At 66.4% G+C, this 230,686-nt stretch carries 194 protein-coding genes and 2 pseudogenes (2 of these 196 running past the window's edge); 76 read left to right on the top strand and 120 right to left on the bottom strand.

Annotated features, from left to right (window positions below; all coding sequences use genetic code 11):
* From OHZ10_RS33970 to OHZ10_RS34010, 9 genes are all read right to left on the bottom strand, one after another.
* A protein-coding gene (locus OHZ10_RS33970) for a class I adenylate-forming enzyme family protein (protein WP_342706374.1) crosses the window boundary here: on the bottom strand, positions 1 to 888 show its 5' portion. Its footprint begins 609 nt before the window's first position; the window shows 888 of its 1,497 coding nt (coding positions 1–888); it begins with the start codon at positions 886 to 888; its stop codon lies off the left edge, out of view.
* Between the two features lie 51 nt (positions 889 to 939).
* Positions 940 to 1,626: a nitroreductase family protein gene (locus OHZ10_RS33975; protein WP_342706375.1), complete on the bottom strand. Its 687-nt coding sequence runs from the start codon at positions 1,624 to 1,626 to the stop codon at positions 940 to 942.
* Between the two features lie 151 nt (positions 1,627 to 1,777).
* The gene (locus OHZ10_RS33980) at positions 1,778 to 2,944 is read right to left on the bottom strand and encodes a CaiB/BaiF CoA-transferase family protein (protein ID WP_342706376.1); all 1,167 of its coding nucleotides are present in this window, start codon (positions 2,942 to 2,944) and stop codon (positions 1,778 to 1,780) included.
* A gap of 2 nt (positions 2,945 to 2,946) precedes the next feature.
* Positions 2,947 to 4,185, bottom strand: a complete 1,239-nt coding sequence (locus tag OHZ10_RS33985) for a CaiB/BaiF CoA transferase family protein (protein WP_059241698.1) — start codon at positions 4,183 to 4,185, stop codon at positions 2,947 to 2,949.
* A 133-nt stretch (positions 4,186 to 4,318) separates the two neighbouring features.
* Positions 4,319 to 5,485, bottom strand: a complete 1,167-nt coding sequence (locus tag OHZ10_RS33990) for an acyl-CoA dehydrogenase family protein (RefSeq protein WP_342706377.1) — start codon at positions 5,483 to 5,485, stop codon at positions 4,319 to 4,321.
* A 25-nt stretch (positions 5,486 to 5,510) separates the two neighbouring features.
* Positions 5,511 to 5,972 carry a MaoC family dehydratase gene (locus OHZ10_RS33995; RefSeq protein WP_256087389.1) on the bottom strand — a complete coding sequence of 154 codons (462 nt, stop codon included), beginning with the start codon at positions 5,970 to 5,972 and terminating at the stop codon, positions 5,511 to 5,513.
* A 31-nt stretch (positions 5,973 to 6,003) separates the two neighbouring features.
* A complete protein-coding gene (locus tag OHZ10_RS34000) occupies positions 6,004 to 6,891 on the bottom strand; it encodes an HpcH/HpaI aldolase/citrate lyase family protein (RefSeq protein ID WP_256087390.1) in 888 nt (295 codons plus the stop codon).
* Positions 6,892 to 7,096: 205 nt separating this feature from the next.
* Complete coding sequence (locus OHZ10_RS34005) at positions 7,097 to 7,714, bottom strand: TetR/AcrR family transcriptional regulator (RefSeq protein WP_342706378.1); 618 nt, start codon at positions 7,712 to 7,714, stop codon at positions 7,097 to 7,099.
* Between the two features lie 183 nt (positions 7,715 to 7,897).
* Entirely contained in the window at positions 7,898 to 8,812 is a 915-nt protein-coding gene (locus OHZ10_RS34010) for an alpha/beta hydrolase (RefSeq protein ID WP_256087392.1), read from the bottom strand.
* Between the two features lie 371 nt (positions 8,813 to 9,183).
* On the opposite strand from OHZ10_RS34010, the gene OHZ10_RS34015 reads away from it, so the two are divergent.
* The gene (locus tag OHZ10_RS34015; RefSeq protein ID WP_256087393.1) at positions 9,184 to 10,338 is read left to right on the top strand and encodes an NADH-dependent flavin oxidoreductase; all 1,155 of its coding nucleotides are present in this window, start codon (positions 9,184 to 9,186) and stop codon (positions 10,336 to 10,338) included.
* 51 nt (positions 10,339 to 10,389) lie between these two features.
* Here OHZ10_RS34015 and OHZ10_RS34020 read toward each other — a convergent pair whose 3' ends face one another.
* The 4 genes from OHZ10_RS34020 to OHZ10_RS34035 form a co-directional block, all read right to left on the bottom strand.
* Positions 10,390 to 11,124, bottom strand: coding sequence for an SDR family oxidoreductase (locus tag OHZ10_RS34020; RefSeq protein WP_059241706.1), 735 nt, complete (start codon positions 11,122 to 11,124; stop codon positions 10,390 to 10,392).
* Between the two features lie 12 nt (positions 11,125 to 11,136).
* Positions 11,137 to 11,772, bottom strand: a complete 636-nt coding sequence (locus OHZ10_RS34025) for an SDR family oxidoreductase (protein WP_256087394.1) — start codon at positions 11,770 to 11,772, stop codon at positions 11,137 to 11,139.
* A 97-nt stretch (positions 11,773 to 11,869) separates the two neighbouring features.
* A complete protein-coding gene (locus OHZ10_RS34030) occupies positions 11,870 to 12,643 on the bottom strand; it encodes an SDR family NAD(P)-dependent oxidoreductase (protein WP_059241710.1) in 774 nt (257 codons plus the stop codon).
* Positions 12,644 to 12,725: 82 nt separating this feature from the next.
* The gene (locus OHZ10_RS34035; protein WP_256087395.1) at positions 12,726 to 13,661 is read right to left on the bottom strand and encodes an alpha/beta hydrolase; all 936 of its coding nucleotides are present in this window, start codon (positions 13,659 to 13,661) and stop codon (positions 12,726 to 12,728) included.
* Between the two features lie 493 nt (positions 13,662 to 14,154).
* Here OHZ10_RS34035 and OHZ10_RS34040 point away from each other — a divergent pair, with 493 nt between their 5' ends.
* From OHZ10_RS34040 to OHZ10_RS34055, 4 genes are all read left to right on the top strand, one after another.
* Positions 14,155 to 14,376, top strand: a complete 222-nt coding sequence (locus tag OHZ10_RS34040; RefSeq protein ID WP_048027079.1) for a hypothetical protein — start codon at positions 14,155 to 14,157, stop codon at positions 14,374 to 14,376.
* 12 nt (positions 14,377 to 14,388) lie between these two features.
* Positions 14,389 to 16,434 (top strand): hydantoinase/oxoprolinase family protein, encoded by a 2,046-nt coding sequence (locus tag OHZ10_RS34045; RefSeq protein WP_342706379.1) that lies wholly within the window; start codon positions 14,389 to 14,391, stop codon positions 16,432 to 16,434.
* Between the two features lie 7 nt (positions 16,435 to 16,441).
* A complete protein-coding gene (locus OHZ10_RS34050) occupies positions 16,442 to 18,412 on the top strand; it encodes a hydantoinase B/oxoprolinase family protein (protein ID WP_256087397.1) in 1,971 nt (656 codons plus the stop codon).
* 217 nt (positions 18,413 to 18,629) lie between these two features.
* Complete coding sequence (locus OHZ10_RS34055; protein WP_342706380.1) at positions 18,630 to 19,421, top strand: helix-turn-helix transcriptional regulator; 792 nt, start codon at positions 18,630 to 18,632, stop codon at positions 19,419 to 19,421.
* 468 nt (positions 19,422 to 19,889) lie between these two features.
* Here the strand turns inward: OHZ10_RS34055 and OHZ10_RS34060 are convergent, their stop codons facing one another.
* The 5 genes from OHZ10_RS34060 to OHZ10_RS34080 all read right to left on the bottom strand — a co-directional run bounded on the left by OHZ10_RS34060 (position 19,890) and on the right by OHZ10_RS34080 (position 25,704).
* The gene (locus tag OHZ10_RS34060; RefSeq protein WP_342706381.1) at positions 19,890 to 21,440 is read right to left on the bottom strand and encodes an MFS transporter; all 1,551 of its coding nucleotides are present in this window, start codon (positions 21,438 to 21,440) and stop codon (positions 19,890 to 19,892) included.
* 2 nt (positions 21,441 to 21,442) lie between these two features.
* Positions 21,443 to 21,952: a MerR family transcriptional regulator gene (locus tag OHZ10_RS34065; RefSeq protein WP_342706382.1), complete on the bottom strand. Its 510-nt coding sequence runs from the start codon at positions 21,950 to 21,952 to the stop codon at positions 21,443 to 21,445.
* A 255-nt stretch (positions 21,953 to 22,207) separates the two neighbouring features.
* A complete protein-coding gene (locus OHZ10_RS34070) occupies positions 22,208 to 23,668 on the bottom strand; it encodes an aldehyde dehydrogenase (protein WP_342706383.1) in 1,461 nt (486 codons plus the stop codon).
* 67 nt (positions 23,669 to 23,735) lie between these two features.
* A complete protein-coding gene (locus OHZ10_RS34075) occupies positions 23,736 to 24,791 on the bottom strand; it encodes a zinc-binding dehydrogenase (protein ID WP_342706384.1) in 1,056 nt (351 codons plus the stop codon).
* Positions 24,792 to 24,903: 112 nt separating this feature from the next.
* Complete coding sequence (locus OHZ10_RS34080; RefSeq protein WP_342706385.1) at positions 24,904 to 25,704, bottom strand: SDR family NAD(P)-dependent oxidoreductase; 801 nt, start codon at positions 25,702 to 25,704, stop codon at positions 24,904 to 24,906.
* A gap of 589 nt (positions 25,705 to 26,293) precedes the next feature.
* On the opposite strand from OHZ10_RS34080, the gene OHZ10_RS34085 reads away from it, so the two are divergent.
* The 3 genes from OHZ10_RS34085 to OHZ10_RS34095 all read left to right on the top strand — a co-directional run bounded on the left by OHZ10_RS34085 (position 26,294) and on the right by OHZ10_RS34095 (position 30,293).
* Positions 26,294 to 27,547 carry a CaiB/BaiF CoA transferase family protein gene (locus OHZ10_RS34085; RefSeq protein WP_256087403.1) on the top strand — a complete coding sequence of 418 codons (1,254 nt, stop codon included), beginning with the start codon at positions 26,294 to 26,296 and terminating at the stop codon, positions 27,545 to 27,547.
* Positions 27,548 to 27,775: 228 nt separating this feature from the next.
* Positions 27,776 to 28,693, top strand: a complete 918-nt coding sequence (locus tag OHZ10_RS34090) for a LysR family transcriptional regulator (protein WP_342706386.1) — start codon at positions 27,776 to 27,778, stop codon at positions 28,691 to 28,693.
* Between the two features lie 286 nt (positions 28,694 to 28,979).
* Positions 28,980 to 30,293, top strand: a complete 1,314-nt coding sequence (locus OHZ10_RS34095) for an MFS transporter (protein WP_059242460.1) — start codon at positions 28,980 to 28,982, stop codon at positions 30,291 to 30,293.
* A 72-nt stretch (positions 30,294 to 30,365) separates the two neighbouring features.
* On the opposite strand, the gene OHZ10_RS34100 is transcribed toward OHZ10_RS34095, so the two are convergent.
* Positions 30,366 to 31,001 (bottom strand): SDR family oxidoreductase, encoded by a 636-nt coding sequence (locus OHZ10_RS34100; protein ID WP_342706387.1) that lies wholly within the window; start codon positions 30,999 to 31,001, stop codon positions 30,366 to 30,368.
* Between the two features lie 188 nt (positions 31,002 to 31,189).
* On the bottom strand, positions 31,190 to 32,110 hold the full coding sequence (locus OHZ10_RS34105) for an alpha/beta hydrolase (RefSeq protein ID WP_342706388.1): 921 nt from the start codon (positions 32,108 to 32,110) through the stop codon (positions 31,190 to 31,192).
* Positions 32,111 to 32,260: 150 nt separating this feature from the next.
* Between OHZ10_RS34105 and OHZ10_RS34110 the strand changes: the two genes are divergently transcribed.
* Positions 32,261 to 33,184, top strand: a complete 924-nt coding sequence (locus OHZ10_RS34110; protein WP_256087406.1) for a LysR family transcriptional regulator — start codon at positions 32,261 to 32,263, stop codon at positions 33,182 to 33,184.
* A gap of 369 nt (positions 33,185 to 33,553) precedes the next feature.
* The gene (locus OHZ10_RS34115) at positions 33,554 to 34,516 is read left to right on the top strand and encodes a PDR/VanB family oxidoreductase (RefSeq protein WP_342706389.1); all 963 of its coding nucleotides are present in this window, start codon (positions 33,554 to 33,556) and stop codon (positions 34,514 to 34,516) included.
* Positions 34,517 to 34,654: 138 nt separating this feature from the next.
* Here the strand turns inward: OHZ10_RS34115 and OHZ10_RS34120 are convergent, their stop codons facing one another.
* Both OHZ10_RS34120 and OHZ10_RS34125 read right to left on the bottom strand, forming a co-directional pair.
* Positions 34,655 to 35,836 carry a porin gene (locus OHZ10_RS34120; protein ID WP_342706390.1) on the bottom strand — a complete coding sequence of 394 codons (1,182 nt, stop codon included), beginning with the start codon at positions 35,834 to 35,836 and terminating at the stop codon, positions 34,655 to 34,657.
* A gap of 437 nt (positions 35,837 to 36,273) precedes the next feature.
* Positions 36,274 to 36,588 (bottom strand): hypothetical protein, encoded by a 315-nt coding sequence (locus OHZ10_RS34125; RefSeq protein WP_063805295.1) that lies wholly within the window; start codon positions 36,586 to 36,588, stop codon positions 36,274 to 36,276.
* A gap of 494 nt (positions 36,589 to 37,082) precedes the next feature.
* Between OHZ10_RS34125 and OHZ10_RS34130 the strand changes: the two genes are divergently transcribed.
* Positions 37,083 to 38,375 (top strand): acetyl-CoA hydrolase/transferase family protein, encoded by a 1,293-nt coding sequence (locus tag OHZ10_RS34130; RefSeq protein ID WP_342706391.1) that lies wholly within the window; start codon positions 37,083 to 37,085, stop codon positions 38,373 to 38,375.
* 137 nt (positions 38,376 to 38,512) lie between these two features.
* The gene (locus OHZ10_RS34135; protein WP_059241741.1) at positions 38,513 to 39,667 is read left to right on the top strand and encodes a CaiB/BaiF CoA transferase family protein; all 1,155 of its coding nucleotides are present in this window, start codon (positions 38,513 to 38,515) and stop codon (positions 39,665 to 39,667) included.
* 154 nt (positions 39,668 to 39,821) lie between these two features.
* Here the strand turns inward: OHZ10_RS34135 and OHZ10_RS34140 are convergent, their stop codons facing one another.
* Positions 39,822 to 40,010 (bottom strand): hypothetical protein, encoded by a 189-nt coding sequence (locus OHZ10_RS34140; RefSeq protein ID WP_059241743.1) that lies wholly within the window; start codon positions 40,008 to 40,010, stop codon positions 39,822 to 39,824.
* Between OHZ10_RS34140 and OHZ10_RS34145 the strand changes: the two genes are divergently transcribed.
* From OHZ10_RS34145 to OHZ10_RS34175, 7 genes are all read left to right on the top strand, one after another.
* Positions 40,011 to 41,153, top strand: a complete 1,143-nt coding sequence (locus OHZ10_RS34145) for an acyl-CoA dehydrogenase family protein (RefSeq protein ID WP_059241745.1) — start codon at positions 40,011 to 40,013, stop codon at positions 41,151 to 41,153.
* 81 nt (positions 41,154 to 41,234) lie between these two features.
* Entirely contained in the window at positions 41,235 to 41,732 is a 498-nt protein-coding gene (locus OHZ10_RS34150; RefSeq protein WP_059241747.1) for a MaoC/PaaZ C-terminal domain-containing protein, read from the top strand.
* 11 nt (positions 41,733 to 41,743) lie between these two features.
* Positions 41,744 to 42,955 carry a thiolase family protein gene (locus OHZ10_RS34155; protein ID WP_342706392.1) on the top strand — a complete coding sequence of 404 codons (1,212 nt, stop codon included), beginning with the start codon at positions 41,744 to 41,746 and terminating at the stop codon, positions 42,953 to 42,955.
* Between the two features lie 19 nt (positions 42,956 to 42,974).
* On the top strand, positions 42,975 to 43,394 hold the full coding sequence (locus tag OHZ10_RS34160; protein ID WP_059241751.1) for a Zn-ribbon domain-containing OB-fold protein: 420 nt from the start codon (positions 42,975 to 42,977) through the stop codon (positions 43,392 to 43,394).
* A 104-nt stretch (positions 43,395 to 43,498) separates the two neighbouring features.
* Complete coding sequence (locus OHZ10_RS34165) at positions 43,499 to 44,719, top strand: CoA transferase (RefSeq protein ID WP_342706393.1); 1,221 nt, start codon at positions 43,499 to 43,501, stop codon at positions 44,717 to 44,719.
* A gap of 22 nt (positions 44,720 to 44,741) precedes the next feature.
* Positions 44,742 to 45,890, top strand: a complete 1,149-nt coding sequence (locus OHZ10_RS34170; protein ID WP_342706394.1) for a CoA transferase — start codon at positions 44,742 to 44,744, stop codon at positions 45,888 to 45,890.
* Positions 45,891 to 46,206: 316 nt separating this feature from the next.
* On the top strand, positions 46,207 to 47,139 hold the full coding sequence (locus OHZ10_RS34175) for a LysR family transcriptional regulator (protein WP_256087412.1): 933 nt from the start codon (positions 46,207 to 46,209) through the stop codon (positions 47,137 to 47,139).
* Positions 47,140 to 47,152: 13 nt separating this feature from the next.
* On the opposite strand, the gene OHZ10_RS38660 is transcribed toward OHZ10_RS34175, so the two are convergent.
* Positions 47,153 to 47,380, bottom strand: a complete 228-nt coding sequence (locus OHZ10_RS38660) for a LysR substrate-binding domain-containing protein (protein ID WP_059241758.1) — start codon at positions 47,378 to 47,380, stop codon at positions 47,153 to 47,155.
* 536 nt (positions 47,381 to 47,916) lie between these two features.
* Between OHZ10_RS38660 and OHZ10_RS34185 the strand changes: the two genes are divergently transcribed.
* Together OHZ10_RS34185 and OHZ10_RS38665 are read left to right on the top strand one after the other, a co-directional pair.
* The gene (locus tag OHZ10_RS34185; protein WP_342706395.1) at positions 47,917 to 48,213 is read left to right on the top strand and encodes an H-NS histone family protein; all 297 of its coding nucleotides are present in this window, start codon (positions 47,917 to 47,919) and stop codon (positions 48,211 to 48,213) included.
* A 531-nt stretch (positions 48,214 to 48,744) separates the two neighbouring features.
* Positions 48,745 to 49,113, top strand: a complete 369-nt coding sequence (locus OHZ10_RS38665; protein ID WP_420874416.1) for a DUF6953 family protein — start codon at positions 48,745 to 48,747, stop codon at positions 49,111 to 49,113.
* Between the two features lie 238 nt (positions 49,114 to 49,351).
* Here the strand turns inward: OHZ10_RS38665 and OHZ10_RS34190 are convergent, their stop codons facing one another.
* Entirely contained in the window at positions 49,352 to 50,263 is a 912-nt protein-coding gene (locus OHZ10_RS34190; protein ID WP_342706396.1) for a LysR family transcriptional regulator, read from the bottom strand.
* Between the two features lie 154 nt (positions 50,264 to 50,417).
* Here OHZ10_RS34190 and OHZ10_RS34195 point away from each other — a divergent pair, with 154 nt between their 5' ends.
* A complete protein-coding gene (locus OHZ10_RS34195; protein WP_256087414.1) occupies positions 50,418 to 51,875 on the top strand; it encodes an amidase in 1,458 nt (485 codons plus the stop codon).
* Positions 51,876 to 52,142: 267 nt separating this feature from the next.
* On the opposite strand, the gene OHZ10_RS34200 is transcribed toward OHZ10_RS34195, so the two are convergent.
* From OHZ10_RS34200 to OHZ10_RS34210, 3 genes are read right to left on the bottom strand one after another with little or no spacing between them, the layout of a single operon-like run.
* Positions 52,143 to 54,284: a phage tail protein gene (locus OHZ10_RS34200; RefSeq protein WP_342706397.1), complete on the bottom strand. Its 2,142-nt coding sequence runs from the start codon at positions 54,282 to 54,284 to the stop codon at positions 52,143 to 52,145.
* A gap of 14 nt (positions 54,285 to 54,298) precedes the next feature.
* Positions 54,299 to 57,952, bottom strand: coding sequence for a LamG-like jellyroll fold domain-containing protein (locus tag OHZ10_RS34205; protein ID WP_342706398.1), 3,654 nt, complete (start codon positions 57,950 to 57,952; stop codon positions 54,299 to 54,301).
* Positions 57,953 to 57,958: 6 nt separating this feature from the next.
* Positions 57,959 to 59,614 (bottom strand): tail fiber protein, encoded by a 1,656-nt coding sequence (locus OHZ10_RS34210; RefSeq protein ID WP_059241768.1) that lies wholly within the window; start codon positions 59,612 to 59,614, stop codon positions 57,959 to 57,961.
* Positions 59,615 to 60,665: 1,051 nt separating this feature from the next.
* Between OHZ10_RS34210 and OHZ10_RS34215 the strand changes: the two genes are divergently transcribed.
* Positions 60,666 to 61,241, top strand: a complete 576-nt coding sequence (locus tag OHZ10_RS34215; protein WP_342706399.1) for a hypothetical protein — start codon at positions 60,666 to 60,668, stop codon at positions 61,239 to 61,241.
* Between the two features lie 398 nt (positions 61,242 to 61,639).
* On the opposite strand, the gene OHZ10_RS34220 is transcribed toward OHZ10_RS34215, so the two are convergent.
* Both OHZ10_RS34220 and OHZ10_RS34225 read right to left on the bottom strand, forming a co-directional pair.
* Positions 61,640 to 62,023 (bottom strand): type II toxin-antitoxin system VapC family toxin, encoded by a 384-nt coding sequence (locus OHZ10_RS34220; protein WP_256087419.1) that lies wholly within the window; start codon positions 62,021 to 62,023, stop codon positions 61,640 to 61,642.
* A complete protein-coding gene (locus tag OHZ10_RS34225; RefSeq protein ID WP_174993891.1) occupies positions 62,020 to 62,226 on the bottom strand; it encodes a type II toxin-antitoxin system VapB family antitoxin in 207 nt (68 codons plus the stop codon). Before OHZ10_RS34225 ends, OHZ10_RS34220 begins: the two co-directional genes overlap by 4 nt.
* Positions 62,227 to 62,703: 477 nt before the next feature.
* Here OHZ10_RS34225 and rpoD point away from each other — a divergent pair, with 477 nt between their 5' ends.
* On the top strand, positions 62,704 to 64,539 hold the full coding sequence (gene rpoD, locus OHZ10_RS34230; RefSeq protein WP_425394811.1) for an RNA polymerase sigma factor RpoD: 1,836 nt from the start codon (positions 62,704 to 62,706) through the stop codon (positions 64,537 to 64,539).
* Between the two features lie 398 nt (positions 64,540 to 64,937).
* On the opposite strand, the pseudogene OHZ10_RS34235 reads toward rpoD, so the two are convergent.
* Positions 64,938 to 65,429: pseudogene (locus OHZ10_RS34235) on the bottom strand (ISNCY family transposase); the annotation flags it as partial.
* Positions 65,430 to 66,260: 831 nt separating this feature from the next.
* On the opposite strand from OHZ10_RS34235, the gene OHZ10_RS34240 reads away from it, so the two are divergent.
* The gene (locus OHZ10_RS34240) at positions 66,261 to 66,956 is read left to right on the top strand and encodes a hypothetical protein (protein WP_155627346.1); all 696 of its coding nucleotides are present in this window, start codon (positions 66,261 to 66,263) and stop codon (positions 66,954 to 66,956) included.
* A 138-nt stretch (positions 66,957 to 67,094) separates the two neighbouring features.
* Positions 67,095 to 67,427, top strand: a complete 333-nt coding sequence (locus OHZ10_RS34245) for a hypothetical protein (protein ID WP_174993888.1) — start codon at positions 67,095 to 67,097, stop codon at positions 67,425 to 67,427.
* An 81-nt stretch (positions 67,428 to 67,508) separates the two neighbouring features.
* Here OHZ10_RS34245 and OHZ10_RS34250 read toward each other — a convergent pair whose 3' ends face one another.
* Positions 67,509 to 68,699 (bottom strand): Xaa-Pro peptidase family protein, encoded by a 1,191-nt coding sequence (locus OHZ10_RS34250; protein WP_342706400.1) that lies wholly within the window; start codon positions 68,697 to 68,699, stop codon positions 67,509 to 67,511.
* 265 nt (positions 68,700 to 68,964) lie between these two features.
* On the opposite strand from OHZ10_RS34250, the gene OHZ10_RS34255 reads away from it, so the two are divergent.
* A complete protein-coding gene (locus OHZ10_RS34255) occupies positions 68,965 to 69,894 on the top strand; it encodes a LysR family transcriptional regulator (protein WP_059241778.1) in 930 nt (309 codons plus the stop codon).
* A gap of 77 nt (positions 69,895 to 69,971) precedes the next feature.
* On the opposite strand, the gene OHZ10_RS34260 is transcribed toward OHZ10_RS34255, so the two are convergent.
* Both OHZ10_RS34260 and murQ read right to left on the bottom strand, forming a co-directional pair.
* Positions 69,972 to 70,664: a GntR family transcriptional regulator gene (locus OHZ10_RS34260; protein ID WP_256087421.1), complete on the bottom strand. Its 693-nt coding sequence runs from the start codon at positions 70,662 to 70,664 to the stop codon at positions 69,972 to 69,974.
* Between the two features lie 168 nt (positions 70,665 to 70,832).
* On the bottom strand, positions 70,833 to 71,729 hold the full coding sequence (gene murQ / locus OHZ10_RS34265; protein ID WP_059241780.1) for an N-acetylmuramic acid 6-phosphate etherase: 897 nt from the start codon (positions 71,727 to 71,729) through the stop codon (positions 70,833 to 70,835).
* A 343-nt stretch (positions 71,730 to 72,072) separates the two neighbouring features.
* On the opposite strand from murQ, the gene OHZ10_RS34270 reads away from it, so the two are divergent.
* From OHZ10_RS34270 to OHZ10_RS34280, 3 genes are all read left to right on the top strand, one after another.
* Positions 72,073 to 73,584, top strand: coding sequence for a PTS transporter subunit EIIC (locus OHZ10_RS34270; RefSeq protein WP_174993886.1), 1,512 nt, complete (start codon positions 72,073 to 72,075; stop codon positions 73,582 to 73,584).
* 97 nt (positions 73,585 to 73,681) lie between these two features.
* Positions 73,682 to 74,785, top strand: coding sequence for a porin (locus OHZ10_RS34275; RefSeq protein ID WP_342706401.1), 1,104 nt, complete (start codon positions 73,682 to 73,684; stop codon positions 74,783 to 74,785).
* A gap of 73 nt (positions 74,786 to 74,858) precedes the next feature.
* Positions 74,859 to 75,737, top strand: a complete 879-nt coding sequence (locus tag OHZ10_RS34280) for a hypothetical protein (protein ID WP_342706402.1) — start codon at positions 74,859 to 74,861, stop codon at positions 75,735 to 75,737.
* Between the two features lie 21 nt (positions 75,738 to 75,758).
* On the opposite strand, the gene OHZ10_RS34285 is transcribed toward OHZ10_RS34280, so the two are convergent.
* The 4 genes from OHZ10_RS34285 to OHZ10_RS34300 all read right to left on the bottom strand — a co-directional run bounded on the left by OHZ10_RS34285 (position 75,759) and on the right by OHZ10_RS34300 (position 78,238).
* Positions 75,759 to 76,010, bottom strand: a complete 252-nt coding sequence (locus tag OHZ10_RS34285; protein WP_059241788.1) for a hypothetical protein — start codon at positions 76,008 to 76,010, stop codon at positions 75,759 to 75,761.
* A gap of 236 nt (positions 76,011 to 76,246) precedes the next feature.
* On the bottom strand, positions 76,247 to 77,017 hold the full coding sequence (locus tag OHZ10_RS34290) for a hypothetical protein (RefSeq protein WP_226196792.1): 771 nt from the start codon (positions 77,015 to 77,017) through the stop codon (positions 76,247 to 76,249).
* Between the two features lie 57 nt (positions 77,018 to 77,074).
* A complete protein-coding gene (locus OHZ10_RS34295) occupies positions 77,075 to 77,896 on the bottom strand; it encodes a DUF2491 family protein (protein ID WP_059241792.1) in 822 nt (273 codons plus the stop codon).
* Between the two features lie 12 nt (positions 77,897 to 77,908).
* Entirely contained in the window at positions 77,909 to 78,238 is a 330-nt protein-coding gene (locus tag OHZ10_RS34300; RefSeq protein ID WP_342706403.1) for a hypothetical protein, read from the bottom strand.
* A 19-nt stretch (positions 78,239 to 78,257) separates the two neighbouring features.
* Here OHZ10_RS34300 and OHZ10_RS34305 point away from each other — a divergent pair, with 19 nt between their 5' ends.
* Positions 78,258 to 78,599, top strand: coding sequence for a hypothetical protein (locus tag OHZ10_RS34305; RefSeq protein WP_155627348.1), 342 nt, complete (start codon positions 78,258 to 78,260; stop codon positions 78,597 to 78,599).
* Between the two features lie 880 nt (positions 78,600 to 79,479).
* Positions 79,480 to 79,632 carry an ATP-dependent Clp protease proteolytic subunit gene (locus OHZ10_RS34310; protein ID WP_226196796.1) on the top strand — a complete coding sequence of 51 codons (153 nt, stop codon included), beginning with the start codon at positions 79,480 to 79,482 and terminating at the stop codon, positions 79,630 to 79,632.
* Positions 79,633 to 79,961: 329 nt separating this feature from the next.
* Here the strand turns inward: OHZ10_RS34310 and OHZ10_RS34315 are convergent, their stop codons facing one another.
* The 11 genes from OHZ10_RS34315 to OHZ10_RS34365 form a co-directional block, all read right to left on the bottom strand.
* Positions 79,962 to 80,780, bottom strand: a complete 819-nt coding sequence (locus OHZ10_RS34315; protein ID WP_340626065.1) for an aspartyl/asparaginyl beta-hydroxylase domain-containing protein — start codon at positions 80,778 to 80,780, stop codon at positions 79,962 to 79,964.
* Positions 80,781 to 80,875: 95 nt separating this feature from the next.
* The gene (locus OHZ10_RS34320) at positions 80,876 to 82,123 is read right to left on the bottom strand and encodes an MFS transporter (protein WP_342706404.1); all 1,248 of its coding nucleotides are present in this window, start codon (positions 82,121 to 82,123) and stop codon (positions 80,876 to 80,878) included.
* Entirely contained in the window at positions 82,120 to 82,563 is a 444-nt protein-coding gene (locus OHZ10_RS34325; protein ID WP_256087429.1) for a GNAT family N-acetyltransferase, read from the bottom strand. Before OHZ10_RS34325 ends, OHZ10_RS34320 begins: the two co-directional genes overlap by 4 nt.
* A gap of 7 nt (positions 82,564 to 82,570) precedes the next feature.
* Positions 82,571 to 84,007 (bottom strand): serine hydrolase, encoded by a 1,437-nt coding sequence (locus tag OHZ10_RS34330; protein ID WP_342706405.1) that lies wholly within the window; start codon positions 84,005 to 84,007, stop codon positions 82,571 to 82,573.
* A 65-nt stretch (positions 84,008 to 84,072) separates the two neighbouring features.
* Positions 84,073 to 85,671, bottom strand: coding sequence for an MBL fold metallo-hydrolase (locus OHZ10_RS34335; RefSeq protein ID WP_226196798.1), 1,599 nt, complete (start codon positions 85,669 to 85,671; stop codon positions 84,073 to 84,075).
* 1 nt (position 85,672) lies between these two features.
* Entirely contained in the window at positions 85,673 to 99,691 is a 14,019-nt protein-coding gene (locus OHZ10_RS34340; protein WP_342706406.1) for a non-ribosomal peptide synthetase/type I polyketide synthase, read from the bottom strand.
* A complete protein-coding gene (locus OHZ10_RS34345; protein WP_059241810.1) occupies positions 99,691 to 102,939 on the bottom strand; it encodes a non-ribosomal peptide synthetase in 3,249 nt (1,082 codons plus the stop codon). Before OHZ10_RS34345 ends, OHZ10_RS34340 begins: the two co-directional genes overlap by 1 nt.
* Positions 102,940 to 103,009: 70 nt before the next feature.
* Positions 103,010 to 104,419 (bottom strand): hypothetical protein, encoded by a 1,410-nt coding sequence (locus OHZ10_RS34350; RefSeq protein WP_342706407.1) that lies wholly within the window; start codon positions 104,417 to 104,419, stop codon positions 103,010 to 103,012.
* Between the two features lie 70 nt (positions 104,420 to 104,489).
* The gene (locus tag OHZ10_RS34355; protein WP_342706408.1) at positions 104,490 to 105,380 is read right to left on the bottom strand and encodes a cupin-like domain-containing protein; all 891 of its coding nucleotides are present in this window, start codon (positions 105,378 to 105,380) and stop codon (positions 104,490 to 104,492) included.
* A 28-nt stretch (positions 105,381 to 105,408) separates the two neighbouring features.
* A complete protein-coding gene (locus OHZ10_RS34360) occupies positions 105,409 to 106,836 on the bottom strand; it encodes an MBL fold metallo-hydrolase (protein ID WP_059241814.1) in 1,428 nt (475 codons plus the stop codon).
* Between the two features lie 124 nt (positions 106,837 to 106,960).
* Entirely contained in the window at positions 106,961 to 107,170 is a 210-nt protein-coding gene (locus tag OHZ10_RS34365; RefSeq protein ID WP_059241816.1) for an MbtH family protein, read from the bottom strand.
* A gap of 332 nt (positions 107,171 to 107,502) precedes the next feature.
* Between OHZ10_RS34365 and OHZ10_RS34370 the strand changes: the two genes are divergently transcribed.
* The gene (locus OHZ10_RS34370; RefSeq protein ID WP_174994705.1) at positions 107,503 to 108,306 is read left to right on the top strand and encodes a thioesterase II family protein; all 804 of its coding nucleotides are present in this window, start codon (positions 107,503 to 107,505) and stop codon (positions 108,304 to 108,306) included.
* A 383-nt stretch (positions 108,307 to 108,689) separates the two neighbouring features.
* Here the strand turns inward: OHZ10_RS34370 and OHZ10_RS34375 are convergent, their stop codons facing one another.
* From OHZ10_RS34375 to OHZ10_RS34395, 5 genes are all read right to left on the bottom strand, one after another.
* A complete protein-coding gene (locus tag OHZ10_RS34375; protein WP_174994706.1) occupies positions 108,690 to 109,514 on the bottom strand; it encodes an inositol monophosphatase family protein in 825 nt (274 codons plus the stop codon).
* Positions 109,511 to 110,581 carry an ABC transporter ATP-binding protein gene (locus tag OHZ10_RS34380; RefSeq protein ID WP_342706409.1) on the bottom strand — a complete coding sequence of 357 codons (1,071 nt, stop codon included), beginning with the start codon at positions 110,579 to 110,581 and terminating at the stop codon, positions 109,511 to 109,513. Before OHZ10_RS34380 ends, OHZ10_RS34375 begins: the two co-directional genes overlap by 4 nt.
* Entirely contained in the window at positions 110,578 to 112,752 is a 2,175-nt protein-coding gene (locus OHZ10_RS34385) for an ABC transporter permease (protein WP_059241824.1), read from the bottom strand. The genes OHZ10_RS34380 and OHZ10_RS34385 overlap by 4 nt, the downstream gene beginning before the upstream one ends.
* 7 nt (positions 112,753 to 112,759) lie before the next feature.
* Entirely contained in the window at positions 112,760 to 113,788 is a 1,029-nt protein-coding gene (locus OHZ10_RS34390) for an ABC transporter substrate-binding protein (protein WP_155627351.1), read from the bottom strand.
* A 163-nt stretch (positions 113,789 to 113,951) separates the two neighbouring features.
* The gene (locus OHZ10_RS34395; RefSeq protein ID WP_059241826.1) at positions 113,952 to 114,989 is read right to left on the bottom strand and encodes a LacI family DNA-binding transcriptional regulator; all 1,038 of its coding nucleotides are present in this window, start codon (positions 114,987 to 114,989) and stop codon (positions 113,952 to 113,954) included.
* A gap of 859 nt (positions 114,990 to 115,848) precedes the next feature.
* On the opposite strand from OHZ10_RS34395, the gene OHZ10_RS34400 reads away from it, so the two are divergent.
* The 4 genes from OHZ10_RS34400 (at position 115,849) to OHZ10_RS34415 (ending at position 121,365) form a co-directional block, all read left to right on the top strand.
* Positions 115,849 to 117,027 (top strand): hypothetical protein, encoded by a 1,179-nt coding sequence (locus OHZ10_RS34400; RefSeq protein WP_342706410.1) that lies wholly within the window; start codon positions 115,849 to 115,851, stop codon positions 117,025 to 117,027.
* Between the two features lie 63 nt (positions 117,028 to 117,090).
* Positions 117,091 to 117,246, top strand: a complete 156-nt coding sequence (locus OHZ10_RS34405) for a hypothetical protein (RefSeq protein ID WP_155627353.1) — start codon at positions 117,091 to 117,093, stop codon at positions 117,244 to 117,246.
* 177 nt (positions 117,247 to 117,423) lie between these two features.
* Positions 117,424 to 118,638 carry a porin gene (locus OHZ10_RS34410; RefSeq protein ID WP_342706411.1) on the top strand — a complete coding sequence of 405 codons (1,215 nt, stop codon included), beginning with the start codon at positions 117,424 to 117,426 and terminating at the stop codon, positions 118,636 to 118,638.
* A 1,029-nt stretch (positions 118,639 to 119,667) separates the two neighbouring features.
* Positions 119,668 to 121,365, top strand: a complete 1,698-nt coding sequence (locus tag OHZ10_RS34415; protein ID WP_059241833.1) for a M4 family metallopeptidase — start codon at positions 119,668 to 119,670, stop codon at positions 121,363 to 121,365.
* A gap of 249 nt (positions 121,366 to 121,614) precedes the next feature.
* Here OHZ10_RS34415 and OHZ10_RS34420 read toward each other — a convergent pair whose 3' ends face one another.
* Complete coding sequence (locus tag OHZ10_RS34420) at positions 121,615 to 122,304, bottom strand: DJ-1/PfpI family protein (protein WP_174993972.1); 690 nt, start codon at positions 122,302 to 122,304, stop codon at positions 121,615 to 121,617.
* Between the two features lie 89 nt (positions 122,305 to 122,393).
* Here OHZ10_RS34420 and OHZ10_RS34425 point away from each other — a divergent pair, with 89 nt between their 5' ends.
* Positions 122,394 to 123,329 (top strand): GlxA family transcriptional regulator, encoded by a 936-nt coding sequence (locus tag OHZ10_RS34425; protein ID WP_174993971.1) that lies wholly within the window; start codon positions 122,394 to 122,396, stop codon positions 123,327 to 123,329.
* A gap of 145 nt (positions 123,330 to 123,474) precedes the next feature.
* Here OHZ10_RS34425 and OHZ10_RS34430 read toward each other — a convergent pair whose 3' ends face one another.
* The 4 genes from OHZ10_RS34430 to OHZ10_RS34445 all read right to left on the bottom strand — a co-directional run bounded on the left by OHZ10_RS34430 (position 123,475) and on the right by OHZ10_RS34445 (position 127,202).
* Entirely contained in the window at positions 123,475 to 124,836 is a 1,362-nt protein-coding gene (locus OHZ10_RS34430; RefSeq protein WP_340626072.1) for an FAD-binding oxidoreductase, read from the bottom strand.
* The gene (locus OHZ10_RS34435; protein ID WP_155627354.1) at positions 124,826 to 125,062 is read right to left on the bottom strand and encodes a hypothetical protein; all 237 of its coding nucleotides are present in this window, start codon (positions 125,060 to 125,062) and stop codon (positions 124,826 to 124,828) included. The genes OHZ10_RS34430 and OHZ10_RS34435 overlap by 11 nt, the downstream gene beginning before the upstream one ends.
* Positions 125,059 to 125,556 (bottom strand): hypothetical protein, encoded by a 498-nt coding sequence (locus OHZ10_RS34440; protein ID WP_059241842.1) that lies wholly within the window; start codon positions 125,554 to 125,556, stop codon positions 125,059 to 125,061. Before OHZ10_RS34440 ends, OHZ10_RS34435 begins: the two co-directional genes overlap by 4 nt.
* Positions 125,557 to 125,753: 197 nt before the next feature.
* Entirely contained in the window at positions 125,754 to 127,202 is a 1,449-nt protein-coding gene (locus OHZ10_RS34445) for an aldehyde dehydrogenase family protein (protein ID WP_342706412.1), read from the bottom strand.
* A 679-nt stretch (positions 127,203 to 127,881) separates the two neighbouring features.
* Here OHZ10_RS34445 and OHZ10_RS34450 point away from each other — a divergent pair.
* Positions 127,882 to 129,249, top strand: a complete 1,368-nt coding sequence (locus OHZ10_RS34450; protein ID WP_342706413.1) for a flavin monoamine oxidase family protein — start codon at positions 127,882 to 127,884, stop codon at positions 129,247 to 129,249.
* Positions 129,250 to 129,366: 117 nt separating this feature from the next.
* Here OHZ10_RS34450 and OHZ10_RS34455 read toward each other — a convergent pair whose 3' ends face one another.
* On the bottom strand, positions 129,367 to 130,098 hold the full coding sequence (locus OHZ10_RS34455) for a GntR family transcriptional regulator (RefSeq protein WP_059242477.1): 732 nt from the start codon (positions 130,096 to 130,098) through the stop codon (positions 129,367 to 129,369).
* 127 nt (positions 130,099 to 130,225) lie between these two features.
* Here OHZ10_RS34455 and pcaB point away from each other — a divergent pair, with 127 nt between their 5' ends.
* The 4 genes from pcaB to OHZ10_RS34475 all read left to right on the top strand — a co-directional run bounded on the left by pcaB (position 130,226) and on the right by OHZ10_RS34475 (position 135,700).
* Positions 130,226 to 131,599, top strand: a complete 1,374-nt coding sequence (pcaB, locus tag OHZ10_RS34460) for a 3-carboxy-cis,cis-muconate cycloisomerase (RefSeq protein WP_174993968.1) — start codon at positions 130,226 to 130,228, stop codon at positions 131,597 to 131,599.
* Positions 131,600 to 131,626: 27 nt separating this feature from the next.
* Positions 131,627 to 133,048 (top strand): cation:dicarboxylate symporter family transporter, encoded by a 1,422-nt coding sequence (locus OHZ10_RS34465; RefSeq protein ID WP_425394808.1) that lies wholly within the window; start codon positions 131,627 to 131,629, stop codon positions 133,046 to 133,048.
* Between the two features lie 26 nt (positions 133,049 to 133,074).
* Positions 133,075 to 134,463: a class II fumarate hydratase gene (locus OHZ10_RS34470; protein WP_342706414.1), complete on the top strand. Its 1,389-nt coding sequence runs from the start codon at positions 133,075 to 133,077 to the stop codon at positions 134,461 to 134,463.
* A 265-nt stretch (positions 134,464 to 134,728) separates the two neighbouring features.
* The gene (locus OHZ10_RS34475; RefSeq protein WP_342706415.1) at positions 134,729 to 135,700 is read left to right on the top strand and encodes a hypothetical protein; all 972 of its coding nucleotides are present in this window, start codon (positions 134,729 to 134,731) and stop codon (positions 135,698 to 135,700) included.
* Between the two features lie 199 nt (positions 135,701 to 135,899).
* Here OHZ10_RS34475 and OHZ10_RS34480 read toward each other — a convergent pair whose 3' ends face one another.
* A complete protein-coding gene (locus OHZ10_RS34480; protein WP_155627355.1) occupies positions 135,900 to 136,625 on the bottom strand; it encodes a hypothetical protein in 726 nt (241 codons plus the stop codon).
* Positions 136,626 to 137,073: 448 nt separating this feature from the next.
* On the opposite strand from OHZ10_RS34480, the gene OHZ10_RS34485 reads away from it, so the two are divergent.
* The 3 genes from OHZ10_RS34485 (at position 137,074) to OHZ10_RS34495 (ending at position 139,542) form a co-directional block, all read left to right on the top strand.
* Positions 137,074 to 137,397, top strand: a complete 324-nt coding sequence (locus tag OHZ10_RS34485) for a hypothetical protein (protein WP_174993964.1) — start codon at positions 137,074 to 137,076, stop codon at positions 137,395 to 137,397.
* Positions 137,394 to 138,983 (top strand): hypothetical protein, encoded by a 1,590-nt coding sequence (locus OHZ10_RS34490; protein ID WP_342706416.1) that lies wholly within the window; start codon positions 137,394 to 137,396, stop codon positions 138,981 to 138,983. The genes OHZ10_RS34485 and OHZ10_RS34490 overlap by 4 nt, the downstream gene beginning before the upstream one ends.
* A gap of 238 nt (positions 138,984 to 139,221) precedes the next feature.
* A complete protein-coding gene (locus tag OHZ10_RS34495; RefSeq protein WP_059241860.1) occupies positions 139,222 to 139,542 on the top strand; it encodes a hypothetical protein in 321 nt (106 codons plus the stop codon).
* Between the two features lie 52 nt (positions 139,543 to 139,594).
* On the opposite strand, the gene OHZ10_RS34500 is transcribed toward OHZ10_RS34495, so the two are convergent.
* Together OHZ10_RS34500 and OHZ10_RS34505 are read right to left on the bottom strand one after the other, a co-directional pair.
* On the bottom strand, positions 139,595 to 140,584 hold the full coding sequence (locus tag OHZ10_RS34500) for an ABC transporter substrate-binding protein (protein WP_059241862.1): 990 nt from the start codon (positions 140,582 to 140,584) through the stop codon (positions 139,595 to 139,597).
* Between the two features lie 47 nt (positions 140,585 to 140,631).
* Complete coding sequence (locus tag OHZ10_RS34505; RefSeq protein WP_059241864.1) at positions 140,632 to 140,976, bottom strand: DUF3088 domain-containing protein; 345 nt, start codon at positions 140,974 to 140,976, stop codon at positions 140,632 to 140,634.
* A gap of 487 nt (positions 140,977 to 141,463) precedes the next feature.
* On the opposite strand from OHZ10_RS34505, the gene OHZ10_RS34510 reads away from it, so the two are divergent.
* Positions 141,464 to 142,648, top strand: coding sequence for a porin (locus OHZ10_RS34510; RefSeq protein WP_059241867.1), 1,185 nt, complete (start codon positions 141,464 to 141,466; stop codon positions 142,646 to 142,648).
* 278 nt (positions 142,649 to 142,926) lie between these two features.
* Complete coding sequence (locus OHZ10_RS34515) at positions 142,927 to 144,114, top strand: LLM class flavin-dependent oxidoreductase (protein ID WP_059241868.1); 1,188 nt, start codon at positions 142,927 to 142,929, stop codon at positions 144,112 to 144,114.
* A gap of 61 nt (positions 144,115 to 144,175) precedes the next feature.
* Here OHZ10_RS34515 and OHZ10_RS34520 read toward each other — a convergent pair whose 3' ends face one another.
* The 7 genes from OHZ10_RS34520 to OHZ10_RS34550 all read right to left on the bottom strand — a co-directional run bounded on the left by OHZ10_RS34520 (position 144,176) and on the right by OHZ10_RS34550 (position 152,179).
* A complete protein-coding gene (locus OHZ10_RS34520) occupies positions 144,176 to 145,393 on the bottom strand; it encodes an acyl-CoA dehydrogenase family protein (protein WP_059241869.1) in 1,218 nt (405 codons plus the stop codon).
* Between the two features lie 148 nt (positions 145,394 to 145,541).
* Positions 145,542 to 146,429 carry an ABC transporter permease gene (locus OHZ10_RS34525; protein WP_342706417.1) on the bottom strand — a complete coding sequence of 296 codons (888 nt, stop codon included), beginning with the start codon at positions 146,427 to 146,429 and terminating at the stop codon, positions 145,542 to 145,544.
* Entirely contained in the window at positions 146,426 to 147,415 is a 990-nt protein-coding gene (locus OHZ10_RS34530; protein ID WP_342706418.1) for an ABC transporter ATP-binding protein, read from the bottom strand. Before OHZ10_RS34530 ends, OHZ10_RS34525 begins: the two co-directional genes overlap by 4 nt.
* A gap of 67 nt (positions 147,416 to 147,482) precedes the next feature.
* Positions 147,483 to 148,514, bottom strand: a complete 1,032-nt coding sequence (locus OHZ10_RS34535) for an ABC transporter substrate-binding protein (RefSeq protein ID WP_342706419.1) — start codon at positions 148,512 to 148,514, stop codon at positions 147,483 to 147,485.
* Between the two features lie 46 nt (positions 148,515 to 148,560).
* Complete coding sequence (locus OHZ10_RS34540; protein ID WP_059241874.1) at positions 148,561 to 149,490, bottom strand: TauD/TfdA dioxygenase family protein; 930 nt, start codon at positions 149,488 to 149,490, stop codon at positions 148,561 to 148,563.
* A gap of 153 nt (positions 149,491 to 149,643) precedes the next feature.
* Positions 149,644 to 150,885: a hypothetical protein gene (locus OHZ10_RS34545; protein WP_342706420.1), complete on the bottom strand. Its 1,242-nt coding sequence runs from the start codon at positions 150,883 to 150,885 to the stop codon at positions 149,644 to 149,646.
* Between the two features lie 328 nt (positions 150,886 to 151,213).
* Positions 151,214 to 152,179 (bottom strand): SDR family NAD(P)-dependent oxidoreductase, encoded by a 966-nt coding sequence (locus tag OHZ10_RS34550; RefSeq protein WP_059241877.1) that lies wholly within the window; start codon positions 152,177 to 152,179, stop codon positions 151,214 to 151,216.
* Between the two features lie 139 nt (positions 152,180 to 152,318).
* On the opposite strand from OHZ10_RS34550, the gene OHZ10_RS34555 reads away from it, so the two are divergent.
* Positions 152,319 to 153,239: an AraC family transcriptional regulator gene (locus OHZ10_RS34555; protein WP_342706421.1), complete on the top strand. Its 921-nt coding sequence runs from the start codon at positions 152,319 to 152,321 to the stop codon at positions 153,237 to 153,239.
* 160 nt (positions 153,240 to 153,399) lie between these two features.
* On the opposite strand, the gene OHZ10_RS34560 is transcribed toward OHZ10_RS34555, so the two are convergent.
* Positions 153,400 to 153,612 carry a twin transmembrane helix small protein gene (locus tag OHZ10_RS34560; protein ID WP_006489184.1) on the bottom strand — a complete coding sequence of 71 codons (213 nt, stop codon included), beginning with the start codon at positions 153,610 to 153,612 and terminating at the stop codon, positions 153,400 to 153,402.
* Positions 153,609 to 153,959, bottom strand: coding sequence for a hypothetical protein (locus OHZ10_RS34565; RefSeq protein WP_059242480.1), 351 nt, complete (start codon positions 153,957 to 153,959; stop codon positions 153,609 to 153,611). The genes OHZ10_RS34560 and OHZ10_RS34565 overlap by 4 nt, the downstream gene beginning before the upstream one ends.
* Positions 153,960 to 154,200: 241 nt before the next feature.
* Between OHZ10_RS34565 and OHZ10_RS34570 the strand changes: the two genes are divergently transcribed.
* On the top strand, positions 154,201 to 154,959 hold the full coding sequence (locus OHZ10_RS34570) for a YoaK family protein (RefSeq protein ID WP_059241880.1): 759 nt from the start codon (positions 154,201 to 154,203) through the stop codon (positions 154,957 to 154,959).
* Positions 154,960 to 155,046: 87 nt separating this feature from the next.
* Positions 155,047 to 155,232 carry a ribbon-helix-helix protein, CopG family gene (locus OHZ10_RS34575; RefSeq protein ID WP_021158209.1) on the top strand — a complete coding sequence of 62 codons (186 nt, stop codon included), beginning with the start codon at positions 155,047 to 155,049 and terminating at the stop codon, positions 155,230 to 155,232.
* A gap of 51 nt (positions 155,233 to 155,283) precedes the next feature.
* On the opposite strand, the gene OHZ10_RS34580 is transcribed toward OHZ10_RS34575, so the two are convergent.
* Both OHZ10_RS34580 and OHZ10_RS34585 read right to left on the bottom strand, forming a co-directional pair.
* Positions 155,284 to 156,120 (bottom strand): spermidine synthase, encoded by an 837-nt coding sequence (locus OHZ10_RS34580; RefSeq protein ID WP_342706423.1) that lies wholly within the window; start codon positions 156,118 to 156,120, stop codon positions 155,284 to 155,286.
* Between the two features lie 41 nt (positions 156,121 to 156,161).
* Complete coding sequence (locus OHZ10_RS34585) at positions 156,162 to 156,515, bottom strand: zinc ribbon domain-containing protein YjdM (protein ID WP_006498247.1); 354 nt, start codon at positions 156,513 to 156,515, stop codon at positions 156,162 to 156,164.
* A gap of 373 nt (positions 156,516 to 156,888) precedes the next feature.
* Between OHZ10_RS34585 and OHZ10_RS34590 the strand changes: the two genes are divergently transcribed.
* Both OHZ10_RS34590 and OHZ10_RS34595 read left to right on the top strand, forming a co-directional pair.
* Positions 156,889 to 157,140, top strand: a complete 252-nt coding sequence (locus OHZ10_RS34590) for an HPr family phosphocarrier protein (RefSeq protein WP_059241884.1) — start codon at positions 156,889 to 156,891, stop codon at positions 157,138 to 157,140.
* A 65-nt stretch (positions 157,141 to 157,205) separates the two neighbouring features.
* Entirely contained in the window at positions 157,206 to 157,427 is a 222-nt protein-coding gene (locus OHZ10_RS34595; protein WP_059242482.1) for a hypothetical protein, read from the top strand.
* Positions 157,428 to 157,448: 21 nt separating this feature from the next.
* On the opposite strand, the gene OHZ10_RS34600 is transcribed toward OHZ10_RS34595, so the two are convergent.
* The 3 genes from OHZ10_RS34600 to OHZ10_RS34610 all read right to left on the bottom strand — a co-directional run bounded on the left by OHZ10_RS34600 (position 157,449) and on the right by OHZ10_RS34610 (position 161,884).
* Positions 157,449 to 158,576, bottom strand: coding sequence for a porin (locus OHZ10_RS34600; RefSeq protein ID WP_059241886.1), 1,128 nt, complete (start codon positions 158,574 to 158,576; stop codon positions 157,449 to 157,451).
* A 174-nt stretch (positions 158,577 to 158,750) separates the two neighbouring features.
* The gene (locus OHZ10_RS34605; RefSeq protein ID WP_059241888.1) at positions 158,751 to 159,632 is read right to left on the bottom strand and encodes an endo alpha-1,4 polygalactosaminidase; all 882 of its coding nucleotides are present in this window, start codon (positions 159,630 to 159,632) and stop codon (positions 158,751 to 158,753) included.
* Between the two features lie 116 nt (positions 159,633 to 159,748).
* Complete coding sequence (locus tag OHZ10_RS34610) at positions 159,749 to 161,884, bottom strand: glycoside hydrolase family 36 protein (RefSeq protein ID WP_342706424.1); 2,136 nt, start codon at positions 161,882 to 161,884, stop codon at positions 159,749 to 159,751.
* Between the two features lie 363 nt (positions 161,885 to 162,247).
* Here OHZ10_RS34610 and OHZ10_RS34615 point away from each other — a divergent pair, with 363 nt between their 5' ends.
* The 6 genes from OHZ10_RS34615 to OHZ10_RS34640 are packed head-to-tail and all read left to right on the top strand — an operon-like array spanning position 162,248 to position 168,037.
* Positions 162,248 to 163,150, top strand: coding sequence for a DMT family transporter (locus OHZ10_RS34615; protein WP_059241892.1), 903 nt, complete (start codon positions 162,248 to 162,250; stop codon positions 163,148 to 163,150).
* Positions 163,147 to 164,442: a D-tagatose-bisphosphate aldolase, class II, non-catalytic subunit gene (locus OHZ10_RS34620; RefSeq protein WP_174993950.1), complete on the top strand. Its 1,296-nt coding sequence runs from the start codon at positions 163,147 to 163,149 to the stop codon at positions 164,440 to 164,442. The genes OHZ10_RS34615 and OHZ10_RS34620 overlap by 4 nt, the downstream gene beginning before the upstream one ends.
* A 22-nt stretch (positions 164,443 to 164,464) precedes the next feature.
* On the top strand, positions 164,465 to 165,646 hold the full coding sequence (locus OHZ10_RS34625) for an SIS domain-containing protein (RefSeq protein WP_059241896.1): 1,182 nt from the start codon (positions 164,465 to 164,467) through the stop codon (positions 165,644 to 165,646).
* Positions 165,643 to 166,617, top strand: coding sequence for an N-acetylglucosamine kinase (locus tag OHZ10_RS34630; RefSeq protein ID WP_342706425.1), 975 nt, complete (start codon positions 165,643 to 165,645; stop codon positions 166,615 to 166,617). The genes OHZ10_RS34625 and OHZ10_RS34630 overlap by 4 nt, the downstream gene beginning before the upstream one ends.
* Positions 166,618 to 166,651: 34 nt before the next feature.
* Positions 166,652 to 167,464, top strand: coding sequence for a DeoR/GlpR family DNA-binding transcription regulator (locus tag OHZ10_RS34635; protein ID WP_063805315.1), 813 nt, complete (start codon positions 166,652 to 166,654; stop codon positions 167,462 to 167,464).
* A gap of 33 nt (positions 167,465 to 167,497) precedes the next feature.
* Positions 167,498 to 168,037 (top strand): GNAT family N-acetyltransferase, encoded by a 540-nt coding sequence (locus OHZ10_RS34640; protein ID WP_059241902.1) that lies wholly within the window; start codon positions 167,498 to 167,500, stop codon positions 168,035 to 168,037.
* A 29-nt stretch (positions 168,038 to 168,066) separates the two neighbouring features.
* Here OHZ10_RS34640 and OHZ10_RS34645 read toward each other — a convergent pair whose 3' ends face one another.
* Positions 168,067 to 168,288 (bottom strand): hypothetical protein, encoded by a 222-nt coding sequence (locus OHZ10_RS34645; RefSeq protein ID WP_174993948.1) that lies wholly within the window; start codon positions 168,286 to 168,288, stop codon positions 168,067 to 168,069.
* Positions 168,285 to 168,692, bottom strand: a complete 408-nt coding sequence (locus OHZ10_RS34650; protein ID WP_256087455.1) for a hypothetical protein — start codon at positions 168,690 to 168,692, stop codon at positions 168,285 to 168,287. Before OHZ10_RS34650 ends, OHZ10_RS34645 begins: the two co-directional genes overlap by 4 nt.
* A gap of 588 nt (positions 168,693 to 169,280) precedes the next feature.
* Between OHZ10_RS34650 and OHZ10_RS34655 the strand changes: the two genes are divergently transcribed.
* Entirely contained in the window at positions 169,281 to 169,991 is a 711-nt protein-coding gene (locus OHZ10_RS34655; RefSeq protein ID WP_174993947.1) for a response regulator, read from the top strand.
* A gap of 51 nt (positions 169,992 to 170,042) precedes the next feature.
* Here the strand turns inward: OHZ10_RS34655 and OHZ10_RS34660 are convergent, their stop codons facing one another.
* The 3 genes from OHZ10_RS34660 to OHZ10_RS34670 form a co-directional block, all read right to left on the bottom strand.
* Positions 170,043 to 170,525, bottom strand: coding sequence for a DUF1641 domain-containing protein (locus OHZ10_RS34660; RefSeq protein WP_342706426.1), 483 nt, complete (start codon positions 170,523 to 170,525; stop codon positions 170,043 to 170,045).
* 414 nt (positions 170,526 to 170,939) lie between these two features.
* Complete coding sequence (locus OHZ10_RS34665; RefSeq protein WP_342706427.1) at positions 170,940 to 172,631, bottom strand: tannase/feruloyl esterase family alpha/beta hydrolase; 1,692 nt, start codon at positions 172,629 to 172,631, stop codon at positions 170,940 to 170,942.
* A gap of 256 nt (positions 172,632 to 172,887) precedes the next feature.
* Entirely contained in the window at positions 172,888 to 174,024 is a 1,137-nt protein-coding gene (locus OHZ10_RS34670) for a porin (protein WP_256087457.1), read from the bottom strand.
* 455 nt (positions 174,025 to 174,479) lie between these two features.
* Between OHZ10_RS34670 and OHZ10_RS34675 the strand changes: the two genes are divergently transcribed.
* Positions 174,480 to 175,418, top strand: a complete 939-nt coding sequence (locus tag OHZ10_RS34675) for a LysR family transcriptional regulator (protein WP_059241915.1) — start codon at positions 174,480 to 174,482, stop codon at positions 175,416 to 175,418.
* 30 nt (positions 175,419 to 175,448) lie between these two features.
* Here OHZ10_RS34675 and OHZ10_RS34680 read toward each other — a convergent pair whose 3' ends face one another.
* From OHZ10_RS34680 to OHZ10_RS34710, 7 genes are all read right to left on the bottom strand, one after another.
* Complete coding sequence (locus tag OHZ10_RS34680) at positions 175,449 to 175,847, bottom strand: RidA family protein (protein WP_059241917.1); 399 nt, start codon at positions 175,845 to 175,847, stop codon at positions 175,449 to 175,451.
* A gap of 85 nt (positions 175,848 to 175,932) precedes the next feature.
* Positions 175,933 to 176,709, bottom strand: a complete 777-nt coding sequence (benD, locus tag OHZ10_RS34685; protein WP_342706428.1) for a benzoate diol dehydrogenase BenD — start codon at positions 176,707 to 176,709, stop codon at positions 175,933 to 175,935.
* Complete coding sequence (gene benC, locus OHZ10_RS34690) at positions 176,706 to 177,728, bottom strand: benzoate 1,2-dioxygenase electron transfer component BenC (RefSeq protein WP_059241922.1); 1,023 nt, start codon at positions 177,726 to 177,728, stop codon at positions 176,706 to 176,708. The genes benD and benC overlap by 4 nt, the downstream gene beginning before the upstream one ends.
* A gap of 40 nt (positions 177,729 to 177,768) precedes the next feature.
* Positions 177,769 to 178,257, bottom strand: a complete 489-nt coding sequence (gene benB, locus OHZ10_RS34695; protein ID WP_174993943.1) for a benzoate 1,2-dioxygenase small subunit — start codon at positions 178,255 to 178,257, stop codon at positions 177,769 to 177,771.
* Positions 178,254 to 179,612, bottom strand: coding sequence for a Rieske 2Fe-2S domain-containing protein (locus OHZ10_RS34700; RefSeq protein WP_059241926.1), 1,359 nt, complete (start codon positions 179,610 to 179,612; stop codon positions 178,254 to 178,256). Before OHZ10_RS34700 ends, benB begins: the two co-directional genes overlap by 4 nt.
* Positions 179,613 to 179,725: 113 nt before the next feature.
* Positions 179,726 to 180,670: a catechol 1,2-dioxygenase gene (catA, locus tag OHZ10_RS34705; protein ID WP_342706429.1), complete on the bottom strand. Its 945-nt coding sequence runs from the start codon at positions 180,668 to 180,670 to the stop codon at positions 179,726 to 179,728.
* Positions 180,671 to 180,721: 51 nt separating this feature from the next.
* Positions 180,722 to 181,858 carry a muconate/chloromuconate family cycloisomerase gene (locus OHZ10_RS34710; RefSeq protein ID WP_342706430.1) on the bottom strand — a complete coding sequence of 379 codons (1,137 nt, stop codon included), beginning with the start codon at positions 181,856 to 181,858 and terminating at the stop codon, positions 180,722 to 180,724.
* Positions 181,859 to 182,592: 734 nt separating this feature from the next.
* Here OHZ10_RS34710 and OHZ10_RS34715 point away from each other — a divergent pair.
* The 4 genes from OHZ10_RS34715 (at position 182,593) to OHZ10_RS34730 (ending at position 187,945) form a co-directional block, all read left to right on the top strand.
* On the top strand, positions 182,593 to 183,588 hold the full coding sequence (locus OHZ10_RS34715; protein ID WP_342706431.1) for a restriction endonuclease: 996 nt from the start codon (positions 182,593 to 182,595) through the stop codon (positions 183,586 to 183,588).
* A 405-nt stretch (positions 183,589 to 183,993) separates the two neighbouring features.
* Positions 183,994 to 185,466, top strand: a complete 1,473-nt coding sequence (locus tag OHZ10_RS34720; RefSeq protein ID WP_342706432.1) for a benzaldehyde dehydrogenase — start codon at positions 183,994 to 183,996, stop codon at positions 185,464 to 185,466.
* Between the two features lie 14 nt (positions 185,467 to 185,480).
* Complete coding sequence (locus OHZ10_RS34725; RefSeq protein WP_342706433.1) at positions 185,481 to 186,608, top strand: NAD(P)-dependent alcohol dehydrogenase; 1,128 nt, start codon at positions 185,481 to 185,483, stop codon at positions 186,606 to 186,608.
* A 167-nt stretch (positions 186,609 to 186,775) separates the two neighbouring features.
* Positions 186,776 to 187,945: a helix-turn-helix domain-containing protein gene (locus OHZ10_RS34730; RefSeq protein WP_342706434.1), complete on the top strand. Its 1,170-nt coding sequence runs from the start codon at positions 186,776 to 186,778 to the stop codon at positions 187,943 to 187,945.
* A 128-nt stretch (positions 187,946 to 188,073) separates the two neighbouring features.
* On the opposite strand, the gene iaaH is transcribed toward OHZ10_RS34730, so the two are convergent.
* From iaaH to OHZ10_RS34755, 5 genes are all read right to left on the bottom strand, one after another.
* Positions 188,074 to 189,543 (bottom strand): indoleacetamide hydrolase, encoded by a 1,470-nt coding sequence (gene iaaH, locus OHZ10_RS34735; protein WP_342706435.1) that lies wholly within the window; start codon positions 189,541 to 189,543, stop codon positions 188,074 to 188,076.
* 102 nt (positions 189,544 to 189,645) lie between these two features.
* On the bottom strand, positions 189,646 to 190,359 hold the full coding sequence (locus tag OHZ10_RS34740) for a helix-turn-helix transcriptional regulator (RefSeq protein WP_174993936.1): 714 nt from the start codon (positions 190,357 to 190,359) through the stop codon (positions 189,646 to 189,648).
* Complete coding sequence (locus OHZ10_RS34745; RefSeq protein WP_155627358.1) at positions 190,356 to 190,790, bottom strand: hypothetical protein; 435 nt, start codon at positions 190,788 to 190,790, stop codon at positions 190,356 to 190,358. The genes OHZ10_RS34740 and OHZ10_RS34745 overlap by 4 nt, the downstream gene beginning before the upstream one ends.
* Positions 190,791 to 190,929: 139 nt before the next feature.
* A complete protein-coding gene (locus OHZ10_RS34750) occupies positions 190,930 to 193,092 on the bottom strand; it encodes an alpha-galactosidase (protein ID WP_342706436.1) in 2,163 nt (720 codons plus the stop codon).
* Between the two features lie 331 nt (positions 193,093 to 193,423).
* On the bottom strand, positions 193,424 to 194,326 hold the full coding sequence (locus OHZ10_RS34755; protein ID WP_174993934.1) for a LysR family transcriptional regulator: 903 nt from the start codon (positions 194,324 to 194,326) through the stop codon (positions 193,424 to 193,426).
* 318 nt (positions 194,327 to 194,644) lie between these two features.
* On the opposite strand from OHZ10_RS34755, the gene OHZ10_RS34760 reads away from it, so the two are divergent.
* Entirely contained in the window at positions 194,645 to 195,421 is a 777-nt protein-coding gene (locus OHZ10_RS34760; protein WP_059241953.1) for an SDR family NAD(P)-dependent oxidoreductase, read from the top strand.
* 39 nt (positions 195,422 to 195,460) lie between these two features.
* On the opposite strand, the gene OHZ10_RS34765 is transcribed toward OHZ10_RS34760, so the two are convergent.
* Entirely contained in the window at positions 195,461 to 196,657 is a 1,197-nt protein-coding gene (locus OHZ10_RS34765; protein WP_342706437.1) for a sugar transporter, read from the bottom strand.
* A gap of 229 nt (positions 196,658 to 196,886) precedes the next feature.
* On the opposite strand from OHZ10_RS34765, the gene OHZ10_RS34770 reads away from it, so the two are divergent.
* Complete coding sequence (locus tag OHZ10_RS34770) at positions 196,887 to 197,561, top strand: HAD family hydrolase (protein ID WP_059241957.1); 675 nt, start codon at positions 196,887 to 196,889, stop codon at positions 197,559 to 197,561.
* A gap of 111 nt (positions 197,562 to 197,672) precedes the next feature.
* On the opposite strand, the gene OHZ10_RS34775 is transcribed toward OHZ10_RS34770, so the two are convergent.
* From OHZ10_RS34775 to OHZ10_RS34835, 13 genes and pseudogenes are all read right to left on the bottom strand, one after another.
* On the bottom strand, positions 197,673 to 197,915 hold the full coding sequence (locus tag OHZ10_RS34775) for a DUF6566 family protein (protein WP_059241959.1): 243 nt from the start codon (positions 197,913 to 197,915) through the stop codon (positions 197,673 to 197,675).
* A 58-nt stretch (positions 197,916 to 197,973) separates the two neighbouring features.
* Positions 197,974 to 198,201, bottom strand: coding sequence for a hypothetical protein (locus OHZ10_RS34780; RefSeq protein ID WP_059242488.1), 228 nt, complete (start codon positions 198,199 to 198,201; stop codon positions 197,974 to 197,976).
* Positions 198,202 to 198,453: 252 nt separating this feature from the next.
* A complete protein-coding gene (locus OHZ10_RS34785) occupies positions 198,454 to 198,795 on the bottom strand; it encodes a DUF1488 domain-containing protein (RefSeq protein ID WP_174993933.1) in 342 nt (113 codons plus the stop codon).
* A gap of 4 nt (positions 198,796 to 198,799) precedes the next feature.
* Positions 198,800 to 199,348 (bottom strand): type 1 glutamine amidotransferase domain-containing protein, encoded by a 549-nt coding sequence (locus tag OHZ10_RS34790; RefSeq protein WP_059242490.1) that lies wholly within the window; start codon positions 199,346 to 199,348, stop codon positions 198,800 to 198,802.
* A gap of 76 nt (positions 199,349 to 199,424) precedes the next feature.
* A complete protein-coding gene (locus OHZ10_RS34795) occupies positions 199,425 to 199,799 on the bottom strand; it encodes a hypothetical protein (protein WP_342706438.1) in 375 nt (124 codons plus the stop codon).
* A gap of 62 nt (positions 199,800 to 199,861) precedes the next feature.
* Positions 199,862 to 200,248, bottom strand: coding sequence for a DUF3022 domain-containing protein (locus OHZ10_RS34800; RefSeq protein ID WP_059241962.1), 387 nt, complete (start codon positions 200,246 to 200,248; stop codon positions 199,862 to 199,864).
* Positions 200,245 to 200,406 carry a DUF1328 family protein gene (locus OHZ10_RS34805; protein WP_081052124.1) on the bottom strand — a complete coding sequence of 54 codons (162 nt, stop codon included), beginning with the start codon at positions 200,404 to 200,406 and terminating at the stop codon, positions 200,245 to 200,247. The genes OHZ10_RS34800 and OHZ10_RS34805 overlap by 4 nt, the downstream gene beginning before the upstream one ends.
* Positions 200,407 to 200,452: 46 nt before the next feature.
* Positions 200,453 to 200,641, bottom strand: coding sequence for a DUF3008 family protein (locus OHZ10_RS34810; RefSeq protein WP_059241964.1), 189 nt, complete (start codon positions 200,639 to 200,641; stop codon positions 200,453 to 200,455).
* A gap of 77 nt (positions 200,642 to 200,718) precedes the next feature.
* The gene (gene rpoN, locus OHZ10_RS34815) at positions 200,719 to 202,152 is read right to left on the bottom strand and encodes an RNA polymerase factor sigma-54 (protein WP_059241965.1); all 1,434 of its coding nucleotides are present in this window, start codon (positions 202,150 to 202,152) and stop codon (positions 200,719 to 200,721) included.
* Positions 202,153 to 202,356: 204 nt separating this feature from the next.
* A complete protein-coding gene (locus tag OHZ10_RS34820; protein ID WP_059242494.1) occupies positions 202,357 to 202,866 on the bottom strand; it encodes a ferritin-like domain-containing protein in 510 nt (169 codons plus the stop codon).
* A gap of 107 nt (positions 202,867 to 202,973) precedes the next feature.
* Positions 202,974 to 203,283, bottom strand: a pseudogene (locus tag OHZ10_RS34825) (hypothetical protein); the annotation flags it as partial.
* Positions 203,284 to 203,596: 313 nt separating this feature from the next.
* Positions 203,597 to 205,903, bottom strand: coding sequence for an ATP-binding protein (locus OHZ10_RS34830; protein WP_256087473.1), 2,307 nt, complete (start codon positions 205,901 to 205,903; stop codon positions 203,597 to 203,599).
* 36 nt (positions 205,904 to 205,939) lie between these two features.
* Positions 205,940 to 207,307, bottom strand: a complete 1,368-nt coding sequence (locus tag OHZ10_RS34835) for a sigma-54-dependent transcriptional regulator (protein ID WP_174993928.1) — start codon at positions 207,305 to 207,307, stop codon at positions 205,940 to 205,942.
* A gap of 791 nt (positions 207,308 to 208,098) precedes the next feature.
* Between OHZ10_RS34835 and OHZ10_RS34840 the strand changes: the two genes are divergently transcribed.
* Entirely contained in the window at positions 208,099 to 209,580 is a 1,482-nt protein-coding gene (locus tag OHZ10_RS34840) for a SulP family inorganic anion transporter (protein WP_342706439.1), read from the top strand.
* A gap of 27 nt (positions 209,581 to 209,607) precedes the next feature.
* Here the strand turns inward: OHZ10_RS34840 and OHZ10_RS34845 are convergent, their stop codons facing one another.
* Together OHZ10_RS34845 and OHZ10_RS34850 are read right to left on the bottom strand one after the other, a co-directional pair.
* Positions 209,608 to 210,072 (bottom strand): DUF1269 domain-containing protein, encoded by a 465-nt coding sequence (locus OHZ10_RS34845; RefSeq protein ID WP_256087475.1) that lies wholly within the window; start codon positions 210,070 to 210,072, stop codon positions 209,608 to 209,610.
* Between the two features lie 45 nt (positions 210,073 to 210,117).
* Entirely contained in the window at positions 210,118 to 210,756 is a 639-nt protein-coding gene (locus OHZ10_RS34850) for an NAAT family transporter (RefSeq protein WP_342706440.1), read from the bottom strand.
* A gap of 119 nt (positions 210,757 to 210,875) precedes the next feature.
* Here OHZ10_RS34850 and OHZ10_RS34855 point away from each other — a divergent pair, with 119 nt between their 5' ends.
* Positions 210,876 to 211,094 carry a DUF6566 family protein gene (locus tag OHZ10_RS34855; RefSeq protein WP_059241973.1) on the top strand — a complete coding sequence of 73 codons (219 nt, stop codon included), beginning with the start codon at positions 210,876 to 210,878 and terminating at the stop codon, positions 211,092 to 211,094.
* 49 nt (positions 211,095 to 211,143) lie between these two features.
* Here OHZ10_RS34855 and OHZ10_RS34860 read toward each other — a convergent pair whose 3' ends face one another.
* Together OHZ10_RS34860 and OHZ10_RS34865 are read right to left on the bottom strand one after the other, a co-directional pair.
* Entirely contained in the window at positions 211,144 to 211,521 is a 378-nt protein-coding gene (locus OHZ10_RS34860; protein WP_174993924.1) for a DUF5594 family protein, read from the bottom strand.
* Positions 211,522 to 211,563: 42 nt separating this feature from the next.
* Complete coding sequence (locus OHZ10_RS34865) at positions 211,564 to 213,096, bottom strand: FAD-dependent oxidoreductase (protein ID WP_342706441.1); 1,533 nt, start codon at positions 213,094 to 213,096, stop codon at positions 211,564 to 211,566.
* A gap of 234 nt (positions 213,097 to 213,330) precedes the next feature.
* Here OHZ10_RS34865 and OHZ10_RS34870 point away from each other — a divergent pair, with 234 nt between their 5' ends.
* The gene (locus OHZ10_RS34870; RefSeq protein WP_256087478.1) at positions 213,331 to 214,491 is read left to right on the top strand and encodes an NAD-dependent formate dehydrogenase; all 1,161 of its coding nucleotides are present in this window, start codon (positions 213,331 to 213,333) and stop codon (positions 214,489 to 214,491) included.
* Between the two features lie 27 nt (positions 214,492 to 214,518).
* Here the strand turns inward: OHZ10_RS34870 and OHZ10_RS34875 are convergent, their stop codons facing one another.
* The 6 genes from OHZ10_RS34875 to OHZ10_RS34900 form a co-directional block, all read right to left on the bottom strand.
* Positions 214,519 to 215,943, bottom strand: a complete 1,425-nt coding sequence (locus OHZ10_RS34875; protein WP_342706442.1) for a PLP-dependent aminotransferase family protein — start codon at positions 215,941 to 215,943, stop codon at positions 214,519 to 214,521.
* A gap of 389 nt (positions 215,944 to 216,332) precedes the next feature.
* On the bottom strand, positions 216,333 to 216,587 hold the full coding sequence (locus OHZ10_RS34880) for a hypothetical protein (RefSeq protein ID WP_059242499.1): 255 nt from the start codon (positions 216,585 to 216,587) through the stop codon (positions 216,333 to 216,335).
* A gap of 35 nt (positions 216,588 to 216,622) precedes the next feature.
* The gene (locus OHZ10_RS34885) at positions 216,623 to 217,078 is read right to left on the bottom strand and encodes a DUF1269 domain-containing protein (protein WP_174994563.1); all 456 of its coding nucleotides are present in this window, start codon (positions 217,076 to 217,078) and stop codon (positions 216,623 to 216,625) included.
* A gap of 69 nt (positions 217,079 to 217,147) precedes the next feature.
* Complete coding sequence (locus OHZ10_RS34890; protein WP_059241984.1) at positions 217,148 to 217,345, bottom strand: hypothetical protein; 198 nt, start codon at positions 217,343 to 217,345, stop codon at positions 217,148 to 217,150.
* Between the two features lie 54 nt (positions 217,346 to 217,399).
* A complete protein-coding gene (locus OHZ10_RS34895; RefSeq protein ID WP_256087481.1) occupies positions 217,400 to 217,849 on the bottom strand; it encodes a phosphate-starvation-inducible protein PsiE in 450 nt (149 codons plus the stop codon).
* On the bottom strand, positions 217,846 to 218,205 hold the full coding sequence (locus OHZ10_RS34900) for a helix-turn-helix domain-containing protein (protein WP_081052126.1): 360 nt from the start codon (positions 218,203 to 218,205) through the stop codon (positions 217,846 to 217,848). The genes OHZ10_RS34895 and OHZ10_RS34900 overlap by 4 nt, the downstream gene beginning before the upstream one ends.
* A 376-nt stretch (positions 218,206 to 218,581) precedes the next feature.
* Here OHZ10_RS34900 and OHZ10_RS34905 point away from each other — a divergent pair, with 376 nt between their 5' ends.
* From OHZ10_RS34905 to OHZ10_RS34925, 5 genes are all read left to right on the top strand, one after another.
* Positions 218,582 to 219,649, top strand: a complete 1,068-nt coding sequence (locus OHZ10_RS34905) for a Dyp-type peroxidase (protein ID WP_059241987.1) — start codon at positions 218,582 to 218,584, stop codon at positions 219,647 to 219,649.
* Positions 219,642 to 220,457 (top strand): family 1 encapsulin nanocompartment shell protein, encoded by an 816-nt coding sequence (locus OHZ10_RS34910; RefSeq protein ID WP_059241989.1) that lies wholly within the window; start codon positions 219,642 to 219,644, stop codon positions 220,455 to 220,457. Before OHZ10_RS34905 ends, OHZ10_RS34910 begins: the two co-directional genes overlap by 8 nt.
* Before the next feature lie 105 nt (positions 220,458 to 220,562).
* Positions 220,563 to 220,832, top strand: coding sequence for a hypothetical protein (locus tag OHZ10_RS34915; protein WP_059241991.1), 270 nt, complete (start codon positions 220,563 to 220,565; stop codon positions 220,830 to 220,832).
* Positions 220,833 to 221,451: 619 nt separating this feature from the next.
* Entirely contained in the window at positions 221,452 to 224,289 is a 2,838-nt protein-coding gene (locus tag OHZ10_RS34920; RefSeq protein WP_340626112.1) for an ATP-dependent Clp protease ATP-binding subunit, read from the top strand.
* Between the two features lie 125 nt (positions 224,290 to 224,414).
* Positions 224,415 to 226,694: an FdhF/YdeP family oxidoreductase gene (locus OHZ10_RS34925; RefSeq protein WP_342706443.1), complete on the top strand. Its 2,280-nt coding sequence runs from the start codon at positions 224,415 to 224,417 to the stop codon at positions 226,692 to 226,694.
* A 99-nt stretch (positions 226,695 to 226,793) separates the two neighbouring features.
* On the opposite strand, the gene OHZ10_RS34930 is transcribed toward OHZ10_RS34925, so the two are convergent.
* The gene (locus OHZ10_RS34930; protein ID WP_174994559.1) at positions 226,794 to 228,215 is read right to left on the bottom strand and encodes a purine-cytosine permease family protein; all 1,422 of its coding nucleotides are present in this window, start codon (positions 228,213 to 228,215) and stop codon (positions 226,794 to 226,796) included.
* A 397-nt stretch (positions 228,216 to 228,612) separates the two neighbouring features.
* On the opposite strand from OHZ10_RS34930, the gene OHZ10_RS34935 reads away from it, so the two are divergent.
* Positions 228,613 to 229,536, top strand: coding sequence for a LysR substrate-binding domain-containing protein (locus tag OHZ10_RS34935; protein WP_059241999.1), 924 nt, complete (start codon positions 228,613 to 228,615; stop codon positions 229,534 to 229,536).
* 54 nt (positions 229,537 to 229,590) lie between these two features.
* Here OHZ10_RS34935 and argE read toward each other — a convergent pair whose 3' ends face one another.
* Positions 229,591 to 230,686: the 3' portion of an acetylornithine deacetylase gene (argE, locus tag OHZ10_RS34940; protein WP_256087486.1), read on the bottom strand. It continues 68 nt past the right edge of the window; the window shows 1,096 of its 1,164 coding nt (coding positions 69–1,164); its start codon lies beyond the right edge, outside the window — the gene reads right to left on this strand; its stop codon occupies positions 229,591 to 229,593.

Raw genomic sequence — 230,686 nt, forward strand, 5'->3', positions numbered from 1 at the left:
ATGCAGCGGCTGCCCGAACAACGCCTCGACCTGCTGCTTGAGCGCCATGTCGAGCGGCCCGGCGCCGGCGTAGAGATAGCGCAGGCAGGGCGCGTCGGGGCGGGCGATACGATGTTCCGCGCAATACCGCAGCAGCCGGGAGAACAGCATCGGCGGACCCTGCACCTGGCTCACGCCCCGGTGAGCCAGCGCGTCGAACAGCTCCGCCGGTTCGAACTGCGGCCGCATTTCCAGCGCCGCGCCTGCGTGCAGCGACGCCAGCAGCACCGTGCCGAGACCGAAGATGTGCGTCATCGGCGCGTAGGCGTAGACGCGGTCGTCGGGGCCCAGCGCGCGCGATTCGGCCGATACGCGCGCGAAATGCAGCACGCCGCGGTGTGTCATCATCACGCCCTTGGGCGCGCCCGTGGTTCCGGACGTGAAGATGATGGCCGCCACGTCGCTCGCCAGCGGCTCCGGTTCGACCCGCGCCGCGGCATGCACGGCGCTGCGTGTGAGGCCGTTCACGCATGATGGGCGGGCACCGTGCCGCGCCGCGTGCGCGCCGGCCGCCGGCGACACGCCCGACGTGAAGTACAGCACGCGCGCATCGGCCTTGAGCGCGAACGCGTCGACTTCGCTCGGCGCCATGCGCGCATTGACGCCGCACGACCACGCGCCGACGCGGCTGCACGCGATCAGCAGCGCGGCATGTTCGGCGCAGTTTTCGGCCACCACCAGCACGCGGTCGCCGCGGCGCACGCCGTCGTCCCGCAGCTCGCGTTCGAGCGCGTCGGCCAGCGTGCCGACGTCCTCGTAGCTCAGGCTGCGATCGGGGAGATGGATGAACGGGCGCCCGGGGGCCTCGGCCAGCCAGCGATCCAGCAATTCATGAATGCGTGCGGTCATGCGCGATGCTCCTCGTCCCTTACTGCGATACGCATGCGACGGCCGGCCGGCTCAGGCGAAGCGCACCAGGTCGTCCACGTCGGCACGCGTGGTGCGGAACTGGTTGACCGGATGCGCGTCTTCCGCGTAGCCGAACGAGATGCCGCAAATCATGTGCTGCGTATCGGGAATGTCGAAATACTCGCGCACGAACCGGGCATGACGCGCCAGCGCGCCCTGCGGCGTAGTCGCCACGCCGTGTGCATAGGCCGCGATCAGGAAAGACTGCACGAAGCCGCCGGCATCGACGAGCGCATACGGGCCGAGTTCCGCCGGCACCGTGATGATCGCCACGTGCGGCGCGTCGAACATGCGGAAGTTGCGGAACGCCTGCTCGGCGCTGCGCTCGCTGTCCTTCGGGCCGATACCCAGCGACGAATACAGCGCAATGCCCGCGCCGCGCCGGCGTTCGCGGTAAATGCCTTCATAGCTCGGCGGGAAGGGCAGGTCCGATTCGTTTTCCGGATGATCGTTGACCCGCTGCATCAGCGCCTGCCGAAAGCGTTCGGTGCTCTCGGGCGTTTCGGTGATGACCAGTTGCCACGGTTGCACGTTGCACCACGAAGCCGAGCGGCCAGCCATGCCGACGATGCTGCGGATCAGTTCGAGGTCCAGCGCCTGGTGCCGGTACGCGCGGCAGGTCGAGCGGCCGCTCGTCAGGCGATCCAGCGCCGCGAGTTCGGAGATGGGGGATGTCATGTCAGTTGCGTCCTTGCCAGTTGCCCGGCCCGCGCGCCTCGGCGGCGCGACGGTCGCGAGCGGAAAACCACTGCGGGGAACACGCTCGACGATTGCGCCGGCGGCCGCAGGGCGGTGCGCGCGACGCTGTCGGCGGTCGTGTTCGCCCGCTTCAGATGAACGTGCCGTGTGCGCGCAAGGCGTCGATGCGCGCGTCGGGCAGCCAGTCCTGCAGTGCGGCGATCGCGTTGTCGGTCGTCGGCGGCGCAGGCGGTTCGGGTTGGGCCGCGGGCGTACGCGAAAAGCGCGGGCCGGGCGCCGGATGCGTGACGCCGTTCAGGTCGATGAACGTGCCGCGCGCTTTCACGTGCGGATGGTCGGGCGCTTCGTCGAAGTCGAGCACGGGCGCCACACACACGTCGAGATGGCCGAGCTGTTGCGCCCACTCGTCGCGCGTGCGTTCCCTGAATTTCGCGGCGAGTATCTCCTTGGCTTCGGGCCATTGCGCGCGGTCCATCTGCGCCTGCAGCCGCGGATGGTCCTGCAGCCCGAGCTGTTCGAGCAGCAGCCGGTAGAACTTGCCCTCGATGGGGCCGACGCTTATGTACTTGCCGTCGGCGCATGCGTACACCTCGTAGAACGGCGCGCCGGTATCGAGCAGGTTCGTGCCGCGCGCCTTGTCGAGCATGCCGGCCGCATGCAGACCCATCGTCACGGTCATGATCGACGCCACGCCGTCGACAATCGCGGCGTCCACCACCTGGCCCTGCCCGGAACCGCGCGCTTCGAGGATGCCCGCGAGCAGCCCGAAGGCCAGGTACAGCGAACCGCCCGCATAGTCGCCCAGCACGTTGAGCGGCGGCGTCGGCGCCTGCCCGGCGCGGCCCATCGCATGCAGCGCGCCGGTGATCGAAATGTAGTTCAGGTCGTGCCCGGCCACCTGCGACAGCGGGCCGTCCTGCCCCCATCCGGTCACGCGGCCGTAGACGAGGCGCGGGTTGCGCGCCAGGCACGGTTCGGGGCCGAGACCGAGGCGTTCCATCACGCCGGGACGAAAGCCCTCGATCAGGCCGTCGGCCTGGTCGATCAGCTCGAGCACCATCTCGACGGCGGCGGGATCTTTCAGGTCGACGCGCACCGACTTGCGATTGCGCAGGCCCAGGTCGAATTCGACGGGGCGCGGCGCGCCGAGCCCCGAAGGCTCCTTGCGGTCCACGCGGATGACGGCCGCGCCAAGATCTGCCAGGAACATCGCGGCCAGCGGCCCGGGGCCGATGCCCGCGATCTCGACGATCCGGATGCCCGCGAGCGGGCCGCGACGGGAGGGTGCAGCGGACATGGTCAGATCACTCCCTGGTCGCGCAATTGCTGCAGGCGATCCTCGGACAGCTTGAGCAGCCCCCGATAGATCTCGTCGTTGGCGGCGCCGAGCTCCTGCGCCGGCTGGTCGAACTGCACGGGTGTCTGCGACAGCTTGATCGGCAAGCCCATGCCCATCGCATCGACGTCGGCCAGCCCCGGGTGCTCCAGCTTCACCACGGCGCCGCGCGCCTGCAGCACCGGGTCCTTCAGCACGTCGAGCGGCGAGCGCACGGGCGCGGCCGGCACGCCGCGCTTGACTTGCAGCTCGGCGATGACTTCCTCGGTGCTGCGCCGGCTCGTCCAGTCCTCGATGATCGCGTTGATCTCGGCCGCATGCTTCATGCGCGGGCCGCGCGTCGCGTAGCGCGGGTCCGTGACGATCTCCGGCCGGCCCACGGCTTCCATCAGGTTCTGGAACCAGTCGGGCTGGAACGCGACCATCGCCACGTGGCCGTCGCGCGTGCCGTAGACGCCGAACGGTACCAGCCGGTCCTGGAAATTGCCCGAGCGCTTCGAGTAGCCGTGCTTCAGGAACACGTCGAAATGCTCCTCGGCCACCAGCGACGACAGGCAGTCGAGCATCGACACCTGCACGGACTGGCCCACGCCGGTGCGGCCACGGTGAATCAGCGCGGCGAGGATGCCGTTGACGGCGTACAGCGGCGTGATCAGGTCGGCTATCGGCAGGCCCGAGCGGGTCGGCGGGCCGTCGGCGAAACCGGTCACGTCCATGATCCCCGACAGCGCCTGGACGATGATGTCCATGCCCTTCAGGTTCTTGTACGGGCTCGGTTCGCCGAACGCCTTGATCGACGCATAGACGATCCGCGGATTGACCTGGCGCACGCTCTCGTAATCCACGCCCAGGCGCGCCGTCACGCCCTCGCTGGCGTTTTCGATGACGACGTCGGATTCCTTGACCAGCTCCATGAACAGCGCCTTGCCCTGTTCCGATTTCAGGTCGAGCGTGATGCTTTTCTTGTTGCGTGCGCGGTTGAGGATGGTCAGCGACACCTCGTCGTCGCCCTTGACGCCGAAGTGGACGCCGTCCTTGCCGACATAGGGGGGATTGTTGCGCGCGATGTCGCCGCCGCCCGGCGATTCGACGCGGATCACTTCGGCACCCATGCCACCCAGCAGCAGCGATCCGTACGGGCCGGCCAGGGCCACGGTCAGATCGAGCACTCGGATACCTTCCAACGGTCTTGCAGCTGACATGCTTGTCTCCTGAAACTGGCCTGCGGCCGGTGCGCGGCCCGAATGCGCCGGTGCGCGGCTCGCAGACAGCTCTTTATGCCTGTTCGATGCCCGACGTTTCCCGAACCGGGAAAACGTCGGCGGATTACCGGATTCAATAAGACTTCGGCAACCCGAGCTTGCGCTCGGCAATGTTCGACAGAATGAGTTGCGGGGTGACAGGGGCAATGTAGCCGATCCACGCCTCGCGCATGAACCGCTCGACGTGATACTCCTTCGCATAACCGAAGCCGCCGTGCGTGAGGATCGACGTCTGGCACGCATTCATGCACGCTTCGGACGCCAGCAGCTTCGCCGCGTTCGCCTCCGAGCCGCACGGTTGCCCCCGGTCGTACAGGTCCGCCGCCGCGAAGATCATGTGGTTCGCCGCTTCCAGCTCCGCCCAGTTGCGCGCGAGCGGATGCTGCACGCCCTGGTTTTGCCCGATCGGGCGGCCGAACACGACGCGCTCCTTCGCGTATTGCGTCGCGAGGTTGAGCACCGCGCGGCCGATACCGACCTGCTCGACGGCCACCAGCACGCGCTCGGCGTTCATCCCGTGGAAGATGTAACTCAGGCCCTTGCCTTCCTCGCCGATCAGTTCGCCCTTCGACACCGGCAGGTCGTCGATGAACAGCTCGTTGGTATCGACCGCCGCGCGGCCGAGCTTGTCGATCTCGCGGATGTCGACATAGCGGCGATCGAGCTTCGTGTAGAACAGGCTCAGCCCCTCGCTGTGCTTCTTCACTTCCTCGATCGGCGTGGTGCGCGCGAGGATCAGCATGTGGTCGGCCACCTGCGCGGTCGAGATGAAGACCTTCTTGCCCGAGATCAGGTAATTGCCGTCGGGCTGCTTCTTCGCGACCACCTTGAGTTTCGTGGTGTCGAGGCCCGTGTCCGGCTCGGTCACCGCGAAACAGGCCTTGTGTTCGCCGCGCGCGAACGGCGGCAGCCACGCCTTCTTCTGCGCTTCCGTGCCGAAATGCACGACCGGTTGCAGGCCGAAGATGTTCATGTGGATGGTCGACGCCGCCGCCTGCCCGCCGCATTCGGCGACCGTGCGCATGAACAGCGCCGCTTCTGTCACGCCGAGGTTCGCGCCGCCCACGTCTTCCGGCATGCAGATGCCGAGCCAGCCGCCGCTCGCAACGGCCGTGAAGAACTCGTGCGGGAATTCGTGATTCTTGTCCTTGTTGCGCCAGTACTCGAGCGGAAAGTCCGCGCAGATCTTCTGCGCGGCATCGACGATCGCGACCTGGTCGGGGCTCAGTTGGTAGTCCATGTCAAATTCTCCTGCGGGAACGAGGTCAAGCCTGGCTGGTGGGGCGCAGCATCATCAGGCCCGTGCGCACGGCGGTGCACACGATCTCGTCGCGCTGGTTGCGGGCCACGTGCTTGAAGGTGACGATGCCCGAGTCGGTGCGGCTCTTCGACAGGCGCGCCTCGACGATCTCGGTCTCGACGCGGATCGTGTCGCCGTGGAAAGTCGGCTTCGGGAACGCGATCTCGCCGAAGCCCAGATTACCGAGCGTCGTGCCGAGCGTCGTTTCGTACACGGTGATGCCGGCCACCAGCGCGAGCAGGAACATGCTGTTCACGAGGCGCTGGCCGTACATCGTGTTCTTGCTGTATTCGGCGTCGATGTGCAGCGGCGCGCAGTTGTAGGTCATCGCCGAGAACAGCACGTTGTCGGTCTCGGTCACCGTGCGGCGGATCGCATGCTCGATCACCATGCCGGGCTTGAATTCTTCGAAGTAGAGGCCTGCCATTTTGTGTCTCCTGACGTATTCTGGTGGGTAATCAGCGGTTGAACGACTGCGCGAGCGCGATGATTTCGCGTGCCGTTTTCGCGTGGGCGATGTCGATGTGCTCGCCGTCATAGATGCACGACGCGCGGCCTTCCGCCTGGGCCTGGTCGAGCGCGTCGATCATGCCCTGGTAGAACGCGACTTCCTCTTCGGTGGGGCTGTAGGTGCGGTTGACGATCTCGACGTTCGACGGGTGCAGCACCAGCTCGCCGCTCATGCCGAGCTGGCGATCGTTCGCCGACGAGACCTTGAGGCCGTCGAGGTCGTGCACCTGCTGCCACACGCCGCCGATCGGCAGCTTGCCGGCGGCGCGCGCGGCCATCACGATGCGCGACTTCAGGAACTGGGTTTCGCGGCCTTCAAGCGACCAGACGGTCTTCAGCGCGCGCGCCACGTCGGCATTCTTCGCGGTCGCGCCGACGATCGCAGGCACCCGTTCGTGCTGCGCGATTTCATACGCGAGTTGCAGCGAGCGGGCGGTTTCCAGCAGCGGAATCACCTTGGTGTGACCGACCTCGACGCCGGCGCGGTACTCGGCTTCGGCCAGCATCGACGCCACGGTGTGGATGTCTTCCGGCCCGCAGGGCTTCGAGATCACGATGCCCTCGATCACCGGGTTCACGATGGCCAGGATGTCGTCGAAGTCGTACAGGTGCGCGCTGCGGTTGATGCGCACCCAGACGCGCTGCTTCTGCTCGGCCAGCCAGGCCAGCTTGGAGCGGACGATCTCGCGCGCCTCGACTTTCTGCGCCGGCGGCACGCTGTCCTCGAGGTCGAGGATCAGCGCATCGGCGCCGGACTGAATGGACTTCTCGATCCAGGTCGGCTTGTTGCCCGGAACGAAAAGGAAGGAACGGATCGGTTTCATCTGCGTCGTCATGACTGTCTCGGCCTGTTGTTGGGGGGCATCGGATACATGCGTCAGGTTTTACCTAACAACTGGTAGTTAGTTTGATGCGCAAATGCCGAGACCGTCATTGGGGTTTATACCGAGACGCAGACGCTGTGGTGCTGCGGCGCGCACGCCGGTTCCGGGTTCGAGGGCGGCGCACGGTGGGGGTCGGCCGCGGGGCAGGGCGCGGCAATCAGCGCGACGCTGGCCCCGCGCCGGAGAAGAACAGGGTGCAAAGCTGGTCGGCGACCCGCTCCAGCGGGCCCTTTTGCGGGTTGAACCACGACTGGATCGAGTTGATGCTGCCCAGGATGTGGATGCGCGCGAGGGGAATGTCCACGTCGTCGCGGAGCCTGCCTTCGGCACGCAGGTCTTCCAGCAACCCGTTCCAGAGCGTCTGGTGATGTTCGCGCCGCACGACCTGCCGTTCGCGGATCGTGTCAGGCAACTGGCCCAACAGCCGGCCGTGCGCGACCGCGAAATCGCCGTGCATGACGAGGCCGCGCATCTGCCCGAGTACCGCCGCACGGAACCGTTGCTCGGCGGTGGCGCCGGCGCCGAGTGCGTCCAGCTGCTCGTTCAGGTGATGGAGGATGTGCACGGCACCTTGCTCCATCACCGCTTCGACGAGTTCTTCCTTCGACGAGAAGTGGTAGTAGATGCTCGCGGCCTCGATGCCGGCCTGATCGGCGATGTTGCGCATCGTCGTGGCCGAATAGCCTTGCAGGCCGAACGTGCGGGCGGCAAAACGGATCAGCGATTCACGCGTCTCGCACGTACCGGCGGAATTCGATTTCGATCGTTTGGCCATTCCCCTGGTTGCCTGTACATGGTGAGTCATGCCGACATACTAACAGTAGTTAGGTTGACGCCAGAAGAATCGAAATGCGCGAACGGATCGCCGCGCGAAGCAGGCGATCCGTTCGTTGTCCGTCCGGCCGGCCGGCACGATGCGCGGTTGCGCGCGCCGGCCGTGTACCGGTCGTGGTTCGCGTTACAGCGTGCCCTTGAAGAACGGCGCGAGCACGGAGACGGCTTCGTCGACGTATTGCGGGACGTCGTACAGCGACATGTGGTTCGCGCCTTCGACCACATGGAAGCGCTTGTCCGCGCTGGCGGCACGTGCGAACAGGTCGTCGCTCATCCACTTGCTGCCCGCGACGCTGCCAGCCACGATCTGCAGCGGCTGCGTGAGGAATGCTTCAGCCTTGTTGTACGCGTCGTACGTGATGATCTGGTTGAGGCTGCGGGCGGTCATGAAGCCGGGTGCGTTCGGGTGTTCGCAGCGCGGCGTATGGTAGTACTCCCATGCTTCTTCCAGTTCCTTGTTCGGTGCGTCTTCCTTGCGCATCGGCGCGAGCGGCAGCGTGGCCAGTTGCGCGCCCGACGCATCGCTGGTGCGTGCCTGCGAACCGTGCGCGATGTACGGGATCGCATCGGCGTCCTTCACGTTGTTTTCCCAGCCATTGCGGAACATCGAACCGATGTTGACCGCGCTGACCGTGCCGAGCGCCTTGATGCGCCGGTCGTTGATGGCCGCGTTGGCCGCGTAGCCGCCGCCCGCGCAGATCCCCATCGCGCCGATCCGCTCGACGTCGACGTACGGCAGCGTGGTCAGGTAGTCGACCACCGCGCTGACGTCTTCCGTGCGGATATACGGGTTTTCGAGCTGGCGCGGTTCGCCGGTGCTTTCGCCTTGATACGACGCGTCGAACGCGATCGCGACAAGACCGTTCTCGGCCAATTTCTGCGCGTACAGGCCGGCCGTCTGTTCCTTCACGCCGCCGCCCGGATGCGCGACGACGACGGCCGGGTATTTCGCGTTCGAATCGAAACCGGCGGGAACGTGGATCACGGCGGCAATCGTGATGCCCTGGCCGTTCAGGTTCTTGAAGTTGACTTTCTGCATGACGGGTAACTCCAGTGGTGGGTGGCAACGAGGTGATGTGATGCCATGGTAGGCAAGAAATTGATTCAGATATATGGGCTAAAACAGACTTCAGTGTTAAGTCTGCCTTTACAGAATCTAAGGCACACGCTTCGCCACGATGCGTTGCCCAAGGCCGCGATTGTTAAGGCTGGCATACGACTGATGTCAGATTTGCGCGCTTGAGTAATGCCAATCGGCCCCTACGATAGGAGGGTCCGCCGCACCACCGGCCCGGGCCGCGAGTCCAGCGTCGGTGAGGCGAGCGCCACATCACCGCGGCGTCGAGCCGCACGTTCCACTCCATGCCGCACCGTGAACGCACCGCGTGCGGCAGCCAATCAGGGATTCCCATGACTCAAGCATTTCAGACGCTGTTCCAGCCGCTTACGTTTCCGAACGGCGTCACGTTCCGCAACCGCGTGCTGATGGCGCCGATGACTACCTGGTCGTCGCATCCGGACGGCACGATTTCCGATCAGGAACTCGAGTATTACCGCCGCCGCGCGAACGGCGTCGGCGCGGTGCTGACCGGCTGCACGCACGTGACGGAAAACGGCATCGGCTTCACTGACGAATTCGCGGCGCACGACGATCGTTACGTGCCGAGCCTGCGCAAGCTGGCGGACGCCGCGAAAAGCGGCGGGGCGCCCGCGATCCTTCAGATCTTTCACGCAGGCAACAAGGCCGTGCCGACGCTCGTGCCGGATGGCGTGCTCGTCAGCGCGAGCGCGATGAAGGCGCCGCCGGGGCCGTTCAACAGCGGCGAGCTCGAGAGCCGCGCGCTGACCCATGACGAAATCGGCGAGATGATCCACGCGTTCGGCGAAACCACGCGACGTGCGATCGAAGCCGGTTTCGACGGCGTCGAACTGCACGGCGCGCACGGCTTCCTGATCCAGAATTTCTTCTCGCCGCGCTTCAATCGGCGCACCGATGCATGGGGCGGCTCGCTCGAGAACCGGATGCGTTTCCCGCTTGCGCTGGTTGCCGAACTCAAGCGCGTGATCGCGCTGCATGCGGATCGTCCGTTCGTGCTCGGTTACCGGATCTCGCCGGAAGAACCCGATGCGGACGGGCTGCGCATCGACGATGCGCTGACGCTGGTCGATCGCCTGATCGTCGCGGGCGTTGACTACATCCACGTGTCGCTGACGGACTTGCTGAATGCGAAACCGCTCGATGCGAGCGACGAGCGCCGCACGATCGAGCGCGTCGCCGGCATCGTACAGGGCCGCGTGCCGTTGATGGCGGCCGGCACGATCAGGACGCCCGAGCAGGCGGAAGCCGCGCTTGCGCTGGGCGTGTCAGTGGTGGCGGTGGGCAAGGGGCTCGTGATGAACCCCGGCTGGGTCGAGCATGCAAAGCGGGGCGACGCCGCAGCGATCAATACGCAGTTGAATCCGGCCGACGTGCCGCAGCTCGGGATTCCCGACAAGCTGTGGGGTGTCATCGACGCGACGACCGGCTGGTTCCCGGTACAGCGCGACACGCGTCCGGCCGCCTGAAGCAGCGATGCCGCCGACGGGGAAACCCGACGGCGGCATCGGTCGCGGCGCCTACAACGTGAGCTGCAGGCTAGGGCGAATCTCGAGTTCATTGACGAGCACGCCCGGCGGTTGCGCGAAGCTGTACACCAGCGCACGGGCGACGTCGTCGGGCAGCAATGCACCGATCGCGTCGCGACGCTCGCGCATCGCTTCGGCCGGGACGTTGTGCCCCCATTCGGTATGCACGGCGCCGGGGTAGATCAGCGACACACGGATGCCGTCGCCGGCCAGTTCCTGCCGCAAGCCTTCGCAAAAGCCGCCGACCGCGAACTTGGTCGCGCAGTACACGGCCCAGTTCGGTGCGCCCGTCTTGCCGCCGACGCTGGACACGGTAGAAATCATCGCGCCCGCGCGACCCTTCATCAACGGAATGGCCGCATGCGTGCAATGCAGCATGCCGTACAGGTTCGCGTCGATTTGCGTACGCCATTCATCGGGCCGGCTGTGTTCGAACGCACCGGCGATGCCCATGCCCGCGTTGTTGAACAACAGATCGAGCCCGCCGAAGTGCGCACGCACGGTGTCGAACAGCGCGGCGACCTGGGCGGCGTCGGAGACGTCCGCCGCCACGGCAAGCGCCGCATCGCCCAGCTCGGCGGCGAGCGTGTCGATCCGTTCCTTCCGGCGCGCGGTCAGGACGACCTTCATGCCTTCGGCGACCAGCAGGCGCGCGGCCGCTTCGCCGATGCCGCTCGACGCACCGGTAATCACAGCGATCTTGCCGTTCAGCTCCTGCAACTTCATCCGTGTCACCTCTTACATGAAGTACGGCTTGTCGCCGTCGCTGCCGGGCTGGTTGACGCCGAGGTTCTCGCCCACGTGCAACTCGGGCGAAACGACGATCCGCACGATCAGGTCGCCCACGCTCTTGCGCGACACCACGGTGCCCTTGAACGGTTCGTTCCTGCCCGTGAGTTCGTAGTCGATTTCGTCTTCGTCCGTCAGCCAGGCCGGGCGCAGGATCGTGTACTGCAGGCCGGATGCTTCGATCGCGTCGGCCGAGCGGCGGTACGGCTTGAGGTCTTCGCCGATGATCGCGTTGTTCCAGTCGCCGAACTTGCCGGGCACTTCGTCGTAGATACCGAGCGACAGCACGAAGACGAGGCGCTTGACGCCCGCCACCTGCATCGCCGCGATCACGCTCGCCGCTTGCGTGTCGAGATTCGCGCCGGCCAGGTTCGCGTAGACGATGTCCTGCCCTTGCACGGTGTTCAGCAGCAGCGTCCGGTCGAGCACGTCGCCGGTCACGACCCGCGCGTTCGCCGGCGTATCGCCGAGATTTTTGGGGTTGCGCACCAGCAAGGTCTGACGGACATTCCTGTCGGCCGCGAGTGCGTCGATCACCCAGCGGGCGATCTGGCCGTTTGCGCCCAGAATGAGGACGTGCTTCACGAGATGACTCCTTTTACGATGATTGCGATAGGTCGGCCGGCATGCGGGCCGGCGCGCACGCGGCGCGCCCGATCTCCCGGCACGCCGGCCGAGCCCGTCATGCGCCGATATAGGCGCCGTTGTCGACCACCAGCACGCGGCCGGTCACGGCCCGGCTCAGGTCGCTGGCGAAATAGAGGATCGCGTTGGCCTGGTCGTCCGGCTGCGTGAAGGGCAGGTCCTGGTTCGCGTACTTGCCCGCGTATTCGACCATCGTCGTGCCGCCCGGCAGTTCGCCTGCCGCCCAAGCCTGGGCCATCGGCGTGTCCGTATTGCCGGGCGCCACCGCGTTGCAGCGAATGCCGGTGCCCGAGAAGCGCACGGCGATGTTGGTCGTCATCGTGTTCACCGCGCCCTTGGTCGACGTGTAGGCCACGCCGCCGACCGGCAACGAGCCGTTGATCGACGTGACGTTCACGATCACGCCTTCGTTGCGCGGCAAATAGTGCTGGATCGCTTCGCGGCAGAAGCGGAACACGCCCGCGTAGTTGACCTGCACGACCTGGTCGAAGTGCTCGTCCGAGCATTCCTCGATGGAAACCATGTCGCCGTAACCGGCGTTGTTGACCAGGATGTCGACCTGGCCGAAGGCTTCGATGGCCTGCGCAAAGACCGTCTTCGGCGCGCCCGGGTCGGCCGAGTCGGCCAGCACGCCGATGGCCTTGCCGCCGGCCGCGACGATGCCGTTCACGGCCGCGTCGAGATCAGCCTGCTTGCGTGCGGTCAGCACGACGTTGGCGCCTTCCTGCGCGAACAGTTGTGCAGTCGCGAGGCCGATACCCTTGCTGGCGCCGGTGATGATGGCGGTCTTTCCGGAAAGCAGTGATTTCATGGGAAATGATTTCGTATGGTCAAAAGAAAACGGGCGTGTGCCACGCCCGTCCGGTGAGTGGCGTCGCGGCCTGCCGTGACGCCTAGAGGGTTTCCTTGAAGAAGGGCACGACCTTCGCCATCGCGATGCCGACCGGTTCGGGTTTGTCGTACAGGTCGTAGTGCGACCAGCCCTCGGCCACGACGATCCGCTTGTCCTTCGACGCCGCGCGGCCGTAGATCTCCCAGCCGTCGCGATACGCGCCGAAGCCGCCCGGCTTGTCGCCGATCACGACCAGCAGCGGCTGGGTCAGCAGCACTTCGGCGTTCAGGAACGCATCCCAGCCCATCGCGGCGCTGCTGAACGACATCAGCTGGCTCGTGGCGCCATTCGGCTGCTGGCCGCGTGCGGTCTTGTAGTACTCGGTGGCTTCGAGCACGTCGATGTCGGTGATGCCGGCCTGCTTGCCGGCTGCCACGGACTCGGGCAACAGGTTGGCGACGTGACGTTCGCCGCCCTGCGCTTCGGCGGTACGCATCGACGCCATGTTCTCGATGAACTCGACCGGCTTGAAGGCGGCGAAACCTTCACGGATCAGGCGGCCGTAGTTCACGCCGGTGATCGACACCAGCGCCTTGATGCGGTGGTCGGTAATGCCCGCATGCACGGTATAGGCGCCGCCGCCGCACACGCCGATCGCGCCGATGCGGCCGGCGTCGACGTACGGCAGCGACTGCAGGTAGTCGACCGCGAAGCGGATGTCGGACACGCGGATCGACGGGTCTTCGATGAAACGCGGCAGGCCGCCGCTCGCACCCTGGAAGCTCGCATCGTGCACCAGCACGACGAAGCCTGCCTCGGCCAGCCCCTTCGCGTAGATGTTGCCGGCGGTCTGCTCCTTGCAACTGCCGATCGGGTGCGTGCTGACGATGGCCGGGTACTGCTTGCCCTCGTCGAAACCCGGCGGGAAATAGAGATCGGCGGCCGTATCCCAGCCGAGGTTCGGGTAGGTGACGGTCTTGATCGGGGTTGTACTCATGAATTGCTCCAGTGTGAAGGGCATGGCAGCGCTGGTCCGCGCCCCGCGAGGGCTTGCTTCGACGCGCGTCGGGAAAGCGGCGCGAGCGCCGAGGCGGCCGGGGTAGCGCATGGCGGCACGTCGTACGGCGACGTGGGGTTCGTTCCAGCACGCGTCGTGCACCGGTTTGCGTGGCTGGCGATGTGAGACTGCGAATCGTCGCTCAATCGGCGATGCGTGCTGTCAGGTTCAAATGGTAGGAACCGAATCCACCATCGACAAGCGCCGCCCGGCTACTACACATGTAAGTCCCGCTTAACAATGCAGGAACCGGCTTGTCCCCCTGGAAGGTGATGCCCTGCTGCGCACGTGCTTCCTATCATCGGTCTCGTCGTTCGCCCTCGCGAACGCGACGACAACGATCACAACCGACAGGAGACGTGTCCATGACATTCAGCGTGTCGTGCCGGCCCCGGCATCGAGCCGTGGCAGCCGGCCATCCGGCGAGGACCCCATGACTTCAACGACAGTGACAAGCCAGGCATTGCACCTGGAACGCACGCCCGTGGACGGTGCTTGTCCCGCGTGCGACGCGACGATGCTCGCGCGCTATCCCGTGCATTCGGAGGGCGGCTGGTTCGACGTCGTCAAATGCCAGGCATGCCTGCATTCCATCCGGCGCGAGCCGGCGTCCCGGCTCGGGCCCGTGCTGCGCCTGCTGTCGGACACCCTGTAGGAGAGAACCCGGATGATTGCTATCGATGTAGGCGGTACGTTTACCGACGTGGTCTCGTTGCGCGACGGCCGCATCGAGACTGCCAAGATCTCGACGGACTATGACGACGTGACGAAACCGATTCTCGCCGGCGCGCGCGAATTGAACGTCGCCGATGCCAAGGCCTTCAACCACGCCAGCACGCACGGCCTGAACGCCGTCATCACGCGCCGGCTGCCGAAGATCGGATTCCTGACGACCGAAGGCCACCGCGACATTCTCGACATGGGGCGCGTCTGGCGTCCCGCCTCGGCGATCCTCGATCCGCGGTGGCGCCGCAGCTTCGGCGACGCGACGCGCCCGCTGGTGCCACGCTATCTGCGCCGCGGCATCCGCGAGCGGATCCTCGCCGACGGCTCGGTGCTGTTCCCGCTCGACGAAGCGCAGGCGCGCGAAGAGCTTGAAGTGCTCAAGCGTTGCGGCGTGACCGGCGTGTCCATCTGCCTGCTCAATTCATACCTGAATCCCGCCCACGAAGTGCGTCTCAAGGCGCTCGTGCGGGACGTGCTCGGCGACGTCGCCTGTTCGATCTCGAGCGAGGTTTCGCCGCTCGCGCGCGAGTATCCGCGTGCGTCGACGACCGTGATCGACACTTTCATGAAGATCATCTACGCGGATTACACCGAGCGGCTCGAGAACGGCCTGAAGGCGGCGGGCTTCGGCGGCGAGCTGAACTTCGCGGACTGCGCGGCGACGCTCGTGCCGGTGCGGCGCGCGATGGAGCAGCCGTACCGCATCGTGTTTTCCGGCCCGTCGGCGGGCGCGATCGGCAGCGCGCACTTCGGCGCGATGATCGGCGAGCCGAACCTGCTGTGCGCCGACGTCGGCGGCACGTCGCTCGACATCAGCGTGGTCACGGGCGGCGCGCCGTTCGTCAACACGTCGTTCGAACTCGAGCACGACATGGTGGTAAACGCGCTCGCGATCGACGTCACGGCGATCGGGGCGGGCGGCGGCAGCATCGTCGCGATCGGGCCGGCCGGCGAGATCCAGGTCGGGCCGGCGAGCGCCGGCTCGACGCCGGGGCCGGCCTGCTACGGTCGCGGCGGGTCGCAGCCGACCACCACGGACACCTTCCTGATGATCGGCGTGATCGACGAGCACGGCTTCGCGAACGGCGCGATCAAGCTCGACCGTGCGCTGTCGCGGCAGGCGTTCGAGCATCTCGACACGACGTTCACGCTGGCCCAGCGCGTGCGCTACGCGTACGAGATCGCGATCCACAACATCGCCGAAGGGCTGCTCAACGTGGCGATCAAGAACGGCATCGACCCGCGCGACTACAGCCTGATGGCGTACGGCGCGGCCGGGCCGATGCTGCTGCCGGGCGTGCTCGATTCGCTCAAGTGCAAGCAGGTGATCGTGCCGCCGAATCCCGGCCTGTTCTCCGCGCTCGGGCTGCTGTCGGCCGACCAGGTGTTCACCGCCAGCCGCAGCCACTACGCGATCCTTTCGGCCGAACTCGCGCCGCAGGTCGACGCGCTTTACGCGACGATGGAAGCGCAACTGCGCGAAGGGCTCGATGCGGGCGCACGCGTCACCTTCGAGCGCAGCTTCGACGCGCGCCTGGCCGGCCAGAGCTGGGAAACGCCGTTCGTGCCCGCGCCGAACGGCACGATCGACGCGGCCGCGATCGACACCATGATCGCCGCGTTCCACCACAGCTACGAGACGCGCTCGGGCAACCGCTTCGAGGCCTTCCCGGTGCAGGGCGTGACGTTCCGCGTGCGCGCCGTGCTCGAAACGCCGAAGGTCGCCTATCCGGAGCTGCCGGCGCGCGGCGCCGAGCCGCTGCGCCCGGCCGGCCGCACGACGCTGCGCTACCTCGGCGACCTGTCCGACGCGAGTGGCGAAGGGCACCAGGACGCGGCCGTCTATCACCGCGACGCGCTGCGTCGCGGCGACGTGATCGACGGCCCGGCGGTCGTCAACGAAGGCTTGTCGACCACGCACATCGGCGCGCGCCAGACCGCGACCGTGGGCCGCTTCGGCGAAATGCTGATCCGCAACAAGGAATGAGCGCACCATGAATCTCCTGACCGATATCGCCGCCGCACCGCACGCCGGCGACCCCCATGCGCGCATCCGCGCGCTGTCCGACGCGCAATTCCTGGAGCGGTATGCGTGTGAGCGCTTCACGGCGTCCGTGCTGATCAACCGGCTGCGCTACGCGGTCGAGCACATGTCGACCGGCTTCATGCGCGAAGCGTTCTCGCCGATCATCCGTGACTGGTACGACTTCGCGTGCACCCTCAGCGGGCCGCCGGAGATGGACTACCCGATGCCGGTGGTCAGCAACAGCCTGGTCGTGTTCCTCGGCACGATGGGCGACGCGGTGCGCAACGCGGTGCAGGAATACGGGCCGCACAACCTCGAACCCGGCGACGTGCTGATCTGCAACGACCCGTACCGCGTCGGCACGCACGTCAACGACGTCTGCTTCATCCGTCCGGTGTTCGTCGACGGCCGGCTCGTGTCGTTCGTCAACATGCGCGCGCACCAGCTCGACATCGGCGGCGTCGTGCCGGGCGGCTTCTCGGCAACCAAGCGCAACGTCTACGAGAACGGCCTCGTGATTCCGCCGATGCTGCTGTGGTCGAAGGGCAAGCCGGTGCGCTCGACGTTCAGCCTGATCTTCGACAACTCCCGCTTCGGCGGCCTGCTGCTGCCGGACTTCCACAGCATCGCCCATCAGCTGGAACTGGGTGAGCGGCTGGTGCGCGAAAACATCGCGCGCTACGGCCTCGATGCCTATTTCGGCAGCCTCGCCTACGCGTGCGACGTATCGGCCGAACGCATGCGCGACGCGATCGGGCGGATTCCCGACGGCGACTACACGGGCTCCGCGCTGATCGACGCGGACGGCGTCGACGCCAGCGTCGACTACCGCGTCAACATCACGCTGCGCAAGCGCGGCCACCGGATCGAGGCCGACCTGTCAGGCAGCTCCGCGCAGGCGCGCTCGTCGATCAACTGCGGCATTCTCGATGCGAAGACGGCGCTCGGCGTCGCGCTGACGCTGTTGCTCGACCCCGAGGCGCCGTTCACCTCGGGCACCTGGCGCGACATCGACCTGGCCGCGCCGGCCGGCACGCTGCTGACGTCGCTGCCGCCCGACGGCGCGATCATGATGTTCTGGGAGAGCAGCGGCGCGCTGGTCGCGGCGATCCTCAACGCGCTCAACCCGGTGCTCGGCGAGAACGCGGTGGCGGGCGACTACGGCTCGACCAGCACGCACAACGCATACGGCGTGACGCGTGCCGGCACGCCCTGGGCCAACGTGTGCCAGTGCGGCGGCGAGCACGGCCCGTGGGGCGCGACCAAGGAGGCGGACGGCGACAGCTACACCGTGCTGCTGACGCTCAACAACCTCGACCCGGCGACGGAATCCATCGAGGCCGATTCGCCGGTCGTGCTGCTGCGCAAGGAGCACGCGATCGACGGCGGCGGCGCGGGCACGCATCGCGGCGGCGCCGCGCACCTGAAGGACACGCTGTGGCTGACGGCCGCCGATCACCACAGCTCGCCGTTCCGCACGCGCGAACCGAGCGGCGTCGGCGCGAATGGCGGCAGTGCGGGCCCGTGCGGCGGCGTCTGGTTCTTCCCGCCCGCACGCGATGCTGACGGCCGCCCGGGCGCGCTGCTCGGCACCGGCCCGGACGTCTATGCGGCCAGTACGCCGGTCGCGGGCGTGCTCGACCCGCAGAGCAAGGTGCTCGACCCGCAACGGGGACGCTACCACTACTACGGGAGCCAGCCGGTGTGGAAGACCGAGCCGGGTGCGATCTCGCGCTACATCACGAACGGCGGCGGCGGGTGGGGCGATGCGTTCGCGCGCGATCCGGCGAAGGTGCTGGCCGACGTGCGCGACGAGTACGTGAGCATCGCGGGCGCGGCGCGCGATTATGGTGTCGTGGTGGTGGGTGATCCGCTTCGGGACCCGGAAGGGCTGCGCATCGACGAAGCCGGCACGCAACGCCTGCGCGCGGCGCGCTGACGGCGTTCGAACGCGAAACGTTCGCGTATGCACGGCCGGATGCGTCGGGTCGGGTCGGCTCGCCGGCCGTGCGCGGGTCGCATAGAGGAAAACACCAGCTATCAAACGTCACCCCGACTACCTAACATTTGATCGGTTCGGTTTCCGCCCCGGTGTCACACGCGGGCCGGAACCGGTATTCGATCAATCCACCCTGTTGGGGCAGACGGAGGCGAGCTTGTCCGGTGCGGCTATCAGATCGACCCATCCGCTCGACAGCCTGATCGGCGCGATCGGGAGCGCGGTGTTTCCCGAGCGGTTCGGCGCGTCGCTGCACGCTCTGTGCGGCGCGGAGCTCGCGTTCATTTTCCGAATCGTCGACGCGCGCCCCGTCGAATTCGTCTCGATCGGCTGCGACGGGTCCGACCGTGTCGAGCACGTGCGCAACACCTATCTCGGCGGCCAATGGTGGCAGTTCGACGACGAGATCAACGAACTCGGAACGAGCGGGAGCGACGACTGTCGGCTGCTGAAGACCGACTTCAAATTGTCGGCACCGCCGCGCTTGCAGCAGACGCTTTACGGGCAGCTGAACATCCGCGACCGGGTGCTGATGGGCGGCCGCGTCGACGGTCATCCGCTCGTGCTCGGCGTCACGCGCCCGGAACAATACGGCCCGTTCGCATCGCGTCACGTGGATACGCTGGCCGACCGCGCGGCGACGATCCTGTCGATCGTCGCCCGGCATTACGACCTCGCGATGCGCGCGCGCCGGCTGCCGAGCCTGCTGACCGACCTGGCCGAGATCGAGCGGCAGATCGCGCTGTCCCGCGAGCGGCTGACCACGCGCGAATCGGAGGTGTGCGCGCGTTATCTGTACGGCCTGCCGACGTCGGGGATCGCCGCCGATCTCGGCATCGGCACGGAAACCGTCGTCACGTATCGCAAGCGCCTGTATGAACGCCTGTCGATCGGCAGCCACCGGGAACTGCTGCTCTGGTATCTGAATCTCTGCAGCTGCCTGCAATGAAGGCCCGCGCGGTGTCGCGGCTCCGCCTTTTCGCTTCCAGTGCCCGTCATTCCGAAGCACGAAACGGTATCGCCGCGCGAATTGACTTGCCTGCACGCCGGAATCAGGCTGGTTCACATTGCGTCCAGCCGCCGTGCAGCCGGGGCCGCCCGCGACCGCTGCATCTCGGCGATCGCCGGACGGCATGCGCATATCGGCCGCAAACGCCCAAATACATTCAGCGTCGCAAAGGCCGGGACGGGCCTTGCGATCAGAAGACAGACGATACGGATCCGCCGTGGTGAGATGACCAGTGCACCGGTCATCGTTCATGGATGGATTGCCAATGGACTCGCTCCCGGATGGTCTTTCGCTGAAGGGATTCCGCTTTGCACGACATCGCGGCCAAACCGGAAATCCCCACTTCCGACGGCGACCGATTCTGGTTCAGGGCCAACGGTCAACAGAACGCGCGCTGCCTCCGGGCCGTCACTTGATCTGCTTCTGAACCAGCGCGATTACGGCACCTGCAACGGAGATGATCGCGATCACATAGAAGCAATCCAGCACGCTCATGAAGCTTGCTTGATGTGCCGCCATTCGGGCAAATTCCCCGAGGGCGGCACCTTCGGCCTGTGCGGTATTCATGCCCTGTTCGACGAATTCGCGAGCCGTCGACTGCAGCGCGTTCTCGAAGATCGGGTTGCAAGGCGTCGCAAACTCGGCCAGCCGGGTTTGATGGAGTGCGAGGCGGTGTTGATCCAGGATGATGACGGACGCAGTCGAGAGCGAGTAGGCGAGTTGCTTGACGATATTCTTCAGCCGGTAGCCGTGCGTAAACTCGTGATCGGGGAAGATCTGGAATGCCACGTTTCCGTTGGGCAGGGCGATGAACATCAACAGGAAACCGCGTACGATCAACGGCGCGAGGAGCCACGGCGCGCTCACATCCGGTGGAAGGTTCATGAACCACACGGCGATGAACGTGGCCATCAGAAATCCCGGAACGATCAGCAGTTTTTTGCGCGTGACGAACTTCGCGTACCGGAAGTACAGGAAGGCCATCGCGATCGACGACAGTGAGGTGAATCCGACGATTCGACCCGCGTTCTCCACGGGATACCCGAGCCCGCCTTCGAGCAGCCGGGAAATCAGGTAGCCGATCGCGTTCGTGATGTAGTAGTAGAACGCATACAGAAGGATGGCGATTCTGAATGGCCCTTCGCGCAACGCATTCAACCGGATAAGCGGCTTGGGATGGTTCCATTGTTGCCACGCAACCCACCCGAGCGCGAGCAAACCCGTCGCGGTGAGGAGCAGCAGTACCGGCGACGTACTGAACAGCTCGAAGCGGACCTGCTGGGCGACGATCTGCAGCGCACCCAGGGCGACTGCGAAAACCAGGTAGGGCCAGAGGTGCGTATCGCTGCGCAGTGCCGGCTGGCGCTTGCCGATATGCGGGACGACCAGGAATGCGAATACCGCCAGTGCGAGTCCGGCTACCGTCGTGCAGAGGAACAGCGCATGCCAGCCAAAGTTTGCAATGAGGACCCCGCCGATCAGCGGCGCGAGCGCGCTCGCCAACAGAATGATCGTCAGGAACAGGCGCGTCGCTGACGGGCGATTCTTCGGCGAGAAACCGGTCTGAAGGAGGATCCGGCAGGTGCCAAGCATCGGCCCGATGAAATAGGCTTGAAAGCCTCGCGCCATCGCCAGTTGCAATGACGTCGTGCTGACGGATGCCGCCAGCGAGCCGATCGCGAACATCAGCAGGCATCCACTGAGGTAGCGACGGAACCCGATTCGCTCGATCAGCCATTGCTGTTGAAGAATACCCAGCACCGATGCGACAGCGTAAGCAGACGACGACCACACCAGTTCGTCGGGCGGCACATTGATGCCGCCGGCCACGTAGCTGCTGAAGAACGAGAACGCCGTGTTGTCGAAATAGTCGAGTCCGACCGACAACGCGACGGCCCACGGAAAGAAGTCGTTGCGAAGATGGCGGAACGTCAGCGATCGCGCATGGGAGAATGCCATGATCAAGACTCTCCGTTGACGGAATCGCGCGACGCAGAACGGCGCTCGCGCGCGGCAAGACGTTCGCCTTCCAGGGCATCCGAGGGTGTGCCGGCGAGTCGTCGACGCAAGTAATCGAGATCGTCGTTCAGCTCGTTGCGTAGTGTTTCGGCATCCGTCAATTCACGTCGAACCTGCACGATCCGGGCATTCAGGCGCGTGATCTGCTCCGCAAGACCCGACGAAATCTCGTGCAACGACTCGGCGGAATACTGCCTGCGGCCGCCGGCCTCGATCGCCAGCGGCTGCTTGAGCATTTCGGTGATGCCTTGTAGCGAAAACCCAAGGGAGCGCAGACGCAGGATCCGTCTTAGCCTGTCCAGATCCGCGGCACTGTAGAGCCGGTACCTCCCATCGCTCCTGGCGGGAATCACAAGGCCGAGCTCCTCGTAATACTTCAGTGTGCGCGGCGTCACGGACAGTTGCCGGGCGGCCTCGCGAATCGCGACGAGTGGTGAAGTCCTGGCTTGCATCGGTCGAAAGAAGAAGGAGGGCGATCGCCTGCGCATACGGCGTCATGCGGCGCGCTTGGGCACCACCTGAAACGTAAACGTCTGCGTACAGGTTTGTACGAAAATGAAGCGCCGACGTTCGGTCGGCGCTTCGTTGAGTCGGACTGGCGTGCCGGAAGACACGCGGTCGATCCGCTACACGGAATCAGGACCCGCGTGCCCCACCGATTCGGCTGCCCGTGCCGATGCGTGCATCACACGGGAACGATCACACCGTCAGGCCATGACGATGGTCTTCGATTCCATGAACGCGGCCAGCCCTTCGACACCGCCTTCACGCCCGATGCCCGACTGCTTGAACCCGCCGAAGCCGATCGAGAAATCGGTGCGCGGGCCATTGTGGCCGACCGTACCCGAGCGGATCTGCCGTGCCACGTGCAGCGCACGGGCGCTGTCGTTCGTGAAGACCGCGGCATTCAGGCCGAACGGCGTGTCGTTCGCCATCGCGATCGCGCTCGCTTCGTCGTCGGCGGGAATGACGCTCAGCACCGGGCCGAAGATTTCTTCCTGTGCGATCGTCGAACGATTGTCCACGTTGCCGAACACCGTCGGCTCGAAGAAGAAGCCTCGCTCCAGCCCGGCCGGCCGTTTGCCGCCGGCCGCCAGCGTTGCGCCTTCCGCAATGCCCTTGGCGACGAACCGCTCGACGGTTTCCCGCTGCCGTGCGCTCGCGAGCGGGCCGGAGGTCGTTTCCGGCGCGAACGGATCGCCGACCACGATCTTTTTCGCGGCGTTCGCCAGCGCTTCGACCATCGCATCGTGCTTCGCACGGGGAACAATCACGCGCGTCAGGCTGTGGCATATCTGCCCGGTGTTGTAGCCGAAATAGGACGGGCCGAGCACGTTTGCCGCGGCTTCGATGTCGTAGTCGTCGAGAATGACAGCCGGCGATTTGCCGCCCAGTTCGAGCGTGACGCGCGCGACCCGATCACCGGCGATCGAAGCGATCCGGCGGCCGGCACCGGTCGATCCCGTGAACGTGATCTTGTCGACGCCAGGATGGCGGACCAGTTCCTCGGACACGTCGCGATCGGCCGTCACGACGTTGATCACGCCGGGCGGCAAGCCGATTTCTTCGCAGATCTCGGCGAACAGGTAAGCCGAGCAGGGCGCTTCGGGCGACGACTTGATCACCAGCGTGCAGCCTGCGAGCAGCGCCGGCGCGGTCTTGTACGCCATCAGGCCGGCAGGGCCGTTCCACGGAATGATCTCGCCGACCACGCCGACCGGCTCGTATACGCGATAGCCGAGATTGCCGGTCACCGACCGGTGTTCCTCGACAAACGGAAAGGTCGATGCCATTGCCGCGTACTGGCGAAATGCGCCGCTGATGAACAGCCCGATACGGGGCTGGGCAACCTTGTAGACGATCCCGGTTTCGATCGCCCAGATACGCGCAAAATCGTCATTCAGCGCTTCCAGCCGCTGCGCGAACTTCTCGAGATAGACCGCGCGTTCCTGCGGCGTCATCCGCGGCCACGGGCCGTTGTCGAACGCGTCGCGCGCTGCCGTGATGGCGCGCTGCATGTCGGCGGACGCCGCCTTCGCGACGGTCGCCACGACTTCTTCCGTCGCGCAATCGAGCACGTCGAACGTTTCGGAGGTGGACGGCTGGACCCATTGCCCACCGATATAGAACTCTCGAGGATGCTTGAGGTCGATCGTTCTCTTGGTCATCTGAATCTCCATGGCCGCCGTGGGCGGCACTTTCCAAATTCCGGACAGCACAGAGGTGTGCGTGCCGTCAAAATACGATGACGCCCTTGCCACTCGTCTGTTGATTGAAGTGAGCGTAGGCGTCACCGGCTTGCTCGAGACTCCACTCGTCGGTAAAGAGCTTGTCTACCTCGACGCCGTGATCGGCGATGAAGTGAGCACAATCCTTCATCCCGACTTCGGAGAAGGTGAAGGAGCCGATCAGCGTCCTTTGCTTGCCGATCAGGTCCTTCATCGCGTCGATGGTCAGGTTCCCGCCGACCGCGACGAGAACGACGCGCCCCCACACTTTCGTGCTGCGAATGGCCTGTGCGCGCGGCAATTCGCCGCCGGCACATTCGACCGCACAGGACGCGCCTTTTCCGCCGGTCAGCTTGTGAATCTCGTCGACCGGGTCGACTTTGCTCGCATCGATGCCGTGCGCGACGCCAAAGGCTTTCGCGCGTTCGACGCGATCCGGATTGATGTCGACGCCGATCACCTCGATGCCCATCGCGGCGGCGAGTTGAGCCGTGGAGAGCCCGACCGGGCCCAGGCCATAGACGGCGAGCGTGTCGCGCGCACTGATATCCAGGCGCAGCAGCGCGCCGTAGGCGGTGCCGGTGCCGCACGCGATGGCCGCGCCGCCCTTGAACGACACTTCCTGCGGCAGATGGACCAGCGACGATACCGGTACCTTCATGTAGTTCGCATGCCCGCCGTGGCTCAGCACGCCGTAGATGCGTGCGCCGCGATCGCACAGCTGGGTCCAGCCCGTCCGGCAGTGATCGCAGCAACTGCAGCCCGCGTAATGAAAGACCATCACGCGGTCGCCGACCCGAAACGTGCCGGGATCGACGCCGGGGCCGACCGCGGCCACGACGCCGCACGGTTCATGTCCGCCGATGACCTGCGCTGATTCCATCCGGTCGCGCATGCCGAGCATGCCCAACGACTCCGCCATGCCGTGGCGGTAATAGTGAAGGTCGGTCCCGCACATGCCGGACGCCTTCATTTCGATGACGGCTTCCCCGTATCCGGGAACGGGGTCGTCGAAATTGAGAACGTCGACCTTGCAATTTCCCTGAAAGACCATGCCACGCATGAGAATTCTCCAACTGCTGGTACGTGAGCCGGCGTGTGCGTGGCGGCTCGTGCGCGAGGCATCCGTGTTCCGATACCGGCGCGGCGAGCTCGGGCGCGACGCGCGGCGCAGGTCAATGAATGGTCAATCCGCCGGTCGGACTGAGCGTTGCACCGGTCAGATAGGCCGACTCGGCGGACGCCAGGAACGCAACGACCTGACCGATATCGGTCGGTGCCGCGACACCGAGCGGGCACCCGGCGACGACCTTCTCGTATTGCTTGCGGTGCTGCTCCGATACCTTGCTGTCGGCGCCGAATACGGCGTCCCACGACGGGCTGTCGCGCACGACCGTCACGCACACGCAGTTGACCCGGATCTTGTCCCGCGCCAGTTCCTTCGCGATGACCTTGCTCGCGCGGATCAATCCGCCGGCAAACGTCGACACGGCGGTTTGACCGGGCGTCGGCACCCGGCCGCCTTCCGACGTCACGAAAATCACGCTGCCTCCGCCCCGGGCACGCAGGAAGGGCACCGCGGCCTGGACCGGAAAGAGCTTGGCCGCCGTGTTTTCCGCAACGACCGCAGCGACACGCGCCAGGTCGATATCGGCAAACGGGCCACGCACCTTCGGAGAGCGAGCCTCGTCGTCATTGCCGCCGGCATTGGCGACGACGATGTCGATGCCGCCGTAGCGACGGGTGGTCTCCTCGGCCAACGCGTCCATGTCGGTTTTGGTTCGAACGTCGCCGGGCAGAAAATCCGCCTGGCCTCCGGCCTGCCGCAGTTCGGCCAGGACCGGCTCGGCCTTTGCCGCGCTTCGCCCGTTGATCACGACCGTTGCGCCGCGCGCTGCCAGCTTCAAGGCGATGCCTCTGCCGATCCCGCCGGTGCCGCCGGTGACGATGGCTACTTTCCCTTCAAGACTGCTCATCGAAAATTGCCTTCAAGACAGTGAGAATTGCGTTCGAACGTGTCGTCAGGTCGAGTACGCCCGGCACAGCCGATCGCGCGTATCCGCCGACGGATCGACGATGACGGCCGGATCGAAGCTTGCCGAATCAATGGCCCGCCGCGCATCGGTGTGAGCAATGATAGGGACGAAGAGGCGTTAATCCGAGTGCTGTTTCTCGAACCGGGCATTGCGTTTTTTCGAACCTGAACACCAACGCGCGTCGACGCCGGATGCGCGAACACCCGGCTGACCGACGAACCAGCAGGCAGGCCGGCGATCCTGACGTCATGCGGCCCGGCATGCCGGTTCGCGAAACCGCAACGCCGTCTTCGCGAATTCGCATTTGTACGATTCGGCTGGCTCACCTAGCATCGTTCGTGTCAGGCGATGGGGTCGATCCGGAATCGTTCCACGCCGGATGAGATCAAATGCCCTGCGAGGATCGCAGGGCGCACAAACGAAGCGTTGCCAGTCAAGAGACACCACGAAATCGACGCGCTGCACAATCGAGACCCGTGGCGGCCGGCACGCGAAAACACGATCAAGAGACATTAAAAAAGGAGACGGGATGGAGGCGGCACTTCATGATTCGCGCGTCGGAACGAAAACCGGCGCCGATCGACCCTTGGCCGGTATACGGGTGCTGACAGTCGAGAACTTCATCGCGGCGCCGTTTGCCTCGATGTGGCTGGCGGATGCAGGCGCGGAAGTCGTCAAGATCGAGACGCGCGAGGGCGGCGACTTTGCACGGAGCACGAGCCCGGTCAAACCCGACGCCGACGGCAAGCCGAACGGGCTCGCGTTTCTTCGGACCAATCGAAACAAGAAGAGCGTCACGCTCGATCTCAAACATGAGGAGGGGCGACGCATCTTCCTGGAACTCGCGGCACAGGCCGATGTGGTGATCGAGAACCTGCGGCCCAATGTCATGGACCGGCTCGGGCTCGGGTACGCAGACCTGAGCAAGGTCAATCCGCGCCTGATCTACGGCGCCATCTCCGGCTTCGGGCACGATGACATACTGCCCAGCCCGTACGGCGAGTTCCCCGCGTTCGATATCGTGGGGCAGGCAATGAGCGGGCTCATGTATCGCCCCGAGCGCACCGGAGATCGCCCCACCTATCTGGGCTTCTCGCTTGCCGATATCGAGTGCGGAATCCTGGCGCTCTACGGCGTCGTGCTGGCGCTTCTGCATCGGCAGACTACCGGCAAGGGCAAGAAAATCGATATCTCGATGTACGACGCGTCGCTGATCCTCAACGAAATCTCGGTCACGATGTATTCCGCGACGAAGCGAACCTCACCGCCCGGTGTGCACGCCGTCACCGCGCCGTTCGGAACCTATCGTGCGAAGGACGGCTACATCGTCATTGCGGTGCTAGGTGAACACATCTGGAAGCGGTTCGCGGAAACGATCGGCCGTCCCGAGCTGACGAGCGACCCGAGATTCGCCGACGGCATAGTGCGCAAGCAGCATCTGGACGAGCTGAACGTGGAGATCGATGCGTGGCTGGCCGATCGAACGCGCGAAGCGGCGCTGGCGGCGCTGCGCGCGGGCGGTGTGCCGTGCTCGACCGTCAACGATGTGCCTGATTTGTTCGAATGTCCTCACGTTGCCGCGCGCAAGATGCTCATGACGCTCGACGATCCCGTGTGGGGGCCCATCCAGGTGGCGGGGAACCCGGTCAAGATGTCGGACGTGCCCGAGCCCGAGGCAAAGGCGCCGCCGAGCCTCGGCGAGCACAACGCGGATGTGCTGCACCACTGGCTTGGCATGGACGACGGCGAAATCGGCAGATTGCGGGACATGAACGTGATCTGAGCCCGGTGGCGCGACGACGGGCAACTGCGTCGGTTCAGCGTGGATTGGCGCGCGCAATCATGCCGGAGTCTGCCTGAACCTCGAGACGGCACGGCGACGCGGGCGGATCTGGACGTCGCGTTTCCGATCGAACGGCGCGGGCGCCCCGATTGACGATGCCCCCCCTCCGACATAGTCTTTCGGTTTCGGGCGCTCGATGGAGCCCGGCAGGACGATCATGGAGGTCGAATGACGGGGCTCAGTCTCCACAATCTGACGCGGCGCGTCGACCTGTTCACATTGCGGCTGTTTCTCACCGTCGTGGAAGAGCAGCAGATGCGTCGCGCCGCCGTGAGGGAAAACATCACGCCGTCGGCTGCCACGAGACGCATCCAGGATCTCGAGGAGATTGCCGGCATCGATCTGTTCGAGCGACTGCCGGGCGGCATGGTGCCGAGCCGCGCCGGCGAAGTGCTGGCCCGCCATGTACGCGTGCTGTTCGAGAATCTCGACGTGATGCGCCGGGAGGTCGCCGAGTTTACCGAAGGCGTACGTGGCCATATCCGCATCAGTTCCACCAGCACGATCATCGTTCAGTTCCTGGCGCGGGAAATCGCCGAATTCACGCGGGACTTTCCGCTCGTCGATATCGAGTTGCAGGAGGATGCGAATACGAACGTGGTCGGTGCCGTCGTGACCGGCAAGGCCGATGTGGCCATGTTCTATGCAACCGACGATATCGACCGGGAGGCGCTCGACATCATCGAATACCGCACCGACCGCCTGGTTGCCGTCGTACCGCAGGGGCACCGCCTGGCGGAGCGCGCGAGCGTCACGACACGCGACTTGCTCGAGGAGAACATCATCGGCCTGTCGGCGACGACGTCGATGATGACGCAACTGAAAAACGCCGCATCCGCGCTGGGGCGCGAGCTGGTCGTGAAGTACCGGGTCAACACGATCGAAGCGGCCCGCAGCCTGGTCAAGGCCGGCCTGGGCGTGACGATCCATCCCGAGAGCATGCTGCCGCTCGAAGACTTCAATAAAGTGACGCTCGTCGCGCTGGACGAGCCATGGGCGCTGCGCCATCTTTGCATCGGCACCAAACTCGGCGATTCGCTGCCCGCGGCCACGCGGGCATTCATTGCGCAGTTGACCGACCGCTGATTCCCGTTTCAACGATGCCCATGCCCGCGAAGCACGTGGCAGGGGCCAGCATGTCGTGCACACCTGCGTGCATGGCCGATCTTCCTGCGTTGCGGCAACCGCGCCATCGCTGAGCCGGCGCTCGTGCGGGTGCGGCTTTCCCGCGCATGCGGGCATCGATTCGGATTCGTCGAATCGCCAATTCGGAATCCATCACTTGGCCTGAAAATTTCGTATCCCTATATTTTCATCGAACAAAAGAAAGCCCGGCCTATAACGGGTGTCCATGAATGAAACAGGAGACAACGTGAACGACTCTTCAATTCCGACGCGCAGCGGTCTATTCGTAGTCGCATTGTGCTTTCTGACCATCGCCGTCGACGGCTACGATCTCATCGTCTACGGCGCAACGGTATCGGCGCTTTTTTCCGAACCCGGCTGGGGCCTGACTGCCACGGGAGCGGGAATGATCGGAAGCTGGACCCTGGCAGGGTTGATGCTGGGCTTGTTCGGCGCGGGCTCCCTGTCTGATCGGATCGGGCGACGCAAGCTGATCATGGCCGGCGTGTTCTGGTTTTCGATCGGTTCGCTACTGTGCGCGCTCGCGCATTCGCCGACCCAGTTGGGCATTGCGCGCTTTCTCACGGGCGTCGGGCTCGGGAGTGTCGTGCCTTCATCGGTGGCGCTGACGGTCGAGTATGCACCGAGAAACCGCCGGCAGCTCTACAACGCGCTGGCGCTCTCGGGTTATGCGGTCGGCGGGGTGATTTGTGCGTTGCTGGCCATTTCGCTGCTGGAAAGCCATGGCTGGCGAGTGCTGTATGGCGCCGGAGCACTGTACATCTTCGTCTTGCCCGTGATGGTCTTCTTCCTGCCGGAGTCGGTGAATTTTCTGGTCGATCGCAACCGGATGGACGAGGCGCGCGCACTGGCCACCCGCTATTCGATCGACTTCGATCGCGTGCTTGCCGATCACGAAAGCCAGCGGCAGCTGCATGCCGGTTCCGGGGAACGGCGCGGCTTCAGGCTCGTGATGTCGACGGAATGGCGATCGGCGGTGCTGCTGTTCGCCGTCGTATGCTTCTGCGGTCAGATCGTCGTCTATGGAATGAACGTCTGGCTTCCCACGTTGATGCGCAAGGCCGGCTATCCGCTCGGATCGTCGTTGCACTTCCTGATGGTGATGCAGTTCGGTGCCGTTGCCGGCAATGTGATCGGCGCATGGCTCGCCGATCGGCTGGGTTCCCGGAAGATACTCATTTCGTTCTTCGTCGTGTGCGCGCTGTCATTGCTGGTCATGAGTCAGAAACCCGGTTACACCTGGTTGATGCTTGCGGTGTTCGGTGCGGGACTGGGTTCGATCGGATCGACAACGCTCGGCTATGGCTACATCGCAGCGTACTTCCCCGCCTTGTGCCGCGGCTCGGCGATCGGGACGGCCCAGGGCCTGGGACGGATCGGCTCGGTGCTGGGGCCGATGATCGGCGGATGGGTCGTCGGGTCGAATCTGGGTCATCAATGGAATTTCTACGTATTCGCGATTCCATCCGTGATCGCCGCGGTGATGGTGACGCAGATTCCCAGGGGCACGCGCATGGGTACGCATTACGCGAAGGCGTGACCGGAACGCAGATCGCGACGGACGCGCCGTCGCGACACGATCGCGTTCATGCCGGCCTGACGGATTCGGGTTTCATGCGAAAGCCGGCTTGTCGCCGTCGGTTCCCGGCTTGTTGACGCCGACGTTGTCGCGCATCAGCCGGCCGGGATGTTCGACCAGATCGGCGATCAGGGCGGCCACGCTTTTCCGGGAAACCTCGGTTCCCTTGAACGGCTCATCCCGTGCGGTGATCTCGTAACTCACCTCATCCTTGTCTTGCAGCCATGCTGCACGCAGGATGGTGTAGTCCAGCCCGGATGCCTCGATCAGGTCGGCGGATCTGAGATAAGGCGGCAGATACTGTCCGATTTCCCGGCGGTTCCATTCGCCGAATTTCCCGGGCACTTCGTCATAGATTCCGAGCGAGTTGACGAAGATCAGCCGCTTGACGCCGGTGGCCTTCATCGCCGCCAGGATATGTTCGGTTTGCGTATCCACGTCGCCGGCCAGGTTGGCATACACGACGTCTTGCCCTTCCATGATGCGCGGCAGCAATTTCTTGTCCAGTGCGTCGCCGATCACGACGCTCGCGTTGGCAGGCTCGTTGCCGGCCAGCTTCCTGGGGTCGCGCACGAGGAGCGTTTGCTTGACGCTGCTCTTCACTCCCAGCATCTGTACGGCCCAGCGGGCGATTTGCCCGCTTGCGCCGAGGATCAGTACCTTGGTCATGGTTGTCTTCCGTGTTGTCGAAGCGGGCTCCCCGCGACAAGCGGGGGCGTGTTCGGAGGGAGCGTGTGCCGTTGCGCGGCAGTAAGCGTGCGGACACCGTTCGGGGAACGCCAGTTCGTGCCGGCATGCGAGGGCACCGCGGCGCGCGGTACGCGCTCATCTCGGTGCGATAACCCGGCAGTGAGGGATTACAGGTTTTCCTTGTAGAAAGGAATCAGCTTCGCCAGCGCCTTGCCGACTGGCTCGGGCTTGTCGTACAGATCGTAGTGCGACCAACCTTCGACAACCACCAGTTCCTTCTTCTTCGACGCCGCGCGACCGATGATTTCGCAGCCGTCACGGTAGGCGCCGAACGCACCGACCTGGTCGCCCACCACCACCATCAGCGGCTGGGTGAGCAGCGTTTCGCACAGGTGGAACGCATCCCAGCCCACGGCGACGGCCTGGTGCGAATACATTGCACGGTTCACGCCGTTCGGCGCGCGGCCGCGATCCGAACGATAGTATTCGGTCGCACCATAGACGTCGACTTCCGTCAGACCGGCTTCCTTGGCGGCCTCCGGCGACGGCGGCAGCAGGTCGTCCACGCGCAGGGCGCCGCCGCGCGCTTCCGCCGTGCGCTGCTTGGCCATTGCCTCGAGGGCGGCGATCGGGTCGTAGTTGCTGAAGCCTTCGCGCATCAGGCGGCCGTAGTTGGCGCCCGTTACCGTGCCGACCGCCTTGATGCGGCGCTCGGTCATCGCAGCATTGATCGAATAACCGCCGCCACCGCAGATGCCCAGCACGCCGATGCGGTCTTCGTCGACGTACGGAAGCGTCACGAGGTAATCGCAGACGACGCGGAAATCCTCGACGCGCAACGTCGGATCTTCGATATAACGCGGCTCGCCGCCACTATCGCCTTGAAAGCTGGCATCGAATGCGATGACGACGAAGCCTTCCTTGGCCAGCGCCTCGCCATACACGTTCCCCGACGTCTGCTCCTTGCAGCTGCCGATCGGATGCGCGCTGATGATGGCCGGGTATTTTTTACCTTCATCGAAATTCGGCGGGAAGTAGACGTTGGCGGCGATATCCCAATACACATGCTTGATCTTGACGCTTTTCATGACGGCTCCGTCCACGGGGGAGAGTTGGGTTCGCAAGGCCGATTCGTTCACGGCCGAGCGGCGACGGTTTGAATATAGTGCCGCGATTGGGATGACGGAAGATTGCAATCTGAACTACAGTGGTATTCCCAAATTGACAGTGGTACCGGCATGGATCCCTCATTGCTTCCGTCTCTCGCGTGGTTCGCCCGCGTCGCCCATCATCGCAGTTTCACGAAAGCGGCCGCCGAGGTGGGCGCTTCCCGCGCGAATCTCTCGCAGAACGTGAAGGCGCTCGAGCGTCGGCTGAACGTCAAGCTGCTGTATCGAACGACCCGCGACATGTCGTTGACCGAGGAGGGGCAACGGCTCTACGACGTGTGGTACCCCGCGCTGGTCGCGGTCGAAAGAACCGTGGACGCGTTGCACGACGCGCGTAACGAGCCTTCCGGCCTGATTCGTATGAACACCTCGCGCGTCGCAGCGAAGACATTGATCGAACCGCATCTGGAAGAGTTCAGCACGCGCTTTCCAGGACTCGGTCTCGAACTGGTCATGGACGACAGCCTGGCCAACATCGTGGCGGACGGATGCGATGTCGGCATCCGGATCGGCGAGAGCCTCGCACCGCACATGATTGCCGTTCCCATTACGCCGTCGCTGGAGATGGCGGTGGTCGGCACGCCGGCCTATTTCAAGCGCCATGGCGAACCCGCTACGCCGGCCGATCTGACGGAACACAATTGCCTGCGCTTCCGGCAGGTCAGCGGCGCCATTCATCCGTGGGAGTTCACGTCGCCGGACGAGCCGGGGCATGGGTTCGTGGTGGAGCCGCGGGGAAGCATCACCACCAACGACGACGACGGGATGATCCGGGCAGCGCTGCAGCATGTCGGGCTCATCCAGCACATCGACATCGCCGTGCAGCCGCATCTGAACTCGGGCGCATTGATACGCGTGTTGCGGCCGTGGTGCAAACCGTTCGCGGGCTTTTACGTCTATGCGCCGACCCGGACCCAGATGCCGGCCAAAGTCAGGGCGCTCATCGATTTCCTGGTGGAGAAGCGGGAAGCCATTGCGGTTTCCCGCGTTTGAGAGTCGGCGTTACCCGGTCGTTGACCGTCAACCTGCCGGCTGCCGGAGTGACCCGCGTGACGCGGGCCGGGTGTCGCCCGGCGGACGGCACCATGTACGTGTCCGCTGCCGGACATCGCGTTTCAGGCAACACCATTCATGCACACGCCCGGCTACCTGAGCATGCGCCGGTATGCGTCGTCCATTGCAGGCAACGAAACCGCCCCGAAGTACGGAACGTCGGAACGCGCCGAATTGACACCCGACAGCCGCGCCTCTGTAATCGAAAGCTCAGGGAGGGGAATCGTGCGAGGTCCGTCGCGCGTTTTTCACGGAATGACGACCGCGAACGTACGCACTTGCGACGTTCGACAACCAGAGGCGACGATCATGATCGACGCACTGACCGTCCGGGTCGCGGCGAAACAAGACGAAGCCGCCGACATTTGCAGTTTCGAACTGGTTCACGCGGATGGCCTGCCGCTGCCACCGTTCTCGGCGGGCTCGCATATCGACGTGATCGTGCCCGGCGGGCCGACGCGCCAGTATTCGCTGTGCAACGCGCCCGACGAAACTCATCGGTACCGGATTGCCGTGCTGCGCGACCCGAAATCGCGCGGCGGGTCGGCCGGCATGCACGATTGCGTGAACGCAGGCGACACGCTTGTAATCAGCGCGCCGAGGAATCACTTCGCGCTCGCACATGACGCGACGCTCAGCCTGCTTCTGGCAGGCGGTATCGGCGTGACGCCGATGCTCTGCATGGCGGAACGGCTGGCGCGCATCGATGCGCCGTTCAAGATGCATTACTGCACGCGCTCACGCTCGCGCACGGCCTTTCTCGACCACATCGCGCGCGCAACCTATGCCAGCCGGGTGCAGGTTCATTTCGACGACGAAGGCGAAAACCAGCGCTTCGATATCGCGGCACGGCTCGCGGCTCCCGCGCCCGGCACGCACCTGTACGTATGCGGCCCGAAGGGGTTCATGGACGCCGTGCTGACCACCGCGCGTGCGAGCGGATGGCCGGAAGCGCAACTGCACTACGAGTTCTTCGCGGCCGACGCGCGACAGACCGATCGGGATGGCCGCTTCGAAGTCGAGATAGCAAGCTCGGGCAGGGTGATCGTCGTCGAGAAGAACGAATCGGTCGTGCGGGCACTTGCGAAGGCCGGCATCGCGATCGAGACGTCGTGCGAGCAGGGCGTGTGCGGGACGTGCGCGACCCGCGTGCTCGCGGGCGAACCCGAGCATTTCGATCTCTGCCTGACGCCCGACGAACGCGCGGCGAACGACCAGTTCCTGCCGTGCTGTTCGCGGTCGAAATCCGCGCGTCTGGTTCTCGATCTGTAACGAGCGTGTGTCGACGGCCGGTTCCGGCGCGTCGAACCGGATGCGAAATGCAGTGCGCCGCGCGAACCCGCCGCGAGATCTGCGGCGGATTCGTGCGGCGCGGTACGTCGACACGGCGACCGGAGTCGCCGCGATGCGTCAGAACTTGTGTCGCATCGCGATGCGAAGCGCGACCTGGTGATTGGACGTCGACGGCGTCAACTGGTTGATCGACGCGACCGCGCTGCGGCCGGTCGAATCGGTTCCGCTTGCACGCTGATAGGTGCCGACGAAGTAGAGGTCCGTGCGTTTCGACAGGAAGTAGTCGGCGCCGACCGAGGCCTGGTTGTAGTGGGCGCCCCCGGTCGCATCGGCGCCGCTGTTCTTCGTATAGACATAGTTCGCGCCGACGATCAACGCCGGCGTGATCTGATACTTCACGTTCAGCTCCGCGTTGTTGAATTTCGCGGTGCCGCCGATCCCGCCGGCCGGCACGGGGCCCGACGTGGTATCGCCGAGATGACGGAACTGCGTATTCGAATACGTCGCGCCCAACGTCAGCGAACCGATCGTATAGGCCGCGCCTGTGCCGATCACCTGCAAGGTATGCGCCGATGCATACCCCGATATCACCGGCGACGCACCGAAGTTCGAGCCGGGCACTTCGTTGACCGTCGCGGCGACGGTTCCCCCCGATCCGTAGAAGGACGTATTCGGGTTCCGCACGTTGAGGTAGCCCGCGCCCAGCGACAGCGGGCCGTTCGCGTAGCTGGCACCGGCCGACCAGATCTGGTTGCGCCCGGTACGGCCCGGCACGCCGCCCAGCGAATAGAGCGCGGTTGCGGTCACCCCGTGAAATACCGGGCTGGTGTACTTGATCGCGTTGTTGACGCGGTTGGTATTGTTGAAGTTGTCGTTGTCGGACGGGTGGGCGGCCAGGTAGCCGCCCCATTGATCGCCCGCCTCGAGCAGGCCGACCGAATCGACGACGGAATCGTATTGACGCCCGAGGGTAACGACACCGTACGGGCCGGACAGCCCGACATAGACCTGCCGGCCGAATTCGAGACCGCCCTGGCCGAGCTTGCCGGTATTGACGTCAAAGCCGTTTTCCATCACGGCGACCACGCCGTAGCCGCCGCCGAGATCTTCCTTCACGCGCAAGCCCCAGCGGCTTCCGTTCAGCACGCCGCTCGCGAGACTGTAGAGGTGATTGCCGGATGCGTTGCTGACGTAGTTGATCCCTTCGTCGAGGATCCCGTACAACTGCACGCTGCTCTGCGCATGTACCGTGCCGCTGACGCAACCCACCGCTGCGCAAAGCGCAATCGTCTTTTTCATTGACTGTCTCCAAATTTCTTCTGAATTTACGTGTCGTGACGCAGCCATCAGCGGGATGGGTCAATGATTCGTATAGCTAATCGATAAGGATCGACGGATATCCTTCACCAGCGACCTCTTCGTCCGGCTCGACCGAACCTGCAACGTCCCGCTTCAGCAACGTTCGGTGATTAGATGCGTGGCCGATATCACCGTCAATCGATCGGGCGATCCGATTCCGCGCAGTGAAACTGGCGTGGCGCGAGGCCCTGCGGCCAGCGTAGAGACCCTTAAGGGTAAAGCCGCAGCGCGCGCGTTCGATCACGGTTGTTGGCGATCATGCGGCGTTGCCTGCGATATGTCGGGGACGATGTGGAGGAGGTCGATCGCCTGCGGCGATCGTGATCGCAGGCGAACGCATGCACCCGATCGATCGTGGAAGGGGATCGAAACCGTCGTTACTTCACGAGGTGAATTCTTCTTCCTGATTCGGTGGATGTCGACGGCGTATCGATGCGCACGGAGCCGCCGCCTTCGACGTTTTCCTTTGCGATCCGCATCGCCTGGTCGAACTGCGTGCCGGTGGCGACGTGACGATGATCGACGCTGACCAGCCATCCGCGTCCGCTGTGGCACCAGCGTATCCGCCGTTCGTCGAGCAACGCGGCGAACCATCGCCACAGCGCGGCGTCTTCCGCATTGGCGCTGTCGCGCGCGGCGGCGCGCGCGCCCATCATGCTCGATAAGTAGTTCTCGGTTCGTCGCTTCTGCATTGTCTGAGCCTCGCGATGAGCCAGGCTGGCCCGTCGATTCCGGCATCGCGTCGCACCGGTCGCCGACGCGGCCGCCTTTGACCACGCGTTCGACCGGAACCCGACCATGCCGTAGCATCAACAGTGTCGGTTCGCTTATCGCGACGTCAATACCGCTCGCCCGATGATTCCGTACTTCGGAAAGCGTGCCGGGAATGTGGAATCGGTCCTGCCGGACGGATCATGCTTGCCGGACGAAAAAGCCCGACGCCTGCGTTCCGACGTACGGAACAACCGCCGGCCGCGCCTTGACGCTCCCCGGTACGCCGCACACGATGAATGCCGATGACCGTCGCATCGTCCGGCAACCGGGCGCGTTCCGGAACAGACGCCTGTCCGGATGGCCCGTCGATACGCAGGCGCGACGCACGAGAACTTCAATCCGTCACGACGACGCATCCGGATGACTTGAACGACGCCGGAGCATGCGACGTGACATTCGACCTTGTTCGCTCATGAACCACGCAGAACTCGCAATTCCGGGCGGTTCGGCCGATGCTCGCCAGGGCGGCGACTGCCGCGCACTCTCCACGCTCATTCGTCCCGGCGATACGGTGATGTGGGGCCAGTCGCACGCCGAGCCGGTGACGCTGATGCACGCGCTGGTCGCCCAGCGGCACGACCTGAAACGGATTCGACTCTTTCTCGGCATCGGCCTCGCCGACATACTCGCGCCCGAACATGCCGACGCATTCGATTTCCTCGCCTATTGCGGCAGCGGCGCGAACCGCAAGCTCGCGCGCGCAAACGTGCTCGACATTCTCCCCGCGCACTATTCGCAACTGCCGGAACTGATCCGCAGCGGCGCGTTGCGGATCGACGTCGTGATGCTGCAGGTCTCGCCGCCGGACGAACAAGGCCGCCACAGCCTCGGGCTTGCACGCGAATACCTGGTCGAAGCGGTGAAGCATGCGCGGGCGATCGTCGCGGAAGTGCACCCCGACGTGCCATGGACCTACGGCGGGCCCTACCTGCGCGCAGCCGACATCGATTTGCTGGTGACGTCGGACGCGTCGTTCCCGGACGCCGTATCGACAGCGTCCGGGCCAGTGGAACAGGCGATCGGGCAGCACGTCGCGTCGCTCGTGGAAGACGGCGCGACGCTGCAGACGGGCATCGGCGCGATTCCGGATGCGGTGATGGCCGCGCTTCACGACAAGCGCGACCTGGGCGTGCACAGCGGCAGCATCGGCGACGGCATCGCGACGCTGTGCGAAGCCGGCATCGTGACGAATGCGCGCAAGACGATCGACACGGGCATCACCGTCGGCGGAGTCATCATCGGCTCCGCGCACGTGCGCCGTTTCGCGCATCGCAATCCTGCGCTCGAATTGCGCGGTACCGAATACACGCACAACCCGCACGTGCTGCGCAGGATCGACCGCTTCGTCGCGATCAATTCGGCGGTGGAGGTCGACCTGACGGGGCAGATCAACGCCGAGGTCGCCGCCGGCACCTACGTCGGTGCGATCGGTGGCGTCGCCGATTTCCTGCGCGCGGCGCAGGCCAGCCGCGGCGGCGTGCCGATCGTTGCGCTGCCGTCCACCGCGAGCGCGCACAGCCGCATCGTGACCCGGCTGTCGGGCCCCGTCACGGTGCCGCGCAGCGATGCGTGCGTGATCGTCACCGAATACGGGATCGCCGATTTGCGCGGCCTGTCGCTCGCGCAGCGCATTCCGAAGATGATTGCCATCGCCCATCCCGATCATCGCGAGCGGCTGGAGCGCGACGCCCACGCGCTCGGCTGAGCGGCACCGCGCGACGCACCGCCTCCCGCGCGACCCGCCGTTTCGATCCGCCCGAAGTGCCGATTCGATTAATCGAAATTGGACGGATCGCCCGACACGCGTACCCTGAAAACAAAATATTCACGGAGACGATCAAGATGGGCAATGCAAAGGGGCCGCTTGCGGGAATCAGGATCGTGGAACTGGGCGGCGTCGGGCCGGTGCCGTTCTGCTGCATGCTGCTGTCGGATCTCGGCGCGGACGTCATCCGTATCGACCGCCCGCCGGGTTACGACGGCGGCCAGCCGGGCGACCCGCGCTTCAACCTGCTGAACCGTGGGCGACGCAGCGCGGCATTCGACCTGAAGAAGCGGGAAGCGACCGACGCGGTGCTGAAGCTGGTCGCCCGCGCCGATGCGCTGGTCGAAGGGTTTCGCCCGGGCGTCGCGGAGAAGCTGGGCCTCGGTCCGGACGCGTGCCTCGCGGCCAACCCGGCGCTCGTCTACGGCCGCATGACCGGCTGGGGGCAGGACGGCCCGCTCGCGCAGGCGCCGGGCCACGACATCAACTACATCTCGCTGAGCGGCGTGCTGCATGCGGTCGGCACGGCAGGCGGCCCGCCGGTGATCCCGCTCAACCTGGCCGGCGATTTCGGCGGCGGCTCGCTCTATCTCGCGCTCGGCGTGGTGTCGGCGCTGCTCGAGAGCCGGCGCTCGGGACAAGGGCAGGTCGTGGACGCCGCGATGGTCGACGGTTCGGCGTCGCTGATGACGCTCTTCTACGGCATGTTCGCGAGCGGGTACTGGAAGGACGAGCGCGGCAGCAATCGGCTCGACTCCGGCGCGCCCTGGTACAACGTGTACGAGACGAAGGACGGCCGCTGGGTCAGCGTCGGATCGAACGAAGCACGCTTCTGGCGCAATACGCTGGCGTTGCTCGGCCTGCCCGAAGACGACATGCCGGATCAGCACGACCGCACGCGATGGCCCGAGGTCCATGCGAAATTTGCCGCGATCTTCCGCACGCGCACGCGCGACGAATGGTGCGCGCTTACGGAAGGCCGCGATGTCTGCATCGCGCCGGTGATGTCGCTGACGGAAGCGCCGACCCATCCGCACCTGCGCGCACGGCAGACGTTCGTCGAGCGCGACGGCGTCGTGCAACCGGCGCCGGCGCCGCGCTTCAGCCGCACGCCCGGCGCGATCCAGTCGTCGCCCGCGCGGCCCGGCGAGCATACCGACGCCGTGCTCGGCGACTGGGGATTCACGCCCGCGGAACTCGCGACGCTGCACGAAACCGGCGCGATCGCGTGACCTGAACGCAGCAAGCCGCCGATGTCGCAAGCGCCCGCACGGCGTGCGGGTGCGATCCCGCCGTTCTCCCGCCGAACCTCCTGCCGGATCTCATCGATCCCCGCGCAGCGCCTGAGCGTCACGCGTCGCCGCACGCCAGTTGCATGCCCATTCTTCACGTCAAGATCACGTCGGCGATCAGCGCCGCGCTGTCGTTCGCACCCGCGCCGAACCGCACTTCGACATTTTCGAATCGTCGCTTCAGAAATGGCCAGTTGGTTCGAAACGCATGAGGCCCTAAGCTCAATTCCACGACGAACAGCGCGCCTGCCTGAGCAGACGCCGATAACTGGAGCGAAGACAAATGGCTAACTTTCTCGACGAATCGCAGACCATGTGGCTCGACACCGTGAACAAGTTCATGGACAACGAGATCACGGTCGAATACGTGCGCAAGTGCGACATGAATCGCGACTACCCGTACGAGGCCTATGAAAAGATTGCGAAGCAGGGCTGGCTCGGCCTGCTGATTCCCGAGGAAGAGGGCGGCTCGGGCGGCGACATCTTCGATTATTCGTTGATGGCCGAAGGCCTCGGCAAGTTCGGTTTCGACTTCGCGTGCTCGGTGCTGGTGCCGACGTTCACGGCGATGAACATCACCAAGTTCGGCACGCCGGAGCAGAAGAAAAAGTACGTGCAGGCGTTCATCGACGGCAAGATCCGCTTCTCGGTGTCGATCTCCGAACCCGATGCGGGTTCCGATGCGGCGAACACGAAAACGCGCGCACGCCGCGACGCCAACGGCGACTGGATCGTCAGCGGCCAGAAGCTCTGGTGCAGTGGCGCGGCCGCGAAGGACACCGTGATCGCGATGCTGGTGCGCACCAGCACGGACGACAAGCATAAGGGCCTGTCGGTGCTGCTGATCCCGAACGACACGCCGGGCGTGGTGATCAACAAGCTGCCGACGCTGTCGCGCCATGCGACGGGCACGACCGAAATCTTCCTCGACGAAGTGCGCGTGCCGGCCGATGCGCTGCTGGGCGAAGAGGGGCAGGGCTGGAAGATCATCACCGAACACCTCGAACTCGAGCGTTGCGCGGTGGCGGCAGCTTACACGGGCAATGCCCAGCAGGCCGTGACGACGGCCACGCGCTACGCGCACGACCGCATCCAGTTCGACCATCAGCTGTACGACTTCCAGGTGATCCGCCACCTGCTCGCCGACTGCCAGACCAAGGTCGATGCAGCGCGCCTGCTGTGCTATCGCGCGGCGCGGATGGCGGCCGATCACGTACCGTGCAGCCGCGAGGTATCGATGGCGAAGCTGTACGGCTCGGAAACGCTGAAGGAATGCGCGCTGGCCGGCATGCAGATTCTCGGCGGCTACGCAAACCTGCCGGAAGCCGACATGGAACGTTACCTGCGCGAAAGCATTCAATCGACGATCGGCGGCGGTACGTCGCAGATCCAGCGCACGATCATCGCGAAGTCGATGCGCCAGTAACGGGCCGACGAATCTTCAATCGGCGCGGCACGCTTGCCGCCGCGCCGGACCCAGCCAACCAAGCAATCAGGAGACACCGCCATGAGCGGCATCAACAACAGCGTCAACATCCCGCTCGACGAGCTCGAAGTCGGCCAGAAATTCCGTTCGCCCGGACGCACCGTGACCGAGAGCGACGTCGTGATGTTCTGCATGTTCACCGGCAACTGGATCGAGATCCACTCGAACAAGGAATACGCGGAGAAAACCCGCTGGGGCGAGCGCATCGTGCAGGGCATGCTGACGTTCTCGCTGATCTCCGGCCTGCTGCAGTTCGGCCCGGCGATCCAGGCAAACTACGGCGTCGACAAGATGCGCTTCCTGAACCCGGTGAAGATCGGCGACACCGTCTACGCGACCGCCGAAGTCATCGCGAAGAAGGAAAAAGACGACAAGTTCGGCGTCGGCACGATGCTGATCCAGGCATACAACCAGCGCGGCGAAGTCGTGCAGCGCAGCGAATGGAGCCTGCTGATGCTGCGCAAGCGCGCCGACCTCGACGCGCTGATCGCCGAAGCACAGCCCGAGTTCAAGGTCTGAGGAGCCCCGCCATGACTCCTCGTCCGGTTGCGGCGATCGTCGGCATGGGCGATGCCTACGCGTCGCGCGCGAATTGCAAGGACCCGCTGCAGTTGGCCGCCGAGGCGACGCTCAATGCGCTCGCCGACGCGGGCATCGGCAAGGACCAGGTCGATGCGGTATTCACGGGCCGCTCGCCGTGGGCCGACAAGCGTTCGCAGTGGAGCAACATCTTCATCTCGCACATGCAGATGCCGGTGACGCTCACGAGCGAGCTGACGATGCACGGCGCCGGCCTGACGTCGACACTCGCGGTCGCGTCGCAGATGATCGCCGCCGGCCGCGCGGAATACGTGCTGTGCCTGCAGAGCGACGCGACCGAGCTGTTCGTCGACGCGGTCGCGATGGGCGCGGAAGCCGACGCGGATCCGCAGTTCGAGATTCCGTACGGCCCGACGATTCCGGCGCTCTATGCGCAGGCCGCGCAGCGCTACTTTCACGAGTTCGGCATCACCGAGGACGATCTCGCCGATGTCGCGATCGCGAACCAGCGCTGGGGCCGCCATCATCCGCACGCGGCGAAAGCTAAGTTCGGCGAGATCGACCGTGCGACGGTGCTGTCGTCGCCGTACGTGGCGACGCCGCTGCGTCGCTGGATGTGCTCGACGTGGGGCGGCGGCACCGGTGGGGCGCTGATCGTGACGTCGCCGGAGAACGCGCGCCACGCACGCGATCCGGTGTACCTGCTCGGCTACGGATCGGCCACGACCCACGAATACCTGACCGACCGGATGAACCTGCGCCACTGCCGGTTCGACAGCCTGGGCGCACAGCCGAACCTGACGACCACGGCGACCGCCGAGGCGGCACGGCAGGCCTACGCGATGTCGGGGCTGTCGCCGGCCGACATCGACATGGCGCAGATCTCGGTGAACTTCGCGCATATGGGGCCGATCGTGATGGAGGACCTGGGCTTCGCGAAAAAGGGGCGCGGCATCGATCTCTATCGAGAAGGCCGTACCGGCGTCGACGGCGATCTGCCGACCGACACCAACGGCGGCTGGCTGTCGTTCGGGCAGCCGGGCATCTCGTGCAACATGGACAGCATCGTCGAGGCTGTCCGGCAATTGCGCGGGCAGGCGCTCGGGCTCGCGCCGGCCCGCCGCCCGGAAACCGTGCTGGTGCAGGGTGCGGGCGGGATGCTGGCCGCCGGCGCGGTGCTGCTGCTGTCGTCCGCAACGTGATATCTGACCGGAGCATTCCATGACCGAAACGCATTCGCCGAATGCCTGGCCGCAGCCTTACCGGCTGCTCGACGCGCAACCCTACTGGGACGCGCTGGCCGAAGAGCGGCTGACGTACCAGCGCTGCGCGGCATGCAGCGAAACCGTGTGGCCGGCGCACTCGTTCTGCACGCATTGCGGCGCGAAATCGCTCGACTGGACCGAATCGTCGGGCCGCGGCGAAATCTATTCGCACAGCACGATCACGCGCGGACCGACGCCGGTGTGGGCCGGGATCGTTCCATACACGGTCGGCTTCATCCGCATGGACGAAGGCTACTACCTGTTCGCGCAGATCGACGCGCCGCCCGAAACGATCCGGATCGGTCAGCCCGTCGAAGTCCGGTTCGTGCAGCGCGGCGAGCAGAAATTGCCGGTATTCGTGCCGTCGGAAACCTGAGGACTGCTTGCGGAGCGCCGGCACACCGGCGCCCGCACGGCCGCCCGATCACGAAGGAGACATCGTGAATCAGTTCAATCTTCTTGCCGTCGACGGAGGCTGACATGGCCGGACCGCTCGACGGCGTACGCATCCTCGACCTGACGTCGAATTTCATGGGCCCCTATGCGTCGCTGCTGCTCGCGGACATGGGTGCCGACGTGTGCAAGATCGAATCGCGCGACGGCGACACGACGCGCAACATCGGCCCGAGCCGCCATCCCGGCATGGGGCCGATCTTCCTGCACCTGAATCGCAACAAGCGCAGCCTCGTGCTGGACCTCAAGCATCCGGACGGGATCGCCGCGCTGAAACGCATGGCGGAATCGGCCGACGTGCTGCTTTACAGCATGCGGCCGCACACGATGGCGAAGCTCGGCATCGCGTACGAGGACGTGCGCCGGCTCAACCCGCGCATCATCTACTGCGGCGCGTTCGGATTCGGGCAGAACGGCCCGTATGCGGCGCGCCCGGCGTACGACGACCTGATCCAGGCCGCCGTCGGCATGCCGGTGCTGCAAAGCCGGAAGAAGGGCGAGCCGACCTACGTCGCGACGGCGGTCGCCGATCGCGTCGTCGGCATGGCGACCAGCAATGCGGTGGCGATGGCGCTCTACCGGCGCGAGAAGACCGGTGTCGGGCAGCAGGTGTTCGTGCCGATGCTCGAGACCTTCGCGCACTTCGTGCTCGGCGATCACCTGTACGGGCACACGTTCGTGCCGCCGCTCGGCGACTGGGGCTATGCGCGGATGATGAACCCGGACCGGCGCCCGTATCGCACGCGCGACGGCTACATCGGCGTGAACGTCTACGCCGACCATCACTGGCAACGCTTCTTCGTGCTGTCAGGCCATCCGGAGATGGCCGAGGATCCGCGCTTCAACAACATCGGCGGGCGCACCGAGCACATCGCGCACCTGTACGCGTTTCTTGCGCGCGTGTTCGAGACGCGCACCACGGCCGAGTGGATCCAGACGCTGACCGAAGCAGACATCCCCGTGATCGAAATGCATACGCCCGAAACGCTGCTCGACGATCCGCACATGACGGCGGTCGGCTTCTTCGCCGAGCAGGATCATCCGTCCGAAGGCCGGATCAGGACGCTGGGCATTCCGCAGCAATGGAGCGAAAGCGCACCGGAGCTGCGCCATCCGGCGCCGCGCCTCGGTGAGCATTCGGTGACGCTGCTGGCCGAGTACGGTTTCGGTCCCGAGGAAATCGACAGGATGCTGCGTTCCGGCGGCGTATATGCGCCCGACGCGGACAGTTCGCCCCAATCGCAGTAAACACGAAATAAGGAGAAGCGACATGTTGCGTGACCTGCCGCTGTCGGGCGTCGTAGTGGTCGAACTGAGCGATAGCGCGTCGGCGCCGTTCAGCGGAAAAATTCTGGCGTCGCTCGGCGCCGAAGTGTGGAAGATCGAGCGCCCGACGGGCGACTCGGCGCGCGGCTGGGGGCCGAGCGAATGGAAGGGCAGCGGCGCCGCGTTTCATGCGCTGAACCGCGGCAAACGCGCGATCTGCATCGACATCAAGGATCGCGAGCAACTGGCGACGCTGCACAAGCTGATCGCCGAGCATGCGGACGTGTTCATCCACAACCTGCGGCCGGGCTCCAGCGCGGAATACGGCCTCGACGCCGACAACCTGCGCGCGACCAAGCCGGAGCTGGTCTACTGCGAGATCGGCGCGTTCGGCCATCTCGGGCCGATGAACACGCTGCCCGGCTACGATCCGCTGATGCAGGCGTTCTCGGGGATCATGAGCATCACCGGCGAGGAAGGGCAATCGCCGGTGCGCGCCGGTGTGTCGATCGTCGATTTCGGTGCGGGGCTGTGGGCCGTGATCGGCATCCTGTCGGCGCTGTATCGCCGCCAGATCAAGCATTGCGGCGCGACGGTCAACGGCTCGCTGCTGGAGACGGCGATCGGCTGGATGTCGGTGGCCATCGCGAACTACAGCGCGGACGGCGACACCGGCGGCCGGCACGGGTCGGGCGTCGCGTTCATCGTCCCGCATCGCGCGTATTCGACGGCCGACGGCCACCTGATCGTCAGCGCCGCGAACGATGCGCTGTTCGCGAAGCTGTGCGCGGCGCTCGAGCGTCCCGAATGGGCGCTCGACGACCGGTTCGCGACCAACGCGGCGCGCCTGCGCAATCGCGCGGAGATCGATCGCCTGATCGGCGAACGGCTGTCGACGGACAACCGCGCGGCGTGGCAGGCGCGATTGCAGGCGGCCGGCATTCCCGTCGCGCCGATCCAGACCACGGCGGAGGTGGTGGCGCATGCGCAGACGCACGCACTCGGCATCATCGAGAAACCGTCGGACGACGAGATCGGCCTCGTCGGGCTGCCGCTGTCGTTCGACGGCAAGCGCCCGCCGCCGCTGCACGCGGCCCGGGACATCGGTGCCGACAACGCGTTGCTCGACGCGCTCCTCCACGCGGGCCGCTAGGCGCGTCGCGCCAACGGTCTGACGATTGGCGAAGCCGCGTGCCGCCGCGGCCATCGCGGCGGTCGCGGCCGCGCGCCATTCCACGTCAACCGGCTGCGCGCGGCGGGCGGGGCGCACGTTTCCCGTCCGCATCGTGCCGCGCCGCACCACTGTCCGCACGGATCTCGGTGTACGATCGGCTTCGAATGCCGCCATCCTTCACGCCCCGCGCACTCGCTGCAACGCATCGTTTCCCTTGCGACGATCCCGGCACGACTGCGGCGCGCGACCGGCCGCGGCGTCCGACAACGTCATGAAGACGTGCATGAGGGGAGACATGAGTACATTCAATCGCCTGCACCTGATCCGGCAGGTCGATCTGTTTACGCTGAAGCTGTTCCTGTCGGCGGTCGAGGAGCAGCAGATCGGGCTCGCGGCCATCCGCGAGAACGTGGCCGCGTCGACCGCGACCAAGCGCATCCAGGATCTTGAAGACATCGCGGGCATCAAGCTGCTGGAACGCAGCCCGAAAGGCGTCGCGCCGAGCCCCGCCGGCGAGGTGCTGGTCCGCTATATCCGCCGGATCTTCGACAACCTCGACGACATGCGTTCCGAGATCTCGTCGTTTACCGACGGCATGCGGGGAGAGCTGTCGGTCGCATCGGCCCGCTCCATCATCGTGCCGTTTCTGGCCCGCGAGATCGGCGACTTCCAGCGCGAATACCCGCTCGTCGATCTCGCGGTGAGCGAACTCGAGAACGCCGATATCGTGCAGGCCGTCGCGCGCGGTGACGCGGACGTTGGCGTGTTCGCGGCCACGCACGAGCTCGATCTCGGCGGCGTCGACGTGACGCCTTACCGCGAGGACCGCCTCATCGCGGTCGTCCCGCTGGGTCACCCGCTCGCGGCTCGCGCGAGCCTCACGACGCAGGACCTGCTCTCGGAGAACCTGATCGTGGTCGGCGCGATGCTCGGTGCGATCCGGGCGGCGGCGCGCCGCGTCGGCATCGATTTCGAGCCGAAGTACGGCGTGAAGAGCGCGGGCGTGGCCGTCAGCCTCGTGCAGGCGGGGCTCGGCGTGACCGTCCAGCCGGAGTGCCTGGTGAGTCATGAGCTGTTCAGCCGCGTCGCCGTGATGGAACTGGCAGAGCCGTGGGCCGTGCGCCGGATTCATATCGCGACCGCACGCGGCCGTGAACAAGGCCCGATCGCGCGGGCGCTGATCCGGCAACTGCTGGACCGGCCGGCCGGCGAAGCGCCGCCGGAGTGACGGCGCGGCGGCTTTACGGCTTCCGGTATCGCAGTGCGTCGACCAGCAACGAGAACGCGGACGTCGCATGGCGCCGGTTCGCGTAATAGAGATGGTAGCCCTCGAACGTCTTGCGCCATGCGCCCAGCACTTCGACCAGTTGCCCGGATGCGAGCGCCGTGCGGACGTACTGCTCGGGCAGATACGCGAGCCCGACGCTGGCGAGCGCAGCGTCCCGCACGAGGGCGATGCTGCTGTACACCAGCTGGCCGCCATCTTGATGCGGTGCTCGTTGCCGGCCTTCATGAAGAGCCGCGGCAGGAATTCGCCGCGCGTCGGCACGCGCAGGTTGATGCACGCGTGCGAAACGAGATCGGGCGGGCGCTTGGGTGCCGAAGGCCGGTCGAGATACGAAGGCCTTCGGAATGTCGGGGCCGATCCGCACGGCGATGGCCCGCATGTGCTCCGGCAGTCCAAACCGCCGCCAGCACGCGCCCAAACCCTCGGGCTACGACATTTCAACTTTGCCCAGATGCGACATTACAACTTTGCTCTTACAAGAAAATTGTATTTATGAAAATTATGGTTTGGAGTGCGAATTTATCGACCCGGCGAGCGGGAGGAAACTCGAACTGACACTGATCACAGGGTCCTCGCCGCGTCCGCCGTGCACTCGGTTGAAGCGGTCGGTTTCCCAATCGCAGGAATATAATGTGTCGATCGTGGACAGACTTGCACCTATACGTCAAGCCGTCTCGACCACTGGCCAACCTTCTAAATCCGGGTTCCTCCACGTACATGGCTACCTATCTCGAACTTAAAGCTCAAGCAGAAGCCCTGGCGCAGCAAGCGGAAGAAGCACGGATCGCCGAGCTGGACAGCATCATCACGACGATCCGTGACCAGATCACCGAGTATGGCATCACGGCTGAGCAACTTTTCGGACGACGACGCGCGCCTGCGTCGGGCACGCGTGCGCCGGTTGCGCCGAAGTATCGCGCCCCGAAAACGGGGGCGACCTGGAACGGTCGTGGCAAGGCGCCGCACTGGATTGCACACGCGAAGAACCGCAATCGGTTTTTGATCGAGCAGTGAGTGGGGTTGACGGTTGAGCTCGATGCCTTCACCGCTGCATGATGGAAATTATCGCGCGATATGCCGTGAACGAACGGTCTTGGCTGCCAAGGCGATGGGGCACGGCGAGGTATTTCCATACGCTGAGATGATCGTCAAGGATGGATGGGCTACCTTCACCCGTGACGGCGTCGAAGTGTGGAACTGCAGCGCGCGGTATGCCGCAGCTCACTTCGACATTCAGTCCGCTTAGGAACATCCACAGATGAGCGAACTTGTGCAGATTGCGCCTGGCGTTGTGTTCTCGTCCGATGTACTTGGCGCCGATTGGGTGCGGAAGTATCAACCGGGCGCCGAGCGTACTCAGTCCACGACCCAGCAGAACTCAGCCGTAAAGGAAAGCGATCACGCAGGTCGTACAAGCATACCGGGTCAGTTGTCGTTGTTGTAGAGAACCGACGATGACAGGCACCTTGCGATTGTCGGCCTTCGCGTTACCGCCGACGTTCCTCCCGAGCCGGTGCCCGACGCCTGTACGTGTTTCGTCCGCGAGTGCGTATTTCCAAGGACGTACTAAAGCATTTCAAGCGCCTGACCGACGGCAAGGTGGTGTGGGAACGAGGTGACAGATCGTGGCGGGTTCTACGGCCAGGCGAGGTCTATAGAGGTCGTCAAAAGGACCAGGAAAACGCGAAAATGGCCAAGACCCAGAAGCGCCCCACATCAGTAGCCTGTTCCAACTGCGGCCGTTCGCTCTCTCTCACCCAATACACAAGTGACGGACCGACCGACGGATTCGACAAGAACATGGTCCACGAACGGCACGACGGCACACTAGCTGGTACGAGCGTTCAGTGCAGCACTTGCGGCCATTACACCATTTTCGTGCGGCGTCGAGATGTCGGAACAGGCAACAGATAGGAAAACCCGACATCGTGCAACGGCTGGCGATATTTGTCGTGGTCGTCAGCCCGATCGGCTTGGATCCGGGCAGGTTTGCGCAGGGCCGACCACGCAAACCGCGAACTGGTGGGATGGCCGGTGCGAAGGAGCGGATTGAACGCTGGCGACAGTTCTACAACGAACGCCGGCCCGATAGCGCGCATCGCTATCAACCTCCCGCCACGCTCGGTCGAGTCTGGCTATCCGGTGACTCAGGTCAGAGGCGGTGGTCGGTGAAACTCAGCTGTTCGCGGAGATAGCGGACGAACGCCTGCACCTTGGGCGACGGTGCGCGTTCTTTCGGGAACAGTACATTCAGATCCTGCGGTGGGCCTTTCCAGTCCGACAATACGCGGCGTAGCCGGCCCGCCTTGACGTCTGGCTCCATGCTCATGTCCATTGCCAGCATCAGGCCTTGTCCCGCCCGCGCCGCATCGAGGATCAACGCGGGATCGCTCGCGACGATCACCGGATCGAGGGAGTAGTGTTCCGGCTTGCGGCCTGGTTTGCGCAGCGTCCAGATGTAGCAGCCGGTGCCCTTGGCCTGATGCAGAACCAGGGCTGGGTGGTGGTGCAAATCGTCTGGCCCGGACGGCGCGCCGTGGACGTCCAGATACCCGGGGCTGGCATAAATCGATGTCGCGAAGCTGCCGAGGTGCCGCGCGACCAGACTCGAATCCGGGAGGATGCCGAAGCGTAGCGCGATATCCACGTCTTCGGCGAACAGGTCTAGCGGCACATGTGTAGCGACGATCTCGAGCCGAACATCGGGGTAGCGCGAACGGAAGCCGGCGATCAACGGGGCGATCCAGGTGACGCCGAACGAATACGGAAGGGTCACGCGCAGCCACCCACGCGGGCCGTCGCGCAACTGGTGCACCGCGCTTTCTGCCGCATCGAGCCGGTCGACAATCGCGCGGCATTGCTCGAAGTAGGCTGTACCCGCCTCGGTCAACCGTAGCTTGCGTGTGGTTCGGTGCAGCAACTGCGCGCCCAGATGGGTTTCCAGTTCCTGGACGCGCCGGCTAACGGTTGTCTTCGGAATTTGCAGCGCGTTGGCCGCGCCGGTGAAACTCCCCGCCTGTACGACGTGGACGAAGATGAGCGTGTCGTTCAGATCCCTTGCCATGGATGCACTCTTGTAGGGAGCGGTCGTGACGATGGAGTGCAAGGCTAACACGTTCATTGTTCCATTGATGGGGCAATGCTTGCCACGGCGACGGACTAATCGGCTGCGCGCCGATCCCCTATCTTCGGCGGTACCAAACCAACCGGAGCACCCCATGAATCTCACCGAATACACCGCCATTGACGGAGTCGGGCTGGCTAAGCTCGTCGCCGCCCGGGAAGTTACACCGGCGGAACTGGCGGAATTGGCACGCGTCGCGGCCGACATCGTTAATCCAAGTCTCAACGCGATCGTCGAACATTGGCCGTTCGAGGCAAGCGGACGCGTGTCGCTCGACGGAGGTGGACCGTTGGCCGGCGTGCCTTTCCTGATCAAGGACATCGCAATCTCGATGGCGGGCAGGCGCCTCGAACTGGGTAGCCGCCTCGCGCAAGGATGCGTAGCGGCCGGCGATTCGGTTCTGATGGAGCGCTTTCGCGACGCGGGCCTGGTCACGATCGGCCGGACGACGACACCCGAGATGGCGTTCAGCACGACCACCGAGTCGACGCTTCAAGGGGCGACGCGCAACCCGTGGCAACTCGGATTGAGTGCGGGTGGCTCGAGCGGTGGCGCGGCGGCGGCCGTCGCGGCAGGCGTTGTCCCCGTCGCACATGCGACCGATGCGGCGGGATCGATCCGTGTGCCTGCCGCGTACAACGGACTGTTCGGACTCAAGCCGACGCGCGGGCGCGGTTCGAACGGGCCGGCGCTGGACGAAGTGTTCTCCGGGTTCGGCGTCCAACTGGGCGTCAGCCGTAGCGTGCGGGACAGCGCCGCGTTGCTGGATGCTGTGCAAAGCCGAGACGCGGCGGGCGAACCGTATGTCACGTCCGCGCCAGCGCATAGCTTCCTTTCCGAGGTTGGCCGTGACCCGGGGAGGTTGAAGATCGGCTTGATGATCGACCCGTGGAACGGCGATCGCACCGATCCGGCGATCGCGGCCGCCGTCAGCGACACCGCGCGCCACCTCGAAGGGCTAGGTCATCACGTGAGCCTCGAGACGCCGGGTATCGGGGTGTCGTGGGAGGCGCTCGTGCAGGCGAACGCGACGATCTGGACGGCGACGATGATCGGCTGGATCGACAGCATCGCGGCGTCGACCGGTCGACCGGTCGACGCAACGACGCTTGAGCCGGCGACGCTGGCCTGCGTCCGGTACGGCCGACGGGCGCGGGCGACGGATTACGCAGCCGCCCTGGATATCCGGAACACCGTCACGCGCGCGGTTGGTGCATGGTTCGAGCGGTTCGACGTGCTGTTGACGCCAACGTTGCCGCATGGCGCGCCAGTCATCGGCACCTACGCGCAGGGTTCTGAGTCAATGAATGGGCTCGAGTGGACGGATCGGGTGTTCCGACATTCGCCGTTCACGCCGCCGTTCAATGTCGCAGGCGGGCCGGCGATGTCGATGCCGCTGGAGAGCGATCCGAAGACGGGGTTGCCAATCGGGGTGCAGTTCGCGGCGGGTTTCGCGCGTGAGGACAGGTTGCTGCGGCTTGCTGGGCAACTGGAGCAATCGCGGCCGTGGAGCCGCCGGCGGCCGGGGGTGTGGGCAGGGAGCCGAACATGACGGCGACGCCTGGCACAGAATGAGGGGCGGCGGACATCGTCAGGGCGCCGGCAATTTGGCGGCAGCAATGAACACTCGATGGAACCGCACACGATTTCCGCAGATTTGCGTGAGGCGACAATGCAGGTGCAATCCTGCTCGCACGCCGACTTCCCGGTGCGTGCCGAAGCACGCGCGAAACCGGGGCGCCGATCCCGTGGAGCGGCGTTGTCGCCGGAAACGGAGCGGGCCGGGGCGGCCCGATGTGAGTGCGACGCCGGCGTTGGGCTACCTGAAGCGAATGACGTAATCGACGTAGACGTTGATCGGCCGCGACTCTGGGTCGCCGCCGGCAATCGCGTGAGTATGCGTGCCCGAACCCGAGGTAGGGCTGCCGTTGGGGTTGTTTTCGGCCAGGTCTACGCCCATCACGACATCGATGACGTGCGTGTCGGTCGGGACATTGGGCATCGAGTGCGAGTGGCCGCCGTCGGTCGTTGAAATGACCGGATTCGCCGGATGCCCCGTCGTCGATACGCTTTGCACGGTCCCGACCGGAATCCGGCCTGCGCCGGCGATGAAGTAGCCGCGCAGGTCGGGCACGGCGAACTTGAGCGGCGCGCTGCCGAATACCGTGCCGATTGCGCCGTACAACGCCTGAAACGCGCTGATGCGCACGAGACTGCCGTCGCAGGGCAGCCATCCCGAAGCCATCAGCGCGGCCTTGATGCCCGGATCGGTGGTATCGCCGCCATAGCTCATCACCGTGCCGATCGGTGGAGCCGACTGGGTCAGTACGTCCGAAGCGACGAGGAAGTCGACGTAGATATTCTCCGGCCGTGTCTCGCGGTCGCCGCCGGTAATCGCATGGTTGTGCTCGCCGGCCTGGGACGAGGTGGTCGTGTCGTTTGTCCAGACCATGCAGTTGTAGGCAGCCGGTCCTGACGCGCCCCACGCCGCGTGGTGGTCGGTCAGCGGGATTCTGGCGATGTTGTGCGAATGGTCGCCGACGCTCGAGACGGCGAGCGCACCCGGCGTGGCAGTCGCATGCAGTTGGGCGGAGCCCACCGCATCTCCGGTGTTGCCACCGGTGTGAAGCGCGTGACGGTTGCCCGCGTTTGGGTCCCGATTCGTCGCGTGGTTGGTGCCGCGCAGAAAATAGCCGCGCAGGTCGGGCGTATTGACCACGCTTTGACCGTCGCCGCCGAAATTGTAGAAAACGGTATTGAAGAGGTTGGGGAAGCGGCTCGTGCCGTATGCCGTGCCGTCGCACTTGAGCCATTTGACCGGGACGGCGGCAAGCGGCCCGCCGAAGGCCGCGATGGCGCCTGCTGGCACCGAGCCGGTGGGCACCTTCGGCTCATCGGCCTTGATGATGAAGTAGAGCGCCACGCTGATCGGCGTGGTGCTGTCGTCGAAACCCGTCACCCCATGGAAATGGGCGCCTGCGTCATCCGTCTGGGCCGGCGCATTCCAACGCGCCATCGTATACGTTGAGCCGCTCCAGGCCATATGCATGTCCGCATTCAAATGCTGGCAGCTGTGCGCATGCAGACCATTTGCCTGCAACAACCAGGGCGCGTTGGGCAGCGCGGTTGCGGACTTTTGCAGCGATCCCGTGTTGCTGCCGATGGCGCCGCCAGCGGCGGCGGCAACGCGGGTTGCGGTGTCGGGATCGGTACCGTTCGTGGCGTTGGCCGTACCGCGAGGAAAGCGACTGCGCAAGTCCGGCAGCCGGAAATTGATCGCGTCGCCACCGTTCGCCGTACCGATGGCGTCGAACAGGTCGGGATACTCGCTCGAGCTGCGTGCGCTGCCGTCGCACAGCAGCCAGCCGGCGTCGTTCACGACTTTCAGGATGGCCGGGATGGAAAGGTCGCCTGCAAACGTCGTCACGGTGCCGATCGGCAAATCGCTCAGGGTGAGCGCTTCCACGAAATAGCGGTAGTTCGTCGGCGATGCCGTCGCGAGATCCGGTGCGTGATCAGCCAGATAGCGCGCGCCGGTCTTGTCGGCAGCCATGACCGTCTCGGCCTGCGTGCAGGCTTGCGCGACCAGTTGTACGATCGATAGCGCGGCCTTGATGGTGGCGAGATCGAGACTCGTTTGCAGAAACAACGGCTGGCACGGCACGAACACTGTCCGGCCGGGCGCCGACTCGCTGCCGGTACAGAGCAGCAACTCCGGCGTCGGCTGCGCGCTCGTCATCGGCGCAAAGTCGTACAGGAAGGTGTCCGACGCCAGGCGGGCCGACATGGTGTTCAAGGTCTGGCCGACCGTGGTCCTGGAGCCGGTGCCGAACCATCCCGGAAAGTCGGCGGAGGTCGCAGCCGCGGACGCGGCCTCTGCGACGAGTTTTTGGGCTTTGTCGTGCGCCTGGCGTATGAGATCCTGTTGCTGCGCACTTCCGCCATTGAATGAAATGCTCATGTCTCGTTGCCGCCTTAGTTGATGTCGGAAAACTCGTAAATGCAGGCTGCGTAGGCCCAGTACCACGGCGGCTCGATACGGCTGAGCACACTGATGGGCAGCGGCACGGCACATACGCCTTGCTTCGGACCGGCAACATTGGTCCGCATCCGCGCAGCCCAGTTCTGCGGGGTGTCCATGCCCCAGTGAGCGAACACGGCTTGCCGGATCGGCAGGACGGCGGCGGTCGACGAGATGCCGATGCTGCATTCACCGTCGTAAGTCAGGCTGCGCGAATTGAAGTTGGCGCTGCCGACGATCGCGTAGCTGTCGTCGAACAGCGCGAGTTTGGAGTGGATGTAGATGCTCCTGAAATTCGGCGACAGGTCGGGGCATTGAAACTTCGGTTCGTTCGGATCGATCGTGGTGAAGTAACGCACGCCGGAAGTAAAAACGAAACTCGACTGGCCGGTCTGAACGACGTCGAGCAGACTCGTTCCCAGCATGATCGAAGTGCTCTGCCCGCCGATCACGTAATTGAACGTCGCGTATTCGATCCCTTTACCCGGCAAGAACGTAACCACGGCGCTGCTGCATTGATTCTTCTCGACGGTCACGTTGTCCTTGAACGTCGCCCGGGTCCACTGGCCCGTATTGATCAGCATGGTCGCGAAGGCGATCCGGATGAGGTAGTCCTGGCCTTTCTGATCTTCGGTATCGTTGCCGTTCGTCGGGTAAGGCAGATTGATGATGCACGTGAGGCCCGGCGCGGCATTGACCTTGTTCACCAGCGCATTGACAACGTCGAGATCATGGAAGGTGAAATTTTCGAAGTACACGTAGGCGGAAGCCGTACCGATCTTCTCGATCATCTTCTTCTTGATCTGGGTAAACTTTTCCTCATACTCGGATGACGTGACAAGCACGTCGACCGGTACTGGGGCGTTGCCGTTGAGCGGATTTTCGTAGGGAATGAGCGACGGCGATGTGTTGCATTTTCCCGGCCCGTCGAGGCAGGTATCATGCTTGACGTGATAGCAGGCGAATTTCACGTACGTCGCTTCATTGGCAGGGCCGGTGTCGAAATTGGCCTTGATCCATCGCCGATCGAACTCCTTCTCGACTTCGTCGACGATCGGCCCTTGCAGCAGGACGGCCGTGTCGTGCCAGCTGTGAAAGTTGCCGTGGTCGTACATCGGATGGTCTTCGTCGTCCCAGTAGCTGGGCGTGATGTTGAATCCGCCGACCAGCGCGGTTTTTACGCCATTCACACTGAACACCGCCAGTTTCGAGTGCTGTGAGTAGATCGGCGTGTAGCTCGCCTGAGACCCGTAGGTTTCCAGGCGTGCCTGGACGTTCTCGTACTTCTTCAACGCGTCGCGCGCCCGGTAGTTGTCTCGCCCGTCGACACCCGTGACCCATACGCGCGGATAGAACTTCAGGATGTCGCTGTTCTCGATCATGTGATAGATCGCCGAGGTATCGAACATCAGGACATAGGCTTTCCTGCCCGCATCCGAAACCGCCTTGAACATGTTCTCGAAGGTCGGGCAGACGGGCGGCTGTTTGCCTGCGATGTCGTAGGAGCCGGTTTGTACGGCTATCAACAGATTGCGCAACAGCGGAAAGTAGTTCTCGCCGTCCAGCACCAGCGAACACGAGCCCGTGTTCTTGCCGCCTGCCGAATTGCTCCCTACGCCCATCTGGTACGAGGCGTCGTAGGCTGCATTCGAGATTTGTCCGCTCAGTCCGGCGTTGACCAGCACACTGCCGACGCCCGCGGCCACGGCGGACGCATACAGCAGCGTGGAGCCGATGGCAGCCCCGGTGATGACCGGCCACGCCACCACCACGACAGCGACGGTCGCGATGCCCACGCCCGCCCAGAGGACGATGTCTGCCCAACGCACGGTAAAGGCGACCAGGGCTTCCGGCTTGCGGGCCGCGAGGAATCGCACGTGAGCTGCGGGCGGCTGCGAATACACCGTGCGCAACGCGCTGGTGATGGTCTGCGGAATCTGACTCGACGGAATGGTCTGCGCGTTGAACAGAACGGGAACGTTGGTGGGGCTCGTCAGTTCGAATACCCACTTTCCTGCCTGCGGATTCTGGATCAGGAAGACCTGAACCGACGAACCGGCGAACATGATCAACTGCGTATCGCTGGCGTCGCCGGGGCGAAGGGGGGTGCCATCCGGGCGGTAGACGTTGAGCACGGTCTCCGCCGGGAAATCGCCGCTGTTGAGTGCCTTGTCGAACACGCCTCCGTACAGGTACGGGGTGCCTGCCGCAATGTTGAGCGACTGCCGTCTGTTCGCGGGATGGTGAACCGGCGTGAAGGTGACCGCTCCGGAGGCGGAGCCGGTGTTGCGGGTAGGGCTGGCGTCGGCGAAATCGTTGTCCATCTTCCAGAATCCGACAAGACCGGGCTCGGCGCCACTCAGCCCGTTAAAACGGGTCATCTGGATTTCGGTCGTCGTGATGGCACGGTTCCATATCGTCACGTCTTCGATCACCCCGAGAAACTGGCCGTTCGGCGTGACCGGTCGATCGGTATTTCCAATCAGCATGCGCGTGCTGCTCGATACGTTGAGCGGTGTCGGCAAGGTGGATCGGACCGTGGTCGAAAGCTGCTCGGCATCGAGATAAACCAGCAATGTGCCCGCCTGCCGCACGACGGCAATACTGCGCCAATGCCCGTTCAGCGCGGTAGTCGGTGCCGTGGCCACGGCGTAATATCCGCTGCCACTGTCGGTAGAGACCGTGAGCGCGCCGTCGCCGCCGACGGCAACGACCCACCCCGCGTCGCCGGGGCCGGACTCCGTGGCGGACTTGCGCGAGATAATCGTGCCGCCGCGGGTCGTCTGGAACAGGGCCGTGATCGAGAAGTCGCCGGCTCCAAAGTTGTACGCATTGTTTGACGGGACGACGATCATGCCGCCCGCACCGATCCGCGCGCCCCAGTCGTTGTCGACGTCCTCGTGCATGTCGATCGAGCAGTACGAATAGGCGTTCACGCCCTCGACCCAGACACAGTGATAGACCGGACGGAAGGCCACGCTTCCCACCGGGGTCGCGAAGTTCATCGTCGTGGACGAGTCCGCGAAGTTCCGGTTCATCTCCCACAACCCGACCAGCCCGCTGCTGCCTGGCTGAACGTTGTTGAAGATCGTGTTCACGATTTCGTCGGCCGCGAGGGCGCGATTCCAGAGCGTGACGTCCTCGATCACGCCCTCGAACTGCGCGTTCGGCTCGAGTTCGGGATCGATCCGGCCCATCAGCAGGTCCATGCCGTTGGATACGCTCAGCGGCGTCGGCAGCGTCGACCGGACACTGGCAGCAACGGGGTTACCGTCGAAGTAGATGGTCAAGAGCCCGTTCTGCCTCACGACCGCGGCGCTGTGCCACGTATTGTCCAGCGCCGCGGTCGCGATCGACGTAACGGTGTAGTACCCCGTGCCGTCATCGGTGACCATCCTGATCGCACCCGAGCTCTCCAGCATCAGGTACCAGCCGGCGAACGCCGGCGTCCCGGTCCCAGGTGACTTTCGCGCGAGAAGCGGGCCTGCCTTCGCGGTCTGGAACAGGAGCGTGACGGTGAAGTCCCCGACGCCGAAGTCGTACGCGTGATTGCTGGGTACGCGTACGTACGATGCGGCCGGGATGTACAGTCCGTAGTCGGTTTCCATGTGCGGTCACTGGAAGCGGATGATGTAGTCAACGTTCACGTTGATCGGCCGCGATTCGCTGTCGCCGCCGGACAGCGTATGCGTATGCGCGCCATTGGTGGACGTGGGGCTCTTGTTGGAATTGTTTTCGGCCAGATCCACCCCAGCCACGACATCGATGACATGCGTGTCGGTCGGAATGTTGTACATCGTGTGCTGATGATCGCCGTTCGTCGTCGTGATGACGGGTACGACCGGCGTGCCGGTAGTCGATGTGGTTACGGTGGTGCCGAGCGCCACGGTGCCGGCACCCAGAACGAAGTAGCCGCGCAGGTCGGGCACGTTGAATTTGAGCGGTGCGCTGCCGAACGCCGTGCCGATCACGTCGTACAACGCCTGAAAGGCGGTAATGCGAAGCGCACTGCCGTCGCACGGCAACCAGCCGGTGGCCAGCAGCTCAGCGTTGACGCCTGGATCGGTGATATCGCCGCCAAAGCTCATGATCGATCCGATCGGCGGGGCGGCCTGAGTCAGGTTGTCATTGGCGACCAGGAAGTCGGCGTAGAGGTTCTCGGGCCGCGTTTCCTTGTCGCCCCCCGTGACCGTGTGATTGTGGTCGCCGTCCTGGGACGATGTCGTGGCGTCGCCCGTCCATACCATGCAGTTATAAGCCGCGGGGCCGGATGCTCCCCAGGCTGCGTGATGGTCGTTCTGCGGCACCAGCGCGATGTTGTGTGAATGATCGCCTGCGCTGGAAACGTTGAGCGCGCCAGGCGTCCTCGTCGCATAGCCTTCCGCCGAACCGATGGCGTCGCCCGTGTTGCCGCCCGTATTGAGTGCATGCCTGCTGCCGGCATCCGGATCTCGCTGGGTTCGGTGGCTCGTTCCGCGTACGAAGTAGCCGCGCAGATCCGGGACGTTCAGGACGGTTTGCCCGTCGCCGCCGTAGTTATAAAAGAGCGTATTGAACAGATTGGGGTAAAGCGAGACACCGTACGCCGCGCCGTCGCACTTGAGCCATTTCGCAGGCGGCGTGGATAACGGGCCGGCATACGCGCAAATGGCGCCAGCAGGCAAGGTGCCGGTAGGCGTGGCAGGCTCGCTGGCCTTGATGATGAAGTAAAGCGCGACGCTGATCGGGGCAGTGGCGGTGTCGAAACCGGCGAGGGTATGGTAGTGGGCGCCAGCGGTATCCACGGTGGCCGGTGCGTTCCAGCGCGCCATGGTGTAGGTCGATCCGCTCCAGGCCATGTGCATGTCGGAATTCAGGTGCACGCACGTATGCGTGTGCAGTCCCGCGTGTTGCAGCGCCCACAACGCGTTCGCCGGCAGGGCGGTGGCGTATTTTTGAAGCGAACCTGTGTTGTTGCCGGACGCACCGCCGGATGTCGCGGCAATCCGCGCGCCCGCATCCGGATCGACGCCGACGGCGCTGCCGAGCGTACCGCGAATGAAGCGATTTCGCAGATCGGGGAGATTGAAGTTGTTTCCGCTGCCACCATTGGCCGTGCCAATCAACGAGAACAAGGCGGGAAATTTGGTTTTGTCGAATGACGACCCGTCACACAGGTACCAGCCTTGCTGGTTCAGCGCGGTGACGTTGGCGCTTTTGGAAAGATCGCCCCCGTAAGAGACGATGCTTCCGATGGCGAAATTGCTGAGCGTGGCGGTTTGCGAATTCAACTTGAATCTCCTGTATTGGAATCAGGCAGGCCTGCGCGCACTCACGACCGATTGCCGAGAATGGCAGACATGAATTCACACAGGCGACCATGCGTGCCTGCATCAGCCTGAACTGGAAAATTTCTCTACGTATCGTTCGCACCAATTCGGCGCGCAACTATGCAGCCGGTCTTTAATGATGACCGGATCGATTTTCTGGAATGGGAGCGATGGCGCTTTTAATACGCGCCTCCGGATAACAAGATATCTTCCGCAAATTCATCGTAAATTCTCGACAAAAATGCGAAAAATATGAAGTGCCGGGAGGATGCGTCAGATAGCGTCGTCGTTCTATCCGGTCATCGCTGCCATTCGGCGTGCGCTGAAGCGACGACGGCTGTCGCGGCGGCTAAATGCTTGCGCAGCCGCGAAGAGAAAGGTGGAACCGGTGTAGGTACTGTCCGTGCGCGCATCCTTGCCCCCCGTATTTCTATTGATTCGTGAGATTGCGGCAGATACTTTGCCAATGCCTCTTGGTCATTGCTATCGGCTCTTTGTCCGATATGCCGGAGACATTGGTGAGAGGATGATAGGTTATCCGAGACACAAGGGGAAGTGAAAAATTGACTTTGTGACGACCGGTTCCATGGTATTTCGAGCGGGGAAATTTTTATAGGAGCGTATGGAAAATAAATAATTCTGTAATCTTGATATCCGAACCCGGGCATACCGGCCGATCCCTGATGTCGCCGCCTGGGGCCGCCGGTTATGGGCCCGGATCCTGGCTTTCGGTTGGCGAGGCAGACATCCTCCTTGTGAGCGTGCCATGCCTCGAACACGAAACGACCGGCCGGCCATGCGTCGTTGCAGCGACATCTTTCTCGCGTAGATCTATTGCACTTCGCCGGGTGGCGAGGTCCCGTTGTCTCAAGGAATACCGACCATGGTGAGAAAACGGGATGGAGGACAAGCAGAGCGAAGATGTGTTAGTCGACGGCGAGTATGTCGCAACGTGCCGGGAGCGCAAACTTAACGCAGTGTCCGGGATTGATCGACCACTACAGAGAGGACCGTGGCCAAGGTGACGCGGCAAGCGCGAAGCGCTATCGAAACCAGCCGTAAAGGAGCGGGTATGGCACAACAGGGGGCAGTGTGGATGCTGTCGGGAGGGGATCTTCGGAACGATCTTCCATTTTTCGGCACAATCGGCTTTATCTTCGGCCTGATTCAATGGTTCGGTTACCGCTACTTCAACAAATCCAACGTTGGCACTGATCTCTTGGTGGAGCACATCGCCTTCAATTCGCTGCTGATGACCGTGATGTTCCTTTGGTTCGCCAAGTGGGCTGTCGAGCGGCTTTGCATCACGCAGGATCGACCGCTTCTCCGTGCGCTGATAGCGCACGTCAGTACTCGCGCCGTAGCCCTTGCCTCGGTCGCGGCTGCGACCGTCATCGGTTTCGGGGCGGCCGCCGCTGTATCCCACAATATTGGCCCGGCCCTGTGGACATGGTATTTCTCACTGTACCTCGTTGCGATGGCCGAGATCGCCGCGAATCCGTTCTTTGGGCCGAATCACTCCAGGCTGTATCGCTGCGCGATGGTCATCGTCATTGTCTCGCCCGTCGCCGCTTCATTCATGCGTTGAGACGAGCCGTCTCCGAAGTGTTGGGCGACATCTGTCACGTGTGGCGCACCGACGCCGCGCTAGACGGTGGTGAGCAAACCTATTGTGACAAGCTGTGGCGAAGCCAACCAATCGCGCAAGGCGCGCGATGAACGAAAACCGCTATGTCCCAAAAGCAGAAAGAGATCGAGCAGGTGCTGAAAGGTGTTCGGGATGGGACACAGACCGGGACCTAAAATCGCCACGCACTGCGGACGTGCAACGAATCGGTAGGCGGGCAGTCTGATCTGGTTCTTCTTTCACTTGCCGCACGGATGGGCAGCCCGCCCCGAAAGCAGGCGGCCTAATCGTGAGGAGCGAAGCGGGATCGCGCCTCGGCACGGCGACAGGCCGCGCAAAGAAGTCGGCAACTGCTTCGCTCAATGCAGGTCAGGCGGTACGTAGTGAACCCCGAATTGCTCCGCCAGTTGCGTGAGCCGCCGATCGCGCGTCCAGAGCCGGGTGCTCGGGGTCAACAGCACCGATGCCAGCAGCGTGCAATCCACGGCACCGCATCCGCGCCCATACAGCCGTTCCCGCTCGATCCAGTCCGCTACTTCGCCTGACGTCGCGAGGCGCGTTTGGCGTAGTAACGCGAGATCTCCCAGCGTTCGCGCCCGCGGTTCGGGCGGCGTCCCGCACGTGAGCTCAAGTATCACCAGTGGATGTGTAAGGACGTTATCGATGCGCAGAAGTTGGATAAGCGCCGGTAGTGGCCGCCGGAAATGCTCGACCCACACGGACGTGTCGACCAACACACTCATCGGGAGGTTACCTCAGGAGCGCGGCGCGGGACATCTGCCATGTCGGGCGCGCGACCGCCCAGAGCGGCCAGGCGTTGGCCGGCCTGGACACGCACGAAGGTTTCAAGTGCCGCCCGGAACAGGTCAGCCGGCGGCATGCCCGGTTCGGCGAGTTCGAGTGCGCGCGCATAGAGAGTGTCGTCGACGGTGACGGTGGTACGCATGATGGCTCCTTTGATGCGTTTTTGCATCAATTCTAGCATCAATTCAACAGCGGCTCAGTCGCTGATAAACGGATCACCTGCCGGCCTGAACTGGGGCCGTGACACTTTCGTGGGCGAAGAGGGCCGCGAACTGACCGAATGTTGCGCTGCACAACGACGCACGCTATAATTTCCTGTTCCCCTTTCTGCGCGCACCAGAATCCGCGAGAGGCATTCCTGCCTCGACTGTCCGTGCGCCATCCCACGATCTCGTTCGCACCCAACAGGCTTGACCAGCCTGTCACGCCCGCGGCGATCGTCGGCCAACTTGTCGAGGAGAATGTATTGGCAAACCCAGTTCGCGACGGCTCAGCATCTCGCGTGATCGCGGTCACGTCAAAGACCAGCCGCCGCACCCCAAAGGAAAAGACGTCGGGCGTCGCAACACCGCTGGACGTGGTATCGATGGCGCGCCAGGACGAGGAGCGTCAACGGCAGATGCGCGCGCTGATCGCCCTGGGCCGTGAGCGCGGCTATCTGACCCACGCGGACATCAACGATCACCTGCCCGACAACTTTACGCAAACGGCTGCGATGGAAACGATCGTCAGCACGTTCAGCGATATGGGGGTGGCCGTCTACGAGCAGGCGCCGGACGCGGAGACGCTCTTGCTGAGCGACGCCGCGCCTGCAGCGGCATCCGATGATCAGGCAGACGAGGAAGCGGAAGCCGCACTGTCGACTGTCGATTCCGAATTCGGCCGCACGACCGATCCGGTCCGGATGTACATGCGTGAAATGGGTGCCACCGAATTGCTAACCCGCGCGGGCGAAATCGAGATCGCAAAGCGTATCGAAGGCGGCCTGCAGGACATGATTCAGGCAATCGCCGCGTGCCCGTCGGTTGTGTCGACGGTTCTTGCCGATGCGGACCGAATCGCTGCTGGCGGACTGCGTATCGACGAACTGGTCGATGGCATCAGCGACGCCGCGGAAGAAGGTGAGGTGGCCCTGGAGTCCGATGACGCCGACGTGGAAGAGCACGCCTCCGACGATGACACGGACGGCGACGACGTTGATGCGGACGCTGGGGATTCCGAGAAAGCGAACGCGGCCCGCCTCGAAAATCTCACGAACGACAGCCTTGCGATTTTTGCGCGCGTGCGTGCCCTGTTCGAGCAGTCGCTGGATGCGTCCGCTACCGGTAAAGCGCATTCCGCAGCCGTTGCTCAAGTGCGCGCGGAGATTCAGCGCGAACTCGTGCCGATCCGCTTCACCGCAAAAACGATCGACCGCCTGTGTGTCAGCGTGCATGAACAGGTGGCCGAGGTTCGTGCAATCGAGCGCAGCATCCTGGCGATCGCTGTCGACCGCTGTGGCATGTCACGCGAGGCGTTCGTCGAGTCGTTTCCGGGCCACGAGACCGACCTTGAATGGACTAGGCGCACGGCGGCGACTTCGCGACAGTGTGGCGCGGCACTCGAGCGGCATCTGCCGGCCATCCAGGCAGAGCAGCAGAAGCTCATCGACATCGAGGCCAAGGTCTCTCTGCCACTCCAGCAGCTCAAGCAGATCAACCGCCAGATGAGTACCGCAGAGCTGAAAATGCGGCAGGCCAAGCGGGAGATGATCGAAGCGAACCTGCGTCTTGTCATCTCGATTGCCAAGAAATATGTGAACCGCGGCATGCAGTTCCTGGATCTGATCCAGGAAGGCAACATCGGCCTGATGAAGGCGGTGGACAAATTCGAATACCGGCGCGGCTGGAAGTTCTCGACTTACGCGACCTGGTGGGTCCGGCAGGCAGTCACGCGTGCGCTTGCCGATCAGGCGCGCACCATTCGCGTGCCGGTCCACATGATCGAGACGATCAACAAGCTGAACCGGATTTCGCGTGAATACCTGCAACAGACCGGGCAGGAAGCGCCTCCCGCCGTCCTCGCTGAGCGTATGGAGATGCCCGAGGAGAAAGTGCGCAGCATCCTCAAGATCGCCAAGCAACCTGTGTCGCTCGAAACTCCGGTGGGCGACGATGCCGACGCGACGCTAGGCGACATGATCGAGGATGCGTCCGCGAGCTCACCGGTCGAGGCCGCGACTCATGCGAACATGCGCGCAGCGATCGATGAGGCACTTGACGGGCTGTCGCCGCGCGAGGCCAAGGTCTTGCGGATGCGATTCGGGCTCGACACGACTTCTGATCACACGCTTGAAGAGGTCGGCAGGCAGTTCGACGTGACCCGTGAGCGGATCCGTCAGATCGAGAGCAAGGCGATGCGCAAGCTGATGCATCCCAGCCGAGCGGACAAGTTGAGGCCCTTTCTCGAGCGTTGAGCAAGGACCGAAGTGCGCCACATTCCTCTTTCGACACCCCGCTTCAGACCCGCAGCGATCACGCATCGGCGTGATCGCTGCCTTGACGGGCCGGGTTCGCGGCACGAAGGAGAACTTAGACCGGCTTGATGTTCGCGGCCTGTTCGCTTAGCGCAAGCGGTGACGCAAGCGTATTGCGGCTGTCGAGCTCACACCGCTGCCGTTACCAACACGTCCGAATCGGAGTTGATCGATGGACTTTCTATGGTCCACCCGCAAACCGCAAGCGCAGACTGGTGGCGATTGACGACTCGCATTTATCTATGCGGCCTATAGCGATCCGATCACAGCGGATCCGGCCTGCATGATGTAGTCGCACGTTTTTGTCCCAATATGTGGCGCGGCATGATGTTTCACCTGATGTGCACGAGCAGCGTGTAGGCCGGCGCTAGTTGCTCGAACCACCGATGGTCGCTGCCGTCTATCTGCACCAGTTCGCCCAGACACGCACGCCGTGCCCGCGGCTGATAAACCTTCAGCGGCCGCTGCCGGCGCGGAATCCATAGGCCGGAGGCCATTATCAGTGTACGAACTGTCTCGACGGCCAGTTCGATGCCGTGACATTCCCAGAGCTTCTCGCAGGCCAGTGTCGGTCCGAAATCGGCGTAGCGATCGCGGATGATCGACAGCGCCCGGTCGGCGTCTCCTGGGTCCAGACGGCGGTTGCCGGGCTTCGCTCGGTATCCCGACACCAAACCCGCAGGACCGTGCTCACGCAGCCGGCGAATCTGTCGTGTCGTTAATTCCAGCCGTTCCGCTGCACGCCATGGCTTGAGCTTGCCGTCCGCTACGTCCTGAATGACCTTGAATCGGTCCAGTTCGAGCATCGTGATCCGATCCGTGGCAACCATCGTAGCCTCCGGCGCCGGCCCCCGGCGGCAGAGTAGCGTACGTGGCAAGAAAGCGGACATCTCAATCTAGCCGCCACACAACAAAAAATCCATCATACATATTATGTCAAATCAAGTGACCAACAAAGCCGGCAGTGCCGTCAGGTTGAATGAGACTGAGGGCCTGTCCATCGATCGAATCGCACAGTCACTCCGCTGTTGCACCCGCACCGTCCGGCACTACGTCGCCGGTCGCTCGCCGATTCCATGTCATCGCATCGAGCTACTTAGGTTGCTTGCACGCGAAGCGGATGCGCCGGCCTCCCGCGCCATCGCCGCCTCTATGGTCGAACAACCAGCCGTTGTAGCGCACATCGAACCCGCTCCGGCATCGCTCGACGTTTTGCCCTGCGAAATGCACGCATGGGTCCGTGTCCACGCGTCGCACTCTCAAGCCAACGCAGCTTCGTGCGCTACGTGCGCGGCTGGAACGTCGTTAACAAGATTGGGCCCGCCAAACGCGACGGCACGCTCACGGCCGTCCTGGCCCGCTTGAATACCTCGTCGCTCGAACTACCGCGCTTGTGGCGGACCGGTCCGCGATGGTCCGGAATCGTACCTCCCGCCTATTTCCAAAAAATAAGCGCATCGAAGTGCTTGTTATCTCAATTTAACGATGACAACTTTACTCCGCCACCTTTTGTAATAGGATGTAATCGACTCCGGTGCGAATGCCCCATATATTGAAATTGCTCTTTCACAACCTCTTGGCCATTCGTGGCGCAGTTTTTCAGCCGAAAGAGATTGAGATGCAAAAGATATGTTTGTTTACATGAAACCCGGAGAACAATTATGAATGATCAGAGTGTTTCAACGGCTCGGCGGCGCAAAGCTATCACACCATCACCGCAAGACCTCGAGCGCGGCTATTACGTAACCGAGGATGACAACGGGAGCTGGATTTATCCCGTGAAAGACTTATTTATCTTCGCATATGAGTCGAATCAATTGAGCAGTGACGACAAGAAAACTCTTCGCGCAGCCTTCAAGGCTGCGCTGGATGTTCCAAATCAAATCAAGCAATCCATTGAGAATACCGGAAATCAAGTGGCACTAAATTCGGCGTATTTTCTCGATCCGGATATTGTCATCAAAGCGATAAACGACGTAGACGGCATGGCCGAAACCGGGGGCGAGAGTGACGGAGATAGCGGCACCAAAGTCACACTCGAGATCATGGACACATTCTTCCAAGACGTTCTGTCCTCGCTGGGAGGTGATGTAAAGGTAATCCAGGTCTGGCTCCAGGACAAGATGAATGACTTTCAGGTTCAAATTGGATTTGAGAGCAATTACAAGAACTTTGGCAATCTTATTGGCACTGTGGCAATGGCTGGCGATCTTGGCATTCCAACAACTGCGTTTCAGTACATTTACTCGGACTACAGCACTTCTCAATGGATGGAGAAATTGAGCTGTAGCGATACCGTTGCCCAGTCTTACAGCTACAACTACAAGGTGGTTTATTTCGAGTACGATCCTTCTTGAAATATCAAATCCGCCACAATTTCACTTGTCGTTACGATGGTTTTCGGGATGCCTCGTCTATGGAGATGAGGCATCCCCACTTTTCTCATTCGAATGGTAATGCGCTCGCACGGCTCGATAGGCTTCGCGCTCCGCAATGTGATATCGATACTGCCTGACGCGTATCCGGTCGGCGGCACCAAGCCGATCGTGCGTACCGATGCGCTTTTCCATCACATCGTCACCGGCGGCCAGCCGCGGCGCTGCCGCGACTACGACGACGTGCGGCGAGCGTTCTTCGACCACGCGCTGATTCGCTCGCTCGGCTGCGAAAGCGCGATCAACTATCCGGTGCGATGGGCGGGACAGGCGATCGGCTCGCTGAGTCTGCCGCATCAGCAGGCGTGGTGCGACGCTGACGATTTCGCGACGATCGCGCTGTTTGCGTCGCGCGCGGTCGCACCGGTGCTGAAGGCGATCGGGCGCGTGTGAACGGCGGACCGCGTGGATAGGGGCCGGGGAGCCGCGACTCCCCTGCTGCCTGAGCGAAACGGCCCGCATGGACCGTTTTCGTTACGCGATCGTCTGGCTCGCCAGATCCTTCGGCGCCTTCGTCAGCATTTCGGGCCGCTCGCCGACGAGCACCGTATCGTCGAACCGGAAGCCGCCCAGCCCCCATTCGTACAGCCCCGGTTCCGCAGAATAAACCTCGCCCGCGAGCAGCGGCCGGGTATTGAACGCCATGTCCTCCGGGAACTCGTGGCCGATCAATCCCATCCCGTGTCCGGTGCGATGGCGGATCAGATCGGCGACACCGTGCTTCTCGAACACCGCCTGTGCGGCCGCGTCGATCCCGCAGACCGGCTGGCCCGCGATCGCCGCTTCGCACGCCCCTTCGTTCGCCGCGCGTGCGATGTCGAACAATTGCGCCTGCCGCGCAGACGGCTTGCCGCAGAACCATGTGCGCTCGTTCTCGATCACGAGGCCGTTGATGCGCGGAATCACGATGTTTACGAGCCCGTGACCGTTCTCGATCGTCGCGCCGGCCGAGCGCCCGTCGCCATGCGGCGCGCAGCTCGCGGGGCCGGACAGCGTCCAGCAGCGCAGCACCTCGAATTGCTCGCCCGGAAAGCGCCGCGCGGCCTCGGTGACGAACAGCGCGGCCATCGCCATGTCGAGCTCCTGCACGAGGCGGCCCGGGCGGATGTTCTCGCGATAGCGGTCCTGCAGCCAGTCCGACAGCGCGCTCGCGTCGCGCATCAACTGGATCTCTTCCGCATGCTTGACGACGCGAAGCCGGCGCGTTTCGCCGGCCGCCGCTTCGATCCTGAGGCCGGGCAGCAATGCGGCCGCGCGCGACAGCGGGCCGGTGATCGCATCGCATCCGATGCGTGCGCGATGCAGGCCGGCCGCGCGCAACCAGTCCGCGACGCATTCGCTCCACTGGCTCACGAGCGGCAGCCGCTGCTGCACGCGCGGATGCTCGGCATAGTAGTGTGCGTTGTCGACCCACAGATGCCCGGCTTCGCGCGTGAAGCGCCAATGATGTGTCGACAGCTCGTTCAACACGGCGAACGGCTCGCCGTTGCGCGGCACGACGCAGAGGATCGGGCGCTCCCACGGGAGCACATCGGTGTGGAAATTAGTGACGAACTGGAAGAAATCGCCTTGCGTGAAGGCGAGTGCGTCGTAGCGTTCGCGATCCATCAGCTCGCGCATCAGGCGAAGGCGGTAGTCGCGAACGTCGCGGCCGAGATGTGCCATGAGTTGCTCCGTTTGTCTGTGACGCCCATATTTCTGCAGTGAATGATGCGCGGCGACGTTTGCCGAATCGGATTCGCCGCCATCATTGACCCACGGCGGACACGAAGAATCGGCCCGCCCGCCATCGCCGCACGCGAGAGACCATGTTCGACACGAACGCCGCAAGCGTCCAACGGATTTCCGTGATAGGGTCATCACTGACATCCATAACGGTTGTCGGTTCGTTCCGCTACGTCGCAGGCAAGGCGATCACGGAGATTCGAAATTGAAAGACGTCTTTCGCCAGCTGGATCTGAATTTGTTGCGCGTGTTCGCGACGCTGATGGACGAACGTAACGTGACGCGTGCGGCCGCGCGGCTGTCGCTTTCGCAGTCGGCGGTCAGCAACGCGCTGAGCCGGCTGCGTCGCTCGCTCGACGACACTCTGTTCGAAAAGACGACAACCGGTATCCGCCCGACAGCGCGCGCACAGGAGCTGTGGGCCGCGATGCAGCCGCATTTCGACGCGCTGAGGCAGGCAATCTCACCGGATACGTTCGATCCGGCGCGCTTCTCCGGCACGTTCACCCTCGCGATGTCGGACTACACGGTCGAGCGTGTGATGCCGCGGCTCGCCGCGTACATGGGCCGATACGCGCCATCCATGCGGATCAGCGTGGTGCCGTACGATCTTGCCAACCTGCCGAACCTGTTCGATCGCGGCGGCGTGGATTTCGCGATCGGCGGCTATCTGAACGACGCGAACCGGAGCAGCGGTATTCGTACGCATGCGCTGTGGCCAATCCAGTGGAGTTGCCTGATGCGCAAAGGGCACCCGCTCGAGAAAGGTGCGTTGACGCTCCCGCGCTTTCTGGGCGCTCAGCACCTCGATGTCCTGTTTCCGGGAACCTCGACTCCGCTCTATGACAGCATCCTCGCCGCGCATTCGCACCGGCGCAACCTGCTACTCACGCTGCCCAACTATTCGCCCGCGCTCGCGATCATCGCGCAATCCGACTTCATCGGCGTGCTGCCAACCTCGCTGCTCGATCTCAGCCCGTACAAGGACTCACTGATTTCGCGCCGATTGCCGGTTCAGATGCCGGTGCGGCCTTACTGCATGATCTGGCATCAGCGCTGGGACAGTCACGCCGCGCACCAATGGCTGCGGCAGAGCATCGCGTCACTTTTCACACAAGCTTCGCCGCGCGCTTGACGCTGAAGCGCTGTCAGTTACGCGCTCGGGTGTGACTATCATCCGGCCCGATCAGCGGGAACCGACCCGTCAAACCATCACCCCTTTCCCATCACGGCGAGATAGTCGTAACGATCCCCGCGGTAGAACGAGCGCGTCAGTTCGAGCGGCCGCCCCTCGGCCGAAAACGAGCGGCGCTCGATGTGCAGCACCGGATCGCCGCTGCGGATGCCGAGCAACGCCGCGTCGAGTTCGGACGCCAGTTCCGCGCGCAGCCGCTGAAGCGCCCTGACCGGGCAAATGCCCGCGGCATTCAGCGCGCCGTACAGCGAATCGCCGAACTCCAGGTTGCCGCCCAGCAGTTCGGCGGCCAGCACCGCGCGCTCGATCGCCATCGGCACGGAATCCGCCGTTCTGACACGCTCCAGGTGCATGACGACCGAATCCGGCGCAAGACCCAGCGCGAGCGACTCCTCCGGCGTCGGGCGACGCAGTTCGCGTTTGACCCAGTGCGATCCCGGGCTGAAGCCGCGGCGGCGCATGTCGTCCGAGAAACTCGTGATCTCGGTCAACGGCTGCTCGACGCGCGCAGACACAAACGTCCCGGCACCCTGCCGCGCTTCGACGAGCCCCTGGCGGATCAGTTCCTCGATCGCGCGTCGCACGGTGTCGCGCGACACCTGCAGTTGCGCGGCCAGTTCCCGCTCGGGCGGAAAGCTCTCCCCGGTCTGCATCGTGCCGTCGACGATGAGCGCGCGCAGCATCCGGGCGAGCCGCGATGCAATCGGCATTCGCGCGCCGCCCGGCGATGGCGCATGCAGCTCGGCCACCTGCGGTGGACTGAACAAGTGCGCGCCCGGTTGCGGGTCGGGCGAAAGAAGGTCATCCAGGCTGCGTTCCGTCATCGATACACTAGAAATGGTCAGGATTGAACAGGCGACACGGTGCGATGCACGGCATCAGGACGGCTTGCGCGACTGCAGCGCATGATGAATCGATCCGCCGTGCTCGACGGACAGCGCCTCGGCTTCGCCGCAGCTCAACCCGGCCAGCAGCATCAGGATCGCGATCCGCGGGCGGTTGCCCGCTTCGGTGAGCGTTCGCGCCGCGACCTCCGGCGAGACGCCGGCGGCCTGCGCGACGATCGATTGCGCGCGGAGTTGCAGCTTGTGATTGTGCACCTGCAGGTCGACCATCAGATTGCCATAGGTCTTGCCGAGCGCAACCATCGACAGCGTCGAGAGCATGTTACAGACCATCTTCTGCACGGTCCCGGCCTTCAGGCGTGTCGACCCGGCCAGGATCTCGGGGCCGCAGTCCACTTCGATCGCGACCTCGGCAACCGCGCCGACCTCGCTCCCGCTGTTGCAGGCCACCGATACGGTCGGACAGCCGATCTGGCGTGCATGACGAAGCGCACCGATCACATAGGGCGTGCGACCGCTCGCGGTCAGTCCGACGACCACGTCCTCGCGCCGCAGGTCGATGCCTTCCAGATCCGCTCGCCCTCTTTCGGCGGAATCCTCGATGCCCTCGGACACCCCGACGAAACCGCCCGCGACGATGCCCACGACTTCCCGCGGCGACATGCTGAAGGTCGGCTGGCACTCCAGCGCGTCGAGATAGCCGATCCGCCCACTGTTGCCCGCCCCGATGTACACGAGCCGCCCGCCCGCGCGGAGCGCCTGCGCGACCATCCGCACGCCCGCCGCGATGGACGGCAACGCACGCGCCACGCATGGCGCGATGAACGCATCCTCGCGATTCATCAACGCCACGCCTTCCTCGATACTCAGTTGGTCGAGGTTGGCGCTGAAGACGTTCGGCTGCTCGGTGATCAAACGGTCCAGCGGCATGGTTGCACTCCACAGGTTGGGTGACGGATGGCCTTGATCATAATTGGTATGACATTGGTTGTAAATCGTCGATTCAGTGACAGCCATCTCCCGGAAACCGTCGACGTCGGCTCGGCTCACCCCATAGTGCCACTAAACTACTGATAATAAATAGATTAAAGGCGCTCCACACGATCCAGCCCCTGTTATCTCCAGGACGGAAAAGCTATGCACTCGACCTCTGGACAGCTTCTCAAAAACTACCTATTGCCAACCAATATATGAATTGGTACGTTCCAATATATCGACGGTTCAATGTATCCGCCCCCGGACCGGGGCGGTTCGGTATTCGACAGGAGCAAGCATGGCGGCAGAGACGGCAGAACGGTTCAGGGCACTGGCCCACGCGATTCTCGATGCGATCGGCGGCGCACGGAACGTGCGAAATCACACGCATTGCATGACGCGATTGCGCGTCAACCTCGCCGATCCCGTGCTCGCCGATCCGGCCGCGCTGCGGCAACTGCCCGGCGTGCTGGGCGTGGTGACCGGCGATCCGCTGCAGGTCGTGATCGGCCCGGGCGCGGTCAAACAGGTCTGGGGCGCGTTCGCGCAGGCATTGAGCGAACACGAGGCAAGCGGCACGCGCCCGCAAGACGACGCCCCCGCCGCGAAGCCGGCTGCGCCCGCCCGGCGCGGCAATCACGCCGTGCGCGGATTCCTGCGCCGCATCGCCGCGATCTTCACGCCTCTGATTCCCGCGCTGGTCGGCGCGGGGCTGATCAACGCGCTGGGTGGCCTGCTGCTGCTCTGGGCCCGGCACTCGCCGCCCGACAGCGCAAGCGACCTGACTTTCCTCGCCACCGTCGCGTCGACGATCGGCACCGCGTTCTTCGCGTTCCTGGTCATCCAGGTCGGCATGAATGCGGCGCGCGAATTCGACGGCACGCCGAGCCTCGGCGGCGCGGCCGCGAGCGTGATGATCGTGCCGGCGCTGACCAAGCTCCCCGCGTTCACGCTGCCGCTGCTCGGCGAGATCGCGCTGCGGCCTGGCCAGGGCGGACTGATGGGCGCGCTGCTGGCCGGCGTGCTGGTCGCGCTGGTCGAGCGCAAGCTGCGCACGCGGGTCCCGCCGGCCATCGAGACGCTGGTGACGCCGACGGTGTCGCTGCTCGTCGCGGGCGTCGCGACGCTGTTCGTGTTGATGCCGGTGGCCGACGTGCTGACGAACGGCGTCAGCAAGCTCACCACGCTGCTGTTGAATGTCGGCGGCATGCCGGCCGCGTTCATCCTCGCCGCATCGTTCGTGGGCCTGCTGATGTTCGGCCTGCATCAGGCGCTGATCCCGATTCATGCGCAACTCATCGCGCAGTACGGCTTCACCGCGTTGTTCCCGATTCTCGCGATGTCCGGCTGCGGGCAAGCCGGCGCCGCCTTCGCACTCTATTTCCGCGTCAAGGATGCGGGCCTGAAACAGCGGATCCGCGACACGCTGCCGACCTGCATGCTGGGCGTATCCGAGCCGCTGCTTTACAGCGTCACGCTGCCGCTCGGGCGCCCGCTCGTCACGTCGTCGATCGGCGGCGGCATCGGCGCGCTCGTGCTCGGGTACTTCGCCAGTCACGGCGATTTTGTCGGCGCGACCACGATCGGCCCGGCCAACCTGATGCTGATTCCGCTCGTCACCGGGCCGATGGGGCTGGGCAGCAGCGTCGCGGTCTACTGCCTCGCAACGGCGACAGCCTATGCATCGGCTTTCGTGCTCACGTGGTTCTTCGGGCTGACGCAGGATCAGCGGCGACAGTTCATCCGGCCCGCCCCGCAGCGCGCCGAACCGCTCGCCGACGGGCCGCTGCCGGTACGGCAGCCGCACTGAGCGCGCCGCGCGGCATCGAGACAAGGCGGTCGCACCGGAGTCGGTCGTCTCTTTATCGCCCCATTCAATATGGATAGCTAAATACATGAAAAGCGGAATGGCTTTCGCGCTTGCATGCTTCGTAACGACCTTCGCACATGCGCAATCGAACGTCCTGCTATGGGGGCGCCTGGGCGGCGACGTCCAGTACACGAGCGGCGTGCAGACGTCGCACGGGGCCGCGTCGCGCTGGTCGCAAGGCAGCGACTGGGGCGTCAACATCATCGGCCTGAAGGGCACGGAAGATCTGGGGAACGGCAATCACGCGCTGTTCTGGCTCGAGTCGGCGTTCACGCCGACCGGTTCGCTGGTCGCCGGGCTGATCTTCCAGCGCGCGGCCTGGGTCGGGTTGAAGAACGACACCTTCGGCACGATCCGCTTCGGCCAGGGGCCCATGCTCAACAATTACGTGTGGGAATACGACCCGCTGCTCGAAGAGAATTTCGGCGCCCAGTCGTTCGTCGCCTACCGGAACGGCTCCCGCCTCTCCAACGGCATCCGCTACCTGTCGCCCGACCTGCACGGCTTCTCGTTCGACGCCGAGCTGAACCTGGGCAACAGCCCGACGAGCTTCAATGCGGGCGATCCGGCCAACGCGGGCAAGGCCGGGCGCGCGGACGGCTTCAGCGGCGCCTACACGCACGGCGACTTCCAGGTGCGGGTGGTGTGGGACGAGATCCGCAACGCGCAGGGTATCGAGAACAACCTGTTCAGCTACTCGCGCGAGCTGTTCGTCGGCGTGCGCGACCGGTTCGGCCCGTTTCGCGTGCAGGCCGCCTACACCCACTACTCCGCACCCGACACGCCGGCAGGACTGTCCGATCGCGCCGACCTCTGGTGGGCCGGCCTCACATACGACGTGAACCCGTTTTTCCATCTGCAGGGTGCGGCCTACACGATGAAGGTCGGCCCCGGCAAGTGGACCGCCGATCACGACGGCGAGTCGCGCGTGACGATGGTCGGCGTCGGCTGCATGTACGACCTGTCGAAGCGGACCTTCCTGTACAGCATGGCCGCGCACGTGTTCAACAGCGCCAACGCCAATTTCGGCGTCAATCCACAAAGCCCGGGGCTCGGGCCGATGAACGCCGGCTGGGGCACGAACCCCGCGCCGGGCCATGGACAAACCGGCGTTTATGCCGGCATCGAGACGGTGTTCTAGCCGGCGTGGCCGGTCGGCGCAGTCCCTGCGCATCGCGCCACGTTCTTCCACCTCGCCAACCTGGAGTCGAACCATGCATTCCCGATCCATCCGCCCGCGCTCGTTGGTCGCAGCCGGCGTCGGCACGGCAGCACTGATCGCGCTTGCGGTCACCCATCCACGCGACGTCGATGCCGCATCGTCGTTTACCGTGCTGGACAACACCGCCTATGCCGATGTCTCGCTCGGACACGGCGCGGTCAAGACCAACTTCATCCCGGCCCGTTACTGCCAGCCGCTCACGTACGATGCATCGACGGGCACGGTGAAGCTGCCGTCGCAGAGCGACTGGGAGGCACTGGTCAACACGTACGATCCGACGCCGGCCGACTCGGCCGGCTATCTCGTGCTCGACTGCGAAAAGCTGTACCTGACCGGCAGCACGGCGACGATTGCCAACCGGTTCGCGATCCTCAAGCAACTCCAGCAATGGACCCAGGCGATTCGCCCCAATCGCGTACTCGGGTGGTACGGGCTCGCGAATGCGGCCAACATCAGCACGGTGGATTCAGCCAGCGCCTATCGCGACATCGCGCAATTGATGGATCTCAACAACGGCCGGACCGCGTACTTCCCGAGCGAATACGTGAAGGCCAACGGGACATCGCCGTATACGGGCGCGGCATGGGCCCCGCAGCTCAACGCCGACCTCGCCACCACCGGGACGATCGATCGCCAGAGCAGCACGGGCACGCATCCGGTGTTTCCGTACGTCTGGCCGCAGTACTACGACCAGAACACGACCTTGATTCCCGCGTCGACCTGGCAAAGCATGCTGAACACGATCCGAAGCACCAGCGCGGCCGGCCTGATCATCTGGGGCGGCCAGAATCCTGCTGTCGAATACGATGCGAACAATGACGGGAACGGGCCGTGGGTTGCGGTCACGCAGGCGTTTCTGGACAGCCTCTGAGCGACGCGTGAGCGTGTCGGGCTACCGTACGGCCGCGCTACGGAGCGAAACGGGCAGCCCGAGGACGATCAGGTGCAGGACGATCGGCACCAGGACGGCATCGTCGACGAGACCGAGCAGCGGTATCGCGATATTGAACGGCTCAAGCGCATAGACGGCGACGAGCCCGAGCACGGGAATCAGCCAACCCGGACGATCAGGGTGGCTCAGGGCGGTCCAAAGGACGCGCAGGTCGCGTCGGGCGGTTTTCCAGAGCAGGAGCAAGCGTCTCATTTGGCGATTCTCCGGTGAGGACAATCGAGCATAGCAGCTTGCCGATTCCCGTGCCGCCCGACCTCGACGCCGGCCATGACGCAACTTTGCAGGTTCGCCGGCCGATGCACGCCTGCGCGACGTCACCGGACTGCGCGCGACGGTTTCCGGAAGCGCGGCATCCGGGCACGCCGTACCGCCACCGCCTTGGCCCCGCCGAGCCGCGCGCCGTCATCGCCGGCGCGCGGCCTCGTCGATTACGACTGCGAGAGCCTGCGCAAGCGCTCGACCGCCGACTCCGAACCCGCGGCCGCTCCGCCTGCCGCGATGCGACGCGCTTCTTCGACCGCCGCCTGTTGATCGAGCGGTTTCTGCCCGATGGCCGCCACCGTTTGCGCGGCATCCGCGGCGACGCGCGCCTGGGAGGCCGCCGCCTGCAACGCGCCGAGCCCGGTCGACGCGCCACCGGTGCCCGCACGCAGCCGGCTCAGTTCATCCTGCTGTTGCTGCATCAACTGCGCCCGCTCGCGGTCGGCCTGTGCCTGCGCGAGGTCGGCCATCGCCGCACGCGCTTTCGCGTCGAACTCGTTCACCTGGGTTTCGACGGTCGTCAGAATTTCCTGCAGCGTATCGACGAGTTGCTGGGCGCCGTCCGCTTCGGCCTGACGCCGCGGCAGATCCTGCTTGCGACGCTCGAGATCGTTGGTGAACTGCGTCAGGGTCAGCTCGTTGATCTCCTGCTTTTCGAACTTGTCGATCAGCACGACCGCCGCCTTCATGTCGCCGTCGATGCTCGCCTTCAGATCCGCGGCCGCCTTCTGCGCAGCGCCGTTCTTCTGCCTGGCCTCGGCCAGCTTGACCGCCACTTCGTGCAGCTTCGCCTGAAGGTTGTCGCGGTCGACTTGCGTCGCCGTTTCCGGATCGAATGCGGCGATCTGCTGCGCGAGGCGGTCGCCTACGGTACCAACGTGTTTCGCGAGAAGCGACGAAACGAGTTTCCAGCCAGACATGGTGTGCTCCTTGGTCAATCTTGAGTTGCGAGTTGCGGGTTGCGGGTTGCGAACGGATCGAGGCGGCTTCGCGCCTCAGAAAACCTTGACGCGCAGCGGATCGATGGCAAGACCGGCGAAATAGTCGACCCAGACGGCCTCGTCCGGACGCCCGTCCATCGTCTCGACATGCTCGAAATCGATCCACAGGCGCTCGATCGGGCCACTTTCCTGCGCCGGGCCGGCCGGCAGGCGCCGCACGTATTGCATGAACGAATGCGTCTTCTCGACGCCCTTCTGGCCGACGCCGTCGTCCAGCCGGCGCTCCCTGGCCGTCCACGGCCGGACGTAGTCGCCGCCCGGCGCATCGCGCTCGAAGCCGATCGCGTCGTTGCCGCCGAGCAGCGCATCGACGCGTGCCGGCTGCGTGGCGAGGTGTGCGATCTGGGCAAGCTCGTCGCGATCCATGTCGTAGCGGTCCTGCCCGAGGCCGTAGCCGTGGCCGCGGAAGGCGTCCTGTTCCTCGGCCGTCAGCGGATATTCGCGATACAGGAACTGGTAGTACGCGGTTTCGCGCACATCCCGGGGATCATCGTTGCCGGTCATGACCTGAAGGAACGCACCCTGCCCGTTCCTGTCCGTGCCCGTATCCGTGTACAGCCGGAAGATCGACAGATCCGCATCGGCGTCGACATGCAGGCGGCTGACCGCGACGATCGGCATCTGCACAGCCGGCGGCACAACCAGCAGCGACCCTTCGAGCAGCGCGAAATCGGCCAGCACCAGCTCGATCATGCCGCCGATACGCGCGCCGAACGGCAGCCCGGTGTCGACCCGCTCCGGTTGATCGACCTGCGCGCGCGCAAGATCGTCGAGGCGCTTTCCGCCGATACGGCGAGCGAGTTCAAGAATTCCCATGTGCGTCGTTTCTCAGAGGCGGTAGTTGGTGTGGGACATGTAGCGTGCCTTCCGCTCCAACCACGCGCGGCGCGCACGCCTGAACAGCGCGACGACCAGCCACACGGCGAGAAAAAGGCCGCCCAACACCACGACTGCACCCAGCCACACGTTCTTGCGTTCCTTTGCCGGCGCCTTTGCCGCCTGGGCATGCTGGACATCGGATGCGGCGACCTCGGCATCCGGCGTCGCATCGTCGTCGGGCGCGTGCCGATACACCGACGCATTGCCCGAATCTGACGCGCGCCTCTCCGGCTGCTGCACGACGACCGTTTCGCGCGGCGCGCTGCTGCGCCCGAGCATATAGCCGAGCAGGAGCCCGTTGCTGCCATTGGATGGCTGTGCCGCGACCGGCGGTGGCGGTGCGCTGTACGACGGCGGCGGCGGCGCGTCGTTTCGCGCCCCGTACGAATGCGGATTGCTGGACGTGCCGTGGTCGGGCGAGTTGCTGTTGCTGGCGTTGCTGCCATCACTGCCGCTGTGCGACGACTCGCTCGAATTCAGCGTCGCAGCCGCGTCACGGCTCGACTGGGCGGCATACAGCGCCCCACCCAGCGCAGTCGCGGCAATGACCTTCTTCGAGCCCGAACTGCTGAACCCCGACTTCCCGGACGTGCCGGACCCATCGGACGGACTGGCCGACGAACGGGCCGGTGCGTCATAAGCGGAAGCGCTCTTGTAGTTCGACGCACTGTATGAGCTGCTGGAGCCGGGGGTCGCACTGTAAGAGGAACGGCTGGAGCTTGAGCCGGGACTCGAACTGTAAGTCGAGCGACTGGAGCTTGAGCCGGGACTCGAACTGTAATCGGAGCGGCTGGAGCTTGAGCTGGGACTCGAACTGTAAGTCGAGCGACTGGAGCCCGAGCCGGGACTCGAACTGTAATCGGAGCGGCTGGAGCTCGAGCTGGGACTCGAACTGTAAGTCGAGTGACTGGAGCTCGAGCCGGGACTCGAACTGTAATCGGAGCGGCTGGAGCTGGAGCTAGGACTCGAACTGTAAGTCGAGCGGCTGGAGTTCGACCCGTAACTGGAACTGTAAGAGGAGCGGCTGGAGCTGGAGCCGTAACTCGAACCGTAGGAGGACCGGCTGGAACTCGAGCTGGAGCTGGAACTTGAACTGTACGACGAACGGCTGGACCCGGAGCTCGATCCGGACGACGAGCGGCTCGAGCTGAAACCGGAACTCTTGGCAAAGGCGATCGGCGCCGGGCATCCCGTAGCGAGCGCGAAAGCGACCAGTGTCGCAGCGACCTGGAGGCGTGTGGCCTTCATGTTGTTGACGTCCTTGTGGTTCAAAATTGAGTCTGCTCGGGCCAGTCGCCGGTCTCTCAGTTGCCGTTCCGGCCCGTTGTCATGCGCGGGTTTTCGTACCGCCCCGGCGCCATCCGGTTGCGCATGCCGTGCGATACGCGAGCCGAGCCCCCCTTTCGCCGCGCCTACAATCCTAACAAGTCTGAAGGAAGCTTGCGCGACCATTTGACCCCGAATGCATCATTCCGGCGGATTATTTCCCTGGACGATCCGTTTTATCGAACCCGGAGGCATTGCCTTCGGATGGGGCTGGCTGGCTGGCAAGCGCAGGCGCGTGGATTGAAGCGGCAGCCAGGAAGGAAGATCGCCGAACGTTGGCCAAGACCCGCTTTCTGCTGCATCGGCCGCCGGCCGCGTCACGCAGCGCGGCTGGCGACCCGGGATAGTTGCCGCGATGAAATCGTCAGGATGCGCGACAGGCCGAATCGCCTCTTCGTCGGGCGACGGACCAATCCATGGAAACGATGACGCCGGATACCGCGTGGGATTTCCGGCTGAGCGCGGAAGGGGTGGCGAAATACAGGCCGGCAATCAAAATCGTGTCGTCCGAACCGGAAATCGACAAACGCATCGCGAATCGCTGACGGCGCCGCAATGGGCGCATTTCCGATTGTTCACGAATGGCGCGTGCGTCGAAAACCAGGCGCGGCGGCCCGGCCGGACCGCTATCGGTCGATGATCGAAAGGCGACCGCCGCCGGCCGCCCTTCCCCGCGTTACGCCGCGGCCGCTTCCGCCCAGGGCGGCCGGAAATCCAGCCCGAGATGCTGGCTGATCGCCGCGTCGAGCCGCTCGACCGCGTCCCGCTCGATACGCGTGATTCCCGGATGCCAGATATCGACCAGCAGGCAAACCCGCGGCTCGTCGCTGTCGTTCCAGCTCTCATGCTCGAACGTGTCGTCGAATATGATCGCGCGGCGGTCCGGCCACTCGCGGGTCTCGTCGCCGACGCGCAGCCGCGAGCCCTGCGGCACGATCAGCGGAAGCTGGCAGGTCAGCTTGAGATTCGTCGTGTCCGAATGCGGCGGAATCCGCGTACCGCCCTGGATCACCGAAAAGATGAAGGCGCCGCTCGGGCTGAGGAAATCCTGCACCTGCCGCATCAGCGCCGCGGTGTGCGGGCAGCGGCGGCAATTCTCCTCGACCTCGGGCTCGCCCTTGCGCCGGAAATAGAACGACCCCCAGTCGTTGCGCCGGATCGACTCGAACCGTCCCGCCACCTGCTCTTCGTACGGCAGCAGCATCGGCGTGGTCACCTGCGCGAGAAACTCCTCGCGCAGCACGTCGACCGACGCCTCGATCGTCGACGTGAACGCCTCGAGCTCCGGATAATCGGACGCCTCGTACCACGGCTTCCCGTCCAGCCCCGGGAAATAGAACAGCAACGGCCGCTGATGTTTCGGCAACTCGGGCAGCGGAACCCGCCCCGTGTTGATGTTGACGAACTCGATCACGCGTTCGAGCTCCGCTATCCCGTACTGCGACACGAGCGCATCCAGCGTCTCGTGAATCGCGTTGTGCATCTCCTGTTTCAAAGTCGCTCTCCTTGGCTATCGTGGGGTGACAAAACGAAAAAGATTGCCGCTACCGCATGACGCATCGCACCTGAATCGAACCGGCGCGCCCGGCCCTACACGCGCGCCGTCGCCTTCGCCTCTTCCACCGGGCCGGCAGCCCACCCGCCGATCGACGCGCCGTACCCGGACGCCGCCGCGACCAGCACGCCGACGCCGCACCACACCGCCTGCACGCCCCACTGGCTGACCAGGTAGCCGAGCAGGATCGACGCGATCATGCTGCCGAGCTGGAACACCAGCGAAAAGAACGAGACGGCGCGCGATCGCAACGCATCGGGCGTCCGGTGATGCAGCACCGCGTTGACCACCGCGCCGGCAATGCCGAGGAACAGCGCGACCCCGCTCAGCACGACGCCGAATGCGACCACGTGGTTCGCCCAAAGCGTCAGCACGAGGCTCACGGAAAGCCCGGCGAACGGCAGCGTCACGGCGAGCGCCGGCCGTGCGGCGCAATGCTTCATCACGCGATACGACGCCCAGCCGCCCGCGCCCTTCACGACCAGCATCAGCGTGAGGAACAGGCCGAACGCCCAGGTCGCGCCATGCGTCGGCACGAGCGTCTTCAACACCACCGGCCAGTAGCTCTCCAGCACCGACACGACGCCGCCGAGCAGCATGCAGAGCAGGATCAGCGGCCGCACCGCGCCGCCATGCCACGCAAACCGGACCAGTTCGCGAAGATCGTCGAGCATCCTGCCGGCCGGCACCGCCTCGTGCGGCGCCTGCTCGGCCTCGGCGAAAAACCACGACGTCAGGCCCAGCAGCACGATGAACAGACCGCACGCGAGCGCCAGGCCGATCTTGTACGGGTTGTCGAACAGGCGGCTGCCGATCAGGTCCGGGAGCACGCCGCCGACCAGCGACATGCTCGCCAGCCCGAGCGCGGAGGCCAGCTCCGCGCGGCCGAGAAAATACGGAATCCGCTTCGTCTCGCCGTGCTCGCGCAGCAGGCCGACGTACCACGCGTCGACGGTGCCGGAACTCATCGCACGCGCGACGCCGAAGCTCGCCGCGGCGAGGTACAGCATCGGCTTCTGGCTGAAACACAGCATCAGCGCGCAGCCGACGCTGTTCATCAGCAGCGAGATGCGATAGGTCCGGATGCGGCCCACGCGGTCGGCCATCGCACCGAACGGCAGTTCCAGCGCGATGGTCGACAGGCTGAACAGCGCCGCGTAAAGCCCGATCTCGAACAGCGTGAAATGGTTGTGCAGCAGGAACAGCGTGACGACCGGCAGCACGAGGCCGAAGGTGCCCCACAACGCCGCCTGCTGCAGGCAGTACCGCAGGTGGACGGTCATCGGCCGTCCTTGCCGCCGGACTCGAGCAGCAGGTACTCGCCGTCTTCCGCGCTGCCGGCGCCGATCTCGACGAAGCCGCACGCGGCATAGAACGCCAGCGCCGGCGCGTTGGCGCGCAGGCACTTGAGCCGGTAGCGCGTGGCCGGCCAGCCCGGCAGCGCGCGCAGCAGCGCCCGGCCGACGCCGCTGCGGTGGCGCGGCCGGTACACGTGCAGGTGATGGATGAAATGGTCGGGCTCCCAGACCGACACGAAGCCGGCAAGCCGCCCGCCGCCGTCCTCGGCGATCCTCAGCCGCTCGCCCTCCGTCTGGACCTCGAAGTCGGCCAGCTGGAACGCACCCGCCGGCTGCCACACGAAAGTCTCGCGGCGCGAGTGCAGGAACAGTTCGCGCAGGGCCGGCATATCGGCGGCCACCGCGTCACGTACGATGATCGTCATGATTCGCTTACCTCGCAGCAGTCGTGGTTGCCGGGGCCGTGCAGCCTGGCAGGCTCGCCATCACGTCGGCAACGAAGCGTTCGGTGTCCCAGCTGCGGTCCACCGTCGCGCCCAGCCGGGTGATGACCGCGCGGCACGACGGCACGATCACCACCAGCTGGTGATTGAAGCCGTCCATCATCGTCACGTCCTCCGGCAGCGACGGAAACCGCCGCGCGCCACCGACGCCGGCGTTCAGCCACAGATGCGCGCCGAGCCGGCCGTCGTGCCGCGCCGCCTGGGGCGTCGCCATGAACCGCACCCAGTCGGGATCGACGATGCGCGTGCCATGCCACACGCCGTGCTGGAGGATCAACTGGCCGAGCTTCGACCAGTCCCGCGCCGACGCCAGCATGTAGCTGCCGCCGACCAGCGTGCCCGACGCGTCGGGCTCCATCATCGCGGTGCGGATGCCGAGCGGCTCGAACAGCCGCGCCCGCGCGAACGGCACGATGTCGAGCGGCTGCGGCGAGACCGCCCGCGCGACGATCTTCGCGACCAGCACGCTGCCGCCGCTCTGGTAGTCCACCTCGCGGCCGGGCGCGACCTTCAGCGGCCGGCTCGCGACGAAGCGCGCCATGTCGGTCGACTGGTACAGCATCTTCGTCGTGTCCGAGCCGGGCAGATAGCCTTCCTGGTAGTCCAGCCCGCTCGTCCATTGCAGCAGGTTCCGCAACTGGATTGCCTGGCGCGGATCGCCGGGCGATGCCCAGTCGTCCAGCAGGCGATCCTGCGCGAGCGTCAGCTTGCCGTCGCGGGCCAGTACGCCCGCCAGCAATGCGGTAACCGTCTTCGTCATCGACCAGCCGAGCAACGGGGTGTCGGCCGTGACGCCCGGCGCGTACCGCTCGCCGACGAGCTTGCCGTCCTGTCGCACGACCACGGCCAGCGTGTTGCGCAGCGACCCGGGCGACGGCTCCGCCACCGCGCGCTCCAGCACGCTGCGCAGCGCCGGCGGAACATCGGACGGCGCAGCATCGCCGGCGGGGTCGACGTTGTCGGCATCGGCCGCGGCGGGCGGCAGCGCGAGGCCGCGGCCCTGTATGCGCAACGCGTCGAGCGCGTCGGCCGGCGCGATCGTGCAGCCGAGGCCCGGCCGGTACAGCGCGACCGTCGCGCGCAGCACGCCGAGCCCGGCGGCCTCGACGGTCTGTCGCGCACGGTCGATCCGGTACGTGACGAAGTTGAACAACGGATTGATCGGCTTCACTTCGCGCGCGAACACGGCGCGCGCATTGCCGTCGCCGCCGGCGAGCACGCGCACGCACAGGTAATGCGACGCATAGCCGGTCGCGGCGGGCAGCGCCCAATACAGCACGCCCGCGGCAATCACCAGCAGCAGCACGGCGGTGGCGGCGAGCATCTTGAAGACGGTAGCGACACGGGACGGATGACGATCCGGCATGGGGAATGTTTTCCTGGTTCGACGATTCGACGAGACGGTGCAGGCGGCCGCGCGGCCGCCCGCGCTCAGAGGATGATTTCCTTCTTCAGGTACAGCCGCTCGGACTGGATGTCGTGCGCGTGGCAGCGCGCGATCAGCTTGTCCGATTCGACGATCGGCAGCGAGGTCGGCGCGTATTCGATGCTGGAGATGAACTTGAGCCACGGCTCCGCGCCCATCGCATAGACGAACACCTGGCGCGGTGCGAAGCACTCGACCAGCGGCCACGCACGCTCGCAGTCGGAGCCGTTCAGCCGGCGGTTCTGGTCGAACTGCCGCCCGAGCGGCTCGTTCAGGAGCGCGCCGTACAGCCAGGACATCGGCGCGCCTTCGCACTCCATGCCGATGAACAGCGTGCCGATCCGGCCGATGCGCTGCGCGATGCGCTGGTACAGCTCCGGCTGCAGGTTGTTCGAGTCGGCCGCGAACAGCATGCTCTTGCCGTCCACCTTCAGCGCGAAGGCCATCTTCGCGGCGATATGCAGATCGCCGTGCTCGCCGAGGAACGGCAGCGCCACGATCTCGCCGCCCGGCACGGGCACGCTGTCCAGCTCGCCGACCTCGACGACTCGTTCGAACCCGCACGCCTCGAGCGCGAGCCGGATCGACGGGTCCTGCAGGAACCCGCCGTGGCTGCGCGGCACCACCAGCGTGCCGATCCGGTGCCGTAGCTGCAGCAGGCTCTCGAGCACGATGTGATCCTGGTGATTGTGAGTCAGCAGCACGTAGTCGATGCGCTCGGGCAGATCCGCGAACGTGAACGGATCCTCGCCCTGCCCGAGCGGATAACCGACGATCGGATCCGTCAGCAGCGAAAATTCCGCGGTTTCGACCAGCACCGTCGCATGGTTGAAGTAGCGCACCCGCACCGGCTGCTGCCCCGCGCGCGCCGGTGCCGACGGCGGGCGCGGCGGCGGCGCGTCGGTGAACCAGGTTTCGAGCGCCGCGCGCCGGGCGGCACCGCCCTCCGCATGCGCGAGCAGACGGTCGATCAGGTCCGGCGCGGCGCCCGCGTGGCGGGCCGCGAACAGCTCGTCGTACAGCGCGTCACGGAACGGCAGGCGGATCTGCACCATGTGCTCGTCGGGAAAGCGCGGCGTGCTGAGCATGAAGCTCCGGTCGTCGCTGGTCGCGAGGAAGCCGTTCACGCTCTGCAGCGCGTCGAGATAGCCGGCGCTGTCGTACAGCAACCGCTCGAACAGCCGGTACGACGCGTGGCCGCGCAGGTCGTAGCCCAGCTCGACGAACCCCTTCAACGGCTCGGGCACCCGCGCATACAGCGGCGACAGCGTATCGCCGCCCCCTTCCCGTGCAAGCAGCTCGTCGAGCTCGCGCAGCGCGTCCGCCAGCGCCAGCAGCGGCGCGGCGCGCGTGCGGGTGTCGCGGATCAGCGCATCGACCGCCGGCACGAGCTCCCGGCCGCCGTTGAGGAACGGGCCGCCGGCCATCTTCGCGGCGGAACGCCGGTGCAGCTCCGGCGCGCGGATGAAGGACTCCATGATGCGCAGGTGCACCTGCTTCATCACCAGCGCGCAGGTCGCCGGCTGCAGCAGGAACGTCCACGCATACCATTGATTGATCAGCGGTTCGAAGACGACGTTCGGTTTCAGGTAGATCTGGGTCATGTCAGGAATGATCGTGTTCGACTACGGGAACGGCTGCGTCGGCGACAAGCGCGAGCGCGGCCTCCATGTGCTCGCGCCACCGGCGCAGCAGTTGTTCGGCGGTGGTGCGCGTATGCACGGCGTCGCTGTAACGGCACTCGAACGCGAGTTCGCCGTCGCCCGCGACGCAAACGAGGTTCAGCAGGTGCGAACGTTCGTCGGTCGCCGCGCGGTCCGCGCCCACCGCCTCGGTGGCGGCGGAGAACCATGCGGACGGGCGCGCAGCGGCCGCCGACACGAAATCGACGCTGACCTGCGGCTGCACGCAGCGCCGCCACGCGTCGGGATCGACGCCGGCGGGCGGCGGTTCGTCCGCGCCGCCCAGCGCGGCCGGCGGCAGCGCGGCGAGCGTCGCCTCCCATTCGCGCAGCGCCGCGACGCTCGACACGCCGGCGTGATGCGGCAACAGCAGCGGCACGTCACAGACGAAGCAGCCGACCGCGCGCTCGACCGCCGGCCCGTCGTCGAGCCAGTCGCGGCCGTGCCGGCCGAGATCGGCGACCACCGCGCCCCCCGCCCAATCGGTCAGTGCGCGCGCGGCCGCCGCGATCGCGACGGTGGCGGCTTTCACGCGCAGGCGCTGCGGCACGACGGCCAGCAACCGTCGCGCGGCCTCGCCCGTCAGCCGGTCGCGCACGACCTGCTGGCTGGCCTCGGCGTTCTCGCCGCGTGCCGCGTGCCGATCCCGCGGCAGCGCGACGTTGCCCGCCATCGGCGCGAAGTACGCGGCGGTTGCGCCGGCCTGCCGCGCGGCGGCAATGCGGGCGTCCAGCGCGCGAAGATAGGCCGGGTACGCCAGCGTCGGGGCGGCCAGTGCCGGCGTCCGGCCGTTCGCATGCGCCGCATACGCGTTGGCGAGGTCGTCCAGCAGCACCGCCCAGCCATGGCTGTCCGCCACCAGCCCGTGCACGACGAGCAGCAGCCGGTCGCCGGCCGCACCGCACCGGTAGTGCGCGATCCGGATCAGCGGCCCGTGGGCCAGATCGAAGCCCTGCTGCAGCGTCGTGCTGTGCGCGGCGATGAAGCGCGCCGCATCGTCTGCCGAGCCGAGGTCGTGGCTGCTGAAGCAGCGCTGCGCGGCGTCTGCGTCCGCAGGCGCGACGCGGCCCGGCAGCGTGTCGTGGTCGAATACGCAGCGCAGCCCCGGGTGCGCGTCGAGCAGCGAACGGAACGCAGCCAGCAGCGCGTCGGCGTCGAGCGGCTGCGCGGCCTGAACGAGCAGCGAGCGGTTCCAGTGGTGTGCGTGCGGGCGCTGCAACACGCGCCGTTGATACGGCGTCAACGGGAACCCGGACACCTCGTCCGCCTCCGATCGCGCCGCCAGCGGCCGCAGGCAATCGGCCAGGTCCGCGAGGGTCGGACTGGCGAAGAAATCCTGCGGATCGACCGCCCAGCCCGCCCGGTTCAGTTGCGCGACGGCCCGCAGCACCAGGATGGAATCGCCGCCCAGCCCGAAGTAGTTGTCGTCCCGGCCGATCCGCTCCAGCCGCAGCACGTCGCGCAGCACCGTCAGCAGCGCGCGCAGCGGCGGCGTTTCGTCGCCGCCCGCGGCCTCGTCGGGCAGCACCGCCGTCGACACCCACTGGCGGTCGATCTTGTCGCCGGACGTCTTGGGCAGCGACGGCACGATGGCCAGCGCATGCGGCACCAGATGCGCCGGCGCGACGCGGCGCAGCGCGCGCAGCCGCTCGCGCGCCGCCTCGCGTGGCATGTCCGGCGCGCCCGACGCGCCGGGGCCGACGACGATGAACGCCTCCAGGCGCGGCGCCAGCGCGTCGTGCCCGCTCGACAGCCGCACCGCCGCCTCGCGCACGCCGTGCTGTTCGAGCAGCAGCGCCTCCACTTCGGCCAGGTCGACGCGCACCCCGCGCACCTTGATCTGGCGATCGCCGCGGCCGAGGTAGACCAGCGCGCCCGCCGCGTCGCGCCGCACGAGGTCGCCGGTGCGATACATGCGCGCGCCCGGCTGTCCGGAGAACGGATCCGGCAGGAACGCCGCGGCCGTCTGCCCGGGGCGGCCCGGGTAGCCGCTCGCGAGCGCGCTGCCGCCCAGGTAAAGCTCGCCGCGACACAGCGGCGGCACCGGTTGCAGGTGCGCGTCGAGCACATAGGCCGTGGTGCCCGGCAGCGGCGCGCCGATCGGCACGTCGCGTTCGTCCGGGCGCGCATCGGCCGGCACGTCGTGCACGACGGACGTGATCACGCTTTCCGTCAGCCCGTATGCGTTCATCAGCGCCACGCGGCCGTCCGTCACGGCGCGCCATGCCTGCACCGCAGCGAGCGGCACCGTCTCGCTGCCCGTCACGACCAGACGCAACTGCGCCGGCAGCGCGGCCTCGCCGAGCCGGATCGCCCGCACCCATTCGCGCCAGAACGACGCGGGCAGGTTGAGCACGGTCGCGCGTTGCGCGTCGAGCAGGCCGCTGAACGCACCGAGCGTCGGCCACGCCGCGCGGTCGAGCAGCAGCAGGCAGGCGCCGGTGGACAGCGCCGTGAAGATCTCCTCGATCGACACGTCGAACACGAGCGACGAGAACTGCACGACCCGGTCGTCGGCCGTCATGCGATACGCGGCGCACAGCGCCTGGATCTTGTGCGCGACCGCCCGATGACTGACGTCGACGCCCTTCGGCACGCCGGTCGAGCCGGACGTGAACAGCGTATAGGCGGCCTGTTGCGGATCGACACCAGCGGGCAGCGCGCCGGCGGGCGTGTCGCCAAGCGCGGCGAACGTGAGCGCCGCGCAGCCGGGCCACGCCGGCGGCGCCGCTGCGGCGTCGTGCACGAGCAGCACCGGCGCCGCCTGTGACAGGATCGCGTGCTGCCGCACAGCCGGCGCGGCGGGATCGAGCGGCAGGTAGGTCGCCCCGGCGCGCAGCACGCCGAGCAGCGCCACCAGTGCGTCGAGCCCCGTCGGCAAGCACAGCGCGACGCGGTCGCCGGCGCGAACGCCGTGCGTGTGCAGTGCGCCTGCGACCTGCTCCACCCGCGCCCGCAGCGCCCCGTAACTGAGCGTCTCGTGCGCCGTGGCAACCGCGGGCGCAGCGTTGCCGGCCGTCAGCGTGCCCGCCAGCAGCGACATGAGGTCGGACGCCGCCCACGCGGACGCGTCGGCCGTCCCGGACGCCGCTTGCCATGCCTGCCGCTGCGCAGCCGACAGCACGCCCGCGTCGCCCAGCGGCGCATCGTCCGGCAGCGTCAGCAGGAGATCCAGCGCCGCCTGGAACTGTTCGACCACCTCGTCCGCCTCGCCCCGCTCCAGTGCGCCGTCGCGCGTCAGCAGCACGCCGCCGTAGCCCGCGCCGTCGCGATGCAGGTTCATCGTCAGGTCGTATTCGGTTTCCGTTTCCGGCGTGTCCTCGAACGCGACCTCCAGCGCGCCGGTCTGCACGGTGCGAACCGGCGCCTCCTGCATCGAGAACACCACCTGGAACAGCGGCGTCAGCGACGTGTCGCGCGGGCCCGCGAAGCGCTCGACCAGCTTCTCGAACGGATAGTCCTGGTGCGCGTGCGCGGCCATCACGCAGTCGCGCACCTGCTCGATCCATGCCCGCGTGCTGCTGGCTGCCGGGAATGCCACGCGCAGCGCAAGCAGGTTCACGAAGAAGCCGACGAGTCCTTCGGTGCGGCTCGATGCACGGTTGGCGACCGGCGAGCCGACCACCAGGTCGCGCTGCCCGGTGCGCCGCGACAGCATCAGCAGGAACGCGGACAGGAACACGACGTATGGCGTCGTCCGCAAGCGCCGCGCCAGCGCGTCGACCTGCGCTGCGCGTCCGGCGTCCACCGCGACGCGGCCGCTGTGCGCGAGGCGCCCGGGCGTGCGTGCGCGGCGCCGGTCGCCGCCGAGGTCGAGCACCGGTGCGCCGTCCAGATGCGCCCAGAACGTCTCGTGCGCCGCGTAGTGCCCGGCGGCGAACCGCGCCGCCTGCTCCTCGCTGTAGTCCGCGTAATCCCACGCGGGCGGCGCGGCGTCCGGCGCGCGCCCCTGGCTCGCCGCGGCGTACAGCGACGCGAGATCCTGCGCGATCAGCCGGAACGACCAGCCATCGACGACGATGTGATGGAACGACATCAGCAGGCACGCGCGGCGCGGCCCGAGATCGAGCAGCCGCGCGCGAAACAGCGGCGGCCGAGCGAGATCGAACGGCTCCGCCCGCAGCGCGTCGCGATGCTGCGCGATGAACGCGCGCCGTGCGTCGTCCGTATCGCCTGCGTACGCATGGATCGACAGCGCGACCGCCGCGCCGGCATGCACGTGCTGCTCGCCACTGCCGTCCGGCCCCTCGTGAAACGACGTGCGCAGCACCGGATGGCGCGCAACCAGCCCGGCGAGCGCCGCGTGCAGCGCGGCGCGATCGACATCGCCGTGCAGGTGCAGACATTGCGGCAGATGAAAGACCGAACCGCCCATGCCGAGCCGTTCGAGCGTCCACAGCCGGCGCTGCTGGAACGACATCGGTGCGCGACGCGGCCCGGCGGCCGGCAGGCCGTGCTGCGTCGTTGCCACCGGCCCGGCGGGCTGCGCCGGTTCGGCCTGCACGCGAATCGCGCGGGCCAGCCCGTCGATCGTCGGCGCACTGAAGAACGCCTCGAGCGTCAGCTCCGCATTCAGCCGCTCGTGAATCCGCGTGAGAACGCGCCCGGCCAGCAGCGAATCGCCGCCCAGTTCGAAGAAATCGTCGGCCGGCGTGATCCGCTCATGGCCGAGGCACTCCGTCCAGATGCGCGTCAATGCGTGCCGCACGTCATCGGTTTCGACCGGTGCGGCGGGCGGCGTGTCGGCCACGGCCGATGCAGCCACCGACGCAACGGCCGGCGCCTCCGGCTGCACGCGCTCGATGGGGCCGCCTTGCTGGGCGGGCAGCCAGTGACGCGTCCGCTCGAACGGATAGCCCGGCAACGGCAGGCGCTTGCGGCGCTCGCCCGCGTACGCGTCGCGGCGTGTCAGGCGCGCGCCCTTCGCCCACAGCCGGCCGTAGCCGGTGAGCAGGGTCGCCATCGTGCGCGGCGTGCGCTCCGTGAAGCTTGCCAGCACTGCGTCGGCCGGCGCGCAGCGATGCCCGCGCACCAGCGCCGCCAGCACGTCGCGCGGGCCGATCTCGACCCACAGCGCGTCGCCCAGCGCCGCCAGCGTCCGCACGCCCGCCGAGAAGCGCACGGTGCCGAGCACGTGCGCGGCCCAGTACGCCGGATCGGTGGCGCGCTGCGCGTCCAGCAGCGTGCCGTCGAGGTTGGAGATCAACGGGATGCGCGGCGCGCGCAGCGTCATCGTCGCGGCATGCGCCTGCACGCGCACGGCCGCGTCCGCCATCATCGGCGAATGGAACGCATGCGACGACGCGAGCCGCGCATGCGCGATACCCGTGTTGCGCAGGTGCGCCGCGAACACGTCGACCGCATCCACCGGGCCGGACACCACGCACTGCAGCGGCCCGTTGACCGCCGCGACGGCGAGCGCCGGCGGCAGTTGCGCGGCCAGCTCGTCTTCCGCGATCGATACGGACAGCATCGCGCCGGCCGGCTGCGCCTGCATCGCCGCGGCACGCGCCGCCACGAGGCCGACCGCCTCGTCGAGCGAGAACACGCCCGCGCAGCACGCGGCGACCAGTTCGCCGACGCTGTGGCCGATCAGGTAGTCCGGCGTCACGCCCAGCGCAGCCCATGCCTGATACAGCGCGTACTCGTACGCGAACAGCAGCGGCTGGACCAGCGCCGTATCGGTGGTGCTCGCGTCGCCCAGCAGATAGGGTTCGAGCGCCAGCCCGGCCGCGCCCGCGAACCGCCCGCACACCTCGTCGAGCGCGGCGCGGAACACCGGGTTCTCGCGATGCAGGTCGCGCGCCATGCCGGCGGCCTGCACGCCCTGCCCGGTGAACAGGAAAATCACCGGGCGCGCGTGCGGCGCGTCGTCGGTGGCCGGCGACACACCCGCCGCCAGCGCATCGAGCGCCGTGTCGCGCGACTCGGCGACCACGAACGCCCGGCACGCGTGGTCCTGCCGGGCGGCCTGCAGCGTATGCGCAACGTCGGCCAGCGCCCATTCCGGGTGGCGGCGCAGCGCGGCGGCGAGGCCGTCCGCCGCGCGCCGCAGCCCGTCCGGCGTGGCGGCCGACAACCGCAGGCAATGCGCGGCAGCGGCCGACGGCGCGTCCGCCTCGGGCGGCGCGGCTTCCAGGATCACGTGCGCATTGGTGCCGCCGATGCCGAACGAACTGACGGCCGCGCGGCGCGGCGCAGCGCCGCCGTCCGGCCAGTCGGCCGCTTGCGCCGTGATGCGGAAGGCCGCGTCGTCGAGTTCGAGCAGCGGGTTGGGCGTGTCGAAGTGCAGCGTGCCCGGCACCTTGCCGCGTTCGAGCGCGAGCGCCGCCTTGATCACGCCCGCGAGCCCCGCCGCGCTGTCCAGGTGCCCGACGCTCGTCTTGACCGCGCCGAGCATGCGCGGCGCACGCACGGGGTGCTGTCCGTAGGTCGCCTTCAGCGCAGCCATTTCGATCGGATCGCCGAGCAGCGTGCCGGTGCCGTGCGTCTCGACATAGCCGACCGACGCGGCGTCCACGCCGGCGTCCGCCAGTGCGGCGCGGATCACCCGTGCCTGGCCCGCAGGGCTCGGCGCGGCGTAGCCGGCCTTGTCGTGGCCGTCGTTGTTGATCGCGGAGCCCTTGAGGACCGCATACACGTGATCGCCGTCGCGGCGTGCGAGATCGAGCCGCTTCAGCACCACCGCACCCGCGCCGCTGCCCTCGACGGTGCCGCTCGCGGCCGCGTCGAACGCGCGGCAATAGCCGTCCGCGGAAAAGATCCCGCCGGTGCGGTGCAGGTAGCCCGGCACACCGTCGACGCCGATCGACGCCGCACCCGCGAGCGCGAGTTCGCAATCGCCCTGCGCGACCGCGCGTGCGGCCATGTGCAACGCGACCAGCGACGTCGAGCACGCGGTGTTCAGCGTGACCGCGGGGCCGGTGAGGTTCAGCCGGTACGCAATCTGCGTCGCGGGCTGGTTGAGCACGTTGATCTGGTACAGCCCGAGCGCCTCGACCGCGTCGCGGTTGCCGAGCACGTGGTTCGCGAGGTACTGGCTCGCGCCCACGCCGACGTAGACGCCCACGTCGCGCGCGGGCCCGGGCCCGGCGTAACCGGCGTCCTCGAGCGCGCGATAGCTTTCCTCCATCAGCTTGCGCTGCTGCGGATCCATGATCTCTGCCTCGCGCGGCGTGTAGCCGAAGAACGCGGCATCGAAACAGTCAGGATCGCGTATCAACCCGCGCGCGGCGACGAAGCGCGGATTGCCGAGCAGGTCGTCCGGCACGCCGAGCGCGCGCAGCCGCGCGTCGTCGAGCCGGGTGATGCCGTCCTCGCCCGCGAGCAGCATGTGCCAGAACTGCTCGACGTCGTCCGCGCCCGAAACGGCCGCGCTCATCCCGATGATCGCGACGTCGCGGCTGTCGACCGGCGACGCGCTTGCGGCCGCAGCCGCGCCGCCGGCGCCGGTTGACGGCTCGCCAGGCGCGGACAGCCAGCCGGCCAGCGTGCGAATGGTCGTGTAGCGGAACAGGTGATCGATGTCCACGTCGCGGCCGAACTCGCGACGAAGCCGCGCCTGGCACTGGATCAGCGCGAGCGAGTGGCCGCCCGCGTCGAAGAAGTTGGTGTCCGGATCGATCTCGGCGAGACCGAGCACGTCGCGCCAGATCGCCGCGACCGCGGCCTCGGCATCGCCAGGCGTGCGGCGTGCGGCGCTGGCGGGGCCGGCCTGGCCGGGCGTGCTGGCCGCGTCGAGCGGCCAGTCGGCCAGCCTGAGGCGATCGATCTTGCCGCTGCCGGTCATCGGCATCGCGTCGAGCATGACGATCCGGTCGGGCACCATGTACGGCGGCAGCGCCTGTTGCGCATGCGCCTTCAGCGCGCCATCCGGCAGCGCGCCTGCCGCCTGCACGAACGCGCAGAGCACGGCGCCCGCGCTGCCCGAACGCGCCAGCACCGCGACTTTGGCGACGCCCGGATGGCGGCCCAGCACCGACTCGACTTCACCCGTCTCGATGCGGAAGCCGCGCACCTTGACCTGCTGGTCGTCGCGGCCCACGAATTCGATGTCACCGTGCCGGTCGAAGCGGGCCAGGTCGCCGGTGCGATACAGCACGCGATCCGCGTCGCCCGTCGCATACGGGTTCGGCACGAAGCGCTCCGCGCTCAGCTCGGGCCGGTTCAGGTAGCCCGACGCCAGCGCCCGCCCGGCGAGGTACAGCTCGCCGGTCACGCCGATCGGCAGCCGCGCGAGATCGGGCGCGAGGATATGCGTGCCGACGTCGCCCACCGCGCGGCCGATCAACACGGGGCCGCTCGCGCAACGCCACACGGTTGCGTAGATGCTGGCCTCGGTCGGGCCGTATGCGTTGAACAGCGGCGTGTGCGGCAGCACGCGCGCCGCCAGCTCGACGGTCGCGGGCAGCAGCGGCTCGCCGGCAGCGAACACGGCGCGCAGCGGGCTCGCCGCGCCGGCGTCGAGCGACTGCAGAAACAGGTGCAGCATCGACGGCACGAAATTGACTACCGTCACGCGATGCCGTTCGATCGCGCGCTGCAGGTAGCGCGGATCGTACTGGCCGTCCGGCCGCGCGATCACGATCGCGGCGCCCTTCATCAACGGCCATAGCATTTCGGTAAGCGAAACATCGAACGATTGCGCGGTCTTCCACAGCACGCGATCGCCCGCCGCCAGCGGATAGGTGTGTGCGAGCGCGTCGAACAGCGCGAGGATGCCTTCCTGGCGGCACAGCACACCCTTCGGCGTGCCGGTCGAGCCGGACGTATAGAGAATGTAGGCCGGGTCACCGGGGCTCACGCGCGGCGCGGCGGCCGACGCGGCCTGCCCCGCTTCCGCCAGCGCCGCCTGCTCGACGAATTGCACGCCGCACGCGCGCAGGCAGGCGGGCGCGGCGGCATCGCCGACGATCGCCACCGGGCGCGCGTCATCCACCATGAAGCGATGGCGCGCTTCCGGCAACGCGGGATCGAGCGGCAGATACACGGCGCCGATCCGGAACAGCGCGAGCACGGTCTGCAGCGTCGCCGCCGTGCGGCCCGCGCACACCGCCACGACGTCGCCCTGCCGCACGCCCAGCGCGGTGAGCGCCGCCGCGCGCCGGTCGCACTGGTCGAGCAGCGCCGCATAGGTCGTGTCGCCCGCGTCGTCGATCAGCGCGACGGCGTCCGGCGCGGCGGCCGCGCACGCGGCGAGCCGCTCGCCGACGCTCGCGCCAACCGGCAGCCCCGGCTTCGGCGCCGCCCAGTCGTCGAGCCGCGCGAGCGTGGCAGGCCGCAGCCACGCCGCCGCGGGCGCGCCGGCAAGCCGCCGCAACGCTTCGTGCTGCGCGTGCGCGATGTCTTCCGCGTCGGCACGCCGCAGGCTGTCGGCCCGGTAGCCGACGATGCAGCGCAGCCGCTGGTCGCTCGCGGAGACGGAGAAATCGACCTGCACCGGAAAGCTGTTGACCGCATGACCGTCGCGGCCCGCGAGCATCCGCACGTCCGCGTCGTCCAGCTCGCGCAGCACGTGGAAGCTCGTGAAATTGAACAGCACCTCGCCCAGCTCGATCCCGCCGTTGTCCTGCCGGATCTGCTGCGACGGATAAAAGCGGTGCCGGAAAATGCCCGACTCGATCTCGAACACCTGCCGCGCCTGAGCGGCGGGCGACGCTGCGTCGTCGAGCGTCGCGCGCACCGGCACCGAATTCAGGAACAGCCCGACCGCGCGCTCCGCATGCTCGGTCTCGGGCCGCACGTGCGTCACCATCGACGTGAGCACGTCGCGCCGCCCGCTCAGCGCCTGCAGCGCGCGCAGGTGGGCGGCGAGCAGCACGCTCTTGAGCGGGACGTTCGCGTCGCGCGCGAGCGCGCGCAGCGCCGCCTCCAGTTCGACGGAGACCTCGACCTCCAGATAATCCACGCGCTCGTCCGCTGCGTCGCCGATCAACGGCGCGCGACGCAGCGACAGCGCCTGCGCGCCGTCGAGCTGGCCGCGCCAGAAATCGCGCTGGGCCGGATCGGCGAGCGCCGCCTGTTCGAGTTCGATGAAATCCCGGTAACCGGCCTGCACCGGCACGTCGTCCGGCCGGGTCTGCGCGCCCGCCAGGCCCGCCGTGTAGAGCCGGATGAATTCGGTGGTCAGCGCGGCCTCGCTCCAGCCGTCGAGCATCGCGTGATGGAAGCTCCACACCAGCTTGAAGCGCTGCGCCGCCAGCTTGAACACGAAGCAGCGAAACAGCGGCGCGGCGGCGATGTCGAACGCGGCGAACCGCTCGCCGTCCATGAACGCGGCGATCCGGGCGGCCTGCGCCGTCGCGTCGAGCGCAGTCAGATCGGTGACCGCCAGCGGAATGCGCGCCGTGTCGAACACGAGCTGCAGCGGCACGCTGAACCCCTCCGTCCGCAGCGCGGTACGCAACGCCGGATGACGCGCCGACAGCCGGTCCAGCGCGCGCACGAGGCAGGCTTCGTCGTACGCATAGGCGACCTCGTAGCCGATCACGTCGTGGTACAGGCTCGAACGCTCGTGCCGCAGGCTGTGATAGAGCATCCCCAGTTGCAGGCGGCTGAGCGGATACGCGTCGACGACGCCCGCCGGCAGCCGTACGCGGTCCGCTTCGCTCGTCAGCGGCGCGCGGGGTACGACGGCCTCGGCCGACGCACCTGCACCTGCACCTGCCCCCTCGCCGCGCTGCCGCTCGATGTGCTCGCCCAGCGTACGCACGCTCTGGTGGACGAACAGGTCCTGGATCTCGAATTCGAGCCCGTGGCGCTGCGCCTGCGCCTTCAGCCGGATCGCCAGCAGCGAATCGCCGCCGAGATCGAAGAAACCGTCGTCGAGGCCGAACCCGCTGCGACCGAGCACGTCTTCCCACAACGCGCGCAGCACGCGCTGCGTGTCGGTCAGCGTCTCGGGCGCCGTTTCGGCGGCCGCCTGCGCCTGCGCGGGGGCAAGTTGAGCGAGCGCAGCCCGGTCCACCTTGCCGTTCGCCGTCAGCGGAATGTGCGGCACCGCGTGGAAGCGCGCCGGCACCAGATGATCCGGCAGCGACGCCCGCAGCTGCGCGCGCAGGCCGGCTTCGTCCGGCGCATCCACGCCCGCGCCCGGGCTTGCGGTCCAGTACGCGACGAGCTGCTTGTCGCCCTGCGGCGTCGCGTCGACCGTCACGACGGCGGCCTGCACGCCGCGGCATGCAGCCAGCGCCGCCTCGATTTCCGCGGGCTCGATCCGGTAGCCGCGCAGCTTCACCTGCCGGTCGCGCCGGCCGAGGTAATGCAACGCGCCGTCATGCGCCCAGTAGCCGACGTCGCCGCTGCGGTACATGCGGGCGCCCGGCTCGCCGCCGTAAGGATCGGGCACGAACGCGGCGGCGGTCAGGTCCGGCCGGTTTGCGTAGCCGTGCGCGACGCCGAGCCCCGCGATGTAGATGTCGCCCGCCGCGCCGGCCGGCAGCGGATTCAGGTCGTCGTCGAGCACGTACACCGACGTGCCCTGGATCGGCATGCCGATCGGTACCGTGCGCCCCGCCGCCGGCTCGCCGCGCACCGGGTACGCGGTCGCGAACGTCGTGGTCTCGGTCGGCCCGTAGCCGTTGACGACCTGCCCGCGTTCCAGCAGCGCGCGGGCGCGCGCCACATGCGGCAGCGACAGCACGTCGCCGCCGCAGACGAGATAGCGCAGCCGCCGCAGCGCGTCCGGCGCGTGATCGACCATCGCCGCGAACAGGCCGCTCGTCAGCCACAGAATCGTCACGCGTGCGTCGACCAGCAACGGCCCGAGCTGGTCCAGCGACGCATCCCGCCCGACCGGCACGACGAGCGACGCGCCGTTCAGCAGCGCGGTCCAGATCTCGAAGGTCGACGCGTCGAACGCGGTCGGCGCGAACTGCAGGAACACGTCGTCCGGCGTCACGTCGAGATAGGTCGGCCGGTACGCGAGCCGCAGGATCGCCTGTTGCGGCACGATGACGCCCTTCGGACGATCGGTGGTCCCCGACGTGTACATCAGGTACGCCGGCATCTGCGCCGGCAGCCCGCTCGCGACGAACGCGCCGTCGCGCGCGGCGATCTCGTCGTCGTGGTCCTCGAGGACGATCAGGTTCAGATAGCCGTCGCGCAGCGCGTCGGTGCGCGCCACCACGTCCTCGCGCGTGACGATCACGCTCGCCTGGCTGTCGTCGAGCAGGAAGCGCAGCCGGTCGGCCGGATAGCGGCTGTCGAGCGGCACATACGCGCAGCCCGCGTTGAGCACCGCCAGCATCGCGACAATCAGTTCCGCGCCCGGCTCGAGACACAGGCCGACGGTCGAGCCCGGCGACACGCCGAGATCGCGCAAGTGATCCGCCAGCCGGTTCGCGCGGGTGTTCAGCGCGTGGTAATCGAGCGTCGCGTCGCCGTGGCGGATCGCCGGGCGGCCCGGATGCTGCCGCGCGAGCGCGTCGATCACCGAGCCGATCGAGTCGGGCAGCGGCTGCCCGAGCGGCCGGCTCTGCCAGCCGCGCAGCGCGTCGAGCGTGGGCGCGTCGCCGCGCGCGAGCGTGCCGAACGGCGCGTCCGGCTGCGCGGTCAACACGTCGAGGTACTGCACATAGGTGCGCGACAATCGCTCGATATCGGCGGCTTCGAACAGATCGGTGCGGAACACCGTGCAGCAGCGCACGCCATCGGACGTCAGCTCGGCGAACAGCGTCAGGTCGAACTGCGCGTAGCGGTACAGGTCGTCGCGCACCGTCATCGCCGGCATCCCGGCCGGTGCCGCCGGCCCGGCGGCGCCGGGCACCGCACCTTTCGTGTCCTGCAGCACGAAGTTGACCTGGAACAGCGGGCTGCGCGCGGAATCGCGCGCGACGCCGACCTGCTCGACCACCTGGTCGAACGACACCGCCTGATGCCGCAGCGCGTCGGCGACGGTGTCGCGCTCGCGCTCGACCAGCGCGGCGAACGTGGCACTGCCTTGCCGCGCAGTGCGCAACGCGAGCAGGTTCGCGAAGAAGCCGACGATGCGCTCGCTGCCCGGATGCACGCGGTTCGACGCGGTCGTGCCGATGCAGAAGTCGTCCTGGCCAGCGTAGTCGCCGAGCAGGCACCGCCACGCGGCCAGCATCACCGTGAACAGCGTGCCGCCCTGCCGCCGCGCCAGCGCTTCGGCCCGCGCGCGCACGGCGGCGGGAATCGTGAAGAACGCCAGTTCACCGTCGTGCGCGCGCCGCGACGGGCGCGGCAGCGCGAACGGCAATTCGAGCGTCGTCGCGCCCGTCAGCCGCTCCTGCCAGTACGCAAGACTCGGCGCGCTGTCCGCGGCGCTGCGCGCCTGCTGCCACAGCGCATAGTCCGCATAGTGCGGCCCGTCGTCGGCCCGCGGCTCAGGCTCGCGGCCCGCCAGCCGCGCCGCGTAGGCCGACCACCAGTCGGCCAGCATCAGCTCCAGCGACCACCCGTCGACGATCAGGTGATGGGCGGTCAGCACGAGAATCTGCCGGTCGTCGTCGAGACGATGCAGCGACGCGCGCAGCAGCGGCCCGTGCGCAAGGTCGAACGGCTGCGCGATTTCGGCCGTGATCGCGCGGGCGATCTCCGCGTCGGTCACGCCCGCCGCGTGACGGTGTACCGGCAGCGATGGCTCGTGCTCGGCATGCACACGCTGGTACAGGCTGCCGTCGCGCTCGTCGAACGTCGTGCGCAGCGCTTCGTGCCGCGCGACCACGTCGCGCAGCGCCGCCTGCAGCGCTGCCTCATCGAGCGTGCCCGCGATCTCCAGCACGTGCGGCACGTGGAAATGACCGGCGCCACCGCTGATCGCCATCTGCACCCACATCCGCAACTGTTCCGCCGACGCGGGCAGGTCCGCCGGCCGAGCCTGGCGGGTAATCGCGTCGCGGTTGCCCGCGCCACGCTGCCTGCCGAACGCTTCGAGCAATTGGCGACGCTTGTTTTCGGTGGAATCGTTATGCGACATCAAACCAGCTCTCCCGACGATGAAAACACTGTGAGTAGTTCGTCCATGTCGTCCGGCGCGAGGCGCTCGAGCAGCGCTTCCAGGCGGTCCTCCTGCTGGGCCTTCTGGCCGAGCGCCACCAGCACCTGCGCGCTGAACCGGTCAAGCTGCGGCGCGCCGAACAACAGCGGCGGCGACAACAGCAGCCCGTAGCGGCCATTGAGGCGCCCGATCAGCTGGATCGCCTGCACGGAGCTGCCGCCGAGCATGAAGAAATGGTCGTCCGGCCCGATGTCGGCGACGTCCAGCACGGCCGACCACTCGGCGGCGACCTCGGCCTGGAACGGCGTCTTCGCGCGCACCTCGGCACCGCGCGCGCGCGTCTCGAGCGCCGCGTCGGCGAGCTGGGCCAGGCGCTTGCGGTCGATCTTGCCGGCCGGCAGCAGCGCGATGCGCTCCACCACGTCGATGCGGGCCGGACGCATCGCGTCGGGCAGCCGCGCGGCCAGTTCCGCGTGCAGCGCGTCCGCCGGCCAGCTGTCCCACCCCGCGGCCGGCTCGACGAACGCGTGCAGCAGCCGCACCCGCCCCTGCACCCGCACCGGCACCACCGCGCACTGCGCGATGCCCGGCAGCGCCAGCAGGCATGCCTCGATCTCGCGCAGCTCGATCCGGTTGCCGTTGAGCTTGACCTGCTCGTCGCGCCGGCCGAGGTAATGCAGCTCGCCGTGCTCGCCGAACATCGCGATATCGCCGGTGCGGTACATGCGCGCCCCCGGACGGCCTGCGTATGGATCGGGCACGAAGCTCGCCGCGGTGAGGTCCGGGCGGCCGACGTACCCTTGCGCGAGCCCCGCCCCGCCGATGTACAGTTCGCCCGCGCTGCCGGGCGGGCACGGCTCGAGGCCCGCGTCCAGCACGTACAGCGACACGTTGTCGATCGGCCGGCCGATCGGCACGCCGGCGCGCGCATGGGCCTCGCCCGGCTCGCAATGCCACACGGTCACGTCGATCGCGGCCTCGGTCGGCCCGTACAGGTTGGCGAGCCGCACGCCCGGCAACAGCCGGTGGAAGCGCTCGGCCTGCTCGGCGAGCAGCGCCTCGCCGCTGCAGACGACCAGCGCGAGATCCGGGAAGCGCTGCCCGGGCGCCGCGTCCAGAAATGCGTTCAGCATCGACGGCACGAAGTGCGCGACCGCGATGCGCGCGTCGCGCAGCAGCACGGCGAGCCCGGCCGGGTCCTTGTGCAGCTCGGGCGGCGCGATCACCAGCGCATGCCCGCTCTGCAAGGTCCACAGGAATTCCCAGACCGACACGTCGAAGAAGTACGGCGTTTTCTGCAGCACGCGCACCGGCGCGGCATCGGCGAGCAGCGAGCCGTGCCAGTCGAGCCGGTTGACCAGCGCGCGATGGGTGTTGGCGACGCCCTTCGGCGTGCCGGTGGAGCCCGACGTGTAGATCACGTACGCGATCCCGTCCGGGTGAATGCGTTGCTGCGGCAGCGGTTCGGCGGCCAGCCAGATCGCGCGCTCGTCCAGCGCATGCCGCGCGACCGGCCCGGCGGGCAGGCGTGCCAGCAGGTGCCGCTGCGTGAGCAGCAGCGCGAGCCCTGCATCGTCGACGATGCGCCGCAGCCGGTCCGGCGGCGCGGCGGGATCGAGCGGCACGTAGGCCGCGCCCGCCCGCATCACCGCGAGGATCGCCAGCACCATCTCCGTCGAGCGCTCGCAGCACAGCCCGACGAGGGCCCCCGGCGTCACGCCGCGCGCCGCGAGAAAGCCCGCGAGCCGCGCCGACAGCGCATCCAGTTCGCGATAGGTCAGTTGCTCCGCACCGAACCGGACGGCCGGTGCATCCGGCGTCGCGGCGCACTGCGCGGCGAAGCGGGCCGGCCAGTCCGTCGCGTCGATCGTGCGCGCGGGCCCGTGCCAGTATTGTGCGAGCCGCGCGCGCTGCTCGGGCGCCAGCAGGTCGACCGCGAGCGCGGGCTGTGCATCGTCGTCCAGGTACGCGCGCAACAGCCGGCCGAAGCGCGCGGCGAACTCCCCGATCCGCGCCGGCGGCAGGCAGCCGGTGTCGTATTCGAGGTTCACATGCAGGCCGTCGGGCGTCAGCTGATACGCGAAGTTCAGGTCGAACGGCCGCTCGGCGGCGACCACCGGCAGCAATTCCGCGTGCACGCCGTGGAATGCGAGCGGGGCATCCTGCACGAAGAACGCTTCCGTCACGCCGACGTTGAAGACGGGCGTATCGGCCAGCGAACGCGTGCGCCGCAGCGCCGTCACGAGATCGGTCAGCGACAACTGCTGATGGTGCTTGCTTTCCGCACGCCGGGCGGTGGTGCGCGCGACGATGTCGCGGAACGTGTCGCCCTGCCGCAGCGAAAAGCCCATCGGCAGGTTGTTCACGAAGCATCCGCTCGCATCGCGAAACTCCGGCGAGCGCATGTTGACGGGATAGGTCACGACCAGCTCGCGCACGTCCTGCCAGCGGGCCAGCGCGATCGCGAACAGGCTCGACAGCACGAGAAACGGCGTCGAGCGGCTCGCGCGGGCCCGTGCGCGCAGCCGGCGCGTGGTGTCCGCGTCGAAGCGCATCCGGTGGATGCGCCCCTCGCGCGGCTCCGCCGATGCCGCTGCGTCGAACTCGACCCCGAGCGGCGCATGCGCGAGCGCGCCGAGCCAATAAGCCAGATCTTCGTCGTAGCGCGGCGACGCGCGGTACGCGGCTTCGAACGCAAGCTGCTCGCCGAGATCCCGCAACGTGCAGGCGGGCGCCGGGCCCGCGCCGAGCGCGTGGTTGTACAGCGCCGTCAGCCGCTGGTTGATGTACACCGCGGAAAACGCATCGGAGATGATGTGCGGAAAGCTGAGCACGAGCCGGTGCGCGTCGGCATCCTCGCGCAGCAGCGCGAAGCGGAACAGCGGCGCGTCGTCGAGCGCGAACACGTGCGCCGCGCGCGCGGCGATCCACGCGTCGGCCTCGGCGGCGTCCAGCTCCGGCGCCACCCGCGCGTCGCGGTAGTCGAGTGCGACCGTCACCCGGTCATGCACTTCTCGCACCACGCGGGCGTCGTCCATCCGGAACGTGCTGCGGCAGCCTTCGTCATGCTCGTGGACGAACGCGTCCAGTGCGCGCCGCAGCGCGTCGCGATCCAGCGGACCCGACAGGCGGTAGACGAGCGCGGTCGTGTAGGCCGACGAGTGCGGATTGAGCTGCCACTCGAGCCAGAAGCGGTACTGATAGGCTGAAAGCGAAGTGGTACGCATGGTGGCCCCTGTCTGGATGCATGAAGGACGTGAAGGACGGCGCGGCGAGTCGATCCCCGCGCGCCGCGCGTCAACGGACCGCGTGGTCCGCGACGTCCGGTTCCGTGAAATGTTCGGCGATGCAGTGGCGCAGCCGCGGCCCGAATACGGCCGCGATGTCGTCGGCCGAATACGGTGCGATGGCATCGTCGATGCCGAGCGCGCGGTCCACTTCCTGCTGGAGCCGCGTGAAGATCCGCTGCGCGGCGCGCTCGTCGTGCAGGTACGTATTGAGCGCGACCGCCGTCGCCCGCGCCGCCGCCGCGTCGAGCCCGTGCGCCGCAAACGCGTCGGCCGACCATTCGTCCGCGTCGCGCGGCGCATCGCGCATGGCGTCGATCTCGGCCAGCAGCGCCGGCCCGTCGGCGCCGAGCGTGGCCATGCACATCCGGTCCGCCGCGGCGACGAGCTGGTTCAGCCCGGCCGTCATCTGGCGCAGCACCGTCCCCGCCGGCCATTGCCGCGCACGCGCGATCTCGGCCTCGTCGCCCTGCAGCAGCATCGCCAGATCCTCGCTGGCGATCTCGTGCGCGAGCGGGCTCGTGTGTTCGGTGGACCAGTCCTCGAAGCGCGCAAGCGCCTCGCGGAACGCGTGCGTGTGCGCGTGGCCGGGCGCCGCGTCGAGCGCGACGATCAGCCCGCGCAGCTGCTGCGCCGCCCGCACCGCGAACAGGTATTTTTCGGCTTCGAGCTTCAGGAACGCCGCCGCGTAGCGATAGAAGCCGGGCTCGGCCGCGCTCGCTTCGGCGCCCGCCAGCGAAGCCGGCTCGATCATCGCGCGGTAGGCTTGCTCGACCATCGTCTGCGGCCCGGCGCACACCGAGTTGCGGCCGACGAGCAGGCCCGCCGCCTCGGCAACCAGGTAATACGCGTCGCTGGCGAGGCACGGCGCGGCCGGATCGCCGCCCGAAGCCATCCGCTTGATCAGCGAGATATGCACGATCCGGTGCATGCCGAGCGAGATCCGGTAGATGATCGACGGCACGACGGGAATGCTGTCCGGGTCGGCCGGCTGCTCGCGCCGGCGGATCAGGTACGCGGGCAGCAGCTGGCACAGCTTGCTGATGAACCACAGGTCGAGCATCGACACCGCGCCGTCGTGGCCGCGCAGGCGGCAATACCCGTCGCGCAGCGTCGAGATGGTCGGCAGCACCAGGTGCCAGTGGTTCCCGAACTGCCGCAGCGACGAGATGTTCATCGGTAGCGCGTGATGAAACCGGCTGCCCTCGTACTCGCAGCGCGCGGCCTCGATCTCGATGCCCTCGCGCGATTCGGCCGGCGCGATCTCCTCGCCGAGCGGGCGAAAGAAGCTGTCGCGATAGGCGACCATCGAGCCCAGCATCGAGCGCCAGTAGAACTCCGGTTTGTCGAGCGCGCGCGGCCCGTGATAGCCGGTCGCGTACAGCGCATCGATGACGGTGTAATCAAACTCGTTCTGCATCATGGCTTCCTGAAGAGACACGGCCGCCGGCACGGCGGCCCGATAGAACGAACGGTGCGGGGACGGCGCGTCAGCGCGGCATCGACATCGGCTTGCCGGCCGTGTCGGCCGCGCGGCGCCACCGGCGCGCGAGCCCCTGCCACAGGCTCGCGAGCTCGACCCGGCAGAAGGTCCGCACGGCGCGCGGCGACCACCACCAGTAGTTCACGTTGATCGAATCGCTCAGCGACTCCACGTAGTGCCACCAGCCGGGCGGCAGGTACAAGACCTCGCCCGCCTCCAGCACGAAGTCGTGGCGCGGCGCCGACTGCACGCGCGGAAACAGCACCGGGTCCGGATCGCTCATGTCCACCGGGCTGAAGATCACCGGCAGATCGCGGCGCTGCCGGTAATACACGTTGGCGGACTGCCCGGGCGCGAACAGCACCCAGCGCTTGCGGCCGTACACCTGCACGTTCAGGTTCTCGTGCCGGTCGAAGTGCATCGGCGACGAAATCCCTTCGGGGCCGAGCCAGAAGCCCGGCCGCAACACCAGCTTGCGCCGCAGCCAGTTCGGCATCCAGCCGGGAAAGCCGTGCTGCTCGTGCAGCGGCGCGATGTCGTCCTTCAGCTCTGGCGCCGTCGAATAGATCGCCGCGTAGGTGATGTACGTGGTGCGGGCGCTGCCCTGCGCCTGCATCGCGCGGATCGTCGCGCCGAGGCGCGCGGTTTCGTAGCGGCGCGCACCCAGGTAGAGGTCCGGCCGGGTCGGCGTCGGCGACAGCTGCGACGTCTCCACCGTGATCTCGTGCTCGCCGTAACGCTCGACGAAGAAATCCGGCGTCCAGCGCGTGCGCGCGGGCCAGGCTTCGATGAATCCTTCCAGCACGGCCGGATGCTTCAGTCCGGCCAGAACGTCGCGCATGCTCCGGCTGCCGTCGTAGCGAATCCGCGGCATCGGCACAATCTTGCTGCCAGTCATCGTGGGGCTCCTGTCGACAGGAATAAAATCAGGACACCTGCCAATTGCCGTTGTGGCGAAGCACATCGCCGGGCAGCCAGCGGATCACGCGGGTGGCGGCGCCGAGCGTGCCGAGGCGTGCGTCGATCTGGTCGAGCGTGTCGGCTTCCGCGGGCTCGCCGTTGATCCAGCCGATGTCGCCGATCTCGGTCGCGATGCCGCAGAACCCGTTCGCATACGGCGCGAACGCGCGGGCGCCGGCGCGCGCGCAGAGCTCGCCGATACCGGACGGGCCGAGCGTGATGGACGGGCCGTCGCCCGCTTCCGCGATGCGCGGCAGGCGTTGCAGTTCGGTCATCGGCAACACCATCCAGAACGTGAACAGGCCCTGCCAGAACGGCGCCTTGCGCAACTCGCGGCAGCAGCTCAGAACCAGGTCGGGCCGGCCGCGCTGCGCGACGGACCGGTCGATCACGTCCATCACCGATCCCTGCGCGTCCTCGCCGCTGTCGACGAGCAGGATCACCGAGAACTGCGGCGTCGTGACCCGGTAGCAATTGCCCCAGTTGCGAACGTCGTGCGGCGGCACGGCCGCACCGATGGTCGGCTGCTCGCCGTAGAACGGCAGGATGTCGATCTCGATGTCGCCGATCCGCACCGTCTCGCCCCAGCCGGGCGCGAGCACCGTCTGCCCGACGTCGCGCAGCGACTGCTGCATGTCGTCCTGCGCCAGCAGCGATGCAACCGGGATGTGCGGCACGATGACCGGCACCGATCCGTCGCCGCCATGCCGCAGGATGGTCGGAATGTGCCAGTGGTCGAGATGCCCGTGCGTGACGAGCATGCCGTCGATCCGCTGGCCCAGGTTGGACGGCGCGCGATCGAGATCGGGCAGGCCGACGTTGCCGCCGATCGCGAGGCTGATCGGGTCGGTCAGCAGGCGGGTGGTTTCGGATGCGATCAGCAGCGACGCATGTTCGAGCCGCTGGATGCCGGGGCCGTCGAATGCCGGCCACGCCAGCGCCGCGCCGCCCTTCGGCCGTTCGCAGCCGAGCAGGCGAGGGTCCGCATACAGCTCGGACAGCGGCTGCCAGTGGTTGCGCTGCAGCGCGTCGCGCAGCGCGTTCGCGAGCTGCGGCACGTCGCCGGCGGCAGTGTCGAGCACGATCGGCTCGCCGTCCTGCGGCGCGAGCGCGAGCGTCCAGCGGTCGCGGTGCTGATGCAGATCGTAGAGCAGCGCGCGGCTCGCGATGCAGCCGCCGGCCGCCACCGAATCCGGATCGAACAACTCGTCCAGAAACGGATAGCGCGCAATCGCGTCGCGCAACAGCGCGGCGCAGGCGGCCGGTTCGAATTTCGCTTCCATGAATTGCTGCATGAGCGCGTCCTGCCGCTCGATCAGCAAGCCCAGGTCATGCGCGCGCGAAGCCAGAATGCCTGTATTGAGGAAGACCCCCAGGCGATCATCGACAGACATGGTATGTTTTACCCTCGGATTCTCTCGGCGAAACGCAACGTGCTCCCGCGCGCGCCGTTACCGGGCCGCGAAATGCCGCATCGTTCCTTTATCTTTGATTGCGCGCTGCGTGGCGCGGCGACAGTCAGGCCGACAGCGCGGCCCGCACGCTCAATGGCCGCATGTCGGTCCAGTTGGCGCCGATCCATTCGAGACAGGCGTCCCGGGTTCCCGACGGGCCCGCTGCCCGCCAGCCTTCCGGTACCCGCTTGTCGTCCGGCCAGATCGCGTATTGTTCCTCGTGATTGACGACCACCTTGAAAACGGCGTCGTGATGCGGCGTTTCGGCTTCCATGTCTCTCTCGTTTCAATAATCGATCACGCGTGTCACACGCAGTACATAATTCGATATTTCTATAAAAACGGCACGCCCGGTCATGCCGGACAACGATGCAAGCACTTTGAAATCGAAGCGAGCAGACTTTACCATAAAGCATCTAAAAACAATTACATTTCTATTGCATGAAAACAGAATAAATCATAATCATTGAGAGCCAATAATCACGGCCATTGTTCATAAATATGTGAACCTATAGAAATCAGACTGTCTTTTCGATTAAATCGATAATCGTCTTAATTGTTTGAAAATCTTGTATGGCTCGTTTTTTAAAGCGGAGTCCCGAAAGCATGGCCTTGCTACCCAGTACCCTCACCATTCCGCTCCAGCGCCCGGCGGCGCGGCACCGGCTGCTGGTGTTCCATCACGCGTGCGGCGCGGCGGCCAATTACTACCGGTGGGGCGCGTCGTTCCCGGACGACATCGAGGTGTGGCTGATCGAACTGCCCGGCCGCGGCAGGAGCCTGGGCACGCGCGCGATCGATACGCTGCCCGAACTGATCGACTTCCTGCGGGCCCTCCGGCCGCTGCTGCCGCGCGACTATTCGGTGTTCGGCCACAGCATGGGGGCGCTGATCGCATACAGCTTCGCGTGCGACATGACGCAACTGGGGCATCCGCCCGTCTGGTTCGGCGCCTCCGGCACCGACGCGCCGTTCTACCCGCATCGCCGGACGCGGCTCGACGGCGCGCCGGTTCACCTGCGCAATGACGCGGAGATCATCGACTATGTCGTGTCGCTCGGCGGTACGCCGCGCGAAGTAGTCGAACACGACGCGCTCCGGGCGATGCTGCTGAAACTGGCCAGGGCGGATTTCCGCCTGGTCGAGGCGTTCTTTCCGCTGCCGTCCGCAACCGCGCTGCCCTGTCCCGTCACGGTCTTCTCGAGCCGCGACGACACGGTGCTGAGCCCCGCCGGGCAGCGCGACTGGTCGCGCGCGTCGCAGCACCCGGTCAGCTTCCGCGAGTTCGACGGCGGGCACTTCTATCTATTGGAACACCCGGCTGCCGTTCAGCACGCGATCGGCCAGGCGCTGGCCGATGCGGGGCGGTGCGGCACCGCCGTGGGCGAGATGCCGTCGCTGATGTCGTGACCGGTGGCGGGGTGGCGGCCGGCCTCCTGCCGAAGTATCGCGATTCAGGCCCCTGACCCGCTCGCGATACCCCGGCGTAATGCCGCTGCCACCGGCCTCCTCGTCACGGAACACCGCCTGCCATTCAGCGAATCCGGCGAATCCGCAGCGTTGCGCGAAACGAACGACGGTCGGCGCCAGCAGGCCGCATGCGGTCGACATGCCGGCAATGCGCGGCACCATCGAACGGTTTGCCTCGATCCGCGGCGTGACGCGCGTCAACTCACGCGGCAGCGCATCGAAGGATTCGGCGCTCCGTCTCATCGATGCGCCGCCTCCGGGAAGGACCGGGCCCCATCGCTTCGTGCGGGGCGGCGGTCATGCGCGCGACTCAGGCGGCTTGCTCAACCCGCGATCAGCGTGGCGAGCGCCGGATAGAATCCGTCACCCGCCGCAATGATCGGATTGCCTCTCAGCAATCCGTTGCCCGCGAGAAAGTCGTTGACGACGCCGCCCGCTTCGCGCACCAGCACGATGCCGGCCACACAGTCCCACGAGTTGATATGCGGTTCGTAATAGCCGATCAGCCGGCCTGCCGCGACGTAGGCGATCATCAGCGCGCCTGAGCCGTTGCGAATGAACATGCCGCCGTCGGCCAGCAGCCGCGCCAGAAACGGAATGAACGCCGACGGCGCGACCCGATGCGAGAAGCCGACGCCGACCACGCCGTCGCGCACCGACCGTGTCGTGGCGGCCCGCATCGGCGTGTCGTTGACGAATGCGCCGCACCCGGCCGCGGCATGAAACAACTCACCGCTGTTCGGATCGAACACCGCGCCGATCGCCGGTTTGCCATCGATCAGCACACCGATCGACACGCACCACGCATGCATCCCGTTCAGAAAGCAACTGGTCCCGTCGATCGGATCGACGATCCAGACAATCCGCTCCGACAGCAGCGACGCGCCGGCCTGCGCCGCGGTTTCCTCGCCGAGGAACGCGTCGTCCGGAAACGCTGCCGTGACGCGCTCGCGCACCAGATTCTCGACCTCGCGGTCGGCAAGGCTGACGACGTCCTGCAGACCTTTGTGCTCGACTTCGAGCGCCGCGCGGTTCGCGAACATCCGGTACGCGCGCGCCCCGGCTTCCCGAGCAATCGTGCACACGAGTGCATAGCGATTCGCAAGATCGGCCTCGAACCCGATCGTCTCCGTCCCGGGTGCGCTCATGCGTGCGCTCCGACGATGGCCGCACCGTGTGCGCTGAATTGGAGCGCGACCTGCGCGCCGCGCGGAAATAGCTGATCTAACCGATGACTCACGACAAACAATTCTCCAAGTGACGACTGAACCGTGTACTGCATTTCGCGACCGAGATAGGTCGCACGACTGATTTCACCGGCGATCGTGCCCTGCTGCGCAGGCCCGAGCCGGATTGCCTCGGGGCGTAACGCGATGCGCACCGCGCCGGTCCGCGTGCCGGTGTACGGCAGATCGAGCCGCGTGCCGCCGATCGTGCACTGCGCGACCTGGTCGTCGATCGCACGAATCTCGCCATCGACGAGATTCGCATTGCCGATGAAGTCCGCGACGAACTCGTCGGCAGGTGCGTCGAATATATCGCGCGGCGTGCCGAGCTGTGCAATCTTCTTGCGATTCATCACGACGATGCGATCCGAGATCGCCAGCGCCTCTTCCTGATCGTGCGTCACGTAGACCGCGGTCAGACCCAGCTTGACCTGCAGATCCCGGATCTCGTCGCGTACGCGGGTGCGCATCTTCGCGTCGAGATTCGACAGCGGCTCGTCGAGAAGCAGGATTTCGGGCTCGAGCACCAGCGCGCGCGCTACCGCAACCCGTTGTTGCTGGCCGCCCGACAGCTCGCTCGGCGAGCGTGCGGCATACTCGCCGAGCCCGACCAGCGCCAGCGCACCCATCGCCTTCTCGTGCGCCTCGCGCTTCGGCCGGCGCGCAACCGCCAATCCGTAAGCGACGTTCTCGACGACGCTCATGTGCGGAAACAGCGCGTACGACTGAAACACCATACTGACGTCGCGCTCGGCCGCCGACCGATCGGTCACGTCGCGCCCGCCGATCAGGATCCGCCCCGCATCGACGCGTTCGAGGCCCGCAATCATCCGCAACGTGGTGGTCTTGCCGCAGCCGCTGGGGCCGAGCAGCGTCACCATCGTGCCCGGCTCGATGCGAAAGCTGATGTCGTCCACCGCGACGCTCTTGCCGTAGTGCTTGCTGACCCGCTCGAATACGAGCGAACCGCGTACCTGGGTCGTGTTCATACCGTCGTCTCCTTCATTTTCAGAATCGTGCCGCGCCGGCCGGAAGCCTGTATCCGTGTGCGGGCACGCAGCCGGCGCACACCGACGAAACGCTGGACGACGAGAATCATCACGAGCATCACGATCACCAGCACGCTGGCGTAGGCAATCGCGGTGCCGTAGTTGCCGTTCGAAACCAGTCCGATGATGTACGACGTTGCCATGTCGTAATTTGCGCTGACGAGGAAGATCACCGCGCTGACCGACGTGATCGAGCGTACGAAGCCGTAGACGAGCGCCGACGCGAGCGCCGGGCGCAGGAGCGGCAGGATCACGCGACGGATCGTCGTGAGGCTGCTCGCACGCAACATGATCGACGCCTCGTCGAGACTCGCGTCGAGCTGGCGCATTGCCGCGATGCCGCTGCGCAGCCCCATCGGCATGTTGCGAAACACGAAACACAGCACGAGGATCGCGCCGCTTCCCGTCAGTTCGATCGCGCCGGCGTTGAACGTCAGCAGATAGGCAATCCCGATGACCGTGCCCGGCACCGCGAAGCTCAGCAGCGTGCCGAATTCGAGCAGGCGCTTGCCGGCAAAACGCTGCCGGATCAGCAGCCAGGCGGTGAGCATGCCCACCAGCGACGTCAGCGGTGTCGCGATCGCCGCGATCGTCAGCGTCGTGAAGAACGACGGCCATGCCTGACCTTGCCAGTGCAAGCCGCCGGCATCCGCGCCAATGCCGAATGCATCCGCGTAGTGCGCGAGCGTCAGGCTGTTGTCGACACCCCAGATCTTCACGAAACCGCCAAGCAGCATCATCGCGTAGACCACCAGCGTGAACGCCACCCACGGCACGGCAACGCACCAGAGGCCGGCACGCAGCCGCGGATCGAGCGCTGCGTGCGCACCGCTGTCGGCCTTGCCGGACACCGTCACGTATGAACGGCGGCCAAGCCAGCGGTTCTGCAGCAGGAACACGCCCAGCGCGAATACGAGCAGGACAAGCCCCAGGCCGGCCGCTCGCCCGGGGTCGTTCTGCGCACCGACCACGGAGAAGTAGATTTCCGTCGACAGCACGTGAAAATTGCCGCCCAGCACGATCGGGTTGCCGAAATCGGCCATGCTCTCGATGAAGCACAACAGGAACGCGTTCGCGAGCCCCGGACGCATCAGCGGCAGCGACACCGTGACGAACGTCTGCCAGCGTGACGCGCCGAGCGTTTGCGACGCCTCCTCGAGCGACGGGCCCACCCCGTCGACGACGCCGACGAGCGTCATGAACGCGATCGGCGTGAACGCCAGCAGTTGCGACAACCAGACACCGGGCAGACCGTAAAGCCAGCGGCCGGGCACCACGCCAAACACATCTGCGACGAACAGCGTGAGCGCGCCGTTGCGACCCAGCAGCAGGATCAGCGCGAGGCCGAGCACGAACGGCGGCGTGATGATCGGCAACACTGCGAGACTACGCAGCGCCCGTACCCCGCGCGACGCGCTGCGCGCAGCCAGCAATGCGAGCGTGCAGCCCAGCGCGACCGATCCGGCGGCGCTCGCAATCGCGAGCGCCAGCGTATTCCATGCAACGCCGCAACTACGCCCTCCCGACAGGCAGGCCAGGCCCCAGACGCTGCGGGACATGACGCGCGGCAGCACCGATGCCCAATCAAGCACGCCGTCGGCATTGCGGAATGCGTCGAGCAGGATGTTGCCGACCGGCCAGAACACGAACGTAGCAATCAGCGCGACGACGATCCCGATCGCGCCCGTCACGAACAGGTCGCCGCGGCACGCGCCGGCCAGCGCCGCGCCGCTCGTCGCGATCACGAGAAACGCAAGCGCGGCGAGACAGGCGCCGGCGCCGAGCCCGGTCGGCAATGCGACACCCCATGCGAGCCAGCCGATCGCGATCAGGCCGGCCACACCGGCGCCGACCCACGCCGCGCCGAGCACGCGGCGCCGACGAATCGCCGCCAGCGCGATGCCGGCGGCGGCCAGACACGCAACCAGCACCCACACCGCGGCCATCCCGCCGTGCCATGCCTGCCAGAACGCGGGGGCGGCGGTTGACGAGCCGTGCAGCGCGTCACCGATCCAGCGGAACGCGAACACGCCCGATTCCTGCTGATACCAGGGCAGCGCGACGAGCGCAAACGCCCCCGTCGCCAGCCAACTCGACAAGATCTTGTTCATCTTCGCGTCAGTTGCCGTGGTTGTAGATTTCGGTCGTCCAGCGTTGCAGCAGGTGCTTGCGAACCTGAGGCGAACCGTACTTCGCAAAGTCGTAATTGACGAGCTTGATCGATGCGACGTTCGGAGCCTGCGGCGGGACCTTCGCATCGCGGTTCGCCGGAATCTGATACGCCTTCGCATCGATGGCGGCGGTCTCGGTATCCGCGCGCAGGGCGAAGTCGTAGAAGCGCTTCGCTTCGGCCAGATGCTTCGCCCCCGCGACGATGCTCATGCCGCCGATCTCGAAACCGGTGCCTTCGCAAGCCGGCGCAACGGCAATCGGAAAACCGGCGACTTTCTGCTTGATCAGGTCGTGCATGAATTCGATCGCGACGGTCGACTCGCCGCGCGACGCGGCCTCTCCCGGCGCAACGCCGGTGTCGGTGTACTGGCTGATGTTCGCGTTCAACGTGCGCAGGTACTTGAATGCGTCGTCCTCGCCAAACAGCTGAACCAGCGTCGCGAGCGCGACGTACGATGTGCCCGACGAGTTCGGATTCGCGATCTGGATCTCGCCCTTGAAAGCCGGATTCAGCAGATCTTTCCAGCACTTCGGCGCCGGCAGCTTGCGCGAATTGATTTCCGTCACGTTGTAGCCGATACCGAGCACACCCTGATAGATGCCGACCGACCGAGAGTCGGCCACCTTCGCGAACGTCTGCGCCCACGGCTGCAGTTGCGCCGCAAGCGGCGACTGATAGGGCTGCGTCAGTTTCTCGAACGCCGCCTGAAGGTGCGCGTCACCGGATCCCGCCCACCAGACGTCGACCTGCGGATTCTTCGCCTGTGCCTGGATCTGCGCAAAGCTCTCCCCCGCGCTCTTGCGGATCATCGATACGTCGATGCCGGTTTCCTTGGTGAACCGCGTCTTCATCAACTGACACCACTCGAGATCCGCGGAACACAGCACATTCAGGTTGCCGGCCGCCTGCGCTGTGGTCGTCAGGCACGCTGCCGCCAGCATCGCGGCGACGGTGCTTCGCAACGGGAATTTCATCGGTTGTCTCCATGTTTTGATTGCCCGCGCCGCCCCCGCTTCGTCAGTGGCCGGCACTTCGTCCGGGGTGTCTCCCCGAATTTTGCACACGAGTGCAATGTAGCACCAACGAAACCCCGATTCAACCTGGGAAACGCTGGAAACGGCGTTCCAGCGTCGGGACTTACCCGGGGATCAGACCGACGGAATCCCGCTCGACGAGAGACACGCCTACCACCCGAATGCGCGTCGGCAACGTGAAATCGGTCATCCGGTCGACCAGGACATCGACCGCTTCCCGTGCAAGCTCGTCGACGTTCTGCGCGATCGTCGTCAAGCGATAGCTACCCATGCGCGCGTGCGGGATGTCGTCGAACCCGATCACCAAAAGATCCTCCGGGACGCGCTTGCCAAATCGCTGTCGCGCGGCATCGATGAAACCGAGCGCAATCATGTCGGTGGCACAGAAGATGGCGTCCGGCACGCCGCGCGAACGGTCCAGCAACGCTTTCGCGGCTTGCTGGCCGCTCTCGTAGCTATCGGTCGACGTGTTGCACAACTCGACTTCGCCACGTCGCCCCGGCAGCGTGCGCAACGTCTGCACGAACGCTTCACAACGCGCCTTGCCGTTGAAGTTCGACAGGTGCGGGCCGATGAAGGCAAACCGTTTTCCGCCGGCCTGCACGAGCCGCTGGGCGGCCAGCCGGCCACCGGTCTCGTTGTCGCTGTTGACGACGTCAACGCCCTCTATCTCGGCCGCACGGTTGAGCATCGCAACCGGCACGCGGCGTGCGACGTACTCGCGGGCCAGCGCGAGCGGCGGCGTCCCCGACGTCATGATCACACCCGCAATCCGGTAACTCAGCAGAATCTGCAACGAGTGGGCGATCTGGTCAGCGTCGTCGGCATCCATCAGGATCGGCAGGAAGCCCTGCTCGCCGAGATAGTGGGCGATCGGCGACAGCAACTTCACACGAAACGGATTCTCCAGGCCGGACGTAATCACGCCCACAAAGCTGCTGCGGCCCTGAATCATGTTGCGCGCGTTGTAATCGACCTGATAGCCGAGTTGCTCGGCCGCACGCATGATCCGCTCACGCGTCTTGCCGGACACGCTCGCACCCGGCGTGAACGCCCGCGATACCGCCGAGCGCGAGACGCCCGCCAGTCGCGCGACATCGCTCGCCGTCGCCCAGCTCTTTTCTTTCTCTTTGTCCGTCATGGATATCTCGTGCGTGGCAAATCTGCGCCTGTTGTGGAGAATGCTAGCTTATCAAAACAGACGAAAACGCCATCGAATTCGCCGCCCGGGCCGTGGGTCGAGTGAACGAGCCGATCGGACATGATCTTGCACACGCAACATCCGACGGTACAGCCTTCATGCCGGGAAACGACGCATGGCCGGGACGCCCGCGGAGGTCTTCTTCGTGCGCGATGCGGTTCGCCTGCCCGCCGAACAGCCTGCCAATACCCGGCAGGCTGTTGAAAGGCACCTCGTCAATGCGCGGAAGGCCGCTCCAGAGGCCCGCCTCGTCGGCATGGCGCGTGTCGAGTCGAACCGGAACTGCTGCCGCCGAAGGACGTCCCCATCGTCGATGTGAACCGCTATGCCGCGTTCGCGCCGTGCATGAGGTTGCTCGCCCCCCAGCACGACAGGAACCATTGCTCAACCCGCTCACGGCCATGATGGTTCGGCCGCGCCGTTGGCCGACGTCACCGGCGCGCGCCCAGTTTCGATGACCTCGGCGGAAGCCATTTCTACAGCAAGCTAGGGTAAGTCCCGTCCCTTCGAACGTCATTTCGATGCCGAGCCACGTTGTGCAATCGAAACCGTGGTGATAGATTGCACACGAGTGCAAATTTGGGCCGGTCGTCCGGTGAGACAACGCGTATGGCGGTCGGAAAAGCGGCTTCGATCGTTGCAACGCCCGGCGGGCGTCGCAAGTTTGCCGGCCCGGTGACGCATCGTTCGAGGGGCATCCGTCATGGAATGCCCTGGGATCGGTGCGTCGCCCGGCGCATATCGCGCCCTGTGTCTGATTTAACTACCGTATTGACTACCGTAGGAAAAGGAGCAGCCCATGTCGTCACCCCAACCCGTGAATCCGTTTCGCCGGCAGTTTCTTCAGGTCACCGCGAGCGCAAGCTTGTGCGGAACGCTGGGCATACCTGCACGGTCATCGGAGGCGGCAACCACCACACGCGGCAAGACGGCCCAGGAGCCACGTCCGAAGTCGATTCCGCTGGACGAGTGCCTGAGCCTTTCGCCGCAGCAAATGGCACAGAGATCCCCGATTGCGCAGCGGTCGTTCGCCTATATCAACGAATGCATGTCGCAAATCCAGGATGGCGCGCTGAAGAGCACCACGCGATCGATGGTCGATCATCCCGCGCCGACGCTGATGGCCTACTACCTTGGACAACCGGACCGACAGGACGCGTTGCTCAGGAATCTCAAAGACAAGAACCTGCTTGCAGCAGACGTCACCCGCGAACAGTTGTTTCCGCCGTGCAAGTCGGCCGACGTTCCCGCGCAACCGATGTTGAGCGCGCCAGGCAGCGACTACAACAGCCACCACTCCTATCCGGGCGGCCTATGTGCGCACACTGCGACGAACCTGCGCCATGCCATCGATTACAAACACACTTACGAGCAACTCTTTCGCTACTCGCTGTCGCTCGATGTTCTGTTCGCTTCGCAGACATTGCATGACCTGCAGAAGACCTGGGTGTTCCAGTGGCGTGACGACGGTTCGTGCCTGAAAGAACTCACCATCGGCGACACCGGGGCGCACCATATATTCGGCCTTGCGCAATGCATGGTCCATGACCTTCCTGTGGATGTGATCCTCGCGCAGGCGTGTGCGCACACGAATCCCGGCGTGCTCGACGGCGAAAAAAAGATCGTCGGGTGGCTGACGGCGGCGGCAATGATCGCGCGTGTCGATCCCGTCGCCAACGGCTATGTGACGGACCAGCAGGCACTGCCGAAGCCGCACAAGCAGGAGTGGTTCGTGTCGCATATCTGCGACTACGATTTTGTGTTCGCGAATCCCGCTGCGAAAGACGCGATCTCCGTGCTCAAGGACATCGCGAAAGAGGACTACGGCATGACCGAACGGCAGCTCGACGGACGCGACTTCAACAGTTTCCGCAACTATCTCGGATCGCAGATCTCCTGGCTTCGCACCAACTTCGAAAACTCGAATGACGTGCATGCGCTCAGGCAGTTGATCCATGCGACCGTCGTGAAAACCTGACCGCCCTCGGAGGCGCCGGCGAACGATGCCGGTTGGTCATCGGACGCCTTTCGCGTGGCGGGCATGTTCGCCCAAACCGGTGTGCAAGCTCACTGGAACACGCCGCTGGATGCGCATTTCGAAAAGACTGACGCCGCGATGAGGGGGACGCTCGAGCTTCCCGGCAAGCCACCCGGTCCGTACCCGGTGCGATTCATCGATGTCATTCCGACTTTTTGATTTGACGCGTCGAGTGGCAAGTACCCGATCAACCTGCCTTTCCCGGCCACTCGAAATTTGAAAGCACGATTGTTCTCGTTATTCAACCTCCAAACTCAGGAGTCCGACACACATCATCAAGCAACATGAAACTTGGATCACGTCAATATTGAATCATTCCACCAGGATTATGAATCGATGAAAAATAGCGTCGCAATCGCCATGACGGCCGCCGGCCTGGCCGCCGCAGCTACGGCCCACGCCCAGAGCAGCGTGACCCTGTACGGTATCGTCGACAACGGTATCGCTTACCAGAACAACTCGTCGGCCACGGGCGCGACGGCGGGTGGTCACTCGAAGGTGCAAATGTCCACCGGCGTGTGGGCAGGCAGCCGCTTCGGCCTGAAGGGCAGCGAAGATCTCGGCGGCGGCACGAAGGCGATTTTCCAGTTGGAAGCCGGCGTCAACACGGCTAACGGCTCGTCGCAGTGGACCAACGGCATCTTCACGCGCCAGGCATGGGTTGGGATGACCAACGCCACGTACGGTACGCTGACGGCCGGCCGCCAGTACACCGCGTACTACACGCTGCTGTCGCCGTACAGCCCGACGACCTGGCTGACCGGCTATTACGGCGCGCACCCGGGCGATATCGATTCGCTGGATACCAGCTACCGCGCGAACAACTCGCTCGTGTACATGTCGCCGAAGTTCTACGGCTTCACGGTCGGCGGTTCGTACTCGTTCGGCGGCGTCGCAGGCGCGACGAACCGCGGCTCGACGTGGAGCGCGGCGATCCAGTACCTGAACGGCCCGGCAGGCATCGCCGTCGGCTACCAGAAGGTCAACAACGCGACGCTGGGTGGCGGCGTGTGGGGCGCGAACTCGACGGTCCAGAACGGCCTGACGGCAACGGGCGACGGCAACCAGCCGGCAGTCTCGTCGATCAACAACGGCTACGCGACCGCGCAATCGCAGCAGCGTATCGCCGTGACGGCGGGTTACCAGTTCACGCCGGCATGGGACATTTCGGCGTCGTACTCGAACGTGCAGTACACGCCGGGCGTTGGCTCGTCGTTCCGCAACACGGCCATCTTCAACACGGCAGGCGCCGTGCTGCACTGGAAGGCAGCGGCTCAGTGGGACTTCGCAGCGGGCTACTCGTACACGGCGGCAACGCAGTCGAACGGCATCACGAGCTCGGCCAAGTACCACCAGGTCACGCTGTCGCAGTACTACAGCCTGTCGAAGCGCACGGGCCTGTACGCAGTCGAGGCTTACCAGCATTCGAGCGGCAACACGCTGAACGCAGGCAAGATCATCGCGGCAACGACGTCGATCGGCGACGGCGTGGGCGCAGGTTCGAAGCAGAACCAGATCGGCCTCGGCGTCGGCCTGATCCACCGCTTCTGATGTCCCGTGGCGGGCACGCATCGCATCCGGAAGTGCACGGAAGCCCGCCTTCGGGCCTGAAAAGCCGCTGAAACCCGGAATGGTGTATTCAGCATTGCCATGCGCGCGTCAATGGCAGGAAGCTCGCCGGCTTTGCCAGTCGACAGCAAGCCGCGGACAGCACGTGCTGCAAGACCCGTCATTCACCACGTTGAAACCGGGTGACTTCGATCGCCTGGAACTCCACCCACACGCCACCTGCGCGGGAAAACCTTGACGCAGGCCGGAGTCGGCCGATCGCAACGAGGTAACCGCCTTCGCGTTCAAGCGTGACGAAGCGAGTCGCCCCAAGGCGCGTTGGCTCTGGCGATGGCATCGAGCAGCGCCAGGCGTTTGCGTATGCAGACAACCAGCGCGACCTTGGGTCGTTTGCCGGCGACGTTCGCGCATAGGTCGAACGCTTCGATGGCAAGGCGCGTTGCGCTCGACATTGCCACGTCAAGCACGCGATGAAGCGTGAAGCGCCCACCCTGCCCGCGTCGTCGCCCCCGGCGCCCGCAAGTGCAAGCAACGGGCGCAACACCGACGAGCGCCGTAGCCCGACGCTCGCTGCGTATTGAGTGACATCGCGATCAAAAAGCGAAAATATCCGGAGTATTGTCCAGCCGCATTGAAACGCACGACACCGCAACAATCAAAATCAATATTTAATAAAGAAAATTTCCCCTCTTTAACTCGGCCATACGTCGCCCCCTCCAATCGCCCCGGGCATCGCACCCTGCCTCGCCCAGTCGCACAACGCCCCTCAGCCGCACACGGTCGATGCGGCGTTGCCGATCCCGCCAACGCCACCGACAAGATAATTTCATATTTCTCACCAAATCATGACTTGATTAACAGCGGAGACATGAAAAATTAATATCACAGAAAATATCTTGTAATTATAAAAATGGCCTCCTAGCATGCCTCTGCTGTACGCGACATGTCTTATATCAAAGTCATTACTTGATGCATTCCTCGAACAAACCCATCCATAACCTGGGGAATTACATGAAGAAATTGTCTCGTCTGCTGCCCATCACCGCGATTACCGTTGCGAGTCTCAGCGCTTTTGCCCAGGCCGGCGACCAGCCCGCCGCGGTCGACAAAGCCCTGCAACTGATCCAGCAGAACCCGTCCGCCTTCAGCCTCGCCACTGGCGGCACGGCACGTGCGTTGAAGTTCGCAGGGCCGCAAGCCAGCGCGCCGACGGACGGCGATCAGTTCCAGGTACGCGACGTGATCGTCGACCCCGACGGCACCGAGCACGTGCGCTTCGACCGCTTCTACGCGGGCCTGCCCGTGATCGGCGGTGACGTCGTCGTCCATTCGAGCAAGGGGCAGTTGAAGCAGGCGAGCCTGACCCAGCTCGCGCCGATCAATCTCGCCGGCACGATCGGCAAGGTCGGAAACCGCTCGGTGGTACGCAACGCACCCGACGTCGGCGCGACCCGGGCCAGGAACGTCGCGGCCGCGCGTTTCAACTCGGACGTGCGCCGCGTCGAAGACGCGGAGCTCGTCGTGTTCGCCCGCGACGTCGCGCCGACGCTGGCCTATGCGGTGCGCGTATTCGGCAAGGCGACCGATACGCATGGCGACGCCGTGCTGTACTACGTCGACGCGCGCACCGGCAACGTGCTCGACGCACAGGACCTGATCAAGACAGCCGCCGCGACCGGCACCGGCCGCTCGCTGTACTACGGCAACCTGACGCTCACGACGGACCAGACCGGCACGAACGCGTACCGGATGCTCGATCCGAGCCGCGGCGGCGGCTCGGTCTACGATGGCCGCGGCCTGAGCTCGGACGACGTCGAACAGGCGACCGACCTGCCGATCTTCACGAGCAGCACGAACGTGTGGGGCAACAACGCGACGACCGACCGGCAGACCGTCGCCGCCGACATCGATTACGGGCTTGCATTAACTTGGGACTACTACAAGACGACGCACAACCGCAACGGCATCTTCAACGATGGCCGCGGCGTGAAGAGCTACGCGCACGTGGTGTTCAACACCGGCAGCGGCACGACGGGCGCGAACGCGGCATGGCTGTCGTCGCGCGTGATGGCGTACGGCGACGGTGATCCGGGCACCCGCCTGCCGAAACCCGTCGTATCGGTCGATGTCGCCGGGCACGAAATGAGCCACGGCGTGACCGAGGCCACCGCCAACCTGAACTATTCGGGCGACGCGGGCGGCCTGAACGAAGCGACGTCCGATATTTTCGGCACGCTCGTGAAGTTCTACGCGAACAACCCGAACGATCCCGGCAACTACGTGATCGGTGCGCGCATCGTGAGCGGCGGCCTGCGCAAGATGTACAAGCAGGATCTCGACGGCCGGTCGTTCGCCTGCTACCCGTCCGGCGGCTTCTCGTGGTCGAACCCGCGCCACGATCCGCATTACACGTCGGGGATCGGCAACCGCTTCTTCTACCTGCTGTCGGAAGGCCCGGCGGTGCCGTCGACCGACACCGGCCTGTCGAGGACGCAACTGGTCTGCAATGGCGACACGACCTTCAGCGGCCTGGGCCGCGACAAGGCCGGCAAGATCTGGTACCGGACGCTGACCGTGTACCTGAACGCCAACTCGAGCTACCCGAACGCACGGCGCGCGTCGATCCAGGCGGCAAACGACCTGTATGGTGCGAACTCGGCAGAAAGCACAACGGTTGCGCGCGCCTGGAGTGCAGTCGGCGTGAACTGATCGCGCGTGTGCGGGTACGCCGAACGCCCGCAGATCGCGTGACGGCACGCCGTTTCGACGGAGAACGAGCCGATCGACGTCGCGCGGTACTCACGCGAATGACGGGCAGATGTCGATCAACCGCCTGCAATGTCAGGCGGTTGATCGGCAAACAGCGGCACACCAAATCCCGGCCGGAGCCGGGCGCGTCATCGCAAGCCGCACGTCCCGATGCGCATCAGATTCCGCGCTTCCTGCGCCCGCCGTCGCTCATCGAAGCGCTTGCGCGGCCCGCTTCACCGCGTCGTAGCGATCCATCCTCATCTGCCCCAGCTGTGCGGTCACCGCCTCCAGGATCTCGGGCGCCGCGCGCTCCGGCCGTCCGCAGTCGAACGGCGGCGCCGGGGCATACTCGATGGACAGCTGCACCGACTGAGCATGGGCGGCCCCCGCAATTTCCGCCATCACCGTCAGTGCCATGTCGATGCCTGCCGTGATGCCGCCACCGGTGATCAGGTTCCCGTCGCGCACCACGCGCGCGTCATCGACGGTCGCACCGAACGCCGGCACCAGGTCGAGCCACGACCAGTGACATGTGGCCCGCTTGCCGCGCAACAACCCTGCTGCCCCCAGCAACAGCGAGCCGGTGCACACCGACGTGACATAGCGCGCCCCGTCTGCCAGCCGGCGCAGCTCGCGCACGTATTCCGCATCGCCCAGCGCCTCGATCACGCCGAGGCCGCCCGGCACGCATACGAGGTCCGCATGCGGGATATCGGCCAGGCGCCTGACGTTCGCGATCGTCAGGCCGCCATCGGCCTCGATCGTCCCGCCGGTGGACGAAGCCAGCACGCATTGCGCGCCGGGCAGGCGCAGGAACACCTCGTAGGGCCCGGCGAAATCGAGTTGCGTCACGTTCTCGAACAACGCGAAGACGACGACATACGGCGCAGCAGTCATGACACGAATCTCCTTTCAGTGGATTGACACCTCGCATGGTCGCGCCCTATCGTGATGGCTGCAATGTCGCTATCCCCACTTTTCCTGCCATGCCCCATCGCGTCGCCGTGCTCGTGTATCCGGACTTCCAGCTGCTCGACGCGGCCGGCCCCATCGCTGCCTTCGAAATTGCCGGCCGCTATCGCAGCGGTCACTACACGCTGCGCACGATCGCCGCGGAAGCCGGCCTCGTGCGCAGCTCGTCCGGTGTCAGCTGGGCCGCCGAAGCGCTTCCTGCGGTCAGCACGATCGACACGCTGCTCGTCGCCGGCAGCGACGACATGGATTCCCCGATGTCCGATCCGCGCGTGCTGCGCTTCGTGCAGCGCTGCGCGCGACGCGGCGTGCGCGTGACGAGCGTGTGCTCGGGCAGCCTGTTGCTGGCCGCGGCAGGCTTGCTCGACGACCGGCGCGCGACCACGCACTGGTCCTGCAGCGAACGATTTGCGCGGCAGTTTCCACAGGTGCGCCTCGAGCCCGATCTCATCTACGTGGAAGACGGTCCGTTCTGGACCAGCGCCGGCATCAGCGCCGGTATCGATCTCGCGCTCGCGCTGGTCGGTAACGATCTGGGCGAGCACGTTGCGCGCCTCGTCGCGCGCCAGCTGGTGGTCTACTACCGGCGGCCCGGCGGACAATCGCAGTTTTCCGCGCTGATAGAGATGAACTGCGCACGCGGCCGCTTCAACCCGCTGCTCGATCACGTGCGCAGCAACCTTGCCGTGCGTCACCGCGTCAGCGATCTGGCCGAGCGCGCGTGCATGAGCCCGCGACACTTCGCGCGTGCGTTTCAGGCGGAAACGGGGCTCACCCCGGCGAAAGCGGTAGAGAAACTGCGCGTGGAAGCCGCGCGCGCCGCGCTCGAAAGCGGCGCAGCGTCGCTGCAGCGCGTGGCGCAGGAATGCGGCTTCGGCGACACCGAGAACCTGCGCCGCAGCTTCCAGCGTCTGCTGGGCGTGCCGCCATCGACCCTGCGGGTGCGCTGAAGCGAGGTTCGGGATCGCGTGGTTGACGAACGTCGCGCACCGCACCGACAGCGCATTCCCGTTTCTCCCGACGCGCCGGATGCATGACCGTGAGCACCGTTGCCGCCTGTGCGGCCTCCACGAGGCTGACTATTGGCCTGGACGGTCACTTCCTGAGCCCCTTCTCCTCCCACCAGTCCCAGGACTTCAGTGCCTGGCGCGCAACCCTGCCGCCGAGATACGCGAGCGTGTCGCTCGTCATCGACAGCGATTTCCTGTTCACGATCCAGAAATCCGTCAGCTCGGATTTATTCCCGGCAAGCAGATCCGCAATGGTGCGGCCATTGAGGTGGGTCAACGCGACACCATGACCGAAGCATCCGCCCGAATAGATGATGCGTTCATCGTCGATGAAGCTGATCTCGGGAGCCATGTCCATGGTGATCGAAACGGGGCCACCCCATCGATAGTCGATGCGCGTGTTCTTCAGCTGAGGGTAGATCCACTTGAGATGATCCTCACAATGCTGCCACGCCACCGGTGCCGAAACCTCATTCGTGGCCCCGGTCCGGTAAGTGATCGCGTCGCCGCCGCCCATGATGATCCGGCCGTCGGCCGTCGGCCTGAAATAGTGCAGCATCTGCCGGTTGTCCCCGAACGATTGCCGCTCGCTCCAGCCGATGCTTTCCCATTGCGCGTCGCTCAGCGGTTCGGTGACGACCTGATAGGTCCAGAGGGGATACTGGCGCGCGCGCAGCCGTTCCGGGCCCGGAATCTCACGGGAGTAAGCGTTTGTCGCGACGACCAGCTTGTCAGCCATGATCTTTCCATTCGGTGTACTGACTGAAATGGCGGATGACGTTCGTTCGATATTCGTCACCTGGGTGGTCTCGTAAATGACGACACCGGCCGATTCGGCCAGCGACTTGAGCGCCCGCACCTGCTTGCAGGGATCGAGGTACCCGGTATTCGATTCGTAGATGCCGCCCGCAAAGCGTTCCGAATGGAAATCCTGCTGAAACTGCTCTGCGCTCCGCCATACCATGTCGTCGTCAATGCCCAGCTTCTGGAACAGTGCGTAGGTCTTCTGCATCCGGCCCAGTTGCGGCTTCGTGTAGGTGGCGCGCACCAGCCCGCTGTGCCGGTAATCCGACTGGACGCCGTTCTCCTCGATCAGGCTCCTGGTATGCGCTACCGCGAGCGTCAGGTAGCGATGCGCGTCGATCATTTTCTGCTCGCCCCAGCGCAGCAGGACCATCTCCGGCTCGAGACCGAACATCTTCGTGCTGAAGCCTGCGTTGCGGCCACTGGAACCGAAACCGATGATGGCGGCTTCCAGCACGACGACGCGTGCATTGGGGTGATCCTTCTTGAACTGCCACGCCGTATTCAGCCCCGTGAAGCCGCCCCCGACTATCGCAACGTCGACCTTGAGATCTTCCGTCAAGGCGGGATTGGGCGAATACGCGCCATAGGCGTGCTGCCAGAACGATCTGCTTTGATGCAGGGAGGCTTGATCAAGTGACATGGTGGTGTTTTCGCGTAACGGGATCGGATGCCGAGGCAGCCGGGTTCTTCTGCTTCGGCAGTGGAGCGACATGGTTGCCGGGCGATCCGGCCGGCGCATGAGCAACGCCTTCGCGCTCGCGTGCCTTCGACAGGCCCGCGGGCGTCGGAGCCGTCACCGTGTCGTCACGGCAATGACCCATCGCATGCCCCGCAGCCAGGTCGCTTTGAAGCTTTTCACTTTTCATCCATATTTCTTGACCACGAATTTTCCGTCGTACTTTTCGAGGAACGAATCGATCTTCCGGGCCAGGACGGCATCCTGGCCGTCGAGCGAAAGCCGCATCATCTCGATCTGGAAATCCTCCTGATCGACCATGTAATCCAGGAAGATTCTTGAATCCGATGGGCCGATGTTTCTCAGCTTGCGCAGCTCGTCGCAATAGACGACGGTCTTGGCGTGCACGAACTTCAGGAATGGCCTCAAAAGACATTTCGGAACGGATCCGATCACCCACGCCTTGATCCGCGTTCCGGCTCCGGGAGTCGTGCCGATTCCCCATCGAGCCGCCGCCTGGCGATAAACGGGCGCATTGAACTCTTCCAACTTCAGATAGGCCGCCCAGAGCGGCTGACGCGGATCGCCGTCGAGACGATTCGCCAGGCGCCCGATGGCACGAAGCGCAAATGCCCGATTCTGGACTTCGCCCTTGAATCCTTTGGCAAATTGACTGGAAGGCATCAAGATAATTACCTCGCGTAACGCATGTCCGGCCAGCCCTCACCGCGTCGGGTGAAATTGGACGGTTGCCCGATTCAGATCCGGCAATTGACAAACAGGGCAGGCAAGCACGCTATCGGCCCTCGGCGCGATGGCAGAAGGCCGGCCCTCGATGAATGAAAACGTGTGCCGCGACTCGACGTCGCGACACGTTCGACTTACGTTGCTTCGGACAGCCTGGCCTCGAACGCGTTGATGGCGGCTGCAATGGCACCGTCGAGATAGCCTTGCATCTGCGCCGACACCAACGGGCGCCCCACCAGCGGGTTGGCCACGCCGTCAGGACGGGTTGTCACGGCCACCGCGCGACGATGCGTGAACGTATCGAAGCCCGTCTTGCCGTGATAGGCGCCCGAACCGGAATTGCCGATTCCACCGAACGGCGCACCGGGAAGCAGTGCATGCAGCAACCCGTCGTTACGCGTGACCCCGCCGCTCGTCGTGCAATCGAGGAAGCGCCGGAAATCGGCGCCGTCGTCGCCGTACCAGTAGGCGGCAAGCGGCGCAGGACGTGCCGAGATGTATTCGACGGGTTCCTGCAAATCGTCGTATCCGTACACGACAAGCACCGGCCCGAATACTTCCTCGTCGGCAATCTCTGCCGACGCAGGAACATCGACCAGGATCGTCGGCGCAATCCTGCGCGATGCGCGATCGGGGAGCCGCCCAGCCTCGCCTTCCGGCGCCGCCACGGTTTTTTTCGCGCCCTTCGCGACCGCGTCGTCCACGAGGCCAACGATCCGGTCGAAATTGCGCTCGTTGACGATGGACACGACCGCGGGATTGTCCAGATAGGTATCGAATATGGAGTTGTACTGAGCAATCAGTTTGTCAACGAAAGCCATCACGATGCCTCTGGGCACCCAGACATAATCCGGACACAGGCAAACTTGCCCGCCGTTCACCACACGCGTGGCGGCAATTCTGCTGACTGCCAGATCCAGATCGGCATCGGGCGCCACGATGACCGGGTTCTTTCCGCCCAGCTCGGTTGTCACGGGAACGAGATGCTTCGCGGCCGCCTGCGCGACGATCGCCCCGATCTTCGGAGAGCCGGTGAAGAACAGGTGGTCGAACCGCAACCCCGAGAAGAACTGTGACGTCGACAGATCGCCGTGGACGAAGGCCACCTCCGCCTCGTCGAACGTGTCGGAGATGATCTTCGCCAGCAAGCGCCCGGTTTCAACCTGGTACTCCGGGAAGTTCATCATGACGCGATTCCCGGCGGCCAGCGCGCTCAGGGCCGGCTCGAATGTGAGCGTCACCGGAAAATTCCATGCGCCCATGACACCCACGACACCCTTGGGTTTTGGCTGAATGAAACCGCCCGGGATGGCCTCAGGTTCCATCCACTTCTCGATGTTGTCGAGCGTGTGGAGTATGTCTTCGGACCAGGGCAGCGCTTCGAGCGCCTTGGTCAGCTCGGGCGGACGGTTGCCGTAGTCGGCGCTCAGGGCCGCCGCAATCGCATCGAAGTTGGAAAGAACGGCAATTGCGAGCCGCCCCACTCGCGACTTTCGTACCGCAGCCGAAGCCCCGCCCTCGGCAAGGAATGCCGCACGCTGAACGTCGAGAATGCGTTCCAGCTCTGCCTTTTCATACGTCATGGTAGTTCCCTTTCAAATTGAGGTGCCGGATGCGCACCCCATCGACATCGACTGCCCGCCCCCGGCCAGGGCCGCGCGCAAACCCGGTGGATGGCACGTCCCGCGTTCGGCCCGATCGGCGCTTCATTTCGTCGATCCGATATAATTGTGTCATACGACCTAGTTTGCGTTATACAACACAATCCTGGGCCGCGCAACGTCGCGTCCTGCTGCGATGCGACAAGCCCGTGGGAACTCAAGCCAGCGATGCCGGCGTGCAATCGCACCAGGCACGCGTCGACAGGCCGATTCAACGGGAAACGCGCACGAAATACCAATCATCCGACGCACTCAGGCCACCGACAACGCGCCGATCATCGAGCAGGGCCACTGCATCGGAAACAGGCGGCGAGCCACATCCGACTGCCGCCCCCACCGTCTCGGCACCATCCCGCGACTTGCCATTTTCGGTCATATGACCTATAACGATGCATTCCTGCACCTCGAGCCCTCGTCCGGAGGCATCGCGCCACACGGCGCCTTCGTGCGCCGGCGCGGGGAGGACGGCGCTCCGCGAGCACCGTCGGCTTGACCGTCGTATCGACAACGGGATGAAGGGTTTTTTTGAAGCCGGCTACGTCAGGCGACACGGGCGTGTCGTGACCGGGCGCGGCAGAAACGTGACCAGGAGAGGGATACCATGGCAACGATCGATCATTCGGCCGGCCACGACTCAGATGTACTCATCATTGGCGCCGGTCTCGCGGGGATGAAGGCCGCGCTCGAACTCAGGAAGGCCGGGAAGCGGGTCGTGATTCTCGAGGCGCGCGACAGAGTCGGCGGCCGGTCGATGCCGGGAGAAGTCGGCGGTCAAACGGTCGACTTCGGGGGCCAATGGGTCGGCGCATCACAAAGGCTGCTGCGCGAACAAGCGACGGAGCTCGGCGTGCCGATGTACAGCCAATATACGAAGGGCAACAGCCTCGTCAATATCGACGGGAAAGTTCATGCGTATTCCAGCACGCCGAAGCTCCCTTTCCTGTCGACCCTGGAACTGGGTCTGACCTTGCATCGATGGAAGCGCGACATGCAGACGCTCCCGGTCGGCTCGCCGTGGCTGGCCGAGAACGCGCTCCAGTGGGATGCGATGTCGATCGAGGTCTGGATCGACAAGAATGTGGACACTGCTGCCGCCCGCGACTTTGCCCGCCTGATCACCAGCGCGATCACCTGCACCGAGACCCTGCATGTGTCGTATCTGTTCTTCCTGGAGTGCCTGCGACAGGGGGGTGGCCTGGAAACGATGATGGGTGTCGAAGGCGGTGCACAACAGGACAAGTTCCTGGGCGGCGCGTGGCTGATCCCGAAAGGAATGGCCGAGCGGCTGAACGGGTGCATCGTGCTCGACGCACCGGTGAGCACGATCGAACAAGATGCGAACGGCGTTCGCGCGATATGTCCGCAAGGCACGTACGAGGCGAAGGCCGCAATCGTCACCGCGCCTCCCGCGCTCGCCTCCCGTATTCGCTTCACGCCTCCGCTGCCCGTCAAACGCGCAGGACTGCTGCAAAGAATGCAGATGGGTGCCGTCATCAAGATGCACGTGGCCTACCCTACCCCGTTCTGGCGCAGTCGCGGGCTCAATGGTTCGGTTGCCAGCGCCGGCCGTCATCTGGGTTTCGTGTTCGATCAGTCGCCGGCCGACGAAAGTGTCGGCGTGCTGGTGGGCTTGATCGAAGGAAACCACGCACTTGAACTGAGCGGGCTCGGCAAGGAAGCGCGCCGGGAGCACGTCATTGCCGATCTCGTGCATTACTTCGGCGACGAAGCGGCGGCGCCTCTCGACTATGCGGACTACGACTGGACGACGGACGAATGGGCGCTCGGCGGGTACGCATCCCATATGCCGCCCGGCGTCCTGACCTCATACGGTGACAGTATTCGCGAACCGTTCGGCCGCATTCATTGGGCCGGTACGGAGACCGCCACGGCATGCATCGGCTATTTCGAGGGGGCGCTGGAGTCCGGGATCCGCGCAGCCGACGAGGTGATGAAAGCACTGCGCTGACCCGTTGCCGCCGGGCCTTTGTGGCCGGAGGCCGATCAACACCGTGCAGCCGCCTGGCCCGGGTTCCCGCTCGGCCGGCGTCCGTCCGGGCCGGGTTCCACGCGTTCCGTTGCCCCGCTATCCGGCCGATCGTGTCAGCCGCATCGACAACGCAAAACTGTCCGCAGGGTGCACCGTCACGGAGAATTCGAATGCCTCCCCGGTGGCGTCCAGATAGCGGCGCGAAATCTTCAGCACTGCTGCGCCAGGCTCGAGCCCGAGTCCCTTCCCGATGCGCTCGTCCGACAGAGTCGATGCGCGCACATCCTGCTCGATCTCGGCAATCTGGCGGCCATAGCGCGATTCGATCAGCGCGCTGACCAGTTCCGTCGATTTGCGCACCCGCTCGCCGATGTCCGTGTACGCCGGATCGATGTAGATGTCCGTCCAGGCCATCGGGGCGTCGGTCCGGCCCTCCTCCAGACGAATGCTGGAGATTCGCAGTAAAGGTGTCCCCTCCGCGCAGCCGATCTCGCGCGCCAGCGCCCCTTTCACCTTGACCGTTCCCACCGATTGCACGTGGCGCGAATGCTCGACGCCGAACTGGACGAGATCGTCCACCGAGGCAAGCGTCGGCCGGAACCTGGCCTTGGGCCGCGACGCCTCGACCCGCGTGCCCACGTTTTTGCGGCGCGACACGAGCCCTTGGTCCTGCAATTCCTGCAGCACGGCTCGGATCGTGTAACGGCTCGCGTTGAACTGCTCGCACAACTCGAATTCGGTGGGCAGCAGTGAGCCGACCGGGAAGCGCCCGCTGGCGATCCCGTCTAGAAGTTGCCTGGCGATCTCCGCCGCGTTGGTTTTGCTCATCTGGTTCGCCAACATCACGTTTCATTCGAATTGGGTAAACCCGGATTTGCCAAACATGTTCGAACATATCTAATGCGATTTGTTCGAACATATTAGCCAACCCGACCTCCCGCCACAAGGTAGCACCATGCTCCACAACGCCATCCCCGCCGCCAGCACCGTCGTCGATTCCGCGCTCTTCCGGGATGCCTTCGGCACGAAGAAGATGCGCCAGATCTTCTCCGACGGCGCGCTCGTGCAGCGCTATATCGACGTCGAGATCGCGCTGGCGAAGGCTGAGGCACGCGTCGGCGTGATCCCGAATGAAGCCGCCGAGGTCATCGCGAGCGAGTCGCGCATCGAGCGGATCGACTTCGACCACATGCGCGAGGAAACCGACATCGTCGGCTATCCGATCCTGCCGCTGGTCCATCAGCTCGTGACGATGTGCGGCGAAGCAGGCCGTTACGTGCACTGGGGGGCAACCACGCAGGACATCATGGACACCGCCGTCGCCCTCCAGGTACGCGACGCACTCGACAGCATCGACGCCGACATTCGCGAACTGCGCGGCATTCTCGCAGATTTGTCGACGAAGCACCGCGATACCGCGATGGCCGGGCGCACGCACCTGCAACAGGCGTTGCCGGTGACCTTCGGCTACAAGACCGCGATCTGGCTCGCGATGTTCGACCGGCACCAGCAGCGTATCGCCGAACTGCGCCCTCGCGTGGCCGTGGTGGAATTCGCCGGCGCGGCCGGCACGCTGGCATCGGTCGGCGAGAAGGGCTTTGCGATCCAGCAGGCGCTGGCCAAGGAGCTGGGCTTGGGCGTGCCGGCCACCACCTGGCACGTGGCGCGCGATGGCTTCGCCGAAGCGGTCAACCTGCTCGCGCTTGTCACCGGCTCGCTCGGCAAGATCGCACTCGACATCATGATCATGGCGTCGACCGAGTTCGCGGAAGTCTACGAGCCGTTCGTGAAGGGGCGCGGCGCCAGCAGCACGATGCCGCAGAAGCGCAATCCCATTTCCAGCGAACTGATGCTGGCTGCCGCCAAGGCCGTGCGCCAGCACGCCGGGCTGATGGTCGATGCCATGGTGCAGGACTTCGAGCGCGCCACCGGCCCATGGCACGCCGAGTGGATCGCCATTCCTGAGAGCTTCATCCTGACCTCGGGCGCGCTCCACCAGGCGAAATTCGCGCTGGGCGGGCTGATCGTCGACACCGCTCGCATGCGGCACAACCTCGATATTTCCAACGGCCTGATCGTGGCCGAGGCCGTGATGATGGGCATGGCGCCGCATATCGGCCGTCAGCAGGCGCACGACGTGGTGTATGACGCCTGCCGCACCGTCAACGAAGCCGGCGGCACGCTGGCCGACGCGCTCAGCGCGCTGCCGGCCGTCACGCAGCATCTCGACCGTGCGGCCATCGAGCGCCTGTGCGACCCGGCCAACTATCTCGGCCTCGCCCCGCAGATGGTGGATCGCGCCATCGAACTCTCGAACAAGGTGGCCTGAACACAGGCCCCGGTGGAGGTAGACATCATGCAAGACCCGACCATCCATACCCTCGCAGTTCCGCCAGCCGCGCCGCCGGCCGCCCCGCGGCTTCCGTGGTATCGCAAGCTCGGCATGCAGGTGCTCGTCTCACTGCTCCTCGGCATCGGCGTCGGCTTCGTGTTCCCGACCTTCGCCGCGAAGCTGAAGCTGCTGGGCGACATGTTCCTGTCGCTCATCAAGGTCGGCGTGGCGCCCCTCGTATTCCTGACCATCGTGCACGGCATCGCGTCGGCGGGCGACGCGAAGAGCGCCGGGCGCGTGGGCTGGCGCTCGATTCTCTACTTCGAGGTGATTTCGACCGTCGCGCTGATGGTCGGCATGCTCGCGGGCAATCTGCTGGAAATCGGGAAGGGGATGGCCCACGTCACAACCGGCACCATCACGCCGGCAACAAAGGTCGTGGCGCCGCAGGGCTTCCTCGAATTCATGATGCACATCGTGCCCGACAACTTCGTCGGCGCATTTGCCAAGGGCGAACTGCTGCAGGTCGTGGTGCTGGCGGTCATGGTCGGCATCGGGATCCTGGCCATTCCGGAGACGCGCCGCGCGACCATCAACCGTGGCCTCGACACCCTCTCCGACGTGCTGTTCTCCTTCATCAATCTCGTGATGAAGCTCGCGCCGATCGGCACCTTCGGCGCGGTGGCCTATTCGGTGGGCATCAATGGGTCAGCCGTCCTGGTCGCACTGGCGCAATTCGTGCTGAGCTTCTACGCGGTGGTGGTGCTGTTCATCGCCGTCGTGCTCGGCATCGTCGCAAAAGTGGCCGGCTTCAGCCTGTGGCGCTTCCTGAGGTACATCAAGGACGAGATCCTGATCGTGCTCGGCACGGCCTCGTCGGAAAGCGCACTGCCGCGCCTTCTGATCAAGCTCCAGCGGCTGGGCTGCGCCAAGCAGACCGTCGGTCTGGTGCTGCCTACCGGCTACGCTTTCAACCTCGACGGCACGTCGATCTTCATGGCGATGGGCGTGATGTTCATCTCCCATGCGTATGGTGTGCCGCTGACGCTCGACCACCAGTTCGGCATCCTGGTGCTGATGCTGCTGACGTCGAAAGGCGCGGCCACGGTATCCGGCGGCTCGTTCGTGGTGTTTGCCGCGACGGTGACGTCGACCGGGATACTGCCGGTGGAAGGGCTGGCCGTGATCTTTGGCGTCTACCGCTTCCTGTCCATGGCCGTCTCGACCTGCAACACCATCGGCAACAGTGTGGCGACGGTGGTCGTGGCGAAGTGGTCGGGCACGTTCGATGCCGAGACCGCGAAGCGCCATCTTTATCCCGAGCGCCATCCCGACCTGGCCGCAGCCGACGCCGCGCTCGACGACGGCACCCTGCCGGGCGACGACGCCAATGCGGTGGATCCTCATTCGCCGGGCGGCCCGCTGCAACGCACGACGGCTGCCTGACCCCGACAACGCTCCCTGAATTCATCATGACAACGTACCGCATCGAGAATGACTCGTCCGGCCCGGCGGACATTCCCGCCGACCGCTATTGGGGCGCCCAGACGCAGCGCGCGCTGACCGTGTTTGCGGTCGGGGAGGAACGCTTCCCCGACTGCCTCGTCCATGCTTTCGGCCTGCACAAGATGGCCGCCGCCCGCGCCAACATGCGCTGCGGCGTACTTGACGCAGGGCTCGGTGCAGCCATCGTGGCCGCCGCGGAAGAGCTGCGCTGCGGCCGATTCGACGATCACTTCCCGCTTTCCATCTGGCAGACCGGCTCTGGCACCCAAACCAACATGAACGCCAACGAGGTGATCGCGAACCGGGCCAACGAACGGCTGGGGCAGCCGCTGGGCACCCGGTCTCCCGTGCATCCGAACGACCATGTGAACGCCTCGCAGTCGTCCAACGACAGTTTTCCGTCGGTCATGCACATGAGTGCTGCGATCGAACTGGAAGACCGGCTCGCCCCGGCGCTTCGCCGGTTGCGCGACAGCCTGCGCGAACGCGCCGGCGCGTTCACCGACGTGCTGAAAATCGGTCGCACCCACCTGATGGACGCGGTCCCCACCACGCTCGGCCGTAGCTTCGACGGCTTCACCGCGCAGGTCGACAATGCGCTGGCGCGCCTGCACGACACGATGCCCCGCCTGCTTGTCCTGCCGCAGGGCGGTACGGCGGCAGGGACCGGCCTGAACGCCCCGCCCGGCTTCGACCGTGCATTCTGCGAGGAAGCGAGCCGGCTGAGCGGCCTGGCATTCCGTCCGAATCCTTGCAAGGTCGAAGGCATGGCCGCGCACGACGCATTGCTCGAGCTCTCCGGCGCGCTCAATGTGATCGCCGCGTCGTTCACCAAGATCGCGAATGACCTGCGCTGGATGAGTTCCGGCCCGAACGCCGGCATCGGCGAATTGCTGCTGCCGGACGACGGGTTGACGTCCTCCATCATGCCCGGCAAGCGCAATCCGACCATCGCCGAGGTCATGGTGCAAACAGCGATGCAGGTGGCAGGCAATCATGTGACGGTAACGATGGCCGCCGCGTCCGGCAGCTTCGAACTGAACGTGGCAAAACCGGTGCTGATCTACAACGTCCTTCAGTCGATCCGGCTGCTCGCGGACGGCGCGAACATGGTGGCCACTCGGCTCATTCCAGGCATCCAGCCGGCAGGAGAACGACTGGCGCGCGACCTGCAAAGCCCGTTGCTCGCCGTCACCGCACTCAACCCGGTGCTGGGTTACGACAAGGCAGCTTCCATCACCCGCCATGCCCGTGGCCGCAGGATCGCCCCGCGCGAGGCGGCGATCGAACTCGGCCTGCTGGATGGAGAGACGTTCGACAGGCTGGTCGATCTCCGCCGCATGGCGGGGGGATGACATCCGGTCGATACCGAGCGGACCGTCGGGATGCAGCGATCCAACCGCTTGGGAGCGTCGTCGATCGAGGCCGGGCCCGGCCAGCCCTCGGCCGTTCGCGATCGCTGACAGACGGTCGTCGGGCGGCCGTGTCCCGCTCGAACGACGGACCTTCGAGGTCCGACCGTGTCGGACGGGCATCGGCCGTCATCGTCGCCCGCCGCGATCGACGAACGCACCCGTCACGGGCCGGGCCCTGCATCCCGCCATCTGCCGGATTCGTGTCGTGCTGGCGCTGAGCCGACAACGCGCTATATTCTTGTCCGAGGCAGGACAACGCACTCGCATCCGCAGAAGCCCGCCCGTCATCGCCGCATTCCCCGACGCGCATCTCCACCCAGCGAGAACGACAAACATGGACCACGCGCAGTACTTCAGCCAGAGCTCGATCCAGGCCGCGAATCTTCGCCTGCACTATCTGTCGCAGTTGCTGCGCGAACAAACGGGCTCGATCGTCCAGTACGGCATCCTTCGCGGGTTTCCGGTCGGCGTCAGTCACTGGGCGGAGGTCGCGGTCGGCGGCTACCTGCTCGGCACCTACGAGATCGCCGTATGCGCGATCCTGGAAGCGCTCGGCTCCCCCGACAAGGTGCTGGTCGACCTCGGCGCCGCCGACGGGATCTTCGGCATCGGCCTGGTCAGGAACAACGTCTTTGCCCGCAGCCTGTGCTTCGAGATGGACGAGCAACGCCGCCAGGCGATCCAGCACCGCGCCGCGGAGATGGGGCTGGCGGACCGCGTCGCCGTCCACGGCAAGGCCGATCGCAACCTGCCCGCGATCCTCGCGGAGCATGGCGGAGATCCGGCCGGCCGGGTCATCCTGTGCGATATCGAGGGCGCGGAATTCGACCTGTTCGACGCCACCCTGCTGGAACAGCTTGCCGGCAGCCACGTGATCATCGAGATCCACGATTTCCTGCTTTCCGACCCGGCGCAAGCCGCGCGCGCGTTCGACGAACTGAGCCAGCGCGCCAGCCAGCATTTCCACGTGTACGAGATTCGCGACGGGCTGCGGGACATCCGCAACATTCCGCTGCTGCGCCACTGGTCGGACTGGGACGCATGGTTGATGTGCGTCGAGGCGCGTTACCGGATGATGCGATGGCTCTGGCTCGAGCCGAAAAGCCAGCCGCGGCGTGACGGCCCGGACATCGATCGCCTGATCCTCGACTACCAGCGCCGGATCTTCGCCGCCTGACATCCTCGCGCCGTTATGGGCGATGCCGATCGCCGGGAAGCAATTGCATGCGCCCTCTTCATGCGATCGCGACAGAAATCGATCGGGGCATCGGCAACACCACGTCCATTTCAGAAAGACCCCAGTGGATCTGCCTGCGGTGGCGCACCTGTGCGGCACCCACCGCAGTCGTACCGGGTGGCCCCGGTACGACTGCGCGTTACTGCGGTGCAGCCGGAACCGGCTGCGCCGTGTTCGTCTGGCTCGCAATCTGCGGCAGGGCCAGGGACGCTGCGCCGAATTCGTTCACGCACGCGTCGGCATAGCTGCGCAGTTTCTCCTTCACCCACGCGCCGCCATTGCCCGTGAGCGTGTCGTAATCCGGCAGATCGGCCGAATACTCCGGTACCCGGCTGCACACGCCTTCCGCAAGCACGGTTTTGGAACGCGCGTCGATGAGACGGATCTTCGCGGAATAAACCAGCCGATAGGTGCCCCAGTGGTTGGGGAAATACGTGTACATCCAGTTGATCGTTCGGCTGTCCATGATCAGGTCGTTGCCCGGGTATTGCGCGACGAGCACATCGAGCGCATCCGTGGCCAGCGGTTTGGCGTCGCCTGCCGGCTTGACGACAACCCCGTATTTTTCAGCGAGCGCTTTTGCAAGGCCGTTGCCGATCGCGACCGCCGGGTCGGCAATCCGGTTGTCCCGAACGAAGCTGTTGCCGGTGCTGATCATGACGGCCCCGCCGATCAGGCCGAACATGGCCTTGCCCGGTGTCATCGCGCTGAAGCTGGGTGTTTCATAGGTGCTGACGACAATCGTCTTGCCACCCAACGCTGCCGTGCCGTCTTGCGAAATGGCCTTGGGCTGTACCGAAACGCACCCTGTCAGAAACGTTGAAACGGCAATGGAAGCCAGGCACGACACGCAACGCACATTCATCTCGTTTTTCCAGATTATTAATATTCGTTTTCATCAAAACGAGGCACTCGATAATGCTCGTTTGTTATTTTTCAACAAATAGCCGACCCGCCGTATCGGCCACATTTACACGAATTCCCGCATGTAACCATTTGTAACGCAGCTGAAAAACACAGTCAAGCATGAAGCAATGCATTCGCGAATGCACGGCCTGCCTGAACCATTCCGCACTCATGCCGCGAGTGCCACGCGCATCCCGAAGCCTGCTCCGCCTCGCGCTGACAGCGCGTGCGCCAGCTCACTTATGCATGTCGATCGTTTACCGGAAAAGAGATTTGACGTTTAGTTTTCCGCACCGGGAAAACCCGGATCTTCGTTAAGGTTTTCTATACGTGGCGCGAAGAAAAACTCGTTAGCGACGCGCTTTTTTTCTTCTTACCCTTCGTCCGTGTGTCGAACTCATTGACGCATGTCATTCATTTTCTTGACCGGTCAAAGCCAGACTTTACTCAACATCAATTGGCAATCAACGAGGCGGGAGGTCATTTTGAAACGAACATTGATAATGTTTGCGCTGGTCGCTTTGAGCACGACTGCCTTTGCTCAGTACCAGGGCGCGTACTACCAATGGCGGGACGGAAGCGACGTGAAGTGTTCGGCCAATGCGCCGAATGCCGCATGGAAATTGATCAGTGGTCCGTACTTTGACGGCGAATGCAGTCAACCGCTGCCGAAGCGCTCCGATCTGCCCGCCCCGCCGGCGACACCCGCGAGTGGAGGGACGGCAAAGTGAAGCGCACCCGACTCGCAACGCTGCTTTGGACGACCGTGCTGGGGCTCGCCGGTTGCGGCGGCGACACCCAATCCGACACGGCTGCGTCGCCCCCCGTGGCCGGCCAGACCGCCTCCCCGTCCGCGCCGACGACCGGCCCCGCCGATCCTGCGCCTTCCCTGATCCCGCCGAACGGCGCCACCAACCCGCCTCCGGCAGCCCAGTACGCAGGCTGCATGAACGCAGGCGTCACGCCATCGGTTGACGAGCAGCGGCTCGTCAACGTGCTGCCGGGGGTCACCACGCCGTTCGCCGACCAGTTGCTCGCCGCTGCCGGCTTCGACCAGTTCGGGCCGAACTTCGTCAGGCAGCTCTGCACCGACGGTGCGATCCAATCGTTTGCCGACGCGGTCCGCACGGTCAAGATTTCCGGGCAGGCACTGTGGCAGGCAACGGTCGACCGCGTACAGGGCCGGCAGGTGGCCGGCACACTGCCGCAAAGCGACGACCGGATGCTTTACTGGGCGCGCCTGAAGATGACGCTGGCGCTGCGCCAATGGGTGCCGCAGGCATCGCTGACGACCGAGCAACGGGCGCAGCTGCAATGGGTACTCGAACGTGCGTCGCGCGGACAATATGCGATGAGCTTCCCGTCGGGCGCCGGCATCAAGCGGATCATCGTCAGCGGGTTCGATCCGTTCACGCTGGGCACGCCGGGCGCGAACCATCCGTCCACCAACATCCGGACGGGCAATCCGTCAGGCGCTGTCGCGCTCGCACTCAACAATCGGCAGATCCGGCTGGCCGACGGGTCGACCGCCGTGATCCAGACCTACCTGCTGCCGGTCGACTACGATCCGTTCCGCAAGGGCATGCAGGAACATACGCTCGCCCCTTTCTTCACGGGCGCCGAACGGGTGAATGCGTCGATCACGATGAGCCAGGGCGGAGAGGGAGAATTCTGGATCGAGAACTGGCACGGCCGTTATCACGCGGCCGCGTACCCCGACAATCTCGGCACGACGATCGGCAACCCGCGGGCGGCCCCGCTGTTGCCCGGCATGCAGGACGCGGACATCTATCCGCCGGATGACGTTCTGGGCTTCGATCCGCAACCGTGGCAAGCCTATCTGCCCAAGCAGTTCACGACGACCACGCTACCGTTCGATGCGATGATTGCGGCGAATTCCGGCGCGGCAATCACCCTGCCGGGTGCGTCGCAACCTGGCGGATACGCGGTGATCTGGCATACGGACCATTCCGAATTCACCGACTGCGGCAATGCCGCGAGCGTCGTGAGCTTCACCGGTTCGGATACGTATCCGCCGACCACGGCGCCGACCGCGCCCGCGGTACTTTCATGCGCGCAGAACGGCGGCGGCGGAAACTACCTGTCGAACGAAAGCGGCTACCGGAACACCTTGCTGCGCGACACGCTCGCACCCGACGGAAAGATCTTCGCAGGCCATCTTCATACGCCCGTGATGACGCACTTCTCGAATGGCGATGACGCGAAGCTGACCGATCCGATGTTCGAATCGTATCGAAACACCATCGTCCAGCAGTCGAGCAACCTCGTCATGGCCATGGCGAAGGCCATCCCGTAGACGCGCCGACGCCACGACGCCCGCTTGCCGGCGCGTACAGACCCCGGCCGTCACGCCACCGGCCGGGGTGTTTGTCAAATTACTTGAAGGAGCGACAACCGGCCGACGCTTTGCCTTACCATCCGCCCGTCAACCCAATGTTGAACACGGCTGGCCACGACCGTCCGACGCGGTCGCGGCGCTTATTTTCAGGGGCCCGAGCCGGGCACCGGTTTGCTTCGAACGGTACGACCCGATCATGTTCCAGACACCCGGAGATTCCTTCGTCAACGGCTCGTTGCTGGGCCTGTGCGTCGAGGTGCCGCTTGCCGCACTGGTTTCGCTGGCCATGCACGGCGTCGACTGGAACGGCCAGCGCATCGCGCTGCTCGTCGCCACGCCGGTGCTGATCGCATGCATTGCGCTGCTGACCCGCCCGGTGGCGTTCAGCACGGTGTGGAAACACAAGCGCTCCCCGTTCGTGCTCGACGACAATGTTCGCGCCTCGATTTACGGCCGGCTCTGCGGGATCGCGCTCGGGGTCGTATTCGGCATCATGGTCGCGACGACCTTCGCCTGATCCCGGCAGGTCCGGCTTCGAATCCGGCACGCGGCGTCCCGCGCCGATCGCGTCACCCCGTCGCCACCACCGCATTGAACGACGTATCCCACAACGGCGCGACCCGGGCCGGGCCGTCCAGCACGCCGATGCGGGCAAACACGTCCGCGACCTGCTGGTGCTGCGCCACCACGTCGGGCGTCACCGGCAGCAGCGCGTAGTCTTCGCTGCGCTGATCGAACATCGCGACGAGATCGGCAGCCGGCACGCGCGTCTCGCGGTTCTGCGCGAGCGCATAGTCGCGGAAATGCCCGTTCGCCCACGCATACGCATGCCGGAACCGCAGCAACAGATCGCCCGTGGCCGCGCGGCGGCGCGCATCGTCGAGCGTGCGGGGATTCGCGTACACCGGAAAATTCCCCGACAGATAGCCCTTCCCCGTCTTCAGCACGCGAGCGCCGTAGCGGTTGCGCGCGAGCTGGCCGTTGTAACCGTAGATCGCCCACGCGTCGATGTCGCCGCGGTCGTACGCGGACAAGCCGTCGGTCGGCGACAGGTTGACCGGCTGGATGTCGTCGAAGCTCAGCCCGGCCTCCGCAAGCTGGCGATACAGGAAATAGTGCGACGTCGTCGCGCGCACGTAGCCGACGCGCTTGCCCTTCAGGTCCGCGATGCTGCGAATCGGCGTGTCCTTGCGGGCAAGCGTAACCTGGTTGTTGAGGTCTTCGCGCACCCGCGAAATGAACCGCACGCTGGCTTTCTGGCGCGCGGCGAACACGGCCGGAATTTCGCTGCCCGAACCGATATCGAGCGCGTCCGCATTCAGTGCCTCGATATGCAGCACGCCGTTGTTCAGCTCGCGCCAGTCGATCCGGTATGGCGTGTCGCCGAGCCCGGCCGCCTGCAGCAGCGCGCGCCAGCCGCCCTTGTAGGTCGCGACGCGCAATGTCGTATCGGCGAGATCGGCGGACGCGGCCTGCGCGGCGAACGCGGCAACCGGGCTCGCCGCGACCGCGGCGCCGGCAAGCAGCAAGCGGCGGCGTGCCGCCGAAATGGACGACATCGGATACTCCTGTCGATCGGATAACGGATAGGACGTGAAACGGCGCGTCAATGCAGCGCCGGAAACCCGTGGCGCTCGGCCAGCAGTTCGAGGATACGGCGCGCGTCGGTAACGAAGCGCACGTCGCCGAGCGTCTGCGCGTCGTCCGGCGCGGGCTGGTCGCGGCCGAGCACGAGAACCGGCAGGCCCTGGTGCGCGTCGTCGAGCACCTCGATCACGGCCGGTCGCGGCCGCTCGAAGCCCACGCGCTTCACGTCGAGGCGGCCGGCGCGCTCGGGTTCACTCGCCAGCAGCCCTTCGATCGACAGCCCGTGCGGGCAGACGAAGCGCTGCCCCGGATGCTTCGGATCGGCAAAGCCCGGCTCCAGCAGAAACAGTACATCGCGACTCATGTCGAACGGCTCCCGTGTTGATTGTTCAGCCGGGACGCACACGCGCTTGCGCACGTTCGCGTTCCCGGTGCATGCCGGCCTGCGACCGGATGCCCGACTCTACCGTTACGCCTGGCACGGCCCTACCAACGTTTTGCGGAATCGATATGCTTGCGCGCGTAGCGCATCGGCCGGTCGCCGCCTAGCGGGTCGTTGCGTAAACGCATCGCAACGCGAACGACCGCTATTGCGGACATCGAACGATTTCATCGATCGATATGACGGCGCACGCGCATTTCCGGCGGGCGACGTTCGCGGTCCGCGCGATGCGTTCGCCGCAGCATGCGTGCCGGACGCGATCGCGGCACACCTGGCGGGCGGGCGGCAACGCACATTACAAATCGGCGGCGCAGCGATTTACAAACCACGGATCGGCCGTTCGTCGGCGCGCCCGTCGTCAATAGCATCGTGATCCTCACAGAGGTACCCATAAAAACAGAGGATAGTCATGATCAAAAAATCGGTAGTCCTGGGTTTGGTTTCGATCGGTTCGGTCAGTGCGCACGCGCAGAGTTCGGTCACGTTGTACGGCGTCGTCGACGCCGGCATCGCCTATACGAACAACCAGGGCGGCGCGAGCAACATCCAGCAGACGAGCGGCAAGCTGAGCGGCAGCCGCTGGGGCCTGAAAGGCACGGAAGATCTCGGCGGGGGCCTGCAGGCGGTCTTCACGCTGGAAAGCGGCTTCCGGCCGAGCGACGGCGGGCTCGGCCAGGGCGGCCGCCTGTTCGGCCGGTCCGCGTACGTGGGCCTCGGCAAGAAAGGGCTCGGCACGCTGACCTTCGGCCGCCAGTACGAGCCGATCACCGATCTCGTCGCGCAGTACTCGGGAGCGGGCTTCTGGTCGCCGGCCACGCACGTGGGCGACAACGACAACCTGAACCAGAGCTTCCGGCTGAACAACGCGGTGAAGTTCCGCAGCGACACGATCGCCGGCTTCACGGCCGACTTGCTCTACGCGTTCAGCAACCAGGCCAGCGGCGGTGCGGGCACCGGGTTCTCGAACAACAACGCGTGGGGCGCATCCGCGAATTACGTGAACGGCCCGCTGTCGATCGGCGGCGGCTACGTGCGCTTCAATCATCCGAACTCGACGTCGAACACGAGCGGTGCGGTGGGCGGCGCAACCTCGACCACCGGCAACGACTACAGCGGCGCGTTCTTCTACGGGCTGAACGGCGGCGTGCTCAAGCAGCAGATCGGCGCGCTGGGCGCGAACTACGCGCTCGGCCGCACGACGCTCGGCTTCGCGTGGAGCCACACGCAGCTCGACTATCTCGACGGCTCGTCGCGCAAGTTCAACAACTACGACGTCAACGCGCGCTACCAGATCACGCCGTCGGCCACGCTGATCGGTGTCTACACGTTCACCGACGGGCGCGCGAGCGGCCTGCCGGGCACCAGCGGCCAGACGCTGAAACCGCGCTGGCACCAGTTCACGCTCGGGTTCGACTATGCGTTGTCGAAGCGCACCGATATCTACGTGTCGGGCATCTACCAGCTTGCGGCCGGCGATGCGAGCACGGCAACGCCGGGCGGCTATCGCAAGATCGCGGCGATCTCGAACATCGGCAGCGCGTCGTCGACGAACCGCCAGCTCGCGTTCGTCAGCGGGCTGCGCGTGAAGTTCTGACGGCACGCGCATCGGGCGCGGCGCGATAAGCAAAGCGGGAATCGTTGTTTGCCGCGCCACGCCGGGTTGCCGAGAATGGGTGTTTCCCTGCGCGCGGCCCCGAGTGCAATACGCGTTCGATATGCGTTCGATATGCGTTCGATCATGACCGGCGTCCGTTCCCGTCCGCCACAGAGGCGCGGGGGTGGACGGGAAGCCTTCGCCGATGTCGAACAACCGCGCGGGCGTCCCGATCGTCGTCATCGCCCGGCGCGCGCATACCTCGCAAGGACCCCGTCATGAGCGATACCTCCGTCGCCGCCTCGATCGCGCCGTCGCCTTTCGTCGATGTCCGCTCGCCGGCGGATTTCCCCGACAGCCCCGTCTCGCGTGTCCTCGCGCAACCGCTGATGCTCGGGTTGTTCCTGCCGATCCAGGCCGGCGGATGGAGCGCGTCGACGCTGCCGCGCTCGACCGACTGGACGTTCGACTACAACGCCGACCTGGTCGCGCGCGCCGAAGCGCTCGGCTTCGATCTCGTGTTCGCGCTGTCGCAGTGGCTCCCGAAAGGCGGCTACGGTGGCGTGTTCGACGGACAGGCACTCGACTCGTTCATGACGCTGGCCGCGCTGACCGCGCGCACCGAGCGGATCATCCTCGTCGCGACGAGCCACGTGCTCTACGGTCCGTGGCATCCGCTGCATTTCGCGAAATTCACCGCGACGCTCGACCACATCTCGCGCGGACGCTGGGGCATCAACGTCGTGACCGGCCACCGCGCGATCGAGCACGAGATGTTCGGCTGGAACCGGATCGAGCACGACCGGCGCTACGAGATGGCCGCCGAATTCCTCGATGCGGTCCAGCAGTTGTGGGCACAACCGGACAATTTCAGCTACACGCCCGAACTGTCGAGCTGGCAGCTGGGCGGTGCATTCGTGACGCCGAAGCCGCACTACGGCCGCCCGCTGCTGATCAACGCGACCGGCTCTGAGGCGGGCATCGCATTCGCGGCACGTTATTCGGACATCGTGTTCGTCACGAGCCCGGCCGGCCCCGATGCGCAACGCGCGATCGACGCGCTACCCGCGCATACCGCACGCGTGAAGGCGGCCGCCGCCGCGCGAGGCCGCACGATCCGCACGCTGCTCAATCCGCTCGTCATCTGCCGCGAAACGGCGGCCGAAGCGCGCGCATACCGCGACGCGATCGTCGCGCATGCCGACGAAGGCAGCTTCCACCGCTTCGACAGCGACGCGCATGCGTGGCGTGGCGGTTTCGAGCAGCGCGCGCAGGCCGCCGCGCGCGCGATCGGCGGCAATATCTCGATCACCGGCTCGCCCGACGAAGTCGCCGATACGATCGTGCGGCTGCACCGCGCGGGCATCGACGGCATCCAGCTGAGCTTCTACGACTTCAAGCCGGATCTCGACTTCTTCGGCGCGCGCGTGTTGCCGCTGCTGCGCGAAGCCGGCCTGAGACGCTGAGGCCGGCGCAGAAGCCCGGCGCATCGCACGGCACGGGCCGCCGCCGCAGCGGCGACCGCCGTCAGAACACGCGCCCTTCGGTCAGGTGCGTCGTCACGCCGTTCAGTTCGTAATCGCCGACTACGCGTGCCTTGTGCAGCAGCGGGTTGTGGCTGAAGATCGTGCGCAGGTTGCGCCAGTGGCGGTCGAGGTTGTGCTCGCGCGCCGTTGCCGACGCGCCGCCCACTTCGAACAGCCGTTCGGCCGCATGCAGCGCAAGCTTGCTGACGATCAGTTGCGTGCGCGCGGTCGCGAGCGCACTGTCGAGCACGAGCGCATGCGCGCCGGCGTCGCCCGCTTCGATCGCATCGGCGGAGCGGTCGAGCGCGCGCGCGTTTTCGCGCACCAATGCGTCGATCGCGTGACTGTGCGCGGACAGCTCGCCGACGATCTGCTGGATGAAATGATCGTCGCGCGCGGTCGGCGCCGGGCTGTGCAGCGCCGGGCGGCCGTGCGCGAGCACGTAGCGGCGCGCATCGGCCAGCACGTTGCGCACGATGCCCGCGCCCGTCGCGACGAGATGAAGCTGCCGCAGTGCGCCGCAATGACGTCCGACGAGCGTCGACCCGTCGCGCGCGGCGACTTCGTCCGCGAAGACCTGCACGTCTTCCAGCAGCAGGCTGCCGCTCGCGGTCATGCGCTGGCCCATCCCGTCCCAGTCGTCGAGTACCTGCAGGCCATCGCGCGCAACGGGAACGATCACGGCCAGCGCGTCGCCCTGCTCGTTCTCCACGTTGATGCGTGCGAAATCGGCAAACGCGGTGCCCGTCGAATAGTATTTCCGGCCCGTCACGCGGTGGTGATCGCCGTCCCGGCGCAGCACGGTCGTGTTCTCGCCCGGTCGCGACGTTCCGCGCTCGGTCGACGCGCCGCCGAAGATCGCGCCGGCCAGCACGCGCTCGAGCTGCACGTCGTTAAACGGCGTGCGCGGCGACAGCCGCAGCGTCTCGGTCTGGTCGTAATGGATGCGCAGCGCGTGTGCGAGATTCGAATCGGCGGCAGCCAGCGTCGCAATCGTGTCGAACAGGTCGACCAGCGTCCCGCCCAGGCCGCCGCGCGCCACCGGAATCCGCAGCGCACCCAGCGCCGAGCGGCGGAAAATCGCGAAGCCGTCGAACGGCAGTTCGCGACGCGCCTCGCGTTGTGCGGCATCCTGCCCGATCGCGTTCGCGAGATCGGGCAGTGCGGCCAGCGCGTCGCGCAATGCGTCGCGCGGATCGACGGCATCACGAGCAGTCATTCGGCAGGTCCTCGTTCGGGAAGATCGGGCACGTCGCGGCATCGCGCGATCGCGGTTTCCGCAAAGTATAGGGACGCACCCGGCGCGCGCGAAAAGCCGATTTCAGCTTTGGTTATGCATGCGCCGGGATTGTTCGCGCAAGGTGGCGTCAGTGCTGGATGCCCCAGCGCCGCACGGTCGCGCGCTCGAGCGTGTCGAACACGAGGTTCTCGACGAGCAGCCCGATCACGATGACGGCCGCCAGGCCCGCGAACACGCGGTCCGTGTACAGCTCGTTGCGGTTCTGGAAGATGTACCAGCCGAGCCCGCCCTGCCCCGCGCTCGCGCCGAACACGAGTTCGGCGGCGATCAGCGTGCGCCACGCGAATGCCCAGCCGACGCGCAGGCCCGCCAGGATCGACGGCAGCGCAGCCGGCACGAGGATCAGCACGATCTGGCGCAGGCCCGTGAGGCCGTAGTTGCGCCCGGCCATTTTCAGCGTGGCCGGCACGCCCGCGAAGCCCGTGTACATGCTGAGCGCAAGCGGCCACAGCACCGCATGCACGAGCACGAACAGCAGGCTGCCCGTACCGAGTCCGAACCACAGCAGCGCGATCGGCAGCAACGCGATCGACGGCAGCGGATTGAACATCGACGTGAGCATCGTCAGCAAATCCCGGCCGATGCGCGTCGATACCGCGAGCGACGTCAACGCGAACGCCAGAAGCACCCCCAGCGCGTAGCCGCGCAGCAGCACCGACATCGAGATGCCGGTCTTCACGAGCAGTTCGCCCGACTCGATGCCCTGTACGAAAGCGGCCAGCGTCGCGCCGAAGGTCGGGACGAGCAGATCGTTCGCGACGATGCGCGCGACGATCTCCCATGCGGCGATCAGCACGAGCGCGATCACGCTGCGACGGAACCAGCCCGCGCCGACGACACGGCGCAGCAGCGACGCCGGCGCCGCGCGTTCGGCGTCGGGCAGCGTGTCGAGCGTACGCTCGTATTCCGCGCGAACGGGCGGCAGCGGCGGCAGCGCCGGATCGATCGGATTCATGATGCGGCGTCCTCCGTCGTCGGCTCGTTCGTTGCATCGGTATCGAACAGCAGACGATGGATCCGCGCGACGTTGTCGCGGAAGTCGCCGGTGTCGACGTTGTCGAGCGAATGCTCGTGACTGTTGAGTTCCGCGCGCACGCGGCCCGGATGCGGCGACAGCAGCAGGATGCGGTTGCCGACGACGAGCGCTTCCTCGATCGAATGCGTGACGAACAGCAGCGTGAAGCGGAACTCGTCCCACAGCCGCAGCAGTTCTTCCTGCATCTTGCGGCGCGTGAGCGCATCGAGCGCGGCGAACGGTTCGTCCATCAGCAGCACGCGCGGCTGCATCGCAAGCGCGCGCGCAATCGCGACGCGCTGCTTCATGCCGCCCGACAGCGTATGCGGATAGGCATCGGCGAACGCGCCGAGGCCAACCTTGTCGAGATAGTGCTGCGCACGCTCATGTGCTTCGGCACGCGACAGCTTCGCGGCGGCGCGCAACGGAAACGCGACGTTCTCGACGACCGTTTTCCACGGCGGCAACTGGTCGAATTCCTGGAACACCACGACGCGGTCGGGCCCCGGCCCGCGCACGGGCCGGCCGTCGAGCGCGATCGAACCCGCGACGGGCTCGATGAAACCGGCGATCGCCTTCAGCAGCGTCGACTTCCCGCACCCTGACGGGCCGAGCAGCACGAAGCGGTCGCTGCCATACACGTCGAAGCTCACCTGATGCGTCGCGCGTACGATCCGCGCGCCGCTGCGGTATTCGAGGCTGACGCGGTCGATGGCCAGCAGCCGCTCGCTGTGCGCGCCGGCCTGCGCGGCATTCGCGGCAGGCCGACCGGCAACACGTGTGTCGGGCGCGGACTGACCGGCAGGCGACGCGCCGCCGCGTGCCGCATACGGCGACAGCCAGGTTCGGAGGGAAGTGGCGTTCACGATCGAATCTCTTGCGGGGAAAGCATCAACATACGGCCGGGCGTCGTGCGGACCAACCATCGATTGCGCATATCGAAACCGTGCCGACGCATAAGCGTCGATCGCGGCGTCGAAGCATCGGGCCCGCTCAACTGCCGCCGGCCGTCGCCGGGTCGTCGAAGAAGTAGTCGCGCCACGACTTCGGTTCGTTGCGGATCGCCCCCGTGCGATGCATGAACTGCGCGAGCGGCAGCGTGTTTTGCGGCGCGGTCTTGAACTGCACCTGCGGATTGCGCAGGATCTTCAGCAGCAGCGCGCGATCGATCTTCGACGCGTTCACGCGGATATACGTATCGGCTGCGCGCTCGGGGTCGGCCGCGATCTGCCGCGCGGCGTCGGCCAGCGCCGCGACGAATGCGCGGTAGGTCTTCGGGTTGTCGTTGCGGAATTTCTCGGTCGCGTACAGCACCGTTGCGGAGCTCGGGCCGCCGAGCACGTCGTAGGAATTCAGCACGATGTGCGCGTTCGGATTGCCGGCAAGTTCCTGCTCCTGGAACGGCGGATTGCCGAAGTGGCCGGTGATCACGCTGCTGTTCGCGAGCATCGCGGCGGTCGCGTCCGGATGCGGAATCGCCTGCGTGAGCGCGTCGAGCTTGTCGAACTGCTTGTCGCCCCACCGCTTCGCGGCCGCGTACTGCAGCACGCGCGACTGCACCGACACGCCGACCGCCGGCACCGCGATGCGGTCCTTCGCGCCCAGGTCGGCGATCGTCTTCACGTTCGGGTTGCTGCTGACGAGGTAGTACGGGAAGTTGCCGAGCGACGCGACGCCCTTCACGTTCTGCCGGCCGCGCGTGCGGTCCCACACGGTCAGCAGCGGCCCGACGCCCGCGCCGGCGATATCGACCGCGCCGGACAGCAGTGCGTCATTCACGGCCGCCCCGCCCGACAGCCGCACCCAGTCGACCTTGATGTCGAGGCCGGCCTTGCGCCCTTCCTTTTCGATCAGTTGCTGGTCGCGCGCGACGTTCAGCATCAGGTAGACAACGCCGAACTGCTCGGCGATGCGGATGCGGCCCTCCGCGTGCGCGGCTTGCGGGATGACCGCGCCGGCGAACGCGAGCGCGGCGGTGAGCGTGGCCGCCAGCGCGCGACGCGCCGGCAAGAACGAAAACGACATCGGAACTCCAGTGCGGAAGGGGCGGAAGAATGACGCAGCACGCGGCTCAGAAAGGCGCGTCGCCTTCGATCGTCGTGCGGTACAGCTTGCGGCGCAGGTGGTCGGGCGTGCCGGCGGCGAGATGCATCAGCGACCGGTTGTCCCAGAACACGAGATCGTGCGCGCGCCACTGGTGCCGGTACTGGTGCTCGGCGCGTACGCTGTGCGCGAACAGTTCGGCGAGCAGCGCGCGGCTTTCGTCGTCGGGCAGCCCGACGATGCGCGTCGTGAAATGCTCGCTGACGAACAAGGCCTTGCGGCCGGTTTCCGGATGCGTGCGCACGACCGGATGGACGACCGCGGCCACCTGCGCGATCTGCTCCGGCGACAGGTTCGGCCGCCACGGGCTGCGCGCCTGCAGTTCCGCATAACGTGCGAGATACGTATGTTCGGCGCGCCGCCCTTCGATCGCGCTGCGCAGGTGGGCCGGCAGCGTGTCCCATGCGAGATGCATGTTCGCGAACAGCGTGTCGCCACCTTCCGCCGGCAATTCCTGCGCGTGCAGCAGCGAGCCGAGGCTCGGCTTTTCCTTGTACGACAGGTCGGAGTGCCAGAAATGACCGGCGTCGCCGAGCCCGACCGGCTTGCCGTTCTCGACGATGTTCGACACGATCAGCACCTCCGGGTGACCGGCCAGTGCGAACTGGTGCAGCACATGGATCTGCAGCGGGCCGAAGCGGCGGCTGAACGCGATGTGTTCGTCGGGCGTGATGCGCTGGTCGCGAAACACCAGTACGTGATGGTCGAGATGCGCGCGATGGATGCGCGCGAAACCATCGGCATCGAGCGGCTGCGCCAGGTCGAGGCCGATCACTTCGGCGCCGAGCGGCCCGTCGAACGGCACGATGTCGAAGCGTTGCGCCGCATGGCCCGGCCGCAATGCGGGCGGCAGCCCGGTAGAACGCGGTGCGGCATCGCGGATGGCGGTAGTGGTCACGGCACGGCCCCTGATTCGGTCAAAACGCGAATCTACGAGCGCGTGCCGGATCGCGTCAACGAAGCGATTCCGATACGGTTATCTGCTGCAGCGATAAAGATCGCTGCTCGCGCATACGGCCCGGCGGCGTGCAACACCCACCGCCCGAAGCCGTCAGGATTCCGTCGGCGAATCCGGCACCCGTGCGATGCCGTCCGGATAGCGCAGCGCGATCACCCCGTGCCGGTCGCGGATACCCATCGGCGGCGCGGCCTCCACGCTCGCGCGGTCGACGCCTTCGCATACGGCCAGGTTCGTGCTGGTGCGGTAGTAGACACGCCGGTCGTCGACTGCGAACGACCAATTCAGAAAGCGCAGGCTGGCTGCATCGATCCCCGGCAACGGCTTGCGGTAATTCTTCCCCCACAGCACATGACCGTCCGCATCGATCAGCATGTCGTGAAAGACGCCGCGCGCCGTTTCCACGTCGACGCGCCCCGGCCTGGTCACGATCTTGCCGTCGTAAAGAATCTGCGTGCCGAGCCGCGCATACCGGTAGCCGAGGCCGACCACACCGGCCGGATCGTCGATGCCGCGCTTGCGCACGCCGGCGCAGAACAGGTGCTTGGCATCCCGCGCATACGCGCCGCCGATATGCGTGAGGCTGGCCGCGTCGGCCTTGACCACGACCAGATGGCACTGCCCGTGATCGGGATCGTGGATGCCGCGATCGACGTAGTAAGCCTGCCGTGCGTCGCGATACCAGTCGCCGCCGAGCGATTCCAGCGTGGCCGCATCCCCGTCGGCGATGAGCCCTTCGCCTGCGTCGTCGTAGCGGGACGCGGCACCGGACGCGTAATGGCGCAATCCCGATGCATCGACCGCAAAGCTGTCGACCAGATGCCGGAAGCTGCCGAGATCGAAATGGTTGAGCGCGTGATAGCGATGCCCGCTGCCGACGCGCGCCCAGACGCGTTCGCCATCGGTATGGAACGGCCCGCCGAGCGGCGCGAGCGGCTCGGTTCGCGTGTCGCGCCGCTGCCGTGCTTCGGCCTCCTGCCGGCGCTGCGCCTCCTCGGCGTCGTAGATGGCCTGCTGCGCCGGCGTGATCGCCGCCGCGTCCAGATGTTGCTGCATGTGCTGCGTATGCAGCGACTGCACGGTCGCGAGGCAGAACACCGAGTTCGGGACCCCGCGCAGATACAGCGCCCAGTCGTCGGCATCGTTCCGGAAAAACCAGTGCACCGACTCGCCGTCCCATCCGGCCGGGCCCGTGCGGGCCAGCAACGCGGCCTTGACGTCCCGGACCTTGCCGGGCACGACGAACGAAAGGCTGTAGTCGCTCTTGCCGAAGTCGTCGAGGCTCTCATCCTCGAACAGGCTTCGCATCAGGTTTTCGAGTTCTTGTAATGTCATCGGTGCGTGTCGATCAGGTGACGTGCAGCAGAAAGGACCAGGTTGCCGCGATCATTCTAACCATGTCGACGCGAGCGGCCGCCGCCGCACGACGCGTAATGTGGGCGCGAAACGCACTTGCCGGGCGACGTCGTTCGTGCCGGCCCGGCGTTCGACCGGCGTCCCCGGGCGGGCGATACCGGTGTGTTCTGAATCGGATCGATGAGCGGACGCACGCACCGCCGCCGCACGGATGTGCGCTGATGGATGCGGCGCGTGCATGACCGGTCACGCGACGGGTATCGCACCGTCGCCGATATCCGTGCGTCTCGCGATGCGCACTCGGGCGTCAGCGCTGCGCCGCGAAGGCGTCGATACCCGTCAATGCCGCGGACCACGCCCACAGGCGCGCCGCGTCCTCCGGATCGATTGCATGCGGCCGCACCCCCGATTCCTCGTCGCCGCGCGTCACCGCCGCAATATCGCAATCCTCGCAATAGACGCCACCGAGATCGGCAAGGCGCGGCGACGTGGCTGCCCAGACCTGGGTGGCCGCCCCCTGCGCCGGCGTCTTGAAAGTCGGATCGACGGGCACCCCGTGCTCGTCCACCCAGCCCTGCGCCATCATTTCCGCGCGCGTCAGATGACGCTGCAGCGGCGTCGCGATCTTGCCCGGATGCAGCGAATACGCGCGGACGCCGAAGCGGGCCCCGAGCGCATCCAGTTGCACCGCGAACAGTGCGTTGGCGGTCTTCGACTGCGCGTACGCCAGCCATTTGTCGTAACCGCGCGCGAACTGAACGTCGTCCCAGCGAATCGGCGACAGCCGGTGCCCGAGCGACGACACCGCGACCACGCGTGCGCCGTCGCCGTGCGCGAGCACCGGCCACAGCCGGTTGACGAGCACATAGTGGCCGAGATGATTGACGGCCATCTGCGCTTCCCAGCCGTCGCCGACGCGCGTCTCGGGGCATGCCATGATGCCCGCGCTGTTGATCACGATATGCACGTTGCGCCGCGCATCGACGAATCGTGCGGCGAATGCCGCCACGCTCGCGGCGTCGGCGAGTTCGAGCGCCGCGATCTCCACGCCGTCGATGCCGCGCGTCGCGTCGCGTGCAGCTTCGACGCTCCGCGCGCCGACGACGACGTGCGCGCCGGCCTGCGCCAGCGCACGCGTCGTTTCGAGGCCGAGGCCCGATTGGCCGCCCGTGACGATGGCGGTCTTGCCGCGGAGGTCGAGGCCGGCCAGTACGTCGCTCGCCGTCGATGCGGCGTCGAATCCGGAATGAAGGGGGTGTTGCCTGCTCGTCATTGAAGGCTCCAGGAACGATGCATGCCGCACGCGGCCGCCCATCGGTCACGTCACGGCACGTGTTCATTCTCCGGCGGCGCACCCGGACTGTGAATGCAATAGAATCCGGTTTTTCGTCGAGATCGTCCGGAGATTGCCCGTGGACCCGCTATCGGAAGTGTTGTCGCTGCTGGAAACGCGCGACTCGTTTTTCACCGGCCTGCGGGCCGGCGGCGAGTGGGCGATCGACTTGCCGCCGCCCGACGGCATCAAGTTCAACGCGGTGGTCGAAGGCAGTTGCTGGCTGACCGTCGACGGTGCGGGGCCGCCCGTCCGGCTGCGCACGGGAGACTGCTTCCTGCTGGCCGCGCCGCGGGCATTTTCGCTGGCGAGCGATCCGTCGGTCGCACCCGTGCCGGCCGCCGATGTGTACCGGCACGTCGAACGCGGTATCGCGCGCTATGGCGAACCGGCCAATTGCTTCCTGATCGGCGGCCGCTTCGCGTACGAAGAAGGCATGCCGCTGCTGCTCGGCAGCCTGCCGCCGGTGGTCGTCGTGAGCGGCGACTCCGAACAGGCGGCGGTGCTGCGCTGGTCGCTGCAGCAGCTCGCGCAGGAATTCGGCGCATCGTCGCCGGGCGGGTCGCTGATGGTCCGGCATCTCGGACACATGATGCTGGTGCAGATCCTGCGGCGCTATGTGGACGAAGGCGCGAACGGCGATGTCGGCTGGCTGGCCGGGTTCGCCGATTCACGGGTCAGCGCGGCGCTGGCCGCCATTCACGCGGCGCCCGCGCAACGCTGGACCGTCGACGCGCTGGCGGCCTGCTGCCATGTATCGCGTTCGACGTTCGCGCTGCATTTCAAGCGGCGGCTGGGATTCGGGCCGCTCGAATACGTGCTGCGATGGCGGATCCAGCTCGCGATGCGAGCGCTGCGACGCTCGAACGCATCGATATCGGCGGTCGCGCAAATGCTCGGCTACGACTCGGATAGCGCGTTCGGGCATGCGTTCAAGCGCATCGCGGGCTGCTCGCCGCGCGCGTATCGCCATGACGTGGCGAACGAGCCCGGCAACTAGCGTCGTTCCGCCCTTCTTCCAGCATCCAATGCCGCCCATCCATCGACGCCATTCGTTCGCATCAACAGTATCGGGATAAGTATTCTTATCACAATACTTCTATTGGATATCGAAACTCGCATTTCCGAAAACGCCCCGCATGCCACGGGGCCGGCCTCGCTCAGCGCCCGATCGGCAACCCGGTCGGCTCGATCCAGCCAAGCTTGTAGGCGATCAGCAGCGACAAGAACAGCGTCACCGACAGCCCGACGCGTGCCGCGAGCGACCACGCCATCCGCTTGGACTTGCCGCGATCGTGATTCATGAAATACAGCGCGAAGATCAAGCTCGCGATGATCATCGCGAATGCCACAGAAACCAGCAGGGTTTTCATTGCTGTTGCCTTTGAAGATCCGAATCGGCCTGAATCAGTTCGGCCAGTTTTTGCCGCTCGTCGGCGACATCGCCGACGCCCGACGCCGGCCAGTCCAGCGCGACGCCATTGCCCAGCGAGTCGCGCACGAGTGCCTGGTAGCGCCGGTCGTTGATGCGGCCGTGTTCCATCGTTTCCGAGATTTCCCGCCGGAACGGCAGCGGGAAACTCGCGTACGCGCGCGACAGCGCCGCATATTGTCTCGCATCGATCTCTTTCGACGATGGTATGACAGTCCAGATCACCACAGCCACGATGGCCGTGAACGGGATCGCAGTGTAGCGAAGGATGAACTTGATCGGAGTCATGAAGCGGTGGGCAGAAGTGAGCAAGCAGGCGCCGCGCGGCAACGAAACGGCAAGCGCGGCTGCATCGCGCATCATTGTACTGAAAGCCCCATCCAGCCAACAGAGTATGATAATGACATTATCATGTTCGTCACATGATTCGACAGACCCGGTATCCGGCGCAAGCGGCGTGCCCAGCCCGCCGTCCGGCGCCGGCTCTCCCGTCCGTGCCCGCGATCCGCGGCGATTGAGCGAAGCCCCTATGCCAGCGCAGTACTTTCGAAACCTGACGGGAAAACACCGCAGCGCGACCGCGAACCGCCAGCTCGGGTTTTCGCTCGCGTTCGTCGCCGGCGCGGCCAATGCCGGCGGCTTTCTCGCGGTCAAGCAATACACGTCGCACATGAGCGGCATCGTGTCGGCCATCGCCGACCAGACGGCACTCGGCGACGTGCGCCTCGCGCTCGCCGGCATCAGCTCGCTGGGATCGTTCCTGATCGGCGCCGGCTGCTCGGCGATCCTGGTCAACTGGGGCCGCCGCCGCGGCCTGCACAGCCAGTTCATGCTGCCGCTGCTGGTCGAAGCCGCGCTGCTGCTCCTGTTCGGGCTGCTCGGCAGCCACCTCGCACTGTGGGAAACGTTCTTCGTGCCCGTGACCGTGACGCTGCTGTGCTTCATCATGGGGCTGCAGAACGCGACAATCACGAAGCTGTCGGGCGCGGAAATCCGCACGACGCACATGACGGGCATCGTGACCGACCTCGGCATCGAGCTCGGGAAGCTGTTCTACTGGAACCGGTCGGCCATCGACGTCGACGCGCACGCGGTGATTGCCAATCGTTCGAAACTGAGGATTCACGCGACGATGCTCACGTCGTTCTTCGTCGGCGGCCTGGCCGGCGCGGTCGGCTTCAAGCATGTTGGCTACGTGTCGACCGTGCCGCTCGCCGCGGTGCTCGTCACGCTCGCCATCGTGCCGGTGCTCGACGACCTGCTCGCGCTACTGCGCAACAAACGCTGATCGCGCGCCAGGACGGCATTTCCAGCGATAGTGCCGAAAGCGGATCGATTATAATTTGATTAACATACCGACCACCCTCGCCCCGTAATGGAAACGAAAACCGCCCGCCTGACCGTCCTGATCGATCCCGCGAAGAAGGAAGCCTTCGAGATGCTCTGCGCGGAGCAGGATCTTACGCCGTCGCAAGTCGTGCGGCAGTTGATCCGCGAATATCTCGACCGGCACGGCGTCACCTACAAGACCAAGAGCGCGCTCGGCAAGCGCGTGAAGTAAGCGCGGCCGCAGCGTCGGCTACCGGCCTGTTACGCACCGATTACGCACCGATTACGCACCGATCTCCCATCGTCCGTGCGACTGCGCGCGCCAGACCAGCCGCCGCGGATCGATACCCTCCCCGCCCTTCATGCGCCTCGCGGTGGCCGCCAGCTTCAGCTCGCCGGCCTGCGCGCATGCAAGCGCACGCTCCAGCAGGATACGCAGCGACGGCAGCCGGCTGCCGTCCCTCCATGCGAATGCAACGAAGTTGTTGTCGTCGCCGCACGGCACCAGCGCATACGACGAACCGAATACCGATCGCAACTGCTCGAGGTGCTGCGGCAACGCCGGATCGTCGTCCATGAAGTTGATCGCGAGCACGCCGGTGTCGCCCAGGCGCGCGCGGCACGCGTCGATGAATGCGACGCCCGCACAGCGGCCCCGCATGCCGTCGGCGACAAATGCATCGTGCAGGATCACGTCCGTCCGGACATCCACCCGCTCCAGATGATCCGCGCCGTCGGCGCATACCACCCTGAATCGCGCGTCATCGGCAGGAATCCTGAAGACATCGCGCAATGCAATCACGTCGGGGTTGATCTCGACCGCGTCGATCGCCGTACCCGGCAGGTGCCGGTAGCAGTATTTCGCGAGCGAACCGCCGCCGAGCCCGAGCATGCAGATGTGGGCGGGTTCGGCCTGCAGCAGCAGAAAACCCATCATCACGCGCGTATACCCGAGCTCGAGCCGCACCGGATCGCGAAGCGACATGAAGCTCTGGGTGCCGAAATGATCGAAATGCAGCGATACCGCGTGCTGCGTCTCCAGCACGAACGGCCGACCGTCGTTCAGCGGCGTCGCCAGGAACCTGACGAACGCGTCGTAGGAAGTTCGATCCTCGGCCATGGGCGGGCAATCGGTTGGAAGCCGTCGGGCGCGGCGTGCGCTCAGACTTTCTTCAGGTAGCAAGCCTTCAGCATGAAGCCGCCCATGTCGGTCTTGCAGTCGACTTCGTGGTCGCCGCCGACGAGCCGGATGCTCTTGACCTTGGTGCCCATCTTCAGCGTGATCGACGAGCCCTTCACGCGCAGGTCCTTGATCAGCACGACTGAATCGCCGTCCGACAGCACGTTGCCATTCGCGTCCTTGACGACGTCGCCCGCCGGTTCGTCGCCGGCTTCGGCGCCTGCGTCGGCCGACCACTCATGGCCGCAGTCGGCGCAGACGGTCAGCGCGCCGTCCGGGTAAGTGTTTTCCATCGCGCATTGCGGGCAGGCGGGGGCATTCATTGCAGCTTCCATTCGGGAGGAGTTCGGGTCGGTCGATCACGATGCCGGGCGAGCAGGTTGCGTGCCCGGATGCGTCGTCGCGCGCCCGCCGGCAGCGCGGCGGGCCGATATCGGCGCACACGACATTATAATGTAATTCACATGGACTGACCGATGCATTATAATCGCGGTTTCGCGACAATCCGCGAACTTGAAGGCGCCTTCGCTGCGGATGCCGGCACGTTCGTGCCGAATGGCGTCCCGCACCCTGCGGGGAATCGCGAAGCGCCGGTCGCCCGATGCGCGCAACCCCGCGTTTCGTGCCGCTCCGGTGCGCCGCCGGCCCGGTGCCGCGCCCCGATCCCGACCACCTGTCCGGAGGTTTTCCAGCATCGTGGCAACCGTTATGTACGTTCAAATCGGCCCCGCATGGAACCGCAATCGCGGCCGCATCGCGCGCGACGCGACCGTCGACGCGGCACGCCGTTTCGACAGCGACATCCAGCTGATCGCCAACGGGCACAGCAGCAACGCAAAAGACAGCGGCGCGATCGCGTCGCTGCAGGTACACGGCGGCACGTCGGCCCAGGTGCTCGCCACCGGCCCCGACGAGGAAGCGGCGCTTCAGGCGCTGCTGCCGTTGCTGCAAGCCAGTTGACGCTTGCGCCGCCGATCCCGCGGCCGCGTGCCGCCCACCCCGAAACGCCATTTCACGAGGAAGCGATGAACGACACGCTCACGCCCAACACCCCTAACCTGTCGGCCTCCGCGATCTGGGCACTCGAACGCCTCGCCGACGTACGCTACGGCCGCGATGCGCCGGCGCTCGGCTGGTCGATCGCGCGGGAGCTCGTCAGCGCGGGGTTCGTCAGCCATCCCGCGCACGGCCGCTCCGGCGCGTCGATCACTGCCGAAGGGCGTACGTTCCTGAAAAGCCGGAAGTAACGCGCGGCCGGGCCGCCGGGCTCAGAACCGGTGCCGGATGCCGACGATCGCCAGCAGTTGCGAATTCGTGCCGGCATCGACGTTGTACGACCCGATCACGGCCTGGGCCGGCCCCGCCCCGTTGAAACCGCTCGCATGCTGGTAGCCGACGGTCGTATAGAGGTCGGTGCGCTTGCTCAGCAGATAGTCGACGCCTGCGTTGACCTGGTGATAGCGCGCGGACGAATCGCCGCCCGACCACGTGAAGTTGTAGCCGACGATGGCCAGCAGCGACGGCAGCGCTTGCCATTGCGCGAACGCGGAACCGTTCCGGTAGCGCTCCGCCTGCACAAACGTCGACGCCGCGTCGGGGCGATATTCGCTGAAGCTGAACGCCGCGCCGACCGTCACGTTGCCGATCGCATATTGCGCGCCGGCGCGCGCGATCCCGATCGAACGGGCCGACGCATACGCACGACTGACAGCGCTTTTGAAGAACGCATCGGCCGACGTCACGCCGCGCGTCGAACGGATCGCATTGCCGTTGTCGACGTGCAGATAGCCGGCCGCGGCGCTCAGCGGGCCGTCCGCATAGCCGACCGCACCGGCATATGCGAGTCCCGACCCCGACGCGCCGGCCACGCCGCCCGGCGAGACCATCGCCGCGACCGTCACGCCGCGCCATGTCGCACTCGTCCATTTGACCGCGTTGCTGAACGTCACGCTGCTGTCGTAGTTGTCGACGTCGCCGGGCGGCGCGAACAGTCCGCTGAACGCATCGGCCGTGATCGGCTGCACGAGATCCGTCACGGGATCGTTCTGCCGGCCGAGGGTCAGCTTGCCCCACCTGTCCGATGCGATGCCGACGAACGCTTTCGCACCGAACAGCCGCCCTTCATCGAGCTGGCCGGTCGCGACGTCGAAATTGTTCTCGAGCGTGAAGATCGCGCTCATCCCGCCGCCGAGATCCTCGTTGCCGGTCAACCCCCACTCGTTCGACGACAGCGCGCCCGACGAAATCGACACGCGCGACTTCCCGCCTTCCGCGTGGTTCAGGTAGGCAATCCCCGTATCGATCGTGCCGTACAGCGTGACCGAGCTTTCTGCGCGCGCGGCGACGGAAAGCGCAGCCGCTACGGCAGCGCCTGCAACCAGCATGGAATTTTTCATCGTGATTATGGATAAGTACTGCGAATCGATTTGAACGGACGCCGGCGCGGCATCGGTCGTGCGCTGCGCCGGATCACGGCATCGCGACGCTCGCGGCGCGCACGCCTGGGCACGTGGCGTGCGCGCGCGAGCATCGGTCACACAGGTTCGCCCGTTACCACGGGCACGGCTCGATCAGGATGCGTCGCAACTGAACCGGTAGCTGTCGTCGAGCTTCTTCGCCAGCACGAGCGTGCGCATGTTGAGCGCGCGTGCCGCATCGCACAGCGTGCGTTGCCCGCTCGGTGTGCGGTACTTGCCCGCATACTCGGCATTCAGCACCGGTTTGTTCTTCGATGTGAACACCTTGTAGCCGGGGCACTCCTTCTGCTCGTTGCATTCCTCGTTCACCGCGAAATCGAACGACGGCTCGAGCGCTGCGAGCTGATCGACGTCGTTCTTCAGCCCGACCGCCAGGTTGCGCTTGTGCGCCTCGTTCGCGATGAACACGTTGAACGCGTACTGGTCGGTGTCCTGCAGCGGGAAACCGGTGTCGTTTGCGTAACCGTCGACGTTGTCGGGCTCGACGCCGTCGCACCCCTTCGCCACCGCGCGATCGAGGCGGGCCACCATGATGTCGCGCACGTTGCTCGAACGGATGTCGAGCCAGCGCTCGCCTTCCCATTCATCGAGCTTGTTGCCCTGGTCGGATTCCTTGAACTTCGAGAAATCGGGCCGCCAGTTCTCCGAACTTCCCGCCGAGAAGTAGCAGACGACCTTGCGCCCGGCCTGCTTGAGCGCCGCGATCGTCGCCGGGTCGGTATCGAACAGGTCGATGTCGTAGATCGCGACGTTGTACGACGTATTGAGCTTGCCCCTGAGCTGCCATTGCCACGTGTCGGACGCCGCGGGTGTCCAGTGCGCTGCGGCGCGCGCGGGCGCCGCAGCGGCCGGCGGCGGGGCGGCAAAGGCCTTGGCCGACAACGGGTCGGACGACCCGTCGCCGCAGGCCTGCAGGATCGATGCGCACAGCGCGAGCGCCGCGACACAGGAAAGGTTGCGTACGGTCTTTTTCATCGAAGCATCTCCAGTGGAGGGATCGGAATGACGAATGGAACTACACGTTGCGGAACTGCCGGTTGCCCGGCGATGGACGCTGCCGAGCGGTGGTACGCGGTGATGCCGGGTGACACTCATGCGTCGAGCGGCTCGGCGCGCAGCAGCGCCGCATGCTCGAAGCGCAATGCGATTGCGTCATGCCCGGGCACGATGCGGCCGACCTCGCGATGGCCGTTCGCGTAATCGACGATCCGGTACGACCGGCCGGGCTGCAGGCCGCGCAGCGCGACCGGGCCGCTCCAGCGGTCGGCGTAGAACGCGTAATGCAGCACGCCGTCCTTTTCCACGACGTGCGCCTCGGGCTTGTCGAACGCGATGTCGTACAGCTCGCCGCGATAGCGGCCCTCGGCAAGCCGGTGCGCGTTGTAGACCTCGACCCAGTGCCGCCACGCCTGCTCGCGCTCGGGCGTCAGCAGGAACGAATCCTTCGGCTTCGGATCGACCGGCCACGTGAACTTCGTCGAGATGACGGCGCCGACGCCCACCGCCGACGCGAAGTCGCGGCCGCCGTCGCTCAGTTCAACGTGGTCGCCCGCATACGCGGACGACGCCCCCATCAGCGCCTTCAGCGTCTTGCCCTTGTGGCGCACCTGCCAGCTCGACAGCGGATCGGACGCGGGCGCCTGGTCGATGTAGCGCATGTTGTGGAATGCGTACGCGGTGCCGCACGGGCACACTTCGACGACCGCGTCCGGCTTGACCGCATGCGCGGCGTCGTGGAACGTGCGATAGAAATCCGCGAGATGCTCGACCGAATCCTCCGGCCGCGCATGACGGTGCGCGGGGTTGTAGCACGGCGCGACGCCGTTCAGGTGCTGGCCGTCGATCTTCATTCCGTCGAAGCCCCACTCGCCGATCACCTTCTTCACGAGCGCGGCGACATGCGCCTGCGTCTTTTCGTAGGCCGGGCACAGGTAGAAGCTGTTCCACCACGTGATCGCCTGCGGTGCGCCGTCCGCGTCGAGCAGCAGCATGTCGGTGTGGTCGTGCAGCTCGTCGCTGCCCGGCGCGACCGCGAGCGGCGCGATCCAGAGCCGCGCCTTCTGCCCGCTTGCATGGATGTCGTCGACGAGCGCCTTCATGTCCGCGTCGCCGGCCGGGAATTTCGCGCGGTCGGGCACCCAGTCGCCGGTCCGCCGTTGCCAGCCGTCGTCGAGCACCGCCCATTTGAAGCCGAGTTCCCGCACCTTCGGCAACGTGGCACGCACGTAGTCGAGGCTGAACTGGCGCTCGTAGCCCCACGCGCACCAGATCGGCTCGTAGGCGCTCGCCGGCGGCTGCGGCGAATGAAAGCCCTGCGCGCCCATCATCTGCCGGTACGTGTCGAGCGCAACGAAATAGTCGCCGTCGTGCAGCATCACGAACGCGGTCGGCGCATCGAGCGTCGCGCCCGGTGCGAGCGTGACCGTCTTCTCGCCGCGCAGGCCGAGCGTCACTTCGTTGCGCACCGCCTTCACCGGCAGCGACACCAGGCGCGGCACGGTATCGAGATGGCCGAGCGCGATGCCCTGATCGCGCCGCCACACGTCGACGACCGGCGTGCCGCCGCCGTAATCCGATGCGTTCATGCCCATGAAATTGCGCTGATCGAAGCCGGCCTTCACCGGCTGCACCCAGTCGCGCCGGTCCGCATGGCTCGCGCCCGAATAGGTCCAGTAGCCGCCCGCGCCGGCGGCGGCCGGCAGCAGCCGGTGCGCACCGACGTTCCATGCGCGGATGTCGGTCGCCTGTGTGCCGACGTTGCGGAACTGCGTGTCGATCAGCGCAACACCCGGCCGCGCTTCGAGCAGCGTGATGCGCACCGTCTTCTCGAAACCGTTCGCCGAGCGCCCGACCAGCCGCAATTGCCGCCCCGCGCCGAACACGGTCGAGACGTCGGCATGCGCGACATCGACGATCGCGAAGCGGTCGATCGTCCGCACCGGCCGCGTGTCGGGCGCGGGGCCGTCCGAGGTCGGCGCCGGCGCCGGACCGATCAGTTGTTCGAGCGTCTCGCTCGCATCGAACCGGGTCAGTGCGCGCGTGCCGCCACCGCGGCGCACGGCCAGCCGGCTGCGCATCGCCGGGTCGAACTCGATCACGAGCCGGTCGTCACGCAGCGCAACGCGCTGCGGTTCGCCGCCGTGTGCATCGCGCACGCCGACGCCGACCAGGATCGGGCTCGCCGCGCCGGCGGCCAGCCACTGCACGAACGCGCGCCGGGTGGTCATTGGCGCACCTCGCGGCGAAGCGGCATGCGCCGCGCCGGCCAGCCGGCCAGCCGGACGGGCGAGAGAAATCGAAAGGAAAAACAAGCGTTCATACGGAGTTCCTCGTGAAGAAGGGCCGTGCGCCGACGCATCCGCCTCGCGCAGATCGGCAATCTAGTTCATCTTTCGATTTCTTTCGTTTGTGGTTTACACTAATAACGAAAGAAATCGAAAGCTCATAGATTGGCGGCTCCCGGCACGTAATTCTGCTATTTTTTGCTGATCCGTCGTCGGGACGGCCCGCCGAAAGCCTCCGATTTCGCTTCATATGGCAACAAACGAAAGCATTCGACGGATTTGAACCTACTTCGAAAGACGCGACCGATGCAAAACAACTGGCTCGTTCACGCGCTCGTCACAACCCTGCTGTGGGGCGTGTGGGGCGCATTCACCGGCTTGCCCGCCGAGCAGGGCTTCCCCGATACGCTGATCTACGTGGTCTGGGCGTTCACGATGATTCCGCCCGCGCTGGTCGCGCTCGGACGCGCTGGCTGGCGCGTGCGGCACGACGGCCGGTCGCTGGCGCTCGGGCTCGCCATCGGGCTGCTCGGCGCCGGCGGACAGATGCTGCTGTTCCGTGCGGTCGAATCGGGGCCGCCGTATCTCGTGTTCCCGATCGTGTCGCTGTCGCCGGCGCTGACGATCGCGCTGTCGTTCCTGCTGCTGCGCGAACGCACGGGCAAGCTCGGCGTGGCCGGCATCCTGCTCGCGCTGTGCTCGCTGCCGCTGTTCGATTTCCAGTCGGGCCAGGGGCCTGCCCGGTTCGGGCTGTGGTTCGCGCTCGCGCTGCTGGTGCTCGTCGCGTGGGGGCTGCAGGCGTATTTCATCAAGATCGCGAACGCGACGATGGACGCGGAATCGATCTTCTTCTACATGGCGCTGACGGGCCTGCTCTGCGTGCCGTTCGCGCTGTGGATGACCGACTTCGGCCGCACGATCAACTACGGGCTCAACGGCCCGGGGCTCGCGGCCGTGATCCAGGTGCTGAATGCGATCGGCGCGCTGACGCTCGTGTACGCGTTCCGCTTCGGCAAGGCGATCGTCGTGTCGCCGCTCGTCAACGCGGGCGCGCCGCTGCTGACGTCGGTGATCTCGATGGCCGTCACCGGCACGACGCCGACCGGCAGCAAGCTGACGGGCATCGCGCTGGCGCTGCTGGCCGCGCTGCTGCTCGCGCTGCAGCCGGAAAGCGCGGCGGCGACCGGCGCGGCGGGGGAATCGGCATGAACTATCTGCTCGATCTCGTCCGCCGCCACAAACAGGCACCGCGTCGCGCGCCGCACGGCGTACCCGCGATCGGCATCCCGTCCGTATGCTCCGCGCATCCGGTCGCGATCGCCGCGGCGCTGCGCGAATGCGCGGCGCGCGAGCGCCCTGCACTGATCGAAGCCACCTGCAACCAGGTCAACCAGGACGGCGGCTATACGGGCATGACGCCGCACGACTTCCGCCGCCACGTGCTCGACATCGCCGCACGCGAACGCGTGAGCCCCGATGCGATCCTGCTCGGCGGCGACCATCTCGGCCCGAACCCATGGCGCCGGCTGCCGGCCGCGCAAGCAATGGACAAGGCCGAGACGATGGTCGCGCAATACGTGGCGGCCGGCTTCCGCAAGCTGCATCTCGACTGCTCGATGTCGTGCGCGGACGATCCGTCGCCGCTGCCCGAGCCCGAGATCGCCGCGCGCGCCGTGCGCCTGTGCCGCGCCGCCGAGGCGGCGTGGGCGGCCGGCTCGCCGCGCGGCGAGGCGCCCGTCTACGTGATCGGCACCGAGGTGCCGGTGCCCGGCGGCGCGCACGAGACGCTCGATACGCTGGCAGTCACCGCGCCCGGCGCGGCCGCCTCGACGCTGGCGCTGCATCGCGACGCATTCGCGCGCGCCGGCCTCGACGATACGTGGTCGCGCGTGATCGCGATGGTCGTGCAGCCCGGTGTCGAGTTCGACCATCACAAGGTCATCGACTACGACGCCGGTAACGCGCGTGCGCTGAGCGCGTTCATCGAACGCGAACCCGCGCTGGTCTTCGAAGCGCATTCGACCGACTACCAGACGCCCGACAATCTCGCGCAACTGGCACGCGATCACTTCGCGATCCTGAAGGTGGGCCCCGGCGTGACCTTCGCGATGCGCGAAACGCTGTGGGCGCTCGCCGCGATCGAGCGCGAATGGCTCGGCGGCGACGACGGCTTCATCGCGACCGTGCTCGGCGTGATGCGCAACGAACCCGCGCATTGGCGCGACTACTACGCAGCCGGCGCACAGCTCGAACTCGACCTCGCGTACAGCCTGAGCGACCGCATCCGCTACTACTGGACCCACCCGGTCGTGCAGCGCGCGTGCGCCGACCTGCTCGCGCGCCTCGATGCAGCGCCGCCGCCGCTCACGCTGATCAGCCAGCATCTGCCGCGCCAGTACGAGGCCGTCCGCGAAGGGCGGCTCGACCTGCGTGCGAGCGCATTGTTGCAAGACGGCACGGCCGCGGCCGTCCGTCCGTATCTTCACGCGTGTGCCGCGTGACCGACTCTCCTCAGATCTGCTCATGGAATTTCTCGACCTCGATCCCGCCGACCTCACCCGCCGCCACGCCGCTCACACGGCCCGCGAAATCGCCCAGCAACCCGACGTCTGGCCCGACGTGCATGCCGTCGTCGACGCGCAACGCGCGGCGCTCGACGCGTTTCTTGCGCCACTGCTCGCCGACGTGCGCCTGCGCATCGTCCTGACGGGCGCCGGCAGTTCGGCGTTCATCGGACAGTGCCTCGTGCCCGCGCTGCGGCACCGCTTCGGCGGCCGCGTCGAAGCGGTGGCCACCACCGACATCGTCGCGAATCCCGGCGACACGCTGCAGCCTGGCGTGCCGACGCTGCTGGTCTCGTTCGCGCGCTCGGGCAACAGCCCCGAAAGCGTCGCGGCCGTCGACCTCGCGGACCGCTTCGTCGACGGTTGCCGCCATCTCGTCTTTACATGCGCGGCCGACGGCTTGCTGAACCGCCGCCTCGGTACGCATCCGCGCGCGCACGTCGTGCTGCTGCCGGAGGCGACGCACGATCAGGCGTTCGCGATGACGTCCAGTTTCAGCGGCATGCTGCTCGGTGCGGCCTGGGCGTTCGGCGTGGCCGGCATGCCGGTCGGGCCGCTGGCCGACGCCGCGCGCACGCTGCTGCGCGAACAGGCGTCGCGCATCGCCGCGCACGTGCGGCAGTTGCCCGAGCGCGTCGTGTATCTCGGCAGCGGCGCGCTGCTCGGGCTCGCGCGCGAAGCCGCGCTGAAGCTGCTGGAACTGACCGACGGGCTGATCGTCGCGATGGCCGAATCGCCGCTCGGCTTCCGGCACGGCCCGAAGACGTTCCTCGACGAACGCACGCTCGTCGTCGTGCTGCTGTCCGGCGATCCGCATACGCGCCGCTACGATCTCGACCTGCTGCGCGAACTGCGGCGCGAAAACCGCGCGGCCGGCATACTGTCGATCGGCGTCGCGGCAGCCGACGGCGCGGGCACCACCGGGACGCTGCCGCCGTCCGACGACGACCTGACGGTGCCGCTGCCGCCCGGCCTGCCCGACCTCGCGCTCGCGCCCGTCGCGCTGATCCTCGCGCAGTGCTTCGCGCTGCTTGCGTCGCTGCGGCTCGGGCTCACGCCCGACAACCCGAGCGCGTCCGGCACGGTCAACCGCGTCGTCGCCGGCGTCACCATTCATCCGTATGCGGGGCAGCCCACATGACTCCACTCTTTCTCGGCATCGACGGCGGCGGCACCAAAACCGCGTTCCTGGTGATCGACCCGCACGGCCGTGTGCTCGCGCGCCACGAAACGACCACCAGCTATTACCTCGAGATCGGCATGGACGCGCTGCGCACGCTGCTCGCCGACGGCGTGCACGCCGTGCTGGCCGCGGCGGACGTCGCACGCGACGAGATCGCGTATGCATTCGCCGGCTTGCCCGCGTACGGCGAGGACAGCCGCCTGCTGCCCGAGCTCGACAGCCTGCTCGCGCCGCTGTTCGCGCGCGAGCGCTACCGGATCGGCAACGACATGGTGTGCAGCTGGGCCGGCACGCTGGCCGGCGGCGACGGTATCAGCATCGTCGCCGGCACCGGGTCGATCGCGTACGGGCAACTCGAAGGCCGCGCCGCGCGCTGCGGCGGCTGGGGCGAGATCTTCGGCGACGAGGGCTCGGCCTACTGGCTCGCGCGCGAAGGGCTCGCCGCGTTCTCGCGGATGGCCGACGGCCGCGCCGCGCGCGGGCCGCTGTTCGACATCGTGCGCACGCACTTTTCGCTCGACCACGATCTCGACCTGTGCGCGGCCGTGAATTCGGGCGCCGTGCGCAGCCGCTTCGCGCAACTGTCGCGGCTCGTGATCGACGCGGCACGCGCGGGCGACGCCGAAGCGCACACGCTGCTCGAACGCGGGACGGACGAGCTCGCGCAACTCGCGGCCGGCGTCGCCCGCGCGCTCGACTGGCCGCCCGGCCAGCCGCTGCCCGTGTCGTATTCGGGCGGCGTGTTCAATGCGGGCGCGCTCGTGCTCGATCCGCTGCGCGACGCGCTCGCCCGCTGCGTGCCTCAAGCGGTGCTTACCGCACCGCGGCTCGGCCCGCATGTCGGCGCGGCCGTCCACGCGGCCCGGCTGGCGGGCCGGCCGCTCGATCCGTCGGCATTGCGTGCGCTCCAGCCCGGGCAGGGGTTTTGATATCATTTCGGCTCCCTGTCTTGCCGAAATGGACATGCCCGCTCACAGAGTGCCTCCCCCGCCTGCCGTCGATCACGCACCGTTGCTCGTCGAGGAACGCCGCCGCCTGATCTGCGAGCTGGTGCGCGAACGGGAGAAAGTCACCGTCGAGGAGCTGGCCGAGCGGTTCGGCATTTCGCTCGTCACGGTGCGCAGCGACCTGAACGCGCTCGCAGCGGCCGGCGCGGTGCTGCGCACGCACGGCGGCGCGCTCGTGCTGCGCGAAAGCGACGAGGTGCCGATCGCGGTCAAGCAGAAGCTCCGTCACGCGGAGAAGGTGCGCATCGCGACGGCCGCCGCCGCGCTGATCGGCGACGGCGAGACGATCCTGCTCGACTCGGGCAGCACGACCGAGGAAATCGCAAAGCAGATCGTCACGATGAAGCTGCAGTCGCTGAACGTGATCACGAATGCGCTGAACGTGGCCGTGCTGCTCGCGGCCGCGCCGCACATCAACCTGATCATGCCCGGCGGGCAGCTTCGGCCGAACTCCTATTCGCTGTCGGGGCCGCAGGCCGTCGTCGCGCTGCAGGGGCTGTATGCGGACCGGCTGTTCCTCGGCGTCGACAGCCTCGATCCCGAGATCGGCCTGATGACGCCACACCTGCTCGAGGCGCAGCTGAACGCGCAGATGCTGAAGATCTCGCGCCAGGTGATCGCGGTTGCCGATTCGTCGAAACTGATGAAGCGCAACCTGTCGGTGATCGCGAGCGTCGAGCAGCTCGACATGCTGATCACCGATACCGGCGCCGATGCGGCCGTGGTCGACGATCTGCGTCAGCGCGGCATCGACGTGCTGACGGTCTAGCCGCGCCCGACGCTCCCCTTTCCGGAAACCCCGATGCCGCCCGTTTCTTCCCCGCCCGTTCTCGATACGCCGCGCCTCGTCCTCGAAGGCCATCCGCTCGGCGACTTCGACGCGCTCGCCGCGATGTGGGCCGAGCCCGACGTCGTCGCGCACATCTTCAACGGCCAGCCGTCCGCGCCGCGCGATTCGTGGATGCGGCTGCTCGCGTATCGCGGGCTGTGGCCGCTGCTCGGCTACGGCTACTGGGCGATCCGCGAAAAGGCGTCGGGCCGTTACGTCGGCGATCTCGGCTTCGCGGATTTCCACCGGAACATCGAGCCGCCGATTCGCGGCGTGCCGGAAGCCGGCTGGGCACTCGCGACCTGGGCACACGGCAAGGGCTATGCGACCGAGGCGCTTGCGGCCGCACTGGCGTGGCTCGATGCGCAGCAGCGGTTCGAGCGCAGCGTGTGCCTGATTGCGCCGACCAACGTCGCGTCGATCCGCGTGGCGGAAAAGGCAGGTTACGGCGAGCCGCGGCGCATCCGCTTCAACGACGCCGATTCGTTGATGTTTTCGCGCACGAGCCGGTAGCGTGGGCGTCGCGATCGCCGGCGCTCGCGTCACTCGGCAGCCGGCTCGTAGAAACGCTCGAACAGATCGTGGTCCATCGGCCAGCAGTGCCCGCATGCGTCGAGCAGGATCCAGTCGCCCGGCTTCACCGGACGCCAGCCTTCCGGCGTCGCGACCGCCCACATGCCCCGATGATGCTCCACACGGTCATGGTCGCCCTCGACGAACCACCGGGTTGCATCGACATAGCTGGTGCGTTTTCTGAATTTCATCCCACCACCGGAGAAAGCGGATATCGGCGTCGCGTTGCCGGACGGAACGTGAACCGGAGGCCCGCGCGGGCCGCACAGCGCGCGGCCGCTGCGCCCGCCTCGTAGAGCCGCGGCTCCGCCTTCGACGCGTTCGTCGCCGCCCGCGTGTCGCGCAACGCCGCCCAGCCCTCCGCGACGAGCGCCTGCAACGTTTCGCGTGCGGCGGTGGAGATCCGGACATCGATCTCCTGCATTCGCCTGAGCGCCGACATGACCTCGTCCGGTTGATCGGCCCCAAGGGCGACCACGAATCTCGAACGTCTCCCGGCGGCCCGCACGGCCTCGCTCCAGTCAGCCCGCGCAACGGCAACTTCGATCGCGTGCGTCAGCGCGTCGAGACTCTGGACGACTTGCAACGGCGTCATTTCGCATCCCCGTCTGTTATTGGTTTCGCCTGTCTGCCTGCCCGTCGGGCGCCGGCGCGGCGTCAATCCGGCACGCACGCATGCGATTCCGCGCATGAGCGACAGGGCTCGACGCGTCGTCGAAACCCGCAGCCGATACGTCCGGGAAACGGACGAAATCGCGCTGCGTCGTGCGCGCGTGTCAGGTGCGAGGATTGTAGGGAGCGGCGCCCGGCCACGTCGGTAATATTTTGTAATGATATGTCGAGTAACCTTGCCCGGCCTGGGCTCGGCCCGGATGCACGACCTTCGCGGCAGCGGATTGCCGCAAACGTTTTCGTCTGAACGATGCCCGATCGCACCCGCTCGTCCGTGCCGCGCCGGATATCGCGTTGAACCGTTTCGACCACGGGCGCGGCCTCGTGCCGCCGGCGATGCGCTTTGCGCCCGGCGGCGACGCTTTCCCCATAGATAAGCTCACCGAACGAATCAGATTTCGTCACATTCCGGCGGAATGTTGCGCAGTATCATCCACGTCGCTTCAGCCATGACGCGTCCGGACTGGGCCTGACCGCTCGCCACTTTCCCGTTTTGCCCCCTCGTTCAGCGATGCCCATCCGAATCCTGCTCGTCGAAGACGACGTTCCTCTGTCCGCGCTGATCGCCGACTATCTGCGCAAGCATCACTACCAGGTGGACACGCTGTTCGACGGCGGCGGCGCCGTCGCCACCATCGTCGCGAACCGTCCCGACCTGGTGCTGCTCGACATCAACCTGCCGGGCAAGGACGGCTTCGAGATCTGCCGCGAGGCGCGCGTGCAATACGACGGCACCATCATCATGGTGACGGCCCGCGACGAACCGTTCGACGAACTGCTCGGCCTGGAGCTGGGTGCGGACGACTTTCTCCGCAAACCGGTCGAGCCGCGCCTCCTGCTTGCGCGGATCAAGGCGCAACTGCGGCGAACGCGCCTGCCTGCGGACGAGCGCCTGCCGGATTCGCCGCAGCGATTCGTGTTCGGCAAGTTCTCGATCGACCGGGCCGATCGCCGCGTGCGTCTTCCCGACGGCAGCATGCCGCGCCTGACGTCGACCGAATTCGACCTGCTGTGGGCGCTGGTCTGCCGCGCCGGCGAAGTGGTCAGCCGGGAAGACCTGACGCTGTTGCTGCGCGGCATCGCGTTCGACGGCCTCGATCGCTCGATCGACGGCCGCATCTCGAAGCTGCGCCGCAAGCTGCGCGACGACGCCACCGAACCGAAACGGATCAAGACCATCCGCTCCCGGGGCTATCAGTTCAGCAAGCACGCCTGGGAATGACGCCGCGCGCCGGCGATGGCACGCGGCTTCACCGTCGCCCGGTGCGTCGCATCAGGTGCCGGCAGGCTTCTCGCCGGGCGGGGTAACGGGCGACTGCGGATCGCGCGCGAGCCCTTGCGCGAACACCTTCAGGCCCTCGAGCAACGGCGTCAGCGCATCCCACAGCGCCTCGTCGTGCAGCAGCCGGTACGCGCCGCGCACGCCGGGCGCAACGTGCTCATGCTGCGCCGGCTGCCATGCGCCGACATGATGCAGCGCGTCGGCCGCCGCGAACACGGCCTTGCCGAACTGCTCGGGCGGAATGCGCGACAGCGCCATCAGCAGCACCGCAAGATTCTGCATCCCGCTTTGCATGCCGGGCTTGTCGAGCGCGTCGACGAACGTGTCGGCCAGCCGCGCATTCGCGCTGACGACCTCGTTCGCGAAATGCAGGAAACCATGCCGGTGCAGGCTGCCGAGCAGGTGTTCAAGCGCGTCGTGTGCACTGGGCTCCGCGTGCGGCGCTGTCGTATCGGGGGATGGGCGTTCGGTCATCGGTTTTCTCCGGATGAGACGCTGCGCGGCTGTCGGGACGGCAGCCCCACGCGCCGATTGCGTGTCGTACGGCTGTCGCCGCGAAGCCGGCAACGCCAGCCCGGGCGACCTGGCGGCGCAGCAATCCGCATGCCGCGCCGCCAACGGTCGCGCAAGCGGACCGCAAGACGGGCACCGGTGCCTGGCGCGGCCCGCCGCAACACCCGCCATCCAGCCACGCGGCACATACCGCGCCGGCGAATACCGGTCACGCCCCCGGCTTCGTCGATGTGCGATCCGGTCAGCGTACTCGCATTGCGCGCGACTGCATCGACGAGCCAGCGAATCACCGCGGTCACGGTGCGTCCGGCACCTGCGGCCTGCCTGACGCAACGCATCGCCGCCGCTCGTGCATGGGCGACGTGGTGTTTAACCTTACTTGCACGAATAGTTCGCCGCATCCCTGATCGACCCCGAGCCGTTGTACGTCGCCTTCGACGGATACATGCAGACGGGCTGGCTCGCGCTGCCGTCCGCCGACGTCAGCGTGATGCGGGCCGGCGCGCTCCCGTTCTCGACCCAGTTGACCAGCTGCGCATACAGGTCCTGGCGATCGGCATGCGGCAACGGCACCGTATCGGCCGTTTGCGCAGGGCCGGCGGTGCCGTTGACGCCGCCATAGCCGCTGCAATGCCCCATGCCCGGCACCAGGAACAGCCGGTCGAACTGCTGGACGGCCGGAATGCCGCCCATCCGGCCCGCCACGCGTTCGTAGTAGTTGATACTGCCCGACGGCGTGATCAGCGGATCGGCCAGGCCGTGATAGTGCAGCACCTTCGCGCCGGCCTTCACGAGCCCCGACAGGTCAGGATTGTCGGTATTGATGTTGCCGAACGACGGCTGCAATGCAATCCCCTGATCGTAGGCGTTCGCCAGACCCGCATAGCCCAGGCCCTTCCACTTGTTCGCGCCGTTTCCGGTCGCGTTCGTGAAGTTGCTCCCGGCCATCGTCGGATCCTGCAGCTCCAGCGCGACCAGGTCGGTCGAGATGCTGAACGGCGACGCGCCGGCCAGCGCACCGGTCACCGTCCCGCGCATCAGCCCGAACCACAGCTGGTTGCTCGCGAGCGACGTGCCCGTGCCAATGTCGGCGGCCGGGCCCGGCACCGCCCCGTCGCGTGTCATTCCGTACCAGGTCTTGTTCATCGCCGTCGCCTGCGCGGCCGTCACGCACGCGGCCGTCGTGTTCGTCCCGGTGACCGCACCGATCTTCACGCCCGAGCACAGCACGTTCGCGTCCTGCGCCGGATCGTAGCGGCACTGCGCCGGGTCCATCAGGTAACCGAGATGCTGGCCGCCGACCGAATCGCATGCGCTGACGGCCGCGCCCGACAGCAGCGCCTGCTGCGCGTCGGTCAGCGTGACGCCGCCGAGATCGCTTTGCGCGACGACTTGCGGATAGAGTTCGCCTGTAATGAACCTCGACCAGTTGAATGCCGGCGCGCCATTCAGGTAGCCGTCGTAGTCGGACGGGTTGTTCTGCACCTCGTTGTAGCCTTGCCGGCCGCCCGTCGAACAGCCGTCCCAGTACGCATACTTCTGCGGCGTCGCGTAGTACGCGGCGACCAGCGCCTTCGTCTTCAGCGCGAGTTCGTGCAGGCTGCGCTGCGCGAAGTCGCCCCACAGCGTCGTGTTGATCGTGCCATCGGGATTCATCGCGAACGAACCGTTCGGGACGGCATGCCCGGTATCCGTCGTGCCGACCGCGGCCCCCTCGGTGGCCGCGATCGTCGCGGCGCCCGGCACGCCGCCGGCACTCGCGATCTGCGTCGGGTCGTCATACGCGCCGCCCTGCCAGCCACCGCCGCCGAGGTTGTGTATCCGGTGATTCCAGTTCGCCGGCGCCGGCAGCCAGATCTCCATGCCGATGCCGGCCGACGTCGACGGTGCGCCCGCCGGCCCCGCGTTGCCCGGGCCCACGTTCAACTTGACGAGACACAGGTCGCTGCCGGCGACGGGCGTCGCGGACGTGGCGGCCGATGCCGTCAGCACGAGCGGATCGCCGGCCTTGAACGCCTTCACCGCAATCACGGTGGTGTTCGCATCCGGTACGAACCGTGTCTTCATCGTGTCGTTGCATGCGAGTGCGGCGGTTGCCGTGCCGCTTCCCGGCGCCTCCACGTCATGATCGTTACAGCCTGACAAGGCCAGGATTGCCGTTGCGGACGCGACCGCCCACACGCCCGCACGCCATGCACGGCGACCGCCGTTGCCGCTTGTCGTCGAATTCATACCGCCCCTCCGTCTTCTCTCGAGTTATTTGCGTTCTTGAAAGCGAACCGGCACGCGCCGATTCGCGTGGTGCCTGTTCGACGCGATCCGCTCAGAACATGTGCCGGATGCCGGCCATCACACCGACCTGGTTCTGCCCCGGTGCGGGCGTCGTGCCGCCCCCGCCGGCGCTGATCGTGAACGCGCCATGCGCGCTGTTGGCGAGGTAGGCGCCCTGCAGATAAACAGCCGTCTGCTTCGACAGGAAGTAGGTGCCGCGCAGTGCGCCGAGCGTCGCGCGCGCATCCTGGCCCGACACGTTGACGTGATAGACGCCGCCGTCGACCAGGAACGCGGGCGTCACGTAGTAGTTCGCGGTGAGATAGAACAGGTTCGAGTGCACGTTCGGGCCGCCCGACGAATCGGTGTCGACCCAGCGGCCGATCCAGCCGCCGCCGATCTTCACACCGAACGCGTTGACGTAGCCGTTGACCTGCGCGCGGTCGTCCTTGTCGCCGTTGGACGTCAGCGGCAACGGCTTGACGCCGTCGAAGAAGTTCGCAGCGGCCGTCGCGCTGCCGCCGCGCTGCTCTTCATACGACGCGGCCGCGCCGAACGACGTCGAATCGTATTTGAGCATCGCGGACCACAGCCGGCACACGGTCGTTTCGCCCGGTGTCGGGCCTGCGCACGTGCCTTGCCCCGGCGAGTTGCCGGTCCCGGCCGAATCGCGGCCGAACGAAACCATCGCGCCGGCCGTCAGCCCGCCGAACTTGCCGCGCCATGCCACCGCGTTGTCGGCGCGGCCGTTCGGGATGTATGCGTCGAGCGACGGCAGCCCGTAGATGTTCGGGCCGAGCAGGTCGGCATCGAGCACCGCGTAATAGGTCATCGTGTACTGACGGCCGAACGACAGCGTGCCGTACGGGCTTTCGATGCCCACCCAGCTTTGCCGGCCGAACAGCCGCCCGCCTTGCCCCATCGTGCCGCTGCCGACATTGAAGCCGCTCTCGAGCGCGAACACGGCCTTGTAGCCGCCGCCGAGATCCTCCGATCCGCGCAGCCCCCAGCGCGACGGCAACTCGCCGGTGATCGAGGGCATGCGCACGATACCCTTGCCGTCGGCATTGGCGTGCGACACGTATTCGACGCCGGTATCGATGACGCCGTACAACGTCACGCTGCTTTGCGCGCAAGCGGCCGTCGCGAATCCGAGCAAAGCTCCGCCCGCGAGATGCTGAAATCTCATTCCGTCTCCAAACATTGATATGGGGTATTTCTCATTGATTCGGGGTACTGAACGGCAATCCGGCATGTGCGGATTGAACGACCGGGCCGGATCGACGCGTCATGCGAGCCGAACGCCATCAGGCTGTCGCTCAACTCGCCGCCGGCGGCCGGTCAAAAGGGAATGTGATCGGGGGCGTCTCCTTGCTGCATGATTCCGTTCGGGCTTGCAACCTGTTTGCGGCGATAGTAGCGACCGCAAAATAGCCAGTCCAACACCGAATGGGTATCGGTTCATATCTGCGAGGTATGCATCGGCCGGCCGCCCTCCTTTGGTGCATCGATGACCGTCATGCCTCGCGAATCGCTCTGCAAACCGAACTAATTTTTACGAAAAACCGGTCACGCTCGCGTCGTAGCTGCCATAGAATGGCGAGACCCGCTCACCCCCCTGCTCCCCACTCGACGCCAACGAACATGGAATTCCGCCATCTGCGCTATTTCGTTGCGGTTGCCGAGGAGCGCAGCTTCACGCGCGCCGCACAAAGGCTGCATATCGCACAGCCCCCGTTGAGCCGGCAGATCCAGCAACTCGAACAGCAACTCGGCGCGTTGCTGTTCGAGCGCGATTCGCGTCCGCTGAAGCTCACCGAAACCGGCCGCTTCTTTCACCAGCATGCCGTGCAGTTGCTCGCGCAAACGGCCGAGCTCGAATCGATGACGCGCCGCGTCGGCAAGATCGAACGCAGCCTGTCGGTCGGATTCGTCGGCTCGACGCTGTACGGAATGCTGCCGAAGGTGATTCGCCGCTATCGCCAGCGGCATGCGGAGGTCGAACTGAGCCTGCACGAGATGTCGACGATGGACCAGATCAAGGCGCTCAAGGAAGGCCGCATCGACATCGGCTTCGGGCGCATCCGGCTCAACGACCCGAGCGTGCGCCGCGTCGTGCTGCGCGAGGAACCGCTGATCGCGGCGCTGCCGCTCGGCCACCGGCTGTGCGCAACGAACGCGGCGCTGTCGCTGCACGACCTGCTCGACGAAACGCTGATCGTGTTTCCGAACGCGCCGCGCCCGAGCTATGCGGACCAGGTACTCGCCGCATTTCACGATCGTGCGCTCAAGCCGGCGCGTGTGCTGGAGACACGTGAGCTGCAGGTCGCGCTCGGGCTCGTCGCGGCGGGCGAAGGCGTGTCGATCGTGCCGAAGAGCGTGTACGGGCTCAAGCGCGACGACGTGTCCTACCAGGAGCTGGACGACGCGCGGCTCGTGTCGCCGATCATCATGAGCATGCGCATGCTCGATGCGTCCGACGACATCGAACGCATGCTGCGGCTCATCTACGACCTGTACGACGAGCACGGCATGGCATACCTGCCGCCAGCGGAACGCGACGCGCCGGCCGCACGCGCCTGAGCGGGCGCCAGGCCCGATGCGCCGCCGCGCTCAACCCGGCAGCACCGCCACCGCCTTGATTTCGACGAGATAGCCGGGCGAGCCGCCCAGCATGTGCGCACCGACCGCCGTCCATGCCGGTTTCGGGTGGGCCTGAAGATAGCGGTCGCGTACCTGCATGAACAGCGGCAGATCGCGCATGTCGGTATGGAACGTCGTCAGGTCGACCACGTCGTTGAACGATGCACCGGCCGCTTCCAGCACCTGCTTCAGGTTCTCGAATGCCTGCACGATCTGCGCTTCGCGGCCGTCGACAAGCTGCATCGCCGCGTCGCGGCCGATCTGGCCGGAGACGTAAAGCGTATCGCCGACCTTCAGGCCCGGCGCATAGCCGATCTTCTCGTACACCGCTTCCATTCCCGCCGGAACGATGGCTTTGCGTTCATGCATGGCTGTCTCCGTGGCCGGCGTCGATGCGCCGGCCGTCTGGTTGTCGATGAAGGCTGTCGATGAACACGGGCGGGCGGCGCGCCGCTCAACCCGTATCGCCGCCTGCGACCGGCAGCACCGTGCCGGTGATGTAGCTCGCCTCGTCGGACGCAAGGAACAGGATCGGCGCGATCTGCTCGTCGAGGCTGCCGTAGCGCTTGAAGTACGTCGATTCCGTGACCTGGCGCACGGCTTCGCCCATCCACGCCTGTTCCTGCGCGCTGTCGCCGGCCGCATTGCGCGGCACGCGGCGCGGCGGCGCGCTGGTGCCGCCCGGCGCGGTGGCGACGACACGGATGTTGTGCTCCGCGTACTCCATCGCGAGCGCCGACGTCAGCGCATTGACGCCGCCTTTCGCCGCCGAATACGGCACGCGACGAATGCCGCGCGTCGCGTTCGACGAGACGTTGACGATCGTGCCGCCGCCGCGTGCGATCAGGTGCGGCAGCACGGCGTGACAGGTATAAAGCGTCGGCATCAGCGAGCGACGGATCTCCGCATCGATCTGCGCCGGCTCGAATTCAGCGAACGGACGCATGCGAATCGCGCCGCCGACGCCGTTGATCAGAATGTCGATGCCGCCGAACGTCTGCACCGCATGCACGATCGCCGCGTGCGCGCCTTCGTAGGTTTCGAGATCGGCGACGAAGCCTGCCGTCTCGCCACCGGTCGCCTCGGCCGCCACCTCGGCGACGAAATCCGCGCGATCGACGAACAGCACCCTGCCGCCCTCGGCGACCGCGCGCAGCGCGACGCCTCGGCCGATGCCCTGCGCCGCGCCGGTAACGACGACAACCTTGCCGGAGAATCGTTGCATGGTCATGCCGCCTTTGCCGTGACGTTCGGGGTGAACTTCTCGTAGTGGAAGCTGTTCGGCTTCACGCCTTCGTCGTCGAAATACTTGCGCACCGCGTCGACCATCGGCGGCGGCCCGCACAGATACACGTCGACGTCGCCGTCGTTCAGCGCATCGGCCGGAATGTGCTGCGTGACCCAGCCCTTGCGCGGATGGCTCGATTCCCCATCCGCGACGACCGTCGCGAAGCTGAAGTTCGGCAGCTTCGCCGCGTAGGCTTCGATGGCGTCGACCAGCACGAGATCGAGGTCGCGCGTCACGCCGTAGATCAGGTGCACCTTCTGCTGCGAGCCGCTGCGCGCCAGCACTTCGAGCATCGACAGGAACGGCGCGAGGCCGGTGCCGCCCGCGAGGAACAGCAGCGGCCGCTGCACGTCGCGCAGGTAGAAGCTGCCGAGCGGCCCGTGCAGTTCGAGCGTGTCGCCAGGCCGCGCCGATTCAAGCCACGTGCTCATCACGCCGCCGGGAATCTTCTTGATCAGGAAGCTGACCTTCGCGTCGGCCGGCGCCGACGAGAACGAATAGGAGCGGTGCTGGCCGCTCGCGGGCACGTCGATGTTCACGTACTGGCCCGGCAGGAACACAGGCGCGGCCGCGCCGACGTCGAGCTCGAGCACGACGGCCGCGTCGTGATGCTGCTCGACCTTCGTGACCGTCGCGGCGAAGCCGCTCTGTCCGGTCTTGCACGCGACCGACGAGGTCGGCACCGCGATCACGCAATCGCTTTGCGGCACCATCTGGCACGTCAGCACGAGACCGCCGTCCTTTTCGTCCTCGGTGAGCGCATCGTCGATGTAATCGTCGCCGAGGTCGTAATTGCCGCTTTCGGCGCGGCACTTGCAGGTGCCGCACACGCCGTCGGAGCAATCCATCGGCAGGTTGATCTTCGCGCGGAAGGCCGCGTCGAGAACCTTCTCGCCGGCCTTGCAATCGATGAAGCGGGTTACCCCGTCCTCGAAATTCAGTGCAATCTTGTAGCTGGACATGGCGTCACCTCCACTTCCTTTCATGACAAGTCAACAGGCGTCAGACGTGATACACGTCGAGCACCTGCCGGATGTAGTCGTTCTTCAGCACGATCTTCTTGTGCGAAATCAGCAGCGCATCGCCCGCCCGGCGCAACGTGACGAACATCGTGCCGAAGAAGTGATCGGTCACGCGGTAGCGGTGGTTCAACGTGTGAAAGTTGTAGCGCACGTCCACTTCGTCGTCGCGTTCGGCCAGCACCTCGACGTTCGTCACGTTGTGGCTGGTACGCGGCTCGGGCGTCGATGCGCCGCTGCGCTCGGTCTTGATGCGGAACACGCGATCCTCGAGGCCGCCGCGGTCCGGGTAATACATCAGCGAGATCTGGCTCTGGTGATCGTCGGTCGGCCGGTCGTCGTCGTCCCACGCGGGCATCCAGTACGTGACGTCCTCCGTGTAGCAGGTCAGCCACTCGTCCCACTGGCGATCGTCGAGCAGGCGCGCTTCGCGATACAGCGCCGCGCAAATGGTCCGGAAATCGAAGCTCATGCTGCCACCTCCCCGCGTTCCTTCTTCAGCGCATCGCGCATCACGTGCACCCAGTGTTCGTGCTGGCACACGAACAGCCCTTCATCCTCGCTGCGCTCGCCCGAAATGCGCGGGTTCAGCCCCATCTTCTTCGCGTTGTCGTCGGGCCCGTCGACCCACAGCGGCGCGCCGCGCGACAGGTCGTTCCACATCGCCGTGATGCCCGCATAGCCGGCCTGGCACGCGCGGAACTCCTCGAGATCGTCGGCGGTGCCCATGCCCGTCACGTTGAAGAAATCCTCGTACTGGCGGATGCGGGTCGTGCGATCGGCCTCGCTCTCGCCCTTCGGCGCGAAACAGAAGATCGTGACTTCGGTCTTGTCGACGCCGAGCGGCCGCACCACGCGGATCTGCGTGCTGAACTGGTCCATCAGGAACACGTTCGGGTACACGCACAGGTTGCGCGTCTGGTTCACGATGAAGTCGGCCTGCACGTCGCCGACGCGCGCGCGGATCTCGTCGCGATGCTGGTACACGGGCCGTACTTCCGGGTTCATCGTCTGCGTCCACAGCAGGATGTGGCCGTTGTCGAACCCGTACACGCCCGCGACCGATTTGCTCCAGCTGTTCGCGTCGACGGCCTTGGTGCCGTCTTCCTTGCGGCGGCCCATCGTCGCCGCGTAGTTCCAGTGGACGGTGCTGACGTGGTAGCCGTCGCAGCCGTTCTCCATCTGCATCTTCCAGTTGCCTTCGTAGATGTAGGACGAGTTGCCGCGCAGCACTTCGAGCCCGTCCGGTGCCTGGTCGACGATCTGGTCGATGATCACGCGCGCTTCGCCGAGGTACTCCTCGAGCGGCAGCACGTCGGCGCTGAGGCTGCCGAACAGGAAGCCGCGATAGTTCTCGAAGCGCGCAACCTTCTTCAGGTCGTGCGAGCCGTGCGTGTTGAACTGCACCGGATATTCGGTCGTCTTCTCGTCCTTCACCTTCAGCAGCTTGCCGGTGTTCGAGAAGGTCCAGCCGTGGAACGGGCACGTGAAGCTGCCCTTGTTGCCGTGCTTGCGGCGGCACAGCATCGCGCCCTTGTGCGCGCAGGCATTGATCACCGCGTGCAGCTCGCCGGTCTTGTCGCGCGTGATCACGATCGGCTGGCGGCCGATCCACGTCGTGTAGTAGTCGTTGTTGGCCGGAATCTGGCTTTCGTGCGCCAGATACACCCAGTTGCTCTCGAAGATGTGCTTCATCTCGAGCGCGTACAGTTCTTCGTTCGTGAAGATGTCGCGGCGGCAGCGGAATACGCCGGCCTCCTTGTCATCCTGCACGGCGGTGGCGAGCAGGTGATCCAGTTCGTTGGCTTGATCGATCGTGGCGGACATGTTGGCTCCTCCCATGCGCGTGCCGCGTCCTGCAAGCACGCTCGCATCGGTTTCGGTTGAATCTCGCGGAAACCCGGCCGGCGGCGGCGCATGCGCGCCGCGCCGCAGGGTGGTTACGCCGTCGCGGCTGCGCGCAGGCGGTGGACGATCTGGTTGTCCTTGCCCTGCACCAGCGGCGTCAGCACGAAGTTGAACTCGATGTCCTGGTACGCATCGGCCTTCATGCCGAGCGCCGCGCCGCCGGTCTTGCCGACCACCGGCGGGATCAGTTCCTCGCGCGTCGCATACGCGAAGTCATCCCAGATCAGCGGGTCGCCGTCGATGTTGAACTGCGTCGTCAGCTTGCGGTGGTCGTTGCTGTCGACGAAGAAGTGCACGTGCGCGGGGCGGTTGCCGTGGCGGCCGAGGCCGTTCAGCAGTTGCTGCGTCGCGCCCTGCGGCGGGCAGCCATAGCCGACCGGCATCAGCGTGCGGAATTCGTACTTGCCGTCCGCGCCCGTCTTCACCGCGCCGCGCAGGTTGAAATCGCTCTGCTTGCCGGTCGGGTCGAAGTGCGAATAGAAGCCGTGCGAGTTCGCGTGCCAGCATTCGACCAGCGCGCCCGCGACCGGCTTGCCGTCGAGGCCCGTGACCGTGCCGTGGATCACGAGCGGGCCCGCGCCTTCGTCCGCGTCGAGGTCGATCTTCGCGACGCCGTCGCGCACCGGCGCGCCGGCCACATACAGCGGCCCTTCGATCGTGCGCGGCGTGCCGCCGTCGAGGCCGACGGCCTTGTCTTCGGCGTCCATCCGGATGTCCAGGTACTTCTCGAGACCGAGGCCGGCCGCGAGCAGCGCTGCTTCGCCATCCTGACCGAGCTTGTTCAGGTAGTTGACGCCGGCCCACACTTCGTCGGGCGTGATGTCGAGATCGTCGATCGCCTTGAACAGGTCGCCGAGCAGGCGCAGCACGACCTGCTGCGTGCGCGCGTTGCCGCCTTTCGCGTTGTCCGCGCCCGCGTTCGATGCGGCCTTCAGCAGATCCTGCACTTCCCGGGTTTCGAAAACTTTGACGCTCATGATGGTGTCTCCACGTGTATTGGGGGGAATGACGGCTGTGCCTGACTCGGGCTACCGCGCGACTTTGATCAGTCCGTCGCGGGTGAAACGCCTGACTTTGTCTTCGTCGAGTTCAATGCCGAGACCGGGGCCGTCCGGCACGGTCAGTTCGAAGTCGCTGTAATCCAGCGGCTGCGTCAGGATCTCTTCGGTGATCAGCAGCGGCCCGAACAGTTCGGTGCCCCACTGCAGGTTCGCGAAGCTCGCGAACAGGTGCGCGGACGCGACCGTGCTGAATGCGCCTTCGAGCATCGTGCCGCCATACAGCTCGATGCCGGCGGCATCCGCGATCGCGGCCACGCGCTGCGCGGCAAAGAGGCCGCCGCTCTGTTCGATCTTGATCGCGAACACGTCCGCGCCGTGATGCTTCGCGATGTCGAATGCGCTGTCGGGGCCCTGCAGGATTTCATCGGCCATCAGCGCGACCGGGAAGCGGCGCATCAGGCGCGCCAGCGCCGCGGCCGACGCGACCGGCTGCTCGACCAGCTCGCAGCCCGCATCGGCCAGCGCGGGAATCGCGCGCGCGGCCTGCGTTTCGCTCCACGCCATGTTCACGTCGACGCGCACCGACGCGCGATCGCCGACCGCCTTCTTGATCTCGGCCACGTGCCGGATATCGGTCTCCGGCGACTTCGCGCCGATCTTCAGCTTGAATACGTTGTGGCGGCGCAGGTCGAGCATCCGTTCGGCTTCGGCGATGTCGGTGGCCGTATCGCCCGACGCGAGCGTCCACGCGACCGGCAGGCGATCGCGCCGGCGGCCGCCGAGCAGTTCGCTGACCGGCACCCCGAGCCGCTTGCCGTGCGCGTCGAGCAGCGCGGTTTCAAGCGCGCTCTTCGCGAAGTGGTTGACCTTCGCAAGCTTGCCGAGGAACGCCATCAGCGTCTGGATGCGCATCGCGTCACGGCCAATGATCGCCGGTGCAAGGTACGCATCGATCGCGAGCTTCATCGCTTCGGGGCTTTCCGGGCCGTAGGCCATCCCCGCGATCGTCGTGCCTTCACCGATACCCGTCACGCCGTCGCTGCAAAACACCTGCACGAGCATCAGCGTCTGGCCGTGCATCGTCGCCACCGACAGCTTGTGCGGGCGGATCGTCGGCAGGTCGACGAGGCGGGTTTCGATGCGTTCGATGGTGACGGAGGACATGGGGCACGCTGCTTGGGGGGTGTTCATGGAACGGATTTATACGCGGCGGGGAAATGGAGCGTCCAATACTTTTGGGCGGGACTTTTTATACCTGGTGGGTATTGAAATCGCGCCCATCACGCGGAATATTGCGGCGCGCCATACCTTTTTTGGCTAGATATGCGGGCTGAGAGGCTTGATGGAGCGCGGTCGTGCGGGTTCGGGGTATCGCTTGGGCGGGCGCGCACTGCAGCGGCTTGTGACAGCGGGAAAACCGGCTGAAACCGGCGGCCCTGCCGAGTCGATCAGGGTTTTCCTGATGGGGAAAATGGGGGGCTGGCCGTCCGGCCTTCCGCTTCGGCGTTGGTTTCTGCGAACAACCGGAAGGAATCGGGGAGCGGATGTCGACGGTCGATGGCGATGCCCGTCGTTCATCAGAAGTTGCCCGAGTTTACCAGCGGCCCGCACGGAACCGCTGAAGTTCGCCGTTCAGCCAGTTACCGGAGATCATGACCGGCGGCTTCCGGCCAGAAAGAGCCACTCGCCCAAAGCGGCGCCCGGACATTCAAGCGTCAGCGAAGCAACTGAGAGTGGACAAACTCTCGATATCTCAAGTTTTCAGGCTAAGCGACCGTAATTGCGGATTGACCTAGACGGGTATCACGCTATCGCGTACCGAAACTGAGTCAACGAGCAGTACGCAAATTTCCCAGAAGTAGTCTGGGCTACACCACGCTATACCGAGTAGAGACAGGATGGACACATTTCTTTCAGTTTTGGGCATTGCTGTATCGTTCGTGCTATTTCTAATTGGTTATCGACAAACCATAGGGGCAAAGAAGGAGCGCATTGCAGCGTGCAACGTCGAAGTGGAGAAGATTCTCCTTCGTCGCCTCATTTTGGAGGGCTACGCTCCAAACCGGCTCGACATCGAACGTCTTGCGGATGGGAAAGCACGCGACTTCCGGGTATCCGCAGACGATTTGTTGTCGGTGCAGCAGATTCTCAACACCTTGTACACACGAATAGTCGAAAGTGATCTCGTACCCGCTGACGAGAGGCGGTCAATGGTCGAACGCATTACCCCAGCACTTGTCGAGAGTGAGGCAAAGCTGGTCGAAGGGGGCGTTGTTGAATCGTCTGAAGCTAGCGGCGGGCGGAGCATGAGAATGCGAGCGGTAGCGCTAATGGCTGTGCTGGCGTCTTTAGTTGGTGCGCTGGTCGCTGCGCTCCCGAATATCTCGAAACTCGGCACGGTGCAGCCCGACTTCAATCTTGTTTTGACTGCTGTCATTACGATTGCCGCCAGCCTTGCTGTGATCTCATTGTTTCTCACCGCTTACAAGCTTCGTGCCGCGCAAGAAGAACCAACGACCAAAAGCGACGAGATGGCGCAATACGTTCGCTTCGAACGCGACGTAGCTAGCGTACTGAAGAAAGCCGGCGCCAGCACGCGAGCAGTGTCATCCGGATTGAGGGCAGGTGACTTTATTGCGGAACGTGGTGGGCGTAAATACCTGATCGAAGTCAAGTCTTGGTCCCGCAGAGTTCCCTCTCGGATGCTGGCGGAATTGGCAGACAGGTTACGACTTGCTGCTGCAACTGTCGGTGCGGATGAGACCATCGTGGTAACCAAAGTGCCGCAAGTTGACGCGAGTGAATTGCCCCAGATTCCAGGCGTGATTTTCCTTACCGAAAAACAGTTGGCAACATATTTGCGGCGGTCAAACGACCAGTCGGATGCGGCCTGAGCGATCCTTCCGGATGACTGGGCGTATGGCCGATGTGCCTTGGAATCTGCCGGTAAAGCGGTGCCAAGCTCACCGGTGGCACCGGGTCGGTAACCGCCCCTCCAACGAACCTTGAGCGCAAGTCTTGCCGCAGGTTTGCGCGCTGAGCCTTCAGACGCAGCGCACGTCGCACGACACCAGCAACAACCTGCCATGTCACCAGACGGCGTGCAGCAACAACCTGCACAACGACTGTTCAGTTTCCGCACACAAAACCACAGACGCCCCCCACCCCAAGCGCCCTCCGCGGGTGGGAAGAAACCCGGATAGCCCCGCTTCGCTGCGCCCGCCTACCCTCGCGCGCATGCCGGTCGACGCCCAAGCAAGCGCCCCGATCCGGCCGATCCGAATTCCTCAGGAGCGTACATGGAAAGCAGCAGCAACACCGCACTGTTCGACACCGACATCTGGCGCGGCAAGACCTTCAACGGACGCTGGCACGCAAGCGCGCACGCGGCCGACGTGATCGAACCCGCGACCGGCACCGCGCTCGGCCGCATCGGCGTCGCCGACAGCGCGGCCATCGCCGAAGCCGCCGCCGCCGCACATCGCGCACAGCCCGCATGGTTCGCGCTGCCCTACGACGAGCGCGCGGCGGTGCTGCGTCGCGCGGCAGCCGCCGCCGAAGTGCATTTCGACGCGATCGTCGACTGGCTCGTGCGCGAAAGCGGCTCGACACGCGCGAAAGCGTCGTTCGAAACCTCGATCACGATCAAGGCGCTGCACGAAGTAGCCGGGCTGCCGTCGCGCGCGGCCGGTGAAGTGCTGCCGTCGGCGGCCGGCCGGCTGTCGCTCGCGCGCCGCCGCCCGCGCGGCGTGGTCGGCGTGATCTCGCCGTTCAACTTTCCGCTGTATCTCGCGATACGCGCAGTCGCGCCGGCGCTCGCGCTCGGCAACGCAGTCGTGCTGAAGCCCGATCCGCGCACCGCCGTGTGCGGCGGCGTCGCGATCGCACGCGTGTTCGAGCTTGCCGGCTTGCCCGAAGGCGTGCTGCACGTGCTGCCCGGCGACGGCGCGGCCGGCGCGGCGCTGGTCGCCGATCCGCACGTCGCGATGATCCAGTTCACCGGCTCCACCGCGGCCGGGCGCAAGGTCGGCGAAGCGGCGGGCCGGCATCTCAAAAAGGTGTCGCTCGAACTCGGCGGCAAGAATTCGCTGATCGTGCTCGACGATGCCGACCTCGACCGCGCCGTTGCCAACACCGCATGGGGCACGTATCTGCATCAAGGCCAGATCTGCATGGCGACCGGCCGCGTGCTCGTGCAACGCGCCATTCACGACCGCTTCGTCGCGAAGCTCGTCGAGAAGGCGCGAAGCCTGCGCGTCGGCGACCCGGCCACCGGCGACGTCGGCCTCGGCCCGCTGATCGACGCCGCGCAACGCGACCATGCGGCGAGCGTGGTCGACGCGGCCCGACGCGCGGGCGCCCGCGTCGAGACGGGCGGCGACCATCGCGGCCTGTTTTTCGAGCCGACCGTGCTGAGCGGCGTCGCGCCGGGCAATCCGGCGTTCGACGAGGAAATCTTCGGGCCGGTCGCGATCGTCGTGCCGTTCGATACCGACGAAGACGCGATCGCGCTCGCGAACCGGACCGAATACGGGCTGTCGATGGCGATCCTGTCCGCTGACGTCGGCCGCGCGCTGAGGATCGGCGAGCGCTTGAACACGGGGCTGCTGCACATCAACGACCAGACGGTCAACGACGAGGTGATCAACCCGTTCGGCGGCGTCGGCGCCTCGGGCAATGGCTCGAGCATCGGCGGTGCGGCAAACTGGGAGGAATTCACACAGTGGCAGTGGCTGACGATCAAGGGCGAAGCGCCGCTGTATCCGATTTGACGAGGAGACCGACCATGTACACCGAAAACGATACACGCGCCGTCACCGCGGCCGTCGCGCGCGCCGCCGGCGCGCCCTTCTCGATCGAAACGGCACGGATCCGCGCGCCGCGCGGCGACGAGGTGCTGGTGCGCGTCGTCGCGACCGGCTTGTGCCATACCGACCTGATCGTGCGCGACCAGTACTACCCGGTACCGCTACCGGCCGTGCTCGGTCACGAGGGCGCCGGCGTGGTGGAGGCGGTCGGCCCGAATGTGAAGACGCTCGCCGCCGGCGACCACGTCGTGCTGACCTACGGTGCGTGCGGCCACTGCGCATCGTGCGCCGGCGGTCACGGCGCATATTGCCGGCAGTTCTTCGCGCTGAACTTCGGCGGCGCCGATGGCGACGGGCAGACGGCCATCCGCGACGCGGCCGGACAACCGCTGCACGATCATTTCTTCGCGCAGTCGTCGTTCGCGAGCTACGCGCTCGCACGCGAGAACAACGCAATCAAGGTGCCGAAGGAAGCGCCGCTCGAACTGCTCGGCCCGCTCGGCTGCGGGATCCAGACCGGCGCGGGGGCCGTCATCCATTCGCTCGCGGTGCGCCCCGGCAGCAGCTTCGCGAGCTTCGGCGCGGGCGCGGTCGGCATGAGCGCCGTGATGGCCGCGCGCATCGCCGGCGCCACCACCATCATCGCCGTCGACATCGTGCCGTCGCGGCTCACGCTGGCACTGGAGCTGGGCGCAACGCACGCGATCAACAGCCGGGAAGTCGACGTCATCGACGCGATCCGCGAGATCACCGGCGGCGGCGTCGACTACGCGCTCGAGTCGACCGGGCTGCCGGCCGTGCTGTCGCAAGGGATCGACGCACTCGGCTCGCGGGGCACGATGGGCGTGGTCGGCGCGCCGAAGCTCGGCACGAAGGCCGAATTCGACGTGAACAGCCTGCTGCTCGGCGGCCATACGATCCGCGGCATCGTCGAAGGCGACAGCGTGCCGCAGACGTTCATTCCGCAACTCGTGCAGTTGCACCTGCAAGGCCGGTTTCCGTTCGACCGGCTGGTGAAGTTCTATCCGCTCGAGCAGATCAACCAGGCCGCCGAGGACAGCAGCCAAGGCATCACGCTCAAGCCGATCCTGCGGTTGCCGCACTAGACGCGGGCGCCGCCGGCCGCCCGCCGATGCCAGGCGGCGCCACACGACGGGCACCCTTGCCGGGCACGAAAATACCCGGCTTCAGGCACCGGGCTATATTACGCATTCGCGCGACACGCCGGGCCGGCACGCCCGGCCCGACCATTCGACCTCACATGGAGCGCAGCGTGAACACGGCCCCTGAATCCCCTGCACGGCCGGTCGATCTCGACCGGCTCCGCGCCCGCTTCGCCGCGGGCGAGCCGCTGCCGGACACGGCGTTGCCGGCCAGCGTCGCGCGCTCGTGGCTGCGCTCGCGCGACGCCGGGCTGCGACCATGGCAAACCGCTCGCTATGAAATGCAGCGCGAGCGCGACGAATCGCGCGCGGACCGGCGGCTCACCCGCTGCGTCGCGCAGGAGATCGAGCCGCTGTGGGCCGCATTCGGCGGCACCGAATGGACGATCATGTGCGTCAATCCGCACGGCACGATCGTCCATGCGCGGCGCAGCCCGCAATGCGACGACGCACTGCTGACGCCGATCGTCGCCGGACGGCGGATCGTCGAGCCGAACATCGGCACGACCGCGCCGAGCTGCGTGATTCACGATGGCGCCGAGGCCATCGTCGCGGGCGCGCAGCATTATCTCCACGAGTTGTCCCGGGTGTTCTGTCTCGCGGTGCCGCTGGTGGGTTTCGACGGCGAAGTGATTGGCGCGCTCGACATCACCGGGGTCGGCAAGCGCAACGTCGTGCAGTTGTGCGAACAGTTTCGTCACGCGGCGCTGTCCGCCGAGCAGCGTCTGTATACGCTGCTGCGCGACTGCCATCTGCTGCAGGTCCAGCATGACGCGCGCTGGCTCGGCACGCCGCTCGCCGGCGTCATTGCGCTCGACGAAGCGGGCCGCGTACGCGCGGTGAGCCGGCTGGCGCGCCGGATGCTCGACCTCGCGGCCGCCGGGCCGGTGGCCCCGTACGATCTCCGGCAACTGTTTCCCGGCGCGACGCCCGTGCAGCAGCGCCGTTTGCTGATACCGGCACGCACGCCGCAGCGGATCGCGCGCGACGATGGTAGCCATGTATGGGTGCGCACCCTGCGTGCGCCGCTCGACCGGGCGACGATGGCGCGCCATGCCGATGTGCTGGAAGACGCCGCCGACGTATGCCACGCGGCACCGGCCGCCGATGCTCAGGCGAGCCTGCACGAACAGTCGCTCGACGCGATCCGGCGCGCGCTCGGCGAGCACGACGGCAATGTGTCGGCGGCCGCGCGGCGGCTCGGCATTTCACGCACGACGCTGTATGCGAAACTTCGTCAGCTCGATGCGGCAGGGATCCGGCACGACGAGCCGCATTGACGATTCCGGACGCGGCGGGCCGTGTGGCGATGGCGCTTGCGCCTGTTCACGCGAACAAGGGGCTTGCGCTGATCCTGAGCCACTGCCCGCCGCTCATGAAGCCGCAACGCGATTGAGACCCTTAACCGTTACGACGCGCCGCCGCCCGCCCAACCGGCCAGCCGGCCCTCCGCCCCGTACCCGTCGTCCGGCGCCGGCAGCCGGCCGAGCACCCGTTCGACCTGCAGCGCGACCGCGATGAGTTCGCGGTCGGTGCCGGCCGCGCCATCGAGCGCCAGGCCGACCGGCAGACCGGCCGCCGTCAGGCCGGCCGGCACGGTGATGCCCGGCACGCCGGCGTTGCTGCCGGGCTCGGTATTCCTGATGTAGGTCTGGAACACCGACACGGTCTCGCCGTTGACGATCATCGCGTCGCCCGCCGGGATCGGGCAAGCGGTCGCGATCGTGGTCGGAAAGGCCAGCGCGTCGGCGCCGCTGTCGGCGAGGCACTGCCGGTACGCGGCGCGCGACCGCGTACGCCGGTCGAGCGCGGTGCGGTAGGCCGTTTCGGCGATCCCGTCGGGGCCGGTGATATGGCGGGCGATCCGCGCGACGTCCGGGCTCCCCACGTTCGCGACGATATCGTCGACCGACAGGTCGTAGCCGTTCTCGACCAGATACGCGTGCATCGACGCACGGAATTCATACATCGCGATGACGGCCGGCTCGTCGTCGAAGAACCCCGGGTAGTCGTTCAGGTCGATATCGACGCACTCGAATCCCGCCCGCTCCAGCTTCGCGATCGCGGCCTGCGCGAGCGCGTCGACATCCGCTGCGAGGCCACGCCAGAACGTCGTGCGCGGAAGCGCAAGACGCACGGGACGCGTCAGGCTGCGCGTCGGGGTCGACAGCGACGCCACGTCGCCGGCCAGGATCGCGTCGAGCAGCGCGATGTCCTCGACCGACCGGGCCATCGGGCCGACGGTGTCGCGCGTGCGGGAAATCGGCGCGACGCCGCCCTGCGGATAACGCCCCACCGTCGGCCGAAGACCGACCGCGCCGCACAGCGCGGCGGGAATCCGGACCGAGCCGCCGGTGTCCGTGCCGAGCGCGGCCGGGACCACGCCCGCGCCGACCAGCGCGCCCGACCCGCTGCTGCTGCCGCCCGGAATCCGGTCGAAATCGTACGGGTTGCGCACCACGCCGGTCACGCGATTGTTGCCGGACACGCCGAACGCGAGCTCGTGCAGGTTCGCCTTGCCCGCGATCAGCGCGCCGTGCGCCAGCAACCGTGCGACGACCGGCGCATGCTGCGGCGGCACGCGGTTGTGCAGCGCCAGCGTGCCGTTACCGGTCGGCAGGCAGGCGGTGTCGATGTTGTCCTTGATCGCGATCGGCAAACCGAGCAGTGCGCGCGGCGCAGCCGAGGCCGCGAGGTCGCGGTCGCTGCGGGCGGCTTCGGCGAGCAACCGCGCGTCGTCGACGCACGTGAAGCCGTTCAGGTAACGCCAGCGCGCGTGCCGCTCGATCAACGCATACGCGTATTCGACACAGGAAAACTCCCGGCGCAGGATCGCGTGCCGGGCTTCGGTGAGCGTCAGGGAACCCAGGGTGGTCATTTCGGCAGGCCTCGTAACAGGGGATCGTCACAAGGTAGGCCGCGCCGATTTTGACGCCCATCATCACAATGGATGACCCCGCGCCGCCCGCGGCGCGACCCGTCACGCCATCGCGGCCGCCAGACTCGCCCGGTTGGCGACGCCCTTCTTCGCCATCACGCGCCGCAGATGCGTGCGGACCGTCGACAACCCGATCCCGAGCGTACGCGCGACATCCTTGTCGGTGTAGCCGGCGGCGACGAGCCGCGCGACGTCGCTCTCGCGTTCGGTCAGCCCGGTGCACGCATGGCGCCGCCTCAGCAGCGCGCGCCGGAAAAACGGCTCGATGCCGTTCAGCAGCAGCTTGTCGCGTTCGGTGAAGTCGGGCCGCCCTTGCGCGCGCCAGATGCGCAGGTCGCCAACGTGCGTCGCGCCATCGAACGCATAGACGTTGATCCCGTGATGCATGCCGTCGCGGCTCAGGAAATCGCGGTAGAACGCGGTGCGCTCCAGGTCGCGGCGGCTCATCACTTCGTCGACGCAGGTTGCCACGCGGCGCGCGCGCAGCTGCGGCGTGACCGGGTCGATATGCTGGAACCACGCTTCGTACCGTGCGATCTGCGACGGATCGAGGTTGTACGAGAAGCCGTTGCGCCAGAGCCCGGTCTGCGCGTCGCAATCGAACGATGCGGCGAAATCCGCGCGGATCAGTTGCGTGATCTCGGGCAGCACGACGGTCCTCACGTCGACGATCGGCCCCAGTGCTTCCAGGCGGGCCACGATGTCGCCGAACAGCCGGAGTTCGTCCGGCGTGATGTCGGACGCGGCAAGGTTCATGACGCCGCCGCGACCGACGCCTGCCATTGCGCGGCCACGCCCGCGTAATCCTTGATCCTGAACGCGGAGCCGTCCTGGACATGGACCCAGCCGAGCGTGCGCTCGGCCAGCGGCCTGCCGTCGCCGTCCGTCGCGACCTTGACGATCGCATGCGCACGGATATGCACGAGCCCGTCCGGATAGTCGGACGACGGGCTCGCCAGCGTCACCGTCACGAACGGCCCGAGATCCTGCAGGAGCCGGGCGGCCGACGGGGCGTCGGCCACCAGCAACGAGCCGCCCTTCACGCGGTCGTCCACACGGATGGCCGTGCTGTCCGGCCGCCGCTGCGCGGCGGTCGGCTGCGACATCCACAGCACGTGCGCCGGGTTGAGATAGACCACATCGGGGTCGCCCATCGCGTCGCGGGTTTCAATCCGGGGTATCGGCATGCAGGGTCTCCAGTCGAACATCGGGCACCGCTCGCGGGTGCGGCGGCACCATGATGATGCCGCAATATGCCGGCATTCGGCCCGTCATTCCGGCGAATGACGCGACCACCCGTGGCCGGGTAGCCGCGCCACGCGCCCGTTACGGCTTGACGGGTGCCGCGATGCCGTCGATATCGGGCGCCCAGCCCGTCGGGTTGGAGAACTTCAGCGTGTTGGCACTTCCCTGCTTGAACGCACCTGTCACCGTCAGCGTCGACACGTTCCCCCAACCGCCAGTCGACGGGAACGACACGGCAACCGGCGCGCCCCCGTCGAAACTGAGCTGCGCGCTGCGCGGCGCCGAATCGCCGTTCACGTAAGCGATCAGGACGCTGTACGTGCCGTCGGCCGCGACCGAGATGCCGTTGATCGTCAGCGTGCCGTTGCTGGTCCCGTCGCCGTTGCCGATATAGCCGACGTCCTGCCCGCCCGAGCATGCGCCGCATGACGACACGCGCGCCGCGCCGCCGAGCGTGTTGGCGGCCGCCTCGGCTTCATACGCCATCGGCGGCGGCGGCGGGACTTTCACCGGCCCGGCCACCACGGCGATCGACGCGATCTCGGGCGTCGGCGTCGTGCTGTCGACGCTCGACAGCGACAGCGCGTTCTGCCCGGCCGCCAGGTTGACGAACACCGTCACCGTGCCGACCGCGTTGCCCGTGGGCGGAAACGCGAGCGTCGAGCCGTGGCCGCCGTTCGCGACGAGTTGGGCCCTGACGGTTTCCGTTCCGGCGTTCAGGTAGGCGATCTGGAGGTAGCCGCCGGCCGTTTGCGACGTCACGTTGTTGAACGTCACCGTGCCCAACCCCGTCACCTTCTTCCCGCTCGCACACGCAGCGCAATCCGCGACAGTCGCGCCGCCCGACAGCGTGCCCGGCAGGAACGTCGTCGACGGGAGATCCGTGCCGCTCAACACGAGCATCGCGGTACCGCCTGCCGGCACGGCCGCGACCGTGTAGGAACCGGTGGCCGCACCGAGATCCTTGTGCGCCCAGACATCGCGGACAGTCGCTGACGTACCGGCGGCGAAACCCAGCTGCTGCCACGTGACCGTCATGTCGCTCGCCGCGGTGCCGTTGTTGAACAGCAGGACCGCGCGCTTGCCTGCGCCGGCCAGCAATTTCGCCCACACCTGCTGCCCGTTGGCGTCCGCGACCTTCAATCCCTGCAGCCCCAGCGTGTCCTGGTCGATCGCGATCAGTTCGGGATTGGTAAGCAGGCTCACCGTATCGCTCGACAGCGCCTTCGACAGATCGTTGCCGAGTATCATCGGCGCGCCGGCAATGGCCCACAGATTCACGTGTGCAAGGTCGTTCGCGGCCGTCATGCCCATGCCGGCCACCATCATGTCCGGATCGTTGTAGTAACCGGTGTGCTGGCCTTCAGGGTGCGTGTTGCCGTTGAAATTGCCAAGCACGGAGCTGAACTTCGGCACCCCGCTCCCCGGCCCGTAGATGTCGCCCGTCGTGCGCCACGAGGTCGCGATGCCCGCGCCCCAGTCCCACGGCCCCAGGTTGTAGTCGAGGTATCCGCTCTTGCCGAGCGTGCCCCAGTCGCACATGTTCAGCACCAGCAATTTGCCGGTGGCCACGTAGGCCTTCTGAATCGCCTGCGAGATCGCCGTATACGCTTGCTGCGGATCGTATCCGGCCGCGCTGCCGCCGCACCAGTCGACCTTGACGAAGTCGTAGCCCCATTGCGCGAACTGCAGGAAATCGTGGTCGTAGTGCGCGTAATCGCTGCCGACGAAATGCGTGCCGTTCGTGTTTCCGCAGCCCTGCGGCCCGGAATCGATATAGATGCCGGCCTTCAGCCCCTTGCCGTGAATGTAGTCGGCCATCGCCTTCATCCCGCCCGGCCACTGGTTGGTGGGATTGCCGTTCATGTCGACGTTGAGGATGAAGTTGCCGTTCGCGTCGCGCTTTCTGGACGTCCACCAGCCTTCGTCGATATTCACATACTGGTACTTGTTGCCCGTCGCGAGGTTCGCATTCAGTGCGGCCAACCCGTCGGCCTGCGCCTTGATCGTGTCGAAGCTGACGTTCTCCTCGAGGCTGTTCCACGACGACCAGCCCATCGGCGGCGGATTCACCGCGATCTGCTGCAATGCCGTCGGCGACGTGGCCGGGGTGCCGTTGCCGCCGGGCGCCGTGGTCGTGCCGGTAGTTGACGTCGCGCCTGTCGTCGACGTGCCCGGCGACGAGCCGACGTCATCGCCGCCGCATGCCGATAGCGCCATCGCCGCCGCAACAAAGCACATCATCAATAATCCTAAATGATTTCTGCCCTTCATCTCCGTCTCCCGATTGTTGTGAACGACGCACGCCGGTCCGCTTCGTACGCGTACGCAGATTAATGACGTTCGTTTCCCTGTTTCAATCTTTGCAGCATGCGGTCACATATTGGGAGACCCCACCTTTCCGGGCAGAAACCCGCTGCTTTCTTAATGATTTAAATAATTGACGGGGAAAACCCAATCTTTGGCAACCAGGCCGACGATATGGAAACAATCCGGACGCTTGTGGCAGGTTTATCGCGAAACCGGTGGTCGACGCCGCGTCGCGACGATGCAACGGCCGACCGGACCGCACCGGCTACCCCCGCCACGTTGCGTCCGCAAGCTTCGCCACCAGTTCGTCGTACACCACCCGGATGCGCCGGGGCATCGGGCCGCGCCGCGGCCGATAGACATGCAGCTTCCACGGCTCGGGCTCGAGGCTCGGCAACACGCGCACGAGGCGCCCCTTCTGGACGTATGGCCGGACCAGATATTCCGAGCACTGGCCGAACCCTACCCCTGCACACACGGCCTCGATCTCCACCTCGGTATCGTCGGTCAGATAAGCCGGCGACGACGGCACGAACTGGTGCTCGCCACGGAACATCCACGGCCACGGCCGCCCATTCGCGCGGTCGATCAGGCACGTCACCGGCATCGCTTCGAGTTCCTTCCGGTTTTTCGGCTCGCCCAGCCGCCTGAGCAGCGACGGTGCGGCTACGACCCACATCGGCAACGGCCCGATCATGCGCGCGACATAGCGGTTGTCGCCGATCGCGCCGACGCGCACGCCGATGTCGATCTGCTCGTCGACCACCGGCGACGGCACGTCCGACAGCCGCAGATCGGGCACGAGCCCCGGGTACCGCTGCATCAGGCCGGTCAGAACCGGTTGCACGTATCGACGCCCCATGCCGGACGGCGCGGTGATCCTGACGACGCCGACCGGCTCGTCGCGCTGGCCGGTCGCCGGCCCGAACAGCCCGTCGACGACCGCCAGCGCGCCCTGCACCTCGCGCGCAAACGACTGTCCGAACACGGTGATCCGGATGCTGCGGGTCGTCCTGTGAAACAGCGTTTCGCCCAGCATCTCCTCCAGCTCGCGCACCGCACGCGTCACGACCTGCGGCGACACGCCGAGACGCGCCGCCGCCTCGCGGAAGGTGGGCGCCGCGGCAGCCGCGGCGAAGATCTTGAGGAGGTCGAGTCGATTGAGCATGGCGGGCCCTTCCGGTGTTCCGGTGTTCCGGTGTTCCGGTGTTCCGGTGTTCCGGTGTTCCGGTGTTCCGGTGTTCCGGTGTTCCGGTGTTCCGGTGTTCCGGTGTTCCGGTGTTCCGATGTTCCGGTGTTCCGGTGTTCCGATGTTCCGGTGTTCCGATGTTCCGATGTTCCGGTGTTCCGGAGGCAGCGTGATCCATTCCAGAATCAGGAATTCTGAATGCGTGATTGTTCCATTCTATTGCGATGACCAGGCGGCCACAATGAGCACCAGACGTCGCTTTGACGTGGACGGTCAACCACTCTGGAGAAATGCATCATGAACGCAAGCACTCAACCTGCCCAACTCGAAGGCCGTATCGCCGTGGTGACGGGCGCCAGTTCCGGCATCGGCCGCGCGTCGGCGATCGAACTTGCGCGGCGCGGCGCGAAGGTCGTCGTCAGCGCCCGGCGCAAGACCGAACTCGACCGGCTGGTCGACGAGATCGTGACCGCCGGCGGCGAAGCCCGCGCTTTCGTCGCGGACGTCGCGAACGAAGACGATCTGCGCAAGCTCTTCGATTTCACGGTATCGGCCTACGGCCGCCTCGACATCGCGTTCAACAATGCGGGCACGGAAGGCACGTTCGCCCCGCTGCTCGAACAGAATGCCGACAGCTTCGACAAGGTGTTCGAACCGAATGTGCGCGGCGTATTCAATTCGATGAAATATGCAGCCGAGATCATGCTGCGCCAGGGGGCGGGCAGCATCATCAACAATGCGTCGATGGGCGGCCTGATCGGCTTCGAGAATGCGTCGGTTTATATCGCGAGCAAGCACGCCGTGATCGGGATGACGAAGACGGCGTCGATCGAGTGGTTCAAGCGCGGGGTCCGCGTCAATGCGCTTTGCCCCGGGCTGATCGAAACGCCGTTCCATCATCGCGGCATCTGGCCGTCGGACGACGCGCAACAGGCGTTTGCCGCGTCGACGCCGGCAGGACGGTGGGGCTCGGCCGAGGAGATGGCGACGATCGTTGCGTTCCTCGCATCGGACGATTCCAGCTATGTGTCCGGGCATGCGCTCGTGGCCGACGGCGGCTACTCGGTTGCATGACCGGTTGCATGCCGAACCGCACGCGAACCGCCGCGTGACTCAAGGGGCCGCGGCCGCCACGTCCCGTTTCGCGTGAAGCCGCAACGCGAGCCACGCGATCCCGACCGCGAACGCGCCGACCACGCCGCCGAACGTGCCGATCCACGGCAGCCCGTAGTCGCCGGCGATATGGTTGCCGAGCAGCGCGCCGGCGCCGATGCCGACGTTGTACAGCCCGGAGTAGATCGACACGGCCAGGTCGGTCGCCTCCGGCGCCAGCTTCAGCACCCAGGCCTGCATCGCCAGCCCGAAGCAGACGATCGCGCCGCCCCACACCAGCGTATGCACGGACAGCGTGACGATGTTCAGCGCGCTCGGGAACAGGATCAGCAGGCAGGCCGACAGCGCGACGATCGACGCCAGCAGGAAATCGTCCGGCCGGTGCGGATAGACGCGATTGAAGCAGATCGCGGCCGGCAGGCCGGCCACGCCGAACAGGATCAGCACGTACGTGATCCGGCTGCTGCTCGCGTGGTTCACGCTCTGGACGAACGGTTCGATGTACGTGTACGACGTGAAGTGCGCGGATACGACGAGCACGGTGATCGCGTACAGCGCGACCAGCGCCGGCTTGCGCAGGAACCTGCCGATACTGCTCAGCGACCCGGCGCCCTGGCTCGGCAGGACCGGCAACGTGGTGCGCAGCAACAGCGCCGCACCGGCCGCGGCGCCCCCGATGATCAGGAACGTGACGCGCCAGCCGAACGCCTCGCCGATCACGCGCCCGAGCGGAATGCCGGCGACCATCGCGATCGCCGAGCCCATCGCGATCAGGCTGAGCGCCCGGCTCTTGCGGTCGCTTGGCGCGAGCCGCACGGCGAGCGGCACGGAAATCGACCAGAACACCGCATGCGCGCACGCGATGCCGAGCCGGCCGATCATCAGCACCGTGAAATTCCATGCAACGCCGGTCACGAGGTGGCTGCCGATGAACACCAGCAGCGCGCCGACCAACAGCTTGCGGCGCTCGACGTGACGCGTGACGAACGTCAGCGGCAACGACACGACGGCAACCGCCCACGCGTAGATCGTCAGCATCAGGCCGACGGCGGTCGGCTCCATGTGGAGGCTGTCGCCGATCGCGCTGAGCAGCGCGACGGGGACGAATTCGGTGGTATTGAAGATGAAGGCAGTGAGGGCCAGGGCCAGTACGCCCCACCACGAGTGCCTGGAACTGACGGCGTCCGGTGTTGCCATGCGTGGAATCGACGAGACGAGGGTTGGGGGCGCGTGCGGCGCGGACGCGGCGCAAAAAACCGGCCCGGCGCATCGGCGCGATTGTACCAGTGGCAAATGACACGTCGCCGCACGGCGCGGCGGCGGGACATGACGATGACACGGCGATGCGCCGATAATGTGCCGTTCAGGATTTTCGCGGACTGTTCGCGGACGATCAGCCCGGGCGTCGTCGGGCCAGGAGATTCACATGCGCATCGAAACGTCATTTCTGTTCGATCTCGACGGCACGCTCGTCGACAGCGTCTATCAGCACGTGCTCGCGTGGAAGGAAGCGCTCGATGCCGAAGGCATCGAACTGTCGGTATGGCGCATCCACCGCAAGATCGGGATGAGCGGCGGCCTGTTCCTCAACCAGCTGCTGCGCGAGACGGCGGGCGACATCGACGCCGAGCGCGTCGAACGGCTCGCCCGGCTGCACGCGGCCGCGTACCAGCGGCTGCGCGCGCAGGTCCGGCCGCTGCCGGGCGCGCGCGAACTGCTGGCCGCGCTGTCGAGCGCCGGCATCCGCTGGGCGATCGCCACCAGCGGGCGAATGGAAACGGCCGCCATCAATCTCGAGGCGCTCGGCGTCGATCCGGCCAAAAACGTCGTCGTCACGCGCGACCAGGTGAAGTATGCGAAGCCGGACCCCGACCTGTTCCTGACCGCCGCCGCGCAACTGAACGTGCCGATCGAACACACGGTGGTGGTCGGCGACAGCATCTGGGACATGCTCGCCGCGGCCCGCTGCCGCGCGCTCGGTGTCGGGCTGCTGGCGGGCGGGTACGGCAGCGACGAGCTGGAACGCGCCGGTGCCCTGCGCGTGTACGACGATCCGGCCGATCTGCTGTGGCATCTCGACGAGATTGCGGCCCGGCCCTGAGTCGCCCGGATTGCCGCAATCGCCGTTGCCGGATTCGCGTCGACGTCGTCGCGCCGCAGATCGCGCAGGGCGATCGCGCGACGCGGCGCCGGTACGCCGGCGCAACGCGGATCAGTCGTCGTCGATGCGCTTGTCGATCAGATAACGGCCACGCTCGACGCCCGCGCGCAGCGCTTCGTTCTCGGTCAGCCACTCGGGGCCGGCTGCCGCCGGCGTGACGATCTCGATCGGTGCGCCGCGGACATACACCTGCACCTCGTCGCACCACGCACCGCTTTCGTTGCGCCACGCCCAGACGTGGATCTCGTGGCCGCGATACGGGTCGCGGATCTGAGCGTCCTGTTGATGTTGCATGATGGCCCCCAATGCCCGTCTGCGACGACAAGGCAAAAATGCGCGCTGCTTCGATGTGTCATGCGTCGGTGATGTCGGGCTCGATCGCATCGTGCCGCTGCACGCGCCGCACGATCGCCAGCCCGTCGGCCGTCAGCGCGGGCCGTTGCTCGCCGGATGCGGCGTTGCATTGCATCACGATCAGGTGCTGCTCGACCAGCGCGACAACGTCTTCGCGGTCGATCTGGATCTGTTCCGGCGCGCGATACACCAGGAACAGCACGGCAAGTTCATGGGCAGTGAGCATGCTCGTTTCCCCGTGGACGGCTTCGCGCGAGGCGGCAACATTGCCGCATCGGCGCCCGGCGCAATGCGTGCGCCGACAATTCTTCAAGCACGCATCGATCATGCCAATTCACGCCATGCAGCGACCGTCCGCGCCGCGAGCGCGCGGCGCGATGCGGCACCGAACGGCATCCGGCTGCCCGTGCAAAGTTTTCAACGGCGTGTAACGCCGGATCCGGGCGCGGGTAACACGCCATCGCAAGCGGCGCTTCGGTCAGGACCGGCGCGAGCGGGACAGGCCAGCCTTCACGCTGGCCGCGGCCGCGCGACCGCGCGCGCGGAAGTAGCCGCTGTGCAGCACCACGCCGCCCTGGCCGTCGGCCAGCACGTCCGCGCAGGCGGCCTCGATGCCCGCACGGCCGCGTTCGAACGCGGCGCACAGGTCGGCTTCCAGTGCGGACGGCGCACCGAAATGATCCTCGAGCGCCTCCGCCGTGATCGCGCACGCTTCCGGCACGCCATCGACGTCGACGATGAAGCGCAGCTGCAGCGCCGCGCCGTCGAACTCGGGCGGCGCACGCGTCAGCGTCACGTGGCGGGCGGAACCGGCATGCATACGCTCAACCGCCCTGCGCCGCGAGGCGCTCGACCAGCGCGCCGCTGAACGCGGGCAAGTCGTCCGGTTTGCGGCTCGTGATCAGGTTGCCGTCGCGCACCACCTGCTCGTCGATCCACTTGCCGCCCGCATGACGGATGTCGTCCTGCAGGCTCGGCCAGCTCGTCATCGTGCGGCCCTCGACGAGGCCGGCCGAGACGAGCAGCCAGCCGCCGTGGCAGATCGCGGCGATCGGCTTGCCTGCGCCGACGGCCGCCGTCACGAATTCGCGTGCAGCCGGAAGCATCCGGATCGCGTCGCCGTTGATCACGCCGCCGGGCAGCACGACCGCGTCGTAGTCGCCCTCGCGCGCCTCGTCGAACGTGCGGTCGACCTTCACGCGTGCGCCCTTGTCGACGTGCGTGAACCCCTGGATCTCGCCGCGCTGCTGCGAAATCACGTCGACCTGCGCGCCCTCGGCCACCAGCGCGCGCCGCGGCTCGACCAGCTCGGCCTCCTCGAAACCGTCGAGCGCGAGAATGGCTACCCTGCAATGATCCAGCTTGCCGCTCATGCGCACCTCCATCCAGGTTGTGGCCGCCGCCGCGGCGCAATCCGCATGCCCGCGGCGCGGCGGCCCGCCGCCGCGACTACTGCAGGTGACGCGCGGCGTCGAGCATCGCGTCGGTCAGCTCGATCGTCAGCGTCGGGCTCCCGTCCGCGCCGGACAGCCGCTCCAGCCTGTCCTGCACGGTGTCGTGCAGGATCGCGTGCACACGCATCCGCGCGTTTTCATCGAGCGCCGCGTAGCGCTCCATCGTGTCGCAGTCGAGCACGAGTTCGACGCGATGGAGCGCGATCTCCGGCGGGACCTCCGTCGTCGGTGCCCACGCGGCCTGAAACATGATCCTGCCCGTTGCGACGTCGAGATGGACCATCGTATCGAGATGGACGGCGTCGATCGGGTCGCCGTCGATCTCGTCGGCCTCGTCGCGGTTGAGCCTGATTCTGGAATTCGATTGCATGATGTCCTCCTGCCTGGCGGCGGCCCGTGCGGGAAACCGCGCCGCGCGCATCGCCTGCCGCATCATGGCGCAGACAGCGCCGCATCGAGTTCGGCGCGCGTCACATCGAGCGCCACGCTGCATTCGATCACGGCATCCTCGACGCGCGGCTTGTGCTCGTCCACCGCGCGCCGCGCCCGGTCGCACAGTTGGGTGCGCACACGCAGCCGGTCTTCCGCTCCGAGCGATGCGTAGCGCGTGATCACGTCCGGATCGAAGCGCAGGTCGACCGTGCAGCGCCATTCGCGCGCGTCCTCGTCGGACGGCACGCGCACCCACGACACCTGGATCGTCAGCCGGCCGGACACCGCGTCCGCGTGCACGACAACGGTCGAACGCGACGGAAACCCGTTCGCGAGCGCGTGCTCGAGTTCCGCGACGCGCTGCGACCGGTCGGGCGCGCGGCTCATCGTCGCAAGACGCCCATCAGCAGCGTGACGAGGAAGATCACAACGAAGAGGTAGAACAGGATCTTCGCGATCTCGGCCGCGCCGGCCGCGATGCCGCCGAAGCCGAAGACGGCCGCGACGATCGCGATGATGAAAAAGATGATGGCGTATCGCAGCATGGAGCCCTCCTGGATGACGGCCGTCGTCACCAAACGTCGTCGCCGGTCACGCATCGTGCTTGTGCTTCGGTTTGCCGCACACGGGCGTGGAAGCCATTTTCTCGAGCGATTTCTCGCTCATCGATCGGGCCATCGACTTCGCCGATGGCCCGAGGTCCTTCATTTTCGTGTCGCCACGTCTGGCCGGCCGCGCAGCGCCTGCGGCACGTTGCCGGGCCCGGGATGTCGCGGGCATGGTTGCACTCCTGTCGTGGGTGCGCGGGCCGATACGACAAGCCGGCCCCGCGCACGTCCGGTTGGGCAGGCAAGCCGTCACACGACGCCGCGGCGCCGCAGGTCGGCCGGCGGGATCTTCATCGCCTGGCGATACTTCGTCACCGTGCGACGCGCAAGCAAGATGCCACGGCCGGCGAGGTTGTGCGTGAGCGCGACGTCGGACAGCGGATCGGTACGCCGCTCGGCCGCGATCATGTCGCGGATCAGCACCTTCGCGGCCGATGCCGAGCACACGCCCCGGCCGGCCGCCTCGAGCTTGCGCGGGAAGAAGTGCTTGAACTCGAACGTGCCGTGCGGCGTGGCCATGTACTTGTTGCCCGTCGCGCGCGACACGGTCGATTCATGCAGGTCGAGTTCTTCCGCGATGTCGCGCAGCACGAGCGGCTTCATCGCGATCTCGCCGTAGCGGAAGAAGTCGCGCTGCCGCGCGACGATGCATTCGCCGACCCGCTGGATCGTGTCGAAACGCTTCTGCACGTTGCGGATCAGCCAGCGCGCTTCCTGCAACTGCTGGCCAAGCGGCGAATCGCGCTCGCCGCTCGACTGCGCGAACAGCGTCGCGTAGCGCTCGTGCAGGCGCGCACGCGGCAGCACGGCCGGATTGATCGTCACGATCCACTCGTCGCGCACCTGACGCACGATCAAGTCGGGCACCACGTAATCACCGCGCGTGCTGCCGTAATGATTGCCGGGGCGCGGGTCGAGCCCGCGCACCAGCGCACATGCCGCGTGCAGCATCTGCGGGTTGCAGCCGACGCGCCGCTGGATCTCGGCCGTCTCGCGGCGCGCGAGCCGCTCGAGATGTTCGCGTGCGATCGCTTTCGCTTCCGCGAGTGCCGGCGTGTCGGCCGGCATCGCATCGAGCTGCAGCGTCAGGCATTCGGACAACGAACGCGCGGCCATGCCGGGGAGGTCGAGCATCTGCACGAGCCGCAGCGCGACCGCGAGATCCTGCTCCGACAGCAGCAGCGCCGGATCGGCGGCGACCAGCAACTCGGCCAGTTCCTGGCGCAGGTAGCCGTCGTCGTCGAGCGCGTCGATCACGATGCGCGCGGCTTCACGGTCGCGTTTATTCAATGGGTAGAGCCGGAGCGCATCGTGCAGCTGCTGATGCAGCGACGGCTCGGCGGCGATCCATTCGCCGGGCGACAGGCCGCCAGCGTCGTCGCCCTGGCGGCTCGTGCCGCGCGGCGCAGGCGCGGCCGTAAAGGACACCTCGCCGTCCGGCGGGCGGACTTCGTCGGGTTCGGCAGCCGCTTCCGGTGCAGCCGTTTCGGCCGGTTGCTCCGGCGTGCCGGCAGCGGGTTCCTCGTCGCCCTGGCCGTCCTCAAGAAACGGATTCATGTCGAGCGCTTGCCGCAATTCCTGTTGAAATTCGAGCGAGGACAACTGCAGCAGCCGCAGCGACTGCTGAAGCCTCGGCGTGAGTGCCAGATGCTGTCGCATCTGCAGCGCAAGCGAGACGGACATCGAAAGCCTCCTGACGGTTCGGTTCGCAGAATATCGCCTGCAGGATTCATGCAGCTTTCGTGCCAGTCCGGCGAAGCGCATCGGGCCGCGGCTCTCGCGGGTTCATACCCCGTGTCGCCACGGTCGGGAATCGCTTTTTTACAAGCCGGCGGCAAGTTTGGGGCACGTATTTCGCTCGCCGCGCCACGCGCCGTCGTCCGGCCGTTACCGGTTCGCATCGATGCAATCGGCGGCCGAGCGGCCGAGAAACGCCGTCGTCAGGTCCGGCAGATGACGCAGCAGCCACGCAGCCATGTCGCGCTCCTGCTGCAGGAGCCGCTCGCAGCAGGCCACGATCTCGGCCTCGCCGGCCGACTGCGCGGCCGCGACGAGCGCCGTATACGCGGCGATCTCGACCTGCACGAACGCATAGCCGGCCAGCGCGCCCTTCATCACCTCGTCGACCGCCATCATGTTGCTCGCCACCTGCCCGTAGCCGGCGATCCGCGCCGCGGCATCCTTGAGCGCCGACGGCGCCGTGCCGAGCCGCTTCAGGCACGCCTTGACGAGCGTCTGCTGGCCGAGCGTATCGTCGAGATGCAGGCGCAGCCGGTCCTGCAGGTGCGGATAGTGATCGATCCGTTTCAGTTGCGCATGGAGCAGCGTCTCGGCCTGCCGCTCCATCGCGTACGCATCGCGCAGCCAGTCTTCCAGATGTTCGCGCGGGCTTGCCATTGCGTTCCTCCGCCACATTACGGTGCGGCATGCCGTGCGCCGCGATGTGCCGCGCGGCCGACGCCTCGCAACGTGTGTGCCGTGCGCCCGGTCCGGCGCGTTCGGCACTGCAGCGGCGGCGGCGTGCCCGGCAGCGGCGGTGGATCGCCCCGCGCCGTTCGGGCCCGGCGGCGGCAGGTCGGCCGGCTCGCCGCCGGCTGCGCCCTGCGGCATCGTGTTGCCCGGCGACCGACGCGCGTCATAGCGCGTATTCGCGTCCGGCATCGTGGTGGCCGACCGCGCGCCGCGACCGCCGGGTGGCGCGGGCGGCGGCGCCGCCGCGCCATGGGTGCCGGTCATCGGTTGCGTGCATGCGCCCGGCACGCACGCGGCGGCGAACGCACATACGCCCGCGCGTATCGTCCGGATCGGCGGCATCGGAATCCTCCGTTGCAGCGACGGCTCGGCGCCGGTTGAAATGGAATGCGCCCGTTGCGGTTCGGGTCGATATCGGGTGCTACGGTCGCATGCCGACGATCCGCAAACCGCATGCCGTCCGTGCGCGCCATGCGCACGTGTGCATTGATGTCTCCGCGCGGTCCCGCGCCGCATGCCGTGCCTTTGCTACACCGATCGCTGCAAATCTTGCAAGCGCGCCGCTATGCGTCGTACGCGGCCGTCACGAGCCAAAGATCGCGACCGTCGTCCTGCACGCATGCCGTAACCCACGCGCGGCGGGACAGCTGCTGCATCAGCCGTCGCGCTTCGTCACGCGCACGATCTTGTCGGCCAGTTCGCGCACGTCGACCGGCTTGCACAGATAGCCGTCGAATCCGGCTTCGAGCGCAAGGCGTTCGTCGGCCAGGCCCGCATGCGCGGTGACGGCCAGCACGCGCATGCCGGACGGCCCGCCATGACCGTTCGCCCCCGCGTGCCGCAATGCATCGAGCAGCCAGAAGCCGTCGCCGTCGGGCATCGCGAGATCGGACAACACGACCGTCGGCCGCATGTCGGCCGCCACCGCAAGCGCTTCGCGGCCGGTCGATGCGTTCGCGACGGCCGCACCGAACGTCGTCAGCGCGGCGGAGAGGCTCGCGCGTGTCGTCGCATCGTCGTCGACGATCAGGATGCGTTGCGTATCGAGCGTCGGCGGCTCGCGATGACCGTCCGCATGCGCGATCCCCCACGCCATCGCACCGGTCGGCTGCCAGCCCGCCGGCAGTGTCACCGTGAACGTCGCGCCGCGATTGCGGCCCGCGCTCCTGACGGTCACGCTGCCGCCGTGGAGCTCGGCGATATGCCGCACGATCGACAGGCCGAGGCCCAGCCCGCGCCGTGGCGACGCGGGCGAATCGTCCGCGCGGCGGAACATGTCGAACACGTACGGCAGGAACGCGGGCACGATGCCCTGCCCCGTATCGGACACGGTCAACTCCGCCTGCGCGCCGTCACGGGTGAGCGCAACCGTCACGCTGCCGCCGCCGGGCGTGAACTTGAGCGCGTTCGACACGAGGTTCGACAGCATCTGCCGCAACCGCTCGGCATCGCCCGGCACGACGCAGGCGGCCACCTCGCAATCGAACGCGAGCACGATGCCGGCCGACGATGCGGCCGTCTGGAATGCGCCGACCGAATCGGCGAACAGCCGCACGAGATCCACCGGCATCGCGTCGAGCTGCAGCTTGCCGGTCGCGAGCGACGAAGCGTCGAGGATGTCGCCGACCATCCGCGTGAGCGAGCGCGCACTGCGATCGATCGCATCGATCGCCTGCTGCTGCAGCGCATGCTCGCCCGAGTTGCGCAGCACCTCGACCCAGCCGTAGATCACGTTGAGCGGCGTGCGCAGTTCATGCGACACGGTCGCCAGCAGTTCGTCCTTCATGCGGTTCGACGTATCGGCCTGGTCGCGCGCATCGCGCGCGCCCTGCAGCGAACGCTGCACGCGCAGGTCGCGACGGCGCTGCGCGCCGGCTTCGCGCAGGGTCAGCGACAGCACGACGTACGTGCGCGCATCGCCGCGCACCGGTCCCGCCGACACCGTCGCGCGAAAGCGCCGGCCGTCGCGCTTCACGCACAGCAGGTCGATCGGGCCGACTGCTTCGCGCATGTCGTCGAACGCCTCGGCAAAGGGTTTGCGCTTCAGCCAGCGCATCGCGACCAGCGATTCGAATGCGCGCCCGCGCGCGTCGCCTTCGTCGTAGCCGAACATGCGCTGCGCCGCCGGGTTCCAGCTGACGATACGGCCGTCGATGTCGATGCCGACGATCGCATCCGGCGACGCGTCGACGACGGCGCGCTGCAACCGCGACGCGTCGGCCCGCGCACGTTCGGCGCCGGCGTTGCGCAGCAGCAGCACGGCGCCGTCGACGTTGCCGTCCGCGTCGCCGAGCGGCGCCGCAACCTCGACGACCGGCACCGGCTCGCCGCCGTCCACCTGCAGCCAGTGGCGATCCGACACGACACCCGCGCCGCCGAGCGCGAGATCGAGCGGCGTTGCGGCCACGCGCCGGCCCTCGCGATCGACGATCCGCAGCACGTCGCGCGCGGCACGGCCCGCCGCGGCTTCAGGCCGGCAGCCGACGAGGGCAGCCGCGGCCGCGTTAATGTAGCTGAGCCGTCCGTTCGTGTCGGTGGCGATCACGCCGTGCGGCAACGCCTGCAGCACGGCTTCGAGCCGCCGACGGGCGAGCGCCTCGCGCCGGTAAGCGGCGTCGTTCGTGAATCGCGCGCGACGCAGCATCGACGCGATCGCGCACGCCAGCGCGCAGACCAGCACGAAGGTGCCGAGCCGCACGAGCCGCTCGGGCAGCGGCTGCGTGTAGGCGGCGGGATCGGACAGGAACAGCGTCCACACGAGCATGCCGCTGACCACGGTCGCGACGATCCCGAACAGGAACGACGTGGCCCACGCGACGCCCGCGAGCAACGGGTAGTACAGGACGAGCGGCAGGTTCACGCCGCCGAAGCGGATCGCGAGCGCCTGCAGCACGGTCGCGATCGCCACCAGCATCACGGCGGTGACGTAGTTGCCGGCGCGTGTCCGCGAAAGATCAATCATCGGTCGCGCTCCTGCCGGCCGGTTCGGTCGGCGGCATCAGGTCTCCGGCTTGTCTGCTTCGTCTTCGAGCTGCGCGAGCCGGTTGTAGATCGTCTTCAGGCTGACGTCGAGCACCTCGGCCGCCTGCGCCTTCACGCCGCCGCATTGCGCGATCGTGCCGAGGATCAGCCGCCGGTCGACCTCCTCGAGCGGCGTGCCGAACGGCACGGTCACGCGATCCTCGTGCGAATCGGCCATGCTCGACAGTTCGTCCATGATCGGCGGCGGCAGCGACTCGATCACGTCGCCGTCGCTGAAGATGCCCGCACGCTGCACGAAGTTGCGCAACTCGCGCACGTTGCCAGGCCACGCATGGGTTTTCAGCGCATCGCGCGCGGCCGGCGCGAACCGCAGGTTCCGGCCGCTTTCTTCGTTGAATTGCTGCAGGAACGCATCGGCGAGCATCGGGATGTCGTCGCCGCGCTCGCGCAACGACGGCAGCGGAATCGGAAACACGTTGATCCGGTGGAACAGGTCGGGCCGCAGCTTGCCGTCCGCCATCGCGGCCTCCGGATCGCGGTTCGTCGCGGCGACGATGCGCACGTCGACGTCGATCTCGCGCGTGGAGCCGAGCCGCGTGAGACGCCCCGTCTCCAGCACGCGCAGCAGCTTGACCTGCGATTCGGGCGGCATCTCCGTGATCTCGTCGAGAAACAGCGTGCCGCCGTCCGCACGCTCGAAGAAGCCCTTGTGCTGGCGCTCCGCGCCGGTAAAGCTGCCGCGGTCGTGGCCGAACATCTCGCTCTCGACGAGGTTCGCGGCAATGGCGCCGCAGTTCACTGCGAGGAACGGACCGCGGCGGCGCAGGCTCAGGTCGTGCACGGTTTGCGCGGCCAGCTCCTTGCCGGTGCCCGATTCGCCGGTGAGCAATACCGACGCCTCGGTACGCGCGACGCGGCCGATCGCGTCGTAGACGGCCTGCATGGCGGGCGCACTGCCGAGCATGCGGCCGAAGCGGCCGAGGCGCTGCAGTTCCGAGCGCAGCTCGGCGATTTCCTCATGCAGCGCGGTCGTACGCGGCACGCGTGCGAAGATGCTGTTCAACCGCTGCATGTTCAGCGGCTTCACGAGGTAGTCGGTCGCGCCGCGCCGCAATGCGTCGATCGCGGTTTCGAGGCTCGCATGGCCGGTGGTCAGCACCATTTCGCAGTGCGAACGCTTCGGCAACGCATCGAACAAGTCCATCCCGTTGCCGTCCGGCAGCACGAGATCGCATAGCACGAGATCGGGGGTATTCGTCGTGACGAGCGTGCGCGCTTCTTCGAGCGTCGCGGCCGTATCGCACGCGAGTTGCTGCGTGCGCGCCAGCGCCGCGAGCATCGTCCGCGTATCGGCATCGTCTTCGACGATCAGGACATAGGGCATCGTCGCTCCTTGTGAGGCGGCCCGGCGCGTCTGTCGGCCGAGACCGCAGCGGATGACAGCGCGGTCCGGCCGCCGCTTGCGCGACGGCACTTCACGATTGATGCGCTCGTGCGGACTGGCTTTCCTCCCGTGAAAAGCGGTCCTTGTCAGTATAGAAGAGGCATGTCGCGCATTCGCCGATCATCGAATAAATCTATCCATGCGTGCGGTCTGCATTGCCAGATTCAATGCGTCGCGATCGGTAAGAACGTCTTCACCGTCGAGCGGATCATGCGGTGTTTAGCCGGGTGCGATGTCGCGTTTACACGTTTCGTCGCGCTATCAGGTCAAACTTCCCGACTCGACTTTTCGCATCTCGAAATCCGGCCAAGACCGCTTTCGCGCGATTCCGACCCTGCACCCCGTGCATCACATGCGTGCCTGCTGCCCTCGCATGGCTGGACGTTCGTCCGATCATTCTGTAAGCTTCGGCGCCTCGGCAGCCGCTGCGCGGCGCGACGTTTCCCCGTATTTCCTCCGAATTCCCCGAGATTCCTATGTAGCGCTTCGCGAACTACCCATCGTCATCCAGCCTGACCGACAGGGGGTTCGCGTACCCGCTGTGCGGGCCTGCGCATTCGCGCGCCGGCCGCACAGCGCCTTTTCGCTCTCGAAGCCGCCGCTCGTGCAGCCGTCGTCGCCGCGCCCGCCATCGGGCCGCGCGCGGCCGTGCAGTGCGTCACCTTCGCATCGAACCGCGCCCCGGCGGCCGGCAGTTCCGTCATCTGCTTCCTATCGCTATCGCCATCGCCATGCAAACCCGCTCCTTACGCGACGAATGGTTTTCCAGTCTCCGCGCCGATCTTCTCGCCGGCACGGTCGTTGCGCTCGCACTCATCCCCGAAGCGCTCGCGTTCTCGATCATCGCGGGCGTCGACCCGAAGGTCGGCCTCTATGCGGCGTTCAGCATCGCCGTCGTGTCCGCGATCGCGGGCGGCCGGCCCGGCATGATCTCGGCCGCGACCGGCGCCGTCGCGCTCGTCATCACCTCGCTCGTGAAGCACCACGGCGTCGAGTACGTGCTCGCCACCGGCATCCTCGCGGGGCTGCTGCAGATCGCCGCCGGCCTGCTGAGGCTCGGCACGCTGATGCGCTTCGTGTCGCGCTCGGTGATCACCGGCTTCGTCAACGCGCTCGCGATCCTGATCTTCCTCGCTCAGCTGCCGCAACTGCACGACGTGCCTTCCTATGTGTACGCGATGGTCGCCGGCGGTCTCGCGATCATTTACCTGCTGCCGCGCGTGACGCGCGCGGTGCCGTCGCCGCTCGTGTGCATCGTCGTGCTGACAGCCATCTCGATGGCCCTGCACCTGAAGCTGCCGACCGTCGGCGACATGGGCGCGTTCCCCGACCGGCTGCCGTCGTTCGCGCTGCCGCACGTGCCGTTCACGCTCGACACGCTGCGCATCATCTTCCCGTATGCCGCGGGCGTCGCCGTGGTCGGCCTGCTCGAATCGCTGATGACGGCCGCGATCGTCGACGACTTCACCGACACATCGAGCGACAAGAACCGCGAATGCCGCGGCCAGGGCGTCGCGAACATCGCAGCCGGCCTGCTCGGCGGGATGCCCGGCTGCGCGATGATCGGGCAGACCGTCATCAACATCAAGTCGGGCGGGCGCGGCCGGTTGTCAACGTTCGTCGCCGGCGCGTTCCTGCTCGTGCTCGTGGTATTCCTCGGCCCGTGGGTGCGGCAGATTCCGATGGCCGCGCTCGTCGCGGTGATGATCATGGTGTCGATCAGCACGTTCAGCTGGCGCTCGCTCGCGAACCTGCGCACGCATCCGGCAAGCTCGTCGTTCGTGATGGTGGCGACCGTTGCCGTCGTGGTCGCGACCGGCAACCTCGCGATCGGGGTCGGGATCGGCGTGCTGCTGAGCGCGCTGTTCTTCGCGTCGAAGGTGCAGCGCGTGCTGCGCGTCGAATCGGCGCTCGACGATGCGCGCGGCGCGCGCCGCTATGTCGTGCGCGGGCAGGTGTTCTTCGCTTCGTCGGAAGCGTTCGTGTCGGCGTTCGACTTCAAGGAACCGGTGAAGCACGTGCGGCTCGACCTGTCGCACGCGCACTTCTGGGACATCACCGCGATCGACGCGCTCGACCGGATCGTCCACAAGTTCCGGCGCAACGGAATCGACGTCGAGGTCGGCGGCCTGAATCGTGCGAGCGCGACGATGATCGACAAGTACGCGACACACGACAAGGCCGGCGCGCAACCGGAGGCGGCCGCGCACTGAACCTGCGACCGCGGCCGGCGCGGCGCGTCAGTCGCTCGCCGGGCGGTTGCCGCCGCCGCGCGCGTTCGAGATCGCTTCGACCAGCTTCAGTTCGTCGTCGATCGACAGCGTCGTGTCGAGCACGTCGCCGCCGAACGGCGCGAGCGCCGCGCTCAGCGCGTAAATGTCGAGCTGCGTCGCGTCGAGTCCGAGCGATACGGTGCCGGGGCGCGCCTTGCGCGCGACGCGATCGGTCAGCGCGTCGTCCACCGGCCGCGCGCGCCATGCGTCGAGCGACGATTCGAGGTGCGCGACCACGCTGTCGAGCAGCGATCCGGACGACACGCGACCGGAATCGACCGATTGCGTGCGCAACTGTCCGTCGCTCGCACACTCGACGATCACGACCGCCGCCAGCGCGACGACGTGCCGGTCGCGCAACGTGCCCAGTTCGGCCAGCGCACGATGGGCGGCCTGCAGATCGGGGTAAGACAACGCAATCAGCGTATTCATCGACCACTCCATGCAATCGAATGACCGGATGCCGGCACGCCGCACTCAATGCGACAGCCCGAACGCGGCCTTCAGGCTCGCGACGATCATCTGCATCGCGATCGCCGCGAGAATCATCCCCATCAGGCGCTGCGTGACCGCCGTCACGCGCGGCGACAGGTAATGGCCGATCAGCGGCGCCGACAGCAGCGAGACGGCCAGCAGCACGAGAAACGCGGCCAGCCCGAGCGCAAACGCGAATGCCTGCCCGGTCGAGAACGCGTTGTGCCCTAGCACGATCATCGTCGCGATCGTGCCGGGGCCGACCAGCAACGGAATCGTCAGCGGATAGATCGCGACGCTCTCGGCCTCGGCCGGATCCGCGCCTTCGTCCGCACCCGGCGCATGCTGGCGGCTCGGCGAGCCATGCAGCATCGACAGCGCGATCAGCAGCACCAGCAGCCCGCCCGCGAGACGAAAATCGTCGATCGTCAGGCCGAACACGTGCAGGATCGCACCGCCCGCGACGGCCGACACGATGCAGCCGACCGTCACGCCGATCGCGGCCGTCACCGCGACCTTGCGGCGCACGCCGTCCGCCGCGCCCTCGGTCAGCGACAGGAACACCGGGATGTTCGCGATCGGGTTCATGATCGCGAACAGCGCCGCAAACACCTTGATGGAAAAAGTCAGGTCGAAGCCCACAGGGTCGCTCCCGTATCGTGCGGCAAGCCGAGGATGGATCCGGGCGGGTTTCCGGTGCGCGGCGCGCGCCGGGCTGATACGATCGACGCACCGCGTTCACGCACGACGGAGGGCCCCCAATGCAAGCCACCGATACCTTCATGGATCACGAGATTCGCGTCGAAGCGACGCGCAACGCAAACGGCGCGTGGGTCGCGCAGGTGCGGATCTTCCGCGACGGCGCGCCGGTCGACCTGCCCGCGCCCGAACTCGTCACGCCCGAATGGCTCACGTGCGACGAAGCGCTGCGCGGCGGCATCGACCAGGGGCGCGTGATCGTCAGGACGCGCGACCGTTAGCGGCACCCGGTTCATCGGCGAAGCGACGGCCGGCATCGCACGACGCGCGTCACGCGTCGAAATCGAGGTCGCCGATCAGGATCTCGCGGTCGCGCTGGGTCCGTGAGCTGAAATCGACCGGCAACTCCATCTGCCAGCGCTCGATCGTCACCGGCAGCGCCGCGAGATAGCGGTCGAAGCGGCTGCGGTCGGGATCGGCCAGCAGCTCGGCGATCGCGTCGTCGCGCCACGCGAGCCGCGCATTCAGCCGGTTCGGCAGACCGGCCGTCGACGTGAGGCCGGCGACCTCGACGCAGGTCGGGCTGCCTTGCCCGTCGTGCGGCACGACGTCGACCTTCACGTCGCCGGGCCGATACAGGCCGAGCAGGCGCGTGGCGATGCGCGGCGCGAACTCGGTTTCGAAACGTGCACGGACGTCGGGATTCATCTTGCCTCCACTCCAGGTTCGGATCGTGTCGTCATGCCGCTGTCACGCGGCTGCAATCTGCCGCTCGAATGCGGCTTCCACTTTCAGGCTGTCGAGATCGCGGCCGATCGTCACGACCGCAAGCCGCGCGTTGCCGCGCCAGTACGCGATCGAGCAGTCGCGCGCACCGAGATCGCCATCGATCTCGACGCGATCCCATTGCTCGGCGTGCCCGACATAGTTGATCGTCAGGTCGTAATGCTGGCTCCAGAAAAACGGCACCGCCTCGAACGGGCGCTGCTGGCCGAGCATGTTGCACGCCGCGACGATGCCCTGCCGCTCGGCGACAACCCAGTGCTCGACGCGAATCCGCTCACCCGTGAGCGGATCGGGCCAGCGCGCGATGTCGCCGGCCGCATAGATGCCGGGCGCACTCGTCTGAAGGAAGCGGTCGACCGTCACGCCGCGCTCGACGGCCAGCCCCGCATCCTGCGCGAGCTCGACGTTCGGATGCACGCCGATGCCGACCACCACGACATCGGCCGGCAGCACGTCGCCGGTCGACAGCGTCACGCTGTCCGGCCCGATCTGCACGGGCGTCGCGCCGAGATGGAACACGACGCCGTGCGCCTCGTGCAGCGCCTTGATCGTGTCGCCGAGCGCATCGCCGAGCACGCGTGCCATCGGACGCGCATCGGGCGCGACGACCTGCACGTCGAGCCCGCGCGTGCGCAACGCGGCGGCCGCTTCGAGCCCGATGAAACTCGCGCCGACCACCACGCAGCGGCGCGCCGTTTTCAGCCTGGCGATCAGCGCATCGCAATCGGCGCGCGAACGCAGCACGCACACGTGCGGCAGGTCGGCACCGGGCACGCTCAGACGGTTCGGCTCCGCGCCCGTGGCGAGCAGCAGCGCGCCGTAGCCGACGCGGCTGCCGTCGGCCAGCTCGACCGCCTGCTGCGCGGAATCGATCCGCACGACGCGTGCGCCGCACCGCACGTCGATCCGCTGATCGGTATAGAACGACGGCGCACGCAGCGGCAACCAGTCCGCGTCGGCCGTACCCGCGAGGTAATCCTTGGACAGATTCGGCCGGTCGTAAGGCGGATCGGCATCGGCGCTCAGCAGCGTGACGGGATGCGGATAGCCTTCCTGCCGTAGCGTCACGGCCGCGGCGATCGCGGCGGCGCCGCCGCCGACGATCACGACCGACGCCGGCAGCCCGGCCGCGTTCAGCACCGGCGGCACCGCCGCCGGCCGCGCATCGAGCACGACGGCGCGGCCGTCGCGGCGCTCGACGCGCCAGCACGGCAGCCCGTCGAGCGCAGGCGCGCGCTGCATCTCGCCCGTGCGCAGGCAGAATGCCGCGTGATGCCACGGGCAGCGGATCGTGTCGCCGACCAGCAGGCCGTCGGCCAGCGGCGCACCGTAGTGCGTGCAATTCGCACCCACGGCGAACAATTCGTCGGCGCGCCGCACGAGCAGCACCGCGGCATCGCCGACATGGCCCTCGATCATCGCGCCGTCGGCGATCTCGTCGAGCGCGATGCCTGCCGCGAGATCAGGGCGTGAAGACGAAGCGTCGCTTGCAGTCATGACGTGGCTCCCGGAAAGTCAGGTAACGATCCCATTATCGACATCCCGCCTGAAAAGAACAGGTACAGACGCCCCGCAGCGCACGCAAACACGGACTGTAGCTTGCATGCGATCCATGACGGGCGTAGAACGTCATCAACGCTGCGGCGCAACACGCCGGCCGCCTGCGGGGCACGTCGCGCCTCCTGCGCAATCCGCGTGCCGCCTTCCCTCTGTCGCGAGGAGTGCTACCCGATGGCCACCGTCCTGTGCGTGCTTTACCCCGATCCTGTCGACGGCTACCCGCCGCGCTACGTGCGCGATGCGATTCCGGTCATCACGCGCTACGCGGACGGCCAAACCGCGCCGACGCCGGACGGCCCGCCCGGTTTCCGGCCCGGCGAACTCGTCGGCTCGGTGTCCGGCGCGCTCGGGTTGCGCGGCTATATGGAAGCGCATGGTCACACGCTGATCGTCACGAGCGACAAGGACGGCCCCGGCTCCGAATTCGAGCGCCGGCTACCCGAAGCGGACGTGGTGATCTCGCAGCCGTTCTGGCCCGCGTATCTGACGGCCGAACGGATCGCCCGCGCGCCGAAGCTGAAGCTCGCGCTGACGGCCGGCATCGGCTCCGATCACGTCGATCTCGACGCCGCCGCGCGTGCGCACATCACCGTCGCCGAAGTCACCGGGTCGAACAGCATCAGCGTGGCCGAGCACGTGGTGATGACGACGCTCGCGCTGGTGCGCAACTACCTGCCGTCGCATGCGATCGCGCAGCAAGGCGGCTGGAACATCGCCGATTGCGTGGCGCGCAGCTATGACATCGAAGGCATGCATTTCGGCACGGTCGGCGCGGGGCGCATCGGGCTCGCCGTGCTGCGCCGGCTGAAGCCGTTCGGCCTGCACCTGCACTACACGCAGCGCCACCGGCTCGATGCGTCGGTCGAACAGGAACTCGGGCTCACGTATCACGCCGATGCCGCGTCGCTCGCGAGCGCCGTCGACATCGTCAACCTGCAGATCCCGCTGTATCCGTCGACCGAGCGCCTGTTCGACGCGGCGATGATCGCGCGAATGAAGCGCGGCGCGTACCTGATCAACACCGCGCGCGCGAAGCTGGTCGATCGCGACGCGGTCGTGAATGCCGTCACGTCCGGCCATCTCGCGGGCTACGGCGGCGACGTGTGGTTTCCGCAGCCGGCGCCGGCCGATCATCCGTGGCGAACGATGCCGTTCAACGGCATGACGCCGCACATCTCCGGCACGTCGCTGTCCGCGCAGGCGCGCTACGCGGCCGGCACGCTGGAGATCCTGCAATGCTGGTTCGACGGCAAGCCGATCCGCAACGAATACCTGATCGTCGACGGCGGCACGCTCGCGGGCACCGGCGCGCAGTCGTACCGGCTGACGTAACGCCGCGCGCGACGCGCGGCGGTACGTTCAGTCGGCGCAGTATGCGGCGAGCTTGCCGACGGTCACGACCGCCTGTTCGATCTCCGGCGACCACGGGCTGCTGTAGTTCAGGCGGATGAAATTCCGGTAGCTGTCCGCGATCGAGAACATGTAGCCGGGACCGATCGTGATGCCCTGCTCCAGCGCGAGCTGGTACAGCCGCATCGCATCGACCTGCACGGGCAACTCGATCCACAGCACGTACCCGCCCGCCGGACTCGAGATGCGCGTGCCTTCCGGGAAGAACCGCGACACCATCGTCCGCATCAGGTTCGACTGCTGCGCGTACGCCTTGCGAATCCGCCGCAGGTGATGTTCGTAGCCATCGCGCTCGAGAAACTCCGCGATCGCGAGTTGCGGCAGCGACGGCGTCGCCAGCGTGTTCAGGAATTTCAGCTTCTCGACCTGTTCGCGATAGCGGCCCGGCAACGCCCAGCCGATCCGGTACGCGGCCGTCAGGCTCTTCGAGAACGAAGCGCAATGCAGCACGATGTCATGGCGGTCGAACGACTTCAGCGTGCTCGGATGGGTGTTGCCGAAGTACAGTTCGTTGTACACGCCGTTCTCGATCAGCGGCATGCCCGTTTTCGTTGCGTACTCAACCAGCTCGCGCTTGCGCTCGTCGGGCATCTGGAAGCCGAGCGGGTTCTGGAAGTTCGGCATCACCATGCACGCGGCGATCGGCTGCGACTTCGCGATCGCGGCCAGCGCCGCGATGTCGATCCCGTACTCCGGATGCGTCGCGACCTCGATCGCCTTCATCCCCATCCGTTCGATCGCGTGCAGCATCGCGTAGAACGTCGGCGATTCCACCGCGATCGTGTCCCCCGGCTTCGCCACCGCCTGCAGGCACAGGTTGATCGCCTCCGTCGCGCCGACCGTCACGATGATCTCGTTCGGATCCACCGACATCCCGTTTTCCAGGTAGCGGCGCGCGATCTGCCGGATCAGCCGCGGATGGCCGGGCGGCAAGCCGTCCGTCACGCCCCACAGCGACTTGTCGCGGCCGGCTGCGTACGCATAGCGGTTCAGCTTCTCGAACGGGAACAGGCTCGGGTCCGGGTACGGCGAGCCGAGCGGCACCGCATCGTCCGTGCCGATCGAGCGCAGCGTCGACAGCACGAGCCGGCTCACATCGACCGACGACGAGATCGCGATCGGCTTCGACGGCCGCAGCTCGCGCACCGGCGCGTGGCTGTCGTCGCGCCGCAGGTTCACGAAATAGCCCGACTGCGGCCGGCTTTCGAGCAGCCCGCGGCTTTCCAGCAGCAGATACGCATGCAGCACGGTCGTAATGCTGATCCGATGCTGCTGGCTCGCCTGCCGCACCGAAGGCACACGGTCACCGTGTCGATAAACGCCTTGCCGGATGAGTCTCTCTATGTCGTTTGCAAATTTCTCGTAGAGCTTCATCCGCCTCGCCCCGCCAGCGGTGAACCGGCCTGCGATGCGTGGGCGGCACGGCCGCGCCGGCGCCCGAAGCCGGATAGCCGTGCCCGGGCGCGGGTGTCCCGGTGCGAACCTCGTCCGTTATCGAAATTGAAGGCGGATAGCAATGCGAATCTCATCAAGACAAGGTTCGGCATCCTACTGCGTCATTTCGACGAATGTAAGTGACAGTTTGGCGAGGAAACGTCAAATCCGGCCGGCATGGTGAACAGATTCGAATGCGACGGCGCGGCCCGGCGCGAGCGCGCGGCAGCCGTTCGCCCAGCGCTGCGCAGGCGCACGTGATCGCGCATTGCCGTCGGCGGTCGGCCTGCGGTCGCGCGGGACCCGGTCATGCGCGGGCCGGTGTGCGCTCAAGCGTCGTCGACGTTGTCCGCGTAATGATCGATCGCGACCTTGCACTCGTCGAATACCACCGTCAGCAGCGCGACGTCGTTCGACTCGACCCATTTGCGGATCTGCAGGAACTGCCCGGTGCCGAGATCGGCGAGGCGGGCCGGATCGTCGGTCGTCACGTCGACCGTCGCGATCGCGCGATTGCCGTTGCCGGGCAGCGGCGACAGCGTCGCCGCGATGTCGAAGCGACGGTACGATTGATCGATGCGCATGCGGTTCTCCCGAATCGGTTCGAAGAATGACGCGCTCAACCGAGCGCCTGGCGGAAGACCTTGCCGCCGAATCCTGTCACGACGTTGTCGACCGAGAACGGCGTATCCTCCTTCGCCTCGACGATGACTGCGACGCTGCCGGGCGCGAGCCGCGCGGCCACGGCTTCGACGAAGGTGCCGTCGAGCAGCGCATTGCCGGCCGCATCCGCGAGTATGCCGGCGCCCGCGCCGGCCGCCATGCCGGTGACCACGCCGAGCGGCCCGGCGAGCAGGCCGAGCAGGCCGCCCGCGATCGCACCGATCACGCCGCCCTTGAACGGCCGCGATTCGGCCGCGAGCACCGCGAGCTTGCCGGCCGCGTCCTTCTCGACGACGACGCCGTTCTCGATGTGGAATCCTTCATTCTTCTCCGACAGCGCCTCGAAATCGTTCACGGCCCGATGGGCCGTGTCGACGCTGCCGAACACGGCGACGATCAGTTGCTTGGTCATTCGATACCTCGCTCGGTTGGATGGTCCAGTTCAGCCGACGCACCGCATGCGGGCGCGTCGGGATTCGATTCAGACGCCGGTGGCCGCGACGCGTGCGCGAGCGGCATCGGCATAGGCGTGTGCAGCCGCCTGCTGCAGCCCGGCCACCGACGGCGCGCATGCATGCACCGGGTCGGCATCGCGCGCGTCGCGCGCCAGCCGGTAGGCGTCCGACGCCGCCTGCTGCAACGCGATCGCCTGTTTCGTTTCGACGGAATGCGTGTTCATCGGGCACCTTCCTTGCAGAGCCATCGCACATGCATGCGACATGCCGCGCGCCCGTCACCGGCGCGCATGCACATCGTCCTCGACATCGTCGACATCCGCCGGAAAGCGATGCTGGCCGAAACTCAGGATCAGCACGCCGACCGCGAGCAGCACGATCCCGAAGGTGGTCATCAGCATCCGCTCGGGGCTGTCGGTCGCGCCGCGCAGGATCAGGTCGCGCGCGAGCGACGTCATCGCAATGAACAGCGGAAACCGCACGGGCAGCCGGCCGAGCCGCAGGTAGCGCACGTCCATCGCGAGCACTTCCAGATACAGGAACATCAGCAGCAGGTCGGTCAGCGACACCTCGCCCGCGAGCACGACCTTCCACGCTTCCTGCGCCATCGCGAACGCAGTCGCCAGGCCGATCACGATCAGCCCGGCCAGCTCGGCCGCGTGCAGGAAATGACCGAAACGGCGACGGATGCGCTCGGCCGGCGAGCAGGAAACGGTAGACGTATTCAAGGCGACAGTCGGTGTGCAGGTGCGTGAGCGGCGCCGGGCGGCGGGAAATCGGGGCAATGCGCCGGGCGATGCGCGGCGCCGCGCGCCTCCGGCGCGGGCGGGCGAGCGGGACCGGTCGCCTGCTCGACCGCGGACAGCGTGCGGCGGCAGCACACATGGAACGCATCGCCCGCGTCGGTGCAGGCGACGTCGTCGTGCTCGCGGCACAGCAGCAGGCGGCAGCCGAGATACCGTTCGAGCGCGTCGATCCGGTCGCTCACCTGCGCCTCGCCGAGCTTCAGTTCGGCCGCGGCGGCGGACAGGCCTCCCTGCTCGACCACCGCGACAAATACTCGCATCGCTTCCAGCAGGTTCATGGTGACGCTCCTCGTCGGCGGCGCAGCGGGACCTAATCTACTGCACGCGGCACGCACGCTCAAGAGCACAGCACCGCAGCCGCCAGGAGTACAGCTGGGCGGGCGCCGCGCAAAATCCGGCCCTGTTTGACGCAATCGAATGACAGATTGACGATACGTGTTCCAAAGACCCGCCGAAGCTGCTAGATTGCATGCTCGACGACGTTACGCGGTGCGGGCAGGTCACGCGCCGGGCGGCCGGCCGCCGCTGCTGCGGCCCGTTGCGCGATGCCCGCGCAACGTCCTTCATCCGCATGTCACAAAGAGAACAGTCGCATGACACAGTTCAACCGAACGCCCTCGCGCGCTGCGGCAACCGCGGCCCGTCCGTCCCGACATGACTGACCGGCAGGCCGCGATGCAGACTCCTCCCCCGCTCTCCCAGGCCGTTCACAGCACGATCACGCGCAGCGCGATCTTCCTCGTGGCGACGATCAATCCCGGCGCCGATCACGCTGACACGATCCGCTCATGGTGCGGCGACATCGCCGCGCTCGTGCGCTCGGTCGGCAAGCGTGTGCCGGGCGGCAACCTCACGTGCGTGTGCGGCTTCGGCGCCGACGCGTGGGATGCGCTGTTCGGCGATCCGCGCCCCGCGTCGCTGCATCCGTTCCGCGAGTTCGGCGCCGGCCAGCGCGTCGCGGTCGCGACGCCCGGCGACATCCTGCTGCACATCCGCGCTGAAGCGATGGACCTGTGCTTCGAACTCGCGACGCAACTGCTCGGCGCGCTCGGCGATGCGGTGACCGTCGTCGACGAAGTGCACGGCTTCCGCAATTTCGACCAGCGCGCGATGATCGGCTTCGTCGACGGCACCGAGAACCCGGAAGGCCGCGAGGCGGTCGACTTCACGGTGATCGGCGACGAGGACGCGGAGTTCACGGGCGGCAGCTACGTGATCGTGCAGAAGTACCTGCACGACATGGCCGGCTGGAACGCGCTCGCGGTCGAGACCCAGGAGCGCATCATCGGCCGCACCAAACTGTCCGACATCGAGCTCGCGCCGGACGTGAAGCCGTCGTGCTCGCACAGCTCGCTGACCACGCTCGACGAAGACGGCCAGGAAGTGAAGATCCTGCGCGACAACATGCCGTTCGGGCGCCCGGGCGCCGGCGAATTCGGCACCTATTTCATCGGCTATGCGCGCTCGCCGGCACCGATCGAGCAGATGCTCGAGAACATGTTCGTCGGCCGCCCGCCCGGCAACTACGACCGCCTGCTCGACTACAGCCGCGCGGTCACCGGCTCGCTGTTCTTCGTGCCGTCGGCCGACCTGCTCGAAGCGCTCGCCGACCGCGCGGCCCCGGCCGCCGACGCCGCGCCACCGGAATCCACGTCGTCCGCGCCGCGGCGCGACGGCTCGCTGAAAATCGGCTCGCTGAAAGGAACCCCGACTTATGAATAACCTGCACCGCGAACTCGCCCCGATCTCGTCGTCCGCCTGGGAACAAATCGAGGAGGAAGTGGCGCGCACCTTCAAACGCTCGGTGGCCGGCCGCCGCGTCGTCGACGTCGATGGCCCCGAAGGCCCCGAACTGTCGGCCGTCGGCACGGGGCACCTGCTGGAGGTCGCCGCGCCGCGCGAGCACGTGAATGCGCGGCTGCGCGAAGTGCGCACGATCGTCGAGCTGACGGTGCCGTTCGAACTGAGCCGCGCGGCGATCGACAGCGTCGAGCGCGGCGCGCGCGACGCCGACTGGCAACCGGCGAAAGAAGCCGCGCAGCGGCTCGCGTTCGCCGAAGACAACGCGATTTTCGACGGCTACCACGCAGCCGGCATCGTCGGCATCCGCGAAGGCACGTCGAACCGCAAACTCACGCTGCCGGCGGACGTCAGCGCCTATCCGGACGCGATCAGCGATGCGCTCGAGGCGCTGCGCCTCGCCGGCGTCGACGGTCCGTACTCGGTCGTACTCGGTTCGGACGCCTACACCGCGCTCAGCGAAGCGCGCGACCAGGGCTATCCGGTCCTCGGCCATATCAAACGCATCGTCAGCGGCGAGATCATCTGGGCGCCGGCGATCAGCGGCGGCTGCGTGCTGTCCATGCGCGGCGGCGATTACGAGCTGCACCTCGGGGAAGACGTCTCGATCGGCTACACGAGCCATAGCGACAAGGCCGTCCGCCTGTACCTGCGCGAAACGTTCACGTTCCTGATGCTGACGAGCGAAGCATCGGTGGCCGTGGCGCCGCAGGGCAATACGGCGGCCTGAACCCGGTTGCCCGCGCGCGGCGCCCGCCCGGGCTTCGCGCGCAACCGGCCACGCCGCCGACTGCAGGTTCGTCGCCGATCCAACCCATCTTGCATGGAGTGTGTCATGAGCGAATCGAATGAGGCATTGCAGGCGCTGCAGGCGTCGGTCGACACCCTGAAGCGGACGGTCGACGCCCACGCGGGCAGCCAGGCTGGCGACACCGCCGTGTTGTTTACCGTCGTCTCGCTGATGCTGGCCGAGTTGCCGCCCGACACGCGCAACCTGATCGAGGATTCGTTCTCCGTCTGGGCCAATGGTCTGCCGAATGCGGCACTCTCGACCGACGTGAAACAGATTGCGCGACAGCGGCTCGCGATGACACTCTCCGACTGATTGCGGTTTTCCACGGTTGCGCCGTTCCGGCTCAACCCGTGCCACCCGTCCTCGCCTTCGGCCACCCCGTACGCCCCGGTTGCGGCGCGCGCGTGGCCGGTCGTGACCGGTTTGCGCACGCGCCCCTCGCGGCATCCGCGCCGCGCCCCGCCTCCCGTATCGCCAACCGTCTGCCGGCGGCCGGCGCCCTGCGCGCCGATGTCGCACCGCGCGCCGTGCGCGCGCCCCCCCTCCCCGCGTCCAGCCATCGCATGCTGCACCCGCCGCGCAGGCCCGCGCCGCCGCGCATGCACCCGTCTGTACTCCTTGCCACCGATGCACGCGGCCATGTGAGGGTGCAATTCACGGCCAGCCCGGCAGGGAACTGTGTCTTGGATGGCCTCCGCCGATTCGTTATTTTGAATGCAGTCGAAGCGATGCCGTGGGCTCCTCGCAGCACTCGCGCTTTCCGCCCCGATTGCGACCGTGCGCCACGCCGGCGCGCGCTGCGCCGCTGCACGGGCGCGGCACGCGCGCCGCCGCGCCGCGCGTCGTGTGTGCGCGGTCGGGACGCGCGAGCGCCGCACCGCATCGGGACTTCACCCTTCGACCCACCTTCACCGACAGGAGCCAGACCACCATGCCCGCACTTTGCGATATCTGCCACGCCCGGCCGGCCGTCGCGCGCGCAACCGTGATGCAGGACGGCGAGCGCAAGACGATCTCGATCTGCGATTACCACTTCCGTCAGCTGATGCGGCATCAGAGCATGCTGAACCCGTTCGACTCGCTGCTGGGTGGCGGCTCGTCGTCGCTGTTCGGCGAATCCGGCGACGAATCGCCGCTTGCCGCGGAGATTCCGCGCGAATCGGTCGACCCGACCGACGCGTTCAGCGAACAGACGCTCGAACTGCTGCAGCGCGCGGCCGAGAAGGCGCACGAGCTGCGCCGCAGCGAGCTCGATTCCGAACACCTGCTCTACGCGCTCGCGGACACCGACGTGTGCGCCGCGCTGCTGAAGGAACTGAAGCTGTCGCCGCAGGACATCAAGTCGTACATCGACGCGCATGCGCACACCGGCACGGCCGACCCCGATGCGCCGCTCGACAAGCTGTCGATCTCGCCGCGCGTGAAGAAGGCCGTGCAGTACGCGTTCCAGGCGTCGCGCGATCTCGGCCACTCGTACATCGGCCCCGAGCACCTGCTGATCGGGCTCGCGTCGGTGCCGGACAGCATCGCCGGCACGCTGCTGAAGAAATACGGCGTGACGCCCGAGGCGCTGCGCCAGAAAGTCGTGAAAGTGGTCGGCAAGGGCGCCGAGGACGGCCGCGTCGATGCGCCGACCGGCACGCCGAACCTCGACAAGTTCGGCCGCGACCTCACCGCGATCGCACGCCAGGGCAAGCTCGATCCGGTGCTCGGCCGCGCGCAGGAAATCGAGAGCACGATCGAGGTGCTCGCGCGCCGCAAGAAGAACAACCCGGTGCTGATCGGCGAGCCGGGCGTCGGCAAGACGGCGATCGTCGAAGGGCTCGCGCAGCGGATCGTCAACGGCGACGTGCCCGAGGTGCTGCGCGACAAGCGGCTCGTCGAAGTCAACATCAACTCGATGGTGGCCGGCGCGAAATATCGCGGCGAATTCGAGGAGCGCGCGAAGCAGCTGATCGACGAAGTGACTGCGAAGCAGGACGAACTGATCCTGTTCATCGACGAGCTGCATACGATCGTCGGCGCGGGCCAGGGCGGCGGCGAAGGCGGCCTCGACATCGCGAACGTCCTGAAGCCCGCGCTCGCGCGCGGCGAGCTGAGCCTGATCGGCGCGACGACGCTCAACGAATACCAGAAGTACATCGAGAAGGACGCCGCGCTCGAACGGCGCTTCCAGCCCGTGTTCGTGCCGGAGCCGAGCGTCGAGCAGACGATCGTGATCCTGCGCGGGCTGCGCGACAGCCTCGAGGCGCACCACCAGGTGACGTTCGCCGACGACGCATTCGTCGCCGCCGCCGAGTTCGCCGACCGCTACATCACGTCGCGCTTCCTGCCCGACAAGGCGATCGACCTGATCGACCAGGCTGCCGCACGCGTGCGGATCGGCGCGACGTCGCGCCCGGTCGACATCCAGGAAGGCGAGGCGCAGATCGCGCAGTTGAAGCGCGAGCAGGACTACGCCACGTCGCGCAAGCGCTTCGACCAGGCGAAGCAGTTCGAGGAGCAGATCAACGAGAAGCAGAAAGCCGTCGACGAGATGATGGAGGCGTGGCAGCGCAAGACCGGCTCGGAAACGCTGGAAGTCACCGTCGAATCGGTGGCCGAGGTCGTGTCGCGGCTGACCGGCATCCCGGTCTCCGAACTCACGCAGGAAGAACGCCAGAAGCTGCTGCAAATGGAAGAGCAACTGCGCGAGCGCGTGGTCGGCCAGAGCGATGCGGTGGTCGCCGTCAGCGATGCCGTGCGGCTGTCGCGCGCGGGGCTCGGCCAGACGCACCGGCCAATCGCGACGTTCCTGTTCCTCGGGCCGACGGGCGTCGGCAAGACCGAGCTCGCGAAGGCGCTCGCGGAGACCGTGTTCGGCGACGAGCAGGCGATCATCCGCATCGACATGTCCGAGTACATGGAGCGGCACGCGGTCGCGCGGCTGATCGGTGCGCCGCCCGGCTACGTCGGCTACGACGAAGGCGGCCAGCTCACCGAGCGCGTGCGGCGGCGTCCGTACAGCGTGATCCTGCTCGACGAGATCGAGAAGGCCCATCCGGACGTCTACAACGTGCTGCTGCAGGTGTTCGACGACGGCCGGCTGACCGACGGCAAGGGTCGCGTGGTCGACTTCAGCAACACGATCATCATCGCGACGAGCAACCTCGGCGCGGCGATCATCATGGACAACCTCACGCAACCCGAAGCCGCGCGCAAGACCGACAAGGCGGTCCGCGAGGAGTTGATGCAGGTGCTGAAGGGGCATTTCCGCCCCGAGTTCCTGAACCGGATCGACGAAGTGATCGTCTTCCACGCGCTGTCGAAGGACAACATCCGCTCGATCGTGCAGATCCAGCTCGACCGCGTGGTGCGTACGGCCGCCGCGCAGGACATCACGCTCGTGATGGGTAGCGCGCTCGTCGATCACCTGACCGAAGTCGGCTACCAGCCGGAGTTCGGTGCGCGCGAGCTGAAGCGCCAGATCCGCCAAACCATCGAAACGAAGCTCGCGAAGGAAATCCTCGCCGACCGGCTGAAATCGGGCGACCGGTGCGAAGTCGACTTCGACAAGGACAGCGACGAAGTGAAGTTCACCACACTCGCCGCGCCGGAAGCGAAAGACACGAAGGACGCGAAGAAGGACGCTGACGGCAAGGCGAAGCCGAACGGCAAGGCCGCCAAGGCATCCGGCAACGCGAAAGCGGACGACACGCCCGCCGACACGCCGCCGCCCGCGGCGAAGTCCGGCAAGAAGTCGTCCGGTGCGAAGAAGGACGCGCACTGAGAAAAACACGTGCCCTGCAGCCCGGGGGCACGCATGACCGGCTCCGTCCACCGGACGGAGCCGCCCCACGCCGCGACATGGCGCAACCGAGCCGCCCGCACCGGGCCCGGCTCTTGGAGATTCACATGACAAATCGACGCGAAGTGCCAGGCATCAGGAAGTACGATGGGCCCGCCGGCGGTTGGGGCGCGCTTCGCGCGACAGCCGATGCGGTGCGTACGCAGATGGAAACCATCGAGGCGCCGATCGTGCTGATGCGGACCAACCAGCCCGACGGCTTCGACTGCCCCGGCTGTGCATGGCCCGACAAGGAACACAAGTCGACGTTCCAGTTCTGCGAAAACGGCGCGAAGGCCGTCACGTGGGAAGCGACGACCAAGCGCGTGACGCCCGAATTCTTCGCGGCGAACACGGTGTCATCGCTGCTGCGCATGTCGGACTACGAACTGGAGAACATGGGCCGGCTCACGCATCCGCTCGTCTACGACCGCGCGAGCGACACGTTTCGCGCGATCGAATGGGACGACGCGTTCGCGCGCATCGGCGAAGTGCTGCGCGCGCTGCCGCCCGAGCAGGTCGAGTTCTACACGTCGGGCCGCGCGTCGAACGAAGCCGCGTACCTGTACCAGCTGTTCGCACGCGAACTCGGCACCAACAACTTCCCCGACTGCTCGAACATGTGCCACGAGCCGACCAGCGTCGGCCTGCCGCAGTCGATCGGCATCGGCAAGGGTACCGTCTCGCTGGAGGATTTCGACCACTGCGAGCTGATCATCTCGATCGGCCACAATCCCGGCACGAACCACCCGCGGATGATGGGCACGCTGCACGAGTGCTCCCGCCGCAACGTGCCGATCATCGTGTTCAATCCGCTGCGCGAGCGTGCGCTCGAGCGCTTCGCCGATCCGCAGGACATGATCGAGATGGCGTCGTTCGGCTCGACGCGAATCGCATCGACGTACTACCAGGTCGACGCGGGCGGCGACGCGGCCGCACTGAAGGGCATCATGAAGGCGCTGCTGCAGCTCGAAGCCGAGCGCGGCGACGTGCTCGACCGTGACTTCATTGCGCAGCACACCAACGGCTTCGATGCGTTCTCGGCCGACCTCGAAGCCACGTCGTGGGACGACATCGAACGCGCGAGCGGCCTCAGCCAGGCGCAGCTCGAACAGGTCGCGCTCGCGTACGCGAAGTCGAACGCGACCATCATCACGTACGGGATGGGCGTCACGCAGCACAACAAGGGCACCGCGACCGTGCGCCTGATCGCCGACCTGCTGCTGATGCGCGGCAACATCGGCAAGCCTGGCGCCGGCGTATGCCCGCTGCGCGGCCATTCGAACGTGCAGGGCAACCGCACGGTCGGCATCACCGAGAAGCCGTCGGCCGAGTTCCTGAAGAAGATCGAGGACGTATGCGGCTTCACGCCGCCCGCGCATCACGGGCACGACGCCGTGCAGGCGATGCAGGCCATGATCGACGGTACCGCGAAGGCACTGCTGTGCCTCGGCGGCAACTTCGCGGTCGCGCTGCCCGATCCGGAACTGTCGTTCCCGGCAATGGCGAAGCTCGACCTGAGCGTGCATCTCGGCACGAAGCTGAACCGTTCGCACCTGCTGGTCGGCAAGGAAACCTTCATCCTGCCGGTGCTCGGCCGCACCGAGCTCGACATGCAGGCAACCGGCCGCCAGTCGATCACGGTCGAGGATTCGATGTCGATGGTCCATGCGTCGGCCGGCAAGCTCAAGCCTGCGTCCGACCAGTTGCGCTCGGAGCCCGCGATCGTCGCGGGGATCGCGCATGCGACGCTGCCGAACAGCAAGGTCGCATGGCTCGACCTGATCGCCGACTACGACCGCATCCGCGACCTGATCGACCGCACGGTGTCCGGCTTCGAGGCGTTCAACGAGCGCATCCGCACGCCTGGCGGCTTCCGGCTGCCGCTGCCGCCTACCGAGCGCGTGTGGCCGACGGCGACCGGCAAGGCGATGTTCTCGGTCTACAAGGGCGTGAAGGAAGACGCGGACGTGCTCGGTGCCGAGCAGGTGCTGCGGCTGATCACGCTGCGCAGCCACGATCAGTACAACACGACGATCTACGGGCTCGATGATCGTTATCGCGGCGTGTTCGGACGGCGTGACGTGCTGTTCATGAACACGGCCGATCTCGCGAAGTACGGGCTCGAACACGGCGACCTCGTCGACATCGAGACAATCACTGCATCGGGCCGCACGCTGCGCCTCGAGAAGATCACCGCGATCGAGTACGACATCGCGCCGGGATCGGTCGGTGCCTACTATCCGGAGGCGAACGTGCTCGTCCCGCTGGACTACATCGACAAGGAAAGCGGCACGCCGTCGTACAAGTCGGTGCCGGTGCGCGTCGCGCGCTCGGCGGTCGTCTGATGGACCGGCAGGCGTGCGGTATCGGGTCCGCCGCGCGCCTGCCCGCGCCTGCCATTGGCCGCCGCTGCGCCACAACCCAAGCGGCGGCCCTCCTTTCCTTCAACGCACTGCCGTCGGCGGCAGATGCGCACCGCCTTGCCGGCGCCGATACGCACTGTCGCGCGTCGCGAGCCAGTAGTACAGCGGTGACGTCAGCAGCAAGCCCACGACCCACGACAGGTCCGCGCCGCCCAGATGCGCGGGAATCGGGCCCGCGTACATCGGCGTGTTCATGAACGGAATCTGCACGAGGATGCCGATCGCATACGCGAGCAGCGCCTGCGGATTGAAGCGGCCGTAGATCCCGCCGTCCGCCATGAAGATCGACTGGATGTCGTACTTGCCCTTGTGGATCACGTAGAAGTCGATCAGGTTGATCGCCGTCCACGGCACCAGCACGACGAGCAGCGCGAGCACGAGATCCACGAGGTTGCCGATGAAGTTGGTCGATGCGCCGATCGCCGCGTAGCAGCACGCGACGAAGATCACGACCGACACCACCGCGCGCGCCTTCGCAGTCGGAATCCACTTGTACGCGAACGTCTGCACCGACGTGATCACCGCGAGCACCGCGCCGTACAGGTTCAGCGCGTTGTGGCTGATCACGCTCAGCAGGAACAGCACGAGCATCAGCGGCCCGAGCGGGCCCGTTGCCTGCTTGACCGCGTCCATCGTGTCCGCGCCGGCCGGCACCGCGAGCACCGCAACCGCGCCGAAGATGAACGCGAGCGTCGAGCCGATCGTGCAGCCGAGATAGGTCGCCCAGAACGTCGACGCGACGCCGACATTCTCCGGCAGATAGCGCGAATAGTCCGACACGTACGGCGCGAACGCGATCTGCCACAACGCCGACAGCGACACCGTCGCGAGCCAGCCCGCGAAGTCAAAGCCGCCGCGCGTCAGGAAATCGTCGGTCGCCACGTGCGTGAGGATCATCCAGAAGCCGATCACGATGCCGATGCCGAGCACCCACGTGCCGATGCGGTTCAGGATGTGGATGAAGCGGTAGCCGACGATGCCGATCAACCCGGAACCCACCGCGCCGATCACGATGCCGACGGGCACCGGCACCGACGAGGCGATGCCGTGCACCGACTTGCCGGCCAGCACGATGTTCGACGCGAAGAAGCCGACGTACATCACGGCCGCGATCACCGTGACGAGCAGCGCCCCCCACGAGCCGAACTGCGCGCGGCTCTGGATCATCTGCGGGATGCCCATCTGCGGCCCCTGCGCCGAATGCAATGCCATCAGCACGCCGCCAACCGCCTGGCCGACGACGATCGCGACGATGCCCCACATCAGGTTCAGGTGGAAGATCTGCACGCCGAGCGCGCCGGTCACGATCGGCAGCGGCGCGATGTTGCCGCCGAACCAGAGCGTGAACAGGTCGCGCACCTTGCCGTGGCGCTCCGCGGGCGGCACGTAGCCGATCGTGTGTTTCTCTATCATCGGGGACGCATTGCGTTCCGCGTTCGTCATGGTGATGTCTCCTGTCCTGCGCGGCGATGCGCGCTTGCCGTTTCCGCCGGCGCGCGTCGGGGTGCGCGCCGGCAATCGGGTCCGGATACGCGAGCGACGACGCGCCGCGTGTGCGCGCGGCGGTGTCGACCGAAGCGGCACATCTGCGGCATGCGGGGACGGATGACATGCCCCGCCAGCGCGTGCGCGGCCGCGTCGTGATCTTCGTGATCCAGGTTGGAGACGATGGTGCGCCACGTGCGGGGGGGCCGGAAAATACTAAAAATATTTCCGCGACATACGAAAAAGCTCTGCAGCGGAAACTCCGGCACCGCGGCTCTTCAGGTAAGGTGCTACGCAAAACCATGGACAGATTGCGCGCAGCGGCGGCAGGCCGGCGTGCGTATCAGAGGTGCTTGTGGCTCACTACACTTTGCGGCAACTGAAATACTTCATCACGACGGTCGAATCCGGCAGCGTCGCCGAGGCCTCGCGTCAGCTCTTCATCGCGCAGCCGTCGATCTCGAGCGCGATCAAGGGACTGGAGGAAAGCTTCGGCGTGAAGCTGTTCATCCGCCATCATGCGCAGGGCGTGTCACTCACGCCGAGCGGCACGCGCTTCTACCGGAAAGCGCAGGAGCTGCTGCGCATCGCGCACGAATTCGAACAGAACGCACTCGCCGACAACGACGTGATCACCGGGCAGATCGACATCGGCTGCTTCGAGACGGTCGCGCCGCTCTATCTGCCGCAACTGATCGCGGGCTTTCGCGAGCGCTACCCGGGCGTGAACATCCGGCTGCGCGACGGCGACCAGCAGGAGCTGGTGCAGGGCCTGACGTCAGGCACGTTCGATCTCGCGCTGATGTACGACCACGATCTCGACGGCACGATCGAGACCGAGCCGCTGATGCCGCCGCAGCAGCCGTACGTGCTGCTGCCGGAAAACCACCGGTTCGCAGGCCAGTCGCACGTTTCGTTGCGCGACCTCTGTGTGGAGCCGATGATCCTGCTGGACGTGCAGCCGAGCCGCACCTACTTCGTCAGCCTGTTTCATGAACTCGGGCTCACGCCGAACATCGTGTTCGGCTCGCCTTCGATCGAGATGGTGCGCGGAATGGTCGGCCAGGGATTCGGCTTTTCGCTGCTCGTCACGCGCCCGCATTCCGAATACACGTACGACGGCCAGCGTGTCGTGACGATCGGCCTCAGTGAAACGGTGAGCCCGTCCGGGCTCGTGAGCGCACGGCTGAAGCGCGGCCAGCTCACGAAGCAGGCGCAGTCGTTCGTCGATTTCTGCCGCGAGCGGCTCGCGCAGATCGTCGCGGAATCGGCGCGATAGGAAGAAGTAACGCGCACGCGCCGCAGGAAGCGGTGCGTGCGTGTCGGCAACAGGTCAGGCCGCCGCTGAAAGATGCGCGGCCAGGCGACCCAGCATCGCGTCGCATCCGTGCAGTTGCTCGAGCGTGACGAACTCGTCGGGCTTGTGGCCCTGGTCCATGCTGCCGGGCCCGCACACCACGGCCGGAATGCCGGCCTGCCCGAACAGCCCGCCCTCGGTGCCGAACGCCACCGTGCCGAACGCACTGGAACCGCTCAGCATCGCGAGCAGGCGCGCGGCTTCGCTGTCCGGCGCAGTGGCCAGCCCCGGATACGCGCCCAGCGGCTGCAATCGAATGTCGGTATTGCTCTGCACCGCACGCATTCTCGGCAACAGTTCGGATTCCGCATAGTCCTGCAGCTTCCTCGGCACCTCGTGCGCATCGAAATCCGGCAGCGCACGCACCTCGAAATCGAACTCGCATTCGGCCGGTACGATGTTCAGCGCACGGCCGCCCTTGATCAGCCCCGTCTGCACGGTCGAGAACGGCGGATCGAAACGGCCGTCGTGCCGCTCGGGTCGCGCGAGCGCCGCACCGATCTCGCCGAGCCGGCCGATCAGCTTCGCCGCATAGTCGATCGCATTGACACCCGACGGCGCGTACGCCGAGTGGCACGCGGCGCCCTTCACGTGGCAGCGCATCGCAAGCTTGCCCTTGTGACCGAGCACCGGCTTCAGTTCGGTCGGTTCGCCGATCAGGCACAGCCGCGGCCGATGCTCGCGCGCGGCCAGGTGTTCGAGCATCGGCCGCACGCCGAGGCAACCGACCTCCTCGTCGTACGAGAACGCCAGATGCACGGGCACATTCAGCGGCCGGGCAACGAACGCCGGAACCGCCGCGAGCACCGACGCGATGAAACCCTTCATGTCGGCCGTGCCGCGGCCGTACAGGCGGCCGTCGCGCTCGGTCAGCCGGAACGGCTCGACCGTCCACGCCTGCCCGTCGACCGGCACCACGTCCGTATGGCCCGACAGCGCGATGCCGCCGCGATCGCGCGGCCCGATCGTCGCGTACAGGCTCGCCTTCGTGCGTTCCGCGTTGTAGAACAGTTCGCTTTCCACGCCGAAGCCCGCCAGATAGTCGCGGATGAAGCCGATCATCTCGAGGTTC

Source organism: Burkholderia arboris (genome assembly GCF_038723655.1).
Taxonomy (GTDB): domain Bacteria; phylum Pseudomonadota; class Gammaproteobacteria; order Burkholderiales; family Burkholderiaceae; genus Burkholderia; species Burkholderia arboris.

Coding starts and splice junctions, on each gene's coding strand:
- OHZ10_RS33975 (WP_342706375.1), bottom strand. CDS start 1,626: ATGACATCCCCCATCTCCGAACTCGCGGCGCTGGATCGCCTGACGAGC.
- OHZ10_RS33980 (WP_342706376.1), bottom strand. CDS start 2,944: ATGTCCGCTGCACCCTCCCGTCGCGGCCCGCTCGCGGGCATCCGGATC.
- OHZ10_RS33985 (WP_059241698.1), bottom strand. CDS start 4,185: ATGTCAGCTGCAAGACCGTTGGAAGGTATCCGAGTGCTCGATCTGACC.
- OHZ10_RS33990 (WP_342706377.1), bottom strand. CDS start 5,485: ATGGACTACCAACTGAGCCCCGACCAGGTCGCGATCGTCGATGCCGCG.
- OHZ10_RS33995 (WP_256087389.1), bottom strand. CDS start 5,972: ATGGCAGGCCTCTACTTCGAAGAATTCAAGCCCGGCATGGTGATCGAG.
- OHZ10_RS34000 (WP_256087390.1), bottom strand. CDS start 6,891: ATGACGACGCAGATGAAACCGATCCGTTCCTTCCTTTTCGTTCCGGGC.
- OHZ10_RS34005 (WP_342706378.1), bottom strand. CDS start 7,714: ATGGCCAAACGATCGAAATCGAATTCCGCCGGTACGTGCGAGACGCGT.
- OHZ10_RS34010 (WP_256087392.1), bottom strand. CDS start 8,812: ATGCAGAAAGTCAACTTCAAGAACCTGAACGGCCAGGGCATCACGATT.
- OHZ10_RS34015 (WP_256087393.1), top strand. CDS start 9,184: ATGACTCAAGCATTTCAGACGCTGTTCCAGCCGCTTACGTTTCCGAAC.
- OHZ10_RS34020 (WP_059241706.1), bottom strand. CDS start 11,124: ATGAAGTTGCAGGAGCTGAACGGCAAGATCGCTGTGATTACCGGTGCG.
- OHZ10_RS34030 (WP_059241710.1), bottom strand. CDS start 12,643: ATGAAATCACTGCTTTCCGGAAAGACCGCCATCATCACCGGCGCCAGC.
- OHZ10_RS34035 (WP_256087395.1), bottom strand. CDS start 13,661: ATGAGTACAACCCCGATCAAGACCGTCACCTACCCGAACCTCGGCTGG.
- OHZ10_RS34040 (WP_048027079.1), top strand. CDS start 14,155: ATGACTTCAACGACAGTGACAAGCCAGGCATTGCACCTGGAACGCACG.
- OHZ10_RS34045 (WP_342706379.1), top strand. CDS start 14,389: ATGATTGCTATCGATGTAGGCGGTACGTTTACCGACGTGGTCTCGTTG.
- OHZ10_RS34050 (WP_256087397.1), top strand. CDS start 16,442: ATGAATCTCCTGACCGATATCGCCGCCGCACCGCACGCCGGCGACCCC.
- OHZ10_RS34060 (WP_342706381.1), bottom strand. CDS start 21,440: ATGGCATTCTCCCATGCGCGATCGCTGACGTTCCGCCATCTTCGCAAC.
- OHZ10_RS34065 (WP_342706382.1), bottom strand. CDS start 21,952: ATGCAAGCCAGGACTTCACCACTCGTCGCGATTCGCGAGGCCGCCCGG.
- OHZ10_RS34070 (WP_342706383.1), bottom strand. CDS start 23,668: ATGACCAAGAGAACGATCGACCTCAAGCATCCTCGAGAGTTCTATATC.
- OHZ10_RS34075 (WP_342706384.1), bottom strand. CDS start 24,791: ATGCGTGGCATGGTCTTTCAGGGAAATTGCAAGGTCGACGTTCTCAAT.
- OHZ10_RS34080 (WP_342706385.1), bottom strand. CDS start 25,704: ATGAGCAGTCTTGAAGGGAAAGTAGCCATCGTCACCGGCGGCACCGGC.
- OHZ10_RS34085 (WP_256087403.1), top strand. CDS start 26,294: ATGGAGGCGGCACTTCATGATTCGCGCGTCGGAACGAAAACCGGCGCC.
- OHZ10_RS34090 (WP_342706386.1), top strand. CDS start 27,776: ATGACGGGGCTCAGTCTCCACAATCTGACGCGGCGCGTCGACCTGTTC.
- OHZ10_RS34100 (WP_342706387.1), bottom strand. CDS start 31,001: ATGACCAAGGTACTGATCCTCGGCGCAAGCGGGCAAATCGCCCGCTGG.
- OHZ10_RS34105 (WP_342706388.1), bottom strand. CDS start 32,110: ATGAAAAGCGTCAAGATCAAGCATGTGTATTGGGATATCGCCGCCAAC.
- OHZ10_RS34110 (WP_256087406.1), top strand. CDS start 32,261: ATGGATCCCTCATTGCTTCCGTCTCTCGCGTGGTTCGCCCGCGTCGCC.
- OHZ10_RS34115 (WP_342706389.1), top strand. CDS start 33,554: ATGATCGACGCACTGACCGTCCGGGTCGCGGCGAAACAAGACGAAGCC.
- OHZ10_RS34120 (WP_342706390.1), bottom strand. CDS start 35,836: ATGAAAAAGACGATTGCGCTTTGCGCAGCGGTGGGTTGCGTCAGCGGC.
- OHZ10_RS34125 (WP_063805295.1), bottom strand. CDS start 36,588: ATGCAGAAGCGACGAACCGAGAACTACTTATCGAGCATGATGGGCGCG.
- OHZ10_RS34130 (WP_342706391.1), top strand. CDS start 37,083: ATGAACCACGCAGAACTCGCAATTCCGGGCGGTTCGGCCGATGCTCGC.
- OHZ10_RS34135 (WP_059241741.1), top strand. CDS start 38,513: ATGGGCAATGCAAAGGGGCCGCTTGCGGGAATCAGGATCGTGGAACTG.
- OHZ10_RS34145 (WP_059241745.1), top strand. CDS start 40,011: ATGGCTAACTTTCTCGACGAATCGCAGACCATGTGGCTCGACACCGTG.
- OHZ10_RS34150 (WP_059241747.1), top strand. CDS start 41,235: ATGAGCGGCATCAACAACAGCGTCAACATCCCGCTCGACGAGCTCGAA.
- OHZ10_RS34155 (WP_342706392.1), top strand. CDS start 41,744: ATGACTCCTCGTCCGGTTGCGGCGATCGTCGGCATGGGCGATGCCTAC.
- OHZ10_RS34160 (WP_059241751.1), top strand. CDS start 42,975: ATGACCGAAACGCATTCGCCGAATGCCTGGCCGCAGCCTTACCGGCTG.
- OHZ10_RS34165 (WP_342706393.1), top strand. CDS start 43,499: ATGGCCGGACCGCTCGACGGCGTACGCATCCTCGACCTGACGTCGAAT.
- OHZ10_RS34170 (WP_342706394.1), top strand. CDS start 44,742: ATGTTGCGTGACCTGCCGCTGTCGGGCGTCGTAGTGGTCGAACTGAGC.
- OHZ10_RS34175 (WP_256087412.1), top strand. CDS start 46,207: ATGAGTACATTCAATCGCCTGCACCTGATCCGGCAGGTCGATCTGTTT.
- OHZ10_RS34185 (WP_342706395.1), top strand. CDS start 47,917: ATGGCTACCTATCTCGAACTTAAAGCTCAAGCAGAAGCCCTGGCGCAG.
- OHZ10_RS34190 (WP_342706396.1), bottom strand. CDS start 50,263: ATGGCAAGGGATCTGAACGACACGCTCATCTTCGTCCACGTCGTACAG.
- OHZ10_RS34195 (WP_256087414.1), top strand. CDS start 50,418: ATGAATCTCACCGAATACACCGCCATTGACGGAGTCGGGCTGGCTAAG.
- OHZ10_RS34200 (WP_342706397.1), bottom strand. CDS start 54,284: ATGAGCATTTCATTCAATGGCGGAAGTGCGCAGCAACAGGATCTCATA.
- OHZ10_RS34205 (WP_342706398.1), bottom strand. CDS start 57,952: ATGGAAACCGACTACGGACTGTACATCCCGGCCGCATCGTACGTACGC.
- OHZ10_RS34220 (WP_256087419.1), bottom strand. CDS start 62,023: ATGAGTGTGTTGGTCGACACGTCCGTGTGGGTCGAGCATTTCCGGCGG.
- OHZ10_RS34225 (WP_174993891.1), bottom strand. CDS start 62,226: ATGCGTACCACCGTCACCGTCGACGACACTCTCTATGCGCGCGCACTC.
- rpoD (WP_425394811.1), top strand. CDS start 62,704: ATGCGCGCGCTGATCGCCCTGGGCCGTGAGCGCGGCTATCTGACCCAC.
- OHZ10_RS34240 (WP_155627346.1), top strand. CDS start 66,261: ATGAATGATCAGAGTGTTTCAACGGCTCGGCGGCGCAAAGCTATCACA.
- OHZ10_RS34250 (WP_342706400.1), bottom strand. CDS start 68,699: ATGGCACATCTCGGCCGCGACGTTCGCGACTACCGCCTTCGCCTGATG.
- OHZ10_RS34260 (WP_256087421.1), bottom strand. CDS start 70,664: ATGCCGATTGCATCGCGGCTCGCCCGGATGCTGCGCGCGCTCATCGTC.
- murQ (WP_059241780.1), bottom strand. CDS start 71,729: ATGCCGCTGGACCGTTTGATCACCGAGCAGCCGAACGTCTTCAGCGCC.
- OHZ10_RS34270 (WP_174993886.1), top strand. CDS start 72,073: ATGGCGGCAGAGACGGCAGAACGGTTCAGGGCACTGGCCCACGCGATT.
- OHZ10_RS34275 (WP_342706401.1), top strand. CDS start 73,682: ATGGCTTTCGCGCTTGCATGCTTCGTAACGACCTTCGCACATGCGCAA.
- OHZ10_RS34280 (WP_342706402.1), top strand. CDS start 74,859: ATGCATTCCCGATCCATCCGCCCGCGCTCGTTGGTCGCAGCCGGCGTC.
- OHZ10_RS34285 (WP_059241788.1), bottom strand. CDS start 76,010: ATGAGACGCTTGCTCCTGCTCTGGAAAACCGCCCGACGCGACCTGCGC.
- OHZ10_RS34295 (WP_059241792.1), bottom strand. CDS start 77,896: ATGGGAATTCTTGAACTCGCTCGCCGTATCGGCGGAAAGCGCCTCGAC.
- OHZ10_RS34300 (WP_342706403.1), bottom strand. CDS start 78,238: ATGCTCGGGCGCAGCAGCGCGCCGCGCGAAACGGTCGTCGTGCAGCAG.
- OHZ10_RS34320 (WP_342706404.1), bottom strand. CDS start 82,123: ATGACCGTCCACCTGCGGTACTGCCTGCAGCAGGCGGCGTTGTGGGGC.
- OHZ10_RS34325 (WP_256087429.1), bottom strand. CDS start 82,563: ATGACGATCATCGTACGTGACGCGGTGGCCGCCGATATGCCGGCCCTG.
- OHZ10_RS34330 (WP_342706405.1), bottom strand. CDS start 84,007: ATGCCGGATCGTCATCCGTCCCGTGTCGCTACCGTCTTCAAGATGCTC.
- OHZ10_RS34335 (WP_226196798.1), bottom strand. CDS start 85,671: ATGACCCAGATCTACCTGAAACCGAACGTCGTCTTCGAACCGCTGATC.
- OHZ10_RS34340 (WP_342706406.1), bottom strand. CDS start 99,691: ATGTCGCATAACGATTCCACCGAAAACAAGCGTCGCCAATTGCTCGAA.
- OHZ10_RS34345 (WP_059241810.1), bottom strand. CDS start 102,939: ATGCGTACCACTTCGCTTTCAGCCTATCAGTACCGCTTCTGGCTCGAG.
- OHZ10_RS34350 (WP_342706407.1), bottom strand. CDS start 104,419: ATGCAGAACGAGTTTGATTACACCGTCATCGATGCGCTGTACGCGACC.
- OHZ10_RS34355 (WP_342706408.1), bottom strand. CDS start 105,380: ATGACTGGCAGCAAGATTGTGCCGATGCCGCGGATTCGCTACGACGGC.
- OHZ10_RS34360 (WP_059241814.1), bottom strand. CDS start 106,836: ATGTCTGTCGATGATCGCCTGGGGGTCTTCCTCAATACAGGCATTCTG.
- OHZ10_RS34365 (WP_059241816.1), bottom strand. CDS start 107,170: ATGGAAGCCGAAACGCCGCATCACGACGCCGTTTTCAAGGTGGTCGTC.
- OHZ10_RS34370 (WP_174994705.1), top strand. CDS start 107,503: ATGGCCTTGCTACCCAGTACCCTCACCATTCCGCTCCAGCGCCCGGCG.
- OHZ10_RS34375 (WP_174994706.1), bottom strand. CDS start 109,514: ATGAGCGCACCCGGGACGGAGACGATCGGGTTCGAGGCCGATCTTGCG.
- OHZ10_RS34380 (WP_342706409.1), bottom strand. CDS start 110,581: ATGAACACGACCCAGGTACGCGGTTCGCTCGTATTCGAGCGGGTCAGC.
- OHZ10_RS34385 (WP_059241824.1), bottom strand. CDS start 112,752: ATGAACAAGATCTTGTCGAGTTGGCTGGCGACGGGGGCGTTTGCGCTC.
- OHZ10_RS34390 (WP_155627351.1), bottom strand. CDS start 113,788: ATGAAATTCCCGTTGCGAAGCACCGTCGCCGCGATGCTGGCGGCAGCG.
- OHZ10_RS34395 (WP_059241826.1), bottom strand. CDS start 114,989: ATGACGGACAAAGAGAAAGAAAAGAGCTGGGCGACGGCGAGCGATGTC.
- OHZ10_RS34400 (WP_342706410.1), top strand. CDS start 115,849: ATGTCGTCACCCCAACCCGTGAATCCGTTTCGCCGGCAGTTTCTTCAG.
- OHZ10_RS34405 (WP_155627353.1), top strand. CDS start 117,091: ATGTTCGCCCAAACCGGTGTGCAAGCTCACTGGAACACGCCGCTGGAT.
- OHZ10_RS34410 (WP_342706411.1), top strand. CDS start 117,424: ATGAAAAATAGCGTCGCAATCGCCATGACGGCCGCCGGCCTGGCCGCC.
- OHZ10_RS34415 (WP_059241833.1), top strand. CDS start 119,668: ATGAAGAAATTGTCTCGTCTGCTGCCCATCACCGCGATTACCGTTGCG.
- OHZ10_RS34420 (WP_174993972.1), bottom strand. CDS start 122,304: ATGACTGCTGCGCCGTATGTCGTCGTCTTCGCGTTGTTCGAGAACGTG.
- OHZ10_RS34425 (WP_174993971.1), top strand. CDS start 122,394: ATGCCCCATCGCGTCGCCGTGCTCGTGTATCCGGACTTCCAGCTGCTC.
- OHZ10_RS34430 (WP_340626072.1), bottom strand. CDS start 124,836: ATGTCACTTGATCAAGCCTCCCTGCATCAAAGCAGATCGTTCTGGCAG.
- OHZ10_RS34435 (WP_155627354.1), bottom strand. CDS start 125,062: ATGAAAAGTGAAAAGCTTCAAAGCGACCTGGCTGCGGGGCATGCGATG.
- OHZ10_RS34440 (WP_059241842.1), bottom strand. CDS start 125,556: ATGCCTTCCAGTCAATTTGCCAAAGGATTCAAGGGCGAAGTCCAGAAT.
- OHZ10_RS34445 (WP_342706412.1), bottom strand. CDS start 127,202: ATGACGTATGAAAAGGCAGAGCTGGAACGCATTCTCGACGTTCAGCGT.
- OHZ10_RS34450 (WP_342706413.1), top strand. CDS start 127,882: ATGGCAACGATCGATCATTCGGCCGGCCACGACTCAGATGTACTCATC.
- OHZ10_RS34455 (WP_059242477.1), bottom strand. CDS start 130,098: ATGAGCAAAACCAACGCGGCGGAGATCGCCAGGCAACTTCTAGACGGG.
- pcaB (WP_174993968.1), top strand. CDS start 130,226: ATGCTCCACAACGCCATCCCCGCCGCCAGCACCGTCGTCGATTCCGCG.
- OHZ10_RS34465 (WP_425394808.1), top strand. CDS start 131,627: ATGCAAGACCCGACCATCCATACCCTCGCAGTTCCGCCAGCCGCGCCG.
- OHZ10_RS34470 (WP_342706414.1), top strand. CDS start 133,075: ATGACAACGTACCGCATCGAGAATGACTCGTCCGGCCCGGCGGACATT.
- OHZ10_RS34480 (WP_155627355.1), bottom strand. CDS start 136,625: ATGAATGTGCGTTGCGTGTCGTGCCTGGCTTCCATTGCCGTTTCAACG.
- OHZ10_RS34485 (WP_174993964.1), top strand. CDS start 137,074: ATGTCATTCATTTTCTTGACCGGTCAAAGCCAGACTTTACTCAACATC.
- OHZ10_RS34495 (WP_059241860.1), top strand. CDS start 139,222: ATGTTCCAGACACCCGGAGATTCCTTCGTCAACGGCTCGTTGCTGGGC.
- OHZ10_RS34500 (WP_059241862.1), bottom strand. CDS start 140,584: ATGTCGTCCATTTCGGCGGCACGCCGCCGCTTGCTGCTTGCCGGCGCC.
- OHZ10_RS34505 (WP_059241864.1), bottom strand. CDS start 140,976: ATGAGTCGCGATGTACTGTTTCTGCTGGAGCCGGGCTTTGCCGATCCG.
- OHZ10_RS34510 (WP_059241867.1), top strand. CDS start 141,464: ATGATCAAAAAATCGGTAGTCCTGGGTTTGGTTTCGATCGGTTCGGTC.
- OHZ10_RS34515 (WP_059241868.1), top strand. CDS start 142,927: ATGAGCGATACCTCCGTCGCCGCCTCGATCGCGCCGTCGCCTTTCGTC.
- OHZ10_RS34520 (WP_059241869.1), bottom strand. CDS start 145,393: ATGACTGCTCGTGATGCCGTCGATCCGCGCGACGCATTGCGCGACGCG.
- OHZ10_RS34525 (WP_342706417.1), bottom strand. CDS start 146,429: ATGAATCCGATCGATCCGGCGCTGCCGCCGCTGCCGCCCGTTCGCGCG.
- OHZ10_RS34530 (WP_342706418.1), bottom strand. CDS start 147,415: ATGGTTGGTCCGCACGACGCCCGGCCGTATGTTGATGCTTTCCCCGCA.
- OHZ10_RS34535 (WP_342706419.1), bottom strand. CDS start 148,514: ATGTCGTTTTCGTTCTTGCCGGCGCGTCGCGCGCTGGCGGCCACGCTC.
- OHZ10_RS34545 (WP_342706420.1), bottom strand. CDS start 150,885: ATGACATTACAAGAACTCGAAAACCTGATGCGAAGCCTGTTCGAGGAT.
- OHZ10_RS34550 (WP_059241877.1), bottom strand. CDS start 152,179: ATGACGAGCAGGCAACACCCCCTTCATTCCGGATTCGACGCCGCATCG.
- OHZ10_RS34560 (WP_006489184.1), bottom strand. CDS start 153,612: ATGAAAACCCTGCTGGTTTCTGTGGCATTCGCGATGATCATCGCGAGC.
- OHZ10_RS34565 (WP_059242480.1), bottom strand. CDS start 153,959: ATGACTCCGATCAAGTTCATCCTTCGCTACACTGCGATCCCGTTCACG.
- OHZ10_RS34570 (WP_059241880.1), top strand. CDS start 154,201: ATGCCAGCGCAGTACTTTCGAAACCTGACGGGAAAACACCGCAGCGCG.
- OHZ10_RS34575 (WP_021158209.1), top strand. CDS start 155,047: ATGGAAACGAAAACCGCCCGCCTGACCGTCCTGATCGATCCCGCGAAG.
- OHZ10_RS34580 (WP_342706423.1), bottom strand. CDS start 156,120: ATGGCCGAGGATCGAACTTCCTACGACGCGTTCGTCAGGTTCCTGGCG.
- OHZ10_RS34585 (WP_006498247.1), bottom strand. CDS start 156,515: ATGGAAGCTGCAATGAATGCCCCCGCCTGCCCGCAATGCGCGATGGAA.
- OHZ10_RS34590 (WP_059241884.1), top strand. CDS start 156,889: ATGTACGTTCAAATCGGCCCCGCATGGAACCGCAATCGCGGCCGCATC.
- OHZ10_RS34595 (WP_059242482.1), top strand. CDS start 157,206: ATGAACGACACGCTCACGCCCAACACCCCTAACCTGTCGGCCTCCGCG.
- OHZ10_RS34600 (WP_059241886.1), bottom strand. CDS start 158,576: ATGAAAAATTCCATGCTGGTTGCAGGCGCTGCCGTAGCGGCTGCGCTT.
- OHZ10_RS34605 (WP_059241888.1), bottom strand. CDS start 159,632: ATGAAAAAGACCGTACGCAACCTTTCCTGTGTCGCGGCGCTCGCGCTG.
- OHZ10_RS34610 (WP_342706424.1), bottom strand. CDS start 161,884: ATGACCACCCGGCGCGCGTTCGTGCAGTGGCTGGCCGCCGGCGCGGCG.
- OHZ10_RS34615 (WP_059241892.1), top strand. CDS start 162,248: ATGCAAAACAACTGGCTCGTTCACGCGCTCGTCACAACCCTGCTGTGG.
- OHZ10_RS34620 (WP_174993950.1), top strand. CDS start 163,147: ATGAACTATCTGCTCGATCTCGTCCGCCGCCACAAACAGGCACCGCGT.
- OHZ10_RS34625 (WP_059241896.1), top strand. CDS start 164,465: ATGGAATTTCTCGACCTCGATCCCGCCGACCTCACCCGCCGCCACGCC.
- OHZ10_RS34630 (WP_342706425.1), top strand. CDS start 165,643: ATGACTCCACTCTTTCTCGGCATCGACGGCGGCGGCACCAAAACCGCG.
- OHZ10_RS34635 (WP_063805315.1), top strand. CDS start 166,652: ATGCCCGCTCACAGAGTGCCTCCCCCGCCTGCCGTCGATCACGCACCG.
- OHZ10_RS34640 (WP_059241902.1), top strand. CDS start 167,498: ATGCCGCCCGTTTCTTCCCCGCCCGTTCTCGATACGCCGCGCCTCGTC.
- OHZ10_RS34645 (WP_174993948.1), bottom strand. CDS start 168,288: ATGAAATTCAGAAAACGCACCAGCTATGTCGATGCAACCCGGTGGTTC.
- OHZ10_RS34650 (WP_256087455.1), bottom strand. CDS start 168,692: ATGACGCCGTTGCAAGTCGTCCAGAGTCTCGACGCGCTGACGCACGCG.
- OHZ10_RS34655 (WP_174993947.1), top strand. CDS start 169,281: ATGCCCATCCGAATCCTGCTCGTCGAAGACGACGTTCCTCTGTCCGCG.
- OHZ10_RS34660 (WP_342706426.1), bottom strand. CDS start 170,525: ATGACCGAACGCCCATCCCCCGATACGACAGCGCCGCACGCGGAGCCC.
- OHZ10_RS34665 (WP_342706427.1), bottom strand. CDS start 172,631: ATGAAGACACGGTTCGTACCGGATGCGAACACCACCGTGATTGCGGTG.
- OHZ10_RS34670 (WP_256087457.1), bottom strand. CDS start 174,024: ATGAGATTTCAGCATCTCGCGGGCGGAGCTTTGCTCGGATTCGCGACG.
- OHZ10_RS34675 (WP_059241915.1), top strand. CDS start 174,480: ATGGAATTCCGCCATCTGCGCTATTTCGTTGCGGTTGCCGAGGAGCGC.
- OHZ10_RS34680 (WP_059241917.1), bottom strand. CDS start 175,847: ATGCATGAACGCAAAGCCATCGTTCCGGCGGGAATGGAAGCGGTGTAC.
- benD (WP_342706428.1), bottom strand. CDS start 176,709: ATGACCATGCAACGATTCTCCGGCAAGGTTGTCGTCGTTACCGGCGCG.
- benC (WP_059241922.1), bottom strand. CDS start 177,728: ATGTCCAGCTACAAGATTGCACTGAATTTCGAGGACGGGGTAACCCGC.
- benB (WP_174993943.1), bottom strand. CDS start 178,257: ATGAGCTTCGATTTCCGGACCATTTGCGCGGCGCTGTATCGCGAAGCG.
- OHZ10_RS34700 (WP_059241926.1), bottom strand. CDS start 179,612: ATGTCCGCCACGATCGATCAAGCCAACGAACTGGATCACCTGCTCGCC.
- catA (WP_342706429.1), bottom strand. CDS start 180,670: ATGAGCGTCAAAGTTTTCGAAACCCGGGAAGTGCAGGATCTGCTGAAG.
- OHZ10_RS34710 (WP_342706430.1), bottom strand. CDS start 181,858: ATGTCCTCCGTCACCATCGAACGCATCGAAACCCGCCTCGTCGACCTG.
- OHZ10_RS34715 (WP_342706431.1), top strand. CDS start 182,593: ATGGACACATTTCTTTCAGTTTTGGGCATTGCTGTATCGTTCGTGCTA.
- OHZ10_RS34720 (WP_342706432.1), top strand. CDS start 183,994: ATGGAAAGCAGCAGCAACACCGCACTGTTCGACACCGACATCTGGCGC.
- OHZ10_RS34725 (WP_342706433.1), top strand. CDS start 185,481: ATGTACACCGAAAACGATACACGCGCCGTCACCGCGGCCGTCGCGCGC.
- iaaH (WP_342706435.1), bottom strand. CDS start 189,543: ATGACCACCCTGGGTTCCCTGACGCTCACCGAAGCCCGGCACGCGATC.
- OHZ10_RS34740 (WP_174993936.1), bottom strand. CDS start 190,359: ATGAACCTTGCCGCGTCCGACATCACGCCGGACGAACTCCGGCTGTTC.
- OHZ10_RS34745 (WP_155627358.1), bottom strand. CDS start 190,790: ATGCCGATACCCCGGATTGAAACCCGCGACGCGATGGGCGACCCCGAT.
- OHZ10_RS34750 (WP_342706436.1), bottom strand. CDS start 193,092: ATGATGTGCTTTGTTGCGGCGGCGATGGCGCTATCGGCATGCGGCGGC.
- OHZ10_RS34755 (WP_174993934.1), bottom strand. CDS start 194,326: ATGCTCAATCGACTCGACCTCCTCAAGATCTTCGCCGCGGCTGCCGCG.
- OHZ10_RS34760 (WP_059241953.1), top strand. CDS start 194,645: ATGAACGCAAGCACTCAACCTGCCCAACTCGAAGGCCGTATCGCCGTG.
- OHZ10_RS34765 (WP_342706437.1), bottom strand. CDS start 196,657: ATGGCAACACCGGACGCCGTCAGTTCCAGGCACTCGTGGTGGGGCGTA.
- OHZ10_RS34770 (WP_059241957.1), top strand. CDS start 196,887: ATGCGCATCGAAACGTCATTTCTGTTCGATCTCGACGGCACGCTCGTC.
- OHZ10_RS34775 (WP_059241959.1), bottom strand. CDS start 197,915: ATGCAACATCAACAGGACGCTCAGATCCGCGACCCGTATCGCGGCCAC.
- OHZ10_RS34780 (WP_059242488.1), bottom strand. CDS start 198,201: ATGCTCACTGCCCATGAACTTGCCGTGCTGTTCCTGGTGTATCGCGCG.
- OHZ10_RS34785 (WP_174993933.1), bottom strand. CDS start 198,795: ATGCATGCCGGTTCCGCCCGCCACGTGACGCTGACGCGTGCGCCGCCC.
- OHZ10_RS34790 (WP_059242490.1), bottom strand. CDS start 199,348: ATGAGCGGCAAGCTGGATCATTGCAGGGTAGCCATTCTCGCGCTCGAC.
- OHZ10_RS34795 (WP_342706438.1), bottom strand. CDS start 199,799: ATGCAATCGAATTCCAGAATCAGGCTCAACCGCGACGAGGCCGACGAG.
- OHZ10_RS34800 (WP_059241962.1), bottom strand. CDS start 200,248: ATGAGCCGCGCGCCCGACCGGTCGCAGCGCGTCGCGGAACTCGAGCAC.
- OHZ10_RS34805 (WP_081052124.1), bottom strand. CDS start 200,406: ATGCTGCGATACGCCATCATCTTTTTCATCATCGCGATCGTCGCGGCC.
- OHZ10_RS34810 (WP_059241964.1), bottom strand. CDS start 200,641: ATGCCCGCGACATCCCGGGCCCGGCAACGTGCCGCAGGCGCTGCGCGG.
- rpoN (WP_059241965.1), bottom strand. CDS start 202,152: ATGTCCGTCTCGCTTGCGCTGCAGATGCGACAGCATCTGGCACTCACG.
- OHZ10_RS34820 (WP_059242494.1), bottom strand. CDS start 202,866: ATGGCAAGCCCGCGCGAACATCTGGAAGACTGGCTGCGCGATGCGTAC.
- OHZ10_RS34830 (WP_256087473.1), bottom strand. CDS start 205,903: ATGATTGATCTTTCGCGGACACGCGCCGGCAACTACGTCACCGCCGTG.
- OHZ10_RS34835 (WP_174993928.1), bottom strand. CDS start 207,307: ATGCCCTATGTCCTGATCGTCGAAGACGATGCCGATACGCGGACGATG.
- OHZ10_RS34840 (WP_342706439.1), top strand. CDS start 208,099: ATGCAAACCCGCTCCTTACGCGACGAATGGTTTTCCAGTCTCCGCGCC.
- OHZ10_RS34845 (WP_256087475.1), bottom strand. CDS start 210,072: ATGAATACGCTGATTGCGTTGTCTTACCCCGATCTGCAGGCCGCCCAT.
- OHZ10_RS34855 (WP_059241973.1), top strand. CDS start 210,876: ATGCAAGCCACCGATACCTTCATGGATCACGAGATTCGCGTCGAAGCG.
- OHZ10_RS34860 (WP_174993924.1), bottom strand. CDS start 211,521: ATGAATCCCGACGTCCGTGCACGTTTCGAAACCGAGTTCGCGCCGCGC.
- OHZ10_RS34865 (WP_342706441.1), bottom strand. CDS start 213,096: ATGACTGCAAGCGACGCTTCGTCTTCACGCCCTGATCTCGCGGCAGGC.
- OHZ10_RS34870 (WP_256087478.1), top strand. CDS start 213,331: ATGGCCACCGTCCTGTGCGTGCTTTACCCCGATCCTGTCGACGGCTAC.
- OHZ10_RS34875 (WP_342706442.1), bottom strand. CDS start 215,943: ATGAAGCTCTACGAGAAATTTGCAAACGACATAGAGAGACTCATCCGG.
- OHZ10_RS34880 (WP_059242499.1), bottom strand. CDS start 216,587: ATGCGCATCGATCAATCGTACCGTCGCTTCGACATCGCGGCGACGCTG.
- OHZ10_RS34885 (WP_174994563.1), bottom strand. CDS start 217,078: ATGACCAAGCAACTGATCGTCGCCGTGTTCGGCAGCGTCGACACGGCC.
- OHZ10_RS34890 (WP_059241984.1), bottom strand. CDS start 217,345: ATGAACACGCATTCCGTCGAAACGAAACAGGCGATCGCGTTGCAGCAG.
- OHZ10_RS34900 (WP_081052126.1), bottom strand. CDS start 218,205: ATGAACCTGCTGGAAGCGATGCGAGTATTTGTCGCGGTGGTCGAGCAG.
- OHZ10_RS34905 (WP_059241987.1), top strand. CDS start 218,582: ATGACTGACCGGCAGGCCGCGATGCAGACTCCTCCCCCGCTCTCCCAG.
- OHZ10_RS34910 (WP_059241989.1), top strand. CDS start 219,642: ATGAATAACCTGCACCGCGAACTCGCCCCGATCTCGTCGTCCGCCTGG.
- OHZ10_RS34915 (WP_059241991.1), top strand. CDS start 220,563: ATGAGCGAATCGAATGAGGCATTGCAGGCGCTGCAGGCGTCGGTCGAC.
- OHZ10_RS34920 (WP_340626112.1), top strand. CDS start 221,452: ATGCCCGCACTTTGCGATATCTGCCACGCCCGGCCGGCCGTCGCGCGC.
- OHZ10_RS34925 (WP_342706443.1), top strand. CDS start 224,415: ATGACAAATCGACGCGAAGTGCCAGGCATCAGGAAGTACGATGGGCCC.
- OHZ10_RS34930 (WP_174994559.1), bottom strand. CDS start 228,215: ATGACGAACGCGGAACGCAATGCGTCCCCGATGATAGAGAAACACACG.